This window comes from Nocardioides sp. JQ2195, from assembly GCF_012272695.1.
Classification (GTDB): Bacteria; Actinomycetota; Actinomycetes; order Propionibacteriales; family Nocardioidaceae; genus Nocardioides.
Genome location: NZ_CP050902.1, coordinates 3,302,904 through 3,533,589, shown reverse-complemented (window position 1 = coordinate 3,533,589; position 230,686 = coordinate 3,302,904). Strand labels below are relative to the sequence as shown.

Annotated in this window: 201 protein-coding genes, 2 tRNA genes, 1 pseudogene and 1 other annotated feature (2 of these 205 only partly in view); of the genes and pseudogenes, 115 read left to right on the top strand and 89 right to left on the bottom strand. The window is 68.9% G+C overall.

The genetic code is table 11. The features are described 5' to 3' along the window. From ncot_RS16755 to ncot_RS16710, 10 genes are all read left to right on the top strand, one after another. Positions 1 to 404, top strand: partial view of an MlaD family protein gene (locus tag ncot_RS16755; protein WP_168618628.1) — the 3' end only. The gene continues 631 nt to the left of window position 1, outside the view; only the last 404 of its 1,035 coding nucleotides appear in the window; its start codon lies beyond the left edge, outside the window; it ends in the stop codon at positions 402 to 404. Continuing rightward, complete coding sequence (locus tag ncot_RS16750) at positions 401 to 1,366, top strand: MCE family protein (RefSeq protein ID WP_168618627.1); 966 nt, start codon at positions 401 to 403, stop codon at positions 1,364 to 1,366. The genes ncot_RS16755 and ncot_RS16750 overlap by 4 nt, the downstream gene beginning before the upstream one ends. A 1-nt stretch (position 1,367) precedes the next feature. Next, positions 1,368 to 2,477, top strand: a complete 1,110-nt coding sequence (locus ncot_RS16745) for an MCE family protein (RefSeq protein WP_168618626.1) — start codon at positions 1,368 to 1,370, stop codon at positions 2,475 to 2,477. Further along, positions 2,474 to 3,847: an MCE family protein gene (locus ncot_RS16740; protein WP_168618625.1), complete on the top strand. Its 1,374-nt coding sequence runs from the start codon at positions 2,474 to 2,476 to the stop codon at positions 3,845 to 3,847. The genes ncot_RS16745 and ncot_RS16740 overlap by 4 nt, the downstream gene beginning before the upstream one ends. Continuing rightward, positions 3,844 to 5,163: an MlaD family protein gene (locus ncot_RS16735; RefSeq protein WP_168618624.1), complete on the top strand. Its 1,320-nt coding sequence runs from the start codon at positions 3,844 to 3,846 to the stop codon at positions 5,161 to 5,163. The genes ncot_RS16740 and ncot_RS16735 overlap by 4 nt, the downstream gene beginning before the upstream one ends. Continuing rightward, a complete protein-coding gene (locus ncot_RS16730) occupies positions 5,160 to 5,714 on the top strand; it encodes a hypothetical protein (RefSeq protein ID WP_168618623.1) in 555 nt (184 codons plus the stop codon). The genes ncot_RS16735 and ncot_RS16730 overlap by 4 nt, the downstream gene beginning before the upstream one ends. Continuing rightward, on the top strand, positions 5,711 to 6,619 hold the full coding sequence (locus ncot_RS16725; protein ID WP_168618622.1) for a DnaJ domain-containing protein: 909 nt from the start codon (positions 5,711 to 5,713) through the stop codon (positions 6,617 to 6,619). The genes ncot_RS16730 and ncot_RS16725 overlap by 4 nt, the downstream gene beginning before the upstream one ends. Positions 6,620 to 6,840: 221 nt before the next feature. After that, positions 6,841 to 10,389: a DNA-directed RNA polymerase subunit beta gene (gene rpoB / locus ncot_RS16720; protein WP_168618621.1), complete on the top strand. Its 3,549-nt coding sequence runs from the start codon at positions 6,841 to 6,843 to the stop codon at positions 10,387 to 10,389. A gap of 85 nt (positions 10,390 to 10,474) precedes the next feature. Beyond that, positions 10,475 to 14,296, top strand: a complete 3,822-nt coding sequence (locus ncot_RS16715; RefSeq protein ID WP_168618620.1) for a DNA-directed RNA polymerase subunit beta' — start codon at positions 10,475 to 10,477, stop codon at positions 14,294 to 14,296. Between the two features lie 183 nt (positions 14,297 to 14,479). Beyond that, on the top strand, positions 14,480 to 15,268 hold the full coding sequence (locus ncot_RS16710) for a lysophospholipid acyltransferase family protein (RefSeq protein WP_168618619.1): 789 nt from the start codon (positions 14,480 to 14,482) through the stop codon (positions 15,266 to 15,268). 10 nt (positions 15,269 to 15,278) lie between these two features. On the opposite strand, the gene ncot_RS16705 is transcribed toward ncot_RS16710, so the two are convergent. Together ncot_RS16705 and ncot_RS16700 are read right to left on the bottom strand one after the other, a co-directional pair. Then, entirely contained in the window at positions 15,279 to 16,319 is a 1,041-nt protein-coding gene (locus tag ncot_RS16705) for an acyltransferase family protein (RefSeq protein ID WP_168618618.1), read from the bottom strand. After that, positions 16,225 to 17,304 carry an acyltransferase family protein gene (locus ncot_RS16700; RefSeq protein ID WP_168618617.1) on the bottom strand — a complete coding sequence of 360 codons (1,080 nt, stop codon included), beginning with the start codon at positions 17,302 to 17,304 and terminating at the stop codon, positions 16,225 to 16,227. The genes ncot_RS16705 and ncot_RS16700 overlap by 95 nt, the downstream gene beginning before the upstream one ends. Before the next feature lie 78 nt (positions 17,305 to 17,382). Here ncot_RS16700 and ncot_RS16695 point away from each other — a divergent pair, with 78 nt between their 5' ends. The 7 genes from ncot_RS16695 to ncot_RS16665 all read left to right on the top strand — a co-directional run bounded on the left by ncot_RS16695 (position 17,383) and on the right by ncot_RS16665 (position 25,866). After that, positions 17,383 to 18,255, top strand: a complete 873-nt coding sequence (locus tag ncot_RS16695; RefSeq protein ID WP_168618616.1) for an NUDIX domain-containing protein — start codon at positions 17,383 to 17,385, stop codon at positions 18,253 to 18,255. Positions 18,256 to 18,268: 13 nt separating this feature from the next. Next, complete coding sequence (locus ncot_RS16690; protein ID WP_168618615.1) at positions 18,269 to 19,537, top strand: hydroxyacid-oxoacid transhydrogenase; 1,269 nt, start codon at positions 18,269 to 18,271, stop codon at positions 19,535 to 19,537. Beyond that, a complete protein-coding gene (locus tag ncot_RS16685) occupies positions 19,534 to 20,022 on the top strand; it encodes a DUF1648 domain-containing protein (RefSeq protein ID WP_168618614.1) in 489 nt (162 codons plus the stop codon). The genes ncot_RS16690 and ncot_RS16685 overlap by 4 nt, the downstream gene beginning before the upstream one ends. Further along, a complete protein-coding gene (locus ncot_RS16680; protein ID WP_240937946.1) occupies positions 20,019 to 22,910 on the top strand; it encodes an FAD-binding and (Fe-S)-binding domain-containing protein in 2,892 nt (963 codons plus the stop codon). The genes ncot_RS16685 and ncot_RS16680 overlap by 4 nt, the downstream gene beginning before the upstream one ends. A 195-nt stretch (positions 22,911 to 23,105) precedes the next feature. Further along, the gene (locus tag ncot_RS16675) at positions 23,106 to 24,317 is read left to right on the top strand and encodes an SAM-dependent methyltransferase (RefSeq protein ID WP_168618613.1); all 1,212 of its coding nucleotides are present in this window, start codon (positions 23,106 to 23,108) and stop codon (positions 24,315 to 24,317) included. Beyond that, the gene (locus tag ncot_RS16670; RefSeq protein ID WP_168618612.1) at positions 24,317 to 25,297 is read left to right on the top strand and encodes an esterase-like activity of phytase family protein; all 981 of its coding nucleotides are present in this window, start codon (positions 24,317 to 24,319) and stop codon (positions 25,295 to 25,297) included. Before ncot_RS16675 ends, ncot_RS16670 begins: the two co-directional genes overlap by 1 nt. A 71-nt stretch (positions 25,298 to 25,368) precedes the next feature. Then, positions 25,369 to 25,866 (top strand): O-acetyl-ADP-ribose deacetylase, encoded by a 498-nt coding sequence (locus ncot_RS16665; protein ID WP_168618611.1) that lies wholly within the window; start codon positions 25,369 to 25,371, stop codon positions 25,864 to 25,866. Between the two features lie 70 nt (positions 25,867 to 25,936). On the opposite strand, the gene serC is transcribed toward ncot_RS16665, so the two are convergent. Then, positions 25,937 to 27,055 carry a phosphoserine transaminase gene (gene serC, locus ncot_RS16660; protein ID WP_168618610.1) on the bottom strand — a complete coding sequence of 373 codons (1,119 nt, stop codon included), beginning with the start codon at positions 27,053 to 27,055 and terminating at the stop codon, positions 25,937 to 25,939. A 107-nt stretch (positions 27,056 to 27,162) separates the two neighbouring features. Here serC and ncot_RS16655 point away from each other — a divergent pair, with 107 nt between their 5' ends. Both ncot_RS16655 and ncot_RS16650 read left to right on the top strand, forming a co-directional pair. Further along, positions 27,163 to 27,603: a hypothetical protein gene (locus tag ncot_RS16655; RefSeq protein WP_168618609.1), complete on the top strand. Its 441-nt coding sequence runs from the start codon at positions 27,163 to 27,165 to the stop codon at positions 27,601 to 27,603. Beyond that, positions 27,596 to 28,117, top strand: coding sequence for a GNAT family N-acetyltransferase (locus ncot_RS16650; RefSeq protein WP_240937945.1), 522 nt, complete (start codon positions 27,596 to 27,598; stop codon positions 28,115 to 28,117). The genes ncot_RS16655 and ncot_RS16650 overlap by 8 nt, the downstream gene beginning before the upstream one ends. 56 nt (positions 28,118 to 28,173) lie before the next feature. On the opposite strand, the gene ncot_RS16645 is transcribed toward ncot_RS16650, so the two are convergent. Together ncot_RS16645 and ncot_RS16640 are read right to left on the bottom strand one after the other, a co-directional pair. Next, entirely contained in the window at positions 28,174 to 29,070 is an 897-nt protein-coding gene (locus ncot_RS16645) for an ABC transporter permease subunit (RefSeq protein ID WP_168618608.1), read from the bottom strand. Further along, on the bottom strand, positions 29,067 to 29,978 hold the full coding sequence (locus ncot_RS16640) for an ATP-binding cassette domain-containing protein (RefSeq protein WP_168618607.1): 912 nt from the start codon (positions 29,976 to 29,978) through the stop codon (positions 29,067 to 29,069). Before ncot_RS16640 ends, ncot_RS16645 begins: the two co-directional genes overlap by 4 nt. A 132-nt stretch (positions 29,979 to 30,110) precedes the next feature. Between ncot_RS16640 and ncot_RS16635 the strand changes: the two genes are divergently transcribed. Both ncot_RS16635 and ncot_RS16630 read left to right on the top strand, forming a co-directional pair. After that, complete coding sequence (locus tag ncot_RS16635; protein WP_168618606.1) at positions 30,111 to 31,241, top strand: histidine kinase; 1,131 nt, start codon at positions 30,111 to 30,113, stop codon at positions 31,239 to 31,241. Beyond that, on the top strand, positions 31,238 to 31,894 hold the full coding sequence (locus tag ncot_RS16630; protein ID WP_168618605.1) for a response regulator transcription factor: 657 nt from the start codon (positions 31,238 to 31,240) through the stop codon (positions 31,892 to 31,894). Before ncot_RS16635 ends, ncot_RS16630 begins: the two co-directional genes overlap by 4 nt. Before the next feature lie 15 nt (positions 31,895 to 31,909). Here the strand turns inward: ncot_RS16630 and ncot_RS16625 are convergent, their stop codons facing one another. Beyond that, positions 31,910 to 33,013 (bottom strand): citrate synthase 2, encoded by a 1,104-nt coding sequence (locus ncot_RS16625; protein WP_168618604.1) that lies wholly within the window; start codon positions 33,011 to 33,013, stop codon positions 31,910 to 31,912. A gap of 85 nt (positions 33,014 to 33,098) precedes the next feature. Here ncot_RS16625 and pdxH point away from each other — a divergent pair, with 85 nt between their 5' ends. Beyond that, entirely contained in the window at positions 33,099 to 33,734 is a 636-nt protein-coding gene (gene pdxH, locus ncot_RS16620; protein WP_168618603.1) for a pyridoxamine 5'-phosphate oxidase, read from the top strand. Between the two features lie 10 nt (positions 33,735 to 33,744). On the opposite strand, the gene ncot_RS16615 is transcribed toward pdxH, so the two are convergent. Continuing rightward, positions 33,745 to 34,902 (bottom strand): hypothetical protein, encoded by a 1,158-nt coding sequence (locus ncot_RS16615; protein ID WP_168618602.1) that lies wholly within the window; start codon positions 34,900 to 34,902, stop codon positions 33,745 to 33,747. Between the two features lie 81 nt (positions 34,903 to 34,983). On the opposite strand from ncot_RS16615, the gene ncot_RS16610 reads away from it, so the two are divergent. From ncot_RS16610 to ncot_RS16600, 3 genes are read left to right on the top strand one after another with little or no spacing between them, the layout of a single operon-like run. After that, positions 34,984 to 35,595 carry a TetR/AcrR family transcriptional regulator gene (locus ncot_RS16610; protein WP_168618601.1) on the top strand — a complete coding sequence of 204 codons (612 nt, stop codon included), beginning with the start codon at positions 34,984 to 34,986 and terminating at the stop codon, positions 35,593 to 35,595. Next, a complete protein-coding gene (locus ncot_RS16605) occupies positions 35,595 to 37,325 on the top strand; it encodes an ABC transporter ATP-binding protein (protein WP_168618600.1) in 1,731 nt (576 codons plus the stop codon). Before ncot_RS16610 ends, ncot_RS16605 begins: the two co-directional genes overlap by 1 nt. Beyond that, positions 37,322 to 39,319, top strand: a complete 1,998-nt coding sequence (locus tag ncot_RS16600) for an ABC transporter ATP-binding protein (protein ID WP_168618599.1) — start codon at positions 37,322 to 37,324, stop codon at positions 39,317 to 39,319. The genes ncot_RS16605 and ncot_RS16600 overlap by 4 nt, the downstream gene beginning before the upstream one ends. A 345-nt stretch (positions 39,320 to 39,664) precedes the next feature. On the opposite strand, the gene ncot_RS16595 is transcribed toward ncot_RS16600, so the two are convergent. Then, the gene (locus tag ncot_RS16595; protein WP_168618598.1) at positions 39,665 to 41,239 is read right to left on the bottom strand and encodes an alpha-amylase family glycosyl hydrolase; all 1,575 of its coding nucleotides are present in this window, start codon (positions 41,237 to 41,239) and stop codon (positions 39,665 to 39,667) included. A gap of 10 nt (positions 41,240 to 41,249) precedes the next feature. Next, a complete protein-coding gene (locus tag ncot_RS16590; RefSeq protein ID WP_168618597.1) occupies positions 41,250 to 42,038 on the bottom strand; it encodes a hypothetical protein in 789 nt (262 codons plus the stop codon). Between the two features lie 126 nt (positions 42,039 to 42,164). Here ncot_RS16590 and ncot_RS16585 point away from each other — a divergent pair, with 126 nt between their 5' ends. After that, entirely contained in the window at positions 42,165 to 42,851 is a 687-nt protein-coding gene (locus ncot_RS16585) for a metal-dependent transcriptional regulator (RefSeq protein WP_168618596.1), read from the top strand. Here the strand turns inward: ncot_RS16585 and ncot_RS16580 are convergent. Both ncot_RS16580 and ncot_RS16575 read right to left on the bottom strand, forming a co-directional pair. Beyond that, a complete protein-coding gene (locus ncot_RS16580) occupies positions 42,838 to 43,707 on the bottom strand; it encodes a Sir2 family NAD-dependent protein deacetylase (RefSeq protein ID WP_168618595.1) in 870 nt (289 codons plus the stop codon). The genes ncot_RS16585 and ncot_RS16580 overlap by 14 nt on opposite strands. Next, on the bottom strand, positions 43,704 to 43,973 hold the full coding sequence (locus ncot_RS16575; RefSeq protein ID WP_168618594.1) for a DUF2277 domain-containing protein: 270 nt from the start codon (positions 43,971 to 43,973) through the stop codon (positions 43,704 to 43,706). The genes ncot_RS16580 and ncot_RS16575 overlap by 4 nt, the downstream gene beginning before the upstream one ends. 156 nt (positions 43,974 to 44,129) lie before the next feature. Here ncot_RS16575 and ncot_RS16570 point away from each other — a divergent pair, with 156 nt between their 5' ends. From ncot_RS16570 to ncot_RS16560, 3 genes are all read left to right on the top strand, one after another. Further along, entirely contained in the window at positions 44,130 to 45,302 is a 1,173-nt protein-coding gene (locus ncot_RS16570) for a saccharopine dehydrogenase NADP-binding domain-containing protein (RefSeq protein ID WP_168618593.1), read from the top strand. Between the two features lie 90 nt (positions 45,303 to 45,392). Continuing rightward, entirely contained in the window at positions 45,393 to 46,163 is a 771-nt protein-coding gene (locus tag ncot_RS16565) for a hypothetical protein (protein WP_168618592.1), read from the top strand. A gap of 239 nt (positions 46,164 to 46,402) precedes the next feature. Continuing rightward, positions 46,403 to 47,770, top strand: a complete 1,368-nt coding sequence (locus ncot_RS16560; protein ID WP_168618591.1) for an aromatic acid/H+ symport family MFS transporter — start codon at positions 46,403 to 46,405, stop codon at positions 47,768 to 47,770. Positions 47,771 to 47,987: 217 nt separating this feature from the next. Here ncot_RS16560 and ncot_RS16555 read toward each other — a convergent pair. Further along, a tRNA-Arg gene (locus ncot_RS16555) sits at positions 47,988 to 48,060 on the bottom strand. A 146-nt stretch (positions 48,061 to 48,206) separates the two neighbouring features. On the opposite strand from ncot_RS16555, the gene ncot_RS16550 reads away from it, so the two are divergent. The 3 genes from ncot_RS16550 (at position 48,207) to ncot_RS16540 (ending at position 50,861) form a co-directional block, all read left to right on the top strand. Further along, positions 48,207 to 49,430: an LCP family protein gene (locus tag ncot_RS16550; protein ID WP_240937944.1), complete on the top strand. Its 1,224-nt coding sequence runs from the start codon at positions 48,207 to 48,209 to the stop codon at positions 49,428 to 49,430. A 31-nt stretch (positions 49,431 to 49,461) separates the two neighbouring features. After that, positions 49,462 to 49,740 carry a hypothetical protein gene (locus ncot_RS16545; protein WP_168615750.1) on the top strand — a complete coding sequence of 93 codons (279 nt, stop codon included), beginning with the start codon at positions 49,462 to 49,464 and terminating at the stop codon, positions 49,738 to 49,740. Between the two features lie 206 nt (positions 49,741 to 49,946). Beyond that, complete coding sequence (locus ncot_RS16540; protein ID WP_168618589.1) at positions 49,947 to 50,861, top strand: DUF559 domain-containing protein; 915 nt, start codon at positions 49,947 to 49,949, stop codon at positions 50,859 to 50,861. A 128-nt stretch (positions 50,862 to 50,989) separates the two neighbouring features. On the opposite strand, the gene ncot_RS16535 is transcribed toward ncot_RS16540, so the two are convergent. Together ncot_RS16535 and ncot_RS16530 are read right to left on the bottom strand one after the other, a co-directional pair. Continuing rightward, positions 50,990 to 51,331 carry an MscL family protein gene (locus ncot_RS16535; RefSeq protein ID WP_168618588.1) on the bottom strand — a complete coding sequence of 114 codons (342 nt, stop codon included), beginning with the start codon at positions 51,329 to 51,331 and terminating at the stop codon, positions 50,990 to 50,992. A 69-nt stretch (positions 51,332 to 51,400) separates the two neighbouring features. Continuing rightward, complete coding sequence (locus tag ncot_RS16530) at positions 51,401 to 52,054, bottom strand: SAF domain-containing protein (protein WP_168618587.1); 654 nt, start codon at positions 52,052 to 52,054, stop codon at positions 51,401 to 51,403. A gap of 136 nt (positions 52,055 to 52,190) precedes the next feature. On the opposite strand from ncot_RS16530, the gene ncot_RS16525 reads away from it, so the two are divergent. Then, entirely contained in the window at positions 52,191 to 52,553 is a 363-nt protein-coding gene (locus ncot_RS16525; RefSeq protein WP_168618586.1) for an FmdB family zinc ribbon protein, read from the top strand. Positions 52,554 to 52,596: 43 nt separating this feature from the next. After that, on the top strand, positions 52,597 to 55,173 hold the full coding sequence (locus ncot_RS16520; protein WP_240937943.1) for a penicillin acylase family protein: 2,577 nt from the start codon (positions 52,597 to 52,599) through the stop codon (positions 55,171 to 55,173). A gap of 110 nt (positions 55,174 to 55,283) precedes the next feature. On the opposite strand, the gene ncot_RS16515 is transcribed toward ncot_RS16520, so the two are convergent. After that, on the bottom strand, positions 55,284 to 55,880 hold the full coding sequence (locus ncot_RS16515; protein WP_168618585.1) for a 5-formyltetrahydrofolate cyclo-ligase: 597 nt from the start codon (positions 55,878 to 55,880) through the stop codon (positions 55,284 to 55,286). A gap of 60 nt (positions 55,881 to 55,940) precedes the next feature. On the opposite strand from ncot_RS16515, the gene ncot_RS16510 reads away from it, so the two are divergent. The 13 genes from ncot_RS16510 to ncot_RS16450 all read left to right on the top strand — a co-directional run bounded on the left by ncot_RS16510 (position 55,941) and on the right by ncot_RS16450 (position 68,904). Further along, on the top strand, positions 55,941 to 57,320 hold the full coding sequence (locus tag ncot_RS16510) for a UTP--glucose-1-phosphate uridylyltransferase (protein WP_168618584.1): 1,380 nt from the start codon (positions 55,941 to 55,943) through the stop codon (positions 57,318 to 57,320). After that, positions 57,313 to 58,530 carry a gephyrin-like molybdotransferase Glp gene (gene glp / locus ncot_RS16505; protein WP_168618583.1) on the top strand — a complete coding sequence of 406 codons (1,218 nt, stop codon included), beginning with the start codon at positions 57,313 to 57,315 and terminating at the stop codon, positions 58,528 to 58,530. Before ncot_RS16510 ends, glp begins: the two co-directional genes overlap by 8 nt. Then, the gene (moaC, locus tag ncot_RS16500) at positions 58,530 to 59,000 is read left to right on the top strand and encodes a cyclic pyranopterin monophosphate synthase MoaC (protein WP_168618582.1); all 471 of its coding nucleotides are present in this window, start codon (positions 58,530 to 58,532) and stop codon (positions 58,998 to 59,000) included. The genes glp and moaC overlap by 1 nt, the downstream gene beginning before the upstream one ends. After that, positions 58,997 to 59,491, top strand: a complete 495-nt coding sequence (locus ncot_RS16495; protein ID WP_240937942.1) for a MogA/MoaB family molybdenum cofactor biosynthesis protein — start codon at positions 58,997 to 58,999, stop codon at positions 59,489 to 59,491. Before moaC ends, ncot_RS16495 begins: the two co-directional genes overlap by 4 nt. Beyond that, complete coding sequence (locus ncot_RS16490) at positions 59,491 to 60,075, top strand: GNAT family protein (RefSeq protein WP_168618581.1); 585 nt, start codon at positions 59,491 to 59,493, stop codon at positions 60,073 to 60,075. The genes ncot_RS16495 and ncot_RS16490 overlap by 1 nt, the downstream gene beginning before the upstream one ends. Before the next feature lie 253 nt (positions 60,076 to 60,328). After that, positions 60,329 to 61,174 carry a hypothetical protein gene (locus ncot_RS16485; protein WP_168618580.1) on the top strand — a complete coding sequence of 282 codons (846 nt, stop codon included), beginning with the start codon at positions 60,329 to 60,331 and terminating at the stop codon, positions 61,172 to 61,174. A gap of 107 nt (positions 61,175 to 61,281) precedes the next feature. Continuing rightward, positions 61,282 to 61,357: transfer RNA gene (locus tag ncot_RS16480), tRNA-Ala, on the top strand. Positions 61,358 to 61,484: 127 nt separating this feature from the next. After that, positions 61,485 to 62,654 carry a YibE/F family protein gene (locus ncot_RS16475; protein ID WP_206065025.1) on the top strand — a complete coding sequence of 390 codons (1,170 nt, stop codon included), beginning with the start codon at positions 61,485 to 61,487 and terminating at the stop codon, positions 62,652 to 62,654. Between the two features lie 37 nt (positions 62,655 to 62,691). After that, positions 62,692 to 63,402, top strand: coding sequence for a hemolysin III family protein (locus ncot_RS16470; RefSeq protein WP_240937941.1), 711 nt, complete (start codon positions 62,692 to 62,694; stop codon positions 63,400 to 63,402). 267 nt (positions 63,403 to 63,669) lie between these two features. Then, a complete protein-coding gene (locus ncot_RS16465) occupies positions 63,670 to 65,823 on the top strand; it encodes a DEAD/DEAH box helicase (protein ID WP_168618579.1) in 2,154 nt (717 codons plus the stop codon). 131 nt (positions 65,824 to 65,954) lie between these two features. Continuing rightward, positions 65,955 to 66,488 (top strand): GDSL-type esterase/lipase family protein, encoded by a 534-nt coding sequence (locus ncot_RS16460; RefSeq protein WP_168618578.1) that lies wholly within the window; start codon positions 65,955 to 65,957, stop codon positions 66,486 to 66,488. A 110-nt stretch (positions 66,489 to 66,598) separates the two neighbouring features. Next, the gene (locus ncot_RS16455) at positions 66,599 to 67,849 is read left to right on the top strand and encodes a phosphoglycerate dehydrogenase (RefSeq protein ID WP_168618577.1); all 1,251 of its coding nucleotides are present in this window, start codon (positions 66,599 to 66,601) and stop codon (positions 67,847 to 67,849) included. Between the two features lie 68 nt (positions 67,850 to 67,917). Beyond that, entirely contained in the window at positions 67,918 to 68,904 is a 987-nt protein-coding gene (locus ncot_RS16450) for a DUF1015 family protein (RefSeq protein ID WP_168618576.1), read from the top strand. Between the two features lie 288 nt (positions 68,905 to 69,192). Here the strand turns inward: ncot_RS16450 and ncot_RS16445 are convergent, their stop codons facing one another. Next, positions 69,193 to 69,630 (bottom strand): Lrp/AsnC family transcriptional regulator, encoded by a 438-nt coding sequence (locus ncot_RS16445; protein ID WP_240937940.1) that lies wholly within the window; start codon positions 69,628 to 69,630, stop codon positions 69,193 to 69,195. Between the two features lie 162 nt (positions 69,631 to 69,792). Here ncot_RS16445 and ncot_RS16440 point away from each other — a divergent pair, with 162 nt between their 5' ends. Beyond that, positions 69,793 to 71,025, top strand: coding sequence for a PLP-dependent transferase (locus tag ncot_RS16440; protein ID WP_168618574.1), 1,233 nt, complete (start codon positions 69,793 to 69,795; stop codon positions 71,023 to 71,025). Here the strand turns inward: ncot_RS16440 and ncot_RS16435 are convergent. Genes ncot_RS16435 through ncot_RS16425 form a run of 3 tightly spaced genes read right to left on the bottom strand, consistent with a single transcriptional unit; the run spans position 70,953 to position 74,335 of the window. Then, positions 70,953 to 71,387 (bottom strand): hypothetical protein, encoded by a 435-nt coding sequence (locus ncot_RS16435; protein ID WP_168618573.1) that lies wholly within the window; start codon positions 71,385 to 71,387, stop codon positions 70,953 to 70,955. The two genes, ncot_RS16440 and ncot_RS16435, sit on opposite strands and share 73 nt — an antisense overlap. A 28-nt stretch (positions 71,388 to 71,415) precedes the next feature. Beyond that, positions 71,416 to 72,648 (bottom strand): MFS transporter, encoded by a 1,233-nt coding sequence (locus tag ncot_RS16430; protein ID WP_168618572.1) that lies wholly within the window; start codon positions 72,646 to 72,648, stop codon positions 71,416 to 71,418. Between the two features lie 34 nt (positions 72,649 to 72,682). Continuing rightward, on the bottom strand, positions 72,683 to 74,335 hold the full coding sequence (locus ncot_RS16425; RefSeq protein ID WP_168618571.1) for a phospholipid carrier-dependent glycosyltransferase: 1,653 nt from the start codon (positions 74,333 to 74,335) through the stop codon (positions 72,683 to 72,685). 42 nt (positions 74,336 to 74,377) lie between these two features. On the opposite strand from ncot_RS16425, the gene rsmI reads away from it, so the two are divergent. The 7 genes from rsmI (at position 74,378) to ncot_RS16390 (ending at position 82,277) form a co-directional block, all read left to right on the top strand. Continuing rightward, positions 74,378 to 75,220 (top strand): 16S rRNA (cytidine(1402)-2'-O)-methyltransferase, encoded by an 843-nt coding sequence (rsmI, locus tag ncot_RS16420; RefSeq protein ID WP_168618570.1) that lies wholly within the window; start codon positions 74,378 to 74,380, stop codon positions 75,218 to 75,220. 229 nt (positions 75,221 to 75,449) lie between these two features. Next, entirely contained in the window at positions 75,450 to 76,280 is an 831-nt protein-coding gene (locus tag ncot_RS16415) for a TatD family hydrolase (RefSeq protein WP_168619416.1), read from the top strand. A 277-nt stretch (positions 76,281 to 76,557) separates the two neighbouring features. Then, positions 76,558 to 77,694, top strand: coding sequence for a resuscitation-promoting factor (locus ncot_RS19835; RefSeq protein WP_277345749.1), 1,137 nt, complete (start codon positions 76,558 to 76,560; stop codon positions 77,692 to 77,694). Between the two features lie 45 nt (positions 77,695 to 77,739). Further along, positions 77,740 to 78,612 carry a 16S rRNA (adenine(1518)-N(6)/adenine(1519)-N(6))-dimethyltransferase RsmA gene (rsmA, locus tag ncot_RS16405; RefSeq protein ID WP_168618569.1) on the top strand — a complete coding sequence of 291 codons (873 nt, stop codon included), beginning with the start codon at positions 77,740 to 77,742 and terminating at the stop codon, positions 78,610 to 78,612. Continuing rightward, positions 78,605 to 79,516 (top strand): 4-(cytidine 5'-diphospho)-2-C-methyl-D-erythritol kinase, encoded by a 912-nt coding sequence (locus ncot_RS16400; RefSeq protein ID WP_168618568.1) that lies wholly within the window; start codon positions 78,605 to 78,607, stop codon positions 79,514 to 79,516. Before rsmA ends, ncot_RS16400 begins: the two co-directional genes overlap by 8 nt. After that, complete coding sequence (locus tag ncot_RS16395; RefSeq protein WP_168618567.1) at positions 79,516 to 81,366, top strand: ABC-F family ATP-binding cassette domain-containing protein; 1,851 nt, start codon at positions 79,516 to 79,518, stop codon at positions 81,364 to 81,366. The genes ncot_RS16400 and ncot_RS16395 overlap by 1 nt, the downstream gene beginning before the upstream one ends. A gap of 182 nt (positions 81,367 to 81,548) precedes the next feature. Beyond that, the gene (locus ncot_RS16390) at positions 81,549 to 82,277 is read left to right on the top strand and encodes a hypothetical protein (RefSeq protein WP_168618566.1); all 729 of its coding nucleotides are present in this window, start codon (positions 81,549 to 81,551) and stop codon (positions 82,275 to 82,277) included. Between the two features lie 28 nt (positions 82,278 to 82,305). Here ncot_RS16390 and ncot_RS16385 read toward each other — a convergent pair whose 3' ends face one another. Continuing rightward, entirely contained in the window at positions 82,306 to 82,797 is a 492-nt protein-coding gene (locus ncot_RS16385) for a MarR family transcriptional regulator (RefSeq protein WP_168618565.1), read from the bottom strand. A 92-nt stretch (positions 82,798 to 82,889) separates the two neighbouring features. On the opposite strand from ncot_RS16385, the gene ncot_RS16380 reads away from it, so the two are divergent. Genes ncot_RS16380 through ncot_RS16370 form a run of 3 tightly spaced genes read left to right on the top strand, consistent with a single transcriptional unit; the run spans position 82,890 to position 84,618 of the window. Beyond that, positions 82,890 to 83,675, top strand: coding sequence for a methyltransferase domain-containing protein (locus ncot_RS16380; RefSeq protein WP_168618564.1), 786 nt, complete (start codon positions 82,890 to 82,892; stop codon positions 83,673 to 83,675). Beyond that, on the top strand, positions 83,672 to 84,061 hold the full coding sequence (locus tag ncot_RS16375; protein WP_168618563.1) for a VOC family protein: 390 nt from the start codon (positions 83,672 to 83,674) through the stop codon (positions 84,059 to 84,061). Before ncot_RS16380 ends, ncot_RS16375 begins: the two co-directional genes overlap by 4 nt. A gap of 23 nt (positions 84,062 to 84,084) precedes the next feature. After that, a complete protein-coding gene (locus tag ncot_RS16370) occupies positions 84,085 to 84,618 on the top strand; it encodes a TIGR03086 family metal-binding protein (protein ID WP_168618562.1) in 534 nt (177 codons plus the stop codon). A 4-nt stretch (positions 84,619 to 84,622) separates the two neighbouring features. Here ncot_RS16370 and ncot_RS16365 read toward each other — a convergent pair whose 3' ends face one another. Continuing rightward, entirely contained in the window at positions 84,623 to 85,267 is a 645-nt protein-coding gene (locus tag ncot_RS16365) for a TetR/AcrR family transcriptional regulator (protein WP_168618561.1), read from the bottom strand. A gap of 159 nt (positions 85,268 to 85,426) precedes the next feature. Then, positions 85,427 to 86,389, bottom strand: coding sequence for an acyl-CoA desaturase (locus ncot_RS16360; protein WP_168618560.1), 963 nt, complete (start codon positions 86,387 to 86,389; stop codon positions 85,427 to 85,429). 129 nt (positions 86,390 to 86,518) lie between these two features. On the opposite strand from ncot_RS16360, the gene ncot_RS16355 reads away from it, so the two are divergent. Continuing rightward, entirely contained in the window at positions 86,519 to 86,992 is a 474-nt protein-coding gene (locus tag ncot_RS16355) for a hotdog fold domain-containing protein (protein ID WP_168618559.1), read from the top strand. Between the two features lie 72 nt (positions 86,993 to 87,064). Here the strand turns inward: ncot_RS16355 and ncot_RS16350 are convergent, their stop codons facing one another. The 4 genes from ncot_RS16350 to ncot_RS16335 all read right to left on the bottom strand — a co-directional run bounded on the left by ncot_RS16350 (position 87,065) and on the right by ncot_RS16335 (position 90,307). Further along, positions 87,065 to 87,928: an amino acid ABC transporter permease gene (locus ncot_RS16350; RefSeq protein WP_168618558.1), complete on the bottom strand. Its 864-nt coding sequence runs from the start codon at positions 87,926 to 87,928 to the stop codon at positions 87,065 to 87,067. After that, positions 87,925 to 88,572: an amino acid ABC transporter permease gene (locus tag ncot_RS16345; RefSeq protein WP_168618557.1), complete on the bottom strand. Its 648-nt coding sequence runs from the start codon at positions 88,570 to 88,572 to the stop codon at positions 87,925 to 87,927. The genes ncot_RS16350 and ncot_RS16345 overlap by 4 nt, the downstream gene beginning before the upstream one ends. 80 nt (positions 88,573 to 88,652) lie before the next feature. After that, positions 88,653 to 89,522 carry a glutamate ABC transporter substrate-binding protein gene (locus ncot_RS16340; RefSeq protein ID WP_168618556.1) on the bottom strand — a complete coding sequence of 290 codons (870 nt, stop codon included), beginning with the start codon at positions 89,520 to 89,522 and terminating at the stop codon, positions 88,653 to 88,655. Positions 89,523 to 89,578: 56 nt separating this feature from the next. Continuing rightward, positions 89,579 to 90,307, bottom strand: a complete 729-nt coding sequence (locus ncot_RS16335; RefSeq protein WP_206065401.1) for an amino acid ABC transporter ATP-binding protein — start codon at positions 90,305 to 90,307, stop codon at positions 89,579 to 89,581. 192 nt (positions 90,308 to 90,499) lie between these two features. On the opposite strand from ncot_RS16335, the gene miaB reads away from it, so the two are divergent. Continuing rightward, positions 90,500 to 92,062 carry a tRNA (N6-isopentenyl adenosine(37)-C2)-methylthiotransferase MiaB gene (gene miaB, locus ncot_RS16330; protein WP_168618554.1) on the top strand — a complete coding sequence of 521 codons (1,563 nt, stop codon included), beginning with the start codon at positions 90,500 to 90,502 and terminating at the stop codon, positions 92,060 to 92,062. 94 nt (positions 92,063 to 92,156) lie between these two features. Here miaB and ncot_RS16325 read toward each other — a convergent pair whose 3' ends face one another. The 4 genes from ncot_RS16325 to ncot_RS16310 form a co-directional block, all read right to left on the bottom strand. After that, positions 92,157 to 93,206, bottom strand: a complete 1,050-nt coding sequence (locus ncot_RS16325) for a type IV toxin-antitoxin system AbiEi family antitoxin domain-containing protein (RefSeq protein WP_168618553.1) — start codon at positions 93,204 to 93,206, stop codon at positions 92,157 to 92,159. A gap of 233 nt (positions 93,207 to 93,439) precedes the next feature. Further along, the gene (locus tag ncot_RS16320) at positions 93,440 to 93,781 is read right to left on the bottom strand and encodes a hypothetical protein (protein ID WP_168618552.1); all 342 of its coding nucleotides are present in this window, start codon (positions 93,779 to 93,781) and stop codon (positions 93,440 to 93,442) included. Positions 93,782 to 93,870: 89 nt separating this feature from the next. Further along, positions 93,871 to 94,338, bottom strand: coding sequence for an NUDIX domain-containing protein (locus ncot_RS16315; protein WP_168618551.1), 468 nt, complete (start codon positions 94,336 to 94,338; stop codon positions 93,871 to 93,873). 159 nt (positions 94,339 to 94,497) lie between these two features. Continuing rightward, the gene (locus ncot_RS16310; RefSeq protein ID WP_168618550.1) at positions 94,498 to 94,701 is read right to left on the bottom strand and encodes an antitoxin; all 204 of its coding nucleotides are present in this window, start codon (positions 94,699 to 94,701) and stop codon (positions 94,498 to 94,500) included. A 70-nt stretch (positions 94,702 to 94,771) separates the two neighbouring features. Between ncot_RS16310 and miaA the strand changes: the two genes are divergently transcribed. From miaA to ncot_RS16270, 8 genes are all read left to right on the top strand, one after another. After that, on the top strand, positions 94,772 to 95,701 hold the full coding sequence (miaA, locus tag ncot_RS16305; protein ID WP_168618549.1) for a tRNA (adenosine(37)-N6)-dimethylallyltransferase MiaA: 930 nt from the start codon (positions 94,772 to 94,774) through the stop codon (positions 95,699 to 95,701). A gap of 156 nt (positions 95,702 to 95,857) precedes the next feature. After that, complete coding sequence (locus tag ncot_RS16300) at positions 95,858 to 96,382, top strand: dihydrofolate reductase family protein (protein WP_168618548.1); 525 nt, start codon at positions 95,858 to 95,860, stop codon at positions 96,380 to 96,382. A 21-nt stretch (positions 96,383 to 96,403) separates the two neighbouring features. Beyond that, positions 96,404 to 97,246, top strand: a complete 843-nt coding sequence (gene dapF, locus ncot_RS16295) for a diaminopimelate epimerase (RefSeq protein WP_168618547.1) — start codon at positions 96,404 to 96,406, stop codon at positions 97,244 to 97,246. 10 nt (positions 97,247 to 97,256) lie between these two features. Further along, positions 97,257 to 98,033: an SDR family NAD(P)-dependent oxidoreductase gene (locus ncot_RS16290; RefSeq protein WP_168618546.1), complete on the top strand. Its 777-nt coding sequence runs from the start codon at positions 97,257 to 97,259 to the stop codon at positions 98,031 to 98,033. A 122-nt stretch (positions 98,034 to 98,155) separates the two neighbouring features. Then, positions 98,156 to 99,646, top strand: a complete 1,491-nt coding sequence (gene hflX, locus ncot_RS16285) for a GTPase HflX (RefSeq protein WP_168618545.1) — start codon at positions 98,156 to 98,158, stop codon at positions 99,644 to 99,646. 44 nt (positions 99,647 to 99,690) lie between these two features. After that, positions 99,691 to 100,386, top strand: coding sequence for an SGNH/GDSL hydrolase family protein (locus tag ncot_RS16280; RefSeq protein ID WP_168618544.1), 696 nt, complete (start codon positions 99,691 to 99,693; stop codon positions 100,384 to 100,386). Positions 100,387 to 100,499: 113 nt separating this feature from the next. After that, complete coding sequence (gene secD / locus ncot_RS16275; protein WP_168618543.1) at positions 100,500 to 102,776, top strand: protein translocase subunit SecD; 2,277 nt, start codon at positions 100,500 to 100,502, stop codon at positions 102,774 to 102,776. A 258-nt stretch (positions 102,777 to 103,034) separates the two neighbouring features. Next, entirely contained in the window at positions 103,035 to 105,014 is a 1,980-nt protein-coding gene (locus ncot_RS16270; RefSeq protein WP_168618542.1) for an ATP-dependent DNA helicase, read from the top strand. Between the two features lie 46 nt (positions 105,015 to 105,060). On the opposite strand, the gene ncot_RS16265 is transcribed toward ncot_RS16270, so the two are convergent. From ncot_RS16265 to ncot_RS16245, 5 genes are all read right to left on the bottom strand, one after another. After that, entirely contained in the window at positions 105,061 to 106,461 is a 1,401-nt protein-coding gene (locus tag ncot_RS16265) for a hypothetical protein (protein WP_168618541.1), read from the bottom strand. A gap of 63 nt (positions 106,462 to 106,524) precedes the next feature. Beyond that, positions 106,525 to 107,241: a transcriptional repressor LexA gene (gene lexA / locus ncot_RS16260; protein ID WP_168618540.1), complete on the bottom strand. Its 717-nt coding sequence runs from the start codon at positions 107,239 to 107,241 to the stop codon at positions 106,525 to 106,527. A gap of 205 nt (positions 107,242 to 107,446) precedes the next feature. Continuing rightward, the gene (locus ncot_RS16255; protein WP_168618539.1) at positions 107,447 to 107,857 is read right to left on the bottom strand and encodes a LysM peptidoglycan-binding domain-containing protein; all 411 of its coding nucleotides are present in this window, start codon (positions 107,855 to 107,857) and stop codon (positions 107,447 to 107,449) included. Positions 107,858 to 108,387: 530 nt separating this feature from the next. Then, a complete protein-coding gene (locus ncot_RS16250; RefSeq protein WP_168618538.1) occupies positions 108,388 to 110,136 on the bottom strand; it encodes an ABC transporter ATP-binding protein in 1,749 nt (582 codons plus the stop codon). After that, positions 110,133 to 111,905 (bottom strand): ABC transporter ATP-binding protein, encoded by a 1,773-nt coding sequence (locus tag ncot_RS16245; RefSeq protein ID WP_168618537.1) that lies wholly within the window; start codon positions 111,903 to 111,905, stop codon positions 110,133 to 110,135. Before ncot_RS16245 ends, ncot_RS16250 begins: the two co-directional genes overlap by 4 nt. Before the next feature lie 180 nt (positions 111,906 to 112,085). On the opposite strand from ncot_RS16245, the gene ncot_RS16240 reads away from it, so the two are divergent. After that, on the top strand, positions 112,086 to 112,808 hold the full coding sequence (locus ncot_RS16240) for a hypothetical protein (protein WP_168618536.1): 723 nt from the start codon (positions 112,086 to 112,088) through the stop codon (positions 112,806 to 112,808). A 222-nt stretch (positions 112,809 to 113,030) separates the two neighbouring features. Here ncot_RS16240 and ncot_RS16235 read toward each other — a convergent pair whose 3' ends face one another. After that, positions 113,031 to 114,119 carry a hypothetical protein gene (locus ncot_RS16235; RefSeq protein ID WP_168618535.1) on the bottom strand — a complete coding sequence of 363 codons (1,089 nt, stop codon included), beginning with the start codon at positions 114,117 to 114,119 and terminating at the stop codon, positions 113,031 to 113,033. Positions 114,120 to 114,725: 606 nt separating this feature from the next. Between ncot_RS16235 and nrdR the strand changes: the two genes are divergently transcribed. From nrdR to ncot_RS16220, 3 genes are all read left to right on the top strand, one after another. Further along, positions 114,726 to 115,244 (top strand): transcriptional regulator NrdR, encoded by a 519-nt coding sequence (gene nrdR / locus ncot_RS16230; RefSeq protein WP_168618534.1) that lies wholly within the window; start codon positions 114,726 to 114,728, stop codon positions 115,242 to 115,244. Between the two features lie 219 nt (positions 115,245 to 115,463). After that, complete coding sequence (locus ncot_RS16225) at positions 115,464 to 118,376, top strand: vitamin B12-dependent ribonucleotide reductase (protein ID WP_168618533.1); 2,913 nt, start codon at positions 115,464 to 115,466, stop codon at positions 118,374 to 118,376. A gap of 124 nt (positions 118,377 to 118,500) precedes the next feature. Then, on the top strand, positions 118,501 to 119,190 hold the full coding sequence (locus ncot_RS16220; RefSeq protein ID WP_168618532.1) for a hypothetical protein: 690 nt from the start codon (positions 118,501 to 118,503) through the stop codon (positions 119,188 to 119,190). Between the two features lie 24 nt (positions 119,191 to 119,214). Here ncot_RS16220 and ncot_RS16215 read toward each other — a convergent pair whose 3' ends face one another. Further along, positions 119,215 to 120,462: an IS256 family transposase gene (locus tag ncot_RS16215; protein ID WP_168617553.1), complete on the bottom strand. Its 1,248-nt coding sequence runs from the start codon at positions 120,460 to 120,462 to the stop codon at positions 119,215 to 119,217. Positions 120,463 to 121,407: 945 nt separating this feature from the next. Here ncot_RS16215 and ncot_RS16210 point away from each other — a divergent pair. Both ncot_RS16210 and ncot_RS16205 read left to right on the top strand, forming a co-directional pair. Continuing rightward, positions 121,408 to 124,770 (top strand): DNRLRE domain-containing protein, encoded by a 3,363-nt coding sequence (locus ncot_RS16210; RefSeq protein ID WP_168618531.1) that lies wholly within the window; start codon positions 121,408 to 121,410, stop codon positions 124,768 to 124,770. Positions 124,771 to 125,411: 641 nt separating this feature from the next. Beyond that, entirely contained in the window at positions 125,412 to 126,203 is a 792-nt protein-coding gene (locus tag ncot_RS16205; protein ID WP_168618530.1) for a hypothetical protein, read from the top strand. A 566-nt stretch (positions 126,204 to 126,769) separates the two neighbouring features. On the opposite strand, the gene ncot_RS16200 is transcribed toward ncot_RS16205, so the two are convergent. The 10 genes from ncot_RS16200 to ncot_RS16155 all read right to left on the bottom strand — a co-directional run bounded on the left by ncot_RS16200 (position 126,770) and on the right by ncot_RS16155 (position 137,530). Further along, on the bottom strand, positions 126,770 to 127,396 hold the full coding sequence (locus tag ncot_RS16200) for a hypothetical protein (RefSeq protein WP_168618529.1): 627 nt from the start codon (positions 127,394 to 127,396) through the stop codon (positions 126,770 to 126,772). A gap of 2 nt (positions 127,397 to 127,398) precedes the next feature. Beyond that, a complete protein-coding gene (locus ncot_RS16195) occupies positions 127,399 to 127,911 on the bottom strand; it encodes a sigma-70 family RNA polymerase sigma factor (RefSeq protein ID WP_240938197.1) in 513 nt (170 codons plus the stop codon). A 311-nt stretch (positions 127,912 to 128,222) separates the two neighbouring features. Beyond that, the gene (locus ncot_RS16190; RefSeq protein ID WP_168617553.1) at positions 128,223 to 129,470 is read right to left on the bottom strand and encodes an IS256 family transposase; all 1,248 of its coding nucleotides are present in this window, start codon (positions 129,468 to 129,470) and stop codon (positions 128,223 to 128,225) included. A gap of 706 nt (positions 129,471 to 130,176) precedes the next feature. Further along, a complete protein-coding gene (locus ncot_RS16185; protein WP_168618527.1) occupies positions 130,177 to 130,659 on the bottom strand; it encodes a Swt1 family HEPN domain-containing protein in 483 nt (160 codons plus the stop codon). A gap of 91 nt (positions 130,660 to 130,750) precedes the next feature. Beyond that, positions 130,751 to 131,194, bottom strand: a complete 444-nt coding sequence (locus ncot_RS16180; RefSeq protein ID WP_277345808.1) for a DUF5343 domain-containing protein — start codon at positions 131,192 to 131,194, stop codon at positions 130,751 to 130,753. After that, positions 131,185 to 132,485 (bottom strand): IS3 family transposase gene (locus ncot_RS16175; RefSeq protein WP_240937878.1). Its coding sequence is split into 2 segments (ribosomal slippage): positions 131,185 to 132,191 and positions 132,191 to 132,485, totalling 1,302 coding nucleotides; the frame shifts between segments, so codons are not numbered across the junction. Before ncot_RS16175 ends, ncot_RS16180 begins: the two co-directional genes overlap by 10 nt. Further along, positions 132,055 to 132,207, bottom strand: a sequence feature (AL1L pseudoknot). It overlaps the preceding gene by 153 nt. Positions 132,486 to 132,517: 32 nt before the next feature. Next, positions 132,518 to 132,751: a DUF5343 domain-containing protein gene (locus ncot_RS16170; protein WP_168618525.1), complete on the bottom strand. Its 234-nt coding sequence runs from the start codon at positions 132,749 to 132,751 to the stop codon at positions 132,518 to 132,520. A 309-nt stretch (positions 132,752 to 133,060) separates the two neighbouring features. Beyond that, positions 133,061 to 133,834, bottom strand: a complete 774-nt coding sequence (locus ncot_RS16165) for a DUF2510 domain-containing protein (protein ID WP_168618524.1) — start codon at positions 133,832 to 133,834, stop codon at positions 133,061 to 133,063. 116 nt (positions 133,835 to 133,950) lie between these two features. Next, on the bottom strand, positions 133,951 to 134,169 hold the full coding sequence (locus ncot_RS16160) for a hypothetical protein (protein ID WP_168618523.1): 219 nt from the start codon (positions 134,167 to 134,169) through the stop codon (positions 133,951 to 133,953). Between the two features lie 274 nt (positions 134,170 to 134,443). Continuing rightward, positions 134,444 to 137,530: a DEAD/DEAH box helicase gene (locus tag ncot_RS16155; RefSeq protein WP_240937939.1), complete on the bottom strand. Its 3,087-nt coding sequence runs from the start codon at positions 137,528 to 137,530 to the stop codon at positions 134,444 to 134,446. 174 nt (positions 137,531 to 137,704) lie between these two features. Here ncot_RS16155 and ncot_RS16150 point away from each other — a divergent pair, with 174 nt between their 5' ends. Both ncot_RS16150 and ncot_RS16145 read left to right on the top strand, forming a co-directional pair. Further along, the gene (locus ncot_RS16150) at positions 137,705 to 139,087 is read left to right on the top strand and encodes a hypothetical protein (protein WP_168618521.1); all 1,383 of its coding nucleotides are present in this window, start codon (positions 137,705 to 137,707) and stop codon (positions 139,085 to 139,087) included. 477 nt (positions 139,088 to 139,564) lie between these two features. Beyond that, a complete protein-coding gene (locus tag ncot_RS16145; RefSeq protein ID WP_168618520.1) occupies positions 139,565 to 140,713 on the top strand; it encodes a nuclease-related domain-containing protein in 1,149 nt (382 codons plus the stop codon). Between the two features lie 19 nt (positions 140,714 to 140,732). On the opposite strand, the gene ncot_RS16140 is transcribed toward ncot_RS16145, so the two are convergent. The 7 genes from ncot_RS16140 to ncot_RS16110 form a co-directional block, all read right to left on the bottom strand. After that, positions 140,733 to 141,008, bottom strand: coding sequence for a hypothetical protein (locus tag ncot_RS16140; RefSeq protein WP_168618519.1), 276 nt, complete (start codon positions 141,006 to 141,008; stop codon positions 140,733 to 140,735). Positions 141,009 to 141,246: 238 nt separating this feature from the next. Then, positions 141,247 to 142,617 carry a tripartite tricarboxylate transporter permease gene (locus ncot_RS16135; RefSeq protein ID WP_168618518.1) on the bottom strand — a complete coding sequence of 457 codons (1,371 nt, stop codon included), beginning with the start codon at positions 142,615 to 142,617 and terminating at the stop codon, positions 141,247 to 141,249. Further along, a complete protein-coding gene (locus ncot_RS16130) occupies positions 142,614 to 143,024 on the bottom strand; it encodes a hypothetical protein (protein ID WP_168618517.1) in 411 nt (136 codons plus the stop codon). Before ncot_RS16130 ends, ncot_RS16135 begins: the two co-directional genes overlap by 4 nt. Further along, positions 143,024 to 143,989, bottom strand: coding sequence for a hydroxymethylglutaryl-CoA lyase (locus tag ncot_RS16125; RefSeq protein ID WP_168618516.1), 966 nt, complete (start codon positions 143,987 to 143,989; stop codon positions 143,024 to 143,026). Before ncot_RS16125 ends, ncot_RS16130 begins: the two co-directional genes overlap by 1 nt. Beyond that, the gene (locus ncot_RS16120; protein WP_206065022.1) at positions 143,986 to 145,281 is read right to left on the bottom strand and encodes a hydroxymethylglutaryl-CoA reductase, degradative; all 1,296 of its coding nucleotides are present in this window, start codon (positions 145,279 to 145,281) and stop codon (positions 143,986 to 143,988) included. The genes ncot_RS16125 and ncot_RS16120 overlap by 4 nt, the downstream gene beginning before the upstream one ends. Before the next feature lie 85 nt (positions 145,282 to 145,366). Next, positions 145,367 to 147,325, bottom strand: a complete 1,959-nt coding sequence (locus ncot_RS16115) for a helix-turn-helix domain-containing protein (RefSeq protein WP_168618515.1) — start codon at positions 147,323 to 147,325, stop codon at positions 145,367 to 145,369. 55 nt (positions 147,326 to 147,380) lie between these two features. After that, positions 147,381 to 148,070, bottom strand: coding sequence for an NUDIX hydrolase (locus ncot_RS16110; protein WP_168618514.1), 690 nt, complete (start codon positions 148,068 to 148,070; stop codon positions 147,381 to 147,383). Positions 148,071 to 148,217: 147 nt separating this feature from the next. Between ncot_RS16110 and ncot_RS16105 the strand changes: the two genes are divergently transcribed. The 4 genes from ncot_RS16105 to ncot_RS19540 all read left to right on the top strand — a co-directional run bounded on the left by ncot_RS16105 (position 148,218) and on the right by ncot_RS19540 (position 155,465). Continuing rightward, entirely contained in the window at positions 148,218 to 149,156 is a 939-nt protein-coding gene (locus ncot_RS16105) for a hypothetical protein (RefSeq protein ID WP_168618513.1), read from the top strand. Further along, entirely contained in the window at positions 149,153 to 150,601 is a 1,449-nt protein-coding gene (locus ncot_RS16100) for an ADP-ribosylglycohydrolase family protein (RefSeq protein ID WP_168618512.1), read from the top strand. The genes ncot_RS16105 and ncot_RS16100 overlap by 4 nt, the downstream gene beginning before the upstream one ends. Before the next feature lie 92 nt (positions 150,602 to 150,693). Then, positions 150,694 to 154,143, top strand: coding sequence for a DEAD/DEAH box helicase (locus tag ncot_RS16095; RefSeq protein WP_168618511.1), 3,450 nt, complete (start codon positions 150,694 to 150,696; stop codon positions 154,141 to 154,143). A gap of 119 nt (positions 154,144 to 154,262) precedes the next feature. Continuing rightward, positions 154,263 to 155,465: a nuclease-related domain-containing protein gene (locus ncot_RS19540; RefSeq protein ID WP_206065021.1), complete on the top strand. Its 1,203-nt coding sequence runs from the start codon at positions 154,263 to 154,265 to the stop codon at positions 155,463 to 155,465. Between the two features lie 87 nt (positions 155,466 to 155,552). Here the strand turns inward: ncot_RS19540 and ncot_RS16085 are convergent, their stop codons facing one another. Beyond that, on the bottom strand, positions 155,553 to 155,888 hold the full coding sequence (locus ncot_RS16085) for a hypothetical protein (protein ID WP_168618510.1): 336 nt from the start codon (positions 155,886 to 155,888) through the stop codon (positions 155,553 to 155,555). Between the two features lie 131 nt (positions 155,889 to 156,019). Here ncot_RS16085 and ncot_RS16080 point away from each other — a divergent pair, with 131 nt between their 5' ends. The 6 genes from ncot_RS16080 to ncot_RS16055 all read left to right on the top strand — a co-directional run bounded on the left by ncot_RS16080 (position 156,020) and on the right by ncot_RS16055 (position 160,218). Further along, a complete protein-coding gene (locus tag ncot_RS16080) occupies positions 156,020 to 156,805 on the top strand; it encodes an ABC transporter substrate-binding protein (RefSeq protein WP_168618509.1) in 786 nt (261 codons plus the stop codon). Between the two features lie 65 nt (positions 156,806 to 156,870). Continuing rightward, positions 156,871 to 157,665, top strand: coding sequence for an amino acid ABC transporter permease (locus ncot_RS16075; RefSeq protein ID WP_168618508.1), 795 nt, complete (start codon positions 156,871 to 156,873; stop codon positions 157,663 to 157,665). Continuing rightward, positions 157,665 to 158,438 (top strand): amino acid ABC transporter ATP-binding protein, encoded by a 774-nt coding sequence (locus tag ncot_RS16070; RefSeq protein WP_168618507.1) that lies wholly within the window; start codon positions 157,665 to 157,667, stop codon positions 158,436 to 158,438. The genes ncot_RS16075 and ncot_RS16070 overlap by 1 nt, the downstream gene beginning before the upstream one ends. A gap of 143 nt (positions 158,439 to 158,581) precedes the next feature. Beyond that, a complete protein-coding gene (locus ncot_RS16065) occupies positions 158,582 to 159,142 on the top strand; it encodes a dihydrofolate reductase family protein (RefSeq protein ID WP_168618506.1) in 561 nt (186 codons plus the stop codon). A gap of 246 nt (positions 159,143 to 159,388) precedes the next feature. Continuing rightward, positions 159,389 to 159,964, top strand: coding sequence for a hypothetical protein (locus tag ncot_RS16060; RefSeq protein ID WP_168618505.1), 576 nt, complete (start codon positions 159,389 to 159,391; stop codon positions 159,962 to 159,964). Continuing rightward, complete coding sequence (locus ncot_RS16055) at positions 159,961 to 160,218, top strand: hypothetical protein (protein ID WP_168618504.1); 258 nt, start codon at positions 159,961 to 159,963, stop codon at positions 160,216 to 160,218. Before ncot_RS16060 ends, ncot_RS16055 begins: the two co-directional genes overlap by 4 nt. 92 nt (positions 160,219 to 160,310) lie before the next feature. Here the strand turns inward: ncot_RS16055 and ncot_RS16050 are convergent, their stop codons facing one another. Both ncot_RS16050 and ncot_RS19535 read right to left on the bottom strand, forming a co-directional pair. After that, positions 160,311 to 161,420 carry a mechanosensitive ion channel gene (locus tag ncot_RS16050; protein ID WP_206065020.1) on the bottom strand — a complete coding sequence of 370 codons (1,110 nt, stop codon included), beginning with the start codon at positions 161,418 to 161,420 and terminating at the stop codon, positions 160,311 to 160,313. Beyond that, positions 161,421 to 161,642 carry a hypothetical protein gene (locus tag ncot_RS19535; RefSeq protein ID WP_206065019.1) on the bottom strand — a complete coding sequence of 74 codons (222 nt, stop codon included), beginning with the start codon at positions 161,640 to 161,642 and terminating at the stop codon, positions 161,421 to 161,423. Between the two features lie 218 nt (positions 161,643 to 161,860). On the opposite strand from ncot_RS19535, the gene ncot_RS16045 reads away from it, so the two are divergent. Both ncot_RS16045 and ncot_RS16040 read left to right on the top strand, forming a co-directional pair. Continuing rightward, entirely contained in the window at positions 161,861 to 162,418 is a 558-nt protein-coding gene (locus ncot_RS16045; protein ID WP_168618503.1) for a DUF6318 family protein, read from the top strand. A gap of 6 nt (positions 162,419 to 162,424) precedes the next feature. Continuing rightward, entirely contained in the window at positions 162,425 to 162,835 is a 411-nt protein-coding gene (locus tag ncot_RS16040; protein WP_168618502.1) for a hypothetical protein, read from the top strand. Between the two features lies 1 nt (position 162,836). Here ncot_RS16040 and ncot_RS16035 read toward each other — a convergent pair whose 3' ends face one another. After that, a complete protein-coding gene (locus ncot_RS16035; RefSeq protein WP_168618501.1) occupies positions 162,837 to 163,685 on the bottom strand; it encodes a matrixin family metalloprotease in 849 nt (282 codons plus the stop codon). A gap of 170 nt (positions 163,686 to 163,855) precedes the next feature. On the opposite strand from ncot_RS16035, the gene ncot_RS16030 reads away from it, so the two are divergent. Beyond that, positions 163,856 to 167,404, top strand: coding sequence for a bifunctional RecB family nuclease/DEAD/DEAH box helicase (locus ncot_RS16030; protein WP_168618500.1), 3,549 nt, complete (start codon positions 163,856 to 163,858; stop codon positions 167,402 to 167,404). A 19-nt stretch (positions 167,405 to 167,423) separates the two neighbouring features. Here the strand turns inward: ncot_RS16030 and ncot_RS16025 are convergent, their stop codons facing one another. Next, complete coding sequence (locus ncot_RS16025; protein ID WP_168618499.1) at positions 167,424 to 167,993, bottom strand: 1-acyl-sn-glycerol-3-phosphate acyltransferase; 570 nt, start codon at positions 167,991 to 167,993, stop codon at positions 167,424 to 167,426. A 264-nt stretch (positions 167,994 to 168,257) separates the two neighbouring features. Here ncot_RS16025 and ncot_RS16020 point away from each other — a divergent pair, with 264 nt between their 5' ends. Further along, entirely contained in the window at positions 168,258 to 169,910 is a 1,653-nt protein-coding gene (locus tag ncot_RS16020; RefSeq protein WP_168618498.1) for an NERD domain-containing protein, read from the top strand. Between the two features lie 97 nt (positions 169,911 to 170,007). Here the strand turns inward: ncot_RS16020 and ncot_RS19740 are convergent, their stop codons facing one another. From ncot_RS19740 to pta, 4 genes are all read right to left on the bottom strand, one after another. Continuing rightward, positions 170,008 to 170,472, bottom strand: coding sequence for a PGPGW domain-containing protein (locus tag ncot_RS19740; protein ID WP_240937938.1), 465 nt, complete (start codon positions 170,470 to 170,472; stop codon positions 170,008 to 170,010). A 178-nt stretch (positions 170,473 to 170,650) separates the two neighbouring features. Beyond that, on the bottom strand, positions 170,651 to 171,712 hold the full coding sequence (locus ncot_RS16010) for a class I SAM-dependent methyltransferase (RefSeq protein WP_168618496.1): 1,062 nt from the start codon (positions 171,710 to 171,712) through the stop codon (positions 170,651 to 170,653). Positions 171,713 to 171,984: 272 nt separating this feature from the next. Continuing rightward, positions 171,985 to 173,178 carry an acetate kinase gene (locus tag ncot_RS16005; RefSeq protein ID WP_168618495.1) on the bottom strand — a complete coding sequence of 398 codons (1,194 nt, stop codon included), beginning with the start codon at positions 173,176 to 173,178 and terminating at the stop codon, positions 171,985 to 171,987. Then, positions 173,175 to 175,295, bottom strand: a complete 2,121-nt coding sequence (pta, locus tag ncot_RS16000) for a phosphate acetyltransferase (RefSeq protein WP_168618494.1) — start codon at positions 175,293 to 175,295, stop codon at positions 173,175 to 173,177. Before pta ends, ncot_RS16005 begins: the two co-directional genes overlap by 4 nt. A gap of 139 nt (positions 175,296 to 175,434) precedes the next feature. On the opposite strand from pta, the gene ncot_RS15995 reads away from it, so the two are divergent. From ncot_RS15995 to ncot_RS15985, 3 genes are all read left to right on the top strand, one after another. After that, positions 175,435 to 175,725, top strand: coding sequence for a DUF3311 domain-containing protein (locus ncot_RS15995; RefSeq protein WP_240937937.1), 291 nt, complete (start codon positions 175,435 to 175,437; stop codon positions 175,723 to 175,725). Next, positions 175,722 to 177,416 carry a sodium:solute symporter gene (locus ncot_RS15990; RefSeq protein ID WP_277345748.1) on the top strand — a complete coding sequence of 565 codons (1,695 nt, stop codon included), beginning with the start codon at positions 175,722 to 175,724 and terminating at the stop codon, positions 177,414 to 177,416. The genes ncot_RS15995 and ncot_RS15990 overlap by 4 nt, the downstream gene beginning before the upstream one ends. Before the next feature lie 91 nt (positions 177,417 to 177,507). Next, the gene (locus tag ncot_RS15985; RefSeq protein ID WP_168618493.1) at positions 177,508 to 178,071 is read left to right on the top strand and encodes a DUF6318 family protein; all 564 of its coding nucleotides are present in this window, start codon (positions 177,508 to 177,510) and stop codon (positions 178,069 to 178,071) included. 65 nt (positions 178,072 to 178,136) lie between these two features. On the opposite strand, the pseudogene ncot_RS19735 reads toward ncot_RS15985, so the two are convergent. Beyond that, positions 178,137 to 178,322: pseudogene (locus tag ncot_RS19735) on the bottom strand (LuxR C-terminal-related transcriptional regulator); the annotation flags it as partial. Between the two features lie 1,644 nt (positions 178,323 to 179,966). Here ncot_RS19735 and ncot_RS15975 point away from each other — a divergent pair. Continuing rightward, the gene (locus ncot_RS15975; protein ID WP_168618491.1) at positions 179,967 to 181,352 is read left to right on the top strand and encodes an HNH endonuclease signature motif containing protein; all 1,386 of its coding nucleotides are present in this window, start codon (positions 179,967 to 179,969) and stop codon (positions 181,350 to 181,352) included. Between the two features lie 263 nt (positions 181,353 to 181,615). Here ncot_RS15975 and ncot_RS15970 read toward each other — a convergent pair whose 3' ends face one another. The 5 genes from ncot_RS15970 to ncot_RS15950 all read right to left on the bottom strand — a co-directional run bounded on the left by ncot_RS15970 (position 181,616) and on the right by ncot_RS15950 (position 186,320). Next, positions 181,616 to 182,737, bottom strand: coding sequence for an NAD(P)/FAD-dependent oxidoreductase (locus tag ncot_RS15970; RefSeq protein ID WP_168618490.1), 1,122 nt, complete (start codon positions 182,735 to 182,737; stop codon positions 181,616 to 181,618). A 186-nt stretch (positions 182,738 to 182,923) separates the two neighbouring features. After that, on the bottom strand, positions 182,924 to 184,066 hold the full coding sequence (locus ncot_RS15965) for an acyl-CoA dehydrogenase family protein (protein ID WP_168618489.1): 1,143 nt from the start codon (positions 184,064 to 184,066) through the stop codon (positions 182,924 to 182,926). Between the two features lie 9 nt (positions 184,067 to 184,075). Further along, positions 184,076 to 185,242, bottom strand: a complete 1,167-nt coding sequence (locus ncot_RS15960) for an acyl-CoA dehydrogenase family protein (protein ID WP_168618488.1) — start codon at positions 185,240 to 185,242, stop codon at positions 184,076 to 184,078. Positions 185,243 to 185,345: 103 nt separating this feature from the next. After that, a complete protein-coding gene (locus ncot_RS15955) occupies positions 185,346 to 185,606 on the bottom strand; it encodes a DUF4031 domain-containing protein (protein ID WP_168618487.1) in 261 nt (86 codons plus the stop codon). Positions 185,607 to 185,744: 138 nt separating this feature from the next. Continuing rightward, on the bottom strand, positions 185,745 to 186,320 hold the full coding sequence (locus ncot_RS15950; protein WP_168618486.1) for a hypothetical protein: 576 nt from the start codon (positions 186,318 to 186,320) through the stop codon (positions 185,745 to 185,747). A 167-nt stretch (positions 186,321 to 186,487) separates the two neighbouring features. Between ncot_RS15950 and ncot_RS15945 the strand changes: the two genes are divergently transcribed. Further along, a complete protein-coding gene (locus tag ncot_RS15945; RefSeq protein ID WP_168618485.1) occupies positions 186,488 to 187,498 on the top strand; it encodes a glycoside hydrolase family 16 protein in 1,011 nt (336 codons plus the stop codon). 92 nt (positions 187,499 to 187,590) lie between these two features. Here the strand turns inward: ncot_RS15945 and ncot_RS15940 are convergent, their stop codons facing one another. Continuing rightward, positions 187,591 to 188,778, bottom strand: a complete 1,188-nt coding sequence (locus ncot_RS15940) for a cytochrome P450 (protein WP_168618484.1) — start codon at positions 188,776 to 188,778, stop codon at positions 187,591 to 187,593. A gap of 80 nt (positions 188,779 to 188,858) precedes the next feature. Further along, positions 188,859 to 189,986: a ScyD/ScyE family protein gene (locus tag ncot_RS15935; RefSeq protein ID WP_168618483.1), complete on the bottom strand. Its 1,128-nt coding sequence runs from the start codon at positions 189,984 to 189,986 to the stop codon at positions 188,859 to 188,861. A 96-nt stretch (positions 189,987 to 190,082) separates the two neighbouring features. On the opposite strand from ncot_RS15935, the gene ncot_RS15930 reads away from it, so the two are divergent. From ncot_RS15930 to ncot_RS15920, 3 genes are read left to right on the top strand one after another with little or no spacing between them, the layout of a single operon-like run. Continuing rightward, a complete protein-coding gene (locus tag ncot_RS15930; RefSeq protein WP_168618482.1) occupies positions 190,083 to 190,607 on the top strand; it encodes a gluconokinase in 525 nt (174 codons plus the stop codon). 47 nt (positions 190,608 to 190,654) lie between these two features. Then, complete coding sequence (locus ncot_RS15925; RefSeq protein ID WP_168618481.1) at positions 190,655 to 191,221, top strand: hypothetical protein; 567 nt, start codon at positions 190,655 to 190,657, stop codon at positions 191,219 to 191,221. A gap of 47 nt (positions 191,222 to 191,268) precedes the next feature. Beyond that, positions 191,269 to 192,372: a GNAT family N-acetyltransferase gene (locus ncot_RS15920; protein WP_168618480.1), complete on the top strand. Its 1,104-nt coding sequence runs from the start codon at positions 191,269 to 191,271 to the stop codon at positions 192,370 to 192,372. A 39-nt stretch (positions 192,373 to 192,411) separates the two neighbouring features. Here the strand turns inward: ncot_RS15920 and ncot_RS15915 are convergent, their stop codons facing one another. Then, positions 192,412 to 193,158, bottom strand: a complete 747-nt coding sequence (locus tag ncot_RS15915; protein ID WP_168618479.1) for a PIG-L deacetylase family protein — start codon at positions 193,156 to 193,158, stop codon at positions 192,412 to 192,414. Positions 193,159 to 193,272: 114 nt separating this feature from the next. On the opposite strand from ncot_RS15915, the gene ncot_RS15910 reads away from it, so the two are divergent. Both ncot_RS15910 and ncot_RS15905 read left to right on the top strand, forming a co-directional pair. Next, positions 193,273 to 193,647 (top strand): hypothetical protein, encoded by a 375-nt coding sequence (locus ncot_RS15910; protein WP_168618478.1) that lies wholly within the window; start codon positions 193,273 to 193,275, stop codon positions 193,645 to 193,647. After that, the gene (locus ncot_RS15905) at positions 193,644 to 194,804 is read left to right on the top strand and encodes a site-specific DNA-methyltransferase (RefSeq protein WP_168618477.1); all 1,161 of its coding nucleotides are present in this window, start codon (positions 193,644 to 193,646) and stop codon (positions 194,802 to 194,804) included. Before ncot_RS15910 ends, ncot_RS15905 begins: the two co-directional genes overlap by 4 nt. On the opposite strand, the gene ncot_RS15900 is transcribed toward ncot_RS15905, so the two are convergent. From ncot_RS15900 to ncot_RS15890, 3 genes are all read right to left on the bottom strand, one after another. Further along, positions 194,785 to 195,318, bottom strand: a complete 534-nt coding sequence (locus ncot_RS15900; protein ID WP_168618476.1) for a hypothetical protein — start codon at positions 195,316 to 195,318, stop codon at positions 194,785 to 194,787. The genes ncot_RS15905 and ncot_RS15900 overlap by 20 nt on opposite strands. Beyond that, positions 195,311 to 196,717 (bottom strand): wax ester/triacylglycerol synthase family O-acyltransferase, encoded by a 1,407-nt coding sequence (locus tag ncot_RS15895; RefSeq protein ID WP_168618475.1) that lies wholly within the window; start codon positions 196,715 to 196,717, stop codon positions 195,311 to 195,313. The genes ncot_RS15900 and ncot_RS15895 overlap by 8 nt, the downstream gene beginning before the upstream one ends. A gap of 210 nt (positions 196,718 to 196,927) precedes the next feature. After that, positions 196,928 to 198,514 carry a hypothetical protein gene (locus ncot_RS15890; protein ID WP_168618474.1) on the bottom strand — a complete coding sequence of 529 codons (1,587 nt, stop codon included), beginning with the start codon at positions 198,512 to 198,514 and terminating at the stop codon, positions 196,928 to 196,930. A 140-nt stretch (positions 198,515 to 198,654) separates the two neighbouring features. Between ncot_RS15890 and ncot_RS15885 the strand changes: the two genes are divergently transcribed. The 3 genes from ncot_RS15885 to ncot_RS15875 are packed head-to-tail and all read left to right on the top strand — an operon-like array spanning position 198,655 to position 201,179. Next, positions 198,655 to 199,008, top strand: coding sequence for a hypothetical protein (locus ncot_RS15885; RefSeq protein WP_168618473.1), 354 nt, complete (start codon positions 198,655 to 198,657; stop codon positions 199,006 to 199,008). A 28-nt stretch (positions 199,009 to 199,036) separates the two neighbouring features. Continuing rightward, positions 199,037 to 200,137: an FUSC family protein gene (locus tag ncot_RS15880; RefSeq protein WP_168618472.1), complete on the top strand. Its 1,101-nt coding sequence runs from the start codon at positions 199,037 to 199,039 to the stop codon at positions 200,135 to 200,137. A gap of 4 nt (positions 200,138 to 200,141) precedes the next feature. Next, on the top strand, positions 200,142 to 201,179 hold the full coding sequence (locus tag ncot_RS15875) for a DNA polymerase IV (RefSeq protein ID WP_206065018.1): 1,038 nt from the start codon (positions 200,142 to 200,144) through the stop codon (positions 201,177 to 201,179). Here ncot_RS15875 and ncot_RS15870 read toward each other — a convergent pair. Then, positions 201,173 to 202,303 (bottom strand): glutamate--cysteine ligase, encoded by a 1,131-nt coding sequence (locus tag ncot_RS15870; RefSeq protein WP_168618471.1) that lies wholly within the window; start codon positions 202,301 to 202,303, stop codon positions 201,173 to 201,175. The two genes, ncot_RS15875 and ncot_RS15870, sit on opposite strands and share 7 nt — an antisense overlap. 45 nt (positions 202,304 to 202,348) lie before the next feature. Between ncot_RS15870 and ncot_RS15865 the strand changes: the two genes are divergently transcribed. Further along, on the top strand, positions 202,349 to 203,659 hold the full coding sequence (locus ncot_RS15865; RefSeq protein WP_168618470.1) for a threonine/serine exporter family protein: 1,311 nt from the start codon (positions 202,349 to 202,351) through the stop codon (positions 203,657 to 203,659). Between the two features lie 227 nt (positions 203,660 to 203,886). Here the strand turns inward: ncot_RS15865 and ncot_RS15860 are convergent, their stop codons facing one another. The 3 genes from ncot_RS15860 to ncot_RS15850 all read right to left on the bottom strand — a co-directional run bounded on the left by ncot_RS15860 (position 203,887) and on the right by ncot_RS15850 (position 206,909). After that, positions 203,887 to 204,465, bottom strand: a complete 579-nt coding sequence (locus ncot_RS15860) for a DUF402 domain-containing protein (protein WP_168618469.1) — start codon at positions 204,463 to 204,465, stop codon at positions 203,887 to 203,889. 123 nt (positions 204,466 to 204,588) lie between these two features. Then, positions 204,589 to 205,422 (bottom strand): SDR family NAD(P)-dependent oxidoreductase, encoded by an 834-nt coding sequence (locus ncot_RS15855; protein WP_168618468.1) that lies wholly within the window; start codon positions 205,420 to 205,422, stop codon positions 204,589 to 204,591. Beyond that, on the bottom strand, positions 205,419 to 206,909 hold the full coding sequence (locus ncot_RS15850; protein ID WP_206065017.1) for an NAD(P)/FAD-dependent oxidoreductase: 1,491 nt from the start codon (positions 206,907 to 206,909) through the stop codon (positions 205,419 to 205,421). The genes ncot_RS15855 and ncot_RS15850 overlap by 4 nt, the downstream gene beginning before the upstream one ends. Positions 206,910 to 206,981: 72 nt before the next feature. On the opposite strand from ncot_RS15850, the gene ncot_RS15845 reads away from it, so the two are divergent. Both ncot_RS15845 and hrpA read left to right on the top strand, forming a co-directional pair. Further along, a complete protein-coding gene (locus ncot_RS15845; RefSeq protein ID WP_168618466.1) occupies positions 206,982 to 207,581 on the top strand; it encodes a TetR/AcrR family transcriptional regulator in 600 nt (199 codons plus the stop codon). Between the two features lie 168 nt (positions 207,582 to 207,749). Next, positions 207,750 to 211,910, top strand: a complete 4,161-nt coding sequence (hrpA, locus tag ncot_RS15835; RefSeq protein WP_240937936.1) for an ATP-dependent RNA helicase HrpA — start codon at positions 207,750 to 207,752, stop codon at positions 211,908 to 211,910. A 102-nt stretch (positions 211,911 to 212,012) separates the two neighbouring features. Here the strand turns inward: hrpA and ncot_RS15830 are convergent, their stop codons facing one another. Next, complete coding sequence (locus ncot_RS15830; RefSeq protein ID WP_168618465.1) at positions 212,013 to 212,930, bottom strand: GNAT family N-acetyltransferase; 918 nt, start codon at positions 212,928 to 212,930, stop codon at positions 212,013 to 212,015. Between the two features lie 66 nt (positions 212,931 to 212,996). Here ncot_RS15830 and ncot_RS15825 point away from each other — a divergent pair, with 66 nt between their 5' ends. The 3 genes from ncot_RS15825 to ncot_RS15815 all read left to right on the top strand — a co-directional run bounded on the left by ncot_RS15825 (position 212,997) and on the right by ncot_RS15815 (position 215,039). After that, on the top strand, positions 212,997 to 213,584 hold the full coding sequence (locus tag ncot_RS15825) for a hypothetical protein (protein WP_168618464.1): 588 nt from the start codon (positions 212,997 to 212,999) through the stop codon (positions 213,582 to 213,584). Positions 213,585 to 213,773: 189 nt separating this feature from the next. Continuing rightward, positions 213,774 to 214,157, top strand: a complete 384-nt coding sequence (locus ncot_RS15820; RefSeq protein ID WP_168618463.1) for a type II toxin-antitoxin system PemK/MazF family toxin — start codon at positions 213,774 to 213,776, stop codon at positions 214,155 to 214,157. 18 nt (positions 214,158 to 214,175) lie between these two features. Continuing rightward, positions 214,176 to 215,039, top strand: coding sequence for an aldo/keto reductase (locus ncot_RS15815; RefSeq protein WP_168618462.1), 864 nt, complete (start codon positions 214,176 to 214,178; stop codon positions 215,037 to 215,039). A gap of 55 nt (positions 215,040 to 215,094) precedes the next feature. On the opposite strand, the gene ncot_RS15810 is transcribed toward ncot_RS15815, so the two are convergent. Then, positions 215,095 to 215,892: a hypothetical protein gene (locus ncot_RS15810; protein WP_168618461.1), complete on the bottom strand. Its 798-nt coding sequence runs from the start codon at positions 215,890 to 215,892 to the stop codon at positions 215,095 to 215,097. Between the two features lie 139 nt (positions 215,893 to 216,031). Here ncot_RS15810 and ncot_RS15805 point away from each other — a divergent pair, with 139 nt between their 5' ends. After that, the gene (locus ncot_RS15805) at positions 216,032 to 217,324 is read left to right on the top strand and encodes an extracellular solute-binding protein (protein WP_168618460.1); all 1,293 of its coding nucleotides are present in this window, start codon (positions 216,032 to 216,034) and stop codon (positions 217,322 to 217,324) included. A gap of 24 nt (positions 217,325 to 217,348) precedes the next feature. On the opposite strand, the gene ncot_RS15800 is transcribed toward ncot_RS15805, so the two are convergent. Both ncot_RS15800 and ncot_RS15795 read right to left on the bottom strand, forming a co-directional pair. Continuing rightward, positions 217,349 to 218,674 (bottom strand): ribonuclease D, encoded by a 1,326-nt coding sequence (locus tag ncot_RS15800; protein WP_168618459.1) that lies wholly within the window; start codon positions 218,672 to 218,674, stop codon positions 217,349 to 217,351. Continuing rightward, complete coding sequence (locus ncot_RS15795) at positions 218,671 to 219,297, bottom strand: DUF3000 domain-containing protein (protein WP_168618458.1); 627 nt, start codon at positions 219,295 to 219,297, stop codon at positions 218,671 to 218,673. The genes ncot_RS15800 and ncot_RS15795 overlap by 4 nt, the downstream gene beginning before the upstream one ends. A 71-nt stretch (positions 219,298 to 219,368) precedes the next feature. Between ncot_RS15795 and hemE the strand changes: the two genes are divergently transcribed. After that, positions 219,369 to 220,409 (top strand): uroporphyrinogen decarboxylase, encoded by a 1,041-nt coding sequence (gene hemE, locus ncot_RS15790; RefSeq protein ID WP_206065016.1) that lies wholly within the window; start codon positions 219,369 to 219,371, stop codon positions 220,407 to 220,409. A gap of 82 nt (positions 220,410 to 220,491) precedes the next feature. On the opposite strand, the gene ncot_RS15785 is transcribed toward hemE, so the two are convergent. Next, a complete protein-coding gene (locus ncot_RS15785) occupies positions 220,492 to 221,430 on the bottom strand; it encodes a DUF4349 domain-containing protein (protein ID WP_168618457.1) in 939 nt (312 codons plus the stop codon). 225 nt (positions 221,431 to 221,655) lie between these two features. Here ncot_RS15785 and ncot_RS19730 point away from each other — a divergent pair, with 225 nt between their 5' ends. From ncot_RS19730 to hemQ, 3 genes are all read left to right on the top strand, one after another. After that, entirely contained in the window at positions 221,656 to 222,648 is a 993-nt protein-coding gene (locus tag ncot_RS19730; protein ID WP_168618456.1) for a type IV toxin-antitoxin system AbiEi family antitoxin domain-containing protein, read from the top strand. Between the two features lie 79 nt (positions 222,649 to 222,727). Beyond that, positions 222,728 to 224,185 (top strand): protoporphyrinogen oxidase, encoded by a 1,458-nt coding sequence (hemG, locus tag ncot_RS15775; protein WP_168618455.1) that lies wholly within the window; start codon positions 222,728 to 222,730, stop codon positions 224,183 to 224,185. 31 nt (positions 224,186 to 224,216) lie between these two features. Beyond that, positions 224,217 to 224,939: a hydrogen peroxide-dependent heme synthase gene (gene hemQ, locus ncot_RS15770; protein WP_168618454.1), complete on the top strand. Its 723-nt coding sequence runs from the start codon at positions 224,217 to 224,219 to the stop codon at positions 224,937 to 224,939. 19 nt (positions 224,940 to 224,958) lie between these two features. On the opposite strand, the gene msrB is transcribed toward hemQ, so the two are convergent. Beyond that, positions 224,959 to 225,357, bottom strand: coding sequence for a peptide-methionine (R)-S-oxide reductase MsrB (msrB, locus tag ncot_RS15765; RefSeq protein ID WP_168618453.1), 399 nt, complete (start codon positions 225,355 to 225,357; stop codon positions 224,959 to 224,961). Positions 225,358 to 225,538: 181 nt separating this feature from the next. On the opposite strand from msrB, the gene ncot_RS15760 reads away from it, so the two are divergent. Beyond that, positions 225,539 to 227,182 carry an alpha/beta fold hydrolase gene (locus ncot_RS15760; protein ID WP_168618452.1) on the top strand — a complete coding sequence of 548 codons (1,644 nt, stop codon included), beginning with the start codon at positions 225,539 to 225,541 and terminating at the stop codon, positions 227,180 to 227,182. 155 nt (positions 227,183 to 227,337) lie between these two features. On the opposite strand, the gene ncot_RS15755 is transcribed toward ncot_RS15760, so the two are convergent. The 4 genes in view from ncot_RS15755 to ncot_RS15740 are tightly spaced (each overlapping or abutting the next) and all read right to left on the bottom strand, a layout consistent with a single transcriptional unit that may run on beyond the window. After that, on the bottom strand, positions 227,338 to 227,886 hold the full coding sequence (locus ncot_RS15755) for a hypothetical protein (protein WP_168618451.1): 549 nt from the start codon (positions 227,884 to 227,886) through the stop codon (positions 227,338 to 227,340). Continuing rightward, positions 227,883 to 230,009: an alpha/beta hydrolase gene (locus ncot_RS15750; RefSeq protein WP_168618450.1), complete on the bottom strand. Its 2,127-nt coding sequence runs from the start codon at positions 230,007 to 230,009 to the stop codon at positions 227,883 to 227,885. The genes ncot_RS15755 and ncot_RS15750 overlap by 4 nt, the downstream gene beginning before the upstream one ends. Continuing rightward, positions 230,006 to 230,365 carry a hypothetical protein gene (locus ncot_RS15745; RefSeq protein WP_168618449.1) on the bottom strand — a complete coding sequence of 120 codons (360 nt, stop codon included), beginning with the start codon at positions 230,363 to 230,365 and terminating at the stop codon, positions 230,006 to 230,008. Before ncot_RS15745 ends, ncot_RS15750 begins: the two co-directional genes overlap by 4 nt. Further along, on the bottom strand, positions 230,362 to 230,686 hold the 3' portion of the coding sequence (locus ncot_RS15740; protein WP_168618448.1) for a hypothetical protein. It continues 173 nt past the right edge of the window; only the last 325 of its 498 coding nucleotides appear in the window; the start codon falls outside the window, past its right edge — the gene reads right to left on this strand; it ends in the stop codon at positions 230,362 to 230,364. The genes ncot_RS15745 and ncot_RS15740 overlap by 4 nt, the downstream gene beginning before the upstream one ends.

Sequence of the window (230,686 nt, the reverse complement as noted above, 5' to 3'; positions counted from 1 at the left end):
TCACGGTGGGTGACCGCGACGAGCAGCTCAGCAGCCTCATCGTGAACCTGCGCAAGCTCGTCCACGGCCTGGCCCAGGACAAGGACGCCATCCTCGGCTCGCTGGACTCCATCTCGTCGCTCGCGGTCGAGACCTCAGACCTGGTCAAGGGCATCCGCGGACCGCTGGTCCGCGACGTGAAGGAGCTGCGCACGGTGGCCGGCAACCTGGCCAAGAACCGCGCCGAGATCGACCGGGCGATGCAGGTGCTGCCGATCAAGCTCACCAAGATCGGCCGCACGGCCACCTACGGCTCCTGGTTCAACTTCTATCTGTGCCGCTTCACCGGAACGGTCCAGGTCGGCAAGCTCAAGGAGATCCCGATCGACTACGACACGAAGAACGCGAGGTGCTCGCTGCCATGAGCACTCCGTTCCGACAGAAGAACCCCGTGATCATCGGGGCCGTCAGCATCACCGCCATCATGGTGATGCTCCTGGCCGCCTTCCGAGCCGACGACCTCCCGCTGATCGGCGGGGGCGACACCTACTACGCCTCCTTCGCGGAGGCCGGGGGCCTCAAGGCCAACGACGAGGTCCGCGTGGCCGGCGTCCGCGTCGGCAAGGTCGACAAGATGGAGCTCGACGGCGACCACGTCAAGGTCACCTTCAAGGTCGAGAAGGACGTCGACTTCGGGCCCGAGTCAGGTGCCCAGATCAAGGTCAAGACGCTCCTCGGTGCGATGTACCTCGAGCTGTCCCCGGCCGGCTCGGGCCAGATGGAGGAGGGCTCGACCATCCCGGTCAGCCGCACCCGTTCGCCGTACGACGTGGTGGAGGCCTTCGAGGGCCTGGCCGGTCGCGCCGAAGCGATCGACGTCGAGCAGCTGAAGGCGTCGCTGGGCACCCTCAGCGACCTGACCCGCAACACGCCTGACGAGTTCAGGTCAGCCCTCAAGGGAGTCTCCGCGCTCTCCACGAACCTCGCTGCGCGGGACGAGCAGATCAACACCCTGCTGAAGAACCTGCGCAAGGTCTCCGGGGTGCTGGGCTCGCGTGACCAGGACATCATCAAGCTGATGAAGGATGCCCGGGTCCTCTTCGACGCCCTGGTCTCGCGCCGGACGGCGATCCACAACCTGCTGGTGTCGACCTCGTCGATGTCGCAGGAGCTCACCGCCCTGGTCGACCAGAGCAAGGCCGACCTGAAGCCGGCCCTGACCAATCTCGACACGGTGGTGAAGGTGCTGCTGAAGAACCAGGACAACCTCGACGAGAGCCTGCGCACGATGGCGCCGTTCTACCGCTACTTCGCGAGCACCCTCGGCAACGGGCCCTGGTTCGACACCACGATCACCAACATGCCACCCCTTCCGGCAGGTGGTTGAGATGAAGAGGGCAATCATCCCGGGCATCATCGTCGTCCTGCTGGTCGCGGCCGCGTTCGTGATGTTCCGCAGCGAGGACCGCAAGCACATGACGGTCTCGTTCCCGCGCACGGTCTCGCTCTACGAGGGCTCCGACGTCCGGGTGCTGGGCATCCCGGTCGGCCAGGTCGACAAGGTCACCCCCAGCGGCACCACGGTCGACGTGGAGATCTCCTACGACCCCGAGGTGGACATCCCGGCCGACGCCACGGCCGTCATCGTCTCCCCGAGCGTGGTCGGCGACCGGTTCATCCAGCTCACGCCGGTCTACGAGGGCGGAGCGAAGATGAAGGACGACGCCGTCCTCGACGTGGAGCGCACGGCCACCCCCGTGGAGCTCGACGACATCTACCAGAGCCTCGACGACCTCACCGTGGCACTCGGCCCCGAGGGCGCCAACAGCGACGGCGCGCTGACCGAGCTGCTCACCACCACCGCGCAGAACTTCGCCGGGCAGGGCGAGAAGTTCCACCAGACGATCGAGGACCTCGGCAAGCTCACCGGCACCTTGGAGAACAACAAGGACGAGCTCTTCGGCAGCGCCCAGGAGCTGGAGAAGTTCATCAAGACCCTGGCCGACAACGACACCGTGGTGCGTCGGTTCAACCAGTCGATGTCGTCCGTCTCCGACCTGCTCGCCGGTGAGAAGGACGACCTGGCGGCCTCGCTGGAGAACCTCGGGACCGCTCTGGGCAAGGTGGAGGCCTTCGTCAAGGACAACAAGGCCCTGCTCAGCAAGAACATCTCCGGGCTCAACAAGGTCTCCAAGACGCTGGTCAAGCGTCGTGGTGAGCTCGACGAGATCCTGAAGGCCGGTCCGGTGGCACTCAGCAACCTCGCGCTGACCTACAACCCCGAGGCCGGCACCCTGGACACCGCGGCGAACCTCGACAACCTCGGCCACGAGCTGAGCGAGAACCCGGCCATCGCCCTGTGCTCGATCATCGGGCAGGCCGACAGCAGCGGCACCCTGTGCAAGCTGGTCGACGGGCTGGTCCCGCGCAGCGCCACCTACGGTTCCCGGTCGGCCCGGGACACCACGTTCAGCTCACTGCTGGAGGTCGCCCGATGACCCGTCGTGTGATGATCCTGCTCAGCGTGCTCGCCCTGGCGATGGTGACCGGGTGCGGCTTCTCCGTGCAGAAGCTCCCGCTTCCCGGCGGCGCCGATGTCGGTGACAACCCGATGGAGGTCACCGTGATCTTCCCCGACGTGCTCGACCTGGTGCCCCAGTCCACCGTGAAGGTCGCTGACGTCACGGTCGGCAAGATCACCGACATCACGCTCAAGGACGACAAGGCCGAAGTGAGGATGGTGCTGCGCGACGACGTCGACCTGCCGTCGAACGCGGTGGCCGAGATCCGGCAGACCAGCCTGCTCGGCGAGAAGTTCGTGTCGCTGGAGGCACCGTCGAACCCGACGACCGAGCGGCTGGCCGACGGCGACCGGATCAAGGAGTCGAGCACCAACCGCAACCCGGAGGTCGAGGAGGTCCTCGGTGCGCTGAGCCTGGTGCTCAACGGTGGCGGGGTGGCCCAGCTCAAGACGATCTCCAGCGAGCTCAACAAGGCCTTGGGCGGTCGCGAGGACAGCGCGAGGAGCGTGCTCACCTCGTTGCGCACGTTCATGAAGCAGCTCGATGACAACAAGGGCGACGTGGTCACCGCCATCGAGTCCCTGAACAACCTCTCCAAGCAGGTCAACAAGCAGAAGCCCTCGATCACGTCAGCGCTCGACGAGCTGCCGGCAGCCCTGGACTCGATCGACCAGCAGCGCGCCGACCTGGTCAAGATGCTCAAGGCCCTGGCCCGTCTCGGCAAGGTCGGCACGCGGGTGATCAAGGTGTCCAAGGCGTCCACGATCGATGCCCTGACCCAGCTCGACCCGGTGCTCACCGGCCTGGCCAGGAGCGGGGACGACTTCGCCAACGCGTTCAGCGTCTTCCTCACCTACCCGTTCGTGGACGAGTCGGTGGGCCGCGACCCGCAGGTGGCACGCAACCTGCACATGGGTGACTACGTGAACCTGGCCATCAAGCTGGACGTCAAGCTGCTCGCCGACGGAGGGGAGACGGCCTGCATCCCGCTGGGCCAGATCCCGACGAACGGAGACATCGACCTCAAGGACCTGTGCGACGGCGCGCTCAAGAAGGTCAAGGACTGTCTCGACGCGCCGAACCTGGAGAAGTGCCTCAAGGCCCTGGACCCGGTTCTCGAAGCGCCCTGCACGATCCTTCCGCAGCTGTGCACGACCGGCGCCGACGGTGACAAGCCGAAGCTGCTCGACCTCGATGACGGAGGCAGCGTGATCGACGACCTCCTCGGCGGGCTGAACCGCCCGGCTCCCGGGTCCGGGCGGACCCGGTCGGTGCCCCTGCCGCGGGCGATGGACGCCTATGACCCGTCGCTGGCACGGATCCTGCTTCCGGGGGTGGCCCAGTGATCACACGTCGAACCAAGCTGCAGCTGGTGGTCTTCGTGATCATCACCCTCCTCGGTGTGTCCTACGTCGGCGCACGCTACGCGCAGCTGGACCGGGTCGTGTTCGACCGGAGCTACACCGTGGTGGCCCACTTCCAAGAGTCCGGCGGCATCTTCTCCGGCGCCGAGGTCACCTACCGTGGCGTGACCGTCGGGCAGGTGGACAAGATGGTGCTGACCGATGACGGGGTCGACGTGCACCTCAGCATCGAGAACGACTGGGACAAGATCCCCGACAGCACCCTGGCCGTGGTCGGCAACCGCTCCGCGGTCGGCGAGCAGTACGTCGAGCTGCAGCCCAAGGTGGACGACGGTCCCTTCCTCGAGGACTCGTCGGAGATCCCCACGGTCGACACCCGCACCCCGATCCCGACCGCGAAGCTCCTCGGTGACATCTCGGCGACCGTCAACAGCGTCGACCAGGACGACCTGCGCACCGTGGTCCACGAGCTCGGGCTCGCCTTCGACGGCACCGGCGAGGACCTCGGCCAGATCATCGACACCTCCAACTCGTTCATCGAGACCGCCAACGACAACTTCGACGTCACGACGGCACTGATCAAGGACGCCAACACCGTGCTGGGCGGCCAGCTGGCGACGGCGTCCTCGATCAGGAACTTCTCGCGCAACCTCGAGGCCTTCAGCACCACCCTGGCCGGCTCCGACGCCGACCTGCGCAAGGTCATCGACAGCGGCTCCGCGACGGCCAACGAGCTGCGCACCTTCATCGAGGACAACCAGGTCGACCTGTCGTCGCTGCTCAACAACCTGGTCACGACCAGCGAGGTCGTCGTGCGCAACCTGGACGGCCTGGAGCACATGCTGTCGATCTACCCCTACGTCGTGGAGTCGGGCTTCACCGTGGTCTCCAAGGACCCGGCGACCGGCCAGTACGACGCGCACTTCGGGCTCGTGCTGACCCCGCACAAGCTGTGCCACGCCGGCTACGAGGGGGCTGACCGGCGCGATCCCTTCGACCGGGACAACCGGCCGCTGAAGACCAACCTGGGTTGCCGGGAACCGGCGTCGACGTCGAACGCCCGCGGTGCCCAGAACCTCAACCGTGCCGCGACTGACTACGACCAGCCCGTGGTGGCGACGTACGACGAGAGGACCGGCAAGGTGACCTGGCTCGACCAGCCGGCCCGGTTGACCCCCGCCGGTACCCTGACCCACAGCCCGATCGACCAGCCGGCCAGCGACACGGCCGGCGAATCAGCCGATGGAGAGGAGTCGTGGACGTGGTTGATGCTCCGTCCGCTCCAGGACGCGGAGTGACGACCAGCGAGACGACCACCTCCAGGGCCACGATGGGCTCACCGCGGGTGCGGCGGGCCATCGCCGTGCTGCTGGCGCTCGCCCTGGTCGCCTCCCTCGTCTGGTTGGTCCTCGCCTTCCGGGAACACCGTGCGGTCGACGACAACCCGGCGCAGGAGAACCGCGACGCCGTCATGCTCAAGGCCCGTGAGTACATGCTGGCCGGGTGGAACTTCGGTGCCGGTGACCTCGACGAGAACAAGTCGCTGACCGCGTACCGCTCGCGGGTCGAGCCGCTGATCACCACCTCCTTCAAGGCCGACTTCGACAAGGCCAGCGAGCTGCTCGAGAAGGCCGTTGCCAGCCAGGGCTACTCCCGACGGGTGACGGTGGACCGGGTCGCGGTGGAGAGCCTCGAGGAGGACTCTGCGGTGGTCATCGTCGGCGGGGAGTCAACCGAGTCGGTGAAGAAGCAGGAGCAGACCGGCCCCTACGCTTGGAACATCACCTTGAAGAAGGTCGACGACACCTGGCTCGTCGATGACTTCTCCGAGTACGGAGCGGCACAGTGAGCGCCAACTGGTACGACCTCCTGGGCGTCGAGCGCAGTGCCTCGAGCGACGAGATCCGGACGGCGTGGAAGGGCTCCATCGCGGACCTCGACCCCACCGACCACCGTTTCGGGCTCTACAACAGGGCGGCCGGGGTGCTGCTCGACGAGGACAAGCGGGCGGCGTACGACGAGGAGCTGGGGCCCGAGTCGAGCCCCGAGCCCGACGTGTCGGAACGCGACGACCCGACCGACGGGGCGGAGCAGGCTGAGTCCTCGGTCGAGTCGCACGAGGCGGATGCCCCGGTCCCGGTGGACGCGTCGGGCGAGCCCACGACGGGTGCTGTGGACGAGCCGGCGCCCGAGCGCTCGGCGGGCGGTCGCGACGTACCGGTCTGGATGCTGGCGCTCCTGCTGGTGGCCACCCTGGCCGCCGCCGGCGGCGCGTTCTGGTTGCAGCGGGGGAGCAGTGACCCGGACGAGGTCGAGGCCGACATCACCGCGGCGCGGGCCGCGGCCGAGCAGTCGGTGCCCAAGGTCCTCACCTACGACCACCGCTATCCCGAGCGCGACCACGACGCAGCGATGCAGGTGCTGACCGGCGAGGTCGCCACCTCCTACGACAAGATCTGGAACGACGCGATCCTGCCCAACCTGGAGAAGGTCAAGGGCGCCGCGGTCACCCAGGTGATCGGGTCGGGCGTCGTGCGGGCCTCCGAGGGGGGAGACCTGGTCGAGCTGGTGGTGGTGCTCTCGAGCAGGACCACCAACAAGAACACCTCCACCAACCTGCCGCCGATCCCGATGACGGTGAAGATGGTGCACGAGGACGGGGCCTGGCTGATCCAGGACATGGACCTCTGGCAGCCGGCGAGCGCCGACCAGGAGTCGGACCACCCGCCGGCCTCCGAGCCCGGCCAGAACTGAGCTTCCGGCCGCGGTGCTTGACCTGAGCCGGTTGCGGGTTCATGATCTAGCCCAACAGCATCATGGCGATCGCAGTTCCACGATCGCGGGGGTTGTGAGGCGCGCCTATTTGAGCTAGGCTCCTTCTTTGCGCCTGCCCTCAAATGCTTCCTGCCTGTCCGGTGGCTGGTTTGTGGTGGGTTGGCGCGAACACCAGAGCGAACCTGTAGAAGGACACACTCTTGGCCGCGCGCAGCAACGCAGCAAGCAACAACCACCGTCGCACTTCCTTCGCAAAGATCAGCGAACCCCTCGAGGTTCCACAACTCCTGGCTCTCCAGACCGACAGCTTCGACTGGCTCGTCGGCAACGAGAAGTGGCAGCAGGTCGTCCAGGCCCGCATCGATGCCGGCGAGGACGTCTCGACGAAGTCCGGTCTGACGGAGATCTTCGAGGAGATCTCACCGATCGAGGACTTCTCCGAGACGATGTCGCTCTCGTTCGAGAACCCTGAGTTCGTCGATCCGAAGTACACCGTCGACGAGTGCAAGGAGAAGGACTTCACCTACTCCGCACCTCTCTACGTCTCCGCCGAGTTCACCAACAACGAGACCGGCGAGATCAAGGGCCAGACGGTCTTCATGGGCGAGTTCCCGTTGATGACCGACAAGGGCACCTTCGTGATCAACGGCACCGAGCGTGTCGTCGTCTCGCAGCTGGTGCGTTCCCCCGGCGTCTACTTCGAGCGGGCCGCGGACAAGACGTCCGACAAGGACATCTTCACCTCCAAGGTCATCCCGTCGCGTGGTGCCTGGCTCGAGTTCGAGGTCGACAAGCGCGACCTGGTCGGCGTACGCCTCGACCGCAAGCGCAAGCAGAACGTCACCGTCCTGCTGAAGGCCCTCGTGGCCGTCGCCGAGGACACCGGCGAGGACTACGACTACCAGGCCGTGATGGCCGAGCTCAGCCAGTACGAGTCGATCCAGCTGACGCTCGAGAAGGACAACACCGAGGGTCCTGACGACGCACTGCTCGACATCTACCGCAAGCTGCGTCCGGGCGAACCGCCCACGCGCGAGGCCGCGCTGACGCTGTTGAAGAACTACTACTTCAACCCGAAGCGCTACGACTTGGCCAAGGTCGGCCGCTACAAGATCAACAAGAAGCTCGGCCAGGCCGAGGCCTTCGACAAGCAGACGCTGACCATCTCCGACATCGTCGCCACGATCCGCTACATCGTCCGCCTGCACAACGGCGACGACAAGCTGACCGACGGTGAGGGCAACGTCCTCATCGACTCCGACGGCAAGGAGATCGAGGTCCGTCCCGACGACATCGATCACTTCGGCAACCGCCGCATGCGCACCGTCGGCGAGCTGATCCAGAACCAGCTCCGCACCGGTCTGGCCCGGATGGAGCGCGTGGTCCGCGAGCGGATGACGACCCAGGACGTCGAGGCCATCACGCCGCAGTCCCTGATCAACATCCGCCCGGTCGTCGCCGCGCTGAAGGAGTTCTTCGGGACCTCCCAGCTCTCGCAGTTCATGGACCAGACCAACCCGATCGCCGGTCTGACCCACAAGCGCCGCCTCTCCGCGCTCGGCCCGGGTGGTCTCTCCCGTGACCGTGCCGGCATGGAGGTCCGCGACGTCCACACCTCGCACTACGGCCGGATGTGCCCGATCGAGACCCCCGAGGGTCCCAACATCGGTCTGATCGGCTCGCTGGCCTCCTACGGCCGGATCAACCCGTTCGGGTTCGTCGAGACGCCCTACCGCCGCGTCGAGAAGGGTGTCGTCACCGACAAGGTCGACTACCTGACCGCCGACGACGAGGACAAGTTCGTCATCGCGCAGGCCAACGCCAAGCTCGACGACAACATGCGCTTCGCCGAGGAGCGGGTGCTGGTCCGCCAGCGCGACGGTGAGGTCACCGAGATCCTGGCCGACGAGGTCGACTACATGGACGTCTCGCCGCGCCAGATGGTGTCGGTCGCGACGGCCCTGATCCCGTTCCTCGAGCACGACGACGCCAACCGTGCCCTCATGGGTGCCAACATGCAGCGTCAGGCCGTGCCGCTCGTCAAGAGCGACTCGCCCATCGTCGGCACCGGCATGGAGCTCCGTGCCGCCGTCGACGCCGGCGACGTGGTCACCGCCGAGAAGGGCGGCGTGGTCAAGGAGGTGTCGGCCGACCTGATCGAGGTCATGAACGACGACGGCACCTACTCGACGTACCGCATGGCGAAGTTCCGTCGCTCCAACCAGGGCACCTGCATCAACCAGCGTCCGCTGGTCTCCGAGGGTGACCGGGTCGAGGGTCGCGACGCGCTGACCGGCCGGGCCGGCACGCCCATCGCCGACGGTCCGTGCACCGACGACGCCGAGATGGCGCTGGGCACCAACCTGCTGGTCGCCTTCATGCCGTGGCAGGGCCACAACTACGAGGACGCGATCATCCTCAGCCAGCGCCTGGTCCAGGAAGACGTCCTCACCTCGATCCACATCGAGGAGCACGAGGTCGACGCCCGCGACACCAAGCTCGGCCCGGAGGAGATCACCCGCGACATCCCCAACGTCTCCGACGAGATGTTGGCCGACCTCGACGAGCGCGGCATCATCCGCATCGGCGCCGAGGTCACCAACGGTGACATCCTCGTCGGCAAGGTGACCCCCAAGGGTGAGACCGAGCTGACCCCGGAGGAGCGCCTCCTGCGCGCCATCTTCGGTGAGAAGGCCCGCGAGGTGCGCGACACCTCGATGAAGGTCCCGCACGGTGAGTCCGGAACCGTCATCGGCGTGCGCGTTTTCGACCGCGAGGACGGCGACGAGCTGCCCCCGGGTGTCAACCAGCTGGTGCGTGTCTACGTTGCCCAGAAGCGCAAGATCTCGGTGGGCGACAAGCTCGCCGGTCGTCACGGCAACAAGGGCGTCATCGCCAAGATCCTGCCGATCGAGGACATGCCGTTCATGGAGGACGGCACCCCGGTCGACGTGATCCTGAACCCGCTGGGTGTCCCGCGACGGATGAACATCGGCCAGATCCTCGAGCTCCACCTCGGCTGGCTCGCCAAGCAGGGTTGGGACCTCAACCTGCACGACGACCCGGAGAGCGCGGACTGGAAGCAGCGCCTCATCAAGATCCACGCCGACAAGGCCGAGCCGAACACCAAGGTCGCCACCCCGGTGTTCGACGGTGCGCGCGAGGACGAGATCACCGGTCTGCTGGGCTCGACCCTGCCGACCCGTGACGGCGTGCGGATGATCGGCGAGAACGGAAAGGCCGACCTGTTCGACGGCCGCTCCGGCGAGCCGTTCCCGGACCCGGTCTCGGTGGGCTACATGTACATCCTCAAGCTGCACCACCTGGTCGACGACAAGATCCACGCACGCAGCACCGGCCCCTACTCGATGATCACGCAGCAGCCCCTGGGTGGTAAGGCCCAGTTCGGTGGCCAGCGGTTCGGCGAGATGGAGGTCTGGGCGATGGAGGCGTACGGCGCCGCCTACGCCCTGCAGGAGCTGCTGACGATCAAGTCCGACGACGTGCCTGGTCGCGTCAAGGTCTACGAGGCCATCGTCAAGGGCGAGAACATCCCCGACTCCGGCATTCCCGAGTCGTTCAAGGTTCTCGTCAAGGAGATGCAGTCGCTCTGCCTGAACGTGGAGGTCCTCTCGCAGGACGGCTCCTCGATCGAGCTCCGCGACGCCGAGGAAGACGTCTTCCGGGCCGCTGAAGAGCTGGGCATCGACCTGTCGCGTCGCGAGCCCAGCTCCGTCGAAGAAGTCTGAGCCAGCACCTCCGCCCGGCGATCCCGGGCGGAGGGCGACTCAGTCCAAGCATTTGATCCAGAACTAACGAAGGACTACAGCCATCGTGCTCGACGTGAACTTCTTCGACCAGCTTCAGATCGGCCTTGCCACTGCGGAAGACATCCGCGGATGGAGCCACGGTGAGGTCAAGAAGCCGGAAACCATCAACTACCGCACCCTCAAGCCCGAGCGCGACGGACTCTTCTGCGAGAAGATCTTCGGCCCGACCCGGGACTGGGAGTGCTACTGCGGCAAGTACAAGCGCGTCCGCTTCAAGGGCATCATCTGTGAGCGTTGTGGCGTCGAGGTCACCCGCTCCAAGGTGCGCCGCGAGCGGATGGGCCACATCGAGCTCGCCGCTCCCGTGACCCACATCTGGTACTTCAAGGGTGTCCCGTCCCGCCTGGGCTACCTGCTCGACCTGGCGCCGAAGGACCTCGAGAAGGTCATCTACTTCGCTGCCTACATGATCACCTCCGTCGACGAGGACGCCCGCCACCGCGACCTGTCCTCGCTCGAGGGCAAGGTCGACCTGGAGCGCAAGCGCCTCGAGGGTCGCCGCGACACCTCCCTGGAGGACCGCAGCAAGAAGCTCGAGGAGGACCTCGCCACGCTCGAGGCCGAGGGTGCGAAGGCCGACGCCCGCCGCAAGGTGCGCGACGGTGCCGAGCGGGAGATGAAGCAGCTGCGCGACCGTGCCCAGCGCGAGATCGACCGCCTCGACGAGGTCTGGAACACGTTCAAGTCCCTCAAGGTCCAGGACCTGATGGGCGACGAGCTGCTCTACCGCGAGATGAAGACCTGGTTCGGCAAGTACTTCGAGGGCCACATGGGCGCTGCGGCGATCCAGAAGCGCCTGCAGGACTTCGACATCGCGGAGGAGGTCGAGAACCTCCGCGAGACCATCGCCACCGGCAAGGGCCAGAAGAAGGTCCGCGCCCTGAAGCGCCTCAAGGTCGTCGACGCCTTCCGCAAGACCGGCAACCAGCCGATCGGCATGGTCCTCGACGCCGTCCCGGTCATCCCGCCGGACCTGCGTCCGATGGTCCAGCTCGACGGTGGTCGTTTCGCCACCTCGGACCTGAACGACCTCTACCGTCGCGTGATCAACCGCAACAACCGACTCAAGCGCCTGCTCGACCTCGGTGCCCCGGAGATCATCGTCAACAACGAGAAGCGGATGCTCCAGGAGGCCGTCGACTCACTGTTCGACAACGGCCGTCGTGGTCGTCCGGTGACCGGCCCGGGCAACCGCCCGCTCAAGTCGCTCTCCGACATGCTCAAGGGCAAGCAGGGTCGCTTCCGCCAGAACCTGCTCGGAAAGCGCGTCGACTACTCGGGTCGCTCGGTCATCGTGTCCGGTCCGCAGCTGAAGCTGCACCAGTGCGGCCTGCCCAAGCAGATGGCGCTGGAGCTCTTCAAGCCGTTCGTGATGAAGCGTCTGGTCGACCTGTCGCACGCGCAGAACATCAAGTCCGCCAAGCGGATGGTGGAGCGCTCGCGTCCGGTCGTGTGGGACGTCCTCGAAGAGGTCATCACCGAGCACCCGGTGCTGCTCAACCGTGCACCCACGCTGCACCGCCTCGGCATCCAGGCCTTCGAGCCCCAGCTGATCGAGGGCAAGGCCATCCAGATCCACCCGCTCGTCTGCTCGGCCTTCAACGCCGACTTCGACGGTGACCAGATGGCGGTGCACCTGCCGCTGTCCGCCGAGGCCCAGGCCGAGGCGCGGATCCTGATGCTGTCGACGAACAACATCCTCAAGCCCTCCGACGGTCGCCCCGTGACCATGCCCACCCAGGACATGATCATCGGTCTGTTCTTCCTGACCACCGACCGCGAGGGCCCGGGCGAGGGGCGCACCTTCTCCTCGCAGGCCGAGGCCATCATGGCGTTCGACCGCAAGGAGATCTCGCTGCAGAGCAGGATCACCCTGCGCATCGGCGACGAGTCCGTGGAGACCACGCTGGGCCGCTCGATCTTCAACGACGCCCTGCCGGCCGACTACGCCTACGTCAACTACGAGGTGGGCAAGAAGCAGCTCGGCGCGATCGTCAACGACCTGGCCGAGCGCTACACCAAGGTCGAGGTCGCGGCGTCCCTGGACGCCCTGAAGGACACCGGTTTCCACTGGGCCACCCGGTCCGGTGTGACGGTCTCCATCGACGACGTCACCACGCCTGCCGACAAGGTCGAGATCCTCGGCAAGTACGAGGCCCAGGCGGCGAAGGTCCAGCAGCAGTTCGAGCGTGGCCTGGTCACCGACGACGAGCGCCGTCAGGAGCTCATCGAGATCTGGACCCAGGCCTCCAACGAAGTCGCCAAGGCGATGGAGAAGAACTTCGACCGGTCCAACCCGATCTACATGATGGTCGACTCGGGCGCCTCCGGAAACATGATGCAGATCCGTCAGGTTGCCGCCATGCGTGGCCTGGTGGCCAACCCGAAGGGCGACATCATCGCCCGGCCGATCAAGGCCAACTTCCGTGAGGGCCTCTCGGTCCTGGAGTACTTCATCTCCACCCACGGTGCCCGCAAGGGTCTGGCCGACACCGCGCTGCGGACCGCTGACTCGGGCTACCTGACCCGTCGTCTGGTGGACGTCTCGCAGGACGTCATCATTCGTGAGGACGACTGCGGCACCGAGCGTGGTCTGCCCAAGGTCATCGGCGAGGTGCTGCCCGACGGCAAGGTCATCAAGCACGAGAACGCCGAGACCGCGGCGTACGCCCGCACTGCCGCCGTCGAGGTCACCCACCCGGAGACCGGCGACGTCCTCGCCGCTGCCGGTGAAGACCTCGGCGACGTGAAGATCGCGGAGCTCGTGGCTGCCGGGATCGTGGAGGTCAAGGTCCGCTCCGTGCTGACCTGCGACGCCCGCACCGGAACCTGCGCCAAGTGCTACGGCCGTTCGCTGGCCACCGGCAAGCTGGTCGACATCGGTGAGGCGGTCGGCATCATCGCCGCCCAGTCCATCGGTGAGCCCGGCACGCAGCTCACGATGCGTACCTTCCACACCGGTGGTGTGGCCTCGGCCGACGACATCACGCAGGGTCTGCCCCGCGTCGTCGAGCTGTTCGAGGCCCGGACCCCCAAGGGTCTGGCCCCGATCTCCGAGGTCGCCGGTCGCATCGAGATCGAGGACGGCGACAAGGCCCGCAAGATCGTGGTCACCCCCGACGACGGTTCCGAGGTCGTCGAGTACCCCGTCAGCCGTCGCTCGCGCCTGCTGGTCACCGACGGTGACCACGTCGAGGTGGGCGACCGCTTCACGCAGGGAACGGAGGACCCCAAGGAGGTCCTGCGCATCCTGGGTGTCCGTCGCGCCCAGCAGCACCTGGTCGACGAGGTGCAGAACGTCTACCGCAGCCAGGGTGTGTCGATCCACGACAAGCACATCGAGATCATCGTGCGGCAGATGCTGCGCCGGATCACGGTGCTCGAGTCCGGTGACACCAACCTGCTCCCGTCCGACCTGGTCGACCGGGTCCGCTTCGAGGAGGAGAACCGTCGCGTTCTCTCCGAGGGTGGCAAGCCGGCGTCGGGTCGTCCGGAGCTGATGGGCATCACCAAGGCCTCGCTGGCCACGGAGTCGTGGCTCTCGGCGGCCTCCTTCCAGGAGACCACCCGAGTGCTCACCGACGCCGCGATCAACGGTCGCTCCGACAGCCTGCGTGGCCTGAAGGAGAACGTGATCATCGGAAAGCTGATCCCGGCCGGCACCGGCTTGGAGCGCTACCGCAACATCCGGGTGGAGCCGACCGAGGAGGCCCGCGCTGCGGCGTACTCCGTCTCCGGTTACGACACCTACGACTACGAGTTCGGCGGGACCGGCGGCCAGGCCGTTGCGCTCGACGACTTCGACTTCGGTTCCTACCAGAACTGAGCCGCATCGAGATCAGGTTCCTTCCAGAACTGATCTGACGTAGTCACCGACGAAGGGCCCCAGCCGACCCGGCTGGGGCCCTTCGTCCTGCCCGGGGGTGGGGCTCACACGGCCGGGTGCACCGGCAACAGCTCGAGCACCGTCACCGAGATGATCGGGGGATGAACCAGTAGGATCCCCGCCATGAGCGACCGCATCCACGCCGCGGTCAACCGGATCGGCAACGGGTTGCTGAGGGCGCTCGACGTGCGTGTGGAGACCCGGGGTGCCGACCACGTCCCGGTCGCCGGACCGGTGCTGCTGGCCTGCACGCACGTCTCCTACCCCGACTTCGTGTTCGTGCAGAAGGGCGCCCTGGAGCGGCGTCCCTTCGTTCGCTTCATGACCCGCCACGACGTCTGGGACAAGGCCTGGGCGGCGTGGTTCATGGACAGGATGCAACACGTCCCGGTGGACCGGCAGGCACCGGCCGGTGCCTACCTCAGGGCGCGGGGGTTGCTGGCGCGGGGTGAGGCGGTCTGCGCGTTCCCGGAGGCAGGGATCTCCTACTCCTACACGGTCCGGCCGCTGATGCGGGGCGTGGCGTCCCTGGCGCGGGAGACGGGTGCCCCGGTGGTCCCGGTGGCGCTGTGGGGCTCGCAGCGGATCTATTCGGTCGGTCGACCGGTGGACGGCCGGGAACCTCCGCCCGAGTGGAGGCGTGGACGCCGGGTGGACGTCTCCTTCGGTGCCCCGTTGCGCGTGGCGCCGGGAGACGACCTGACCGAGTGCACCGCCCACCTCGGTGGCGTGCTCTCCCAGATGCTGGAGGAGCTGCAGCAGCTCCCGCACCATCGGCCGCGGCCGGGGGAGTACGCGCCGTGGTACCCCGCTCACCTCGGCGGGCACGCGCCGGACCTCGCGGAGGCGGCCGCCCTGGACGACGTGCCGCGCAGCGCCGTCCGGCCGACCTGGGGTCCGTCGGCCGGCTAGGACCGCACCGTCAGGACTGCCGGGACGGGGTGCTGCGGGTGCGGGCTCGTTGCACGGAGCCGATCGGGTCGACGGCCCAGCCCAGCACCCTCACCACCGGTGGTGACGCCAGGAACAGGGCCAGCGCGATGGACGCGGCGATGGTCAGCCACAGGGCGTACGGCGTGTGGTCGGCTGACCAGAGCGCGTAGTCGGTGGAGCGGGTCCAGCGCACGAAGAAGCCGTGGAAGAGATAGACCACCAGCGTCGCGGCACCCATCTCGGAGAACCAGCCCTGCCGGCGGGGGATGACCGCGAGGACCGCCGCCACACCCACGGCGCCGAGCATCATCACCCGGAAGCGGATCCACATCCCGTCGGTCGCGCTGACCCCGAAGCTGTCGTAGGGAATCGAGTACCACAGCCACCGCGGCGGCCAGGCGCCGTCGGAGGTCAGCCAGTCGTCGGCGTGCCCGGCGAGCACGAAGATGCCCAGCAGGACGACCAGACCCACCACCGGGGCGACCCGGCTCCTCAACCGGGCGAGGTGTGCGGGCCGCAGGTGCAGGCCGAGCACGAAGAACGGCAGGAAACCCACGGTGCGCTGCAGGTCGAGGTACGTCGTCCACTCGGCGTGCAGGGTGCCCATCAACAGGCTGGCCACCACGCTCAAGGGCAGCGCGGACCAGTGCCTGACGAGGATCGGAGTGGCCAGTCGCCACAGGAAGGTCGCGGAGAGGTACCACATCGGCCAGTGCGGATCGAGCCAGATCGGGCCGCTCTCGATGGTGGGATCGTCGAGGTACTCGCGAAAGGTGAGCATCGCCCACTCGAAGAGCAGGTAGGGCACCGCGATCGTGCAGAAGAGTGACCAGAGCTTCGTGCGGCTCCACGTGAAGCGTCGGGAGAAGTAGCCGGTGACCAGCACGAACGCCGGGATGTGCCAGGTGTAGATGAAGTTGTAGATCTGCTCGTTGTCACCGTTGGCCAGCACCAGCACCAGCGCGTGGCCGATCACGACCACGGTCACCAGTGTCATCTTCACGTTGTCGAGCCAGGGATCGCGTGCCACCGGACAACCGTAGACGACGCACCGAACCCACCGGATCGACGAACCAGGTGAGCACCCTGGCCACCGGGGGAGAGGCCAGCACGAGGGAGAGCGCGATCGCGGCGAGGGTGACCACGACCAGGGGCAGCCACTGGCGGTCGTGCCAGCGCTCGAGCCAACCGGCGTGGTCGGCGTACCGGACGAAGAAGCCGTGGAAGAGGTAGACCACCAGGGTGGCCGATCCCATGGTGCTGAAGACGGAGGCCCTGCGTGGCACGAGTGCCAGCACGCTGGCGGTGCCGAGCAGGCCGACGGCCATCACCGCGGCCCGCACCGCCATGGCGTCGCCGGTGGTGTAGCCGAGCGCCCCGTAGCCCTGGTCGTACCAGAGGAAGGCGGAGCGTCCCCAGCTGTCGAGGCTCGCGCTGAGCTGGAAGATCCAGACCAGCGCGGCGACCGCGAACGGCTTGACCCACCAGGTGGTCAGGCGCCGCAGGTGGGAGTGGTCGAGGTGGAGGCCGAGGACGAAGAACGGCAGCAGCCCCAGGATCCGGGGCAGGCAGAAGACCAGCTCGTCGGTCAGGCCACCCAGCAGCGAGACCACGACCGCGATCGGCACGAAGACCCAGTGCTTCCTGAGCAGGGGAGTGGCCAGCCGCCAGAAGAACAGCACACACAGGTACCACATCGCCCAGTGCGGCTCGAGCCACAACGGACCGTCCTCGGGCTGGTCGATCTCGCGACGGAAGTAGTAGAGGGCGGGCTCGAAGATCAGGTAGGGCAGCGCGATCGTGGTGAACAGCGAGGAGAAGTGGCGCCGGTCCCACTCGAAGCCCTTCGAGAGGTGTCCGCTGATCAGCACGAAGGCGGGGATGTGCCAGAAGTAGATGAAGTCGTAGATCTGGAGGTCCAGGACGCTGGCCCCGAGGAGGCCGAGCGAGTGCCCGATCACCACCAGCGTGACCAGCGTCAGCTTCACATTGTCGAGCCAGGGATCGCGACGCATTCGATCCACCGTATCGACCGAGCGTGCTGAGGCAAGTCGAGTCCGTCACACTCGGGCGCAGGCATAGACTCCGGTCACATGGGTCGACTTCCGAAACGGCAGCGGGTCGCGGCGTACGCCGTGATCATCCGGGGCGACCGCATCCTGCTGTCCCGACTGGCCCCACGGGTCTCGCGGACGCCGCTGTGGACCCTGCCCGGCGGCGGCCTGGACCACGGCGAGGACCCGCGGCAGGCGGTGATCCGGGAGATCCACGAGGAGACCGGCCTGGCGGCCGTGGTCTCCGAGCAGGCACGGGTCTACTCGTTGCACAACCCCAGGGCCACGCACAACGAGCAGCGTGCCGACTACCACGCGCTGCGCATCGTCTTCGAGGGCTGGGTCCCCGTCGATGCGCCCGAGCCACACGTGGTGGAGGTGGACGGTTCCACGATCGAGGCGAAGTGGGTGCCGCTCGCCGACGTCGCCAGCGGAGCCACCCCGGTCACCAGCCTGGTCCACGAGGCGCTCGACGAGCACCGGCCCTTCGCAGTGCAGCGAGTGGCGGCGTACGGCCTGATCCGGCGCGGTGGAGCCGTGCTGCTGACCCGGCTCTCCGAGCGGGCCTTCCACACGGGTGCCTGGACCCTGCCCGGGGGCGGCGTGGACCACGGCGAGCGGCCGGCCGACGCGCTGGTCAGGGAGATCCGCGAGGAGTGCGGGGTGGAGTGCGAGGTCGGCGCCCTGCGCGACGTGCACGACGTGCAGTTCGCGGGGACGGCGCCCAGCGGGAGGCACGAGGACTTCCACGGCGTGCACCTCATCTTCGACGCCGTGGTCACCGACGAGGCAGAGCCCCGGGTGGTCGAGGTCGACGGGACCACCGACGCCGTGGCGTGGGTCCCGGTCGGCGATGTCGAGTCTGGCAGGGTGGAGGTCCTCGAGGTCGTGCGTCACGCCCTCGCCCTCTGATCGTTGGATTGGCATGGTGGCTGAGACAGTCTTCACCTACGGAGCGCCCGCGCTGAAGTTCGGCAGCGGGTCCTCCACAGAGATCGGTCATGACCTCGAGCAGTACGACGCCCACCGGGTGCTGCTGGTCACCGACCCGGGCGTCGCCGCCACCGGTCACCCGGCCCGCATCGCCGAGCAGATCGCCGCGGCCGGCATCGAGGTGGTCGTCTTCGAGGACGCCCACGTCGAGCCGACCGACGAGAGCCTGGCCGGCGCGGTGGAGTTCGGCCGGTCGGAGGGCCCGTTCGACGCCTACGTCGCGGTGGGCGGTGGCTCCGCCATCGACACCGCCAAGGCAGTCAACCTGCTCGGCAGCAACGACGGCGAGCTGATGGACTACATCAACGCCCCGGTCGGCCGGGCCCTGTCGCCGGCCCACCCGCTCAAGCCACTGATCGCGGTGCCGACGACCACCGGCACCGGCAGTGAGAGCACCACGATCTGCGTCCTCGACGTGCTCTCCCTCAAGGTCAAGACAGGGATCAGCCATCCGCGGCTGCGTCCCACGATGGCGGTCATCGACCCCGCCCTCACCCTCACCCAACCGCCGATGGTCACCGCCGCCGCCGGCATGGACATCCTGTGCCACGCCCTGGAGAGCTGGACCGCCCGCTGGTACGCCGACTTCCCGGCCAAGCAGGCCGCCGAGCGCGTCCCCTACTGCGGGGCCAACCCGATCGCGGACGTGTGGTCGGAGAAGGCGCTGTCACTGCTGGCCGGAGCGTTCCGCACTGCCGTGCACCACGGGGACGACGTCGTCGCGCGGGAGCAGATGGCGTTGGCTGCGACGTTTGCCGGCATGGGGTTCGGCAACGCCGGGGTGCACATCCCGCACGCCAACGCCTACCCGATCGCGGGCCGGGTGCGTGACTTCCGGCCGGAGGGATATCCGCAGGACGAGGCGATGGTGCCCCACGGCATGGCGGTCGCGCTCACCGCCCCCGAGGCCTTCCGGTTCACCTTCGAGGCCTCGCCGGAGCGTCACCTCGCCGCCGCGCGCCTGCTCGACCCGGCCGCCGACACGTCGGCCGGTCCCGACACCCTCCCCACCGTCCTCAACACCCTGATGCGCGACATCGGCCTGCCGAACGGCCTCGCCGAGGTCGGCTACGGCAACGCCGACGTGGAGGACCTGGTCGACGGCACCCTCAAGCAGCAGCGCCTGCTCGCCACGGCTCCCCGTGAGGCCACGGCTGACGACCTGGCCGCCATCTTCACCAGCTCGATGGAGCACTGGTGATCTGGTTCTTCCGAGTCTCGGTGCTGGCCTACGTCGTCGCGCTCGTCGTGGCTGCCTTCGCCTATCCGGAGCAGGTGCCCGTGCACTTCGACGCCACCGGCGCCGGGGACCGCTTCCAGCCCCGCGGAGTCGCCGTGCTCAGCATGGCCGGAGCCGGTCTGGGGCTGGCCGTGCTCCTCGCACTGTTCATCCGGGTGTTCGCCCGCGGCTCCCTGAAGCACCTCAACATCCCCCACAAGTCCTGGTGGACTCAGCCCGAGAACTCCGACCGACTGCGTCGCATGCTGGCCAACGACCTGGCCTGGATCGGCGGCTGCACGATGACGCTGATGACCTGCATGCTGGCGATCACCATCAAGGTCGCCGACGACGCGAAGCCGTCGATGGGCACCTTCGGGTGGGTGACGCTCTTCGGGTTCCTCATCGCGGTGACCGGACAGGTGGTCTTCATGTACACCTCGCGCTACCGACCCGAGAACCCGTGAGCCACGCGATGTCCGACGCCGACCGGGCCGAAGCCGCCCGTTCCGGGACCGTCCGTTCCGACGCAGCCCGTTCCGACGCAGCCCGTTCCGACGCGCTGCTGGCCGCGTTGCGCAGGCGTGGAGTGCGCGACGTCTCCACCACCACCCTGGACCGGGCGTTGTACTCCTCCGACGCGTCGCTCTACCGGGTGGTGCCCCGGGCGGTCGTGCGGCCGCGCGACACCGACGAGCTGCCGGCGGTCCTCGAGGCCGCACGCGAGACCGGAACACCGGTGACCATGCGTGGTGCGGGCACCTCGATCGCCGGGAACGCGGTGGGTCCGGGTCTGGTCGTCGACACCTCCAAGCACCTCAACCGCATCCTGGCGATCGACCCGGAGGCCCGCACCGCACGCGTCGAGCCGGGCGTCGTCCACGCGCAGCTGCAGCGAGAGCTCACGCCCCTCGGCCTGCGCTACGGTCCCGACCCGTCGACGCACACCCGCTGCACGATCGGCGGCATGCTCGGCAACAACGCCTGCGGCTCGCGTGCCCTCGGCTTCGGACGAACGGCGGACAACGTGGCAGGCCTCGACGTCGTGCTCGGCACCGGCGAGTCGCTGAGCACGGGGTCGGTCGGCGAGGTCGACGCCAGCGTGGCCGGAGGTGCGTTGGCCCGGATGGTGGATGCGCACCTGGGCCACGTACGCACCGAGTTCGGCAGGTTCGGACGCCAGGTCTCCGGCTACTCCCTCGAGCACCTTCTGCCTGAGCACGGTCGACGCCTCGACCGGTTCCTGGTCGGCTCCGAGGGCACGCTGGCCCTGGTGCGATCAGCCACCGTGGAGCTGGTCGCCGAGCCGCCCGCGACCCTCCTCGTCGTGCTCGGCTTCCCGTCGATGCCCGAGGCCGCGGACGCCGTGCCCGCGCTCCTCCGGACGCCGGGCCTGGTGGCCTGCGAGGGGCTCGACGCCCGCATCGTCGACGTGGTGCGGGACGCGGGACGGCCGGTGCCCGACCTGCCGCGCGGTGCGGGCTGGCTGTTCGTCGAGCTGGGGGCCCCGTCGCCGGCAGAGGCGGAGGCGCTTGCCGGCCAGGTGGTCCGTGCGGTCGATGCCCTCGGTCACCGGTTGGTGGTCCGACCGGACGAGCAAGCGGCGCTGTGGCGGATCCGTGAGGACGGTGCGGGGCTCGCTGCCCGCAGCCTCGGCCGGCCGGCGTACTCCGGCTGGGAGGACGCGGCAGTGCCGCCCGAGCACCTCGGTGCCTGGCTGCGCGACTTCGACGAGCTGTTGCGCCACCACGGTCTCGACGGCGTGCCCTACGGGCACTTCGGCGACGGCTGCGTGCACGTGCGCATCGACTTCGAGTTCGACGATGCGGGGGCCCGGTTCCGCTCGTTCCTGACCGACTCGGCGGTGGCGTTGCGTGCCCACGGCGGCTCGCTCTCGGGTGAGCACGGTGACGGCCGGGCCCGCTCCGAGCTGTTGCCGATGATGTACGACGCCACCTCGCTCGCGCTGTTCGCCGAGGTGAAGCGCATCTGCGACCCGGACAACCTGCTCAACCCGGGGGTGCTGGTCGACCCCGCTCCTCTCGATGCCGACCTGCGCCCGGCTCGTCCGGTGGCGCGGGTGCGGCCGCTGCTTGCCCTGGCCCACGACGACGGCTCCTTGGGCGCAGCCGTGCACCGGTGCACCGGGGTCGGCAAGTGCCTGGCCGACAACGCCCCGTCCGGTGGCGTGATGTGCCCGTCCTGGGCCGCCACCCGCGACGAGAAGGACTCCACCCGCGGGCGGGCCAGGGTGTTGCAGGAAGCGCTGGACGGCTCGCTCGTCGCCGGGTTGACCGACCCTGCGGTCTCCGAGGCGCTGGACCTCTGCCTCTCCTGCAAGGGATGCGCCCGGGACTGTCCCACCGGGGTCGACATGGCGACGTACAAGTCCGAGGTGCTTCACCAGCAGTACGCCGGAAAGCCGCGCCCGCGCAGCCACTACGCCCTCGGTCGCCTGCCCCGATGGGCGCGACTCACCGCCCGGGTGGCACCGGCGCTGAACCTGGCGTTGCGAGCCGGACCGCTGGCTCGCCTGGCCAAGTCGGTCGCCGGGATCGACCAGAGGCGTGGGCTGCCGGCCTTCGCGTCTCGCACCCTGCGAGCCTCCGCAGCGTCATACGTCGCGGCGCCCGGAGCGACCACAACGCATGACGTCCCGGACGTGTGGCTGTGGGCGGACTCGTTCACCGACCATTTCGCCCCCGAGTCGGGGCTGGCGACGATCGAGCTGCTGGAGGGGGCCGGACTGCGGGTCCGGGTGATCGACGAGCCCGCCTGCTGTGGACTCACCTGGATCACCACGGGTCAGCTCACCGCAGCCCGGAAGATCGTCTCCAGGGCGGTGTCGACGCTGCGGACCTACGTCGATTCGGGGGTGCCGGTGGTCGGGTTGGAGCCCTCCTGCCTGGCGTCGATGCGCTCCGACGCGGCCGAGCTCGTGCCCGGCGCAGGATCGGTCGGTGGACGGATGCTGACCCTGGCCGAGTTCCTCACCTCGATCGACTGGGTCCCACCGGACCTCACCGGGGTCGAGGTGGTGGCGCAGCCGCACTGCCACCACGCGTCGGTGCTCGGCTGGGAGACCGACGAGGCCCTGTTGCGCCGGGCCGGGGCCTCGGTGACCAGGGTCGGTGGATGTTGTGGCCTGGCCGGCAACTTCGGCGTCGAGAAGGGTCACTACGAGACGTCGGTGGCGATCGCCGAGCACGCGCTGCTTCCCGCCGTACGCGCTGCTGCTCCGGGCGCGGTCGTGCTGGCCGACGGGATGTCGTGCCGGATCCAGCTCGACGACCTGGTCGGCGTACGAGCCCTGCACCTGGCCGAGCTGCTCGCCTCACGCCGGCAGGCCCCCTGAGGCTGCCCGCGTGCGGTGCCGTTGTCACTTCCCGGGCGATGCGCCGGGTGGGAAGCGGCCGGAACACCGCGTTGCCCGGCGGGGGGAGGGACGGCCGTAGGATTGGGGCATGAATCCCCGCTACCGCCGTCTTGTCATTCCGCTGGCGCTGGTGGCGTTGTTGCTGGTGGTCGTCGTCGCCGCGCTGGTGAAGTGATGGCCGCCGAGCCCCTCCTGCGTGCCCTGTCCCGCATGCGTGCGCTGGTCCTCGACGACCAGGTGCTCGTCCGAGCAGTGGCGTCCGGACGACAACGCGGCCAGGAGACCAGGTGGAAGCGGGTCGAGCTGCGCTACGTCGACCTGAAGTCCGGCCGCCACCTGCAGGTCACCGCCTACGACGACACCCAGGCACACACGTCCAACCACGTCGGTGACGACGCCCGCGACGCGGTGGACGACCTGCTCGACCAGCCGTTCGCCAACTGGCACGTCGAGACCACCACCGAGCAGCACCAGATCCGGGTCACCAAGAAGCTCGAGGCGATGGTGCACACCAGTGCCCGTGACGCCGAGGTGGAGGCCGAGCGTGAGCACGACAAGGCCAAGCAGCGCCTGCTGCCGGAGGACGACCCCGTCCTGGTCGCCCTCGGCATCTCCGACGCGCAGGGTCGGACCAAGCCGACCCGGCAGGCGAAGTACCGCCAGGTCGAGGAGTTCCTGCGGCTGCTCGACGCCTCGATCACCGACGCGATCGGCAAGGGCGCGCTGCGCAAGCCCAGCGCCGAGGACCCGCTGCGCATCGTCGACCTGGGTTGCGGCAACGCCTACCTGACCTTCGCGGCCCACCGCTACCTCAGCCACGTCCGCGGCCTGCCGGTGCACCTGATCGGCGTCGACGTGAAGGAGCAGTCCGCCCGTCACAACGCGGGCGTGGCCGGTGAGCTGGGGATCTCGGGGAGCACCGACTTCGTGGTCGGGTCGATCGCCGGCGCCCGGCTCGACCGGGCGCCCGACGTCGCGCTGGCCCTGCACGCCTGCGACACCGCCACCGACGAGGCCTTGGCGCGCGCAGTCGAGTGGGAGGCCTCGCTGGTGCTGGCGGCTCCGTGCTGCCACCACGACATCTCCGCGCAGCTGCGCAAGAACCCCACGCCCGCGCCGTACTCGATGCTCACCCGGCACGGCATCCTGCGCGAGCGCTTCGCCGACACCCTCACCGACGCCCTGCGTGCCTCGATCCTGCGGCTGCTGGGCTACAAGGTCGACGTGGTCGAGTTCGTCGAGAGCCAGCACACTCCGCGCAACACCCTGCTCCGCGCCGTACGCACGAGCGGCCGGGTCAAGGGCGGCAGCGTCCGCAAGGAGTACGACGACCTCGTCGCGATGTGGGGCGTGCACCCGAAGCTGGCCGAGCTCGTGGCGGTGTGATGCGGCGAGTCCTCGTCGCGGCGGCGATCGCTGCCCCGTTCCTGATGGGCGCGCTGAGTGCCTCAGCAGCCGACCGTGACGTGGTGTTCCGGTTCCAGGACCCGGCCATCCTCGAGTCCAGCGCGTTGATCGCCACCGGCGACCTGATGGTGACCACCAACGACTCCGGCGACAGTGCACGGGTCTTCACCGTCGACCCTGACACCGGAGCCACCCTCGGCACGATCAGCTGGGGAGGCGCGGCCGCGGACGTCGAGGCGATGGCGCCCGCCAGAGGTGGGCAGGTCTGGGTCGCAGACATCGGCGACAACCTCGGGAAGCGCCACGACATCTCCGTCACGCGCATTCCCGTCGGCCCGGCCGACGCGACGGTCTCGGGCACGACCTACCCGCTCGAGTTCCGTGACGGCCCGCGCGATGCCGAGGCGCTGCTGGCGCACCCGACCACGGGACGGCTCTACGTCGTGTCCAAGGGTGTCCTCGGCGGCCAGTTCTACGTCGCGCCGAAGACGCTGCGCACCGCCGCTCCGAACCGGCTCACGACACTGGGTGCGGCTCCGGGCCTGGTCACCGACGGAGCCTTCTTCCCCGACGGGAAGCACCTGGTCGTGCGGACCTACAGCCGTGCGGTGGTCTACCGGTTCCCGTCGTTGGAGGTGGTGGGCACCGTCGACCTGCCCCGGCAGCAGCAGGGAGAGGGCATCGCCGTGGCTCCCGACGGCCGGATCTACCTCAGCTCCGAGGGCGTGCACGCCGAGGTCCTGCGGATCACGTTGCCGAAGAAGATCCAGCAGGCGATGAGCACTGAGCCGAGTGAGTCCCCGACGGCGACGCCGAGCGAGGCTTCGAGCCCGGGGGAGACCGCGGAGTCACAGGACCAGGGCGAGACGGACGATCCCGAGGTCTTCCCCTGGGTGATCGGCGGCCTGGTGGGCGTGGTCATGCTGATCGTGCTGGTGCGGTCGCTGCGACCCCGCTGACTTGGCTCTCCTGGCTCGGGTGACCGCTCGCGGCCCCTGACAGGGAAACAGCGAGGGTGCACACTCGGACCATGGAGATCACCGTGGTCGAGGGAGACATCACCCAGCAGCAGGTCGACGCGATCGTGAACGCCGCCAACCGACACCTGCGCGGTGGTGGAGGTGTGGACGGTGCGATCCACCGGGCGGGCGGGCCGGTGATCCTGGAGGACTGCGTGCGTCGCTTCCCTGAGGGGATGGACACCGGTGAGGCGGGGTGGACGATCGCCGGGGAGCTGCCGGCCCGCTGGGTGATCCACGTGGTCGGGCCCAACTTCACCGCCGGGCAGCGCGACCGCAACCTGCTCACCTCGTGCTACCGCCGGGCACTCGAGGTGGCCGACGAGCTCGGTGCACGGACCCTGGCCTTCCCGCTGGTCAGTGCCGGCGTCTACGGCTGGCCGCGCGAGGACGCGATCCGGGCCGCCGTGGAGACGCTGCGGGCCACCCCGACCGAGGTCGACGAGGCCCGGATGGTGGCGTTCAACCACTCGACGTACGACCAGATCGCCGCCGCCATCTCCCGATAGTCCCCAACGTGCGGCAGGTGATCGCGGATGATCCACCTGCCAGACGTTGGGGACTATCGAGGAGATTGGATCAGAGCGCGGCGACGACGTGGTCGATGCAACGGGTGAGCTGCTCGATGTCGGCCGGGTCGACGGCCGGGTACATCGCGATGCGCAGCTGGTTGCGGCCCAGCTTGCGGTAGGGCTCGGTGTCGACGATGCCGTTGGCGCGCAGCACCTTGGCGATCGCCGCAGCGTCGATCGCCTCGTCGAAGTCGATGGTGCCGATCACCAGCGAGCGGTGCTCGGGGTTCTCGACGTACGGCGTCGTGTAGGTCGTATTCTCGGCCCACCCGTAGAGCGCGTCGGAGGAGGCAGTCGTGCGCTCGACCATGCCCTTGAGGCCGCCGTTGGCGTTCATCCAGTCCAGCTGCTCGGCCATCAGGAAGAGCGTGGCCACCGACGGGGTGTTGTAGGTCTGGTTCTTCTTCGAGTTGTCGATCGCGGTCGGCAGGTCGAAGAACGCCGGCACGTGGCGGTCGGTCGCCGCGATCTCGTCGACCCGGGCCAGCGCCCGCGGCGACATCGCGGCGATCCACAGGCCACCGTCGGAGGCGAAGCACTTCTGCGGGGCGAAGTAGTAGGCGTCGACCTCGTTCAGGTCGACCGGCAGGCCGCCGGCACCGGAGGTCGCGTCGACCAGCACCAGGGCGTCGTCCGCAGCACCCGAGGGGCGGACGACGGGGGCCATCACGGCGGTCGAGGTCTCGTTGTGGGCCCAGGCGTAGACGTCCACGCCCTCCTCGGCCACCGGGTCGGGACGCGAGCCGGTCGGTGCCTCGATCACCGACGGGTCGGCCAACCACGGGGCACTCTTCGCGGCCTTGGCGAACTTGGAGGAGAACTCACCGAAGGTGAGGTGCTGGCTCTTCTCGCGGATCAGGCCGAAGGTGGCGATGTCCCAGAAAGCGGTCGCGCCTCCGTTGCCGAGCACGATCTCGTAGCCGTCGGGCAGCTCGAAGAGCGAGGCCAGTCCTTCGCGCACCCGGCCCACGGTGTCCTTCACCGGCGCCTGGCGGTGCGACGTACCGAGCAGCTTGTCGCCGGTGGCGGCGAGCGCGTCGAGGTGCGACGTCTGGATCTTGGAGGGCCCGGCGCCGAAACGGCCGTCGGCGGGCAGCAGGTCAGCGGGGATCTTGATGTCGGTCACGGGTGACAACCTCATCTGTGTCGTTCAGGGGGTGTGTTTCCTGACCACGCTGTCAGCGAAGCCCTATTGTGTCACCCGACTCAACCGACGACGAATGGAGTCCAGCAATGGCTGCGAATCCCGGGTTCGCCCAGCAGGGCACGCTGCGTACCGTGTTCCGCGTCGTCGGAGTCCTCGCCCTGCTCGGGTTCGTGCTCCTGCTCGTCCTCTTCGCGAAGGACGTGGCCAGCACGATGGGCGACGAATCGTTCGTCCCGGAGACGCCCAACTTCATGCTCTTCTTCGCCGCGCTGCCGCTGCTGATCGTTGCGGGGGTCTGCCTCAACGCCGGTTTCGGGGGCGCCGCCGCGCGCTACGCCGCGGGGGAGGTCATGCCCGTGGCCAAGGACTCGTTGGAGTACCTCACCGACGGCCAGGGCGTGGGCCACCTGGGCAGGACTCCCGGGGCGCCTCCGGAGGACCACGCCGGTCCGTCCTGCAGCAGGTGCGGGGTGCGCAACGATGCGGAGGCGACATTCTGTGATGCCTGCGGAGACCGGCTTGCCTGAGCTGGTCATCGATCGGGTCGGCTTCGGCCACGGTGACGCGGTCCGGCTGATCGAGCAGGTCCAGCTCGAGTACGTGGAACGGTACGGCGGGCGCGACGACACCCCGCTCGACCCGGCCATGTTCGAGCCGCCCGGGGGCAGCTTCTTCGTGGGTCGGCTGGACGGCGAGCCGGTCGCGTCAGGTGCCTGGCGGCGACGCGACGACGTACTCGCCCTCGGGACGCGTGTCACCGCCGAGATCAAGCGGATGTACGTCGTCCCGGTGGCTCGTGGACGTGGGTTCGCCCGGCGGATGCTTGCGCACCTGGAGGCAACCGCGGCCACCGGTGGCGCCGAGGTCGCGATCCTCGAGACCGGCATGATGCAGCCCGAGGCCATCGCGCTCTACGAGACCTCGGGCTACACACGGGTCCCCGGCTTCGGCCACTACCGTGACTCGCCGTTGAGCCGGTGCTTCGCCAAGCGCCTGGGCGACGCCACCGCAAGGACTGCCTGTTCAGCTGTCGAGGACTGACCGTTCGCGCAGCAAGAATTGCCCGTTCGCGCAGCAAGAACTGCCCGTTCGCGGGGTCAGGAGACGTCGCGGCGGCGGACCAGCCAGCCGGCCAGCAGCGGCAACACCACGACGTACGCCGCCACGGTCCAGGTGGCCCGGGTGCCCGAGATGACGTCGAGGACCCCGGGCGTGCCGTCGTCGGAGGTACCCATGATCGCGCCGACCAGCGACCCGGCGGCGGTGCCGGGCAGCACGTGGGTGAACGCCTCCACCGGGTCGAGCAACTGCCCGACGCCGCGGAGCAGGTTCTCGACGACCAGCGCCCAGACCAGGCCGAGACCGACTGAGAGCGCCGGGCCGCGGGCCACCGTGCCGAGGAGGTAGCCGGCCAACGCCCACATCTCCAGGACGAGGAAGCCGGCGCCCACCGAGGTGGCCACGTCACCGAACGCGGGCCAGGTCACGGCCTGTGACTCGATCCCGGCGATCGCCAGCGAGCATGCGAGGTCGAAGAGCAGCGAGAGCACCAGGATGCCGACCACGAACACGGTCAGGGCAGCCATCGACCCACCGACCACCGACAGGCGCGAGGGCCCCTGGGTGAAGATCGTCTTCCAGGTGCCCCAGCCGTAGCCGTTGCCGGCCACGATCGCCCCGAGCACCATCAGCAGGGTCCCGCCGAACATCGGCATGCCCTGGACGAGCACGTCAGGCACGTTGCTCGGCATCATCTGGGCCAGCAGCATCGCCTTCGTGGTGCCCTCGTTGCTGAAGTCGTTGGAACCGCTGGTGTAGCTGACGTAGTTGAACACGTAGCCGAACATCAGGCTCAGTGCGAGCCAGGCGCCGACGGTCACCCAGACCGCGGGCCACCTGCGCAGCCGCAGCAGCTCGGCGCGGGTGCTGGTGACCAGGCCGTTGATGCTCCGGGTCGGGTGGGACGACGTGGCCGGGTTGGTCGGGGCACTCATGACAGGGACTCCATCTCGGGCGTGGTGGTCATCTCGAAGAAGACGTCCTCGAGGCTGCGTTCGGAGCTGCCGATCGCGTGGACGTCGATGCCGGCGGCGACCAGGTCGCGAACCAGCGCGGGTGCGGCGGAGTCGGCCAGGTCGAGCTCGATCCGTTCGCCGACCAGGCGTACGCCGTCCTCGCCGGCCGCCCTCATGGCGACCGCGAGCGCGTCGTCGACAGGGTGGGCGGCGAGGGTGATGTGGGTGCTGCCGCGCAGGTCGGCCACCGTCGACTCCCGCAACAGCCGGCCCCGGTTGATCACGCCGACGCGGTCGCAGATCTCCTGGACCTCGTCGAGGAGGTGGCTCGAGAGCAGCACGCTCTGGCCACCCCGGGCGAGCTCCACGATCAGCGCCCGCATGTCGGCCATGCCGGCGGGGTCCAGCCCGTTGGTGGGCTCGTCGAGCACGATCAGGTCGGGCTCGCCCATCAGCGCCGAGGCGACGCCCAGGCGCTGCTTCATCCCGAGCGAGTACGACGTGAACTTGTCGTTGCCGCGGCCGGCCAGGTCGACCCTGGCCAGCGCAGCGGCAGCCGCCGACCCGGGCAGGCCGCGGTAGCGCGCCATCACCCGCAGGTTCTCGAGACCGGACAGGTAGGGGAAGAAGCCGGGTCCCTCGATCAGCGCACCGATGCGAGCGGTCACCGCGGGTGTGCCCGCGGGGTTGCCGAGCACGGTGGCCGATCCGGAGGTCGGTCGGACCAGCCCCAGCACCATCCTCAGGGTCGTCGTCTTGCCGGCGCCGTTGGGGCCGAGGAATCCGTAGACCTCGCCGCGCCGCACGGTCATGCTGACCTTGTCGGCGGCCAGCCGGTCGCCGTACTCCTTGGTCAGCTCCCTGGTCTCCACCACGTTCTCGCTCATGGCTCCGAGGTTGCCGCGGATCCCGCGCCGGGACGTCCGCCCAGTCGCGGCCCCGTGCTACGCAGAACTGCGTAGGCCGCAACCGTGCCGCGTCGTACGCCGAGTGCTCCTGCCTGCCCTAGCGTCGGGGGTATGAACTCGACGTTGTCCCTGCTGTCGCACCGGTGGTGGCTGATCCCGGTGCTGGTGGTCGTCACCGGTGGCTCCGTCGGGGTGAACCTCGGCGATGCCGGCGACTTCCATCCCGCGCGCGCGTTTGTCGGTGGGGCTGCGGCGGTGGTCCTCGCCGTGCTCTCCGCGGTCGTGCTCTTCGCGATCGACCGTTGGCCGTTGGGCGTGGTTGCCAACGGGGTCTCGGTCGGTGCCTACTTCGCCGTGGGCGGTGAGAACGGCCCGGTCTTCTTCACCATCGTGGTGGCAGCGTTCCTGGTGGCCTCGCGGCGTCGGTTCCGTGAGTGGTGGCCGCTGCTGCTCGCCTCCGGTGTGCTGGTCTGGGCGGGGCTGGTGATCCGTGGCGTCCGGTGGGACGAGCTCGACATCGGGATCTGGCAGTCGGTCGGAGTGGGTGCGCTGGTCTCCGCGGCGGCCTCGATCGCCACCGCGATCCGCACGCGCGAGGAGGCCCACCGCGTCGAACGGCGGCGGGCCGCCACGGAGGAACAGCTCCGGATGGCGCAGGACCTGCACGACGGCGTCGGTCATGGCCTGGCCGTGATCGCGATGCAGTCGGGTGTCGCCCTGCACGTGCTCGAGCGCGATCCCGCGGCCGCCCGGGATGCCTTGGAGGCGATCCGCACGACCAGCAAGGAAGCCCTCGACGCGTTGCGCGCGGAGCTGTCGCAGATCACCGGCACTGCAGTGGAGAGCGCGCCACGCACGCCACGGCGTGGGCTGGACGAGCTCGACCTCCTGCTCGATCGAGTGCGCGCCGGTGGCCTGCACGTCGAGGTCGTCGGCAGCGGCGACCACGTTGACGCATCGACCAGCGAGGCGGCCTACGCGATCATCCAGGAGGCGCTGACCAACGTGCTGCGCCATGCCGGCGCGACCGCCGTGACGGTGGCCCTCTCCTCCGGGCACGGGGCGTTCGTCGTGGCGATCGACGATGACGGGCGCGGGGGAGTGGTGCACGATGAGGGCATGGGTCTTCGGGGCATGCGCGAGCGGGTGGGAGGCCTCGGCGGAATGCTGGAGGCCGGTCCGACCGACCGCGGCTTCCGGGTGCGCGCGACGTTCCCACCAGCCGGGGCGGTGGGCCGATGATCCGCGTCGTCCTTGTTGACGACCAGGCCCTGGTGCGAGTCGGCCTGCGCACGCTGATCGGCAGTGAGGCCGATCTCGAGGTGGTCGGCGAGGCGGAGGACGGCGCCGCCGGCCTGATGGCGATCCGTCGCGAGCGACCCGACGTGGTGCTCTGCGACATCCGGATGCCGGGCACCGACGGGCTCGAGCTGCTCCGCCAGGTCGGCGCCGACCCCGGCCTGGCCGCCGTGCGCGTGGTCGTTCTGACCACCTTCGAGCTCGACGAATACGTCTTCGAGGCCCTCCGTCACGGTGCCTCCGGCTTCCTGCTCAAGGACGCCGAGCCGACCGCCCTGCTCGACGCGATCCGGGTGGTCGCCGAGGGCGGCTCCCTGCTCGCCCCGTCGGTGACCAAGCGTGTCATCGAGCACTTCGGCGACGCCGCGCCGCGTCGTACGCCGCACCCGCAGCTGGTGCACCTCACCGAGCGTGAGCGCGAGATGGTGGCGTGGGTGGCGACCGGGATGTCGAACCAGGAGATCGCCGTACGCCTCGTCGTCAGCCCCGACACCGTGCGTACCCACGTGTCACGGGCGATGGTGAAGCTGCATGCGCGTGACCGTGCCCAGCTGGTCGTCTTCGCGATCCAGTCGGGCCTCGAGCCGCCTGTCTAGCAGGGGCTGTGAGACCTACTTGGCCCAGTCGGAGTTCCAGCCCTCGACCGAGTCGGCCGGGCGGGTGTCGGGCCCGGTGTAGACCGCCGACGGGCGGATCAGGCGACCGGTGCGCTTCTGCTCGAGGATGTGCGCCGACCAACCACCGGTGCGGGCGCAGGTGAACATCGACGTGAACATCGGGGCCGGCACCTCGGCGAAGTCGAGCACGATCGCGGCCCAGAACTCGACGTTGGTCTCGAGCACGCGGTCGGGGCGACGGTCCTTGAGCTCGGCCAGGGCAGCCTTCTCGAGGGCCTCGGCGACGGCGTAGCGGGGCGCGTCGAGCTCCTTGGCCGTCCGACGGAGCACGCGGGCGCGCGGGTCCTCGGCACGGTAGACGCGGTGGCCGAAGCCCATCAGCCGCTCGCCGCGGTCGAGCAGGTCCTTGACGTAGCCCTCGGCGTCGCCGGACTTCTCCACGTCGGCGATCATGCCGAGCACGCGGGAGGGTGCGCCACCGTGCAGGGGGCCGCTCATCGCTCCGATGGCGCCGGAGAACGCGGCGGCCACATCGGCACCTGTGGAGGTGATCACGCGGGCGGTGAAGGTGGAGGCGTTCATGCCGTGCTCGGCGGCCGAGCTCCAGTAGGCGTCGATCGCCTTGACGTGCTTGGGGTCGGCCTCGCCCTTCCAGCGGATCAGGAACTTCTCGGCCAGGGTCCTGCCCTCGTCGACGAGCTTCTGCGGCACGACGGGCTGGTGCAGGCCGCGGGCCGACTGGGCGGCGTACGACAGCACCATGACGGCCACGCGTGCGAGGTCCTCACGGGCCTGCTCGTCGGAGATGTCGTAGGTCTGGCCGAAGCCGAAGGCCGGCGCGAGCATCGCGACGGCGGCCTGGACGTCGACACGTACGTCGCCGGTGTGGACCGGCAGGTTGTAGGGCTCGGCGGCCGGGAGGCCGGGGGTGTAGGCGCCGTCGATCAGCAGGCCCCAGACGTTCTCGAAGGGGACGCGGCCGACGATGTCCTCGATGTCGACGCCGCGATAGCGGAGCGAGGAGCCTTCCTTGTCGGGTTCGGCGATCTCGGACTCGAATGCGATGACGCCCTCAAGGCCGTGGTGAACCTCGGTCATGGACAGACTCCTTGTGCTCGACGTTGAAACAAACGCATTCTGCCCCTCTCCTCGGCCGAGTGCACACCGGGCTAGGGTCGAGGCCATGTCAGACGACTTCGCGAGGCTCCGTGCGGAGTACGCCCAGGAGGGGCTCTCGGAGGGTGACCTGTCGGACGATCCGTTCGTGATCTTCCGTGCCTGGTTCGAGCAGGCGCGGGTCCTCCCCGAGCCGAATGCCATGGTCGTGGCGACGGTCTCGAGCGACGGCCAGCCCTCCGCACGGATGGTCCTGCTCAAGGCGCTTGACGAACGTGGCTTCTCGTTCTTCACCAATCTCCAGTCCCACAAGGGATCTGAGCTGCACGACAACCCGAGATGCGCCCTGCTCTTCCCGTGGCACCCGCTGCAACGACAGGTCCGGGTGGAGGGGAGCGCGCAGCTGCTCGACCGCGACGAGGTGGCGGCGTACTTCGCCACACGCCCGCGCGGAGCGCAGCTCGGCGCGTGGGCCTCGCCGCAGTCACAGGTGGTCACCGCCGACGAGATGCGACGCGCCTACGACGACGCGGCGGCGCACCAACCCGAGCAGGTGCCGCCCCCCGAGCACTGGGGCGGGTACGTCGTGGTGCCCGAGCGCATCGAGTTCTGGCAGGGGCGGGCCAACCGCATGCACGACCGCTGGCGCTACCGCCGTGCAGCCGACGGCACGAGCTGGCTCCGGGAGCGACTGGCGCCCTGATCCGGCCTGTTCACTTCCTCCGGAAGAGGCTGCGGCGGCGCTCCGGAGCGGCCTTGGGGGCCGCAGCAGCGGCGGGTGTCTTCCGGGCGGCAGCTCGCTTCGCCTTGCGGGCACTCTGCTTGGCCTTCGCCTGCAGGCTCACCGCACGGTTCGCCTGGGTGGCGATCACGTCCACCAGGGTCCGCTCGCTCGGCGTGATCGCGGTGTCGTCGGGGTCCTCGTCGAGGATCGTGATGCTGGGGGAGTCGAGCTCGAGCTTGCCCCCGAGGATCCCGTTGGCGTTGATCCAGTCGACCTCGTCGGTGAAGAGCTCGACCACGCGGTCGCGGTCGGCGCGGGTGAGGTAGGGGCGCTCGGGGACCGAGGGGTTCGCGCTGATCACCACGTCGCTGACCTGACGACTGGCGCCGGCGGTCTTCAACCGCTTGTTGATCTCACGCATGAGGCGTACTTCGTCGGGGGTCAGTGACCGGTTGACGGTGTGCTCGAGGGCCGGCGCCAGGTTCTCGGCCGGCACCTTGAGGTACTCGTCGAAGAAGTGCCGGACCAGGTCGTTGCGGAGGCTGTCGTAGTGGACCACCGTCACCGCCGACGGACCGAGCACCGCGCCCATGCCCTCGATCCAGGAACGCATCGGCGGCTTGTAGGTGTCGCCCTCGGAGGGCTCGACGAAGTCGGCGAAGCTGCCGGTGAAACGGTGTCGCTTCAAGCGCTGGATGTATTGGGAGACGGCGTGCCCCACCACGTTGCGGACGTAGCCCACGACCTCCACGTCGTAGCCGATCTCGTCGCACGCCGCGACGAAGGTCGCGAAGCGGCCCAGGTCGGAACGACACAGGAACTCGGAGGAGAACAGGAGCGACGAGCTGCCGTCACCCGCGTCGCGGATCACCGTCATGGCGGTGGCGAGTGCTTCCTCGGGTGAGGTCCCACGAGGGGTCTTCCCGGGCATCAGGAAGGCACGCAGCAGCGAGGCGTTCCCACTGGTCACACCGCCGCGCGTCGCGCGGGCGTCCATGCTCGGGACGGCGGGGTCGCTGGGGTAGATGATGCCGTGCTGGGCGAGCAGCTCACGGTCGCGGACGAAGGCGACCTGCAGGGCGCTGGTGCCGGTCTTGGGGATGCCCACGTGGAGGATCACGCGAGGGCGGGCCGTGGTGCTCGTCATGGGGCTCAGTTTGGCACGGAACGAGGTGGCCACCCGCAGAAGGGCTTGTGAGTGAGCGCTCACTCATTTACTCTTGCCGGCGTGACTCCTCGCGCCCGCCCCATGTCCCCCGACGATCGCCGTCGGGCGATCCTCGATGCCGTCGTGCCCCTCGTCATCGAGCACGGAGGCGACCTGAGCACCCGGCTGATCGCCGAGGCGGCTGGTGTCGCGGAGGGGACGATCTTCCGGGTCTTCGCAGACAAGACCGAGCTGATGTGGGCCGTCGCGGAGGAGGCGATCAACCCCGAGCACGGCCGTGAGGAGTTCGAGGCGATGCTCGCGTCCGACGACGACCTGCACGAGCGGGTCCGCAGGGCCGCCGAGACCCTCACCCTGCAGCTGCACCGGATGATGCGGGTGATGTTCGCCGTCCGCAGCTACATGATGAAGCAGGGCCACGACCACCGCCACGAGGGCCCGCCCGGCCCTCCGGAGTTCATGGTCCGGGCCAACCGCCAGCTGCTGGAGATGCTGTCCGGCCTCTTCGAGCCGTACGCCGACCAGCTGCGCGTCCCGCCCGCCACCGCCGCCGTGGTGCTCCGCTCGCTCGTCTTCGGCTCGGCCGGCATGGACCTCGGGGCCGACCTCACCTCCGACCAGGTCGCCGACATCATCGTCGGCGGCGTGATGCTCCCCGAGGAGGACGCCTGATGCTGCTCAGGATCCTGCGCACCCACCTGGCGCCGTACAAGCGGTGGATCGCGATCATCGTCGCCCTGCAGTTCGTCAGCACCGTGGCGATGCTCTACCTGCCCAGCCTGAACGCCGACATCATCGATGACGGCGTGGCCCAGGGCGACATCGACTACATCCTTCGCACCGGCGGCATCATGCTTGCGGTCTCGCTGCTGCAGATCGCCTGCTCGATCATCGCGGTCTGGTTCTCGGCACGCACGGCGATGTCCTTCGGACGGGACCTGCGGGCGGCCGTCTTCGCCAAGGTCGGCAGCTTCTCCGGCCGTGAGGTCACCCACTTCGGTGCCCCGTCGCTGATCACGCGCAACACCAACGACGTGCAACAGGTGCAGATGCTGGCGCTGATGACCTGCACGATGGCAGTGATGGTCCCGATCATGATGGTCGGCGGCATCCTGATGGCGATGCGGGAGGACCTCGGCCTCTCCTGGCTGCTCGCGGTGATGATCCCCGTGCTCTTCGTCGTGGTCGGCCTGGTCGTCTCCCGGATGGTGCCCAGCTTCCGGCTGGTCCAGGAGCGCATCGACGGCGTCAACCGGGTGCTGCGCGAGCAGATCACCGGCATCCGCGTGGTCCGCGCCTTCGTCCGTGAGAAGGAGGAGACCCAGCGCTTCGCCAAGGCCAACCAGGACCTGACCGACGTGTCGATCCGAGCCGGTCGGTGGATGGCCACCATGTTCCCGATGGTGATGCTGGTGGTCAACGTGGCCAGTGTCGCGGTGCTCTGGTTCGGCGGCCACCGCGTGGACGACGGCAACATGGAGGTCGGCTCGTTGACCGCCTTCCTGAGCTATCTGATGCAGATCATGATGTCGGTGATGATGGGCATGTTCATGCTGATGATGGTGCCCCGCTCCGCCGTGTGCGCCGACCGCATCGCCGAGGTGCTCGACACCGACAGCAGCGTGGTCCTGGCCGAGGACGGCCTCGTCACCGAGGCCCGAGGAGTGCTCGAGCTCGACCACGTCGAGTTCACCTATCCCGGTGCCGAGCAGCCGGTGCTGCGTGACATCTCGTTCAGTGCCCGACCGGGACAGACGGTCGCGGTGATCGGGTCCACCGGTGCCGGGAAGACCACGCTGGTCAACCTCGTGCCCCGGCTCTTCGACGCGACCGCCGGCGAAGTCCGCATCGACGGTGTCGACGTACGCCGGCTGGACGCCGACTCGATGTGGGCCCGGATCGGACTGGTCCCGCAGCAGGCGTTCCTGTTCAGTGGCACGATCGCTGACAACCTGCGCCACGGCCGGCCCGACGCCAGCGACGAGGACCTGTGGCGAGCCCTCGAGATCGCCCAGGTGAAGGACTTCGTCGAGGCCGTTCCGGAGGGGCTGGAGGCGCCGGTGGTGCAGGGCGGCACGAACTTCTCCGGTGGCCAGAGGCAGCGACTCGCGATCGCCCGCGCCGTGGTCAGACAACCCCGGATCTATCTCTTCGACGACTCGTTCTCGGCGCTGGACCTGTCCACGGACGCCCGGGTGAGGGCTGCGCTGGGGCCGGTCACCGCCGACGCGACGGTGCTGATCGTGGCGCAACGGGTCTCCACCATTCGTGGGGCCGACCTGATCCTCGTGCTCGAGGACGGCGTGGTGGTCGGGCGAGGAACCCACGACGAGCTGCTCGCCGACTGCGCCACCTATCAGGAGATCGTCGAGTCCCAGCTCACCGCGGAGGAGGCAGCATGAGCGACACCACGAGCTCCTCCGACGCGTCGGGCGGCCCCAAGGGCGGCGCCAAGCTCAAGGAGACCGAGCGGGTCGTCACCGCTGGCGGCCCCGGCCGCGGGCCAGGAGGCATGGTCGGGCAGAAGGCGATGAGCTTCGGCCCTTCGGCCAAGCGGTTGATCCGCCGGATGCGGCCCTACCGCACCAAGGCGATCGCGGTGCTGGTGCTCGCCCTCGGGAGCGTGGTCCTGACGGCGCTCGGCCCGCGGATCCTCGGCCACGCCACGGACCTGATCTTCGAGGGCCTGTTCGGCAACAAGTTCCCGGCCGGGTCGACCAAGGACCAGGTCATCGACCAGGTCCGGGCCTCCGGCGACGACCGGCTGGCCGACATGCTGTCGGCGATGGACTTCGTGCCCGGGGTCGGCGTCGACTTCAGCGCCGTTGCGTCCGTGCTGCTGATCGTGCTGGCGTTGTACGCCGGGTCGTCGCTGCTCTCGTTCGTCCAGGGCTTCCTGCTCAACGACGTCGTCCAGGGCACGGTGCGTGACATGCGCGCCGACGTCGAGACGAAGGTCAACGCACTCCCGTTGGAATACTTCGACACCCAGCCTCGCGGCGAGCTGCTCTCCCGGGTGACCAACGACATCGACAACATCAGCCAGACCCTCCAGCAGACGATGAGCCAGCTGCTCACCTCCTTGCTGACGGTGGTGGCGGTGCTCTCGATGATGTTCTGGATCTCGCCCGTGCTGGCGCTGATCGCCCTGGTCAGCGTGCCGATCTCGATGTTCACCACGGCCCAGATCATGAAGCGCTCGCAGACCCAGTTCATCGCCCAGTGGCGACGTACCGGCAAGCTCAACTCCCACATCGAGGAGACCTTCTCGGGCCACTCGCTGGTCAAGGTGTTCGGCCGCCAGGACGAGGTCGAGCGCATCTTCGCCGACGAGAACGACAAGCTCTACGACGCGTCGTTCCGGGCCCAGTTCATCAGCGGCCTGATCATGCCGGTGATGATGTTCATCGGGAACCTCAACTACGTCGTCATCGCCGTCGTCGGTGGTCTGCGCGTGGCCAACGGATCGCTCAGCCTCGGTGAGGTGCAGGCGTTCATCATGTACACGCGCCAGTTCACCCAGCCACTGACCGCGGTGGCCTCGATGATGAACCTGCTGCAGTCGGGCGTGGCCAGTGCGGAGCGGGTGTTCGAGCTGCTCGACGCCGACCAGCAGCGCGCGGACGGCACGGCGGCCCCCGCACCGGTGGGGGAGCGGCACGGCGAGGTCGTCTTCGACGACGTCTCCTTCAGCTACGAGGTCGACCAGCCGTTGATCGAGGACCTGTCCCTGGTCGCCAGTCCCGGGCAGACCGTCGCCATCGTCGGACCGACGGGTGCCGGGAAGACCACGTTGGTGAACCTCGTGATGCGGTTCTACGAGCTCGACGGCGGTCGGATCACCCTCGACGGGGTGGACATCTCCGAGATGCCGCGGGCAGCGCTGCGCGACCAGATCGGCATGGTGCTCCAGGATGCCTGGCTCTTCGAGGGCACCATCCGCGACAACATCGCCTACGGGCGGCCTGATGCCACCGACGACGAGATCCTCGAGGCGGCCAGGGCGACCTTCGTCGACCGGTTCGTGCACTCGTTGCCGGACGGCTATGACACCGTGATCGACGAGGACGGCGGCAACATCAGCGCGGGTGAACGGCAGCTGATCACCATTGCCCGGGCCTTCGTCTCCGACCCGGCCCTGTTGATCCTCGACGAGGCGACCAGCTCCGTCGACACCCGCACCGAGCTGTTGCTGCAGCAGGCGATGAGTGCCCTGCGCAGCGACCGCACCTCGTTCGTCATCGCGCACCGGCTCTCGACGATCCGCGACGCCGACCTGATCCTCGTGATGGAGGACGGCGCGATCGTCGAGCAGGGCACCCACCAGGAGCTGCTGGATGCCGACGGTGCGTATGCGGCGCTCCACCGCTCCCAGTTCGCTGCCCCGGTGGCGTGAGCAACCCGGGCTCCCACCGCGTGCCCCGGGGCCGCTGCTGCGATGACCCGGGACGCTCCGGGGTGCTCGACCACCGGGCCGACACGTCCAGAAATGGCCGGAAATGGGTCGACCCGCAGGTGTGACTGGGATTCAGTCGTCTCCGGTGGACTGATGTCCGGAGCACCTGCGGGCCGGGTGACTGCCGTGGATTCGCCGGCGGCTGCAACAGCTGCTGGGTAGTCCCGTGGCAGTGGAGCTGCTAGCGGGCAGCCACCTCACGAGTCCCTTGCGAATGCATCTGCTGGACCACCTCCTTTCACGTGTCCTGCAAAGGTACGACGCGGTGCGGCCGGCCACAAGGGGTTATTCGCCGGGCGGTGGACCGGCCAGCCACACGGCTGTGTCGGAGGGGAGCACGTCGCTGACCGGCCCGCTGGCGAGCAGGATCCGCCCGCCCGGCAGCGGCACCGGACCGGTGCCGCAGTTCACCACGACGGTGACGGAACCTCGTCGGAACGCGAGCACGTCTTCGCCCAGGTCGAGGAGGTCCACCTCGTCGCCGGCGGTCTCCGCGAACCCACGTCGGGCCGACAACGCGCGCCGGTAGAACGCCAGTGTCGAGTCGTCGTCATCCTCCTGCGCCGCGACGCCCACCGGCCCCCAGCCGGCAGGCTGCGGCAACCATGGTTGCGACGTACCGGGCCCGAAGCCGTAGGGCGGCTCGGCGCCGGACCAGGGCAGCGGCACCCGGCAACCGTCCCGGCTGGCCTTCCCCTCGACGCCGGCCTGGGGGTCCTGCCAGTGCTCCGGGGCGACGTCGACCTCCTCGAGGCCCAGCTCCTCACCCTGGTAGACGTAGGACGACCCGGGCAGCGCCAGCATCGCCATCGTCGCCGCCCGGCCACGGGCCAGCCCCAGGGACCCGCCGCCGTAGCGGGTCGGGTGGCGGACGACGTCGTGGTTGCTCAGCACCCACGTGGGTGAGGCGCCGACGGGGGTGACCGCGTCCAGGGTCGAGCGGATCACCTGGGCGAAGGCGGTGGCCGACCACGGGGCGCTCAACCAGTGGAAGTTGAACGACTGGTTCAGCTCGTCGGGCCTGATGTAGCGGGCCAAGGAGGCGGCGTCGCGGGTCCACGCCTCGCCCACGGCCATCCGGTCGCCGCCGTAGGAGTCGAGGATCGTGCGCCAGGACCGGTAGACCTCGTGCACCTCCGGCTGGTCCCACATCGGTTCGTGCTGGGCGTGCGCGGGACCGATCAGGTCCTGTCCGGCGAGCGCGGCCCGCTCCGCGTCGGTCAGGCGCTGGTCGGGCAGCGACTCCTCCTTGAACAGGCCGTGGGTGACGTCGACGCGGAACCCGTCGACACCACGGTCGAGCCAGAAGCGCAGCACGTCGGCGAACATCGCCGGCACCTCCGGGTTGCGCCAGTCGAGGTCGGGCTGACTGGTGTCGAAGAGGTGGAGGTACCACTGCCCGTCGGGCACCTGCGTCCACGCCGGACCGCCGAAGACGGACTCCCAGTTGTTAGGTGGCCCGTCGGTGGGGGAGTCGCGGAACAGGTAACGGGCCCGCTCCGGACTGCCCGGCCCGGCCGCGAGGGCTGCCCGGAACCAGGCATGCTCGCTCGAGGTGTGGTTGGGGACCAGATCGATGATCACCCGGATGCCGAGGTCGTGGGCACGGGCCAGCAGTGCGTCGAAGTCGGCCAGCGAGCCGAACCGCGGATCGACGTCGCGGTAGTCGGCCACGTCGTAGCCGTGGTCATGCTGGGGGGACGGGTAGAACGGGGTGATCCACACGGCGTCGATCCCGAGGTCGGCGAGGTGGTCGAGTCTCCGGGTGATGCCCGCGAGGTCACCGAGCCCGTCGCCGTCAGCGTCGGCGAAGCTGCGCACGTAGACCTGGTAGCAGACCGCGTGCTTCCACCAGGTCATCGGAGGTGGGTCACCGGAAGTCGGCCGGGTCGACCGTGATCCAGGTGTGCTCGGCACGGGCCACCACCCGGTCGTCGGAGTCATAGAGGCTGCTGGCGGTGAAGGTCTTGCGTCCCTCGCGTCGCAAGGTCTGGCCGACCACCACGTGGGCCTCGCCGATGACCGGCAACGCATCGACCGCGGCGGTCATCCGACCCAGCACCATCGGGCGCTCCTCGATGTCGCTGGACCAGGCGCCGACGCAGTCGAGCGCAGCCCAGGTCGAGGCGAGGGACGCGCGCCCCTGGTCGTCGACATAGGCGTGGTAGTCCTCCTGGACGCTCGGGTGCGGGGTCCAGGTGGCCGCCACCCGGTCGCAGCCGGCGACCGGCTCGACCGGGCCGGGGAAGATCCGCAGCCCGTCTCCCTCCGCGCGACCGGTGCCGCACGCGAAGCAGGTCGGGAAGGGATGCTGGCGCAGGCCGGCGTACGACGACTCCGCGTCGCGCGCGACCTCGGCCGGGACCCCCTCGACGGCGACGAGGGTGTCCTCGTCCAGCACGCGGGCGGACAGCACCGGCAGGCCGCCGAACGACGCCACCGTCGCCTCCCCGTCGTCGTGCACCTGCATCGGTGAGTCGAGCGGCGGTGGCTGACGCAGGGTGACCTCGATGGCGGGCCAGCTGTCGGCACGGTTCTCCGGGCAGTCGTGCTCCAGGAGCCCGGCCAGGGCGCCGGCGCTCCAGCCGCCGTTCCCGGAGGCCGCCGGTCCGCAGAAGCGCCCCGGGATGGTCAGCTCGTGGGCGGGGAAGTGGTGCATGGGGTGGTTCTCTCCAGCCTGGTCAGGCGCCGTCGTCGGTGCAGAGCCTCGAACCTAGCGTGATCTGCAGCATCCCTGAAGAGCCGGGCGTCCCGCCCTGGTGACGAGTAGGCAACAATGGGGACCGTGAGCGACCTGATCGACACCACCGAGATGTACCTCCGCACGATCTATGAGCTCGTGGAGGAGGGCATTGTCCCGTTGCGCGCGCGCATCGCCGAGCGGCTGCACCAGAGCGGGCCGACCGTGAGCCAGACCGTGGCGCGGATGGAGCGCGACGGTCTGCTGACCGTCGAGGGGGACCGCCACCTCCAGCTCACCGAGGAGGGGCTGGGCCTGGCCACCCGGGTGATGCGCAAGCACCGGCTCGCCGAGCGCCTGCTCACCGACGTCATCGGCCTCGACTGGGAGCTGGTGCACGCCGAGGCGTGCCGGTGGGAGCACGTCATGTCCGAGACCGTCGAGCGACGTCTGATCGAGCTGCTCGACCACCCGACCGAGTCGCCCTACGGCAACCCGATCCCCGGCCTCGACGAGCTCGGTGACTCGCGGGTCAGCGAAGACTTCATGGAGGGCGTCGAGCCGCTCTCGACGGTCGCCACCCCGACCGAGTCCCGGGTGCACATCCGCCGCATCTCCGAGGAGATGCAGAAGGATGAAGAGCTGATGAGCGCGCTGCGTCGGGTCGGTGCCGTTCCCGACAAGACGGTCGCGGTCGCCGCGACCGCCGACGGCGTGCTGCTCGGCTCGGGCGGCGAGACCGCCGAGATCATCCCCGAGGCGGCCGAGCACATCTTCGTCAAGCGCCTCTGACGGGTGGCTCCAGGGTCGGCGACAGCCCCGCTGCCAGCTCGCTGAGGAACTCACTCGCCCCGGCCTCGAGCTTGTACGTCGCCAACGCGTCGCCGCGGGTGGCTCCCCGGTTGACGATCACGACGGGGACCCCGAGCCTGGCGGCACGCTTGACGAAGCGCAGGCCGGACATCACGGTCAGCGACGACCCGACCACCAGCAAGACGCCACCGCGGTCCCCACGGCCCCGGCCCTCCACGCCGTCGTCGACGCAGGACTCCACGGCGTCATAGCTGCGTTGCACGCGATCGGTGGGGACGTTCTCGCCGAAGAACACGACGTGTGGCTTGAGCAGCCCCGCGCACTCGGTGCACCCGGGCACCACGAAGCCGGCGGTGTCGTCGAGGTCGACGTCGCCGTCGGGTCGCGTGAGCACGGCGCGGTGCGCCTCGGCGTACCCGGGGTTGAGCTCCTCGAGCCGTTCCTGCAGGGAGCGCCGAGAGGAGACGGTGCGGCAGGACAGGCAGATCACCTCCGAGATGCGGCCGTGCAGGGCGAGGGCGTTGCTGCCCGCGGCCTCGTGCAGGCCGTCGACGTTCTGGGTGATCAGCAGGCGGACCCGGCCCCGGGCCTCGAGCGCGGCCAGTGCGCGGTGCCCGGCATTGGGCTCGGCCTGCTTCATCCGGCCCCAGCCCACGTGGCTGCGGGCCCAGTAGCGCTGCCGTGCCGACGGCCCGGAGAGGAACTCCCCGAAGGTCATCGGCATCCGCGCCGGGGCATCCGGTCCGCGGTAGTCCGGGATCCCGGAGTCGGTCGACAGCCCGGCTCCGGTGAGCACGACGAGGGCGCGTCCGTCGAGCCGGGGGGCGATGCTCAACGGGCGTACCTGAGCTCCGCGCGGGCCTTGCGCTTCGCCGCCTCTTCGTCACGGTCCTTCGGCGGAGCGTTGGTGACCAGGTTGTCCAGCAGGTGCGCGGTGATGTGGGCGATCTCGTGCACGGCCTCGTCGAACGCGGCCTTGTTGGCCTGCGACGGCTTGGTCGTGCCACTGACCTTGCGGACGTACTGCAGCGCGGCGGCGGTGACCTCGTCGGAGGTCGCGGGCGGCTCGAAGTTGTTCAGCGGTCTGATGTTGCGGCACATGCCAGCAACGGTACGCCGCGTTCGGGACGCCGGTGTCGTCCCGAACGGTTCTTCCGACGTCCACGTCCCGATCCGTGACGGTCCCGATCCGTGGCGGTCCCGACCCGTGACCGTCCCGATCCGTGACCGTGTCGTGCGAAGTGGCACAGTGTCCGCATGGCAGACCGCGACCACGACATCGTCCTCTTCGGCGCCACCGGCTTCACCGGCGGCCTGACCGCCGAATACCTCGCCCGGCACGCGCCGGCCCGACTGCGCTGGGCCCTGGCCGGGCGCAACCGCGTCAAGCTCGAGGCGGTGCGCGAACGGCTCGCGGGCATCGACCCCCGGCTCGAGGCGATGGACCTCATCGTGGTGGATGCGACCGATGTCCCGGCGCTGGCCGACGTCGCCGCCCGCACTCGCGTGGTGATCAGCACCGTCGGGCCCTACGTGCAGCACGGTGAGCCGATCGTGGCTGCGTGCGCGGAGGCCGGCACCGACTACGTGGACCTCACCGGCGAGCCCGAGTTCGTCGATCGGATGTGGTTGGCCCACCACCGCACCGCGGTGGCCTCCGGTGCCCGCCTGGTGCACTCGTGCGGGTTCGACTCGATCCCGCACGACCTCGGCGCCTTCTTCACGGTGCACCAGCTGCCCGCCGACCAGCCGATCACGATGCGCGGCGTGGTGCGCAGCAACGCCACGTTCTCCGGTGGCACGTTCCACTCCGCGCTCGGCGCCATGGAGCGGGCTCGTCAGATGAAGGCGGCGTTCGCCGAGCGTCGCCGCAAGGAGGACCGGCCCGAAGGACGATCGAGCCGGGCGGTGGCCGGGAAGCCCCACCGGGACAAGCTCCTGGGCTACTGGTTGCTGCCTCTGCCGACGATCGACCCGCAGGTGGTCCAGCGCAGCGGCGCTGCGTTGGCGGCGTACGGCCCGAGGTTCCGCTACTCCCACTTCGCCGGCACCAAGACGCTCCGGTACGCCGCCGGCGGTGCGGCCGGGGTGACCGCCCTCGCGGCGGCCGCCCAGGTCGGCCCGGTGCGCAACTTCCTCAAGGGCAAGGTGAAGCAGGGGGAGGGCCCGTCGGAGTCCCGACGCCGTGCGTCGTGGTTCACCGTCGACTTCGTCGCCGAGGCGGGCGGGAAGACCGTGCACACGCGCGTCTCCGGGGGCGACCCCGGCTACACCGAGACCTCGAAGATGCTGGCTGAGTCGGCGCTGTGCCTGGCCTTCGACTCCACTCCCGAGACCGCGGGCCAGGTGACTCCCGCAGTCGCGATGGGGGACCTGCTGCTCGAGCGGTTGCGCAAGGCAGGCATGGGCTTCGACGTCATCGACGCGTGACGGTGACCGCCACCACAGCATCTCGATGTTTCGGGCTGACAGGCGGGGGACAGGGTCTTCTCCAGAGCCACAGACCTTGAGAGGACCCTCATGCGCCACCGCCGAATTCGCCTCGGGACCACCGCCGTCGCCGCCGTTCTGATCCCGATCCTGGGGCTGAGCGCCTGCGGGTCGGACGACAAGGACGACTCGTCGAACGAGTCCAGCCAGACGACCGACGAGGGTGCCACGGCTGACAGTGACCCGTCGGTGGCCGCCACGGTCGAGGAGGAGGCGCTCGAGACCGAGGAGCCCACCGAGGAGCCCGCCGAGGAGACCGCCCCCACCGGTGCGCAGCCCGAGTGGGCCCTGCCCGTGACCACGCCCGGCAAGCTCCTGACCACGGCCGAGGCCGGCGACATCAGCGTCGAGATCTACCAGGTCGGCACGGCGAAGGCGACCGACGACGGCATGTTCGTCGACCCCGACACGAACAAGCCGATCCTCAAGAAGGGCGACGAGCTCGTCATCGTGAACTACGTGATCACGAACACGGGCGCCCCCATCGACCTCGGCTCCAGCCTGGTCTCCATCTCCCCGCGCTACGACGACTGGAAGTGGATGCAGGGCATGGACGGCGACACCGACGACAGCCTCTTCGAGCCCCAGGGCGTCAACCCGGACGAGCTGGCGCCGGGTGGCTACAACGAGGCCGGCGTCTACACGCTCGGCACCGACCAGAGCTACTCCCAGGGTGAGAACTTCGCCTACCAGAAGAACTCGCCGATCACCTTCGACATCAGCGTGACGCCGGTCGACGCCAAGGGCGACCTCCTGCACGACAAGGGCGTCGACGTCGAGGTCAAGACCACGATCGAGTGATCCGCCCTCGCGGCTGACCACGCAAGAAGTCCCGGCACCGAGTCCTCGGTGCCGGGACTTCCTGCGTGGTGGGGAGAGCGCCGGGTGGCTCGACCAGGACCTCGACGCGGTCGATTGATACGGCACGCCGCTCAATACCGCCCGTGGTCAACGCTAGGCATTGCCCCGACGTGACGGGCGCCACATCTCTGTCAGGGTGACGGGAATGTCCGGAATCACCCCCTGAATCGGAGTTCTCCATGACCAGCACCTCAGCCACTGCGGAAGCCCGCCGCAGCCGAACCCTGGGATGGGTGGTCGGCCTCTCCTTCACCGCCCTTCTCTTCGACGGATACGACCTGGTCGTCTACGGCACCGTGGTCCCCACCCTGCTGGCGGACAAGAGCCAGATCGGCGCGCTGACCCCGGCGCAGGCCGGCACCCTCGGCAGCTGGGCACTCTTCGGGGTGCTGGTGGGCGCGCTGACGGCGGGCGCCATCGGCGACCGGGTCGGGCGTCGCCGGATCATGCTGGTCAACATCGCGTGGTTCTCGCTCGGCATGGCCGTGACGGCGACGACGACGAGCGTGGTCGCGTTCGGCGCCGGCCGCTTCTTCACCGGGATCGGCGTGGGCGCGCTCGTGGCCACCGTCGGGGCGCTCGTGGCGGAGTTCGCCCCGGCCGACCGCCGCAATCGCTACAACGCGTTCGTCTACAGCGGTGTCCCGGCAGGCGGGGTCCTCGCTGCGCTGGCCGCCATCGTGCTCAACGACGTGGCGGGATGGCGTGGTCTCTTCTGGATCGGCGCCCTCCCGGTCCTGTTCCTGCTGCCGCTCGCCTGGGCGAAGCTGCCGGAGTCACCGCTGTGGCTGCTCTCCCGCGGGGAGGAGGAGCGGGCCGCGGAGGTGTCCCGGCGTACCGGTATCCCGTTGCCGAGCCCTGTCGGCGGCCCCGACACCGAGGTGGCCGCGCCCGCCAAGGTCGGTTACGCAGCGCTGGCCGCGCGACCCCTGCTCGTGCCCACCGTCCTCCTGGGCCTGATGAGCTTCTCCGGGCTGCTCCTGACCTACGGCCTCAACACCTGGCTCCCGCAGATCATGGGCAGCAAGGGCTACGGCAAGGACTACGCACTGGCGTTCCTGCTGATCCTCAACCTGGGGGCCATCGTGGGTGGCCTGATCGCCTCCTGGGTGGCCGATCGCGTGGGTGCGCAACGCGTGGTCGCGACCACGTTCGTGTTGGCCGCGCTGGCCCTGTTGCTGATGCCGCTCGGTCTCCCGTTTGGCGTGCTGTTGACCGCGGTCGCCGTGGCCGGGGTGGGAACCATCGGCACGCAGGTGCTGATCTACGGACTGGTGTCGAACTACTACCCGACCACCGCGCGGGCCGCGGGCGTCGCCTGGTGCGCGGGCTTCGGCCGCCTGGGCGGGATCGTGGGACCGGTGATCGGCGGGATCCTCGTGAGCGCCGGCGTCGGCGGCAGCACGGCGTTCCAGGTGTTCGCCGTGATCAGCATCGTGGGCGCCCTGGTCACCGTCAGCGTCCGGGGCGTGGCCCGAGGTCGTACGCCGACCGCCGATGCCGGGCACCACGAGGCCACGGCAGCCCGGGATGCCGTGCCGGCCTGACCTCCGACCCGAGGGCCCCTCACTGCCGAGCCGGAGCCCAGGGTCCGCAGCGAGGACAGGTCGCTCCTGCGCGACGAGATCGACACGGTGCGGGCCGGTGGGCGGAGAGCCGGGGCCCGGCAGCGAGAGCGAGGGCCAGGCAGGGGGAGAGCCGAGGGCCCGGCAGCGGAGAGCACTCCGTTGTCGGGCCCGTCGTCGGGCGGTCCGGAAGACCGTGTGCCCCAGGCAAGAGTCGAACTTGCGACCTTTCGCTTAGGAGGCGGCTGCTCTATCCACTGAGCTACTGGGGCGTGGTGCCGATGGCACCGTCGGACATATTGCCATGCGCCCGAGGTTTTGGTGGATGGCGGGTTCAACCGCACAATTTGGACGGCTGCACTACCGTTCAACCGGCGCAGCGCCCCGCACCCCGATTCGAACCAGCGAGAAGAACCGAGTGAGCGACAACGAACCGAGCGGCAGACACCGCGGACAGGCCGAGCAGAAGCATCGCCTGTTGAGCGTCCTCGGCTACGGCATCCTCGCCCTCACCCTCGGGTTCGCCCTCTTCGGCGTCTACACCTATCGGCACCTCACCGAGAACCTCAACGTGCTCAACGTCGACCAGCAGCTCGGCGAGCGGCCGGACGAGGCCGACCTGACCACGCCGGGCAAGCCGTTGAACGTGATGATCATGGGGTCCGACTCCCGTGAGGGCGCGGGCAACAACATCGACGGCCTCACCGGTGGGGGTCAACGCTCCGACACCACGATCGTCATGCACCTCTCCGGAGACCGGAAGTTCGCCTACGGAGTGAGCCTGCCGCGCGACGGCATGGTCGAGCGACCCACCTGCTACGACGACGACATGAACGCGATCCCCGGCGGGTTCGACATGTGGAACTCGGCCTTCGCCTACGGCGGCCCGGCCTGCACGATCCGACAGTTCGAGCAGCTGACCGGGGTGCGCATCAACCACTTCGTGGTCGTCGACTTCAACGGGTTCAGGGACATGGTCGACGCGATCGACGGTGTCGAGGTCTGCATCCCCGAGGACGTCGACGACCCCGTGGGCAACATCCACCTCGACGCCGGCACCCGTGAGCTCAAGGGCCAGGAGGCGCTCGACTACGTCCGCATCCGGCACAACATCTCCAGCAACGGCGACATCGGCCGGATGAAGCGGCAACAGGCGTTCGTCGCAGCGATGGCCAACAAGGTGATGTCCAAGGGCGTCCTGGGGCGTCCGGACCGACTCTTCAGCTTCCTCAGCGCGGCGATGAAGTCCCTGACCGTCGACCAGCGCCTGGGCTCGCCGAAGAAGATCGCCGACCTGGCCAGCGAGTTCCAGCACATCGGCACCGACAACATCAAGTTCATCACCGTGCCGTGGAAGTTCTACGAGCCCGACCCGAACCGCCTGGTCTGGGACGAGCCGGCCGCCAACGAGCTCTGGAAGAAGATGCGGTACGACGAGCCGCTGAGCAAGCGCCTCACCACCGACGTCATCACCGCCGAGAACCGGCCGGGCTCCACCGCCAGCCCCGATGCGGACGCGTCCGAGTCACCCACGGACGACCCGTCCGCCGACGCCTCCGACACGCCGTCGCCCCCCTCCACGACGCCTTCCGAGACCTCCGACCAGGCCGAGATGGCTGCCGCCAACGGCCTGTGTGGCTGAGTCGGCCCGGACCCAGTGGGATGATGGCCCGATGACCCAGCCGTACGACCAGGACCCGCCGGGCTCGGACCCGGCCGGCTCGGACCCGGCCGGCTCGGACCCGGGCGGCTCGGACCCGGGCGGCTCGGACCCGGCCGACGAGCGGGAGACGTCGCCACCGAGGGAGACACCGTGGCAGCGACGCAAGCGACTGGCCGCGATCTTCGGTGACGTGCTCCCCGAGACCACCGGCGACGAGCGCTCGAGCGGCAACGACGAGGGCAAGCCTGACGACTGGTACCGCTCCCAGGTCCCGCCCCACCACGGTTGACGCCTCTGCCGTGCCTGGCTGTGGCCTGAGCGTGTCTCCCAGCTCGACCCCTGGGGTCCGTTCGACATGCAGTTGCGGTGGTTCCGCCGCGAGCTGAGCGTGGGCTCGGTCGGCGTACGGGCCAACTGCATGTCGGTCGGGACCGCGGACGGAGCGCCTGTGGACAGGCGTTCGCGTCGAACCGCGCCGGGAGCAAGACTGCCTCCATGGACGCGGCCTACGCCTTGGCTCAACTGGGTGGCTGCGCCACGACGGCCCGGCTGCGTCGTTTCTGTCGGCGCAGCGAGATCGAGCAAGCCCTGTCCGACGGCGCGATCGTCCGTTGCGGCAAGGGGAAGTATGCCGTGCCCGGCCTCGATGCCGCCTGGCGTGAGGCCCACCGTCTCAGCGCGGTGGTCAGCGGTCGCAGCGCTGCCCAGTTCTGGGAGCTGGACCTGTGCCTTGCGCCGGGGGAGGAGGTGACTCCGGAACTGACCGTGCCCCGCAACCGCAAGATCGCTCCGGAACGCCGGGAGGGCGTGTCGATCAAGTGGCGGAACCTACCGGCGGCCAGCGTGGTCGAGGTCGGCCGGGGATGGGGCAACCACTCAACAGGCCGAGTGACGACGCTGGTCCAGACCGTGCTCGACTGCTGTCGCGACCTGCCGGAGCGTGATGCGTTGTGCGTCGTGGATGCGGCGCTGCGCAAGGGCCAGAGTCGGACGGTCCTGCTCGCCGCCGCCCTGGAACTGCCGGCCATCGCCCGGAGCAGGGTGCGTCGTGTGATCGAGCAGGGCGACGGCCGATCCGCCAACGCCTTCGAGACCTGCCTGCGTCACATTGCTCGATCGGTGCCCGGGCTGGACGTCGTCGCGCAGGTGCAGATCGGAGAGCACCGGGTCGACCTCGCCGACGCGGCCCGGAAGATCGTGGTGGAGGCCGAGTCCTTTGCCTTCCACGGATCGAAGGAGATGTTCCGGGTGGATTGCCGGCGCTATACGTGGCTCACCACGACAGGGTGGATCGTCTGGCGCTTCGTCTGGGAGGACGTGATGCTCAAGCCGGACGAGGTGCGTGTGGCCATGGTCCGGGGACTGGCGATCCGTTCGACATGCAGCTGCGGTGGTTTCGCCTTGAGCTGAGCGTGGGCCGGGTCGGCATACGGGTCAGCTGCATGTCGGTCGGACCGCGGTGGCGCGCCGGCGTGGGGCTGGAAGAGCGAACGAGGCCCGCCCCCGAAGGGACGGACCTCGTCAGTGGAACAGGTGGATCAGGGACGTGCGGCGAGCTGGTCGCGGATCTGCGCGAGCAGGTCGAGCTCGGTCGGTCCGGCGATCTCGCTCGGGAAGAACCGCTCCTTGGCCTTGGTGTAGGGCACCACGACCAGGAAGTAGACGACGGCACCCATGATGATGAAGGCGATCACGGCGTTCAGGAAGGCGCCGAACGAGTTCAGCTCGTTGCTGAAGACGTCGTCGAGGCTGTCGGGCAGCAGGGCGGTCAGCCAGTTGGTGAAGGTGCTCACCACGTCGGCGAACGCCAGCGCCATGATCAGACCGGTGGCGATCTCCACCAGGTTCCCGCGAAGCAGGAAGTTCTTGAATCCATCCACTTTGGGTTCTCCTTCTCAGGATTGGGTGCCCCTCCAGGTGCTTGAGGGGGCATTGGACAGCAGCACACGCTAGCGTGAAATCGTGGCAGTGAGATAACGCGTCGCCGAGGCAGAAGCTACTTTTTCGGACAGCTCGGACGTGGTGCCGACCACGATCAGGCGCCCGGCGAGCGCATTCTGCTGCCCTGAGACGTCTCGGTGCGGCAGGGCGATGACAGGGATGTCGTCCCCCACCCGCTCGGTGGCGCCGGTGCGTTGATCGGTGGCCAGCAGGTCGATCCGGTCGCCCACCCGAAGCAGTGCGGCAGCGCCGTCGTCGGGGATCCGCACCGGGATCGCGACCAGGCCCGGGTACCCCTCGAGCAGGCTCGCGCCGACGAGTCGCGCGTCGGTGATCGGCTCTCCGCGCCGCAGCGGCCCGGTCGTCGTGCGTCCGACGGCGTACGCCGCGTCGCTGGTGTCGGTGGGGACCGTGCCCTCGGGGAAGCCGACCGTCTCCACGTCGCCGGCCGCGACGGTGCTGCCCGCGGGCAGGTCGCGCGCGGCGACGGTGACTGGCACCGTGGACGGCGGCGCCGGGGCGAGGGCCCGCAACCCGGCGAACACGGCTCCGACCACGCACAGGGCACACAGCAGGCGGCGTCTGCCGAGGACGGCGCGCCGCATCGTGTGATGAACGTCGGCGAGGCGTCGGCGCAGGTCGGTGGGAGTGTTCGCAGCCATGCCGGTGAGGCTAGGTCGATCCGGAGCGACGTGAATCGGTTCTCCACAGGTGCCGTATCATTGGCAGTCGGGATGACTGAGTGCCAGTCCTCCCGACCACGCATTCCTGATCACGTTCCTCGGAGGATTCCGGCCAGTGCCCACCTATCAGTACGCCTGCACCGAGTGCGAGCACGCCTTCGAGCAGGTCCAGAAGTTCAGCGACGACGCGCTCACCGTCTGCCCGAACTGCCACGGCCGGCTGCGCAAGGTGTTCAACGCCGTGGGTGTGGTGTTCAAGGGATCGGGCTTCTACCGCACCGACTCGCGCAGCGGCTCCTCCTCGACGATCACGTCCTCGAGCTCCGGCGGCAGCGAGTCGACCAGCGGCAGCGGCTCCAACGGCAGCCCCTCCAAGGACGGCGCGTCGAAGAACAGCTCCACGAGCAGCAGCTCCAGCAGCTCGAGCAGCAGCTCCACCTCCGGGTCGTCCACCTCCAGCGCGTCCTCCGCGTCGTGACCCCACCCCACGGGGAGAATGCCGGGGTGGATCGGGAGATCAGGTGACCCTGCAGGAGCGCTGGCTGGCGTTTCGGGCCTGGCCGTGGGGCGCTCGCTGGGCGGTCTGGGCATGTTCCTTCCTCGTGCTGGTGCTGCTGGCGGGCACGATCACCGGTGTGGTGCTGGTGCGCCACTCGTTCCCCCAGATGGACGGCGAGATCGAGGTGTCCGGCCTCGACGCCGACGTCGACGTGATCCGCGACGACAACGGCATCCCGCAGATCTACGCCGACTCCACGGCCGACCTGATGCAGGCCCAGGGCTTCGTGCACGCGCAGGACCGTTTCTACGAGATGGACATCCGGCGTCACATCACCTCCGGTCGCCTGTCCGAGCTGTTCGGCAGCACCACCCTGGAGACCGACAAGACGATCCGCACGATGGGCTGGCGTCGCGTCGCGGAGCGCGAGCTGGCGATGCTCACGCCCGAGACCCGCTCCGCGCTCGAGTCGTACGCCGACGGCGTCAACGCCTACCTCGACGGCCGGTCACCGTCGGAGATCTCGCTCGAGTACACCGTGCTCCGCGCGGGTGGGCTCGACTACCACCCCGAGCCGTGGACCCCGGTCGACTCGCTGGCCTGGCTGAAGGCGATGGCGTGGGACCTGCGCGGCAACATGGACGACGAGATCGCCCGTGTGCTGCTCTCGGTCAACCACACCCCCGACCAGGTGGATCAGCTCTACCCCGACTATCCCTTCGCCGACCACGACCCGATCGTGAACCAGGGCGCGCTGGTCGACGGTCGCTACGAACCCGACGCCACGCGTCCCGGCACCCGCAACCCGGCGCGACCGGCGTACACCGCCGACCAGGTGGACGCGCTCACCGCGGCGAAGCACACCATGGACGCGATCCCCGCCCTGCTCGGCGAGGGGGACGGCATCGGCAGCAACAGCTGGGTCGTCGACGGCGAGCACTCCGCCACCGGGTTCCCGCTGCTGGCCAACGACCCGCACCTCGGCACCAGCCTGCCGGGCATCTGGTACCAGGTCGGCTTGCACTGCCGCACTGTCTCCGACGCCTGCCCGTTCGAGACCTCCGGCTTCAGCTTCGCCGGCGTCCCCGGAGTCGTGATCGGCCACAACGCCGACATCGCCTGGGGCTTCACCAACCTCGGCCCCGACGTCACCGACCTGTTCCTCGAGAAGGTCGCCGGCGACTCCTGGACGTACGACGGCAAGCGGCGTCCGCTGCAGACGCGGACCGAGACCATCGAGGTCCGCGACGCGGACGACTTCGAGCTGACCGTGAGGGAGACCGATCACGGCCCGCTGCTCTCCGACGTCTCGAAGGAGCTGAGCACGGTCGGCGCCAACGCAGACGCACCGGACGGACCCGATCGTGGCAACGGCTACGCGGTGGCGTTGAAGTGGACCGCGCTGGAGCCCTCGAACACCGCCGACGCGATCCTCGAGCTCAACCGGGCGTCGAACTGGGACGAGTTCCGCTCCGCCGCGGCGGACTTCGCGGTGCCGGCGCAGAACCTGGTGTATGCCGATCGGGAGGGCCACATCGGCTACCAGGCGCCCGGTCGCATCCCGATCCGCAAGTCCGGCAACGACGGCTCGCTCCCCGTGGAGGGATGGCTGCCGGAGAACGACTGGAGTGGGAAGTACATCCCCTTCGACGCGCTGCCGAAGCTGTTCGACCCGCAGGAGGGCTTCATCGTCACCGCCAACCAGGCGGTGGTTGACGACTCCTACCCGCTCTACCTCACCGACGACTGGGACCACGGCTACCGCTCCCAGCGGATCCGCGACCTGATCACTGCCGAAGGTGAGCTGTCGATCGACGAGATGACCGACCTGCAGACCGATGACCGGTCGGCGCTGGCCGACGTGCTCGTGCCGCACCTGCTCGACATCCGGTTGCCCGACGGCTATCGCAACGACGGCCAGGAGGTGCTGGCCGAATGGGACCACCGCCAGGGCACCGGCTCGGCCGGAGCCGCCTACTTCAACGTGGTCTGGAAGAACCTGCTCGAGCTGACCTTCGCCGACGAGATGCGTGAGTCGATCCGCCCCGACGGTGGCAGCCGCTGGTGGACCGTGGTGTCCGACCTCGTCGAGCGGCCGGCCGATCCCTACTGGGACGACCGGTCCACCGACGACGTCGAGACCCGCGACGACATCCTGCGGGCCGCCCTCCTCGCCGCCAGCGACGAGATCATCCGGCTCATGTCACGACGACCCGGCGAGTGGGAGTGGGGCCAGCTGCACCGGCTCGAGCTGCGCAACCAGACCTTGGGCACTTCCGGGATCGGCTTAGTGGAGGCGTTGTTCAACCGCAGTCACAAGATCGGTGGCGGCAGCTCGCTGGTCAACGCGACGTCGTGGAATGCGGCCGAGGGCTACGAGGTCACCTCGGCGCCCTCGATGCGGATGGTGGTCTCGCTGGCCGACTTCGACGACTCGCGCTGGATCAACCTGACCGGCAACTCCGGCCACGCCTTCCACGCCAACTACACCGACCAGGCAGAGCTGTTCGTCGAGGGGAAGACCTTGCCCTGGGCCTTCACGAAGGATGCCGTCGAGGCCCGTGAGGAGCACCGGCTCACGCTGACCCCGGGCGACTAGACCGGCCCCGGCTGGCCGGGACCGGGCGCCGGACCGGAATGGGCGGAACCGCGTTGGGCCGAACCGGGTAGGGCGAATCCGGCTGGGCGGACCCGGCTGGGCGGACCCGGCTAGGGCGAACGGAAGTGGCGTACGCCGGACGGCGTCACCGCGGCGGTCACCAGCCGGTCGTGCGACTCGGAAGGCACGGCATCGAGCAGCTCGGCGTCGTGCAGGAGCACGCAGGTGAAGGTGCCGACCGGCACCCGGCCCAGGGCCCGGTCGTAGGACCCACCTCCACGGCCGAGCCGCATCCCGTCCGCACCGACCGCCAGCCCGGGCACCAGCACCACCTCGGGGGTGGCGATCGCGGTCACGCCGAGACGGGGCCCGGTGGGCTCGAGCATGCCGCGTCGCGCCGAGGCCAGCGACCCGTCGTACGCCGCCCAGTCGAGGTCGTTGTCGGGCATCAGCACAGGGAGGATCACCCGCTTGCCGGCGGTGATCAACGAGTCGAGCAACAACCCGGTGCCCGGCTCCGCGCCGATCGAGACGTACGCCGCGACGCTGGCTGCCCGGCGTACCTCCGGAAGTGCCAGCAGGTGCTCGGCGATCCGGGTGGCCGCCAAGGACCGCTCGGCCAACGACAGCTGGTTGCGTGAGGTCAGCAGCTGGTCGCGCAGCGCCGTCTTCTGCGCGATCTTCTGGGCCGACTTCCGGGCAGGCATGTCTCACAGGTTAGGGGCATGGTTGTTGCCCCGGGCACCCCGCGGCCTACGATCGACCGTATGGGCAGTTCAGCACTGAACCGTGCACTCAACAAGATGGCCGAAGCCGAGATCGAGCCGGGAGCTCGTGAGGTCTTCGCGCACTACTTCCGACTCCTGGAGGCCGGCGAGACCGGGATGATCCCGGAGGAGACGATCGAGCCGCTCGACATGGAGGCCCTGGCCGATGTCGACGTCGACGACGCCGCCGCCAAGCGGGCGCTGGCCACGACGGCGGTGATCAAGCTCAACGGTGGCCTCGGCACCTCGATGGGGATGGACCGCGCCAAGTCGCTGCTGTGCGTGCGACGCGGACTCTCGTTCCTCGACATCATCGCCCGCCAGATCCTCTCCCTGCGGGCCGCCTACGACGCCCCACTGCCGCTGATCTTCATGAACAGCTTCCGCACCACCGAGGACACCATGGCGGCGCTGGCCCGCTACGAGGACCTGCCGGTCAAGGGCGTGCCGCTGGAGTTCCTGCAGAACAAGGAGCCCAAGCTCCTGGTCAAGGACCTCTCCCCGGTGAGCTGGCCGAAGGACCCCTCGCTGGAGTGGTGCCCGCCCGGCCACGGCGACATCTACACCGCCCTGGTCGGCAGCGGCCTGCTCGACCAGCTGCTCGAGGCTGGCTACGAGCGGGTCTTCGTGTCCAACTCCGACAACCTCGGCGCGACCCCGGACCCCAAGGTGGCCGGCTGGTTCGCCGAGTCGGGTGCCCCGTTCGCGATCGAGGCGGTGCGGCGCACCGCGGCCGACCGCAAGGGCGGTCACTTCGCCCGGCGCACGAGCGACGGCCGGATCATCCTGCGCGAGACCGCGCAGACGCTCGACCGGGACAAGGCGGACCTGGCGGACCTCGAGCGACACCGCTTCACCTCCACCAACAACCTCTGGTTCGACCTGGCCGCGATGAAGCAGGCGCTGGTGCAGCGCCAGGGCGTGCTGGGACTTCCGTTGATCCGCAACGTGAAGAACGTCGATCCCGGTGACCCGTCGTCGCCCGAGGTGATCCAGATCGAGACCGCCATGGGTGCGGCGATCGAGGTCTTCGAGGGTGCCCGCACGATCGAGGTGGGTCGCGAACGCTTCGTGCCGGTGAAGACCACCGACGACCTGTTGGTGCTGCGCTCCGACGTCTATGACCTCGGTTCCGACTTCGTGCTGGAGCAGACCGGCGAGCGGATCCCGTTGATCACCCTCGACCGGGACGTCTATCGCCTGGTCGGGGAGTTCGACAAGCGATTCCCGCAGGGGGCGCCGTCGCTGCGTGGTGCCGAGTCACTGACGGTCGAGGGCGACTGGACCTTCGAGCCGAACGTGACGGTGACCGGCGCGGTGTCGCTCGATCGACAGCCCGGCGCCCAGCGCGTGGCCACGGGGACGGTGCTCGATGGCTGAGCTCGTCCCTGTCGCCGACCACGTCGCCCGCATCCTCGACACGATCGAGCCGTTGGGCGTCTACGGCCAGTCGTTGCTCGACGCCGCTGGCCTGCCGATCGCCGAGGACGTGGTGGCCCCGATGCCGCTGCCGCCCTTCGACAACTCCGCGATGGACGGTTATGCGGTTGTCTTCCACGACGTCGCCGACGCGGCCGAGGACCACCACGTCCACCTGCCGGTGGTCGGTGAGATCGGGGCCGGTCAGGCGAAGCTGACCGCGATGTCACCCGGCACCGCGGTGAAGATCATGACCGGTGCACCGATGCCCTCCGGCGCCGACGCGGTGGTGCCCTACGAGTGGACCGACCGAGGCGTCGCCCAGGTGCAGATCCACCAGCCCCCCAAGCTGGGACAGCACATCCGTCGCGCGGGCGACGACGTCGAGAAGGGCGAGGTGCTGGTCTCCGAGGGCACCGTGCTCGGCCCGCGCCAGATCGGCCTCCTGGCTGCCGCCGGGAGGGCGGAGGTGCAGGCCCGGCCGCGGCCGCGGGTGGTGGTGATGTCGACCGGCAGCGAGCTGCGCGACCCCGGGCAGCCCCTGTCGCGCGACTCGATCTTCGACGCGAACTCGTTCATGCTCGCTGCCGCCGTACGCGCCGCCGGCGGCATCCCGTTCCGGGTCGGGTCCGTGCCCGACGACCGGGCCGGCTTCACCGAGGCACTGCACGACCAGCTCGTGCGGGCGGACCTCGTGGTCACCAGTGGCGGGGTCAGCGAGGGCGACTACGACGTGGTCAAGGAGGCCCTGCGCGACACCGGCACGATGTGGTTCGGCAAGGTTGCGATGCAGCCCGGCAAGCCGCAGGGCTTCGGCGTCGTCGGTGACGACGAGGTGCCGATCTTCACGCTCCCGGGCAACCCGGTGTCGGCGTACGTCTCGTTCCAGGTGTTCGTGCTCCCCGCCCTGCGCAAGCTGCAGGGCCACCGTCCCCACGAGCGGCCGACACGAACGGCGCGGCTGACGCACGGCTTCACCTCGCCCGACGGGCGTGCGCAGTTCGTGCGCGCCGACTACGACTCCTCGGTGGTCACCCCGGTCGGTGGGCACGGCTCCCACCTGATCGGCGACCTGGCCAGCTCCAACGCCCTGATCGTGGTGCCGGAGGACGTCACCTCGCTCAAGCCGGGTGACTCGGTGCAGGTGCTCCTCCTCGACGAGGCCTACTGATGGGTGACCGGCTCACCCACGTCGACGAGACCGGCGCAGCGCGCATGGTCGACGTCTCCGACAAGTCCGTCACCGCGCGCCAGGCGACCGCATCCGGGCGCGTGCTGGTCTCGCCTGCTGTCGTCGCGCTGCTGCGCGGCGAGGGCGTACCCAAGGGTGACGCCCTCGGTGTGGCCAGGCTGGCCGGCATCATGGGGGCCAAGCAGACGCCGTCGCTGATCCCGCTGTGCCACCCGTTGGCGATCTCGGGCGTCACCGTCGACCTGGTCGTCGGCGACGAGTCGGTCGACATCTCCGCGACCGTGCGCACCACCGACCGCACCGGCGTCGAGATGGAGGCGCTCACCGCAGTCTCGGTCGCCGCCCTCACGGTGATCGACATGGTCAAGGCCGTCGACAAGGGCGCCGTGATCACCGACGTACGCATCGAGGCGAAGTCCGGCGGCAAGTCGGGGGAGTGGACCCGGTGACCACACCTCCGGCCGCGCCGCTGCCGGCCGCCGTCGTGGTGGCCTCCAACCGTGCCGCAGCCGGGGTCTACGACGACACGACGGGTCCACTGATCGTGAATGCCTTGCAGGCTTGGGGATTCGCGGTATCCGAGCCGGCCGTCGTGCCGGACGGTGATCCGGTCGGTGAGGCGATCGCCGCCGCCGTTGACGCCGGCGCCCGTGTGGTGATCACCACCGGGGGGACCGGGCTCACCCCGACGGACCGGACGCCCGAGGCCACGCGCCCGCTCCTGGACCGGGAGGTGCCCGGGATCGCCGAGTCGATCCGGGCCCACGGCGTCGCCAAGGGCATCCCCACCGCAGCCCTGTCCCGCGGGCTGGCGGGGGTGTCCGGGTCGTGTCTCGTGGTGAACCTGCCCGGCTCACGCGGTGGAGTGAAGGACGGGATCGCGGTGCTCGAGCCGTTGCTGCGCCACGCCGTCGAGCAGGTCGTCGGGAGCGACCACTGATGAGCCACTGGCCGGTCACCCTGCAGCACGGTGACGTCACTCTTCGGCCGATCGAGCAGGGGGACGCGCGCGACTGGCGTGAGGCCCGCGCGCGCAACGCCGACTGGTTGAGGCCGTGGGACGCCACCGTCCCACCCGGCGCCAAAGGACGCCCCGCGACCTTCCGCGGCATGGTGAAGCGGTTGAGCAGGCTGGCCCGCGACGACCAGGCGATGCCGTTCGTGGTCGAGGTCGAGGGTCGTCTCGTCGGTCAGGTGACGGTGAGCAACATCGTCCGCGGGTCGGGGCAGTTCGCCTCGATCGGCTACTGGATCGACCAACGCGTGGCCGGTCGTGGAGTGATGCCGCTGGCGGTGGCGATGACCATCGACTACTGCTTCTTCGTGGCCGGTCTGCACCGCATCGAGATCTCCATCCGCCCGGAGAACACCAACTCCCTGCGGGTGGTGGAGAAGCTCGAGATCCACGAGGTCGGCTATGCGCCGAGATTCCTGCACATCGACGGTGAGTGGCGCGACCACCGACAGTTCGCGATCACGGCCGAGGAGTGTCCCGGTGGGCTCGTGAAGCGGCTGGAGCGCTGACCGACCTCTCCCGCTCGTACGACGCGCTCCCCATGAGGCTGCGCAACGTATGACGCCCCGCAGCGTCATGCGGTGTGGTCGCCGGGGCCACCGGGACGTATGACGCCCCGCAGCGTCATGCGGTGTGGTTGCCGGGGCCGCCAGGACGTATGACGTTGCGAGCAGCGCGGAATCACACAGGTCACATGAGTTGTTTTGCGACACACCTATGGACATCCGTCTCAGGCTGCGCTATCGATCTAACCTCTGAGGCGTGGACCTGTCCGGAATCATCTTCGTCGCCCTTGCCATCGCGTGGGCTGTTTACCTGATCCCCAAGGCACTGCGTCACCACGAGGAGGTGTCGCGCAGTCGGTCGGTCGACCGGTTCTCCGACACCATGCGGGTGCTGGCCCGCCGGGTGCCGAGCGGGAAGGGCAGCGCCCGCCTCGTCGTGCAGCCCGGACGTTCCGACAACCGCACCAGCGTGACCGTCAAGCCCTCGACTCCGGTTGCACCTGCCTCGCCGGAGCTGATCCGGGCTCGTCGCGAGGCGACCCGGGTCGCGACCGCGCGTCGTCGTCGGGTGTTCTCACTCCTGGTCCTGCTCAACGTGGCCGTCGCTGCCGTCGCCGCGGCCGGCGTCATCGGTTGGGTCTGGCAGGCCGTCCCGGGCGGGCTCCTGGTCGTGTGGCTGGTGCTGTGCCGGGTGATGGTCAGGAACGAGATCGCCGCGGACGGCGTGCTGCTCGGCACCGCTCCGGTGGACGACGTGGTCGAGGACGAACCCCGGGAGACCGACTCAGACGTCCCCGCCGACTACGCCGTGGCTCGCAATGACCAGGGCTTCGACGAGGTCGCACCGTCCGCCGACACCTCCACGATCCACGCGGTCGACCCCGACCTGTGGGACCCGCTGCCGGTGACCTTGCCGACGTACGTCTCCAAGCCGGCGGCGGTCCGCCGCTCCGTGCGCACGATCAACCTCGGTGAGCCCGGTGCCTGGACCTCGGGTCGCACCGACGAGGCCGCCGTGCTGGCCCGCCAGTCCGACGCCGCCGACCAGGCCGCCCGCGACGACCGCGACCAGGGCGAGGAGAAGCAGGTCGTCAACTCCTGAGCGGGTCCGGTGGTCGAGCTCGTCGAGCCGTCGGGAGCACGGTCCAATTCGGAAGTCGTCGAGCCGGGGTGCTATCTTTTTTACTCGCGTGAGTACGTCGACGCGATGGGGCTTTGGCGCAGTTGGTAGCGCGTCTCGTTCGCAATGAGAAGGTCAGGGGTTCGAATCCCCTAAGCTCCACCAGGCAGACATCTCGAGGAAGCCCGGGCCATCGGCCCGGGCTTTCTTGCACTCCGGCACGGATCCGGGTCGATCCGACCGCCGCTAGGGTGGCTCACCACGTGGGGCGAGACGACGAACGAGGTCATTCATGGGGCACGGTCACGGACGGCACGCCGCACCCGAGACCCGCACCATGTTCCGGGTCGCCCTGTGGATCGTCGGACCCCTCGCCGTGCTCACCCTCGCGGCCCTGGTCTGGCTCTGGCCGAGTGACGGAGTCTCGCCCTCCGACAACGAGGCCCAGGAGCACAACGCCCGCATCACGGAGATCCGGTCCGAACCGTGCGCCGAGGGGGTCCCCGACGACGTCAACGGCTGCGGGCAGGCCACCGTGGAGATCGACGAGGGGAGCGAGGCGGGGTCGTCCGTCGACGTGGTCCTGCCCAGTGGGCCGGGTGCGCCGGTGGTGGACGAGGGCGATGCGGTCGTCGTCATCGCCAGCGAGGGGCCTGACGGCCAGATCTACTCGATCGTGGACCACCAGCGCGGGCTGCAGCTCTGGCTGCTCGGCGGCGTCTTCGTGCTGATCCTGCTCCTGTTCGGCCGCTGGCGAGGGCTCGCTGCCCTCTTCGGCCTGACCGTGACCTTCAGCGTGCTGCTGTTCTTCGTCGTGCCGGCCGTGCTCGAGGGGGAGTCGCCGCTCCTGGTGGCCATCGTCGCCTCGGCCGCGATCACGCTGGTGGTGCTCTACCTGACCCATGGACTCACCTTGGCCACGACGGTCGCCGTGCTCGGAACCCTCGCCAGTCTCGCCCTGACCGGTGTCCTGGCCATGGCCTCGGTCGCCCTGCTGAACCTCGGCGGAGTCACCGACGACATCTCCACGGCGGTGGTGTCGACCTACGAGATCGACATGCGCGGACTGCTCATCGCGAGCATCGTGATCGGGTCGGTCGGTGTGCTCGACGACGTGACCGTCACCCAGTCGGCAACGGTCGCCGAGCTGGCCCATGCCAACCCCGGCTACCGGTTTCGGCACCTCTACGGCGCGGCCAGCCGGGTCGGCCGTTCCCACATCGCCTCCGTGGTCAACACGATCGTCCTGGCCTACGCCGGGTCGTCGCTGCCGCTGCTGGTGCTCATCGTCGCCAACAACAACTCCTTGAGCGACGTGGTGACCACGCAGCTGATCACGCAGGAGCTGGTGCGCAGCGTGGTGGCGACCACCGGCCTCATTGCCGCGGTACCCATGACGACTGCCCTGGCCGCCTTCGTGATCCGCAACGCCCGACCTGAGCGAGCTGAGCGGGGGGATTGACCGCCGGGGCCTGCGCCCCCGTCTGTCACACTGTGCTGTGAAATTCCTCGACCACGATGCGGCCCTGGTCTCGATGGCGGACAAGATGGCCGAGCTCAAGCCCCACCTGCGCGGCTGGCTGCATGCCGGCTCGGTCCCGCTCGTGCTGGCGGCCGGCGTGGTGCTGATCGTGCTCTCACCCACGACCGCGACCAAGGTGGGATCGGCGGTCTTCATCGCCTCGGCGCTGATGTTGTTCGGGGTCTCGGCCATCTATCACCGGGGCACCTGGCAGCCCGCGATCTGGGCCCTGCTGCGGCGGCTCGACCACTCCAACATCTTCATCCTGATCGCGGGCAGCTACACGGCCTTCGCCATGTTGCTGCTGCACGGGGACGCTCGCCTCGTCCTTCTCGTCGGCATCTGGACGACGGCCGTGCTGGGCGTGGTGTTCCGGGTGTTCTGGATCGGTGCTCCACGCTGGCTCTACACGCCCATCTACATCGGGATGGGGTGGACCGCGGTCTTCTTCATCCCCCAGTTCATCGACGGGGCCAAGTCGCTGAGCACCCCGATCGCGATCGCCACGCTGGTCCTCGTGGTCGTCGGCGGCCTGCTCTACACGCTCGGCGGAGTGACCTACGCACTGAAGCGTCCCAACCCCAAGCCGGAGTGGTTCGGTTTCCACGAGGTCTTCCACACCTTCACGCTGCTGGCCTTCGCTGCCCACTACGTGGCCGTCTCGTTGGCGACCTACGACCTGCGGTGAGCCTCGGCGTCCCGGCGGGTGGATCCTGTGGAACTCGCTCGGTGGTCGAATGCGGAGATCCCCACGGAGCGTGCGTAGAATGACGGTGTAGAGGTCAGGTTTCGCAACCCCTCCGTTCCATCGGTTCGCCATGATCGGACCAGTCGGCCGCCTCGTCGGTTCGCCTCTGTGCAGCAGAGCCAGACGCGACCGGACGCGCCCGTCGCTCGAGGGAGAAGCGCCTGGCGACCTCTACGCCCTGACCGGGCCCTCCAGAGGAGCAGATTCTTGGCAAGACGAGGCCAGCGCCGACAGACCGGTGCCACGCGACCCGCCCAGAAGAACCAGAAGAACGGGCGGAGCAACCAGCGCCGCAACCGACCCCTCGACAACGAGGGGATCATCCCGGTGCTCGCGCGCGCCGTGCGTGAGGTCGAGATCGCGGTGCAGAAGAGCAACGTCCTGCGCCCCGACCGCACCAAGTTCCAGGTCGTCGCCCTGCTGGTGCGTGAGGAACGTGCCCGCATCAAGGCCGACGAGGAGCTCACCGAGAACCAGCGCGGCGAGCAGCTCAAGCGCCTCGACGGGATCGCCACGATCCTCGCCAAGACCGCTGCCCGCGACACGTCCCTGCTGGAGCTGCTCACCGAGGAGGCGTCGGTCTCCGACGCCGCTCGCGGGCTCAAGCGCGAGATGATGCTCGCCGCCGGGTTCGACGTACCCGAAGAGACGGTGAGCCGGGAGACGGCCGTGGTCAACGGCTCCGTGGAGCGCCGCGTGGTGCCGCAGTCGGTGATCGCCCGCCAGCTCTCCAACCCGTTCCTTGCCCCCGACTTCTCCGCCCCGCCCCCGGTCACCCCGAAGACCCATCGACTGGCCACGTGGGAGCTGCTCGGCCCGCTCTTCCGCTCCTTCGAGTACGGCGGCGCGTCCTCCTGCATGAAGCTGCCGGACCCGCAGACGGCCACCACCGCCAACGGGCACGAGCTCATGCACCACCAGGCCGAGCTGGTCGCGGCCGCGGCCGAGGGGCACCGCACCTTCCTGCTCGCCGACGAGCCCGGCCTGGGCAAGACCGCCCAGGCACTGCTGGCCGCCCAGGCTGCCGAGGCCTACCCGCTGCTGGTCGTCGTGCCGTCGGTGGTCAAGACCAACTGGGCCCGCGAGGCCGAGATCTGGACACCGAACCGGCCCACCACCGTGATCCACGGTGACGGCGACACCATCGACGGCTTCGCCGACATCGTGATCGTGAACTACGAGATCCTCGACCGCCACGTCGGATGGCTGGGCAACTTCGGTTTCCGAGGCATGGTCATCGACGAGGCGCACTTCATCAAGAACAAGACGTCGCAGCGTTCCCAGCACGCGCTCGAGATCGCGGACCGCATCCGGGCCCGCCATGCTCGTCCGCTGATGATGGCCCTCACCGGCACCCCGTTGATCAACGACATCGAGGACTTCCGGGCGATCTGGCAGTTCCTCGGCTGGATCGACGACAAGAAGCCTCGCGCCGAGCTGATGGCCGCGCTCGAGGAGACCGGCCTCTCTCCGGTCGACTCCGGCTTCTACTCCGCGGCCCGCAACGCCGTGATCGAGATGGGCATCGTGCGGCGCCGCAAGGTCGACGTCGCCTCCGACATCCCGGCCCGTCGGGTCGCCGACCTCCCGGTCGAGCTCGACGGCGCCCTCGGTCGCTCGATCCACGAGTCCGAGCGCCGCCTCGCCAAGCGCCTGGTGCACCGCTACCAGACGGCACTCGAGACGCGATCGGTCGGCGTCACCGTCGACGGCATCGACCACGAGCTCGTACGCCGGGTGGCGACGTGGGAGCGCGAGGACACCGCCAGCAACGAGTCCGGTGAGAACGTCTTCACGATGATGCGCCGCATCGGTGAGGCGAAGGCCGGCCTGGCCGCGGACTACGCGGCCCAGCTGGCTCGCAACGTCGGCAAGGTGGTCTTCTTCGCCAAGCACATCGACGTGATGGACACCGCGCAGGAGACGTTCGCCAAGCGCGACATCCGCTACGCGTCCATCCGCGGCGACCAGACCCCGCGCGAGCGCCAGAAGAACATCGATGCGTTCGTCAACGACCCCGACGTCGAGATCGTCGTCTGCTCGCTGACCGCCGCCGGCGTCGGGCTGAACCTGCAGGTCGCCTCCAACATGGTGCTGGCCGAGCTCTCGTGGACCGACGCCGAGCAGACCCAGGCGATCGACCGGATCCACCGCATCGGGCAGGCCGAGCCGGTCACTGCGTGGCGGATCATCGCCTCCCAGACCCTCGACACCAAGATCGCCGAGCTGATCGACAGCAAGGCCGGCCTGGCCGCGCGAGCGCTCGACGGCTCCGACGAGGAGATCGCCGACTCCGCCGACGTGCAGCTCGAGGCATTGGTCGCGATGCTCACCGAGGAGCTCGAGCGGTTGGCCGTCTGAGCGTGAACGGACGCCAGGTGGGCGGCCTCACCGGGGCTGCCGGTCGACTCGTCCTCGTGCTCTTCGCCTCGGTCCTGGCGGGGTCACGCCCTGGCGGCCACGAGCAGCCGGCCGGTTCCTGAGCCGTGGCCGTGCGCACCGTCCTTCTCGGCGACAGCCACCTCGCGCGAGTACGCCGAGACCTGGGTCGGTTGACCTCCTCCGGTGGAGCCATCGTGAACCACGCCGTGGGCGGGTCGTTCGCCTCCGACCTCGTGCCGCAGGCCACGGCCGCGGCTCTCTCGGGGTCCGACCGGGTGGCGGTCTCGGTCGGCACCAACGACGCCGCGCCCTGGAAGCAGGTAGGTCTCGATCGGGTCCTGACCCACGTCGACGAGTTCCTGGCCGGCGTCGGCTCCGTGGCGGATCGATTGGTCTTCGTGACACCTCCTGGGGTCGACCAGTCCCGGTTGCGGGGCGCGAACGACCGCACCAATGCCGACGTGGCGCGCTACTCGTCCCGCCTGTCGGAGGCCTTCGAGGACACCGGGGCGACGGTGCTCGATGCCGCAGCGCTACTGGTGCCGCTCGGGGCGGCTGCATTCGTCGACGACGGCGTGCACCTCAGCGGCGACGGCTACGACGTACTCCTCCCGGCACTGCGCGCCGCACTCGACCGGGCGTGAATGCCGCCGGGGCATCTGGTCAATCCTGTGGCAGAACCGGCCGCGCAACGGCTAGCGTGACGTCGACACGGCCCGTTCAGTGGGCCACCTGCCTCGTGCGGGAGGTCGCGATGCAATCCTCAGCCCAGCAGGCCGATTCCCACGGCCTGCGCATCCTCGTCGCGGACACGTTGCCGCAACCGGCGCTCGACGAGCTCGAGCAGCGCGGTCATGAGTGCGTCGTCGACTCCTCCCTGGGCAAGTCCGACCTGCCGCAGGCCGTTCCCGGCTTCGACGTCCTGGTGGTGCGCAGCACCAAGGTCAGCGAGCAGGCCATCGCGGCCGGGGACCGGCTGGCCCTGGTCATCCGGGCGGGGGCCGGCACCAACACGATCGACACAGCTGCGGCGGCTTCTCGCGGCGTACTGGTGGCCAACGTCCCGGGCCGAAACTCCGCGGCGGTCGCCGAGCTCACCATGGGCCTCCTGATCGCCGTCGACCGAGGCATCGCCGACAACGTGGCCGACCTGCGCGCGGGCCAGTGGCGCAAGAAGGCCCACAGCAAGGCCTCGGGGCTGCTCGGCTCCTCGATGGGGATCATCGGCCTCGGGGCCATCGGCCTGGAGGTCGCCGAGCGTGCGTCGGCGTTCGGGATCAAGGTGCAGGCCCTGGACAAGCCCCGGGGCGACGCCGTCGAGTCCCGCATCGCCGACCTTGGCATCACCATGGTCCCGTCGCTCGAGCAACTCGTCAGGTCGTCGGACGTCGTCTCGTTGCACGCACCCTCCACGAAGGGCACGCGCGACCTGGTCGACCGCGAGTTCCTCGGCTGGATGGGTCCCGGTGCGATCCTGCTCAACACCTCGCGTGGTGACCTGATCGACGAGGACGCCCTGCTCGAGGCGCTCGAGCGGGGCGCGGTCCGTGCCGGGCTCGACGTCTATCGGGACGAGCCCGCCGGCGGGAGCGGTGCGTGGGTGTCGAAGCTGGCGCAGCACCCGGCGGTCGTGGGCACCCATCACATCGGAGCATCGACCGCGCAGGCCCAGGCCGCCACGGCCGCAGGCGTGGTCGAGATCGTCGACGCGTTCACCCAAGGGGCAGTGCGCAACTGCGTCAACCTCGAGCCGAGTCGGCTGGGTGCCGTGACCTTGACCGTCCGCCATCTCGATCGTCCGGGCGTCCTCGCCACGTTGCTCGAGCTGCTGCGCACGGCGGGACTCAACGTCGAGAACATGGAGAATCGCGTCTTCCGGGGCGGTGAGGCAGCGGTGGCGTCGATGGACGTGGCCGGCACGGTTGCTCCGTCGCTGCTCGAGGAGCTGGCGGCGGTGCCGGAGGTCCTCGGGGTCTCTGCGACTCCCTTGGCGGGCCAGTCGTGAGCAGCCTCGTGCGGCCCGCCGCGCTGCGCGTCACACGTCCCGAGGCAGCGACGCGGAACGTCGTCCCGATGACCGACACGCTCGTCGCCGGCGGCACGCTCCACCCGGCGCACGCAGTCGATGGGAACGACTACCAGCCACCGGTGGAGGGGCTGTTCGTCTATCGACTCCGGCGCGGTGCTGACGAACACGTCGGCGTGGTCGCCGACGTCGAGCTCGAGGGCTTCGCCGACGGGCGGGTGCGCGGTCACGAGGCGGTCGACCGAGCCCGCGTCGAGGGACTCGTCGACCACTTCGCCGCTGTACCCAGGCGCACCGAGCTGGTGGCGCTCCTGCATGACGGCGGTGACGAGGTCGACCGGCTCGTGGCGGCGACCATGGACGAGCCACCAGTGCTCGACTTCGTCGGCCCCGACGGATGGCAGCAGTCGGTCTGGCGGGTTCCGGACGCCGCCGGCTCACTGCTGGTCGAGGCCTTCGGCCGGTCGGTGCACGACATCGCAGACGGCCATCACCGGGTGGCGGCCAGTCTTGAGATGTGGGAGCGGGCCGGCCGTCCGGCCGAGGCCGCGCTGCTGTGCATCATCTACCCACCGCGGGGGCTGCGACTGAGTGCCTTCCGCCGCCGCATCCGCGGCCCGGTCGATGCCTCCCACCTCCGCGCCCTGCTCGCTGCGCGCTGGGACGTCACGGAGTGCGCGCCCGGCGCGCTGCCGCCCCGGAGCACGGGTGTGTACGTCGGCAGCACCTGGCTGGCGGCCCGGCTCACGGCGGACCGTCCCTCCGGTGTGGCCGGCCTCGACCTCACTCTGCTGACGCACCACGTTTTCGGCCCGCTCGTCGGTGGCTCGGCCACCGAGCGCATCGAGAGCATTCCGGTCACGACGCCACCCGAGGAGCTCACCAGCAGGTGTGACCGAGACGGGGGAGCGTTGTTCGTGCTCGCTCCGCCGACTCTCCAGCAGCTCCGGGAGGTGGCCGACCTCGGCGAGGTGATGCCACCGAAGACCACCTACTTCGACCCGAAGCCCTATGCGGGTGTCTTCGTGCGGTGACGGATCAGCCAGCGGCTGCTGCGTTGCCGTGATGTCGAACCCACCCGCCGGCCAACGAGCACCGCGCTCGTGGACGCCGTACCGTTCATTTGGGCAGGAGGTTCGCTGGGGCAAGCCTGAGTCTCAGGCTCGAGCCGGTGTCGCGTGCTCCCAACTTCCTGCCCAAATGAACACCCGTCCTCGGCCAGCGCCAGCCGGGACGTCCTCGGCCAGCGCCAGCCGGGACGTCCTCGGCTCTGAGGCCCGTCGGCCTGTGAGCTCTGCGGCCTCGTCCTGTGAACTCGGCGGTCACAGCACCCCTGCACCGTCGCGCACCTCGAAGACCAGCTGGGTCTCGGTCTGCCGGACGACGCGGTGGATCGTGACGTGGTCGAGCACCAGGTCCCGCAGCGCCTCCGAGCTCTCCACGGCGACGTGCAGGTGGAAGTCGTCCTCCCCGGCCACGTGGATCGCCTGGAGTACGCCGGGCGCGGAGGTGAGGTCGGCGTACAGCTTGTTCACGTGGGCCTGGTTGTGGCTGCCGAGGCGGACCTTGATGATCGCTTGGATCGGCCGACCCAGGGAGGCCATGTCGAGCCGCACGGTGGATCCGGTGATCACGCCACGCTCGCGCAGCTGCCGCACCCGGTAGGCACAGGTGGACTCCGCGAGCCCGAGGCGACCGGCCAGCGCCTTGTTGGTCAGCCGGGCGTCCGCGGAGAGCGCCCGCAGGATCTCGAGGTCCACCCCATCGAGGCCAGGCGGAGCCACCGTGGAGGCCTGTGCTTTCACCAAGATCGACACCACTTCCGGCGACTGGGGTTGCAGGATCTGACCAATTCAACGGTATTCGCGGTGCCATCAGCAAGATCCATGGTCAATGATCGCAGGAATCACGATCATCGAGTCATGTCCCTGCGCCCTGACTCCCTTGCCGTGCACTGCGGCCGTGACGACCTCACGGCGCTCGGCGTGCATGCGTTGCCCATCGACCTCTCCTCGACCAACCCGCTGCCCGACATCGAGCGGGGTGGCGATTCCTACGAGGCGATGGCCACCGGCGGCCACCCGTTGCCCGAAGGCGGCAACGTCTACTCGAGGCTGTGGAACCCCACCGTGGCCCGCTTCGAGTCGGCCCTGGCGCAGCTGGAGCAGGCCGACGAAGCGGTGGCCTTCGCCTCCGGCATGGCGGCGATGACGGCGGCGATCCTCGCCCACACCGGCCAGAGCGGCCAGCGCCACGTGGTCGCGGTGCGCCCGTTGTACGGCGGCACGGACCACCTGCTCGACTCCGGCCTGCTCGGCGTCGAGGTGACGTTCTGCGACGAGGACCAGGTCGCGGCCAGTGTCCGTCCCGACACCGCACTGGTGATCCTCGAGACCCCCGGCAACCCGACCCTCGACCTGGTCGACATCCGCAACGTGGTCGGCCAGGCCGGCGGTGTGCCGGTGCTGGTCGACAACACCTTCGCCACCCCGATCCTGCAGAACCCGATCGCGCTCGGCGCGTCGATGGCGCTGCACTCCGCGACCAAGTACCTCGGTGGTCACGGCGACGTGACCGCCGGCGCGATCGCCTGCGGGAGCGAGACCGCCGCGGCGCTCAGGCGAGTCCGTGCCGTCACCGGTGGCCTGCTGCATCCGCTCGGCGCCTACCTGCTGCACCGCGGGCTGACCACGCTGCCGATCCGGATCCGCGCCCAGCAGGCGAACGCACAGCAGCTGGCCGCGTGGCTGGCGCAGCACCCGGCCGTGGACAGGGTGCACCACCCGGGCAGCGACGGCGACCCCCGCGGCCTGCTCGAGACGCAGATGCGCGGCACCGGTGCCATGGTGGCGATCGCCCTGCGTGGCGGGTATGCGGCTGCCGAGGCGATGACGTCCACGGTGCGGCTCTTCACCCATGCGGTGTCACTGGGCGGTGTCGACTCCCTGGTCCAGCACCCCGCGGCGCTGACGCACCGACCGGTCGCGCCCCGGGCTCGACCCTCGGCGAACCTGGTCCGGCTCTCGATCGGACTCGAGGACGTCGAGGACCTCAGGGACGACCTCGACCGGGCGCTGGCGGGTCAGACCTCGGCGAGCAGGATGATGCCGGTGGCCACCAGGACCAGCACCTTGACCACCTCGAGCGCCACATAGACCCAGTGCAGGTGGGACCGGGGAGCATCGGAGGAAGGCCGGGCCAGCACCGCGTCACTGCGCTTGGTGAGCGACGGTCGGACGGCGACCACCTGCACGAGCAGCACGATGGCGGCGAGGGCGGCGACGGCGAGCTTGCTGCCTTCCTCGTGATCGATCAGCAGGGCCAGCAGCATCACCACGGCGAGCACGGACTCGACTGCGTTGAGTGCCCGGAAGACCAGTCGGCCGATGCCCAGCCCGAGCGGGATGGTGACACCGGGGGCCCGGAACTTCAGGGGCGCCTCGATGAACGAGATGGCCAGCACCATGCCGAGCCAGACGAAGGTGGCGGCGATGGCGATCGCGTGCTCGGTGCTCACAGGTCGACTCCTTCACGTCCGGTCGTGCTCATTGTCGCCCACCCGGCGCAGGGGCCGCCGAGGCCGGGCCGCGGGCGATGCGGAGCGTGGTCACCAGCAGTGCCAAGGAGACGACCTGGAGGACTGCGACCAGCGCCACCAACACCGCCAGGTGGTCGCGGTACAGCCCGCCCGACAACGCCCCGCCGAGCAACGCCGCACCGCCCTGGAACGCGGCGAACACGCCGTACGCCGTGGCCAGCGACGACGACGGCACCAGGTCGGCGACCAGCGCCTTCACCGTCGAGTCCTGGATGCCGGTCGCCAGCCCCCACGCGGCGACGCCGGCCAGCACCCAGCCCAGGTTGCCGGCGAGGGCCATGGCCGGGATGAACGCGATCAGCAGCGGGAGGACGAAGAGCACCTTGGCGTGCCAGCGGTCATAGGCGAAGCCGGTGGCCAGGGCAGCGACCGCCTCGATGGCCATCGCCATCGCGTAGACCACGGGCACCACGGCCACGTGCACCAGACCGGCATCGACCATGTGGAACGAGATCACGCCAAAGGTCATCAGGCCCAGGGTCCCTGCCGCGCACGACGACGCGAACAGGTGGAAGGTCAGGGGCAGGCGGCCCACGGCGGCAGGCTCTGGCACGTCCACGTCGACGGCGGACTCGGCGAACGACGTACGCCGCCGCACCTGCGCCAGCAGCACCAGGGAGATCACCCCGGGGACTGCGAGCACGGCGAAGGCCAGCCACAGGTGGCCGGTCGCGGCGGCGACGGCAGCGATGAGCAACGGGCCGGCGAAGGCACCGACCTGGTCGAGTGCCTTGTGCACGGCGAAGCCGCGACCCCGGCCGACCGGCTTGGCGACCTGGGCCAGCAGCGCCGACTTCGAGGGGGAGCGGACCGCCTTGCCGGTGCGCTCGAGCAGGATCAGGGTGGTCGCGACACCGAGCCCGGCCACGCCCAAGAACGGCGTGATCGCCAGCAGGGGCACGCAGATCGCGGTCATCGCGTAGCCGAAGAAGGTCAGGCCCCAGTAGTTGCCGGAGCGGTCCGCCATCCGCCCGGTGACCAGGCGCAGCCCCAACGCGATGGCCTCACCGGCACCGGTGACGATGCCGACGGTCAGTGCCGAGGCTCCGAGGGAGCCGAGCAGGGGACCGGCCATCGACCGCATGCCCTCGTAGACCATGTCCGCGGCGAGGCTGACGATCCCGAAGGCCATCACCGAACGCCAGGGGCTCCACATCGCCGGTCGTTCAGGCGCACTCATGACGGCTCCGCAGGTGCTGGCGTCGGCTGGCCGCTCAGATCCATCGCTGGAACCAGATCCGGTCGAGCCACTCCGACCGGGTCAGCAGCCCGTTGGTCCAGATCGGCCAGAACCACGCGAAGTTCAGCAGGACCAGGATCACGAACGACCCGGTGATGATCGTGCCGATCGTGCGGCGCCGCGACGGCCCCCTTTCCCGGCCCAGGATCTCGCCCAACGCCAGGGTCAGCGCGACGATGATGAAGGGCATCGCGGCCGACGCGTAGAAGGAGAAGATCGGGCGCTCGTCGTTCAGCTCCCACGGCAGCCACAGGCTCAGGGCTCCGGCCAGGGCGAAGCCGTAGCGCCAGTCCCGCTTGCCGACCCACGCGATCAGCGCCCAGATCAGCGCGACCGCCCCGGCCCACCACAGCACCGGGGTGCCGAGCAGGATGACCTGCCGCAGGCAGCTGCTGCCGGCGGCCGCCGTGCATCCCTGGTCCCCGGGCTTGATGTCGTTCTCGACGTTCACGCCCACCGGGCGGTTGAGGACCAGCCACCCCGCCGGATCGGACTCATAGGTGTGCGTGCTGCAGTTCAAGAAGTTGGTGTGGAAGACATAGACGTCGTGGTGGTACCAAGCCAGCGACCGCAGCGACTGGGTCAGCTCCCCGAGGCCGTGGGCGTCCGGCTCGTCGGCCGTCGACCACTTCTTCGAGTCGTCGGTGGTCTCCTTGCACTTGTCGTCCATCGAGACGAACCGGGTGTACTGGGAGGAGGAGAAGGCCTCCTCGTAGCGGTCCGCGTGCACCAGGAACCCGGTCCACGAGGCGACGTAGACCACGAAGGCGACCAGGACCAGGTGGACGAAGGCCGGGACCCCGTCGACGAGCGCCGACTTCAGCCGGGCTCCACGGACGCCGAGTGCCCGACGTGCCCCGGCATCCCAGAGCCAGACCAGGATGCCGAAGACGGCCAGGGGATAGAGCGCGCTCCACTTGGTGCCGATGGCCAGCCCGAAGCAGATCCCGGCGACCAGGCGCCAGGGACGGAACCACATCCCCTTGAGCGGGCCCCACCCGGAGCGCCCGCGTTCCTCGACCATTCGCACCATCCGTTCACGGGTCCAGTCGCGGTCGGCGACCAGGGCGGTCACGGCGGCCAGGATCCAGAAGGCCAGGAAGATGTCGAGCAACGCCAGCCGCGACAGCACCAGGTGCATGCCGTCCAGGCACAGCAGCAGCCCGGCCACGCAACCGAGCAGGGTCGACCCGGTGAGGCGACGCACGAGGCGGCACATCAGCAGGATCATCAGGGCCCCGACGACGGCGGAGGCGATCCGCCAGCCGTAGGGATCCATCCCGAACGCCTTCTCGCCGAGCGCGATCATCCACTTGCCCACCGGTGGATGGACGATCATCGAGGGAGCGTCGCCGTCCCAGATGCCATGGGTCGTGCCGGCGAGGACCTGGTCGTTGGCGTCGTCGACGTAGTTGCGCGCGTAGCCGTGGTTGAGCATCGACCAGGCGTCCTTGGCGTAGTACGTCTCGTCGAACTCGAACTCCCGAGGAGTGCCGAGCTTCCAGACCCGCAGGAAGAACGCCAGTGCCGTGACCGACAGGGTCGCCAGCCAGCCGATGAGGGGATCCTCCAACCGGGCCAGCGGGCGGAAGCGCTCCTTCACGCTGGGGAGCCGGGGGGTGGTCACGGGGAGACATGCTACGCAGCGGGTGGATGACATGATCGGCGCGTGACCACCCACGAACCCGGCGTACTGGTACTGGCGGCGACTCCGATCGGCCAGGTCGACGACGCCCCTCCGCGGCTGGTCGCCGAGTTCGCCCGCGCGGACGTGGTCGCGGCCGAGGACACCCGCCGCCTGAAGCGACTCACCTCCGAGCTCGGGGTGACCCTGACGGGTCGCGTCGTGTCCTACTTCGAGGGCAACGAATCGGCGCGTACGCCGGTCCTGCTCGAGGCCCTGCTCGCCGGCGAGCGAGTGTTGCTGGTGACCGATGCCGGGATGCCCAGCGTCTCCGATCCCGGCTACCGACTGGTCGCAGCCGCGGTGGAGCACGACATCCGGGTCACTGCCGTGCCTGGGCCGAGCGCCGTGCTGACCGCACTGGCTGTCTCCGGACTGCCGGTGGACCGGTTCTGCTTCGAGGGGTTCCTGCCGCGCAAGGCGGGGGAGCGGTCACGGCGCCTGGCGGATCTCGCCGACGAGCAGCGCACCATGGTGTTCTTCGAGGCGCCGCACCGCACCGAGGTGGCGTTGGCGGCGATGGCCGACGCATTCGGTGACGACCGCCCCGGCGCGGTGTGCCGGGAGCTGACCAAGACCTATGAGGAAGTACGCCGCGGCGGGGTGCGCGAGCTCGCCCAGTGGGCGGCCGACGGCATCCGCGGGGAGGTGACCATCGTGGTCCAGGGCGCGCCCGAGGCGCCGAAGCTGGCCAACGACCCGGAGGTGTGGCGGGCAGCGGTCGTCGACCTCGAGGCGGAAGGTCAGTCCCGCAAGGACGCCATCCTCGCCGTGGCCAAGCGGGCTGGCGTGCCCAAGCGTGAGGTCTACGACGCCGTCCACCGCTGACGGGTCTCGATATGCTCGCTGGCGCTCGCTACTCGACCACCGAACAAGAATCGCTGGTCGACCTCGACCTCGATCTCGTTGGTCGAGTGCCGGCGAGGGACGAGTCGGTGTGTCGAGACCGGTCGCGAGCAGGCGGGTCGGCACCGAGGACTCTAGGGTGAAGGGTGTGACTGAGGAACCGACTCGCAAGCGCGCCACGACCGAGGAGAAGAGCGGCAGCCGGCGTGACCTGACCCGTCCGGAGGCGCCCGAGCCGCTGCCGCACCCGGTGGCCGACAACCACTGCCACCTCGACATCGTCGACGGCGACGACTGGTTCCGCACCGAGCAGGCGATCGCGGCAGCCAAGGACGTCAACGTGACCCGCATCGTGCAGGTCGGCTGCGACCTGCCGGGCGCACGCTGGGCGGTCGAGGCCGCCGGGCAGTACGACGAGCTGGTGGCCGCGGTGGCGTTGCACCCCAACGAAGCGCCCCGTCTCGCCGCGGAGGGCACGCTCGACGAAGCCCTGAAGGAGATCGAGGAACTGGCCGGGAACGACGTCGTACGAGCCGTGGGGGAGACCGGCCTCGACCACTTCCGCACCGACGAGAGCGGCCGGGAGGCCCAGCAGGCGTCGTTCCGGGCCCACATCGACCTGGCCAAGAGGCTCGGCAAGACGCTGATGATCCACGACCGCGACGCGCACGACGACGTGCTGAGGATCATCGACGAGGAGGGAGCCCCGGAGCGCTGGGTGATGCACTGCTTCTCCGGTGACGCGGAGTTCGCGGAGCAGTGCCTGCGACGAGGTGCCCACCTGAGCTTCGCCGGCACGGTGACCTTCAAGAACGCCCAGCCGCTGCGTGACGCCCTGCTGGTGACCCCGGAGGACAGGATCCTGGTGGAGACCGACGCCCCGTTCCTGACCCCGCACCCGCTGCGAGGACGGCCGAACGCCTCCTACCTGGTGCCGCTGACCGTGCGGGCGATGGCCGAGGTCCGAGGGGACGACCTGGCCTCGTTGTGCGCCGCGATCGATGTGAACACCACCACGGTCTACGGAAGATGGAGAGCATGAATCCCCAGTCCGAGAGGTCGGAGACACGCCTGCTGACCTGCGAAGACAGTGTTCGTGGGGGTGCGGGCTGGCCCGAAAGGGCTACGTGATACAGGCCTCGTCGGCTTGGCACGTCCCGTTTGTCGCGCTTATGGTCGATGGCTGATGGCCGGGATCGGACAGATCGATCGACCAGTGCACCGGTGGCCCAGAAGGCCGCCCACCCATTCCCCTCACGCGGACGTCGCGTGATCGCGCTGGTCCTCCGAGAACCGGGTTCACCGAAGTCTGGAGCCACGTGCGCAACCGAATCGCACTCCTCGGAAGAAGCAAGACCGTCCTCGCAGTCCTCGTCGCTGCAGTAGCCCTCGCCCTGATCGGGACCAGCTACGGCTACGCCAAGATGAACAAGGAGGTCACCCTGTCGCTCGACGGGGAGACCAAGACGATCCACTCCAACGGTTCCACCGTGGAGGAGGTCCTCGCCGACGAGGACATCAAGATCGGCGAGCACGACCAGGTCGCTCCCGGACTCGACGAGAAGGTGAACGAGGGAACTCGCATCTCAGTCCAGTTCGGTCGCCAGCTCGAGCTCTCGGTCGACGGCAAGACCTCCACCCACTGGGTGCACTCCGACGACGTCGACTCGGCCCTGGCCGAGATCGGTCGCCGCTTCGAGGACGCTGACCTGTCCGCCAGCCGTGGTGCCGCGATCGACCGTGGCGGGATGACCCTCGAGGTCGTCACTCCCAAGGAGTTCACGCTCAAGGTCGGTGCGAAGAAGGCGATGAACAAGGAGATCGCCGGCTTCACCGTCGCTGACGTGCTCAAGGAGCTCGACGTCAAGGCCGACAAGAACGACATCGTGAAGCCCGCCCGCAAGACCGAGCTCAAGCCGGGCATGGACATCGTCGTGACCAAGGTCCGCGTGGTCAGCAAAGACGTCGACGACGAGGCGATCGACTTCGAGACCGTCGAGCGGTCCGACTCCTCCATGTACGACGACGAGTCGGAGACCGTCCGCGACGGTGTCGAGGGTGCGCGTGACGTGACCTACCGCCTCGAGTACCGCAACGGCCAGCTCTTCAGGACCAAGGTCGTCAAGGCCGACGTCTCCAAGCAGCCCGTCGACGAGATCGTGAAGGTCGGCACCAAGGACCGCCCGGCCCCGACCGCGAACTACGCCAGCGGCAACAGCGTGTGGGACCGTCTGGCCCAGTGTGAGTCCGGTGGCAACTGGGCGATCAACACCGGCAACGGCTACTACGGCGGCCTGCAGTTCAACCTCGGCACCTGGCAGTCGTACGGCGGAACCGGGCTGCCCAGCGAGAACAGCCGCGAGACGCAGATCGCCATCGCCACGAAGCTGCGCGACGCCTCGGGCGGCTACGGCGCCTGGCCTGCCTGCGCCGCCAGCCTGGGCCTGCCCCGCTGATTGCTCGATGCTGGTCATGGCCCGGTCGGCACTAGGCTGACCCCCATGCCAGACGCACGACACCCCTCCGCCGGGCCGAGACTCCTCGGCCCGGCGGAAGTGCGTTCGCTCGCCGCGGGGCTCGACGTCCGGCCGACGAAGCAGAAGGGCCAGAACTTCGTCATCGACGCCAACACCTGTCGCCGCATCGTCCGTGCCTCCTCGATCACCGGCGACGACGTGGTGGTCGAGGTCGGCCCCGGTCTCGGGTCGTTGACCCTGGCCCTGCTCGAGGTGGCCAGCCGGGTGCTGGTGATCGAGATCGACGACAAGCTGGCCGAGGCCCTGCCGCGCACCATCGCCGACTTCGCCCCCGACCACGTCGACCGGTTCGAGCTGGTCCACGCCGATGCGCTCCGGGTCACCGAGCTGCCCGGTCCGCCACCGACCGCGCTGGTGGCGAACCTGCCCTACAACGTCTCCGTGCCCGTGCTGCTGCACCTGCTCACCCTGTTGCCGAGCCTCGAGCGCGGCCTGGTGATGGTCCAGTCGGAGGTCGCGGACCGGCTCGCCGCCGCCCCCGGCTCCAAGGTCTACGGCGTCCCGTCGGTGAAGGCGGCCTGGTTCGCCGACGTACGCCGTGCCGGTGCGGTCGGTCGCAACGTGTTCTGGCCGGCGCCCAACGTCGATTCCGGCCTCGTTGCCTGGACCCGGCGTGAGCCACCGGCCACCAAGGCCACCCGGCAGGAGGTCTTCGCCGTGGTCGACGCTGCCTTCGCCCAGCGCCGCAAGACGCTGCGCTCGACGTTGAAGAACCTGGCCGGCTCCGCCGAGGCCGCGGAGCGCGCCCTGGCGCACGCCGGTGTGGACCCGATGGCCCGTGGAGAGGTGCTGGACGTGAACGACTTCGCCCGAATCGCCGAGGGACTGCATGCCTGAGCCGACCCCGACCGTGGTGACCGTGCGCGCCCCGGCCAAGATCAACCTGCACCTCGGCGTCGGCCCGGTCCGCCCGGACGGCTTCCACCCGTTGGCCACGGCCTACCAGGCGATCTCGCTCTGCTCATCCGTCTCCGCGAGCCCGTCCACCGACTGGTCCGTGACCTGCACGCCCGGCGAGGGCATCGACGTGGCCGCCGTGCCCCTCGACGACTCCAACCTGGCCCTGAGGGCCGCCCGGTTGCTCGCCGAGCACGCAGGCGTCACCACGCCTGTCACCCTGCACATCGACAAGGGCATCCCGGTCGCCGGCGGGTTGGCGGGGGGCTCTGCCGACGGCGCGGCCGCGTTGCTGGCCTGTGACACCCTCTGGGAGCTCGACACCCCCAGGTCGACCCTTCTCGACCTGGCCGGCCAGCTCGGCTCCGACGTGCCCTTCGGCCTGGTCGGCGGCTCTGCTGCCGGTCACGGTCGCGGCGAGGTGGTCACCCCGCTGACCGACACCGGCCGCTACGACTGGGTGGTCCTGACCGACCCCGTCGGGATGTCGACACCGGCCGTCTATGCCGAGTTCGACGTGCTCCACGACGGACTTGTGGTCCCGGACCCCGAGATCCCGTCGGCCCTGGTCGACGCCCTGGCCGCCGGCGACGCCCGCGCCCTCGCGGGCTCGGTCGGCAACGACCTGCAACCCGCCTCGCTGCGGTTGCGCCCCGAGCTCGCCGAGCCGTTGCAGGCCGGGCTGGATGCCACCGCGCTGGCCGCCCTCGTCTCCGGTTCCGGGCCCACCTGCCTGTTCCTCTGCGAAGACGCCGACCATGCCGCGCGGGTGGCCGACGCGGTGTCGTCGTACGGCCGCGCCGTCGTGGCCAGCGGTCCGGTCGAAGGGGCGACGGTGCTCTGATGGCGAACCTGATCAACCTCGAGAAGGTCTCCAAGTCCTACGGCGTGCGTCCTCTGCTCAGCGAGGTGTCGCTGGGCATCTCCCGCGGCGAGCGGATCGGCATCGTCGGTCGCAACGGCGACGGCAAGACGACGCTGCTCGAGGTGATGTCGGGCATCGAGGAGCCCGACACCGGCCGCGTCTCGAAGACGCGCGGACTGCACATCGGCTATCTGCACCAGGGCGACGAGCTGGTCGACACGCACTCGGTGCGCGAGGCCGTGCTCGGCGGAAGGGACGACCACGAGTGGGCGGCGGACGCCACCACGCGTGAGGTTGTCGAGGTGCTGCTGGCCGGGGTGTCCCTCGACCGCCCTGTGCTCGGCCTGTCCGGTGGTGAGCGGCGACGGTGCTCGCTGGCCGCCCTGCTGCTCGACGAGCACGACCTGGTCATCCTCGACGAGCCCACCAACCACCTCGACGTCGAGGCCGTGGCCTGGCTGGCCCGCCACCTGACCTCGTTGCCGTCGGCGCTGGTCGTGGTCACCCACGACCGGTGGTTCCTCGACGAGGTCTGCCAGTTCACCTGGGAGGTCCACGACGGGGTCGTCGACTCCTACGAGGGCGGGTACGCCGCGTTCGTGCTGGCCAAGACCGAGCGGCAGCGCCAGGCGTCGGCCTCCGAGAGCCGCCGGCAGAACCTGGCCCGCAAGGAGCTGGCCTGGTTGCGTCGTGGAGCTCCCGCGCGCACCTCGAAGCCGAAGTTCCGCATCGATGCCGCCAACGCGCTGATCGAGGACGTGCCACCGCCACGCGACCGGCTCGAGCTGCAGAAGTTCGCCACCCAGCGGCTCGGCAAGGACGTCATCGACGTCGAGGACGTCGACCTGTTCCGCGGCGAGCGGCAGCTGCTCGACCACGCCACGTGGCGGATCGGCCCCGGTGACCGGGTCGGCATCGTCGGTGTCAACGGTGCAGGCAAGACCTCGATGCTGTCCTTGCTCTCCGGAGACCTGGCCCCCGCCGTGGGCAAGGTGAAGCGGGGCCGCACCGTGGCCCTGCAGCACCTGACCCAGGCGCTCGACGACCTCGACCCCGAGCAGCGCGTGCTGGCCAGTGTCGAGTCGATTCGTCGGGTCACCAAGACCGCCGACGGCGAGATCACGGCGACGTCGATGCTCGAGCGCTTCGGCTTCACCGGGGACCGGCTGACGGCTCGCATCGGGGACCTGTCCGGTGGTGAGCGGCGCCGCTTCCAGATGTTGTGCCTGCTGCTCTCCGGGCCCAACGTGCTGCTGCTCGACGAGCCCACCAACGACCTCGACATCGACACCCTCAACGTGCTCGAGGACTTCCTCGACGGCTGGCCCGGGACGCTGGTCGTGGTCTCCCACGACCGCTACTTCCTGGAGCGGGTCACGGACTCGGTGTGGGCCCTGCTCGGGGACGGGAAGATCTCGATGCTGCCGCGCGGCGTCGACGAATACCTCGAGCGACGGTCAAGTGAGCAGCCGTCTGCGAGGAACGAGCGTACGGCGTCGCGAGACGAGGTTGAGCAAGCCCCGCGACCGAGGGGCGAGGTCGCGAAGGGCGCGTCGGAACCCGGTGAGACGGCCGCCGATCCGTCGCCGGTTCCAGCCAAGGCGAAGCCGGGCAGCGCCGAGGAACGAGCTGCCCGCAAGGTGGTCGAGCGGATTGACCGTCGGTTGGCGAAGATCGCCGACCAGGAGGCCGTGCTCAACGAGCAGATCGCCCAGCACGCCCACGACTACGACAAGCTGGCCGAGCTCAGCGACCAGCTCACCGTGCTCCACGCGGAGAAGGACGAGCTCGAGCTGGAGTGGCTCGAGGCCGCCGAGGCGTTGGAGTAGCCCCCGGTGGCCGGCATGCGGTCGTGAGGCAGGTCGGCCCACCTTGCGCGCGGATCGCAGTCACCGGGTGACAGTGATCCGTGTCCGTCATCGGTCGCCGGCGTCCCCGATCGACTGCCACTGCCCGTGACCAGCCGGTTGACCAGTCGCGACTGCCTCGGTCGTTGGGGCAGGCTGGCGTCATGGAACTGACCGAGGACTCCTTCCGCGCTCTGGCTCGCAGCTCGCCGTGGCGTTGGCAGGGCCTGCACTTCCGGCGCCACGGCGAGGATTCGGTGGAGGCCTGGGTGAACCGGCCCGGGGTGCTCCGAGTCGTGGATTCCCGAGGGCGTGCCACGGTCGAGCAGAACCGCCTCGAGGACTCCGCGGGTGTCATCGGTGTGTCGTGGACCGAGGGGGAGGTGCCGCCGTCGAAACCCAGGCTGATCCGGCGTTGGCCGCATGAGGTGGAGCCGGTCCGACGTGCCGACGGGCTGGTGGCCGAGCGCCCCGATGACTTCGAGGAGGGCGAGGGCACGTTCGTGGCGATCGAGTACGGCGACCCGATGTATGTGAACTACCACTGGGTGGCGATGCTCGACCCCCGCGAGCTCGGCGACCACACCTCGATCACCGACCTGCGCGCCGACGAGCACCGCGGTCGCCCGGTGTGGCGGGCGCGGGTCAAGCCGGTCGAGGGCTACGACCCCACCTGTGGTTGCTGCGCGCTGCTCTGGTCGGAGATCTCCGACAGGGACGAGTACGACGACGACTGGCCGTTGGACCCGAACCGGGTCCATCCCGAGGCGTATGCCGTCGCACTCGACGTGGAGACCGGCATCGTGGTGCACCTCGAGCCGATCGGGGAGTCGACCGAGGACAACCGTCTCGACCTGGAGATCATCGACGTGACGCCGTGGCCGGCTGGTTGACCAGGTCTGGCTGCTCACGTCTGGCTGCTCAGGTCTGGCTGAAGGGCGTCATCAGCGAGCGCAACAGGCTGGCCAGCTGCTTGCGTTCGCGTGAGGAGAGATCGGCGAGGATCTCGCGCTCGGCGTCGACCAGCGCCTCGAACGCGCCGTCGACCGCGGCTCGTCCCTCGGGGGTGAGCTTGACCAGGACGCCGCGACGGTCGTTGGGGTCGGGGAGCCGCTCGACCAGGCCGCGGGAGGCGAGCCGGTCGACGCGGTTGGTCATCGTGCCGGAGGTGACCAGGGTTTCCTTGATCAGCTTGCCGGGGGAGAGCTCGTAGTTGCCGCCCGCGCGGCGCAGGGCGGCCAGTACGTCGAACTCCCACGACTCGATGTCGTGGTCGGTGAACGCTGTCCGGCGAGCCAGGTCGAGCAGGCGGGCCAGGCGACTGATCCGGCTGAAGACCTCGATCGGGCCGAGGTCGAGATCGGATCGTTCGCGCCCCCAGGCATCGACCAGGTCGTCCACTTCGTCCCGCATGCCGATCAGCCTAACTGATCAAGAATCTTGACATCGAGAAAGTGCTGGGCGAGACTGAAAATGTCTTGATGTCAAGATAAATGGGAGTGTGGATGAGCCACGTATGGGATCCGAGCCAATACCTCACCTATGCCGATGAGAGGGGCCGTCCGTTCTTCGACCTCGTCGGACGAGTCCGTGCCGACGCGCCCGAGAGGGTCGTCGACCTCGGCTGTGGGCCGGGCAACCTCACCACCAGCCTGGCCGTTCGCTGGCCCGACGCGTCGGTCGTCGGCGTCGACAGCAGTGCGGAGATGATCGCCGCGGCACCCACCGGTGCCGGGGTCACCTTCGTGGTCGGCGACCTGCGCGACTGGGCCCGCGACGCCGAGCCCGTCGACGTACTCGTCTCCAACGCGACGCTGCAGTGGGTCGATGGCCACCTCGATCTCCTCCCCGACCTGGCGGCTGCCGTGAAGCCGGGCGGCTGGCTCGCCTTCCAGGTGCCCGGCAACTTCGCGGAGCCCAGTCACACGATCCGCACCGAGCTGGCCGCGGACGAGCGGTTCGCGCCCCACCTGGCCGGGGTCGCGGTGCCCAGCTCCCACGATCCGGCCGACTACCAGCGCCGGCTCGCCGGGCTCGGGTTCGTGGTCGACGCGTGGGAGACCACCTACCTGCACGTCCTGCACGGGCCGGACGCGGTGTTCGAGTGGGTCAGCGGCACGGGTGCCCGGCCGACCCTCCAGGCGCTGCCGGACGACGGCACGCGTGCGACCTTCACGCAGGAGTTCCGGCGTCGGCTCCGCGCGGCGTACCCGCCCGAGGAGGCAGGCGTGCTGCTGCCCTTCCGGCGCGTCTTCGTGGTCGCGCAGAAGGCCCCGGAGGTGTCCGGATGAGGCTCCACCACGTCCAGGTCGCCTGCCCGCCCGGGGGTGAGGACGGTGCTCGACGCTTCTACGGCGACGGTCTGGGCCTCGCTGAGGTCCGCAAGCCCGCCGAGCTGGCGACACGAGGTGGGTGCTGGTTCCGTTCGCACGACGCCCGGGGTGAGACCGTGGCTGAGCTCCACATCGGGGTCGAGGAGCCGTTCGTCGCCGCCCGCAAGGCCCACCCGGCCTTCCTGCTCGACTCGCTCCACGAGCTGGAGCAGGTGGGTGCCCGGTTGCGCGAGCTCGGCTTCGAGGTCGACTGGAACGAGCGCCGCACCTTCGACGGCCACCAGCGGTTCCACTCCCGCGATGCCCACGGCAACAGGGTCGAAGTCCTCGCGCAGGAGGGCTAGTGTCGTTGCCGGAGGCAACTGACATGACCACAGCAACCGGTTCCATCCCCCTTCTGTCGCGGGCGATCGACCAGGCCGGCGACGTGCTCGCGGCTGTCCGCCAGGAACAGTTCTCCCAACCCACGCCGTGTGCCGACTGGGATGTCGGCACCCTGGTCGGCCACCTCACCGCGACGCCGGGCAACTTCCTCGCGGCCGCTCGCGGGGTGGACGTCGACTGGTCCAACGCTCCGGTGCCGGACGCCCCCGGTTGGGCCGAGGAGTTCCGCGAGCGGGGTGACGACCTGCTCCACCACTGGCACGAGGTCGGCGAGGACGGCGCCAACCTGCCCATTCCGATGCAGGTGGCCGAGCTGGCGGTGCATGCCTGGGACCTGGCCCGGGCCGCCGGCTACCCGCGACCGCTCGACGAGGGAGTGGCGCAGTGCGGGCTGGACTTCATGGAGGGCTCGTTGACCGACGAGCTGCGAGGTGAGGCCTTCGGCGAGCGGGTCGAGATCTCCGCGTCCGCGTCGTACGTCGACCGGCTGGCGGCGTTCGCCGGGCGCCAACCCTGATCGGTCAGCCCTCGCTGACCAGTCGGGGCCTCTTCTCGAGCCCGGCGAGTCCGTTCCAGGCCATGTTCACGATGTGCGTGGCGACCACCTGCTTGGCGGGCCTGCGTCCGGCGGCGAGCCACCACTGTCCCGTCGTGCCCATCATCCCGACCAGCATCTGGGCATACATCGGCGCCATCTTGGCGTCCAGTCCGCGCTTCTTGAACTGGTCGACCAGAATGCCCTCGACGCGGGTCGCCGTGTCGCCGATGATCGACTGGAAGCTGGCTCCTTGGGCCCCGATGGGGGAGTCGCGAACGAGGATCCGGAAGCCGTCGGGCTGGGCATCGATGTAGTCGAGCAGTGCGACGGCCGCCTGTTCCAGCAGCACCCGCGAGGTGCCGCTGGTGAGGGCCTGGCGCATCGTCGTGAGCAGCATCGTGACCTCACGGTCGACGATCACCGCGTAGAGCCCTTCCTTGCCGCCGAAGTGCTCGTAGACCACCGGCTTGGAGACCTCGGCCCGGGTGGCGACCTCCTCGACGGAGGTGCCGTCGAAGCCGCGCTCGGCGAACAGTGTGCGGGCGATGTCGATCAGCTGCTCGCGGCGGCCAGCGGCGGTCATCCGGCTGCGTGGCGCCGCCTTGCGGGCGTTGCTGGAGTTCGACATCGCCCCATCCTGACAGGTGCCCGGTGCGGCCGCGCGTGCCCCGGCGGTTTGTGGCCGGCCGCCGGCGGGCGTGACCTGCGCATGCCTTCTCGCACGCGGCCTTCAGGCAGCTGAACCACTGCTGGGTGCGGGACCGGGCCGCGAGGTCGAGACGCTGACTCAGGCAGCGACCTTCGCTTGGTTCTTGACCAGCTTGCCCTCGATGCGTTCCTTGACCGGCCAGCGCACGTCGCTGACCCAGCCCGCCTTCTCGAGCATCCAGATCACCCGGGCGGACACGTCGACCTGCCCCTTCTGCACGCCGTGACGGGCACAGGTCGGGTCCGCGTGGTGCAGGTTGTGCCATGACTCACCGCCCGACGGGATGGCCAGCCACCACACGTTGGCCGACTTGTCGCGGGAGACGAACGGGCGCTCGCCGATCGTGTGGCAGATCGAGTTGATCGACCAGGTCACGTGGTGCAGCAGCCCGACCCGGATCAGCGAGCCCCAGAAGAACGCGGTGAGGGCGCCCGTCCAGGACATCGTGACCAGGCCGCCGATGATCGGCGGAATCGCGAGGGAGAGCAGGGTCCAGAACCAGAAGTCCTTGGAGATGCGGACCAGGTCCTTGTCCTTCATCAGGTCGGGCGCGTACTTGCGCTGCGGGGTCTGCTCCTCGTCGAAGAGCCAACCGATGTGGGCGTGGAACATGCCCTTGCCCAGGGCGCGCACGCTGCTGCCGTACTTCCAGGGGGAGTGCGGGTCACCGTCGCGGTCGGAGAACTTGTGGTGCTTGCGGTGGTCGGCGACCCAGCGGATCAGTGGGCCCTGGACCGCCATGGAGCCGGCGACGGCCAGCGCGATCTTGACGCCACGGTTGGGCTTGAAGGACTTGTGGGTGAAGTACCTGTGGAAGCCGACCGTCACCCCGAGCAGCCCGATCCAGTACATCGGCACGGCGATGGCCACGTCGAGCCAGGTCAGCCAGCCTCCCCACGCGATCGGGACCGCGGCGATCAGCGCGATGAAGGGGACCAGGATGAACAGGGCCAGGGCGAACTGCTCCAGCTTCGACTGTTCGTCCCCGCCACGAGTGGCGAGTTGGAGGTCCTCATCGGGGTGTCTGGTGGACGTGGCCACAAGTGTTCTCCTGCTGCGGTGACTTTCAGTTCTCGCGGCCACCGTAACCTACGCGACCGTAGGTTGGGCAGGGCCGATGTGGCCGGAGCCACCTTCCACCCGGTGGTTACTTGTGGGTAACATGAGGCCATGGTCTCAATTCTGGACATGTGGAACACGATGTCGGCAGTGCCGATGGGCAAGAAGGCGTTCTCGCTGGCCTTCAGTCAGAAGGCGCCGTACTTCGCGACGATCCGGCCGACCTTCCAGGTCGTGGAGCCCAATCACGTGGAGCTCACGATCCCGAAGCGTCGCGCGGTGCACAACCACATCGGCACGGTGCACGCGATCGCGCTGTGCAACGGGGCCGAGGCGGCGATGGGCGCGCTGGCCGAGGTGACGATCCCCAAGGACAAGCGGTGGATCCCCAAGGGGATGGACATCAACTACACCGCGAAGGCCGACTCCGACATCACCGTCGTCGCCGAGACCGACAACGAGCAGTGGACCGGGGACGACCCCGACCTGCACGTGCGGGTCAAGGCGCAGACGTTGGACGGCGTCGAGTGCTTCAACGGCGTGATCAAGCTCTGGGTGACGCCCAAGCCCCCCAAGAAGGGTTGATCAGGCCTTCGAACGTCTGCTGGCCCGCGGGGTCTCACCCCGCCACCACCTCAAGCGCGACGGACGCGGCCGTCAGGCAGCTCCGCCCACGCCACCGGCGGTCGGCCGGTCCTCACGACCCAGCGGTGCCCGGGCTGCCTTCTTGTTGCCGCGGCGTGCCAACCAGCTCGCGACCTGCGAGATGGTCATGTTGACCAGGATGTAGATGACCGCGCCGGCGAAGAAGATCGGGAAGAGCACCTCGCTGCCAAAGCTGGTGGAGTAGAAGTTTCGCAGGGTCTTCACCGTCGTGAGCAGCTCTTCGTAGGTGACGATGTATCCGAGGGACGTGTCCTTGAGGAGCACGACGATCTGGCTGACCAGGGTCGGGAGCATGATGCGCACCGCCTGGGGGAACTCGATCGCGCGCAGGGTGGCCACCGGGGTGAGCCCGATGGCAAGCCCTGCCTCACGTTGACCGCTCGGAAGGGCAACCACGCCGGAGCGAAGGATCTCGGCGATGATGCACCCGTTGTAGAGCGTCAGCCCGATGACCACGGCGGTGAAGGGACTGATCGTGGTGGAGATGACGAACGGCGCGAACATCAGCAACAGGACCGGCAGGCCGCGGAACAGCTCGGTGAAGGTGGCTGCGGGCCAGCTCAGCCAGCGGGTGGGTGAAAGGCGCAGTGCGGTGAGGACTGCGCCGAGGAGAACAGCCAGCACGGCGGCGAGCGCGGCGGCCCTCAGGGTGGCCAGCAGCCCTCGCCCGAGGGACTCCCAGATCTCGGGGTAGGTGAGCACCTCCCAGCTCGGCGAACCGAGGATGCCGTTGTCGGACAACCTCTTGAGGGCGAGGCCGAGAAGCGCGACGAGGACCAATCCGCCGATGATGCTGCCGATCAGGATGCGCCGGCGGGCCCGTGGTCCCGGGATGTCGTAGAGGACGGAGCTCATCGTGCGATCGCCACCTTCCGCTCGAGATGCCCGGCAGCGATGCCGGCTGGGATGGTGATGACGAGATAGAAGAACGCGACTCCGGCCAGGAACCACATGCCCTCGCTCGGGTTCTCGATGGCCAGGGTGCGCCCTTGTCCGAACAGCTCGGTGACGAAGAAGCCCGCCGCCACGCTCGAGTTCTTGGTCAGGGCCACGAAGATGTTGATCAGGGGCGGGACGATGGTGCGCATCGCCTGCGGCAGGATCACCGTGCCGATGCTCTGGCTGAAGGTCATCCCGATCGCGCGGGCTGCCTCTGCCTGACCGGTCGAGACGCTGTTGATGCCGGATCGCACGGCCTCGCAGACGAACGCTGCGGTGTAGACCGACAGGGCCACGTAGGCGCTGGTCTTGAACTCCACCAGGATGTCGACCTGCGGGGCCACGAACACCATGAAGAAGAAGACCAGTGTCAACGGCGTGTTGCGGATGATCTCGACGTAGGCCGCGCCCAACCACCGCAGTGGTGGGATCGGTGACACGCGCATCGTGCCCAGGACCGTGCCCAGGATCAGTGCGGCGATCGCGGCCACCACGGTCAGCTGGATCGTGGTCCAGAACGCCTCGAGGATCAGGTCGAGATTGTCGACCAGCGCGTCCATCTTCCTCCTTGGTGGAGGTCGTCCCGGGATCTCTCCCGGGACGACCAACGCCTGTTCAGGGCCGGATCAACCGTGCCGGATCAGTAACGGTCGACCTTCGGGAACTCGGCCGGCAGGTCGAGCACGGTGCCCGCAGTCTTCTCCCAGGCGTCTTCCCATTCACCGTTGTCGTAGGACTCCTCGATCACATCGTTGAGGAAGTCACGGAACTCGTCGTCGCCCTTCTTGAGACCGATGCCGTAGGGCTCCTCGGTGAACGGGTCGCCGACGAGCTTGAAGTCACCCTCGTTCTGGGCCACGTAGCCCGACAGGATCACGTTGTCGGTGGTGAGCGCGTCGACCTGGCCGTTGCGCAGTGGCTCGAGGCAGTCGCTGTACTCCGCCGGCAGCTCGAGCTTCACCTTGGGGTAGTTGTCCTTGATGTTCTGCGCGGGCGTCGAACCGCGGGCGCTGCACACCGTCTTGCCGTCGAGGTCGTCGACACTGGAGATCTCGTCGTTGTCCGCAGTGACCATGAGCATCTGGCCGGCGTTGAAGTAGGGACCAGCGAAGTCGATCAGCTTCTTGCGATCGTCGTTGATGGTGTAGGTCGCGATCACGATGTCGACGCGACCGTCGGAGATGGAGGTCTCCCGGATCTCGGAGGGCGTGGCCACCCACTCGATGTCACCGGCCTCGATTCCCAGCTTCGCGGCGATGATCTTGCCCATCTCGACGTCGAATCCCTCGGGGTCGCCATCGGGGCCCTTGAGTCCGAACAGAGGTTGGTCGAACTTGGTGCCGATCGTGATCTTCCCGGCATCTTGGAGCTTGGCCATCGTGGTGCCCGCGTCGAAGCTCGTGTCCTCGACGTCGGCGACACCCTCGTCGGCCTTGTCCTCACCGCAGGCTGACAACGACAGGGCCAGGCTGGCCACAATCAGGGCCGCTTTCCATTTGGTTGCGCGCATCGTGCTCCTCCATCTTCGTGGCCGGTGACCCGGCTCGCTTCGCTCTGCAGGTGTGGTCAGTGCTTGAGGATCTTGCCGAGGAAGTCCTTGGCGCGATCGGATTGTGGATTGGTGAAGAACTCCTCCGGGGTGTTCTCCTCGACGATGGCGCCGTCGGCCATGAAGATCACCCGGTCTGCCGCCGTGCGCGCGAAACCCATCTCGTGGGTGACCACGACCATCGTCATGCCCTGCTTGGCCAGGTCGACCATGACGTCGAGGACCTCCGCGATCATCTCGGGGTCGAGCGCCGAGGTCGGCTCGTCGAAGAGCATCACCTTCGGATCCATCGCCAGGGCCCGCGCGATGGCCACGCGCTGTTGCTGGCCTCCGGAGAGCTGGGCCGGGAACTTGGCAGCCTGGTGGCCGATGCCCACGCGGTCGAGGAGCTCCTTGGCGCGTTCTGCGGCCGCGGCCTTCTTGGTCCCGCGGACCTTGATCGGGCCGAGGGTGACGTTCTGCAGGATGGTCTTGTGGGCGAACAGGTTGAAGCTCTGGAACACCATGCCGACATCAGCGCGCAGGGCGGCCAGTGCCTTGCCCTCCTCGGGGAGTGGCTTGCCGTCGAGAGTGATCGATCCTTTCTGGATCGACTCGAGGCGGTTGATGGCCCGGCACAACGTCGACTTGCCGGAGCCCGACGGCCCGATCACCACGACCACCTCGCCGCGCTTGATCGTCAGGTTGATGTCCTGGAGCACGTGCAGCTCGCCGTACCACTTGTTCACGCCGTCGAGCACGACCAACGGCTCGCCAGGTTGCGCAGCCGTGGACTCCTGTTCAGCCAAAGTCATCTGCGTAACCTAGCGGGAAATCCTGTGACGTGGGCCACAAGACCCTCGATGTGCGCCGACTGAAACCGAATTGTGTCCCGGCCCCGCGTGGTCGCCCCACTCGAATGGCTGGCCGTGCGGGTGTCGCCGTACCCTAGAGCCGTTATGACTGAGGCAATCACCGGGGCAAGCACCGCGGCACCACGCACCTACGAAGTCCGCACCTACGGGTGCCAGATGAACGTCCACGACTCCGAGCGGCTGACCGGGCTGCTCGAGACCGCCGGGTACGCCGCCGCTCCTTCCGGCGAGCAGGCCGACGTCGTCGTCTTCAACACCTGTGCGGTGCGCGAGAACGCCGACAACAAGCTCTACGGCAACCTCTCGCACCTCGCGCCGATCAAGGCGAAGAACCCCGACCTCCAGATCGCCGTCGGCGGTTGCCTGGCGCAGAAGGACCGCGCCACGATCACCGAGAAGGCGCCCTACGTCGACGTCGTCTTCGGCACCCACAACATCGGCTCGCTGCCGGTGCTGCTCGAGCGCGCCCGGGTGCAGCAGGAGGCGCAGGTCGAGATCCTCGAGTCGCTCGAGGTGTTCCCCTCCACGCTGCCGACCAAGCGCGACTCGGCGTACGCCGCGTGGGTGTCGATCTCGGTCGGCTGCAACAACACCTGCACGTTCTGCATCGTGCCGGCCCTGCGCGGCAAGGAGAAGGACCGTCGTCCCGGCGAGATCCTCGCCGAGGTCGAGGCCCTGGTCGCCGACGGCGTCACCGAGGTCACCCTTCTCGGGCAGAACGTCAATGCGTACGGCGTCGAGTTCGGCGACCGCCAGGCGTTCTCGAAGCTGCTCCGCGCCTGTGGCGAGATCGAGGGTCTCGAGCGGGTGCGGTTCACCTCGCCGCACCCCGCGGAGTTCACCGACGACGTCATCGAGGCGATGGCCGAGACTCCCAACGTGATGCCGCAGCTGCACATGCCGCTGCAGTCCGGTTCCGACAAGGTGCTTCGTGAGATGAAGCGCTCCTATCGCCAGAAGAAGTTCCTCGGCATCATCGAACGGGTGCGCGCTGCCATTCCGGACGCTGCGATCACCACCGACATCATCGTGGGCTTCCCCGGCGAGACCGAGGAGGACTTCCTCGAGACGCTCCACGTCGTGCGTGAGGCCCGCTTCTCGGGCGCCTTCACCTTCCAGTACTCCAAGCGTCCCGGCACGCCGGCGGCCACGCTCGACGACCAGGTCGCGCCCGAGGCGGTGGCGGATCGCTACCAGCGCCTTGTCGCGGTCGTGAACGAGATCGCCTGGGAGGAGAACAAGGCGCTCGTCGGCACCACCGTCGAGCTGATGGTGGCCGAGGGCGAGGGCCGCAAGGACTCCGCCACCCACCGGCTCTCCGGGCGAGGTCCCGACAACCGGCTCGTGCACTTCAACCCAGCGGTGGTTGAGGAGCGAGGAACGAGCGCCCTTCGAGACGGCTCGTCCCTCGCCTCCTCAGGAACCAACTCGAGACCACTCCGCCCCGGCGACATGGTCACGGTGACGATCACCCAGGCGGCCCCGCACCACTTGATCGCCGACCAGGCGGTGCAGTCCGTGCGCCGGACCCGCGCCGGCGATGCGTGGGAGGGTCGCTCGTCCGCCCCCAAGGGCGTGGGTCTCGGCATGCCGTCGATCGGGGTTCCCGCGCCGTTGCCGGATGCGCCCTCCTGCTCGCCGGCGTGAACCGCCAGCCTGAACCATCTGCCTGCTGGCCGGCCGAACCACCTGCCTGCTTGCCGGCCTGAACCACCTGTCTGAACCGTCTGCGCCCGCTGCTTCACGCGGCGTGCTCAGGTCCCGAGGCCGACGTTGGCGGGTTTGCGCGCGATTCACTGTCACCAGGTGACTGCAATCCACGCGTGTCCCGGTCTGAGTCGCGTGACCTGGCCGGCCTGCAGCTGGTGCACGGCGTGGGTTCGCCGGACCAGCCCTGTCGTTGCAGGATGAGGGCGACCTTGCGTGCGGTGGCGCACGGATCACCGAAGACCTGGCCCCAGCCGAGCCGAACACCGTTGAGCCCGTCGACCGCGGCATCGAGGTCGCGGCGGAGATCCCGATCGCGGTTCTGGGCACCTGAGTGGAAGACCCGTCCATCGAGCTCGACGACCTGGTCGAAGTCTTCGTAGAGCACGTCGCGATAGAGGGTGCCGCGGCTCAGGTCGATCGCCTGACGGACCGCGGTGGGCAGCCCGTGAGGTCGTTCGACGCGCGTCAGGTAGCCGTGCTCGAGGACCGAGCAGGTGCCTTCGGCGACATCGACCAGCACGTCGGCCAGGAACCTGCGGCGGGCGATCTTCTTGCGTTGCCCCAGTGCGTGGAGGAGCCGCGACGCCGTTGTCTGGCGTGCGGAGACCGCGCCGGCCAGCACCGCCACGGCGTCGAGCTCGCTCGCTGACTCGGCGGCCAGGTCGAGCACCGCCTGCTCGATCCGCAGCCGAGGTGGGGAGCGGTTCCACTGCACCCGCGACGAGAGCCCGACCATGCGGTGCAGGATCACGCCGTCTCGCTGCACGATGGTGCGGCGGTGTCCCAGGGCGACGTCGATCGGGTCGTCGTCCATGTCGTTGCGGCGCCCCGGCCCCTGTGCGGCGCGGAGGGCCGAGCCGTGGGACAGCGCAGCAGGCCAGGCATGGTGGACCGCGGCCCACGCCCGCTGGTGCCAGGTCAAGGGGCCGGTGTGGTTCACGTAGACGCCCGGATGAACTTGAACGAGCTCACGCCTGCGCAGGAACCGGCGCAGGTCGTTGTCGGTCAGCCCGAGCGCACGGATCTGTTGACGGCTCACCACGCCGTCCTGCTCGTTGAGCAGTCGTTGCAAGCGTTTCATCCCACGATCGTCGGATGCGGAGATCGTGCGCGCCACGGGCTCTTCCCCGGGCTGTGGAGAACCCGCGTCGTGAGCGTGGGGAGCGGTGCAGCGAGGTGCACGGCTGGGCGACAGGCCCGATGACGCGCGGTTTGCTGTCACCTGGTGACAGCAAACCGCGCGCACCTCTGCCATCGCCCCTCGGCATGGGCGAAACCGCCGGTCGGGACAGGCGGATGAGTCAGATGAGTGGCTCAGGCGGGTTCTTCGGACTCCCCGGTCTGGCCGGCGTCGAGGTCGGCCTCCCCGTTGTCCGGCTCCTGCTGCTTGTCGTCGGGCTCCGTGATCTCGTCAGGAACCGCGTCCTCGCTGATCGCGGGATTGTTGTCGGGGTCGAGGTCGCGGGAGACAGGATCGCCGGGTGTGTCGCCGTACTTCGGGTCGTCGATCGAGTCCACGCCACCGGGGAAGAGCTGCGGTTCCTCGCTCGTGGGCTCGGGCGCCGGCGAGGTGCCTGCAGCGTCGTCCGACGCCGAGGTGTCGGAGTCGGTCGTCTCCTCGGCCTCCGTGGTGGGCTGCTCTTCCTGATCGGACATGAGAACTTCCTCTCGAGCGGGGTCGACGTTGACGAGTCGACCCTAGCCACTTCGTGGTGGGAGGGGCAGGCGCCCGAGGGGCCGGGTGATCAGGAGCTGGTGAAGCCGAACGTCGAGTACGCCGGCACCTGGCCCTCGCGGAGCCCGGTGAGAACCTGGTGCTCGTGGGGGACCACGGGCTCGGGCAGGGCGCTCAGGGGGAACCAGGCGATCTCCACGCACTTCTCCGGCTCGATGACGGTTGGCTCGCCGGACCACGAACGAGCCGTGAAGAAGAAGTCGATGCGCTCCTCGATGGGGGCACCGCCCTGGCTGCGCTGCATGGACGTGACGAAGGTGAGGTCGATGCCGGTGATGCCGAGCTCCTCGGTGGCCTCGCGTTGAGCGGCTGCGAAGGCGGTCTCGCCCTGCTCGACGTGCCCGGCGGCGGCGGCGGCCCAGTGCTGGTCCATGTACCCGGTGTTCTGGCGGAGCTGGAGCAGCACCTCCGTGCCACGCTCACCGTCACGCAGCAGGAACACGTAGGCGGCCGGGATGACGGCGAATCGTTCAACCATGGCGCTGAGCCTAGGGCGCGCGCACCGGCCCACCACGACGAGGCCGCCCTCGGTGGTGCCGGTGTCGTTGGTTCGCCGCGCTCGGTGGTGCCGCTCTCGCCGAGGCCGCCGGACTCGGGCTGGGCACCCTGCAGGTTCTTCAGGCAACCTGCGGGTGGGTCACTTGATGTCGTCGTTCTTCCCGTCGAGGCCGTCGAGTGCGTCCTTGGCCTTGTCGACGACGACGTCGCCCTTGTCGCCGAGCTTGCCGCCGGTCTTGTCGTCGACGAAGTCCTTGGCCTTATCGAGACCGTCGGCGATCTTGTCGCCGTGCTGGTCAACAGCGTCGGACGCCTTGCCCTTCAGCTTGTCCAGGAAACCCATGATCTGCTCCATTCGCTTCGATCGGTCGCACTGCTCGCGACACGACATGTGACTCTGGAAGACTAAGCCCATGTCTGCGGCAGTCTCACCCCACGACGAGATCCCGGTGGTGGCGGTCGTCGGGGCGACGGCGGCCGGCAAGACCGGGCTCTCCCTCGACCTGGCGGAGCGCCTGGGTGGCGAGATCGTCAACACCGACGCCATGCAGGTCTATCGCGGCATGGACATCGGCACCGCCAAGCTGCCTCCTGACCAGCGCCGCGACACCCCTCACCACCTGCTCGACGTCCTGGACATCGACGAGATCGCAACCGTCGCCGACTTCCAACGGCTGGCGAGGAACACCATCGCCGACCTGCGCGCCCGCGAGGTCGTGCCGGTGCTGGTCGGCGGCTCGGCGCTCTACACCCGCGCCGTGCTCGACCGCTTCGAGTTCCCCGGCACGGATGCCGACGTACGACGAGGGCTCGAGGAGGCGCTCGAGGCCGACGGGTCCGGCGCGATGCATGCCAGGCTCAGGGAGCTGGATCCCCAAGCAGCACAGGGAATCCACCCCAGCAACGGACGTCGCGTCGTGCGGGCGCTCGAGGTCGTGATGATCACGGGCGAGCCCTACTCGGCCAGCCTGCCCAGGCTCGCGTACGCCGTGGAGAACGCGCACCAGATCGGTGTCGACATCGACCGGGACACCCTCGACGTACGCATCGGGCAGCGGGTGGAGCAGATGTTCGACGACGGGTTCGTCGACGAGGTCTCCCGGCTGCTGGACCACGGACTGGCCGACGCGGTCACGGCCTCGAGGGCGATCGGCTATCCCGACGTGACGGCGTACCTCGCGGGTGAGCTGACCCTGGAGCAGGCGAAGGAGCGGACGAAGACCGCGACCAGGCGCTTCGCCCGCAAGCAGGACGGGTGGTTCCGCAAGGACCCACGGATCACCTGGCTGCCGTGGGACGCCCCTGACCTGGTGGACCGGGCGGTCGACGCCATCCGCGGGTGAGTCGCCGCAGGTCGCGCCGGTTCCGACGCCAGCACTTGTGTGGTGCTGTTGTCACTCAACACGCGACCAGTCGCCTGCGAAGTGACATGGACACCGCGCTACTCGGTGTGGGGTGAGGGGTGGAGGCCGGGGGCGGAGTGGGCGCACACTGGTCAGATGGTCACGCAGTACTACACCGCATCCAGTCTCGACGGGTTCATCGCCACGAAGGACAACTCGCTCGAGTGGCTCTTCCGCCAGGACATCGACCTGGAGGGGCCGATGGCCTACCCCGAGTTCGGGAAGGAGAAGGGCGCGCTGGTGATGGGGGCGACGACCTATGAGTGGATCTTGGGCAACCACGAGACCTGGGACTACACCAGCCCGACCTGGGTCTTCACCCACCGCGAGCTGCCCGCGAAGAGCGGGGGCGGTGACGTGCACCTCACCCAGGCGCCGGTCGCCGAGGTGCACCGCGAGATGACGGAGGCCGCCGCCGGCAAGAACATCTGGATCGTCGGGGGCGGCGACCTCGTCGGCCAGTTCGCCGACGAGGGGCTCCTCGACGAGGTGTGGGTGCAGTACGCCCCGGTCACCCTGGGTTCCGGCGCGCCGCTCCTGCCCCGCGAGCTGGACCTCGAGCTGGTCGAGGTGGCGCGCAACCGCGACTTCATGTGTGGGCGCTGGTCCGTGGTGCGTTGAGCGGGATGGGACAATGGTCGGGTGACTGACACCGCCTTCGTGAAGGGGCACGGCACCGAGAACGACTTCGTGCTGCTGCCGGACGCCAACGGGCTCCTCGAGCTCACCGCCGAGCGTGTGGTGCGACTGTGCGACCGCCGGGCCGGCATCGGTGGCGACGGCGTGATCCGCGTGGTGCGCACCGACGCGACCGACGACCCCGCAGCCGTCGCCGCCCGGGGCGAGGCGCGGTGGTTCATGGACTACCGCAACTCCGACGGCTCCGTGGGCGAGATGTGCGGCAACGGGGTCCGCGTGTTCGCCCTCTATCTCGCCACCCACGCCTCGATCGATCCGCGTGAGCCGCTCAAGGTGGCCACCCGCGACGGCATCAAGACCGTCACGTTCGCGGCGACCGACGACGGTGACGTCGCGATCACGGTCGACATGGGCGCTCCCACCTTCGGTGCCGAGTCGAAGGTCACCGTCGGCGAGCACACCTGGCCCGCGGTCAACGTCGACATGGGCAACCCCCACGCGGTCACGTTCGTCGAGTCGCTCGACGACGCCGGCTCGCTGCTGGAGGGGCCGACGTACGACGCAACCGTCTATCCCGGCGGCGTCAACGTCGAGTTCGTCGTACGCCGCGGCGAGCAGCACGTGGCGATGCGCGTGCACGAGCGCGGCTCGGGCGAGACCCGGTCGTGCGGGACCGGCGCGTGCGCGGTGATGGTCGCGGCCGCGCAGGCAGACGGTGCCGAGCGCGGCACGGCGTACGTCGTGGACGTCCCCGGCGGGACCTTGAGCATCACCTGGACCGAGGACGACCGGGTGCTGATGACCGGAACCGCGAGACTCGTGGCAGAGGGCATCACCACGCTCTAGGCTCCCCGGCATGGACATCACAGGAGCAAGTGCAATCGTCACCGGCGGCGCCTCGGGAATCGGTGCTGCCGTGGTCCGCCAGCTCGCCGCCAAGGGCGCGAAGGTGGTCGTCGCCGACCTCAACGCCGAGAAGGGCGAGGCCCTGGCGGACGAGGTCGGCGGTGCCTTCGTCGGCGTCGACGTGACCGACACCGAGCAGATCAAGAACGCGGTCGCCAAGGCAGCGGAGCTCGGCCCGCTCCGGGTGCTGGTCAACTCCGCCGGCATCGGCTGGGCGCAGCGCACCATCGGCCGTGACGGCGAGTTCGACTCGGCCCACGACCTGGCTGCCTTCACCAAGGTGATCGGGATCAACCTGATCGGCACGTTCGACGCACTGCGCCTGGCCGCCACCGCGATGAGCCGCAATGAGCCCGACGCCGACGGCCAGCGCGGGGTGGTGGTCAACATGGCCTCGGTGGCCGCCTTCGACGGCCAGATCGGCCAGGCCTCCTACTCGGCCTCCAAGGGCGGCGTCGTCGGGATGACCCTGCCGATCGCCCGTGACCTGTCCTCGGCGGGGATCCGCGTCAACACGGTGGCGCCGGGGCTGATCGACACGCCGATCTACGGCGAGGGCGAGGCCTCGGAGCAGTTCAAGGCCAAGCTGGGCGAGAGCGTGCTGTTCCCCAAGCGCCTGGGCGTCCCGGACGAGCTGGCCAGCATGGTCATCGAGTGCGTGACGAACTCCTACATGAACGGTGAGGTCATTCGCGTCGACGGCGGCATCCGGATGCCCCCCAAGTGAGGCGCGGGCCGGTCTGACCCGAACCTTCGTCGGTCCGAGCGCCCAGGAGCACGCCCATCCGGGCCGGGCCGCCACTGAAACCGTTAGCGCAAGGCCTGAGAGGGGCCTACTCTTGAGGGCATATGACGAACGCATCTGAAGACTTCTCCCTCGACGCCGAGCTCGCCGAGACCGACGCGTGGGACGACGAGGACTTCGAGTCCGGCTACGCCGATGACGTGGTCTCCGCGGACGGACCCGACCCCGAGCTCACCACCGGCGACCAGGACCTGGCCGAGCGCCACGCCCTGCGCCGGGTCGCCGGGTTGCGCACCGAGCTCGAGGACATCACCGAGGTCGAGTACCGCCAGCTGCGCCTCGAGCGGGTCGTGCTCGTCGGGGTGTGGACCGAGGGCTCCGTGGAGGACGCCGAGAACTCGATGGCCGAGCTCGCCCTGCTGGCCGAGACCGCCGGCTCCGAGGTGCTCGACAACGTCTACCAGCGACGGCAGAAGCCCGACCCCGCGACCTACATCGGCCGCGGCAAGGTCGACGGCCTGCGCGAGATCGTCCAGGCCACCGGTGCCGACACGGTGATCCTCGACGGCGACCTCGCGCCCAGCCAGCTGAGGAACCTCGAGGACAAGCTCAAGGTCAAGGCGATCGACCGCACCGCCCTGATCCTCGACATCTTCGCCCAGCACGCGAAGAGCAAGGAGGGCCAGGCACAGGTCGAGCTGGCGCAGCTGCAGTACATGAAGCAGCGACTGCGTGGCTGGGGTGGCAACCTCTCCCGGCAGGCAGGTGGCCGCGCGGCCGGCGGCGAGGGCATCGGTGGCCGCGGCCCCGGTGAGACCAAGATCGAGACCGACCGGCGCCGGATCAACACCAAGATCGCCAAGCTCCGTCGCGAGCTCAAGGCGATGAAGGGCACCCGCGACACCAAGCGCGCCGAGCGCCAGCGCAACGCGATCCCGTCGGTGGCGATCGCCGGCTACACCAACGCCGGCAAGTCGTCGCTGCTCAACCGGCTCACCGACGCCGGGGTGCTGGTGGAGGACTCGCTGTTCGCGACGCTCGACCCGACCACCCGGCGTACGACGACCTCGGACGGCCGGATCTACACGATGAGCGACACGGTCGGCTTCGTCCGCCACCTGCCGCACCAGCTCGTCGAGGCATTCCGCTCGACGCTGGAGGAGGTCGCCGACTCCGACCTGATCCTGCACGTCGTCGACGGGTCGCACCCCGATCCCGAGGGCCAGATCGCGGCCGTGCGCGAGGTGTTCGCCGAGATCGAGGCGAGCAAGGTCCCCGAGCTGATCGTGGTCAACAAGGCCGACGCGGCCGACCCGATGGTGCTGGCCCGGCTCCGGGCCCGCGAACCGCACTCGGTCGTGGTCAGCGCGAAGACCGGGGAGGGCATCCGCGAGGCGCTGGCGCTGATCGAGTCCGAGCTGCCCCGGCCGAGCGTCGCGTTCAGCGCGTTGCTGCCGTATGAGCGCGGAGACCTGATCAACAAGCTGCACCAGCAGGGCGAGATCGAGTCCCTGGAGCACACCGCCGAGGGCAGTCTCGTCAAGGGCCGGGCCCACGAGGGGCTGGCCGGCGAGCTGGCGGCGTACGCCGTCTGAACAAAAGGGCCACGACGTGGGCGTGGCTGGGGGACAATTGAGGCGTGGGGGAGTTCGTGGTCCGGGGTTCGAGGCTGCGCTGGGCGACGCGCGTGGTCGCGTTGGTCGCGATGGCGTCGTTGCTGGCGTTGTCGTACGCCGCGTTCGAGCGCGCCACGAGTGAGGACGTCTCCAAGTGCGAGCGCTTCTCGCTCGCCTCGCAGGCGCGCGAGGCCGTGGTCACCGGCACCGGGCAGCGGGTCGTGGTGATCGGCGACTCCTACTCCGCCGGACTCGGCCTCGACGACCCGGCCCGCTCGTGGCCACGTGAGCTGAACGGCGAGGTGCACGTCCACGGCTTCTCCGGCTCCGGGTTCAGCGCCCACGCCAGCACCTGCGGAAACGTCTCCTACGCCGATCGCGCGGCCCGCGCGGTCCGGGACGGAGCCGACCTCGTCGTGGTCCAGGGCGGCCTGAACGACGTGCGCTCCAGCGACGCCGCGATCCGCGCCGGCGTACGCCGGGTGCTGGCGCAGCTGCAGGGCCTCGAGGTGGTCGTGGTCGGCCCGGTCCCGGCCCCGTCGCGGATGCCCGCAGCCGCCCACGTCGACAAGGTGCTGGCCCGGGAGATGAGCGCCGCCGGGGTCCGCTACCTGTCGATGATCGACCTCGACCTCGACTACCTCGACGGCGATCTCCACCTCACCCCGCAGGGCCACCGCGAGCTCGGTGCCGCGGTGGCGGACGCCCTGGCCGGCTGATTCCCCGCTCGGGCCCGGAGCCCGGGGGCAGCCGTGGTCGCAGAAGGTAACGGATTCATTTCGGCTGGATCCCGATTCGTGGTGACTTGGAGGTGTGGGGGAAGATGTCGCTCATGTCACGTGGCGCATTCATCCGACTCCTGCTTGTCCTCGGTCTCCTCGCCGGATGTGTGGCCATCGCCATGAACGTCAAGCCCCGGCTGGGGCTCGACCTGCGCGGTGGAACGCAGATCATGTTGCAGGCCGAGAGCACGGACCGGGTCGAGGCGAATGCTGAGTCGGTCGATCGTGCGATCGAGATCCTCCGTGGTCGAGTCGACGCCCTCGGTGTCTCCGAGCCGACCCTGACCCGCGTCGGTGAGGACCGCATCCTGGTCGAGCTCCCCGACCTCCAGGACCCGTCCCGTGCGGTCGAGGCGATCGGCAAGACCGCCCAGCTGAGCGTGCACCCGGTGGTGGCCGCGGCCGCGTCCAAGGACGCGAAGCCCACCAAGCCCGGTGACGAGATCCTCCAGGACACCGACTCCGGCCAGTTCCTCGAGCTGGCCCCGGCCCAGCTGACCGGTGAGGACATCGAGGGCGCCGACGCCGGCACCCGGCAGGACGGGGTCGGCTGGCAGGTGGCGGTCGACTTCACCGGCAAGGGCAACGACGCGTTCGGTGACCTGAGCGCCAAGGCGGCCTGCGCCACGGGCGACGCCAACCGCATCGCGATCGTCCTCGACAAGGAGATCATCTCCTCGCCGACGGTCGACGTGTCCTGTGGTGGTCGCATCGACAACGGCACCAGCATCACCGGCAGCTTCAGCGAGAGCGAGGCCAAGGACCTGGCCATCCTGATCGAGGGCGGCGCCCTGCCGATCCCGGTCAAGATCATCTCGCAGAGCACCGTGGGCCCGACCCTCGGTGACGCCGCCATCAAGTCCTCCGCCGAGGCCGGCGTCATCGGCCTGATCATCACCGGCCTCTTCATCATCATCGTCTACCGCTTCGTGGGCTTCCTCGCCGCGATCGCGCTGACCTCCTACGCCGTCCTCTCCTACGCGATGCTGCTGGCCCTGGGGTCCACGCTGACCCTCCCGGGCCTGGCCGGCTTCGTGCTCGCCATCGGTCTGGCCATCGACGCCAACGTGCTGGTCTTCGAGAGAGCGAGGGAGGAGTATGCCGAGAACCCGAAGGCCGGCATGCGCCGTGCCCTCCAGATCGGGTTCAACAAGGCGTGGACAGCGATCATCGACTCCAACGTCACCACGCTGCTGGCTGCCCTGCTGCTGTTCCTGCTGGCCTCCGGGTCGGTCAAGGGCTTCGGTGTCACGTTGGCGATCGGTGTCATCGCGTCGATGATCTCCGCGCTGGTGATCGCCCGCGTGCTCACCGAGATCGGCGTGACCACCAAGTTCGTGGCCAAGCGTCCCCAGATCACCGGTCTGGCCAACGTCGGCCGGGCACGCACCTGGTTGACCAAGAAGAACCCGAACATCATGGACAAGGGCAAGCTCTGGCTCGGCATCTCGGGTGCCGCCCTGATCCTCGCGCTGGTCGGCATCTTCGGCCACGGCCTCAACTACGGCCTCGAGTTCACCGGTGGTCGCTCGCTCGAGTACACCACCCAGAAGGCGATCACGGCCGACAAGGCGCGTGACGTGGTCTCCGGCGTCGGCCTGCCCGAGGCCGTCGTGCAGATCGTCAAGGGCAGCGACGACGTCGAGCGGGTCTCGATCCGCGCCGGCGACATCTCCGACGCCCAGAAGGCGGAGATTGAGGAGGGGCTGGCCAACGAGGCCGGCAAGACCACGCAGTACAGCGACGACACGGTTGCGGCCAGCCTGGGCCAGGAGCTGAAGGAGAAGGCGCTCTGGGCGTTCATCATCGCCCTGATCGCGCAGATGATCTATCTGGCCTTCCGGTTCCACTGGACCTTCGCCGTGTCGGCCGTGGGTGCGATGTTCCACGACGTGATCATCGTGACCGGCATCTTCGCGTGGCTCGACAAGCCCATCGACGGCATCTTCCTCGCCTCGGCGCTGACCATCGTCGGTCTGTCGGTCAACGACACCGTGGTCGTCTTCGACCGGATTCGAGAACGCTGGCAGGGAACCCGGACCGGTACCTTCTCCGAGGTCAGCAACACCGCCTGCATCGAGACGATGCCGCGCACCATCAACACCGGTCTCGGCGCCATGTTCATCCTGGCCGCGCTCGCGTTCCTCGGTGGCGACTCGCTGCAGGACTTCGCGATCGCGCTGCTGCTGGGCCTGATCATCGGTACCTACTCCTCGGTGTTCTCCGCGACCCCGGCGCTGATCTACCTGCAGAAGCTCTCGCCGTTCTCGCGGGAGAAGAAGCAGAAGAAGGAGCGCAACCCGGAGGACTCGGGCGCCGTCGTCTGATCCCGGCTCGCTGCGCGCGTCGCGTCGTACGCCGGCACCTGGGCGCGTCGTACGCCGGCACGTGCGCGCGTCGTGCGTCGGCTCGTGGGTGGTGCTGGTGTCACTCCGCACGTGACCAGTCGCTGGTGGAGTGACACGGACGCCGCGTCGCACGCGCGAGGACACCCGGGACTGCACCCGGGGCGACAGCGGGTGTCCGTGGTGGCGGCTAGGGTTTCGGGGTGCCGGCAAGCCCGATGGATGCGACTGGAGTGAGCGATGACTGAAGCAGCCGAGACCACCAAGGTGGCCGCGCTGCTGGGCGAGGCGGTCGAGGCCCTGGGTGGGCAGGAACGTCCCGGCCAGGTCCAGATGGCCGACGCGGTGGCCCGGGCGATGACCGACGACGAGCACCTGCTCGTCCAGGCCGGCACCGGCACCGGCAAGTCGCTGGCCTACCTCGTGCCCAGCCTGATGCACGACAAGCGCGTGGTCGTCGCGACGGCGACCCTCGCCCTCCAGCACCAGCTCGTCGAGCGCGACATCCCACGCCTGGTCGATGCGCTCAAGGCCAAGCCCGGGATCGACACGTCCTTCGCCGTGCTCAAGGGCCGCTCCAACTACGCCTGCCTCCACCGGGTGCGTGAGGGCGCGCCCGACGACCAAGGGGCACTGGTGGAGCTGCCCAGCGGTTCCATGGGCGCCGAGGTGCTCAAGCTGCGCGAGTGGGCCGAGAAGGAGTCCGAGACCGGCGGCACCGGTGAGAAGGACAACGCGCCCCGCCACACCGAGAAGGTCTGGCGGCAGGTCTCCGTCAGCCACCGCGAGTGCCTGAGCAAGGCCAAGTGCCCCTTCGGGGAGGAGTGCTTCGCCGAGCGCGCTCGCGAGAAGGCGGCGGAGTCACAGCTGATCGTCACCAACCACAGCCTGTTGGCCATCGACGCCATCGAGGGCGTCCCGATGATCCCGGAGTACGACGTCGTCGTGGTCGACGAGGCGCACGAGGTGACCGCCCGGATCACCCAGGCGGCCACCGACGAGCTGAGCGTGGGCGACCTGGAGCGCGCCGCGCGCCGGGCCCAGCGCTACGTCGAGGGTGACGAGGCCAACGACCTCGACGATGCTGCCGGCAGCCTCCAGGACGCCATCGCCCGCACCGAGCCCGGTCGCATCGACCGCATCGACGAGCAGCTCGCTGATGCGCTGGTGCTCGTGCGCGACGCCGCCCGGGCCTGCCTCAGTGCCATCCCCAAGGACTCCGGGGAGGAGGGCGACCCCGGCAAGAACCAGGCCAAGGGAGGAGTGCAGGAGGTCTTCACCACCGCCGAGCGGATGGCCGCCGACCTCGACTCCGACGTGCTCTGGCGCAACGACCGCGACCCCTCGCGCGGCGGCCCGCAGCTGTGCGTGGCGCCGCTCCAGGTGTGGGGCCCGATGCGCGACAAGCTGCTGAGCGACAAGACGGTGGTCTTCACCTCGGCGACCCTGATGCTCGGGGGCGACTTCAGCACGGTCGCCTCGTCCCTCGGGCTCAAGGCCGACGAGCGCATCGCGACCACAGAGACCTCGCCCCGCACCGAGGACGTGCTGCCCTGGCGTGGCATCGACGTCGGCTCGCCGTTCAACTACGGCCAGCAGGCGATCCTCTACGTCGCCCGGCACCTGCCCCCGCCGGGTCGTGACGGACTGGTGAGGGCGCAGCTCGACGAGATCGTCGACCTCGTCGACGCCGCCGACGGGCGCACCCTCGGCCTGTTCTCGAGCAAACGGGCCGCCGAGGCCGCCGCGGAGGAGGTGCGCAAGCGTCTGCCCCACCTGACTACGCTCGCCCAGGGTGAGGCCCAGCTGGCGGAGCTGCAGAAGCAGTTCGTCGCCGATCCGCACACCTGCCTGTTCGGCACGCTCAGTCTCTGGCAGGGCCTCGACGTGCCGGGGGAGACCTGCCAGCTGGTGCTGATCGACCGAATCCCGTTCCCGCGTCCCGACGACCCGCTGATGTCGGCGCGCCAGAAGGCAGCCGACCGTTCAGGCGGCAACGGGTTCATGCAGGTCGCGGCCACCCACGCCGCGTTGCTGCTGGCCCAGGGCACCGGCCGACTGATCCGGACCACCGCTGACCGAGGCGTGGTCGCGGTGCTCGACCCCCGCCTGGTGACGGCTCGCTACGGCAACTTCCTCAAGGCCAGCCTGCCCCCGATGTGGACGACCGCCGACCCCCAGGTGGCGCGCAACGCGCTCAAGCGGCTCGCGGCCGGCTGACCGGGACGCGCCGCGGGCCAGCTCGCGACCCGGTGGCGCGCCCGGCTCAGCCGCCGCAGCGGGAGTCGAGCGTCACCCGGTAGCTGCCGAGGCTGGCGTAGTCGCTGTAGCCCGTCGTCCTCGGGTCGCGGGCTCCGACGCCGTCGATCCGGACGAAGTAGACCCCGGCCCGGCGCTTGCCGGCGTACGTCGCGTCGAGACCGCGCGCCTCGCCGGAGGCGGACGACAGCGGGTTGCGCCGCGCGAGCACCCGGCCGGCCCTGTTGGTCAGGGTCAGGCGGATGTCGAGGTTGGGACTCTCCCCGGCATTGCGGGCGCGCACCGTGAGCTTGGCCCGGCAGGTGGTCCTGATCCGGAAGACGTCGGTGTCGCTGCCCCTGCTGATCACACCCCGCGCGGCCTGCCCAGCACGCAGCCTGGTGGCGCTCCCGGAGCGACCGCCGTGGTCGTCGCGGACCCGCGGAGCACCGTTGGAGGCAATGACGGAGAGGTCGTTCTCGCGGTTGTCGGCGTGAGCGTACTCTCCGCGGCTCCACTGGGTGAGCTGGCGGTTCGACGAGCCCATCAACGGCGCCCAGATGCCGTGGCCGCTCGCGTAGGGACTCCTGCGCGTGCCGTCGTGGGAGAGGCCGAGAGTGTGGCCGGCTTCGTGGGAGACGACGTCGGCGATCCGGCGGGGCTGGTTGTTGACCTCCCGGGGGAACACCCAGAAGTCGCGCAAGCGGTTGGCCCGGGACCGATCGAAGATGTCGACGAACGCCACGCCACCACAGCCGGGGCCACCGCAGACCCGTTTGCGCACCGAGTTGGAGCTGGTGATCACGGCACGTACGCCGAACCGCTTGTCGCCGCTGCCGGAGCGGGTGATGTCCCCGGCGGAGGGACGCTCCGTGGTGACGTCGACGGCGAACGGCGCGTAGTCCTCGGCCGCGCGCTTCCACGCGGACTGGATGGCACGCAGCTCACCGGAGCTGAACCCGGAGCGCCCGTCGGTGTCGAAGGCGGGGGCCTTGATGCAGTCGCCGGGACCGGTCCAGCCACTGTCGCAGACCCGCTCGCCGTTGAAGTCGAGATAGATGGTGCGTTTGCCGCCGGGACGGCTGTGCAGCTCGAACGTCTGGGACAGGGGTGCCGAGGCCCGCGCGACGTGCTCGGACACCGTGGACTCGGCCTGCTCGAAGGTGTCCTGGTGCAACAGTCGGCCGTTGCGCACGCGGGCCGTGGAGTCGGACTCGAGGAGCTCGGTCAGCTCCGGGATCGTCTGGTCCACCGTGTCGGCCACCCGGTCCACGACCTGGCCGTCGAGGTGTTGGCCCGCGGCCGAGACCACGTCGTCGGAGCGGTCGGCACCGCCGCGGTCAGCACTGGTCCGGTCAGCGTGGGCCGGGCTGGTGGACAGCCCGGCGGCCACGAGCGTGAGGACAGCAAGGGTGGAGGTGCGAAGCATGAGCGGATTCTGTCACGCCCTTGCCGCCTCGACGCAGTTGACGACTCACGCCCCGCGCGGGGCTCACACCCGCCGCAGGACCGCGGTGACGATGCCGAGGATGCTGGCGTTGCTGCCGTCGATCGGCTCGTAGGCATCGTTGTGGGGCATCAGCCAGACTTCGCCGTCGCGCCGCTGCAGGGTCTTCACGGTGGCTTCGCCGTCGATCAACGCGGCCACGATCTCGCCGTTGCGGGCGGTCTGCTCCTGACGGACCACGACGTAGTCGCCGTTGCAGATGGCGGCGTCGATCATCGAGTCACCGGAGACCTCGAGCAGGAACAGGGTGCCCTCACCGACGAGCGTCTTCGGCAGCGGGAAGATCTCCTCGACACGCTCCTCGGCCAGGATCGGGCCGCCGGCCGCGATCCGGCCAACGACGGGGACGTAGGTGGCGGACGGCATCGCGTCGCCGATGCCGGTCTCGTCGATGACGGACTCACCGGCCGACCCGACGGCGCGGCCCGGGGCCATCGTCTCGGGCAGGAACACCTGGATCGCGCGGGGACGGTTGGGGTCGCGCTTGATGAAGCCCTTGGCCTCGAGGACCTTGAGCTGGTGGGAGACCGAGGAGGAGCTGGTCAGGCCGACCGTCTCGCCGATCTCGCGCATGCTCGGCGGGTAGCCCTTGCGCTCGAGGGAGTCGCTGATGCTGTTCAGGATGCGCTGCTGGCGCGGGGTCAGGCCCGTCGCGTCGGGAGGCCCGTCGGGGAGTTCGGCGACCTTGTCGTTTCGTGCCATCGGCGTGCCTTCCGCAGTCCTGTCCGGGTGGATTTCCAACGTAGCCTCAATCGCCCTCGGGTTCAAACACCTGTTCGAACGTGTCGCGGGTTCAGGTGCGAGCTGGGTTCGGGCGTGCGAAGGGCGGGGTGGCCGGTTGTCGGCGCCCCGCCCTTCGTCTTCCCCATCCGCAGGCCGGGGTCGAGGCGACCTGCGGAAATCTGTGTCAGCTGATCGGCACGAAGATGGTCTGGCCGGTCATCAGCATCGAGGAGTCGAGCGCGTTGAGCTGCTTGATCTCGTGCACCATGTCACGCACCTCGCCGTCCCCGGCCAGGTCGCCCGCGATGCTCCACAACGTGTCGCCGGACTCGACCACGACTGCCCGGGTCGGCTGGTCGACGCCGGCGTGGTTGGTGGCCGTCGATGCGTTGGCCAGGAGAAGGGCGGCGCCCATGACCACCAGCAGTGCCGCGATGAAGATGACCACGCGGCCGCGCCGGGTGAGGCGGAGCTGGCGCTGGCCGACCTTGCCTTGGCTGGTCTGGCGCTGGCCGACCTGGATCGTGCTGACCTGGCGCTGGCCGACCGGGATCGTGCTGGTCTGGCTGGCGGGGCTGAGGGTCATGGTGCTCATCGAGACCTCCGGGGGAAGTGGGTGGTCGGTGCTGAGCGAATGTCTAACGGTGACCACCGACAACGGCCTCCGGGGAAGCTGTGGAGCTGTCGGGATCGATCAGACTTTCGATCGAACACATGTACGAAGTTAGATCATGTGTTCGAACAAGGCAAGGATTTCCTCGAACAAAGATTCGACGTGTCGTGCGGCGGGTGGACGGGACCGGGAGAGCGCCGTATCCCCACGGCTGTCCGCGGGGAGCCTTCGGCTGCCCAGCGAGGCGCAGACGGCGTCGGCACCGTCCTCTTCGCCGCCGCCCTGTGACGCACGGTGATGAGCGGCCTGTCCGTCTCGAAGGGCTCCGGGTGGGCGGTCGCCCGCGGACTGGCCGCGGTGGACCAATTGGTCCACGGCGGCCAGTGCGGAACGCGTTGCTGTTGGGCCGGGGCGTCAGGGCCCGGCGCTCGGCCACGGTGCCCTCATGGCCGCAGCCCTGGACGTCCCCGACGGAGCCCGGTGAGGCGCGCCGTGGTGCCGACCGACTCGGCTCAGCTGCCCGACCAGGCAGCCCACAGCTCGGCGTACCGACCGCCGGAGCGCAACAGCTCGTCGTGGCTGCCCTCCTCGACCACGCGGCCCTCGTGCATGACCAGCACCCGGTCCGCCGACTCCGACTGGGTCAGCCGGTGCGCGACCACGAGGGCGCCGCGGCCCTCGGTGACGGCCAGTGCGGCCCGTTCGAGGTCGCGGGCGCCGGCAGAGCCCGCCTCGGCGGTGGCCTCGTCGAGCACGACGAACCACGGGTCGGCGAGCGCGATCCGGGCCAGGGCGAGGTGCTGGGCCTGGGCCGGGGTCAGCGGGTGGGCGCCGCCACCGATGACGGTGTCGAGGCCGTCGGGCAGCGCCTCGACCCACCCGAGGGCCGAGACGGTCTCGAGCGCCGCCCGGACAGCGTCGTCGGTGGCGTCGGCGGCGACCAGGGTCACCGCGTCGCGCACGGTGCCGGCGAAGACGTAGAAGTCCTGGTTGATCAACGAGACCCGCTGGCGCAGGACGCTGCTGGGCAGCTCCGCCAATGAGGTGCCGGCCAGGTCCACACGTCCGGACGTCGGCGGCAGGACGCCGGCCGCGATCGCGCCGAGTGTCGTCTTGCCGGCCCCGGTGGCACCGACGAGAGCGACCCGCTCGCCCGGTGCGATGGTGACCGCGACCGAGGAGAGCACCGGGCGCCCCTCGACGTACGCGTGGTCGATGCCGGCGAGTGTCAGTGGCCCCGGAGCGGCCGGCAGCGAACCCGGCCGGGCAGGCGGAGGGGGCAGCAGCGAGACGCCGGCCAGGCGGGAGAGCGAGGCGCCGGTCGACTGCACCGAGTCAAAGATGTAGAGCAGCGCGTTGATCGGGTTGAAGAGTCGGTGGAAGTAGAGCGCGGCGGCGGTCACCGCGCCCACCGTGGTGGAGTCGGCGCGCACCAGCAGGAAACCGGTGGTCAGCACCAGCAGCAGCCCGATCAGCTCGGCGCGGTTGGAGCGTGCGCCGAAGCGGGTGAGCAGCCTGAACACGGTGACGGAGATGGTGCGGGCCTCGTCGGAGCGGTCCTCGATGGTGGCCACCTGGTCGGCCGACATCCCGAAGGCGCGCACGGTGGGTGCACCCTGCAGCCCGCTGACCATGGCCTGGGCGCGCTCGCCCTGGGCCACGCGTTCGCGCGCGTAGTAGGGGCCCGACTTCGGGAGGTACCAGCGCAGTCCCATCACGTAGAACGGCAGCGCCCCCAAGCCGGCCAGGCCCAGACGCCAGTCGAGCGCGAAGAGGCCGGCGGCGGTGAAGGCCACGAGCACCAGCGAGTTCACCAGCGTCGGCACGATCTCGGTGAGCGAGCTGGCGACGGTGCGGGCGTCGTCCCCGACGCGGGAGAGCAGGTCGCCGGTGCCGGCTGCCTCGACGCGGGCCGAGTCCAGGGCGAGTGCCTTGTCGAGCACGTCCTCGCGCAGCTCGGCCAGAGCGGGCTCGCCGGCGCGGGCGAGGAAGGCGACGGAGGCCCAGGTGAACAACCCGCCTCCCACGGCTGCGACGCCGATGACGACGGCGGCCGTGGTGAGCTCGCGCGCCGGGGCGCCCTCGATGACCAGGTCGACGATGTGCCCGAGCATCCACGGCGCCACCAAGGCGCAGAGGCCGGCCAGCACGAACGAGACGATCGATGCCACCAGCGGCAACCGGTGACGGGCGACCAGGCGCCAGGCGAGCCCGGCCGTCTCCTGGCGCGTGGCGATGGGGAGGAGGTGGCGCGTGCTCATCGCAGCACCACCTCGGCGTACGTCGGGTCGGCGGCGAGCTCGTGGTGGGTGCCCTCGCCGGTGACGCCGGCGTCGGTGATCAGCAAGACCCGGTCGCACTGCGCGAGGAGGGCGGGGGAGGAGGTGACCAGCCACGTCGTACGCCGCCCCGCGGCGTCGCTGCGCAGCTCGCGGATGCCTGCTGCGATGCGGTGCTCGGTGACCGCATCGACGGCGGTGGTGGGGTCGTGCAGCACGAGCAGGGGCGCGTCCGTGGCGAGGGCGCGGGCCAGCGCGATGCGTTGGCGCTGGCCTCCGGAGAAGGTGGCGCCGTCGGGGGTGACCGGTTGGTCGAGGCCTTCGGGGACGAGCGAGACCACGTCGGCGCAGGCCGACGCGTCGAGCAGTCGGTCCAGCTCCGCGGGGGCGAGCGTGGAGGTCGGGTCGATGTTGCTGCGCAGGGTGCCCTCGAAGAGGTCGACGTGGTGCGGGCTGACCAGCAGGTGCTCGTTGCGGGCGGCGAGGGACAGCTCGTCCAGCGGCAGGCCGCCCAGGGTGAGGTCGCCGGAGACAGGGGACGACGAGCCGCTCACGAGCGCCATCAGTGAAGCGGCAGCCGCCGGGTCGGTGACCGCGATGCCGAGGATCTCGCCGGGGCGAGAGTCCAGGCTGACCCGGTTGAGGCCGGGAGCCGTGACGGAGGTGAGTCGCAGTCCTGCCCCCGAGTGCGGGTGCGCGTCGCCGACCGGCACCAGGTGCGGGGTGTGCAGGAACACCACGATCCGGCGGGCGGAGGCGTGGGCCCGTGCGGTGTGGGCGGAGATGTCGCCGAGCATGCCGAGGGGCTCGGCCAGGAACTGGGTCAGGCCGACCACGGCGATCAGCTCGCCGATGCTGATGTCACCGGAGAGTGCCCGGTGCCCGGCGACCACAGCGACGGCCGCGAGGAACAGTCCCGAGAGGCCCTGGGTGAGGCCGGCCATCGCGCCGTACGTCGACGTGCTCCGCACGGATGCGTCGCGGGCCCGTCCGCTGAGTGCTCGGTAGCGGGACCCGGCGACCGACTCGGCACCGATTCCCTTGAGAACGCGCAGGCCGCGGATCAGGTCGGTGGCGACGCCGGTCGCCTCGGCGACCGTGGACTGCTGGTGCTCGGTGTGCCGGGAGATCGCGGGGGTGATCGCCTGGGTCAGCGCGAGCACCATCGGGACGCCGACGAGCACCACGAGGCCGAGCGTCAGGTCCAGGGTGAGGAGGTACCACGACGCTCCGGCCAGCGAGATGACCGCGGCGACCGTGAAGCCCATGGAGCGGATGAACTGCCCGACGAGCTCGGCGTCGGCAGTGGCCAGCGAGAGTGTCTCGCCGGGGCGCAGGGACGTCCTGGCTCCGCGCGGGTGCAGCGCGTGCGCCGCGATCTCGACGCGGGTCCGGTGCATCTCCTGCTGCATGACGCTGAACCCGATCTGTGCGCCGAACCGGTAGCCGTAGGAGAGGAAGCCGAAGAGCGCGCAGAGGGCGAGTCCCCAGACGACCATCTCGCGGACCTCGCCGGTGGCGACCGCGCGATCGATGATCAGGCCGATCATCACCGGCACCAGGGTCTCGCAGGCCTGCCAGAGGCTGAGCAGACCGAAGCTGGCGACCAGGCGAGCCTTGTTGCGGGCCAGCCCGCGTCGCAGGAGGGCCCAGGCGCTGGCCGGTGGCGTGGAAGTTCCAGGCGTTCCGGGGGGTGCGTGGACTCGCTCGGGCGGGGCGACCGTTGGCCGCGCGGGGGAAGGTGGAACCACCGAGTTAGGTTAACCTAACTGGATCTTCCGCGGTCACCGGGCGAGGCGCTTGCGTCGTGGGGTGTGGTCAGCGGGCGAGGCGTTTGCCTTTGTGGGGTGCGGTCATCGGGCGCTGCGCGGGGCCTCGTGGCGTGCGGTCACCGGGCGATGCGCTTGCCCTTGTAGCGCGCGGACGGCACCTTGGGCACCTCGGCCGTGTCGCCGGACAGCAGGTTGTGTCCGACCTGGTTGCCCGCTGCGCTGTTGTTGCTGGATGCGCTGTGGTTGCTGGATGCACTGTTGTTGCCGGATGCGCTGTGGTGGCCCTGGGGCGGGGTGTCCCGACTCGGGTCGGGACCGGGTGTGGTGCGCGGTTCCGGGACGGCGGCCGGCGTGATGCTGCCCGAGGTGCCGGGGCTGGTGGTCGCCGAGCTCGGCGAACCGCTGGCGGTGCCGGCGCTCGGTGTGCTGCTGGCGCTGCTGGCGGTGCCGGTGCCGGCGCTCGGCGTGCTGCTGGCGCTGCCGGTGCCCGTGGTGCTCGGCGCGCTGCTCGCGGTGTTCGGGATGTTGCTGGTGCTCGAGCCCGCGCTGGCAGTGGTGCTGCTCACGTGCGAGCCCGCGCTGGCAGTGGTGCTGCTCACGTGCGAGCCCGCGCTGGCAGTGGTGTCGCTCGCGCTGGTGCTGCTCGTACCTGCGCTCGAGACGGTCGTGGGCCTCGTGGGGCTCGGCGCGCGCGTCCCTCTGCCGTCCGGACCGGTCGGGGCGGTGATGATGCCGGTCGCGCGCAGGAGTCGGCCGATCAGGATCATCCCGACGAACAGGCAGGCAGCGGCGCCCAGGCAGGCCAGGCCGAGGAAGGTCCAGGCCCCCGACTCGCCGCCACGCGCCGAGCGCCCGAAGTCGATCGCGGCGAACACGAGATAGCCCCACGCGACCACGCAGACGGTGATCGCCAGGCACAGGAGCAGGGCAGACCGACTCGGGAGCGACCGCTTCTTTGGCCCCCGCCGAGATCCTGCTCTTTTTCCGGCCCCCTGCTTTGCCACGATGGCCATTGTGTCAGGCCGCTACGAATGGCGGGCGGGGTCAGCGAAAATGTGGCCCGCACGACACCCTGGCTTGGGCCACGGCCGACAGTGGAGGATTTCACGCACTGTCTGCGTGAAATCCTCCACTGTCCGGCGGCTGCGCGCGCAGGAGTAGGCCGACCGCGCAGTCGGCACCGCACGAACGGGGTCGGCCGGTCCAGCCGCGAGCCCACAGGATCCGCACGAGGGCCGCGGCGAGACGGCAGGGATCGAGCACCTGGTGCCAGCGGGCTCGCACGGTGACCCGCTGGTCGATGAGCGCATCGATGTCTCGGTCGAGGTCCTGGCCTGCATCGTCGGACCACTCGTGGCCCAGGCGACCGTCGAGCTCGACGATCACGGCGTACTTCTCGTAGTCGGCGTCGCGGAAGACCACTCCGCGCTCCCGGCGCTCCCGGCGTTGCCGGCGTGCGGTGGGCAGGCCGTGCCTGCGCTCGACGTCGACCAGGTAGCGCTGCTCGAGCGCCGAGAAGGCTCCCGATGACACGTCCGCGAGCAGGCGGAGCAACAGCTTGCGATGCCGCATCCGTGGGCGGAGCTCGAGCGCGACCAGCAGGCGCTGGGCTGTGGTTCGCCGGGACTGGACGGCATCCGACAGCACTCCGACGGCAGCGGCCTCGTCAGGCGCACGTGAGGCGACCTCGAGCACCGCGTGCTCGAGGCGCACGCGCGGCGGGCTGAGGTGCAGGAGCGCCAGGTCGTCGAAGTTTCGTGAGCGAGTGAGGCGCACACCCGCCACCCGGTCGGGTCGACGGTGCGCCTCCACCATCACGTCGACCCCGACGCCCGGGATCATGGTCGCGCCCCGGCGCCGACCGGTGGGCGCGTCACCGGTCGGCCCGAGTGCGTCGAAGGCCGTCGGACCCGGTGCCCTCAGGAAACGGGGGAGGCGAAGGCCATGCGCCACCAGTGCCGAGCCGCCAGTCAGGGCGGCCGGCCAGTGCCGGAGCACCACCGCCCACGCGGACTGCTCCCACGAGAGCGGGCCGTTGTGGTCGACGTAGACACCGGTCATCACACGGGTGAGCGTGCGTCGGCGCACCAGCCGGGCGATGTCGCGGTCGGTGCCGCCGCAGGCCACCACCTGTCGGCGTGAGATCACGCCGGCCTGGTGTTCCTGGATCGCCTGCAGGGCACGGACATCCATGGAGGAAGCCTTCAGCGCCCGGTCGATCGCCGCAACGGGGTCGGCGATGACCTGTGGAGAAGCCGGTGCGGAAGGTCGGCGGGCTGGTCGCTGAGTGCGCGCTTGAGGGTCGAACGATGGAGGATTTCACGCAGCTGGTGCGTGAAATCCTCCACTGTCGGGAGGTCGGCGCTCACAGTTGGCGAGGGCGTCGCCTCAGGTGGCTCGTCAGGTGCCTCGCAAGGCACGCGCAGAGCACTCGCGGGACACTCGAAGGATGCCACTGAGGCGCGTGTCGGAGGGATGATTCGGCCCTGACCTGCGGTTATACGAGTGATGGAAAAAGATCTCGGACGGGGCTTGCATCGGCTGGGGAGCCGACGTACGGTTACCACTACATCTAGTAGTTACACCGTTGTGGTTTTCCACATCTAGTCCACAGGGACTGGGTCGAGAACCCACAGTTGACCGCCAGTTGTCCACAGGGAACGACCTGTTCTCCACAACGAGACCGCCTCAGCAGCCCCCTTCCGTGGGGCCTTCGTGGTGTCCCGTGGAGCGACCGCAAACCCACGCCAGCACAGCGCAACAACTCGCCGTACGAGCCCGTGAAGGAGGCTGCCAGAGATGCACTGCCCCTACTGCCGCAGCACCGACACCCGCGTGCTCGACTCCCGCGTCGGCGACGACGGTGGATCGATCCGCCGCCGCCGGACGTGCCCGGCCTGCAACAAGCGCTGGACGACGGTCGAGCAGATGCAGCTGACGGTGCTCAAGCGCTCCGGCGCGAGCGAGCCGTTCAACCGCGAGAAGGCCGTCTCCGGTGTCCGCAAGGCCTGCAAGGGTCGTCCGGTCACCGCCGACCAGCTGGCCTGCCTGGGCCAGGCCGTCGAAGACGCACTGCGCAGCGGTGGGTCCGCCGAGGTCCCGGCCAACGAGGTCGGCCTCGCCATCCTGGGCCCGTTGCGCGAGCTCGACGAGGTCGCCTACCTGCGCTTCGCCAGCGTCTACCGCGCGTTCGAGTCCGCCGAGGACTTCGAGTCCGAGATCGCGATGCTGCGTGCGGAGCGTTCCGCCGGCGTCTCCCATGGCTTCGAGGCCGGCGCGTCGGCGCCCGGCGAGAAGCAACCCCAGCCCACGGGCTGACCACAGACCGCCCGGCACGTAGTGGGGAAGCTGCGTGCCGGGCGCACTACTCAGGGATCCGTCGCATCGGCGGTCCCAGCAGCAACACCCACATCACCAGTCACACCAGCATCAAGCACACCAGCACCAGTCACACCAGCATCAAGCACACCAGCACCAGTCACACCAGCACCAGGCACGACCAGAAGTTCATCAGCCGGAGATCGGGAAAGAGGAGACATGACGGAGACGGTCAACAGCGGCTCTGCAAAGGCGCAGGGCGGCAAGGGCAAGGGCCTGAAGATCGAACGGGTCTTCAGCACCGAGGGCGTGCACCCCTACGACGAGATCACGTGGGAGCGTCGCGACGTCGTCCAGACGAACTGGAAGACCGGCGAGTCCGTCTTCGAGCAGCGTGGCGTCGAGTACCCCGACTTCTGGAGCGTCAACGCCTCCACGATCGTCACCACCAAGTACTTCCGCGGCGCCGTCGGCACCGACGCCCGCGAGTGGAGCCTCAAGCAGCTCATCGACCGGGTCGTGAACACCTACACCGACGCCGGCCAGGAGCACGGCTACTTCGCCTCCGAGGCCGACGCCGAGCTCTTCGAGCACGAGCTCACCTGGTTGCTGGTGCACCAGTACTTCTCCTTCAACTCTCCCGTCTGGTTCAACGTCGGCACGCCGAGCCCGCAGCAGGTGAGCGCCTGCTTCATCCTCTCCGTGGATGACTCGATGGACTCGATCCTCAACTGGTACAAGGAAGAGGGCTTCATCTTCAAGGGCGGCTCCGGCGCCGGCCTCAACCTCTCCCGCATCCGTTCGTCGAAGGAACTCCTCTCCTCCGGTGGTACGGCGTCGGGCCCGGTCTCCTTCATGCGCGGCGCCGACGCCTCCGCCGGCACCATCAAGTCGGGTGGCGCCACGCGTCGTGCGGCCAAGATGGTCGTGCTCGACGTCGACCACCCCGACATCGAGGAGTTCGTCGAGACCAAGATGAACGAGGAGCACAAGATCCGTGCGCTTCGTGACGCCGGCTTCGACATGGACCTCGGTGGCAAGGACATCACCTCGGTGCAGTACCAGAACGCCAACAACTCGGTGCGCGTCACCGACGAGTTCATGCGTGCGGTCGAGGACGGCACCGAGTTCGGCCTGAAGGCCCGCGGCACCGGCGAGGTCATCGAGACCGTCGACGCCCGCAACCTGTTCCGCAAGATCTCCGAGGCCGCCTGGTCCTGCGCCGACCCGGGCCTGCAGTACGACGACACCATCAACGACTGGCACACCAACCCCGAGACCGGCCGCATCACCGCGTCCAACCCGTGCTCGGAATACATGTCGCTCGACAACTCGTCGTGCAACCTGGCGTCGCTGAACCTGCTGAAGTTCCTCAAGGACGACGACACCTTCGACGCCCCGCTCTTCGCGAAGGCCGTCGAGCTGATCATCACCGCGATGGACATCTCGATCTGCTTCGCCGACTTCCCGACGGAGCCGATCGGCGAGACCACCCGCAACTACCGCCAGCTCGGCATCGGCTACGCCAACCTGGGCGCGCTGCTGATGGCGATGGGTCTGGGCTACGACTCCGACGGTGGCCGCTCGATGGCTGCCGCGATCACGTCGCTGATGACCGGCCAGTCCTACAAGCGCTCGGCAGAGCTCGCCGGCATCGTCGGTCCCTACAACGGCTACGCGCGCAACGCGGACGCCCACAAGCGGGTCATGCGCAAGCACCAGGCCGCCAACGACGCCGTACGCACCCTGCACACCGAGGACCTGGCCGTGCACAAGCTGGCCACCCAGGCGTGGGCCGACGTGCTCACCACCGGTGAGGCCAATGGCTTCCGCAACGCGCAGGCCTCCGTGCTCGCGCCGACCGGCACCATCGGCTTCATGATGGACTGCGACACCACCGGCATCGAGCCGGACTTCTCGCTGGTCAAGTTCAAGAAGCTCGTCGGTGGTGGCTCGATGCAGATCGTGAACCAGACGATCCCGCGGGCGCTGAAGAAGCTGGGCTACCAGCCCGAGCAGATCGAGGCGATCGTTGCCTACATCGCCGAGCACGGTCATGTCATCGACGCGCCGGGTCTGAAGACCGAGCACTACGAGATCTTCGACTGCGCGATGGGTGCCCGGGCGCTCAAGCCCATGGGTCACGTGCGAATGATGGCGGCTGCTCAGCCGTTCTTGAGCGGGGCCGTGAGCAAGACGGTCAACCTTCCTGAGGAGGCGACGGTCGAGGAAATCGAAGACGTTTATCTCCAAGGCTGGAAGCTCGGAATCAAAGCCCTGGCCGTGTACCGCGACAACTGCAAGGTGGGTCAGCCGCTCTCGTCAGGCAAGGGCGAGAACAAGGGCAGCGACTCGAACAGCAAGACGGAATCTGATGTTGTCGAGAAGGTCGTGGAGAAGGTCGTCTACGCCCCGACCCGCAAGCGCCTGCCGAAGTCGCGCGTGTCGCGCACCACGTCGTTCACCGTCGGCGGTGCCGAGGGCTACATGACCTCGGGCGCCCACAACGACGGGGAGCTCGGTGAGGTGTTCCTCAAGCTGGGCAAGCAGGGCTCGACCTTGGCCGGTGTGATGGACGCCTTCTCAATCGCGGTGTCGATCGGCCTGCAGTACGGCGTCCCGCTGGAGACCTATGTCTCGAAGTTCACCAACCTGCGCTTCGAGCCGGCCGGCATGACCGATGACCCGGACGTGCGGATGGCGCAGTCGATCATGGACTACATCTTCCGCCGTCTGGCCCTGGACTACATGTCCTTCGAGGACCGCTCGGCTCTCGGCATCTACTCCGCCGAGGAGCGTCAGCGCCAGCTCGAGACCGGTTCCTACGAACTGGTCGAGGAGACCGGTAGCGCCTCCGAGCTCGTCGAGCCCCCGGTGGTTGAGGAGCCGAGGAACGAGGCGTCTTCTGCGGTGGTTGAGGAGCCGAGGAACGAGGCGTCTCGAAACCAAGCCCCGGTCGAGGCAACGATCGTCGAAGCACCCCAGAGTGCCCACACCTCCGCCGAGCTTCTCGAGAAGATCAGCGGTACGGCGATCGACAGCCCGCTCTGCCTCACCTGCGGCACCAAGATGCGCCCCGCCGGCTCGTGCCACGTGTGCGAAGGTTGCGGAAGCACCTCCGGCTGCAGCTGATCAACTGAGCTGACCCCTGCGAACGGGCCTGACACCACTGAGTGTCGGGCCCGTTCTGCGTTGTCGGTGGCTTCCTGTAGAACCGACACACACATTCACCCAGGGGTCGAGAACGGCAGTCGTCATGCTGCTCGAATCAACTGTTGCTCTTGCCATCCGCGGTCGTGGACTGCGTGAATACTCGCCTTCGGCTGAGCTCTTGGTCTCAGCCGGCGGCGACGAGGTGCCCAGACTGATCGCTGCTGGGGACGTTGAACCGGGGGACTACGTGGGCGTTCGCTATGGAGGCGCGTGGGCGAGTGAACCGGCGGTGTTGCCGCGTCCCGTCGATCGGCCGCTCCGTGGAAGGGAGAAGGCCATCCGAATCCCGAAGACGCTCACAGATGATTTGGCGCTGTTCTTGGGTGCCTACTTCTCCGAAGGACACCGCAATCTGTGCAACTGGACGGTTGTGATCACCAACTCCGTCGACAGCGTCCTCGAGCGAGTCCAACAAGCGTGCTTCGCTACGTTCGGCCTTCAAGGGCAGATCATCCATCAAAATGGCAAGTGTCCCGGTTTCAATGTTGCAAGCAAGCGGCTCGTGGAGTTTCTGGCGTTGCTGGGATGCGGAGGTCGTGCGTCAGAAAAGCGTGTACCACCGGTCATCGCTGCATCTACCCGCGAGCGGGTGCTCACCTTTCTGCAAGGCGCGGCTCTGGATGCCTACACCTGCACGACAGGCCTGCCCCGCTGGGCCATCTGCCTCGATTCGTCCGACGCGATCGATGAGCTCCAGGATCTCGTAACGGTCAAGTCCCGGGTAGTGGTGTAGCGCTGCGTTCTCCTTGTTGATGGTTCAGGCAGTCAGTTCGGGTAGGTCGTTGACTCCGATCTCGGGTTCGGTGGTGGGCACGATGTTGATGCGGCAGCGAGTGAGGACTTCGAGTCCGAGGTAGCGGCGGCCTTCGGCCCACTCGTCGGTCTGCTCGGCGAGGACGGCGCCGACGAGCCGGACGATGGCGTCACGATTGGGGAAGATCCCAACGCTGTCGGTGCGGCGCCGGATCTCGCGGTTGAGGCGTTCGGCGGGGTTGTTGGACCAGATCTGGGTCCAGACGTCTTTCGGGAACGCGGTGAAGGCGAGGATGTCGGCACGGGCACCGTCGAGGTGCTCGTGGACCTCAGGGAGTTTGTCGGCGACGTAGTCGAGCAGCCGGTCGAACTGGGCGTGCACGGCGGGCGCGTCGGGCTGGTCGTAGACCGAGTGCAGCATCGCCTTCACAGCAGGCCACATCGTCTTCGGTGTGGTCGACATGAGGTTCGCTGCGTAGTGAGTGCGGCAACGCTGCCAGCTGGCGCCGGGCAGGTTCGCCGCGATCGCCTCGACCAGCCCGGCGTGGGCATCGGAGGTGACGAGGCGGACACCGCTCAGGCCGCGGGCTGTGAGGTCGGCGAAGAACTCGTTCCACGCCGCACCGGTCTCTGACGTCGCGACGCGCATGCCGAGGACCTCGCGGTGTCCGTCGCCGTTGACGCCGGTCGCGACCAGGACGACCGCGTTGATCACACGGCCGCCCTCGCGGACCTTCATCGTCAACGCGTCGGCGGCGACGAACGTGAACGGCCCCGCTGCATCCAAGGGCCGGTGCCGGAACTGTTCGACGTGCTCGTCGAGCTCAGCTGCCATCCGCGAGACCTGGGACTTCGAGAGTGAGTCGATGCCGAGGGTCTTGACGAGCTTGTCCATCCGCCGGGTGGACACCCCGGCGAGGTAGCAGTCGGCCACGACGGTAATCAGCGCAGACTCGGCGCGCTTGCGACGCTCGAGGAGCCACTCAGGGAAATAGGTGCCCTTCCTGAGCTTGGGGATCGAGACGTCGACGGTGCCGACGCGGGTGTCGAGGTCGCGGTGGCGATAACCGTTGCGCTGGCTGGTCCGGCTCGGGGTCGGGCGGCCGTACTCGGCACCGACCACGGCGTCGGCATCGGCACTGAGCAGGGTGTTGATGATCGACTGGAGCAGCGAGCGCATGAGATCTGGACTCGCCTCAGCGAGGGCTTCGCCGAGCAGGCCGGCAGGGTCGACAATGTGGGGAGCGGTCATCGTGATGACTCCATTCGAGGATTCTGTGGAAGGTTGACTCGAAGGATCACGCGGTGGCCGCGTCCACGTCCGACATACACGCCGGTCACGAAGACAGCGACCGCGCTACACCACTATCGGGGACTCAACTGCGACCGAGCGCTGGCTCGCCTGTTGCTCACGAAGGTTCGACGGGGTCCCTGGGAGCAGCAAGGTCGGAGACGTCCCACGGCGCCGCCTCTGACCAATGGGACGGCGGCGTCGAAGCCGGGCGGCCGGGGAGCACACACCCTGTCGCCCATTACTCATCGAGGGCATCGAGGCCGCGCATGCCCAAGTCACGGGGTGGCCCTACGCAGGCTTTTCAAGGTTCTCGCTCGATCCATGGCCTCGGCTGCTCCAGCCGGGAGGAACGCACGGCCATTGCCCGGACCCACCCGCCGAATCGAACCCCGCAGCAACACGTCGAGCTCGACTCCAATACAGGACCGTCGGTCGTGCGCTGAAGCAGCTCCTAGAGCGGAGCCTGGGCTGAGCTACCGAAGTAACGCCAAGGATCTCGCTATCGCAGCCGGGTTTCGTGGCAGGATCCCTGTCGTGAAGAATTATCCGGGTCGCTGGCTGGTGGCTGTCGTAGTCCTGCTGTGGGCGGTGAGTGTGCTCTACGTGATCGCCTGCTTGCTAGCACCAACTGTTATCGGCGAGGCCGGCTGCGAACTTGCACCCGGGACTTCAATTTATGGTTCTGCAAGCCGGAGCTGGCTGCCGCCAGGAACTACCTGCACTTACAATCTCACAGATGCTCAGGTTCCTGCTGAGAACTATGTCGTTGCGCCCTCCACCGAGCGTCTACTCCTCGTAGCCGTGGCGATTATGGGTCTTCCTCTCGCCTACCATCTCCACCGAGTGCTCAGCCGAGCAGGCTCTGTCAAGTCCTGACACTTGCCTGCGAGGGCCCGTCCGTGAATGGTCTTTCTGACCGGGTTTCTCGGTTTGGCAGTGGTAAGTCGAAGGTCTTGCCTAGTCTTCTCCTCCTACATCTACTTTCATGGGGGAATCTCGTTGACACTTCGACGATTCGGCATCGCAGGTGCCGCATCAGCTCTGCTCCTTGCTTCTGGTGTCACAACAGTCGGATTTGCAGGCACGGGTGATACAGCTGTTGCGGCAGACCAACTCCAAGCACAGCCATTGATCACGGAGGCCCCGGATTCCGGAGAGGCACGCCTTCAATCGAAACTCACTGGCCACTCAGTCGAAGACCTGTCCCAACGTGACGAATTCTCTCGTGTTCTCGCGAATCCTGATGGCTCGTGGACTGCGCAGACTCACCCTGAGCCGGTTTGGGTTAAGTCTGACGACGGCGAGTGGCACGACGTGGATACGCACCTTGTCCGGCGGGGAGACGTGCTCGTTCCCAAATACGCTGTTGCTGACGTTGCGCTCCCGGCGGATCAGAGCAGGACCTTTGCGACTCTCTCTCAGGGAGACTCGACTATCGAGTGGAGTTGGGGCGAGCAGCTTCCAGAACCCATTGTGGACGGACCCACGGCTACATACCCCGATGTCATCGAGGGCGGGGACCTCCAAGTAACGGCCCTCGCAACAGGCTTCACCTACAACTTCATCCTACGAGAAGCCCCTACCGAGCCGCTGGTGCTACCGGTCCTCGTCGAGGGTGGCGACGTGCGCGAAACCGCCCAGGGAGCGATCAAGGTTTCCACCCCGGATGACGACCTATCTGCCTCTGCGCCTCAGCCGGTCATGTGGGACTCCTCAGACGGCGTCAGAGACGAGCCTGGGAACGCCGCGACCGTCGACACCACCCTCAGCGGCGCGAGCACCGACCAAACCACGATCAATCTGAAACCGAACCGCGACTTTCTGACCGACGCCGCCACGGAATACCCCGTCGTCGTTGACCCCTCGTTCACCACCTTCGCCTCTGGCGACGCATGGGTTCAAAACCGCACGTACACCACGGGCCAGACAAGCAGCCCAGAACTCCGTGTCGGAACCAATGACGGAGGCACGACCCGATCGCGCGCATTTATGCACTTCGACAACGGCACCGCGCGTTGGGAAGGCAAAAAGATCCTGTCGGCGAAACTCGTCCTGAGGAATTTTCACTCGACGACATGTGCCAATTCCCCAACCCGCGCAACACGTATTACCAATGCTTGGCTAGGTGACGACTTGACCTGGAGCAATCAGCCAAGCGTCGCTTCCGCCGGATCTGTCGACTACGGGGTCGCGAAGGGCGCTGACGGGTGCCCTGCCGGCGACGCAACGTGGAATATCACAAACATTGTTGCAGGATGGGCCAGTGGGGCTTTCCCCAACCACGGAATTCGGCTCGCGGCAGGTAACGAATCGAGCAACAATTCTTGGCGCAGGTACCGATCTGTCAACTACACCAACTACCCAAACAACCGGCCCCACATCGATGTCACCTACAACTCCTATCCCGGCGTCCCGTCGTCCCTATCCATCAGTGAGTCGAACAAAATCGGCACCGTCACGCGGACGCGCAGCGTAACGCCGGTTTTCACCACGAAGGTGTCCGATGCGGACCCAGGAACGTCGTCTGCCCAGTACGAAGTCACCCAGGCGGGAACTGTCCTCATCCCATTCACGAGAGGTGTTGGTACCAACGCGGCTGACGGGTCGATCTCCTCATTCAAGGTGCCCGAAGGAATACTTACTGAGGGGGACACGTACCAAGTCCGAGCACGTGGTACCGACGGGTCTGTCTACTCAGGAGCAGGATGGGCACTAACCTTCACAGTGGATTCCACAGCACCCGAACCCGTGACTATCACGTCCTCTGTGTACCCAGCCGATAACACTTGGAATGGCGCGGCCAACGAGCAAGGCACATTCGAGGTAACTCCATCGGGCACTGGCACCAAAGTGAGAGCGTGGCTAGATGAGCAGGCCCCACAAGAGCAGGCCACAACCGGAGCGCCCGTCAACTTTATGGTGACCCCTAGTTCGACTGGCAGACACGTTTTCAAGGCTCAAGCAATCGACGCCGCGGGAAACGCTTCTGAAACGATCGAGCACTCTTTCCTAGTCGGAGACCTCGATGCACAGTCCACGAGCGAGCTCGTCAACCAAGTGGTGCAAGAGCACTTCGGAGACCTCGTTACGATCTACGATCCAACTGATCCTGGAGACGAGGCAATAGATGCGGAGAAGGCAGCCGGCACCTTCCCCGCGCTTGACCCAACAACTGACGGCCTCACAAACACAGAGACGCCGCCCCCCGGATTCGTGGACGTCGATGAACCAGAAGTCCTCGAGGTCGACCCAGAGGCCGATTTCCCTACGGACACATTGGTCTTGCCGGAAGACTCAGCAGGCCTAATCGGTCAAATCGACTCCGGGGGAGTCCCAGTCACATCTTGGGACCTTCCCCAAGGAGCATCAAGCAGCGAAGCCGAGCTAACCCCTGGCGATGTCATCGTTTACCCCAACTCAGATCCGGGGATAGACACCATCGCGGTCCGGGAAAGTGAGAACAGCGTAGAGACGTTCCACCTCGTTCGAAGTGCAAACTCGGCCTCCTCATTCACCTACGACCCAACACTGCTGAGCGGGCAGGAGATAATCATCTCCACCGACGACAATATAGCCACGATCGTGGACGAATCTGGGGACTATGTTCTTTCGGTAGAGGCGCCGACAGCGCGTGACGCTGCGGGAGAACAGATTCCGGTTTCCCTAACGAATCAGAACGGCAATCTGGTGGTCGCGCTCGCTCCCACAAGCGAATCGACGGTCACATACCCCGTCCTCGTCGATCCCACCTTCCTAGCCCGAGACTCTTCCTACGCGAAGACGGGTGCAGAACGTGACTTCTGCATTCTGCCTTGGCACCTCAAAGACTGCCAGACCGCTAGGAAGGATGCCGCGAAGGCGAGAGACTCCGCGAACTACAGATTCCGCGACTACCGCGGAAGTCTCTATCAAGGTGCCGGAGACGCCTACCGTCACTGCTACTGGAGTGCCCGCCTCCGTCAACACATCGGTTACGACGACTCCTATGCCATTCTGACGCTGCACGAATCAACGTCTAAGTACAACGACCGAGCCATGGACCTCAACAACAATATGTGGGGCCGTAAAGTCGGCTTGGTATACAAGGAGTCGGCACACCCCATCATGAATTCAGTAGCTTGGTGTGAAGGGTATGCCCACCTCAGTGCGACGCACCCTGATTGGCACCGGCTATACATGCTCGGGCCATGGAATTGCAGTTCTCCTCGACCTCCGGGCTCGAAGGCCCCGCTTTATTGGTCCGAGACCCCCGATGGCCCTTGCTAGTGGCGCGACCCGGCGCTTGGACTGTCCGACCGGGGTGCGAAGCCGGACGACCGGGGGAGCACGGCACAACCAAGCGCCTACTCTTTGCCTCATGACCGAGGTCGTCTCCTACTCCCAGCTCGAGGCACTCGAGGTCGACGTGCTCGTGGACGGGACGTGGTTGCTTCGGCACCCTCCACGAATGGCGGCACGTCGACTCCGGCGACTACATCGCCCACCGCGGCCGCCACGAAACCGAAGCGGAATCAGTCGCCTACGTCCTGGCCGGGCTTGTCGAGCTCGCCACCTCCGCCTACAGCGTCGCCTACGTCCTGGCCGGGCTTGTCGAGCTCGACACCTCCGCCTACAGCGTCGGCTACGTCGCTGGATGGGCCGAAGGAGACCTCGACCTCATCCGCGACACCGCCGAAAACGTCCTGCGCGCGATGCACACCCTGGCACCCGCACTCATCGAAGCCCCCGAACCCACCGAGGCCCATCTAGTGTGCCGCGCACGACCGTCTCGAGATGGCGCCTTTCTGGAACCAAGGTTGCGCGATGCCACGAGCTTGATCGATTGCGCGACGCGGATGAGGGCGTTTTCGACCGCCGCGACCAATTTCATGCTCTAATTGGCGGATTGGAATTCAGGAGGTCGCGCCGTGAGGTTTGCTGGAGGAAGTGTTTTTGGTGGTGCGCTGCTTTGCGCACTGACGATATCGCCGACGCTGGGTCCGATATCTGGACCGGCCAGTGCTGCTGCTGGCGATAACTGCACCAACCAGGGGAACTACTTCGCCGGCGTTGGTTCACCGCAGTCATCTACGATCTTTGGATCGCGCGCCATGATCGAGCGTGATGCTCCGCAACTGTGTAGCTCGCAAGGTGGTAGCCCGAGCGACAGCTCTGCTTGGGCTATGGTGACAGCTGACATCATGAACGATACGAGCGGCGCACTGCACTATGCACAGATCGGATGGGCGAGGGTAGGAGATGATGCGGGCGAACCGGTCTCAGGACTTCACTTGTTCGCCCAATACACACGTAAGTGCGCACCGGCATGCGACGGATCGTCCTTCGTCAATGTGTATGGTCCAGACCCAGGTTCCACGGCACGCATGTACTCAAACGTTCTGCGCTCATCAGATAATCATATTCACATGCTCTACGACGGGATCCAGTTGCTAGAGACGGGGTACAACCCCCAAGGTGATTGGAATGCTGACTGGCAGGCCCAATTTGCGGCCGAGACATTCCATCCGCAGACTGATGTTGCAGGCACAACGGGCGACAAGAATGAGTTCTGGAACCTCCAAAGGATGGATTCAGGCGGTGGCTTCAATTTCGTCCAGAATTTTCCTCTGCAGGTCGAATCGACTTCCCGGTACCACTTGGACCTTTATGACGCTCAGGTGGGCGGTAAAGGCATGAAGACATGGACGGCGCCGCTATGAGCACACATCGGACCACCCGCATTCTCGTGAGTTCACTTGCGACCGCGGCTGCAATCGGAGCAGTGTTCACCATCGGCGCTGAATTCCAGGTCGCTTCCGGAAATGAGCGTCCCAATGAGCCAGCACAGCTGATTTCAAGTTCCCTGCCTGAAGGGGCGAAAGCGATGCTTCACTCACACGGAGTCGACGTCGCGGAATCTGTGGGAGTAACACCAGCTGGTGTGGATGTTAAGTCCGCAGCGAGTAATGCGCGAAAGGAGTTTGCTCTTGCCGCAGACGTTGGCGTTAGCTCCGCCACGTTGGTCAAGATGACCACTCCTGGGGTTGGCAGAGAATTGGAGACGGACCCCTCCAGACCATCGAGGATCTCACCGATGTATTCGGACCGACGTGCGTGGGTCGTGACATTTGAGAATGCGCCGCACGTCAAACGAGGTCCCATGAGCGCTAGCGGCGAGACAGGTTCCGTAGCCGAGACCGGGACCCTCGTAGTGTTCCTCGACGCGGACACCGGAGAGTTTCTTTACGGAATGAGCTACTAGTCTCCGAGGTTGCGCCCGATCGGGCTAGGGGAGGGGTACCGCAAGAGTCAAGAGGTCGTCTTCAGTGACTGCGTCTATGACGACGACCGGCGTCACAGTGCCGATTTCCGGAGTCCCGTCTTCCTTGCCCATCGGCTGATGTGCTTGCATCGTGGTCTCGGGAAGCACCACAAGCCACACAAGGGTCTTAGTCACGGTCGGCTCGCTGTTCCCAGGATCCGCTGAATCGAATCTCTCCTGAGATAGCACGAAGAGTCCTGCGGGGGACTTGGTGTCGCCCCCTGCTGCGCGGACAGCATCGGCGCGAGATATGACCGCCTGCGCATCTTGGTCAGTTGCCAGTGCAACCTGAGCACCGGATGCTTCTTCGAATGCATTCACCACGGTCACCGGAATGGCTCTCGCGAGCGGGTCGTCGGAGGTGCCAACTGTTGGTGGCTCGGCAGGGTCGGCCCCGTTCTCACCCACACCGGAAGTGAGAAGAACCAAGCCGCTCACACTGGCAGCGACCGCGACGGCCGCAGCCACCCACAGACCGCGACGCCGACTAGGCTCGGCCCAGGGCGCACCGCCTTGCAAGACGGGTTCGTAGATGCCTGCTTCGTCTGCGGCGGCTTGCAGCATGTTCCGGATGGAATTGTCGATCGACATGATTACCTCTTCACCTTGGACTTGTGGGTCGCGAGGTCGTCTCGGCGCTGAAGTTGGGTCAACCCCCGGTGCACGAGACTGCGGACAGTGCCGGTGGCGCAGCCGAGGACCTCGCCAATCTCAGTGTCAGGAAGGTCTTCGTAGAAGCGGAGCACGATGGCTGCCCGTTGCCGCGCTGGAAGTTCCTGCAACGCCGACCACAGGTGGTCGCGTGAGGCCACGGTCTCCTGGGAGTCCGCCACGACATCTCGCTCACCCGTCAACCGCTTGAGCGCCTCACGGCCACGCCGAAGACGACGACCTCTGCTCGCGCAATCGTGGTAAATCGACGAACGCAGGTAACCCTCGAGGTTCTCTATTCGCCTGGCGAGAGGGTCGCCCCCGCGGCGCAGCACCGACAGAAAAGCCTCCTGCACCAGGTCCTGGGCTTCGGATCTATCGCCGCACAGCAGAAACGCATAGCGAAGCAGCGCTTGACCGCGCGCGACCTCAAGGTCAGCGAGCTCCAGTCTCATCTGCACGTTTCCCACACTATGTAGACGTCCGGGAGGACCGATCTGTTGCGAAAGAGCCGATCGGACACCCCCCCGGGAATCGCGTGGACCTCATCCGGCTCGGTCTGACCCGTATGAAGGCGGAGGCCGAGGGGAGTGACAGCACCATTCGGACAAACCCCGTAACCCTGCTCCCCAAGGCCCGAACTCTTTCATGGCCGCGGACGGGTCAAGGGCGAACATGTCGCCTCCGGCGGGCCACGTATGGCACCTGACCAAAACCGGTCAAGTCCCGGGTAGTGGTGTAGCGCTGCGTTCTCCTTGTTGATGGTTCAGGCAGTCAGTTCGGGTAGGTCGTTGACTCCGATCTCGGGTTCGGTGGTGGGCACGATGTTGATGCGGCAGCGAGTGAGGACTTCGAGTCCGAGGTAGCGGCGGCCTTCGGCCCACTCGTCGGTCTGCTCGGCGAGGACGGCGCCGACGAGCCGGACGATGGCGTCACGATTGGGGAAGATCCCAACGCTGTCGGTGCGGCGCCGGATCTCGCGGTTGAGGCGTTCGGCGGGGTTGTTGGACCAGATCTGGGTCCAGACGTCTTTCGGGAACGCGGTGAAGGCGAGGATGTCGGCACGGGCACCGTCGAGGTGCTCGTGGACCTCAGGGAGTTTGTCGGCGACGTAGTCGAGCAGCCGGTCGAACTGGGCGTGCACGGCGGGCGCGTCGGGCTGGTCGTAGACCGAGTGCAGCATCGCCTTCACAGCAGGCCACATCGTCTTCGGTGTGGTCGACATGAGGTTCGCTGCGTAGTGAGTGCGGCAACGCTGCCAGCTGGCGCCGGGCAGGTTCGCCGCGATCGCCTCGACCAGCCCGGCGTGGGCATCGGAGGTGACGAGGCGGACACCGCTCAGGCCGCGGGCTGTGAGGTCGGCGAAGAACTCGTTCCACGCCGCACCGGTCTCTGACGTCGCGACGCGCATGCCGAGGACCTCGCGGTGTCCGTCGCCGTTGACGCCGGTCGCGACCAGGACGACCGCGTTGATCACACGGCCGCCCTCGCGGACCTTCATCGTCAACGCGTCGGCGGCGACGAACGTGAACGGCCCCGCTGCATCCAAGGGCCGGTGCCGGAACTGTTCGACGTGCTCGTCGAGCTCAGCTGCCATCCGCGAGACCTGGGACTTCGAGAGTGAGTCGATGCCGAGGGTCTTGACGAGCTTGTCCATCCGCCGGGTGGACACCCCGGCGAGGTAGCAGTCGGCCACGACGGTAATCAGCGCAGACTCGGCGCGCTTGCGACGCTCGAGGAGCCACTCAGGGAAATAGGTGCCCTTCCTGAGCTTGGGGATCGAGACGTCGACGGTGCCGACGCGGGTGTCGAGGTCGCGGTGGCGATAACCGTTGCGCTGGCTGGTCCGGCTCGGGGTCGGGCGGCCGTACTCGGCACCGACCACGGCGTCGGCATCGGCACTGAGCAGGGTGTTGATGATCGACTGGAGCAGCGAGCGCATGAGATCTGGACTCGCCTCAGCGAGGGCTTCGCCGAGCAGGCCGGCAGGGTCGACAATGTGGGGAGCGGTCATCGTGATGACTCCATTCGAGGATTCTGTGGAAGGTTGACTCGAAGGATCACGCGGTGGCCGCGTCCACGTCCGACATACACGCCGGTCACGAAGACAGCGACCGCGCTACACCACTATCGGGGACTCAACTCTCGTAACGAGGCTGGGTGTTCCCAACGCGCAGATAGCGAAGTGGAACAAGGACTACAAGAAGCATTATTACGAGCTCTACGCGTCAGGTCGTGATGGCCAGGAACTCAGTCAACTGATCCCATTTCTAGAGCCGGACAAGCGCCTTCGAGCGGAGGCGTTTCAGGCATCGGTCAGTGCTGGCGCTGACTGGACAGATGTCATTCCGGGCGTCGACGGATCTGAGCTCTACGATCTGATTCCGCGCGGGCGCACAGGACGTAACGGCGCAGGAACTGGGCGGCAAGCCTTCAGGTATTTGCACGACAAGCGCACCCATCACATCACGCGTGAATCCATTCGACGAGCTGCCTTGGCGGGTGCTGAACTGCCGGGCTGGCTGGCGGAACTCGTCGACTCAAGCGTGAGATTCTATCCGGTGCTGGACCACCGCCAGACTGAGCGGTGACCAACCGGCCCTTGTTCGCTGTTGTAGTGAGTGCTGGTGACCTGTCGATGAGTATCTGTGTCACTTCACCCAGATTGAGGCAGCTGAGCGGCGCGGTCCTAGTTGACCGACCGACTCACGCAACTCGCACTAGGCACCTACCTGCTTCACCCAATCACGCAGATTCGTGCCGATGCGTGCAATGTCCTCGGGATCGAGTCGACCGCTGTGCATGATGACGTTCCGCGATCGCTCGATGCCGTCGAAGATGGCAGTTGCCCACTCCGCCGAGGGCAGGAAGTCTGCAAAGTGCTCCCAGTTGGCACGGATGATATTCGAGAGGTTCTTGAAGTCGGTATAGGTGATGGGGCTGTCGCCCCGCTGCGTATGGAATCTGTGCTTCTCTTCTTCGTCCTGTCGTCCTCGACAGGACTTCTGGATGGGTGCCGACACCGCACTCTCCCACCAGTCGTCGCCAACGGCCTCTCTCAGTACAGAAGTAACGAGTTGCCGCACTGAGTTCTCAAACGCCGCGACTGCCACGTAGACGGCGGCCATCGTTGTCGCGGCAGCAACGTGGACCTCGTCTAGCACATCAAGTGACACCTGAGCGGCGACGTCAGCTTCGAACATGCTGGATTGGATCCGCGAAGTCCGGCGGCCAGCACGATCAAGTGCCTCCTCAGCCAGTAGGCCCCGGAACGCAAACTCGTAGACCTCTCCCTCAATCATTGAGGAGGTGAGCTCTCAGGCTGCGAAACAGCGCGTCGTAGACCGCTGGATCGCGCGATTCAGGAAGCACTAGTTCGATGTTGTAGACCAAGTCAATCGGCGGCCGGACTCGGGATGAGGCGCGTCCATCCGTCACCAGTGCCGGGGGCGTGTCTGGTGCAACCTCGGCCGCGTCTTCCGCTGGTGGCTTGGCGGACTCAACCGCCTTGAAATCCGCCTTGGCGGCCAACGCAACGAACGTGCCTGCCATCTTTCCGAGAACATCATCACTGAACTGTCCCTGCGTTAGCGTCTTGAGTTTGTTCTTCACCTCGTCTCGGGTCATGGTGTTGGCCAGGGTGTTCAACTCGAACAGGTCTGCATACGCCTCTCGCATGCCCTCCGCCAAGATGCGATTGAATCGCCCCGGGTTTCGTGGAGGCTCGGTTACTTGGATCCGGCCTCGGTGAGGACGGGTGTTTCAGGGTAGTGCTCGGGCTCGGTGCTGGCCCAGTGGTTGGTCTCGAGCTCGGCGGGCGGGATGAGCCCGATCTCGCCGTGGAGCCTGCGGTGGTTGAACCAGTCGACGTATTCGGCGACGGCGATCTCGACGTCACCGACCGACTTCCAACCACCCTTGGGGCGCATGACCGGGTTGCGGATGCACTCGGCCTTGAACAGCGAGTTGAACGCCTCGGCCATCGCGTTGTCATACGAGTCGCCCTTGGACCCGACGGATGCGACAGCGTCTGCTTCGGCGAGCCGCTCGGTGTAGCGAATTGCTCGATATTGCACGCCCCTATCGCTGTGGTGGATCAGGCCGGTGACGTCCTGGCCGGCTCGCTGCCGGGACCACAGACCCATGTCGAGGGCATCGAGTGCGAGGTCGGTGCGCAACGAGGTGGACACCTGCCAGCCGACCACCATGCGACTGAAGACGTCGAGGATGAAGGCGGCATAGACCCACCCCGAGTGGGTGCGGACGTAGGTCAGGTCGGCGACCCAGAGCTGGTTGGGCGCGGTGGCGATGAACTTGCGCTTGACCAGGTCCTCGGGTCGCTCGGTCTCGGCGCCGTCGCCGATGGTGGTCCTTCGGGTCTTCTCCCGCGGGATGCCGCGCAGGCCCTCGGCGCGCATCAGCCGCTCCACGGTGCAGCGAGCCACCGGGATGCCTTCGCGGTTGAGCTCGGCATGGATCTTCCGAGCGCCGTAGACACCCAGGTTCGCCTTGTGCGCAACCTTGATGTCGGTGACCAGCTCCGCGTCGCGGATCGACCTCGCCGACGGCGGCCGCGTCTTGGCGGCGTAGTAGGTGCTCGGGGCGATCTGGACGCCTGCATCACGCAGGACTTCACAGATCGGCTCGACCCCGAGCCGATCGCGGTGCTGGTCGATGTAGTCGACCAGCACCGCCGTCGGCACCTTGGTTACTTGATCTTGCGGTCGAGCTCCGCGGCGGCGAAAAACGCTGCGGAGGTCTTCAGGATCTCGTTGGCCCGGCGCAGCTCACGGACCTCACGCTCGAGTTCAACGAGACGCGCCGCGTCGTCGGTCGTTGTGCCCGGTCGGACACCGCCGTCGATCTCGGCCTGCCGGACCCAGTTCCTCAACGTCTCTGGATGCATCCCGAGCTGCTCCGCGATCCTGGGGACCGCACCCGACCTGGTCGCCGGGTCTTTGCGCGCGTCCACAGCCATCCGGGTAGCTCGCTCACGCAGCTCGTCGCCGTACTTCCTTGGTGCTGCCATGACTCTCATCCTCCATGGATTGAGAGCCTCCATCAGACCCGGGGCGATTCACGATCGCTCTGCGTTTGATCGAGGAACTCGAAGTACCGCTGCGTCGGCGTGCCGCTTGGTTCTAAGAACCCAAGGGCCTTCAGGATGCCGACAAACAGACGGTCAGCGTTGCCCTTGAAGCCCAGGTTGCTAAGGAAAGTAGTCGAAAATTGTTTTGGCGCCTGTGCTTGCTGCATGGCTGTCAGAATCGCTTCGACGTTCTTGGTGCTGGTCAAGTATGCCTTCGGAACCGCCATTGTCTTCCCCGCTGACTCGTGATCTGGCTTAGGTGATCGACTGTATGTCTCGACGCCGACAACCATCGCCTAACTTGACCGTAGACACGAACATTCAGGGCTGCCAGGTTCGGGTCGCCGTGTATGCGGTGGCAGCGTTGACTGGCGATCCGGCCCGCAGCCAGAGGTTCGTGCACTCGTTCGGAGTCCCGTACCGAGTCAGGCGCTGCAGAACGGCTCTACGCGTCATACCGCCGCAATCGAAGGTGGTCGAGGATCACGTCGAGAATGGCGCGCCCCCAGGCTTGATCACATACGGCTGAGAATGTCTACCTTCTTGGCGGCGAACTCTTCCTCGGTGAGAATGCCCGCCTCTTTGAGTGCAGCGAGCTCCTTCAACTGAGCAATCGAGTCTGGCGCGACAGTTGATTCGGGAGCAGTAGCGGCAGGGGGGACAGAGGCGGCTGGAACGCCGGGGTGTGTGCTTTCATAGCGCATGGTGTTCTGACGCTGTTGGATGGCGTTGCGTGCCCGATGAGCAGATTCGTTGATCTGGCGCTGGGCCTCACGGCCGTCGGGTATGTCCTCCATGAGGACGCGTTCGACGTTGGCCCCCCGCTGAATCTGCACCGTAAGCGTGAAGACGCCGCGAGCCTTTTGGGTCATGGTTTGCTTGACGTCGACATCCAGCACCTGCGCGATGGGGACCTGTTGCGAGTCGGTGCCTAGGGCGCCCTTCTCGAAATAGAGGTAGTTGGCGTCCATCCGGTATCGGCCGGCACCTATGCCGCTGATGGGTTTGCCGACGGCCGACCAGACAGTGCCGTCAGGTACGTCTACATTCCTCGACATCAACCGACCAGCGGCCACAGAAGCCGCACCCTTGAACCGCCCACCTGCCGCTACGTGCGTGGGGACCGAGCCCACATTGCGGACTTCCTCAGTCCAGGCTGAGCCATCCCAGAAACGCTCCTGCCCGACCTCGGTTGGATACCAGCCCGCAGGTGCCTGCTTATCGCCCATGCACAAAGTCTGCATGAAATCGACGAACGGCGCTGGGAAACGCGGCAGGCGACGCACCATCCCAACTCTTGCTACTTAAGAGTGCTGGCACCAAGTGGACTCACTCGGGCCGCGTCACTCCGCCGTGAATGATGGCTCTCCGACTCAGGTGGCTGGCTCACCGGACCAAACGAGACTTACAGATCGGTGAGATGACCGACGGCACCGGTGAGCATGGACGGCCAGAAGAGAAGTGGAACCACGACCACGATGAGAAGAAACGCCCCGAGACCCACCCACGGACGTCCCTTGACGACGTGGATCAGCGCGCCGATGAGGGCTCCTGGTGCCACGAAGGTCAGGCTCGCTGGCATCTGCAAGGCGCACCAAGCGACGACGGCCGCGTAGAAGGCCACTCCCACAACGCGACTCCAGACCCAGCCGGCAGCACCACGGGTTCGCGAGAATCGCTTCGGGCGGCTCTGGTTCTTCCTCACGTCCCTGATCGGGAGGTGGCACGAGCGACAACCGGACGACGTGCCTGCGACCTCGGCAGAGCACAACGGACACGTCAGCGTTTCGACCACAACTGCTCCCTTGCAAAATACTGTCCGTGAATGCTAGGGGGAATCGCGTTACATGGTTGACGATTCGGCCAATCAAAACCTGGCTGGGCTAGACCAGCTCGCGCTACTGAGCGACTGCCGAAGCATGGTTGAAGAAGTCCATCGGCATCTCGTGGGCAAGCCTCCAAGTGATGGCGATCGGCCGATCCCCGGTATGACTGACATACGAGGCCGGGCCGAGGAAGAGGTAGGGCGAAGTGCCGAACTCGTCCTTCTGCTCTTGGCGCACGAACAGATACACAGTGCTGTTCCCGGACAGATAGCGCACACCTGTTGGTGATGTCACCGAGGTTGTGGACTGCGATTCCCAGTGGAACAGGTCGCGGCTGATCGGATAGTCGGCATACATCGTGGTGGGGGAGTAGTCAGCCTCAGACTTCTTCAGCGTCACGAAAAATGCGTCGACGTTGTGGTCGGGGGAGAACCAGACACCCTCGCGGAAGCTGTTCGGCCTTCGTGGGAAGTCGAGGGCCGCCAGAATCTCCTCGCGCTGATAGCGAGAGTGCACGCGCAGCGGAATCTCCGCCGAACCAAGTGGCACCGGTACATGGCGGGCTGCTTCAAACGAGAGCTCAATAACCGTGGAGATTTCGGCGCGGACAGCCGACTCGTCACGCAGGGCCTTCAGCCCATCTTCGTACGAGCCATGGCCACCACCGTCGGACCACATCGAGTAGAAGAGCATGCGCGCCAATTTTTGCTCGGCGGGTGAGAGTTCGTCGTACGACGGTGAGCCTGGCGCGAGTAGGGATTGGTAAGCATCCACCCGCAACGGGTCATCGACGTGCGCGAAGGCCCGCACGCGCTTCAGCAGCTGCTGCTCGAGCACGGACCCGGGAAGTGTGGGAAGCCCGGAGTCGTGGCGCAGCTTCGTCCACGAGTGGCTTCCCCTGCGCAAGATGTCGCTCAGTTCCAGTCCCGAGCTCTCCAGGAATTCCGGCAAGGTCGCGTCCCCTGTGTGCTTCAGCTGAGCGACGATCTGGGCCCAGCGGTTGCTGATCTGGGAACGCAGGTTCTCCAGCACGATCTCTTGGCTTTGCCGGTCCAGTCGGATCTGGCAGCCGGACGGAAGGAACGGGAAGTCGTCCTTCACGGCCTTCTCCAACTGCTTGCCGTGGATGCCGGTGAGCGCTGAGTATCGCTTGGAGAACTGGAACTCCTTGCGGTGATAGCCGACGAAGTCGAGCACAGTCAGGACGGCCTTCGAGTGCGTGCGCCGCAATCCGCGACCCAGTTGCTGCATGAAGATGGTGGAGCTCTCCGTGGGACGCAGGAAGAGCACGGTGTCGACATCAGGAATATCGAGGCCTTCGTTGAAGACGTCGACGGTGAACAGGACGTTGACGCGACGCTCGCGCAGATCGCGAAGCGCCTGTGCGCGCTCATTACTCGAAGTTTCGCCGGTCACTAGGAGGGCGGGGATGCCGGCATCATTGAAGACCTTGGTCATGTACGTCGCATGGGCGACGTTCACGCAGAAGCCGAGGGCCCTCATCTGACTGACGTTCGCGACCTTGTCGCGCACCTGCTTGAGGATGATCCGCGCGCGAGCATCGTTGCCGGTGAAGATGTCGGCCAACTGGGACTCGTCGTACTTGCCTCTTGACCAGGTGATGGAGCGCAAGTCGGTGCCGTCGGCGATGGCGAAGTAGTGGAAGGGGCACAGCAGATCGGCCCCGAGTGCATCCCACAATCGCAACTCGGCCGCGGTCCGTCCGTCGAAGAAGGAGCGCACGTCCGTGCCGTCCCCACGCTCGGGGGTGGCGGTCAATCCCAGCAGCTCTTGAGGCTTCAGGTGATCGAGGATGCGCCGATAAGTCTTGGCTTCTGCGTGGTGGAATTCGTCGATGACGACCACGTCGAAGGCTTCGGCTGGGATGTTCGCAATACCGTAGCTCGTCAAGGACTGAACGCTCGCGAACACGTGCTGCCAACGCTCGGGCCGCTGCCCGCCTACATACTGCTCGCCGAAGCTGCCGTCGCTCAGCACCTCGCGGTAGGTGCGCATCGACTGGTCGAGGATCTCCTTACGATGTGCGACGAACAGCAGTTTCGGCTGGCTGCCGCCGGCTTGCTCACACAGTCGCCGGTAGTCGAGTGCGGCGATCACGGTCTTGCCTGTGCCAGTGGCAGCGACCACGAGGTTGCGGTGGCGATCATGGAGGACTCGCTCGACCTCGAGCATGTCCAACATCTCTTGTTGGTAGGGATAGGCCCGAACCTCGAGTCCCGAGATGCTGATGGTTGCTCGATCGTTTGCCTTGATGCCCTTTGCCTCCAACAGTGCGTCATCGAGTCGATCACCATCGACCGCGGGGTCATAGGGCTCGAACTCAGGGCTGTTCCAGTAGGACTCAAAGGTGGCCCGGAACTTCTCGATGAGACTCGGCGTCGAGCGTGCGCTGAGCCGCACGTTCCACTCGACGCCTTCGAGCATGGCCGAGGTGGTCAGGTTCGATGACCCGACGTACGCCGTGTCGAGACCGGTGTTCCTGCCGAACAGCCAGGCCTTTGCGTGCAAACGGGTGCGCTTTGCGTCGTACTGAACCTTGACTTCGGCACCGAAGTCGTTGACGAGTCGGTCGAGCGCTCGGCGCTCCGTGCCGCCGATGTAGGTCGTGGTCACCACACGGATCGGCACGCCCGCGTCGCGCGCGGTGGCAAGCTCGTTCTCGATCAGCCGGAGCCCGTGCCACATCACGAAGGCGCACAGCAGATCGACGCGGTCGGCCGAGTCCAGTTCGGCGCGAAGCTCTGTGGCCAACGACGGCTCGCCCTTGGCATTGGTGAGCAGCGCCGACTCGTTCATCGGGGTCTTGGGCCGATGCTGCAGGCGCAGGACCTTGCCGGGGCCAGGTTCTGGCCGCACCGCGTGGAGTTGCTGCAGAGGGCCGAGCACACGGTCTTCTGGATCTTCGATGGCCCGGAGCAAGTGATTGGCCATCGCCAGCCTGGCATCGGGGTCTTTGATGCCCGAAAGGCGTTGCTGCACTGCGCCCGCGATGTGTCGGGTGAGAACGTGCGAGGAGTCCGCGTCATCAACCTTGGCGACCTCGGTGTGCCGATCGAGTTCCTGCTGGATTGCAGCATTCAGCCGCTGGGTGACGATCGATTCGTGGAGTCCCTCGGCGAGGTCATGGTGGTCAGGCACGACTCGAAGCTTGCCAGGAACGTGAGAGGAATTGGGTGCGACGACGAGATTGCCTGGGCTCTGCTGTGTGGGTGCCGACCATCTGCACAATCGGTGATGGGTTCTCCCGATCCGACCACGCGGGCCACGCCAGCGGGCTACCTTGCCGGGAAGGCCATATCGGGAGGACCGGACATGAGTGAAGAGAGCTGGCATCAAGCGCGATTGATTCCGACCTCAGGGATCTCGGGTGCAGAAGAGCAGGAGCGGCGAGCCACCTCGGCAGTGCTGGCCGTGATGAGCGTGGTGAAGGAGTTCGGGCGCACCGTGCTCAGCCCGCTCGGTGCACCAGCCGGAAACGTCGAGACCTTCATCGAAGTTCCGTTTGCACTGGGAGAGAGACGTCTGTATCCCGATGGTTTGATCCGTGTCACTCGTGGGACCAAGACGTGGACTGCGCTGGTGGAGGTCAAGACCGGCAAGAATGACCTCCAGGTTGAGCAACTGGAGAGCTACCTGGACATCGCGAAAGAGCAGCAGTTCGACGCCCTCATCACCATCAGCAACGAGATCCCGGCGATCGTCGGTCAGCACCCGACCAAGGTCGACAAGCGCAAACTGCGCAAAGTGGAGATGTTCCACTGGTCGTGGTCCTACCTGTTGTCCACCGCGGTGGTCCAGAAGGAGCACCGCGGTGTTTCAGATCCCGAACAGGCTTGGATCTTGGGTGAGTTGATTCGCTATCTCGAACACCCAAAGTCGGGCGCTCTCGAGTTCGCTGACATGGGCCAGCACTGGGTCGGCGTACGGAACTCGGTCAGCGACGGCACGTTGCGAGCCACGGACAAGAACCTGACAGATGTGCTCTCCCGGTTCGATGCGCTGGTCCGCTTCGCGAGTCTCCAACTCGGTCGGCAGCTCGGGACGGAAGTCGTTCCGCTGCTCTCACGGAAGGAAGCCGCGGATCCCGCTCTGCGGGTGGCCGCGCTCACCGAGTCGGTTGTTTCGACCGGGGACCTAACTGGCTCGATCCGAATTCCTCACGCCGTCGGCCCGATTCGCATAACGGCAAACCTGCGCTCCGGCCAGGTGACCTGCCACGTGGATGTGGACGCGCCGAAGGAAGGCCGCCCGACTACCCGAGTGAACTGGCTAGTGCGGCAGCTCAAGAATGCGCCGGGCGACGTACGGATAGAAGCGTTTGTGGTCAACGGGCGTGGACCGGGGGCTGCTGAACTCCTGGGTACCGTGCGTGAGGACTCTGCCCTGCTGATCCTCGACCCGAAGCGCGACCTGAAGACATTCCGGGTTGCTCGCACCACGCAGATGGGAGTCAAGGGCGGTCGCGGGCGTGGGTCCTTCATCGACTCCGTTCTCGACCTGCTTGACGGCTTCTATGGTGATGTTGTGCAGAACCTGAAGGCCTGGGCCGCAGCACCACCGAGGCTGCGTGAGCCCGAGCCGACTCCAGTGGACGTGCCCGTCGCGTTGAACTCCACGGCGCAGTCCTCACAAGACGGGCCTGAGGAACCAATGCCGGTGGAACCGGTGACGATCTTGAGTGGCGTCAGCGATTGACGCTGCGCCTCAGGCAATGTTGATCTCGGTTGGCTGGTGGCGAAGCAACGACTTGGGCCACGGGGAAGTCACATTGACGTACCTCGCACCTGTCCACAGCAGCACCTGATCAGGATCATGACGCAATGCGAAGACCAACGCGTCGTCAAGTGTTGGAGATCGGCCTTCGCTTGCGCCAGGTTCTCGTCGTCTCGCTCGTAGACAGTGAAGTACTCAGCCCGTTCCGGCGACGTCCACGTGTAATCCTCCGGGTCGTCACGAAGTGGAAGGATCTCGAACCGTTTGCTGCTCATGCCAGCACCCTGGCACCGCCCAACGACAGGCCGCGGGCTCAGCCGTCCTCTTGGGTGACCTTCGGTTTCGACAGAATCTCCACCGGTCTAGACCAGAGTCCGCCAAACCCGATTGATTTCGTCGAAGCGGACTTTCGAAGTCCCATCTGCCCCTAACCTCCTGGCGAAGGTTGGGAGGCTCTGGATGGCGGGGGAGTCCGCGAGGGAAGTCGCGCGGCGTCAACGTGAGAAGGCCGCTCGCTTGGCTCGCAGTGCCGAGCTCTGGGAGCGCGGTGCGAGCGGTGAGGAAGCGACCGCTTCGGCGCTGGAGACCCTTCGTGCTGACGGTTGGCAGGTCTGGCACGACGTCGCGTGGCCGGGTCGTCCACGCGCCAACATCGACCACGTGGTCATCGGCACCGGTGGCGTGTTCGTCATCGACAGCAAGCACTGGTCCGGAACCATCGCGATGGACGGCGACGTGCTTCGTCAGAACGGACGGAGTCGTGAGTCGGCCGTCCACGGCGCGGCTGAAGGTGCCCTCGCCATCACTCGACTGCTGGGCGATCTTCCCGCCACCGGGGTGCTCTGCTTCGTCCGCGAGGAGAGGGTCAGTGGTTGGGCGCGAGACGTGATGATCTGCTCGACCGCCACGCTGGTGGAGATGCTCAGGTCGCGGCCTCCGGTGTTGCATCCGATGGCTGTTCAACGCTTTGCCTCCCAGCTGGACCGAGGTCTCCGGTCGGCGACCGTGCAGCGGCAGCGCGTCGCGGCCAGCCCTGACAAGCCGTCACGAGCTCAGAGGTCCGAACAGCAGAGGACCCGGCAGGTCTCCCGAGCCAGGAGGAAGTCGCAGACGGTGGCATGGCCACGGCTCGTCTTCGGAGCCGCCCTGATCGGGCTCATGCTTGTCGCTGGGCCGCAGATCGGAGCCTGGGTCGGCGGTGTCTTCGCCGACAGCCTTGCTGACATCTCAACGACAGAGGCAGATGTCGGCGACAAGCTCGTGATTCGTGGAACCGATGGAAAGCCTGGTCTCGAGGTCACGGTCACGAAGGCGAAGGCTGCGAGTCGCACCGGTGCGAACAAGGAGCGGCCAGTCGTCGTCCGGGTGAAGTACGAGAATATCGGGCCCGAGCGATGGGTGACACCCACAGCGCCGCAGGTTCGCGTTCAGACAAGTGACAACCGGCTCTACAGGGTTGCGTCGGCCGAGGCCAGCCAGAAGAGTCTCACGGTGCCGGTCGGTCGTGCGACGACTCGAAGGGTCACGATCCTGGTGCCCGGCTCTGTGGAGCTGGAAGCCGTTCAAGTCCGAGTCGGACCGACCACGCTCACTTGGTCAGTCAACTGACACGATCACGATGCGTGAATCACCAGCCAGCTGGTGGCTCGCCCTGTCGTGACGTGCGATCGCGCAGCCACGACATCGTGCCCGGCGCCATACCTCGGGACTTCGGTGTGCGGTCGACGGGCGAGACGATCAGCGACGCTTCGTCGGAGAGTGACCACTTGAGCGCGTGATAGACCACCGACAGCGTCTCGGTGCTCTCGAGCAGGAGCAGCCCCGGTGCGATCGGCCGGGCCTCGGTCCACGGCCCCTCGAGGTCGTCAGGCGGTTCCGAGGTCCATGCAAGATAGACGTTCACGCGTCCATCCTGCAGGGAGCAGCAATCGTCGGCGCTCGCGGTCGCCGAGCACGCCCTCGTGCAGGTCGCGAAGCAGCCCGAGAATGAACGAGCCGCCGAGGCGGTCGTGGGGGGAGGGAGGGTGAGCCTGCGCGGTTTCCAGATTCGGTCCCGACCAGTGCTCGGAGGGCATGCAGGGAAGCGCAACGCAAACGTGGCCCGCAGCCGAAGCTGCGGGCCACGCGGGTGAAGCGGTGGATCAGAGTGCCAGGATCGCCGGCACCGTGAGCACCGCGGCGTAGTAGCCCATGAACTGCACGCCCGAGTGCACCCCGAGCAGCCTGTTCATCAGGCCACCGATCAATCCGACCGTCACCGTGACGAGCACGGCGAGCAGTCCGCCCTCATAGATGCAGATCACCAGGATCAGCCCGGCGAACGCTCCGATGATGGCCTCGTGGGAGACGTTGCGCATGACCCACGAGGCCGCGCGGTGGGCGTTGGTCATCGCGAACGGGTAGGCGACGAGTGACGCGATGGCGACGGCCAGCAGACCGAAGACCAGGAACTCCCACGTGGTCAGCAGGTCGTGCAGGTTGTGCGTCTCGCCGGTCTCGGTGTTCACCGTGTATTCCGGCGGCGCGTTGAACAGCGGCGCCGCCGGACCGGCCGCCATCGGCGACAGCGGCAGGCCCAGGGCGATCAGCGGGATCAGCGTCTCCGCGATGTACGTCGACTCCGTGGTGCCGTTGCGCACGGACATCATCGTGGTCAGGCGGTGGTAGCCGTTCTTGATCCGCGACCCGGCGAACTCGCCCATCATCACGGTCATCGCGACGGGGGAGAAGACGAACGTGGCACTCGAGACGACTGCGGCCCCCGAGGTGTAGCTGAGCTGCTTGCGGTCCAGGACCTTCAGCGGGTTGGGCATCCGGCCCTTCCACGTGCGCACGTCGGGGGCGAGGTCGAACTCCGACGGCTTCGAGCGCTCGAGCGTCTTGCGGCCCGCCGGCGACATCGACAGGAACAGGTCCGCGATCAGGGGACCGGTCGCGATGCCGAGGAAGAAGCTGATGCTCAGTCCGTGCCCGAGCTGCTGGGTGACGAACATGTTCACCCCGACGACCAGCAGCACGAACGGGAAGAGTGCGGCCATCGCGGCCCAACGACCCTTCGACGTGAACGCGATCAGCAGGGCGGCACCCGCGAAGATCCACGGTGCCGCATCACCGATCTCATCGGCGATCGGGGAGAGCAGGGTCGCGAAGAGCACCGCGAACGGCACCGCGATGAAGGCCGAGATGACACCACCGGAGATCGCCTTGCGCAGCGCGATGTGGGGCACGCCCAGCTCACGCAGCTGTTGCGCATCGGCGAGCATCGGCACCGCCATGGTGTCACCCGGGATGCCGAGCAGCGTGGTCGGGATGGCGTGGGTGATGTGCTTGGCCACCACCGCGGCGAGGAAGAAGCTGAACACACCGGCCGCGGGGACGCCGAGGAGCACGACGAGCAGCGTCAGCGGGGCGACCACGGCGGTCTCGTCGGTGCCGGACACCAGACCGATGGCGGCGAAGACGACGGCGCCGACCAAGCCCATGCCGAGAGCCCAGAGGAATGCCTCGATCATGCCGACACCTCCTTGTCACGATGTGCCTCGACCAGGACGTCGTACAGACCGAGGGAGCGGAGCTCCTCCTGGACCTCAGGGTCCAGCTCGGCCGGGTCGGTCCACTCGCCACCCTCGGCAGCGATGTTCGCGAGCGCTTCGCGGCGGCCTTCGAGGGTCGACTCCACCTCGGTCACCACCCGCTTCGGCTTGAAGAGCCGGGCCGAGATGAACGCCGCGACCAGGCACGCCGCGAGCCCGACGAGCAGCGCGTAGGACTGGGCCAGCGACTGGTCCTCGACGGTCCCCTCGAAGATCCGGCGTGCCAGCAGGAAGGACGGTGTGGCGATGCCGATGCCGAGGGCAATCGCACCGGTCATGTGGCGTGAGTCGACAGTGTCGCCCCACACCTCGATGAGACGGGACATCAGTTCGTTTCCGATCGATCAGAGGGAGCGAGGGCGGTGACCACTCGCGAGGGTGACGGCCGGCCGAGGTGGCCGGCGAGCCAGGTGCTGGTCTCGACAAGGGCGCCGAGGTCGACGCCGGTGTCGATGCCGAGTCCGTGCAACATCCACACGAGGTCTTCGGTGGCCAGGTTGCCGGTGGCGCTGAGGGCGAAGGGGCAGCCGCCCACTCCGCCGGTCGACGCGTCGAACTCGGTGACGCCCTCGGTCAGGGCGGCGTAGACGTTGGTCAGGGCCTGCCCGTAGGTGTCGTGCGCGTGCAGGGCGATGGCGTTGACGTCGATGCCGGCGTCGACCAGGGCCCGGATGACGGCGCGCACGTGGCCCGGCGTCGCGACGCCGATGGTGTCGCCCAGGGACAGGCTGTGCACCCCGGTCTCCATCATCGCGACCGCGGCCTCGACCACGGCGTCGACGGGGACGGGTCCCTCCCACGGGTCGCCGAAGACCATCGACAGATAGCCGCGTACGTCGACTCCGGCGGCCAGCGCGTCCTTCGTGACCAGCGCCTGACCGGCAGCCACCTCGGCACGGGAGGCGCCGAGGTTGGCCTGCGAGAACGACTCGGTGACGCTAGCGAAGACCGCGACCTCACGTACGCCGGCAGCCAGGGCATCCTCGAGCCCGCGGGCGTTGGGCACCAGCACCGGGTGGCGAGTGGCGGCGGTGAAGTCGGTCAGCGCAGCGAGCTCGCGGGCGTCGGCCAGTTGGGGGATCCGCTTCGGGGAGACGAAGCTGGTCAGCTCGACGGTGGTCAGCCCGGCGCCGACGAGTCGACGGACGAACTCGGCCTTCACCTCGACCGGCAACGGCACCTTCTCTGCCTGCAACCCGTCACGCGGCCCGACCTCATAGATGCGCACCGAGGAGGGGACGTCGGGATCCGGGACTGCCATCGGCAGGCCGAGGTCGACGGTCGAGGTCATCCGGCGCCCCGGATCTCGGCCAGGACTGCCTCGGCGCGGTCGTGGCGGAACGCCTTCTCGGCGATCAGCTGGGCGACCAGGGGGCCGATCTCGTCGGGGCCGGCACCGACCGCGATCGCGATGTTCTTCGCGTGCAGCGACATGTGACCGCGCTGCACGCCCTCGCTGGCCAGCACCCGGAGGGCGGCGATGTTCTGGGCCAGGCCCACGGCGGTGATCAGCTCGGCCAGCTCGGCCGCGCTCTCGACACCGGTGACCGCGACCGCGGCGCGGGCGCCGGCGTGGGTCTTGGTGGCACCGCCGACCAGGCCGACGGGCATCGGCAGCTCGAGGGTGGCGACGATGTTGCCGTCGGCGTCCACCTCGAAGGTCGACAGCGAGGTGTAGCGGCCGTCCGGGGCGACCGCGTGCGAGTGGGCACCGGCCTCGACGGCGCGGGTGTCGTTGCCGGTCGCGAGCACGACGGCGGAGATGCCGTTCATGATGCCCTTGTTGTGGGTGGCGGCGCGGTAGGGGTCGGCCGCGGCCAACCGGTAGGCGTGCACCATGTCGGTGACGACCTGCTCGCCACCGAGCGACTCGGCGTCGAGCACCGCGCGGGCGCGGGCCAGGCGCATGTCGGCCTTGTTGGTCAGGATGCGCAGGACCACCCGGCCGCGGGCGATCTCCGCGATCCGGTCGGCCACGGCCTCGGCCATCGTGTTGACCGCGTTGGCGCCCATGGCATCGCGGACGTCGACGACCAGGTGCGCCACGACGTAGGTCTCGTCGATCGAATCCACGATGCGCACGATCAGGTCCTTGACGCCGCCGCCGACCTCGGCCAGCTTCGGGTCCTGCTTGGCGGCCAGCTCCATGAGCTCCTCACGAGCCTCCAGGATGCGCAACCGTGCGGCGTTGGGGTCGACCACGTCGACGACCTGGATCTGCGCCTGCATGATCGGGCCGGTGCTGGTGGTGTGGAAGCCGCCCAGGGTGCGGGCCATCCGGGCGCCGTTGCTGGCCGCGGCGATGACGGAGGCCTCCTCGGTGACCATCGGGACCATCACGTCGCGCCCGTTCACCGTGAGGTTGGCGGCGACCCCGACGGGCAGGGAGAAGGTGCCGATCACGTTCTCGCTCATGTGGGCGGCGGCGTCCACCGTGAATCCGGCGGCGTCGAACGCGTCGAGCTCCGCCACGTCGATGCCGGCAACCTTCGCAACGGCGTCACGACGCTCGTCGACGCTCAGGTCGCGGAAACCGGAAATCCTGCTGGTGGTCACGTGCTGCTCCTCAAGAGTTGGGGTCAAGTTTGCTGACCCTTCTAGGAAACCTCGCTTGTGATGGCCGGCACATGTCAGAAGTGGCCACAGTTCTCGCCGATGAAATGTCCGATCAGGACTGGAGGCCGTGCAGGCGCAGCGCGATGGCCAGTCGGAACTGGCGCTCCGGGCTCCGCCAGTCGTCGCCCAGGAGGGAGCCGATCCGCTCGAGTCGTTGCTTGACGGTGTTCGGGTGCACGAAGAGGGCGGTCGCGGCGCGGGTCACGCTGGCGTGCTGGTCGAGGTAGGCACCGAGCGTCTCCACCAGGGAGGTGCCGTGCGCGGCGTCCCACTCGACCAGGGGAGCCAGTTGCCCGGTGATGAACCCGTGGGCTCGGTGCGCCTCCCCGCCGAAGAGCACGAGGTAGGGCGCGTACTCCTGGGCGGTGACCGCTCCCGTGGTCACGCCGATCCCCGGCAACGTCGCGGCCAGCGCGGTCACCGACTCCACCTCGTGCGGGATGTCGGGCATCGAGCGGGCATCGCCCACCACGACCAGTCCGGACCGTGATGACTCGGCCCGGGAGGCGAGGCGCTGCGCCACCCGGTCGGCCAGTGCCTGGGGCTCCTCGTCGGCGCGGACCAGCGCCAGCACCCCGGTGCCGTGCTGGGCGACCAGCCACTGCGGGTCCATCGCGGCGAGCGATCGGATCAGGCTCCACCGCTGCTGGTCCCAGTCGTCGACGTAGACCGGCAGCCATCGACCCTCGAGCACGACGCCGCGTTGCTGTGCCCGCTGCTGCAGGGTGGACCAGTCGGCGCGGCCCGAGACCAGGTCGCTGACGAACTCGCCGCGGACCCGCTCCTCCGCGTCGGCCACGGCGTCGCGCTGCATGGTGACCAGGGCGTGGATCTGCGCGGCGCGCTCGATGGTGCGGTGCTCCACGTCGTCGAAGTCATCAGCGCCGGCCACGATCAGCACGCCCAGCAGGGACGGCCCGGCCATGGCCGCGACCACGCCGGCCGGCAGGTCCTCCGGATGGTCGGCCGACTCACGGGCCGACTCACCGGCCGACTCACCGGCCGACTCGCCGTTCGACGCACCGGCCGAATCGGCGTCCGGCTCGCCGCTGGGGAGGGCGACCCAGCGCGCCGTACGCCGGCTCTCGTCGACGGCGGCGAGGATCTCGGGGTGCAACCGGCCCTCGGTCCACCAGTCGTGCCCGGTGCCGGCGAGGTGGTGCAGGTCGCGATCGGCGATGGCGACGTCGCGCCCGAGTGCGCGGGCCAAGGACTCCACGATCGCCGAGGATCCCTCCCCGCCGAGGACCAGTCGGGTCAGCTCCTCGTGGAAGGCCGCCGAGGCCTCCATCGCGGTCGCGCGGCGCTCCGCCTCGGCGCTGGCCGTGGCCGCGGTCGTGGCGGCGGTGCGCTCGGCCTCGAGCAGTCGCGCGGTCTGGAGGATCACCGCGCCGTGGTTGGCGAACGCGGTGAGCAGGGCGATCTGGTCGGCGCTGAAGCCGTGGGTGGAGCGGTCGGCGGCGAAGAGCACGCCGAGCACGCGGTCGGAGGAGATCAGTGGCACCCCGAGGATCGAGCTCATGTGCTCGGCCCGGACCGCCGCCGAGACCTCGGAGTCCCGCGGGAAGTTGGCGACGTCGTACTCCGCGGTCCACTGCGCGCTGCGGGTCTGCACGACCTTGCTGGCCAGCCCGACTCCGGCAGGGACGCGCAACTCGCGCATGTTGGCGGAGACCGCGCCACGGTTGGCCCGGACGAAGAGCTCGTCGGTCTCGGCGTCGTACTCCGAGAGGTAGGTGACGTCGGTTCCCATCAGCTCGTGGGCCCGGTCCACCAGCTTCTGCAGCAGGGGCTGGACGTCGCGGACCTCGACCAGCTCGCGGATGCTCGACATCAGGGCGGACAGCTCGCGGTCGCGGGCACGGAGTCGGTCGAGCCGTCCGCGGGCCGCGATCAGGGTGCGAGTGGTGTCGTCGTCGAGCCCGGCGGCAGCCGCGCGCAGCTGATCGTCGGAGACCGGCCGGTCGGCGATGATCAGCTCGGCCAGGGACCGCAGATCAGGCTGACTCATGTGGGAACGGTATCGGCTCCGGCCGACCGGGGTGGTTCGCACGCCCACCGCCGCGTCACCGTCGGGGGAGCAGCAACCGCCGGCGCTCGCGATCGGTGAGCTCCCCGTCCTTCGCGCGCTTGTAGACCAGCGCCGGACGCCCGCCGGTCCCGGCCTCGCGGACCGGCTCGCCCTTGACCAGCTTCTCGGTGAGGTACTGCTTCATCCTGCGGTTGAAGGTGTCCTTCAGCAGCGGCTCACCGAGCACGCCCTCGTGCAGGTCGCGCAGCTGGCCGAGGGTGAAGGAGTCGCCGAGCAGTCGATACGGATCCGGGCCGGTCTCGTAGTGCTCACGCATCCGGCGGACCGCCCTGGCCAGCATGTCGTCGTGGTCGAACTCGAGGTGTCGACCGTCGGCGAGGCGACCGTCCGCTCCGAGGGGGAGGAGCTCGCCGTCGGCCTCGCCGAGCCGGTCGTGGGGGAGGGCGAGCACGTGCAGTGCTGACAGCGTCCAGGCGCGGCCGTCGCGCCCCGGGGCGTCGTACATCTTGATCAGCCGGGGCTCGGCGTCGCCGATGTCGAGGCCGACCTTCTCGGTGAGCGTGGCGGCGACGGCCTCGGCGAAGGTCTCGCGCTCCCGCAGGAACCGGCCGGGCAGGACGAGCCCGCGAGGGGAGCGCCGACGGCGCTGCACCAGCACCCGAAGCCGTGGGTCGGAGTCGTGGTCAGGGTCGTTGTCGGTGGGCGCGCCTACAGTCAGCAGCACGACGTCAACGGCAACGCTCGGGCGGGGATGGCGACTCAGGTCGGAGGCCGGTGACATGTCGACCAAGTTAGAGCAGATCTGCGCGATTGTCGAAGACGTGCTAACCTGAAGGCAGTTAGCGCAGAATTGCGTAAAGGGGGGAATGACATGAACGACCACACCAACACCGGTCCCGACCAGGAGACCAAGGAGGCCTGGCGCAGGTTCCGCAAGGGGCTCGCCGGCTACCTCGCCGCCATGACGGAAGACGATCACCTGCTGATCGAGATGCCGTCGACCGACGACGACAGCGGGCTGACGACGCCGTACGCCCAGTTCGCCGTCACCGAGGGCGACGAGATCCGCGCCGAGCTCGCCGGCAACGGCGTGCTGCTCCAGTGGCACCGCCTCGACCGGACCAGCGAGAGGCGCCTGGCGCGTGCCGGGTGGGAGGTGCCCGACGAGCTCGACGGACCGAACCTCCACCGCGTCGCCGCGAAGAGTGACTCCCGTCGACTGGCGCTGCTGGTCAGCCGCGCGCTGGAGAAGCAGTACGCCGTCCCGCACCCGACGCTGATGTCGGTGCAGGGGTGGGGTCCGAACGCCGAGCACCTCGGTGACATCGGTCTTCCGGTCGACCCGGCCTGCCTCGAGGGCGAGGCAGCCCGAGCGGCCGAGGAGCTGATCGAGGTCCCGCCGCCCGGCTTCGCCACCCCGCGCGACCAGCTCGTCGCGGCGGTGGCACTGGGTCTCGAGGCCATGTTCGAGGAGTCGATCGAGCAGGACGCCGACGGCGACTTCCCGCTGCCCGGCCAGCCGAGCCCGATCTATGTGCGGATCCACCCGGAGCTGCCGATCGTCGAGGCGTTCGGTGCGGTCGTCACAGGCGTGCGCAGCCGGCGCCAGGCCGCGGTCGAGGCGTCCCTGCTCAACCGCGACCTCCCGCTGGTCAAGTTCGCCGTGCTCGAGCGCAGCGTCCTTGCCGCCCTCCAGGTGCCGGCCCACAGGCTCGAGGCCGATGCGTTCCTCGAGGCGCTGCCGATGTTCCTCACCACCGTCAACGCGGTCCGCGCTGACCTCTCCCTCCGGACAGGAGCCCGCTCGTGAATCTCTCCGCAGCACAGGTCGACCGCGCGGTCGGCGCCCTCCTCGGCAGCGCCATCGGCGACGCGCTCGGCGCGGGCTACGAGTTCGACCGGGTGCGCCTCGCACCCGGTGAGCAGGCCGACATGATCGGCGGAGGTCTCGCCGACTTCGCCCCCGGCGAGTGGACCGACGACACCTCGATGGCGATCCCGATCGCCCGGGTGGCCGCGACGGGCGCCGACCTGCGCACCGACGAGGCGCTCGACGCGATCGCCGCCGGCTTCGCCGAGTGGTATGCCGGACACCCCAAGGACGTCGGCATCCAGACCAGCCAGGTGCTCGCGCTCGCCGGCCGCAGGGCCACCGCAGCGAGCATGACGGCCGCCGCCAGCTCGGTGCACGACCGCACTGGCCGCAGCGGTGGCAACGGGTCGCTGATGCGCACGGCGCCGGTCGCCCTGGCCCACCTCGACGACCCGGTGGCGTTGGTCGAGGCAGCCAAGAGGGTGTCGGCGTTGACGCACACCGACCCACACGCAGGTGAGGCCTGCGCCCTGTGGTGCCTGGCGATTCGCCACACCGTGCTGGAGGGAAGGTTCCCCGGCAAGGGCGAGTTCCGCTGGATCGCGTCACAGGTCAGCGACGCCCCGATGTTCTGGATCGAGCGCCTGCACGAGGCCGTCGACGGCCCGCCGTCGCGCTTCAACCCCAACGGGTACGTCATCCACGCCCTGCAGGCGGCCTGGTCCTCGATCTGGCACACGATCGTTCCGTCGGGGGAGCGGCAGCCGTGTGAGCACTTCGCCGACTCGCTCGACACCGCGATCCGCATCGGCAACGACACCGACACGGTGGCCGCCATCGCCGGCGCGCTCCTCGGAGCCCGCTGGGGAGGCTCCGCGATCCCGAGCCGATGGCGCACCCAGCTGCACGGCTGGCCGGGACTGCGCGAGGCCGACCTGGTCCGTTTCGCGACCGCGTCCGTGCGCGGCGGGTCGTGGGTCTCGTCGCCTCGCGTCTCCTACGACCACTGCCCCGGTCACGATGCCCTCGTCGCGCACCCGCTCGACGACGGCGTCCTCATCGGCGGCGCGAGCGGCGTCGACGCGCTGCCCGACTCGGTGACCGCTGTGGTCAGCCTGTGCCGGATGGGCACCGAGCAGGTGCCGGTCGGGCTGCACCACGAGACGTTCCGGCTGATCGACTCCGACCGCGCCGACAACCCGAACCTCGAGTTCGTCATCGACGACGCGGCTCGCGCAGTCAAGCGGTTGCGCGATGAGGGACACGTCGTGCTCCTGCACTGCGTCGCGGCGCAGAGCCGCACGCCCACGGTGGCCGCGCGCTACGGCGTTCTCCTCGGGGCCTCGGTGGACGACGCGCTGAAGCAGGTGGTCGCGGTGCTGCCGACGATGGGGCCGAAGGCTGCCCTGGTCGACGGCCTGCGACAGCTTGGTGCCGACTGATCCAGCCGGGGAGGGCGAGGTTCTCCCTCCCGGTGCAGGCACCGGGGTCGTTGTGACGGACTGACGCGGCTTCGGGTGGAGCCTCTGGACGCGTGCTCACCGCGCCACTCGACCTCATGCTGGCGGTCGAGATCCTCCCGCCGATCGTCCCCAGCGCTGCTCGCCCGAGGAGTTCTCCACAAGCGGGGCGGACGGTGCTGCACGACGACGGCCGGCGGCGTAGCGTGGAGCCACGGATGACACCCCGGGTCGGGAAGCGGAGACACACCTTGCACGAGCTGCTGCTCGCGATCACCGAGAGCGCCATCGCCCGCAACTTCGACCACGGTGCCCTGGTCCGAGGCCGGTCCTACGCCGTCCGAGGCATGGTGCTGGAGGTCAACGTCCACGAAGATGGCGAGAGGGTCGACGTCTTCGGCTCGGTCGCCGGCACCGGCTCGTCGCCCTACGACGTCTCGGTGCTCGTCGCGCCGCATCCCCACGGTCTGCGCCTCGATGGCAGGTGCACGTGCCCGGTCGGGCACAACTGCAAGCACGCGGCGGCGGTGCTGATGACGGCTCGGCAGCGCGCCGAGCGTGCCTCGGTCGTGCCGAGTGTCCCCGCGTGGCGCAAGGGCCTGGACTCCCTGCTCCACGAGCTGGAGGTCGACGGGCCCAACCGCCCGGCGCGCCCCGGGGTGGCCCTGCGGTTCAACCTGCCGCGACCGTCCACCAGCAGGTACGCCGCCCGCGTGCGGCCGGAGATCAGCCTCCTGCCCGTGCGCCAGGGGTCGCGGAAGAGCTGGGTCAAGAGCGGGATCAGCTGGTCGCAGGTGCACTACGCCCACCTGCGCAACGAGTTCGACCCCGACCAGCTGGCCGTGCTCGCCTCCGTGGCTGCCGCGATCGGGCCGACTCCCGGCCGCGACGCCTGGCTCACCGACGCCGGTCCGCAGCTGTGGTCGATCCTGCGTCGCGCCGACGAGATCGGGATGTCCTTGGTGCCCCACGGGCGCCTCTCCTCGATCGAGCTGCTCGACGACCCGCTCGCGCTCTCCGCAGACGTCATCGGCACCGGCGCGGCGAGCCGGATCAGCGTCGGCGTCTGGCACGACGACCGGCACCTATCCGGAGACTCCGTGCGACTGATCGGCCGCCAGCCCCACGGTGTGGCGCTGCTGGTGCCCACGGTGGCCGACTCCACGGCCCAGAGCCCGAAGCAACGCCTGCTGCTCGCGCCCCTGGCCGGTCGCATTCCCGACGCCGTGCGCCAGCTGCACGCACAGGGTGGCAGCCTGGAGGTGCCGGCCGAGGACCGGGAGACCTTCGAGCGCGACTACCTGCCGAGGCTGCGCAACCGGATGCCGCTGAGCTCCTCGGACGGCTCGGTCCTGCTGCCCGACCAGGTGGCCCCCGACCTGCGCCTGAGCGTCGCCTGGCGCTCGGCCACCGACGTGGGACTGGTCTGGAGCTGGGTCTATCGCGCCGAGCAGGAGCGAGTCTTCGACCTCGACAGTGGCGACCCGGCCCACGGCGTACGCCGCTTCGGGGCGGAGTCGCGCCTGCTGGCGGCCCTCGACCTCGATGCCGTCGCGACCGAGCTGCTGTGTGGCGCCGGGGGAGCGTTGGTTCCCCGGCAGGACATCACCGACCTGTGGGCGCTGATGCTCGGCGAGGCCGTGCTGCCTGCCCTGCGCGCCGGCGGGCAGGTCGAGATCGTCGAGGAGGGGGAGCGTCCCGACTACCGCGCGGCTGTCGGTGAGCCGGAGATCGAGTTCATGCTCAGCGAGCCCGCTGCGGGAGGCGAGCCCGGTGACGAGCACACCGACTGGCTCGACCTGGAGGTCGTCATCCAGGTCGACGGCGAGCAGGTCCCGCTGCCCCACGTGCTGGCCGCGCTGACCACCGGGCAGGAGCGATTGATCCTGCCCAGCGGCCTGCACCTCTCCCTCGACCGCCCCGAGTTCGAGCGCCTCGCCAAGCTGGTCGCCGCAGCGGCCGAGATCAAGGAGCAGGAGGCGGGCGGCGTCCGCGTCGGTCGCCACGACCTCGGGCTGTGGGCCGAGCTCGCCGAGCTGGGAGTGGTCGACGCGCAGGCCGAGCAGTGGGTCGCCGCGGCTCGCGCCCTCACCCGGCTCGAGGGCCTGCCCGACGTCGATCCGATCGGCCTCAAGTCCGAGCTGCGCAGCTATCAGCGCGACGGCTTCCAGTGGTTGGTGCAGCTGTGGCAGTCCGGGCTGGGCGGCATCCTGGCCGACGACATGGGGCTCGGGAAGACCCTCCAGACGCTGGCCCTGATCGGGCACGCCCGGGCGTCGGGTGCCGCGCCGTTCCTCGTGGTGGCGCCGACCAGCGTGATGACCGCGTGGGCCCACGAGGCGGCCACGCACACGCCCGGCCTCGTTGTCCGCATCGTCGACGCCTCGGCCGCCCGCCGTGGCTGCGCCCTCGCCGACGCGGTGGCCGGTGCCGACCTCGTGGTGACCTCCTACACGCTGTTCCGGCTCGAGGCCGGGGCCTACGCCGACCTGTCGTGGGGTGGCCTCGTCCTCGACGAGGCGCAGGCGATCAAGAACCACCAGGGCAAGACCTATCAGGCGGTCCGCAAGCTCGACGTGCCGTTCCGGCTGGCCGTCACCGGCACCCCGTTCGAGAACCGGTTGATGGAGCTGTGGTCGTTGCTCTCGGTCGTCGCGCCCGGCCTCTACCCGTGGCCGCGGCGCTTCGGCGACCTGGTCGTCAAGCCCATCGAGAAGTACGGCGACCAGGCTGCGCTCGACCGCTTCCGTGCGCGGATCCGACCGTTCATCCTGCGGCGCACCAAGGACCTGGTCGCCGCCGACCTGCCGGCCAAGCAGGAGCAGGTGCTCGAGGTGGTGCTGGGGGCGAAGCACCAGCGCGTCTACGACACCCACCTGCAACGCGAGCGGCAGACGATCCTGGGGCTGGTCGACGACTTCGACAGCAACCGCGTGGCGATCTTCAGCTCGCTGACCAAGCTGCGCCAGCTGAGCCTCGACGCCGCCCTGGTCGACCCTGAGCACGAGCTGCTCGGGTCGGCCAAGCTCGACGCGCTTGTCGAGCACCTGGTCGAGGTCACCGCCGAAGCGCACCGAGCGCTGGTGTTCAGCCAGTTCACCGGATTCCTCAAGCGGGCCCGGTCACGACTCGAGGAGCAGGGCATCGCCTGCCGCTACCTCGACGGCTCGACACGTGATCGTCGGGCGGAGATCGACGCGTTCAAGGCAGGCGGCGCCGACGCGTTCCTGATCAGCCTCAAGGCCGGTGGGGTGGGGCTCACCCTCACCGAGGCCGACTACGTCTTCGTGCTCGACCCCTGGTGGAACCCGGCCACCGAGGCGCAGGCCGTCGACCGCGCGCACCGCATCGGCCAACGACGTCCGGTGATGGTCTACCGCTTGGTGGCGGCCGGCACGATCGAGGAGAAGGTGATGGAGCTCAAGCAGCGCAAGGCGGCGCTCTTCGCCTCCGTCTTCGAAGGGGACGGGGCGATGGGCACCGGCATCGACGCCGACGACGTCCGCTCCCTGTTCGACGAGTGAGCTGGGGCCCGTCACCCGCCAGCACCCGCGCGACGGCTGGCCCGAGCGATTTTCCCGATTTCCCCACGCCGATCCCCGGAACGGGCCTACTCTCCAGAAAAGAGGCGCTGGGGGGTGCCATGGTTGGGGAATCTGCGCGCGAGTGTGCGCGAAGGCAAGACGAGAAGGCTGCACGGCACAGGCGGGCGGCCGAGCGCTACGAGCGCGGGGCGGACGGCGAGCAGGCCACCGCAGAGGCGCTCGAGCCGCTGGTGGCGCACGGGTGGGTGGTGCGGCATGACCTGGCCTGGCCGGGCAGGCCGCGCGCCAACATCGACCACGTCCTGATCGGTCCGGGTGGGGTGTTCGTGATCGACACCAAGAACTGGTCGGGCGAGGTCGACGTGCGCAGTCAGGTCCTGCGGCAGAACGGCAGCGCCCGTCAGGGTGCGGTGACGTCGGTCGCGGAGGCGGCCGACGCGGTGTCCGCGGCGATCGGAGGCGTAACCGCCACGGGGGTCCTGTGCTTCACCGGGGATCGGCCCCGGGGGGAGTGGGTGCAGGACGTCCTGGTCTGCTCGACCTCCGGCATCGCCGAGCTGCTGGCTGCTCGGCCGCTGGTGCTGGACGCCGACGAGGTGGACAACCTGGTCCGGCGCGCGGTCATCACGTTGCCCCTGGCGACGGACCACCGCGCGAGGAAGGCCAGGGCCGAGCGCAACGCCAGGGGCGGTACGCCGCCTCGCCGGCCCGTGCTGCGCCGCAGCACCAGGCGCCGGATCCGCTCTGCGCTGACCAGGAGTGGCGTCACGCTCGCCGTGGTCGCAGCCGTGGTCTTCGCCGCACCCCGCATCGCCCCCGCGTTGACCGACCTGTTCAGCAAGGACCTCGTGGCGAGTGTGGTCAAGGTGGGGGACCCGGTCGACGTCCGGGGGGCGGGGCAACGACCGGACCTCTCCGTCACCGTCGTGTCCGTCAAGGACCTGCCCGACCCGGGCAGCGAGGGTTCCGGTGGCGGGGGAACCGTCAGCACGGTCTCCGGCGGCGAGCTGTCCGACGGCGACCACCTGGTCGCCGTACGCCTGAAGTTCGAGAACACCGGTGAGGTGGCCTGGCAGGCGCGCGCAGTGCCGAACGTCTCGATCGAGACCACGAGCGGCGCCAGCTTCGACGCCGAGCGATGGCTCTCCGCCGGGGGAGAGGAGTTCTCCGGGAGGCCCCACGTGAAGCCGGGCAGGTCGGTCTCCGTCCGGGCGCTCGTCGAGCTGCCCCGGGACGCGCAGACGAAGTCGATCAGCGTGACACCGGACGGATCGAGCGGGACGTTGCACTGGGAGCAGTGAGCCCGGTCCGTGGCGAGGCATCGTCGGGACCCGGGGGAGAACCGCTCGCGCCGCTCTCGGCGAGGAGGAGCGCGGCGGACGGACGGTTCAGCCGACGGGCGGTCCCGCGGGTCCTGGCGGCAGCTGGAGACCGGCCACGATCTTCTCGACGTTCTTGCGGTTCTTGCCGTAGTCGACGAGCTGCAGCGGGAAGGAGCACTCGCTGCGGACGACCGCCTGGGTGCCGCCGGGAACCTGGGTCAGGTGGACCAGGAGCTTCTCGCCCCAGCTGAAGGCGCCCATGCTGAGGTCCGCGGTGATCCGGGGCGGGTTGACGAAGACGTTGCCGGCCTTGGGCAGTGCCATCAGCACCCGCTGCACCTGCGCCGAGACCTGTTCGGGCGGCAGCGGGATGGTGAGCTGTTGTTCGAACGAGCGAGCCATGGCGCCATCGTAGGTGGGGCGCTGCTGCCCCTGTCCGCCGGCACCGGGCGGAGATTTCATCGGTGTATCGATTGCTGGCATGTGCGTTGCTCTTCTCCCCTTCGGGACCCGACAGGGTTAGTGTGCTGCGCATGAACCTTCGTCCCGCTCGCGTAATCATGACCGTCGCCGCCGTGGCCCTCGCCGTCACCGGATGTGCCAAGGACACCAGCACCACGACCACCGAATCGGGGGTCAAGGTCATCGATGAGGGCACGCTGACCATCTGCACCCACCTGCCCTACGAGCCGTTCGAGTTCACGAAGGACGGCGAGGTGGTCGGCTTCGACATCGACGTCCTCAAGGCAGTGGCCGATGCCGAGGGGCTCGACACGAACGTCATCGACACGCCGTGGGAGACCATCGTCTCCGGCCAGTCGCTCGACGGCGGCGACTGCGACGTGGCCACGGGTGCCATGTCGATCCGGCCCGAGCGCGAGGAGGTCATGGACTTCACCGACCCCTACTTCGAGGCCACCCAGGCGCTGCTCGTGCAGAAGGGCTCCGGCTACTCGGACCTCGACGACCTGGCCGGTGAGCGGATCGGGGTCCAGGAGGGCACCACCGGTGAGGAGTACGTCCAGGAGAACCTGCCCGACGGCGCCGAAGCGGTGTCCTACGAGGACTCGGTGCTGATGATGGAGGCCGTCAACAGCGGCAAGGTCGCCGCCGGCGTCAACGACAACGGCCTGGTCAACTACTACGTCACCCAGAACCCGGACGTCGAGGTGTCCACCGAGTTCCAGACCGGCGAGCAGTACGGCTTCTCGGTGAAGAAGGGTGGCAACGACGAGCTGCTCGACGCGATCAACAAGGTGATCGCCGACGACGCCACGATGGACGAGCTGCACAAGAAGTGGTTCGGCGAGGAGAGCTGAACCCCACGTTCCAGCTCCACCGACACCACGGCTGCGCTGTCCGCGTGGCCTGATGGGAGAACCACATGGCGTTGAGCAAGCGCAAGAGAGCCACCTATCTCCGCTACGCGCAGTACGGCGTGATCGTGGTGATCATCGTCGTCATCGCACTGGTGGCCGACTGGGCGTCGTTGAGGGACTCGTTCTTCCAGCCGGAGCTGGTCAGGAAGCAGTTCCCCGACATCTTGCAGACGGCCCTGAAGAACACGGTCGTCTACACCGCGTGCGGGTTTGCCTTCGGCCTGGTGCTGGGGCTCGTCCTCGCGCTGATGCGGCTGTCCAGCATCGGTCCTTGGCGCTGGCTCTCCACGGCGGTCATCGAGCTGTTCCGGGGCCTCCCGGCGCTGGTCGTCTTCCTCGCCCTGGGCCCCGGCTTCGACCGTGCCTTCCCTGAGTACGAGATCCCGTTCGGTGGTCTCGGGGTCGCCACCCTGGCCCTGGGACTGGTGGGCGGCGCCTACATGGCCGAGACCATCCGTGCCGGCATCCAGGCGGTGCCGAAGGGCCAGATGGAGGCGGCCCGGTCGCTCGGCATGTCGCACTCGCGGGCGATGATCTCGATCGTGATCCCGCAGGCGTTCCGGATCATCCTGCCGCCGCTGACCAACGAGCTGATCCTGCTCACCAAGGACTCGTCGTTGATCTACATCCTCGGGCTCTCGCTGTCCGAGTACGACCTGACCAAGTGGGGTCGCCAGGGCATGAACAGCGAGGCGAACCTGACGCCGATCGTCGTGGTGGGCCTGTGCTACCTGATCATCACGGTGCCGCTGTCGATCGTCGTACGCCGCATGGAAGCCAAGGCTGAGAGGGCCCGCTGATGACCACCCCGAGCACGAACGAAACCGATCCCAGCGCCCGCAGCGCCGCCGCGATCGACGTGCAGCAGCTGCACAAGTACTTCGGGGACAACGAGGTCCTCAAGGGCATCGACTTCCACGTCGCCGTGGGCGAGGTGGTCTGCGTGATCGGGCCGTCCGGCTCCGGCAAGTCCACGCTGCTGCGTTGCGTGAACCTGCTCGAGACGCCCACCAAGGGCAAGATCTTCGTCGAGGGTGACGAGATCACCGACCCCGACGCCGACGTCGATGCGCTGAGGTCGCGGATCGGGATGGTGTTCCAGGGGTTCAACCTGTTCCCGCACATGACGGTGCTGAAGAACCTCTGTGTCGCCCAGCAGAAGGTGAAGGGGCGCTCGAAGGCCGAGGCGATCGAGATCGCCCGGCGCAACCTCGACAAGGTCGGGCTGGCCGAGAAGGAGGACGCCTTCCCGGCGCACCTCTCCGGAGGGCAGTCGCAGCGGGTGGCGATCGCCCGCGCGCTGTCGATGGACCCCGACATGATGCTCTTCGACGAGCCCACCTCGGCGCTCGACCCGGAGCTGGTCGGCGACGTCCTGCAGGTGATGAAGGACCTGGCTGCCGAGGGCATGACGATGATGGTGGTCACCCACGAGATGGGCTTCGCGCGCGAGGTCGGCGACAAGCTGGTCTTCATGGACGGCGGCGTGATCGTCGAGGAGGGCGACCCCGCAGAGGTGCTGGCCAACCCGCAGCACGAGCGGACCCAGAGCTTCCTCTCCAAGGTCCTCTGAGCCCCGTCCCGACGACCCAGTCCTGACGACCCAGTCCCGACGGCCAGTCCCGACAGCCCCGTCCTGACACCGGGATCCAGCGATGAGTTCCGGCGCGGGCCCGGGTCGACACAGCGACAACCCCATCCACGGAAGGCATCACGATGTCGCGCAAGGTCACAGCCCACATGTTCTACTCGGTCAACGGCGTGAGCGAGTCGCCGGACAAGTTCCAGTTCGACGCCTTCGGCCAGGAGGAGGGCGAACGCATGGGCGCAGCCCTCGCGCCGATCACCGAGATGGTGCTCGGTCGCAAGCTCTGGGAGGAGTGGCGCACGTTCTGGCAGAGCGACGCCGTCGGCGCCGACGACCCCTTCGGTGCGTTCATCAACCCGATCCGCAAGCACGTCATCAGCTCGACGCTCGACGGCGACCTCGACTGGAACTCCACCCACGTCAGCGGCGACCCGGTGGCCTACGTCAACGAGCTCAAGCAGGGCGAGGGCGGCGACATCTCCGTCGCAGGGGGAGTGGAGACGGTGCGGTCGCTCTTCCTCGGCGGCGCGATCGACACGCTCACGCTCACCATGCACCCCGCGATCACCGGGGAGGGGCGCCGGCTCTTCGACGAGACCGTCCCGCTGTCCCGCCTCGAGCTGGTCGACTCCGGCACGTCGTCGCTCGGCAACGTCTTCCTCACCTATGCCATGAGGTCCCGGGACTGAGCCCGGACCCACGAGACCACCGAGGCTGTCGGTGGTCTCGTGCATGCTGTTGCACGTCGGCACCCAGACGGTGTCGAACGGGTCCAGAGCATCACCACCTGTGGTGATGGTTCGTCGGCCGCACGCCTCCGGACGTGGCCGACCGGCAACCGCGTCCCCCGACACGGTGCCCTCCGGAGAAGACCCGGGCCGCTCGACGGTCAAGGCGGAGCCCCGTGCGCGGGCTCCTGACGACGGGAGAAGAACATGGCACGACGACCACGCGACTACCGCGCCCACGGGTCGGCGTACGACGCCTTGGTGCTGGGCCTGGTGGGGCACTACCTGGCCCTGCTCGAGGCCAGCATGCTGGTGGAGGGTGAGGAGATCGACGCGGAGCGAGCCGTCCTCGAGGCGATCCTCGCGGATCGCAAGGCCGGCATCCACCGGCCGGTGACGTGGCGCTCGATCGACCGCGACGTCTGCACCTGTGCCCTGGTGCTGCCCGACGACCAGGCGTTCGTGGAGACCACCGGGCACATCGATCCGGTGACCTTCCAGCTCGAGGGGACGATCCTGGTCGAGCACGAGGGACGACGCGAGGGGGTCTGCCTGCACTGCACGGCGACCTACCGCGACGACTCGTTCGACCAGCTGCGGCAGTGGCAGCGGGTGCACGTCTGCCCGCCCGACGAGCCCGAGCCCGAGGTGAAGGTGGACCCGGTCGACTTCCGTTTCCACCGGACCCAGGCCCACTACTTCCGGTCGATCATCGGTGACCGGCAACGACGGATGCACCCACGCAGCGGATCCGTCGGCCCGGAGGCGGAGGAGGGGGCATGAGGTCGACGACCGAGGCAGCTTGGACGACGGGGACCACCATCCACGACGCCAAGGCCCAGGTGTGCAAGGTCAAGCGCGCAGAGGGCTGGAAGATCGCCACGGTCTCCGTCAAGGTCTGGGCCAAGCGCGGCAGGGTGTCCGAGATCAGGTCGTTGCGGGCGCGCAAGGGTGACCTCGTGGACACGATGGTCTCGGAGCGCAGCGGTGTCGGCGCCGGCGGTGGCATCCCCATCCGTGCTGTGGCGCGCTGCTGACCGACACAGGTCAGGCCGGGCTTCGTGCCGGTGACAGACGAACGGGCCGCCAGCATCGCGCTGGCGGCCCGTTCGCGTCGTTGTGCGAGGGGTCAGGTCGTCGGCCCACCCGATGGGTCGGTCGGCGGGATCGGACCCGTCAGCGGATCACCGGAGGGGGACGGCTGGCTGATGCCGGTGCCGCCACCGGCCGGCGACGTACCGCCGGTCGACGACGTACCGCCGGTGGACGACGAGCTGGCGGTCGACGACGAGCCGCCGGAGGACGACGAGCTGGCGGCAGCCGCCTGGAGCTTGGCCAGCTGCTGGGCAGCGGCGTCGCGTCCGCCGAGGCCGAAGGCCAGGGCCGCGGCGGCTGCGCCACCGACGACCACGGCACCGAAGCCGAGCTCGATGATCGAGTCGGCGATGCCCATGAACTTCAGGCCCATCGCCGCGAACAACACGATCGTGGCGATCTTGATGATCGTGCCGCCGCTGCCGCCGACCAGCTTGGCGAGCTGGTTGGCGACCAGCACGCCGACGGCGATCACGGCACCACCGAAGAGGACCCGGCCACCCAGCTCGAGGATCGCGCTGAGGAACTCCGTGACCTGCGGGAACTGCAGCAACTGCGCAGCCATCACCGCGAAGAACAGCACGATGCCGATCTGCGCAGCCTTGCTGATCGCCGGGGTCGCGCTCTTGTCGGCGGGCAGCACCTCCATCGCGTGCAGCGAACGGTCGACACCGAAGCCGTCGAGGATCCCCTGCAGCAGCTCACCGGCGAACTTCGCGATCATCACGCCGATGCCCAGCAGGATCGCGGCGGCGATGATGTTCGGAATGGCGTTGAAGATGGTGTTCAGCATCTGTTCGGCGGGCCGTGAGATCGAGGAGATGCCCAGGACCTGCAGCGCGGCGATCGCCACGATGATCATGATCAGCGAGTAGAGCACCAGCGCCAGTGTCTTGCTGATCGTCGTGTTCCCGGTGACCTCGTCGGCACCCGCGCGGTTGAGCCACTTGTCGAAGGGCAGGGCGCCGAGCGCGGTCTCGACGAGCTGGCGCACCACCTTGGCCAGCAGCGCACCGACGATGAAGACGAGTCCGGCCCCCACGAGGTTCGGGATGAAGCCGGCGATGCCGTTGAGCAGGTTCTGGATGGGGGCCAGCGCCTGGGTCAGTCCGAAGAGCTGCAACAGGGCCAGCAGTCCGAACATTCAGACCAGCAGCGACCCGATCGTGCCCAACGAGGCGCCGATGCTCTCACCGTCGGACCCGGCCCTCTGCAGCACGGAGACCTTCTGGGTGGCCTTCACGAACGCGGCCTTGATCACCTTGGCCAGCAGCCAAGTGATGAGCAGTATGACGATGGCGGCGACGACCTTGCCGGCAAGGCCGGCCCAGTCGACGTTCTCGAAACTGTCCTTGAGTGAATCCATTCGACAACCCCTCCCAAGTGGAGAATTGCTGGGATGACCGGGTCGACGCACGCCCTTGCTGACGTGCGCAACGGTCATCGAGTGTGAGTGACGTTACGCGGTACCCACCGAATTGGAGACTATTGCTCACCAATTTTTCTTGACGCGTGGAAGTTCTCGCCGGGGTGCTGCGGTGAGGCCGGCAACGGGGCGGGTCCGGCGATGACACAATCGCGCGCATGCTCCCCACACGCGTACGCCGAGTGGTCGCGGTGGCCTGCGCGGTCGCGCTCGCGGCGTCGTCCGGCTGCAGCGGCGACGACGAGGACTCGAGCGACAGCCCGTCCGAGACGGCCGCGGGGGCGACGGCACCCGGTCCGCCTGCCGCCATGTCCGGCACCGGTGCGCGGGCGGCCAAGGCATTCATCACCTACTACTGGGCGGTGGTGGGCCACGCCGAGAAGACCGGTGACACCACCACGCTGCGCGACCTCGCCGGCGACGGCTGCGACGCGTGCGACGAGCAGGCGACCCGGATCGAGAGCGTCCACGACGACGGGGGATCGATCAGCGGTGGCGACGCCACGGTGGCCGGCCTCCAGGTGCTAGACCACGCCGGCAACGCGACGACGTACGACGTGATCGCCGATGTGGAGGTCGCCCGGCGGACGGTGACCGAGAGCAAGGACGCCGAGCCTGTGGAGGAGCCGGCGACCTACCAGACCCTGGACCTCACGGTCAGCCACGATGACGGGCACTGGATGGTCGACCAGTGGCGAGCCTCGAGCCCGGAGTGAGGCGAGATGGCGAAGCCGACCTACACCGATGACGAGATGCTGGCCGGCATCCGCGCCGCCGCCGCCGGCGTCGACGGGCCGCTCACCGTGGCGGCCTACGACACCTGGCGGGCCGGCCACGGCGGCGCCTCCGGGATCGGCATCATCCGACGCTTCGGCAAGTGGCACGTGGCATGCGAGCGAGCGGGGCTCGACGTCGTCGTGAGCACCACGAAGAAGCCCGCGTTCAGCCCGGAGGCCATCGTCGCGGCGGTGGCGGCATACCTGGCCGAGCCCGACTCGCGGGGTACCTACGGCGGCTACCGCGAGTGGGCCAAGGGACGTGATGGTGTGCCCAGCGGGCCCACCCTGCGCAACCACTTCCCAAAGTGGGACGAGCTGCGTGCGCGTGCCCTGGCCGACGACGGGACGCGCTGACTCACTCGCAGGGGAGGCGTCCGATCTCGGCCAGGCCGCGCAGGTCGCCCGGGCCGTAGGAGGTCAGGCCCACGTTTTCGTCGTACATCAGCTCGTTCGGGTCCTCGACGTGGTCGAGGCCGACCAGGTGCCCGAACTCGTGGTCCATGATCGCCTGCAGCGACGCGTCCGGGACGTCCTCGTCGGTGAACAGGTCGGCGTCGAGGACCACCGAGCCGGTCACGAAGAAGCGGCGCCCGCTGGGCGACTCCATCATCGCGCTGCCCGCGACGCCGGCCACGTCGCCCTCGAGGGCGGGCCACTCGTCCTCGTTCGCGAAGGCGACCAGGACGGGCGCGCGACCGGACACCCGTGACCGTTGGGCGGGCCGGTCGTCGGTGGTGCCGGTGATCCGGAGGTCGAGGCCGGTGGCGCCACTCGTGTGGCGCATCGCCGTCTCGACCAGGTCCCGGTGGTCGTCGGGTGCGTTGTCGGGGTTGATCTCGATCTCGATCGTGCGGCACGGGTCGTAGCCGACGGGTGTCGTGCCGTCACGCTGGGTCATCACGAAGGCGTGGGAACCGTCGCCGGAGGGCAGCTCGGGTGCCGCGAGGATGCGCTCCGGGCCGAAGCCGAGCAGCCGCCGGATGGCACTGGCCTGCGAGCCGGGGTGCAGGGCGACCACGATGCTGAGCACCATCGCGGTGACCACCATCGAGATGACCCACGTCGTACGCCGACCGGTCGGCCGTCGCTTCTGCGGAGCCGGCGTCGGCCAGGCGCCCAGGCCGTTACGACGATCTGCCTCGTCGAGCTCGGCCATCAGCCGGGCGAGCTCACGGGCGCGCCTGCGGCGCTCACGCTCACTCATCCCGTCCGGCATCCCGCCATTGTCCGGCATGGAGGCGAATCGCGCCCGGGACTTGGCCGGGTCGGTGCCGGACCTCCGGTGAGCTCGCCGCCGGTCGCCTGGACGTCACCGATGCGCTGCCGGTTGTCGGTGCCGTGGCCTAACGTCATGACCAACAGCCAGGAGGCACCTTGTTCACGCTCGGCGATTCACTCATCTGGAGTGCCACGGACCTCGTCACCGCGGCGCGCTGCGAGTTCGCCCTGCTCTCCCAGGTGGATCGCCTGCTCGGTCGGGCACCGCAGGACGAGTCGCCCGATGATCCGCTGATGGCCCAGATCGCCGACCTCGGCAAGCGCCACGAGGCCCAGGCCCTGGCCGCCTTCGAGGCCGAGCTCGGTGTCCACGACGCCGCGCGGGGCACCGGCGTACGCCGCTTCGAGGCGGTGCCCGGCTTCTCGTCGGCCGCGCTCGAGGACGCGGCCCAGCTGACCGCCGAGGCGTTGACCGAGGGCGCCGACGTGCTCCACCAGCCGGCGTTCTTCGACGGCGAGTTCTTCGGGTACGCCGACTTCCTGCGCGCGACGCCCGAGGGCTGGGTGGTCGTCGACGCCAAGCTGGCCCGCCAGGCCCAGCCCACGGCGTTGCTGCAGCTGGCCGCCTACTCGACCGCGGTCACCCGGGCCGGTGGCCGGGTCGCGCCGGTCGTGCGCCTCCACCTGGGCGACGACCGGGTGCTCGACTTCCCCCGCGAGGAGCTCGAGGCGGTCTTCCGCGAACGCCGCGCGCGGATCCGTGCCCTGCTCGTCTCCCACCAGGCCGGTGTCGATCCGGTCCGGTGGGACCAGCCCGGCATCCTCCACTGCGGCAGCTGCGCCGACTGCGAGCGCGCGGCCGTGGCCGCCGACGACCTGGTCCTGGTCGCCCGGCTGCGGATGGACCAGCGTCGCAGGCTCAAGTCCGTCGGCATCCACACCATGGGCGACCTCGCCGAGGCCGAGACCGGCCCGAGTGGGATGGCCGGGTCCACCTTCGCGAAGCTGCGCGCGCAGGCGCGGCTCCAGGTGCAGGGTGCGGCCGAGGGAGAGACCCTCCACGAGGTCATCTCCCAGCAGGCCCTGCGCAGCCTGCCGGAGCCGTCTCCCGGTGACCTGTTCTTCGACTTCGAGGGTGACCCGCTCTTCAACGAGGGCGACCCCGACCGGTGGGGTCTCGAATACCTCTGGGGCGTCCTGACCTCACCCGACCACCCGAGCCAGCCGCGGCAGTTCATGCCGCTGTGGGCCGACGACCACACCGCAGAGAAGGACCAGCTGATCGCGTTCCTCGACGACGTCGTGGCGCGCCTCGAGGTGCATCCCGACCTGCACATCTATCACTACGCGCCCTACGAGGTGACCGCGCTGAAGCGGCTGGCCGGTGTGTGTGAGACCCACGAGTCGGTGGTCGACGACCTGCTCCGGCGCGGGGTGTTCGTCGACCTCTATGCCACGGTTCGCGAGTCGGTGCTGATCTCGGAGTCGTCCTACAGCATCAAGAGGCTGGAGCCGCTCTACCTCTCGACCCCTCGCGGTGGCGAGGTGACGAAGGGCGACGCCTCGATCGCGGAGTACCACGACTACTGCCAGCTCCGGGACCTCGGCGATGCCTCGGGCGCTGCGGTGAAGCGAGCGAACCTGCTCGACTACAACGAGATCGACTGTGTCTCCACCCTCGAGCTGCGTGACTGGCTCCGCGGTCTGGTGGAGCCTGTCGAGGACGACGGCGGCACCGGCGGCGCCACCGGCGGTCGTGGCGGTGCGGCCGACTCCGGCGACTCCGACGACTCCGCTGGGGGAGGCGAGAGCGAGAGCGAGGTCGACGAGGCCCTCGTCGCACTGACCGACTCCCTGCGCTCGCGCGCCGGCGCCGCCCCGCGTCCCGAGCGCACGCACGAGGAGCAGGGGTGGGCGATGCTCGCCTCCGCCCTCGGCTACCACCGGCGCGAACGCCTTCCCGAGGCGTGGGCCCACTTCAACCGGCTCGGTGAGCCGGTCGGTTCCTGGCGCACCTCGCCCGACGTGGTCTGCTTCGACGACCCGCCGGAGGTGGTCGACGACTGGTTCAAGGGACCCCGCAAGAGGACCTTCACCCGGGTGCTGACTGCCGTGGTGGACCTCCCGGTCGGCAGCGCTGTCGGGGTGGCCTCGGGGATGGACAGCATGTACGCCGATCCGATGCCCCAAGAGCTGTGCCCGCCCGAGAACGGAGTGCACGCTGCCGGCTTCGGCGTGACGATCACCGCCGTGGAGCCCGAGGGGGAGCGCTTCCGGATCACCTTCACCGAGACCCTCAAGATGCAGATGGACGGCCACCCGGAGCTGCCGCTCGCCCTGATCCCCGGCTTCGGGGTGAACGAGAAGCCCTTGGCCGAGGCGATCCGGGAGGTCGCCACCGAGGCCGACCGGTTGGGCACCCTTCCCGCCCAGCCGGCCCTCGACGTGCTCGCCAAGCGCGGGCCCCGACTGACCGCCGGAGGCGCCGGCGGCACACTTCCTGACTCGGGTGACAAGGCGGCCGACCTGACCGAGGCGTTGCTGTCGATCGACAGGTCCTACCTGGCCGTGCAGGGCCCACCCGGCACCGGGAAAACCTACACCGGGTCCGAGGTGATCACGCGGTTGGTGCGCGACCACGGCTGGAAGGTCGGCGTCGTCGCCCAGTCCCACGCGGTGGTGGAGAACTTCCTCGCCGCCGTGGTCAAGCGCGGGCTCGACCCGACGCTGATCGCCAAGAAGCCCAAGCCCGGATCCAAGGCCGGAACCAGGCCGTGGCAGGAGAAGAAGGACCCGGCTGCCTTCGTGGAGGGCACCGAGGGAGGGTGTCTCGTCGGCAGCACAGCGTGGGCCTACGCGGCGACCTCCTTCCCGCGCGACGGGCTCGACCTGCTGGTCATCGACGAGGCGGGGCAGTTCTCACTGGCCAACACGATCGCGGTCTCGGTGGCTGCCCAGCGGTTGCTCCTGCTCGGCGACCCGCAACAGCTGCCGCAGGTCAGCCAGGGCACCCATGGCGAGCCCGTCAACAGGTCCGCCCTGGGCTGGCTGATGGACGGTCACCACTCCCTGCCCGCCGAGCTCGGCTACTTCCTCGCGGACAGCTATCGGATGCACCCGGCGGTCTGCGCCCCCGTGTCGGAGCTGTCCTACGACGGGCTGCTGCACTCGGCCCCACCGGCGAGCAAGAGGTCGATCGACGGTTTCGCGCCGGGGCTCGAGGTCGTGAGGATCTCCCACCAGGAAAACCGCACGTCGAGCGTCGAAGAAGCCCGGGTGATCGTCGACCGGATCCGCTCCGTCGTCGGTCGCCTCGACTGGCAGGATCCCGAGGACCCCTCGACCCCCAGGCAGCTGGGCCGGGCCGACGTGCTGGTCGTGGCGCCGTACAACGCCCAGCGTCAGCTGATCACCCAGATGCTGGCCGACGCCGGGCTCGGCGACGTCAAGGTCGGTACCGTCGACAAGTTCCAGGGCCAGGAGGCCCCCGTGGTGTTCGTGTCGATGACCGCGTCGTCGGCGGCCGACGTGCCCCGGGGCATGGACTTCCTGCTGTTGCGCAACCGCATCAACGTGGCCATCTCGCGTGCCCAGTGGCGTGCGGTGCTGGTCCGGTCGACGGCGTTGACGTCCTACCTCCCGGGCAGCACCCGGGGGCTGGTGGAGCTGGGGGCCTTCGTGAGGCTGTGCGAGTCCGGCACCTGAGCGAGCGACGCTCAGGGTGTCACATCGGGGTGGTCTCGTCCTTGAACCGGGGCTCCGTGCGCCCCTCGGGGTTGACCCCGCGCTTGTCGGCATAGAACGCCCGGATCGTGTCCATGTCCGATGCGACGTCGCCGGTCATGTGCAGGGTCGGCCCGAACCCGAGCGTCTTCGACGGTCCGTCGATGAAGCCGAAGGAGACCGGCAGGCCGGTCTGCCGGGCGAGCCGGTAGAAGCCCGACTTCCAGTGGTCGCCCCTGCTCCGGGTGCCTTCGGCGGCCAGCACGATCACGAAGGACTCGTCGCGACCCGCGTGCTCGGCCAGCTCGGTGACGACCTCGGTGGCGTTGTCGCGGTCGACGGCGATCCCGCCGGTCGCGTTGAGGATCCAGCCCAGCGGTGGCTTGAAGAGCTCCCGCTTGATCAGCACCCGTGGCGCGACGCCGCCCGACCAGAGCAGCAGCAACATCGCCACCCAGTCCCAGTTGGAGGTGTGCGGTGCGCCGACGAAGATCCCGCTGCGCGGCACCTCACCGACCACGCGCCAGCGGAACAGCTTGAGCAGGGCGCGGGCAAGTCGGCTCCGGATCATGCGGGTCAGCCTAGTGGGAACCGACGGGCCTCCCGGCGAGCGCACTGCGCGACGGCCCGACCGTCCACCGTCACGGATCGGGACAGCAGCGTCGTCCCTCGCGACGTCCACGACGCCGGGCTTCGATCTGCGGGGCTCGGACCGGCCTGCAGGGGCTTGGCCCGGTTGCAGGTGCCAGGCGTGATCTGCAGGGGCCACGGGTGATCCGCAGGGGCTTGGCCGAATCGACGGCGCGCCGGGGGAGGGCATGGCAAGGTGCAGGACATGGTCCAGCTCGTACCGCCGTCACCGGTCTTCACCAACGCCTCCGAGCAGCAGGTGTGGGAGGTGCTGCGTGACGGCCTCGGTCCCGACGACGTCCTCATCGCCAACCGCCGGCTCACGGACGACAAGAAGGACCACGAGCTCGACCTGTTGGTGCTGATGCCCGAGGTCGGCGCCATCGTGCTCGAGGTGAAGGGCGGCAGCGTCTGGCACGAGGACGGCGAGTGGCGGATCGCCCGCCGCGGCCGGACCTCGGTGATCCATCCGGTCGACCAGGCTCGCGAGGGCAAGTACGCCGCCCGCACGTTCGTCGAGCGCGACCGGGAACGGTGGGGGCGCCAGCGCATCGTGTGGGCCCACGGCGTGGTCACGCCCTATGCCGAGTTCGGTCCTGACCACGACGAGCCGGACCTGCCCCGCTGGGCACTGCACGACAAGTCCGACCTGCCGGACCTCGTCGAGCGGGTGCGCACGAACACGCTGCGGATGGCGCACGGTCAGCGCCACCCGACCTACGAGGACTGCCAGGCGGTCGTCGAGGTCCTCAACGGCCGACCGCCCACGTCGTACGACGTGAACGCGGATGCCGAGGACCGGGCCGCACAGGTCGATCGGCTGACCCAGGAGCAGGCGTCGATCCTGCAGGTGACCCGGTTGCTGCGCCGGGTCGACGTACGCGGTGGGGCCGGCAGCGGCAAGACCGTGCTCGCGCTGCAGCAGGCCAAGCAGCTGACGCGGGGGCGAGGCGAGGTGAAGCCGCAACGGGTGGCGGTGCTGTGCTACTCGCTGGGGCTCGCGGAGCACCTCAAGCGCGAGGTGGCCACGTGGCACCGCAAGGAGCGGCCGGCGTTCGTCGGCACCTTCCACGACTTCGGCAAGCAGTGGGGCGCCCCCGACGGCGAACGCGTCGACAGCGCCTTCTGGGAGGACGAGCTGCCGGTCCTGATGGCCGACCTGGCCAGTGGTCTGGACGACAGGAGCAAGTACGACGCGATCATCGTCGACGAGGCGCAGGACTTCGCGGAGACCTGGTGGCGACCGGTCATGAAGGCCCTGCGTGACGAGGACGAGGGTGGCCTCTTCGTCTACTCCGACGAGAACCAACGGCTCTTCGCGCGCTTCGGTCGGCCACCGGTGCAGCTGATTCCGCTGGTCCTCGACCACAACCTGCGCAACACCCGCCAGATCCACGACTCGTTCGGCCCGCTCGCCCCGTCCCGCATGTATGCCTCGGGAGGCGAGGGTCCCGACGTCCGCTTCGTGCCCAGCACTGCGGAGGAGGCCGTCTCGACGGCCGACGACATCGTCGACGAGTTCCTCGAGCGCGGCTGGAAGCCGGAGAACGTCATGCTGCTGACCACCGGGAAGCGGCACCCGATCCAGGTGGAGCGCACCGACTTCCACGACCAGGACGGCTACTGGAAGACGTTCTGGGATCCCGACGAGGTGTTCTACGGCCACGTCCTCGGCTGCAAGGGGCTGGAGCGCAAGGCCGTGGTCCTGTGCGTCAACGAGCCCGAGGTCCGCGAGCGCGCCCGTGAGCGGCTGTACGTCGGGATGTCGCGCGCCACCGACGAGCTGGTCGTGGTGGGCGACCCCCAGGTGATCCGGGACATCGGTGGTGACGCCGTGGCCCGGAGGCTCGGCATCTGAGCCCCTGGGGACCGCAAGCAGGGCCACCGCACCCGGGGTGCCTGTCGGCCCCGCGGCCCTCCCGGGACACGGCACCGGCGTGGTCAGGCCGAGCAGGTCAGCTGTCGTTGGTGGGGTCGTCGTCGGTGTTGTCGATGGCCTGCTCGCTGGACTTGCCGGCCAGGATCTGGGGACGGAACCGCTTGTAGCTGTAGATCAGCAGCCCGAAGGCCAGGAAGCCCGACGCGATCAGGGTGATGCCGGTGCCCAGACCACCGAAGAGCCACCACCGGTCGTCCACCGGCCACCACGACGGGGCCGGCGGCGAGACGCACCAGACGACACCGATGCCCAGGAGCCACACCGCTCCCAGGCCCGAGCCGATGATCCGGGGCCAGGTGCGCACGCCTTCGGCGGCGGCCTGCATGGCACGGCGCTCGACGGGATCGAGGCGGCGCTCGGCCCACTCGTACTGCTGGGACAGCACGAAGAGCCCGGCGAAGAGCATCAGCAGCCCCGGACCGGGGAGCACCAGCGCGGCGATGCCGGCCAGCACCAACAGCCAACCGACCACTTCCAACACGACCCGCTTCGTTGCGGCAGCTCCCCACGTCACGGAGCACAGCCTTCCAGATCGACCAAGTCTCAAACGTGCGACGGGCCGAAGCTGCAGCTCAGTGTTGTCCGGCCGGCCGGCCCGCAGCGGGCGGGCAGCAGGGGGGGCCGGCCCGGACGGGGACGGGCAGCAGCGGGCGGGCCGATCACTGGTGCAGGCGGTAGAACCTGAACGTCTCGTGGTCGATCGGGAGGACCTCGACCGAGGCGAAGCCGGCCGCGGTTGCATAGCGCTCGAGGGTCGAGCGGCGCATCACCGTACCGGTGGCCGCCGAGCCCGGGTGCGACATGCCGTCGGGCAGGCAGACGAACATCGAGAAGCCGTACATCAGCTGCTCCACGGGGTCACCGGGACCGGTGAATTCATCGGGCACCCGCTCGTCCATCACCAGCATCGTGCCGTCGTCGGCCAGCATCGTCCGTGCGGCCGTCAGCACGGCCACGGGGTCCGGCATGTCGTGCAGGCACTCGAAGGCCGTCACCACGTCGTACGTCGACGTCGGTGGGTCGGCCACGACGTCGACCAGCCGCACGTGCACCCGCCCGGCCAGGTCGTGCCTCCCCACGTGCTCGCGGGCGGCCTCCACCGACGACGGGTCGACGTCGTAGCCGTCGACGGTGGCGTCCGGATAGGCCAAGGCGATGCCGATCGAGGACCACCCCTCGCCGCAGCCGATGTCGGCCACCGAGCCGCCGGCGCGGAGCACCCGGTCCACCTCAGGCAGGGACGGCAACCACGACTGGCCGAGCAGGTGCAGGTGGATCGGCCGGTTGCCCTCGGCCTGGGCGGTGCGCATCAGCGGGCCGAACTCGGCCCAACCGACACCACCACCGGACCGGTAGGCGTCGAGCAGCGCGGGCATCTGGCTCGTCGCGGCAACCGCGAGGTCCGCGAACGGGGGGAAGTGGGCCAGGCCCCCGGGATCCGTGAGCACCGGCGCGTGGCCGTCGGGCAGGGTGAAGCGACGCTCGTCCTCGGGACGAGTCGGGTCGTCGACCTCGAGCAGACCCGCCACGCACTGCTGCTCCAGCCACTCGCGGGCGTAGCGCGGGTGCATCCCGGTGGCCGAGGACAGCTCGCCGACCGTCATCGGACCGGGTGCGAGCGCGCGGTAGAGGCCCAGCTGGCCGCCGACGTGGATGCTCAGCACGTCGAGGGTTCCGAGCAGGGCACCGAAGAGTCGCTCGCCCAGCTCGTCGGTGTCCACGGTGGCTCCCGGTGCCTGCACGGCGCACGGGCGTGCGCCTCCTCCACGGTAGGACCACGGACGCCTCGGGCGAGACCCCAATCGGGGTCAAATCTGCTGACCGGTCAGGTGCGACGGCTCCGCTCCGACGGCTCGAGTCCGACGACTCAGGTGCGACGGCTCCGCTCCGACGGCTCGAGTCCGACGACTCAGGTCCGACGGCTCGAGTCCGACGACTCAGGTGCGACGGCTCCGCTCCGACGGCTCGAGTCCGACGACTCAGGTCCGACGGCTCAGGGGAGCGCCGCGACGGACTGCCGGGCGATCTCCCACTCCTCGTTGGTGGGGACCACCAGCACCGCCACCGCGGAGTTCGCGGGGGAGATCGCGTGGGGGCCGGCGACCCGCCCCTCGTTGAGCGTCCCGTCGACGGTGATGCCCAGCCGGGACAGGCCCGCGAGCGAGGCGGACCGCACCGGGGCTGCGTTCTCGCCGACCCCGCCGGTGAACACGATCGCGTCGACCTCGCCGAGCACGGCGTAGTAGGCGCCGACGTACTTGCGCAGCCGGTGGCAGAAGACGTCGAAGGCCAGCGACGCGGCCGGATCACCCGCGTCGCGCAGCCGCAGCACCTCCCGGAAGTCGTTCTCCCCGGCCAGTCCCTTCAGCCCCGACTCACGGTTGAGGATCCGGTCGATCTCGTCGAGGGACCAGCCCAGCTCGCGGTGCAGGTGGGCGTGCAGGGCCGGGTCGACGTCGCCGGAGCGGGTGCCCATGACCAGGCCCTCGAGCGGGGTCATCCCCATCGAGGTCTCCACCGACTCGCCGCCCCGGACCGCGCTGATCGAGGCGCCGTTGCCCAGGTGGGCGACGACCAGGTTCACCTCGGCCAACGGCTTCCCGAGCAGGTCCGCGGCCGCCTGCGAGACGAACGAGAACGAGGTGCCGTGGAAGCCGTAGCGGCGGATGCCGTGCTCGCGCACCCAGTCGCGGGGGACGGCGTACGTGTAGGCGTGCGGCGGCAGCGTCTGGTGGAAGGCGGTGTCGAAGATCGCGACGTGCGGCAGGTCCGGGAAGAGGGCCCGGGCACCGGCGATGCCGGACAGGTTGGCCGGGTTGTGCAGCGGTGCCAACGGGATCAGGTCGGTGACCGCCTCGATCACCTCGTCGGTGATCACCACCGGCTGCGAGAAGTGCTCGCCGCCGTGGACCACCCGGTGGCCGACCGCCACCACGTCGTACGCCGCCAGGTCCGGGCCGTGCTCGCCGAACGCGTCGAGGGCCAACCGGAAGGCGGCCTCGTGGTCGGCGACGGCGCCCTCGGTGCGGGTCCCGCCGCCGGGGCCCTGGTGCACGAGGGTGCTGCTCGACTCGCCGATCCGCTCGACCAGTCCGTCGCCAGGGGTCTCCCCGGTGGTGGCGTCGACGAGGCTGTACTTCAGCGACGACGAGCCGGCGTTGACGACCAGGACGTGCGGCGTGCTCATGCCTGCTCCGTCGCCGCTGCCGTCGCCGCTGCCGTGGGGGTCGCGCCGGCCGGTGGTGCGGCGGCCTGCAGCACGGTGATCGCCACCGTGTTCACGATGTCGCGCACCGTGGCGCCCCGCGACAGGTCGTTGACCGGCTTCCTGAGGCCTTGCAGCACCGGGCCGATCGCCACCGCGTTGGCCGAGCGCTGCACCGCCTTGTAGGTGTTGTTGCCGGTGTTCAGGTCCGGGAAGATGAAGACGGTGGCGTCGCCGGCGACGGGGGAGTCGGGCAGCTTGGTCTTCGCGACCGCGTCGTCGATCGCCGCGTCGTACTGGATCGGGCCCTCGACCAGCAGGTCGGGCGCCAGCTCGCGCACCCGCTTGGTGGCCGCGGTGACCTTGTCGACGTCGGTGCCCGACCCGGAGGTGCCGGTCGAGTAGGACAGCATCGCGATCAACGGGTCGACGCCGAACGCCTGGGCGGTGGCCGCCGAGCTGATCGCGATGTCGGCCAGCTGGTCGGAGGTCGGGTCGGGGTTGACCGCGCAGTCGCCGTAGACCAGCACCTGGCTGGCCAGGCACATGAAGAAGACCGAGCTGACCACGGAGACTCCGGGCACCGTCTTGACCACCTCGAGCGCCGGCCGGATCGTGTGCGCCGTGGTGTGCACGGCACCCGAGACCATCCCGTCGGCCAGGCCGAGCTCGACCATCAGCGTGCCGAAGTAGGACACGTCGGTGACGATGTCGCGCGCCTCGTCGAGGTCGATGCCCTTGTGCTTGCGGCGTTCGAAGTAGACCTGCGCGAACTGCTCGCGCAGCTCCTCGTCGTACGGCGAGACGAGGTGCGCCTTGCTGACGTCGACACCGAGCTGTGCCGCCTTCGCGTTGATCGCCTGCGGGTCGCCGAGAAGGGTCAGCTCGGCGACGCCCCGGCGCAGCAGCATGTCCGCCGCCTTGAGGATCCGCTCCTCCTCTCCCTCCGGGAGCACGATGTGCTTGCCGGCCTCGACCGCGTCGTCGATCAGCTGGTGCTCGAACATCAGCGGGGTGACCGCGTCGGTGCGGGCCACCTCGAGCCGGTCGACCAGCACCGGTCCGTCGACGTGCTCGCTGAAGAGGCGCAGTGCCGTGGCGATCTTGCGGGGCGCGTCCTTGGTCAGCCGTCCGCGGCGGTTGGTCAGTGCGGTGGAGGTGGCGTGGGTGCCGAGCGAGGTGGCGATGATCGGGGTGGTGGTGCCCAGGCCCTCGATCAGGCGGGTGATCTCGTCGGGCAACGCGATGCCGCCGTTGAGGAAGACCGCGGAGATCTGCGGGAAGTTCGTCGACATGTGTGCGGCCAGGACACCGAGCACGGTCTCGCCGCGGTCACCCGGGGTGACCACGGCCGCGCCCTCGAACAGTCGGGTCAGCACGTTCGGCAGCGTCATCGCCGCCACGACGAGGCCGCTGACCTCGCGGGTCAGCAGCTCCTCCGAACCGCTGACCAGGGTGCCGTCGCAGGCGGCCATCAGCTCGGCCACGCTGGGCGCGTTGAGCAGCGGCTCCTCCGGGATGCCGTACGCCGGGACGCCGGCCAGCTCGGTGATCTCCTCCAGCACGCCGGCGTCGTCCACCCGGTTCACGATCACCGAGAACAGCGTCGCGTGGTTGGCACGAAGATCGCTGCGGAGCACGCCGGTGACGGTCTGCAGATCGGCCAGGGTCCGGCCGATGCCGTTGGCCACCAGCAGCACCGGGGCACCCAGGTTGGCCGCGATCCTCGCGTTGTAGGAGAACTCCGTCGGGGTGGCGATGTCGGTGTAGTCGCTGCCGATCACCACCACCGCGTCGCACCGGTCGGCGACCAGGTGGAACCGCTCGACGATGCGGTCCATCGCCGCTTCGGGGTCGCGGTGCACCTCGTCGTAGGAGACGCCGGCACACTCGTCGTACGTCAGGTCGACGGCGTCGTGCGAGGTGAGCAGCTCGAGCACGTAGTCGCGCTGGTCGGCACCGCCGGCCTCGGCGCGCACGATCGGACGGAACACGCCGACCCGTTCCACGGCGCGGGAGAGCTGTTCGAGGACGCCGAGGGCGATCGTTGACTTGCCGGTGAACCCCTCGGCCGAGGCGACGTACACGCTGCTGGTCATGCGGCAACACTAGGCGCCCCGAGCATGCTCCGGATCCCCGTCTCGGGCTCGACCGCTCGTCCCGTGCGACCTACCGCTCGCCGACACCCGACCGCGTGGGTTGTTACGCAGAGACGCTGATCGGAGTAAGTTCCGTCACATGTCAACTGGCTCCGAGAGCGGACCGACGCGCGACGTCGTTCCCGCCAACAAGTACATGCTGGTCGCGGCAGGAGTTCTCCTCCTGATTCCGATTGTCGCCCTGATGTGGGTGGGCAGTTATGCGAAGGTCGAACCTCGTCTCTGGAACATCCCCTTCTTCTTCTGGTACCAGTTCATGTGGGTCTTCCTGTGCTCGGCGATGACCTACTCCGCGCACCGCCTCGTGCTCGCCTCGCGTGGCCTGGACGGAAACGGCAAGCGCAAGGCCACCCACAGGGGTGACGCATGAGCGCCGCGGTGACTCCCCAGGTGACCGTGATGGCGACCGACACCGGCGTCAACGGCACCGCGTTGACGGTGCTGATCATCCTGTTCCTCGTCGTGACCGTGCTCGGCTTCAGCGCGGCCCGGTTCATGCGGGGTGACAACCTCGACTCCCTCGACGAGTGGGGGCTGGGCGGTCGACGCTTCGGCACCTGGGTGACCTGGTTCCTGCTGGGCGGCGACCTCTACACGGCGTACACGTTCGTCGCGGTGCCGGCGGCGATGTTCGCCACCGGCTCGGTGGCCGGTTTCTTCGCGGTGCCCTACACGATCGTGCTCTACCCGATCATCTTCGTCTTCATGGCGCGGCTGTGGTCGGTCAGCCACCGCCACGGCTACGTCACGTCGGCCGACTTCGTGAAGGGACGCTACGGCTCGCGCGAGCTGTCCCTGGCCATCGCGGTGACCGGCTTCCTGGCCACGATGCCCTACATCGCGCTCCAGCTGATCGGCATCCAGGCGGTGCTCGAGGTGGCCGGGGTGGGCGGCAGCGACAACTGGCTCGCCGCCGACGCGCCGTTGCTGGTGGCCTTCGTGATCCTGGCTGCCTACACCTACACGTCGGGGCTGCGCGCGCCGGCCGTGATCGCCTTCGTCAAGGACGCACTGATCTATCTGGTGATCATCGTGGCGATCATCTACCTGCCGACGAAGTTCGGCGGCTGGGACCACATCTTCGGTGCCGCCTCCGACAAGATGGCGACCACCAACGAGGTCACCGGCAAGCCGCAGGGCGCGTTCGTGCCCGGCGACGGCCAGATGTGGGCCTACGCGACGCTGGGCCTCGGCTCCGCGCTCGCCCTGTTCATGTACCCGCACTCGATCACCGCGTCGCTCTCCTCGAGCAGCCGCAACACGATCCGTCGCAACGCGTCGATCCTGCCGGCGTACTCCTTCGTGCTCGGCCTGCTGGCACTGCTCGGCTGGGTGGCCATCGCGGCCGGCACCAACCCGGTGGGCCTCGACGGCGAGCCGAACGCCCAGCTGGTGATCCCGCAGCTGTTCGAGGACGCCTTCCCCGCGTGGTTCGCGGGCGTGGCGTTCGCGGCGATCGCGATCGGTGCCCTGGTGCCGGCGGCGATCATGTCGATCGCGGCGGCCAACACGTTCACCCGCAACATCTACAAGGAGTGGATCAACCCGCAGGCCAGCCCGAAGCAGGAGGCGAAGGTCTCCAAGCTGATGTCGCTGGTGGTCAAGGCGTTCGCGCTGGTCTTCGTCTTCACCCTCGACAAGCAGAACGCGATCAACTTCCAGCTGCTCGGCGGGATCTGGATCCTGCAGACCTTCCCGGCCGTCGTGTTCAGCCTCTACACCCGGTGGTTCCACAAGTGGGGACTGTTGGTGGGCTGGGCCGTGGGCATGGTCTACGGCACGGTCCAGGCCTACCAGGTGGTCAACCCGGTCACCGGCAAGCACTTCGGCGGCTCGCTCGACATGATCCCGATGATCGGCGAGATGGGCTACATCGCGCTGACCGCCTTCGTGATCAACATCGTGATCAGTGCCGTCCTCACCCTGGCGCTGCGGGCCGGCAAGGTCGACAACGGCGTCGACGAGACGACGGCGTACGACTACCAGGCCGATGCCGACGACCCGCGGGTCGCCAAGGACCTGGCCCACGGCTCGGCGCCGTTGACCCCCGAGGGGGAGTGACGCGTCCGATCTGCTGAGAGCGTGTCTTCGCCGGGGTCGATTCGTTGACCCCGGCGACGTCATTTTCTGTTGCGACGAGAGGAACCGATTCGTGCACCGCCGAGCCGGAGTCGTGCTGGTCTGCGCCCTGCTGATCGGTGGCCTGGGGTCGTGCTCCGACGACCCGCCGCCGCAGGGCCTCCCGATCGACGCCAAGGTCGACGTCCCCGAGGTCGGTGGCCCTCCGGACATCCCGAAGAAGCTCAGCCTGACCGAGTCGGGAGCCAAGTTCTTCGTCGGCTACTGGGTCGATGCCTACAACTGGGGCCTGGAGTCGGGGAGCACGAAGCTGGTGCGGGGCCTGAGCTCGCCGGACTGTGCGCCCTGCCAGACGTTGTTCGCCGCCGTCGAGGACGCCCATCGCGACAAGGCCCAGGTCAAGACACTCGGCGTCGACACGGTGCCGATGGAGGTCGGCATCGACAAGCGGGCGAGGACCGCGAGGGTGAAGTTCTTCGTGATGCGCTACCCGGTGAAGATCCGGCGCGGGAAGGACGACGTGCAGGAGATCCGGGGCGGAACCTCCCCGATCCGCTTCGACCTGGTCCGCCACGGCAAGACGTGGCGGGTGCGCAACCTCGAGCTGGTCCCGGTCAGGAAGCAGTCCGAGGACTGACTCCTCCCGGCCCGCTCCTCCCGGTGCGCTGCTCCCGGCGCGCTCCTCCCGGCGCGCAGATCGGGTCAGACGAGGTGGTGCTCGAAGGCGTACGCCGCGGCGGCGGTGCGTGAGCCCACGTCGAGCTTGGTGAAGATGTTGCTCAGGTGTCGCGCGACCGTCTTCTCGCTGAGCACCAGGTCGGCGGCGATCTGCGCGTTGCTGTGACCCGCGGAGACCAGGCGCAGCACCTCGACCTCCCGGGCGGTCAGGCCGTCCGGTGGGCCCTCGGGACGGAGCATCCGGCCCACCGACTCCGCCGCGAGCACCGCCCCGAGGTCCCGGAGCGTACGCCGGGCACGGCTGAGCTCACGCTCTGCCGACTCGGTGTCACCCATCATCCGCAGGGCCTGGCCCACGTCGACGCGCACACGGGCGACCTCGTGCACCGCGTCCATCCCGGCCCACAACGACGTGGCCTTGCGCAGGTAGGGAAGGGCGCCCGACGCGTCCCCGTCGGCGAGCTCGACACGACCGCGTGAGTGCGCGGCCATGGCCGTCAACGCGTCGCAGCCGAAGGTTGCCGCGATGGCCTCCAGCTCAGCGGCCGAGGTGCGGGCTTCCGCGAGGCCATCAGGTCCACCTGCGAGCAGGACCTCCACGGCTGCCGGCAGGACCCGGCACCGGTGCACCGGGTCGCCAGCCTCGGCCAGCACCCGCCTGATCACCGCGACCGCGGTGGTGATCCGGCCCTTGGCCAGCCACAGGAGGGCCAGCCCCGGCTGTGCCTCGTAGCCGTGCTCGGCGGCTCGGTCATAGCTCGACTCGGCCCCGTCCAGGTCACCCAGGACCTGGAGGACGTCACCGCGTTCGGCCAGGGCCAGGCCGGCAGCCTCCACGGTGCCCGCGGCGACGTACCGCTCGATCGCGGCGTCGAACTCCTCGACGGCGAGGGCGAACTTGCCGTGCAGGCGCATGATCTGGCCGCGGTGCACGGCGCACTGGCCGGTGAACGCGACCAGCCCCGGTTGAGTCGTGCACCAGCGACTGAGGGCGGTGGTCCAGGCCGAGGCCCGGCCCAGGTCGGAGACCTCCTGGCAGCCCTCGATCATCACGCAGAAGACGCTGCCGGCGAAGATCGGGGAGACCTCGCCGGCGGCCACCCCGACCATCGCCTCGTCGAAGTGGGCGAGTCCTTCCGGGACCTGCCCGGCGTACAACAGGAGACGGCCCTTCGACGCCAGCCCGATCGCGGTCAGGTCGGGATCCGCATGTCGACGACCGATGTCCACGACCGCCTCTGCCAGACTGGCGGCGCCGGCGAAGTCGCCCACGGCGAGCCGCTGGTGCATCTGCAGGTAGGTGACGTACCCCCGCTCCACGACGTCCTCGTCGAGGTCGGCCAGCATGCGGCGTGCCCGCGCGGACCACCCCGCGCCCACGGTCTGCTCACCGCTGGTGTCGAAGGTCATGCACAACCGGAAGGCCGTGCGCACGGCTGCGGCCGTCTGACCGGATTCGACGTGGAGCGTGAAGGCCCGCTGCAGGGCATCGACGGTTACCCTGCGACGCCCCAACAGGAAGGCAGCCGTGGCCAGCTCGTCGAGGTCGTCGCAGGCCAGCGTGGCGAGGTCGTGGCTGGTCCAGGCCTCGAAGGCGGCGAGCCAGTCACCGCGTTCGAACGTCTCCCGAGCGCGCACCAAGTCATCGACGACGCCCATCACTGACCTCCTGCACCGAGGATACGGCGGTCACGGCCTCGTGGGGTACCACGAACGCCCTGCCCGGGCCGAGGTCACTCCTGGACTGACCGTGCACTCTGGCCCGGAAAAGATTCTGGAAGTGGTTTTCCCCAGACCCCCGAAATGGGCTGTTCTCGGGGGTCGGCTGTCGGTGGCGCCTGCTTGACTGAGCTCATGTTGGAAGTTGATGCGGCACTCCACCCGTTCGAGGTCAGTGACCTCGGTGGTGAGGCGCTGCTCGACCTCGTGACGGATGCTCGTCATGCGGAGTGGCGGGCGGGGCGGCGCAAGCTGCGGCTGGCCTACCAGCTCTGCGTGACGAACCCTGCCGGGCCGGGGATCGACCCGGCCACGTGGGGTGACGGGCTGCCGGGGATGGCGGGTGACTACGACGCCACCCTGGGCGGGGAGGGGACCCCGTTGGTGGCCCGGTTCGTGGTCGAGGACTGGGCCGCTGCGTGTGGTGTCTCTCGTGCCGCGGCGCAGCAGTTCCTGGCCAACACCCTCGACCTGCACCACCGCCTGCCCCGCACCCACGCGAGGGTCGAGGGGTTGGAGCTGGAGTCGTGGAAGGCGCTGCGGTTGGCGGAGGACACCCACGACCTGTCCCTGGCGTGCGCCCGCTGGATCGACGCCTTCCTCCACGAGACCGGGCGGTACTCCTGTGCCGCGATGGCGAAGGCCGTCAAGCACGGGGTGGCGAAGTTCCACCCCGACAGGCTGGAGGACGGCAACGGCCTGCGGGGCCGAGATGACTGGGACGTCACCGTCGACCACGAGGCCGGTGCGGAGGGCACCAGCACCCTGGAGGCCATCGGGTCCTCGTTGGACCTGGCGAAGTTCCACGACCTGGTCTGCGACGAGGCCACCACGTTGGGCCGGTTGGGCGACGGCGACAGCCTGGGGCAGCGCAAGGCCAAGGCCTTGGCGGTGATCGCGGACCGTCAGGCCACCTTGGACCTGCTCGGCCTCCTCGACCAGGACCCGCCCGTCCACCCCGACACGGGCAAGGCCGTGGCCCGGCGCAGGTCGTACCTGAAGGCCCGGTTGTTCGTGCACCTGTCGTTGGCGGACCTGGCCACCCTGTGCGCCGGCACTGCCACCGTGCCACCGGGTGCAGCCGGGGTGGTGGCGACGAACCTGTTCGGTCCGGCGACCACCACCCTGATCGGCGGGTACCTCAAGCAGCTCGGTGCCGATGCCCGGGTGACCCCGGTCATCGACACCACCCGCACCTGGGCGGTCGATGCGCATGACCCACCGACGGCGATGCGGGAGCAGGTGGTTGCCCGGGACCCGCACTGCGTGCATCCCTACTGCGCCCGGGCATCGACCTCGTGCGACCTGGACCACATCGTCGCGTTCGACGACACCGGACCACCCGGGCAGACCAACCCGGACAACCTGGCCCCGTTGTGCCGTGGGCACCACGTGTTGAAGACGCACGGCGGGTGGCGCTACCAACGCAACCGGGACGGCACCTATACCTGGACCAACCAGCACGGCCGGAGCTGGTTGGTCACCGACACCGGGACCATCGAGCTCACCGACAATCCCTGAACCGCCCGCGAAACCGAGGCGGTTCGGGAACCCGACAAGAAGCACCGGCCGAACACGCAGCACCACGACAGCAGGCCCACACCAGGGACCATCCGCACCAGGACCCCGGTGACTGGGCCCACTGCCACGCCGTGCCGCCCGCGTGCCGCCAACGCCGTGCCGCCACGCCCGCACCGGGCCCGCACCGGGCCCGAGCCACGCCCGCACCGTCGGAGTGGTGCTGGACGGGCTCGTTCCTCGTCCCTGCTCGACCAGGGAGCGCTTCAGGCGGCAGCCGAATCGGCCTGCCGGCCGGTCGCCCGCTTCGGGTGGCGGGATCGGGCGAGGATCTGGTCAGCCACGAAGGCCGCGTCGCGACCGACTCCCGGCAGCACCATCGAGCTGAACGCATACTGGAACGACAAGCCGCAGAAGAACAGGCCCGGCGCCTTCTCGACGACGCCGCGCATCTCGTCTGGCCACCCGTCGTCCTGCATCACGGGCAGCCGGATCCAGTCGAAGACCTGGTGGAAGCCGGTCGCCCAGACCACGTTCGTCACGTCCATCGGTTCGTCACCGACCACCGGCCGGCCGTCACGCACACCGGTCACTCGCTCGGTGCGTCGCTCGACACCCCGAGCAGCCAGGTCGGAGCGCTTCACCCGGATCATCGGACCGCCGTGGAAGCGGACCTCCTGCAGCGCCTTGCGACCCATCGGCGTACGTCGGGTCAGCACGTGCCGCCACGCGAAGACCAGGACAGGGAAGGCCAGTCGGAAGATCCGCTTCTCGGGCCGGACCGGGATCTGCCCGCAGTCACGCCCCGCCAGCGTCGTCGGGTGCGACTGTGCGACCTCGAAGGCGATGTCGGTGCCCGAGTGCGAGGCCCCCACGACCAGCACCGGCCCCTCCCGCAGCTGCCCGGGGCGCCTGTACTCGCTCGAGTGCAGCTGCAGGATCGTCGGGTCGAGCTGGTCGGCGAAGTCTGGCACCTGCGGGGTGCGGCCGAAGGTGCCGGTCGCCACCACCACGTTGTCGCACGTGTAGCTGCTCAAGGTCGTCGTCACCAGGTAGCCGCCGGTGGACCGCGCCGCGAGCGACAGCACCTTGGTGGTCAACCGGATCGGCAGCGCGAAGGTCGCGGCATACGACTCGAGGTAGTCGGCGACCTGGTCCTTGCCCGGGAACGACCAGGCGTCGGCGGGGAAGGGCAGGCCGGGCAGCCCGTCGTACTTCGCGGGGGAGTAGAGCCGCAGCGTGTCCCACTGCCGGCGCCACTGGTCCCCGACCCGCTCGGCGGCGTCGAGGATCACGAACGGACGATGGCGCTGCTGCAGGTGGTGCCCGGTGGCCAGGCCCGCTTGCCCGGCGCCGATGATGACGGTCTCGATGTGCGTGGTGGTCATGGCTCCTCCAAGTGGTTGGAGCTCCACGCTAGGAACGGATGGCCCCGCTCCGCGTCGGGCCAATCGCGCAGATCGGTGCGACGGCGGATGGGCAGTTCGACCCACACGCACCGCAGGCCGGGACGCCGGCGTCGAGGGTCCGGCGTACGACGACGACGGCGTCCCGGCCTGTGAGGGTGCGTCGGGTCAGGCCAGCGGGTCGACCTCGTCGTACGTCGCGACCTTGCCGGCGAGCACGCCGACATGGTGGTTGCCGTCGCCGAACATGTGGTCCAGCGCGGTCAGGTGGCTGGTGTAGCTGCCGATCGCGTACTCGGCGGTCATCCCGATGCCCCCGTGCAGCTGGATCGCCTCCTGGCCGACGTGCCGACCGCCCCGGCTGACCTGCAGGGATGCCCGAGCGGCGGCATCGGCCACCTCGTCGGGGCTGCCCTCCGCCAGCACCATGGTCGCCCAGGCCACGATGCTCGTGGTGAGCTCGAGCGAGACATACATGTCGGCGGCCCGGAAGTTCAACGCCTGGAAGGTGTTGAGGGTGACCCCGAACTGCTTGCGGCTCTTCAGGTAGTCGGTGGTGGCCTCGAGCGCCACCTCCATCGCTCCGACGGCCTGGTTGCCGGCGATGATCCGGGTGCCGTCGAGCACCAGTGCGATCTCAGCGCTGCGGTCGGTGGGTTCGCCGAGAGAGGTGGCGGGGGTGTCCTCGAAGGAGACCCGAGCCGCCCGGCCACCGTCGTGCGTGGCATAGCCGTTGCGGGTCAGCCCGGAGGCGTCACCGGCGACCAGGAAGAGCCCGGTGCCACCGTCGGGGAGCGCGGCGCTCACCACCAGCTGGTCGGCACGGGCGCCGTGGAGCACAGGTTCCTTGACACCGCTCAGCATCCACCCGTCACCGGACTGGGTGGCGGTGACCGCGCCGGCCGTCGTGCTCCAGCGGGAGCCGGGCTCGGTGTGGGCGAAGGCGAGCACACGCTCGCCGGAGGAGAGCGCGCCGATCACGTCGGCACGCTGCTCGTCGGAGGCGGTCATCGCGACCAGTCCGCCGGCCAGCACCACGGAGGGCAGGAACGGCTCGGGCGCCAGCACCCGACCCAGCTCCTGGGCCACGATCCCGACCTCGGCCGGTCCGGCACCGGAGCCACCGTCCGCCTCGTCGTAGGGGAGCCCGAGGATCCCCATCTCGCCGAGTGCCTGCCACAGGTCCTCGTCGAAGCCCGGCTCGTCGGCGACCGTACGGCGCCGGTTCTCGAAGTCGGCGTACCTCTTGCCGACCAGGCCACGGACGGCCTCCCGCAGCGCCTGCTGCTCGTCGTCATGGGTGAAGTCCATGTCAGCTCCTCACAGTCCCAGGATCGTGCGCGCGATGATCTGGCGCTGGATCTCGTTGGATCCGCCGTAGATCGACGCTTTGCGCAGGTTGAGGTACGCCGGGGTGGCCCGGCGCGTCCAGAAGTCGAGGTCGGTCTCGTCGTCAGCCGCTCCCGAGGCCAGGGACGCCGGCCCGGCGAGGTCGACGACCAGCTCGCTGACCGCCTGCTGCAGCTCGGTGCCCTTGAGCTTGAGCACGGACGAAGCAGGGTGCGGCTTGCCGTCCGCGGAGTTGGCCGCCACCCGGAGCGCGGTCAGCTCGAGGGCGAGCAGCTCGTTCTCCAGCTCGACGATGCGGCTGGCCACCAGCGGGTCGTCGAGCTGGTCACCGGCCCACTTCTTGGCACTGGCCAGCACCCGCTTCGTGGCTCCCACCGGGGCCACACCGACGCGTTCGTTGCCGAGCAGGAACTTGGCGTAGTCCCACCCGTGGTTGAGCTCGCCGACCAGGTTCTCCGCCGGGACGCGGACGTCCTCGAACCAGACCTCGTTGACCTCGTGGCCGCCGTCGATCAGCTCGATCGGGCGCACGGTCAGGCCGGGCGTCGTCATGTCGATCAGCAGGAACGAGATGCCGGCCTGCTTCTTGGCGTCGGGGTCGGTGCGGACCAGGCAGAAGATCCAGTCGCCGTGCTGGCCCAGGGTGGTCCACGTCTTCTGCCCGTTGACCCGAAAATGTGCACCGGAGTCGTCGTCAATGAACTCTGCGGTGGTGCGCAGCGAGGCCAGGTCGGAGCCGGCATCGGGCTCGGAGAAGCCCTGCGACCACCAGATGTCGAGGTTCGCGGTCGCCGGTAGGAACTTCTCCTTCTGCTCCTGGGAGCCGAAGGCAGCGATCACCGGGCCCACCATCGAGGCGTTGAACGCCAACGGCACCGGCACGTTGGCGCGCTGCAGCTCCTCGTGCCAGATGTGGCGTTGCAGGTCGGTCCACCCGCGCCCGCCCCACTCCTCGGGCCAGTGCGGGACGGCGTACCCACCCTCGTTGAGGATTCGCTGGGCCTGGACGATCTGCTCCTTGGAGAGCTCGCGCCGCTCGGCGACGGTGTCGCGGATCTCCTGGGGGATCTTCGTCGTGAAGTAGGCGCGCAGCTCCTCTCGGAACGCGGCGTCCTCGGGGGACAACTTCAGCTGCATCGGTCACCTCTCGCAATGGATCCGGACGTGGTTCCTTCATCATGTCGGGCGGGTCAAGGCGCCATGTCGGGCGGGTCAAGGCGCCGACGACGCAAGGGCGAGGTCAGCGAGGCTTGGGGCGGCGCAGCCCGGCGGCTCGTAGTCGGACCACGATCTCGCGGCTGCGTACCGGAACTGCGCCAGCCGCGACCGCGGCGTCGTAGTGCTCGGCCGGGATGTCGTAGTGGTCGCGGTCGAAGCCGCGCGCCGGAACGCCCAGCGCGGCGGCGAACTCGTGCAGCTCCGTGAGCGAGGTGTCGGAGGCGAGGTGCGACCACATCCGTCCACGCCAGGGCACGTTGGGCGGATCGATCAGCAGGGTCACGGGGCCAGCATCCCATTCCCGGGTCACGGCGTCAGGATGCACGCGATCTGCAGTCACCAGATGACTGCAGATCGCGCGTGAAGCGTGCTCGTCGTGCTCGTCGGGGCCGGGTCCGTCGTCGCGCGGGTGCTGGCCGTCTCACGGCCCGGTGAGCTCGGCGGCCAGGTTGGCCCGCGCGGTCGGCTCCCAGTGCTCGCGGGCGTACGCCGTGTGGAACAGCGTGGGCTTGTCCAGCAGGTCGCGGAGGATGGCGGCCCGGCCCCGGCGGAAGTCGTCGTCGGGCACCGCGGCGTACTCGCGGCGCACGCCGGCGACGTACGTCGCGTAGCGATCAGCCGGTGCCGCGAGGATGGCCAGGTCGGCGTCGCACAGCACCTCACCGGCGCGGTCGCCCGGTTCGGGACGGTGCCGCTCCGTGAGCCGGACCAGCCGGGCCACCTCGTCCGCGTCGACGGACCGGATCCCCGACAGCTCCTCCGTCGCCAGCAGGGCTGAGCGCTCCTCGTTGTTCCCGGCGTCGTCGTAGACCGCGTCGTGGAACCAGGCGGCCAGGACCACCTCGACGTCGTCGCCGGCACCCAGCTCGGTGAGGCGGGCCAGCACCTCCTCGAGGTGCTGCAGGTCGTGGTAGCCGCGGTCGCTCGACCATGCGGTGACCAGTCGCTCCCGCAGGTCGAGGTGATCGGGGAGCGGCCAGCGCAGGTCGGGGGTCACCTCTCCATGGTGCCTCGTCTGCGTCTCGCCCGTGCCACGCCGGTGGCTCGTCCGTGCCACGGATCGTCCTCCGACCGGGGGCCACTGGGTGGATCAGACCTGTGCAGGATCCGATATTTCTGCAACTCTGTGCCCCAGGGAGGGTCGAACGGAGACGCGAGACCCAGATGAACACAGGCTCAGTCAAGGCAGTGATGACCCGAAGGGTCGGGCTCGGCGCGGCGACTCTCGGCGCGGCGATCTTCTGCGCTCCCCTCCCGCCGGCCGCGGTCGGCGCGGTTGCCGGGCACTCGAGCGGCCGTGCCCCCACGCCTGCTGTCATGGCGCCGGCCACCCCCGCCACCGGCACGGGCACCGGCACGGCCGACGCCTGCGGGGAGCCGGTGCTGAAGGCCGACGGCCAGGCTTGGACCTGCACGTTCGCCGACGACTTCTCCGGCAGCAGTCTCGACGGCGAGAAGTGGATCGCGCAGCGGACCGCGACCAGCAACTTCTCCACGGGAGAGCCGGGCGGACCCCGTGCCTGCTACCTCGACGACCCGTCCACGATCAGCGTGGCCGGCGGCAACCTCCGACTGTCCGCGGTCAGCACCCGGCGCGCCTTCAGGTGCGGTGTGGGCGGCAAGCAGTTCCGGACGCGGTACGCCGCGGGGATGGTCTCCACCCACGGCCGCTTCGCGCAGACCTACGGCCGGTTCGAGGTGCGCGCCCGCATCCCCGACTGGAGCGACCCCGGCCTGCAGGAGACCCTGTGGCTGTGGCCGGTCGACCCGACGAAGTACGGCGCGCACCCCGGCTCCGGCGAGATCGACTTCGCCGAGTTCTACAGCGTCCACTCCGACCGGGTGATCCCGCGGCTCCACTACAGCTACGACCCCGCCACGGTGAACCGGTTGACGAACACCAACGTGGTGACCAACCAGTGCCTGATCGATCCGGCGGCGTTCAACACCTACACGCTCGAGTGGGAGCCGGGCCGGCTGACCATCATGGTCAACGGGACGACCTGCCTGGTCGACAACTACGTCGCCGACAACACCACCGACGCCTGGGCGCCGTTCAACCAGCCGTTCATGGTGGTGCTCACCCAGGCCCTGGGCCACGGGGTCAACGCGCTACCGAAGGGCACCGACCTCTCGGAGACGACGTACGTCGACCACGTCCGCGTCTGGCGGTGAGCCGCTCCGGCGGCCGCCCTGAGCCCAGCCCCTGAGCCCAGCCCCGTAGCCCAGCCCCTGAGCCCAGCCCCGCCCACCCGGGGCCCGTGCGCTCAGGCCTCGGCGCGTGAGCCGGCGGTGAACCGGATCGGGAACCGCAGCGGTCCGGTGTTGCCCGAGACCGGCATCCACTCGCCGGGTCCGTCGGGGACCGCGTCCGGCATCCGACGCGCGAGCAACGGCAACGCCACCGCCATGTCGGTGCGTGCCACGAAGTGACCGAGGCAGTGGTGCACGCCGGAGCCGAAGCCGAGGTGCGGCGTGCGGACCTGGGTGATGTCGAACGACGGGTCGGGAACCGCGCGGGGGTCGGTTCCTGATGCGTGCGACAGCATCTGCACGATGCCACCGCGCGGGATGTGCAGTCCTTGGAAGTCGACGTCCTCGACGGCCTCGCGGGTCACCCACGTCACCGTCGGGTTGACCCGTATCACCTCCTCGACCGCCTGTCCGCCCAGGTCAGGTCGCTCGCCGAGCAACGCCCACTGGTCGGGGTGGGCCAGCAGTGTCTGCAGGGCCAGCCCCAGCTGGTTGCGGGTGGTCTCCATGCCGGCGAAGGCGAGGAAGACCAGCGCGACGCCGAGCTCGTGGCGGGTCAGCCGTCCCTCGGTCTCCTGGGCGTTCAGCAGGGTGGTGACCAGGTCGTCGCGCGGGTGCACCTGCCGGTCGGCGACGACGGCATCGAGGTAGTCGTGCAGGCCGGTCAGGGCTGCCTCGATGCGCGGCACCTCGGCGCCGACGTTGATGCTGAAGCTGGCGCCGAGGTCGTCGGCCCAGCGGGCCACCTGGGGCCACTCCTCCTCGGGTAGGCCGAGGAGCACGCAGATGATCCGCGCCGAGTAGGGCTCGGCGAACTCACTGACGAACTCGACCTCCCCGCGCTCGACGAAGCCGTCGATGAGCTCGTTGGCCAACGCCTGGAAGCGCGGTCGCATCGCGGCGATGGTCTTGTTGCGGAACGCCGGCATCAGCAGGCGGCGCAACCGGGAGTGGTCCTCACCCTCCAGGCTGAGCAGGGTCTCCTTCCACCAGTCGGAGAAGAGACCGGAGTGGATGCCGTTCTGGGCCGGCCACTTGGCGTTGCCCTGCTGGAACCGCCGGTCCTTGAGCAGGGCACTGGCCTCGGCGTACCTCACCACGGCCCACCCGAGGTTGGTCTCCACGAACCAGTCCTGCTCGCGGGCTCCATGGACCACCGGTGAGGTCACGTCGAAGGTGGGATCGGAGAGGTCGAAGCGCATGGGCACAGCCTAGGCCGGCGCACGCCGTGAGGCTTGGGGAATCACGGCGTGCGCGGCTGGCCGGTACGCAGCTCGGCGGCTCAGCGGATTTTCATCAGGGCCCCGGGACCGAAGATCGGCCCGGTCAGGTAGAGGTCGCCGTTGCTGGCGACATCGGTTCCGCCGGGCAGGATCACCTTGTCCTCGGCGATCTCCCGACTCTGCTGACCACCGTGGCTGAGCTCGATGATCGCGCCGACCTCGGACCCCGGAACCTCCAGCTCCATGGCCAACCAGCTCATCTTCGACAGCGACGTGGCATAGATGTGGCCGTGCCGGTCGGCGGAGAGGTCGACGATGGAGGTCAGCCCGTCGGCGTACCTCGTGCAGTCGCCCTGGTCGGGCGCCTCGGGGTCACAGGTGGCATCGAGGGTGCCGGGCCGGATCCGCCAGATCTGCGAGGTGCCGGGGGTGGCCGGGAAGCCGCGCAGCTCGCCGACGTACCAGTAGCCGTCGGAGCCGACGGTGACCGACGTGGTGACCGCCTCGGAGGGAATCTGGGTGCCGGCCGGGGGCAACGGGTTCCCCTCGGGGTCCGTCGCCGGCAGGCCGTCAGGCACCGCGACCGTGCGTGGCTTCACCCGCGCCACCGTCCTGATGGTGCCGTCGGGCCAGACCCGGAGCAGCTCGTTGGCGGCGGCGTCGGCGACCAGCACGGTGCCGTCGCGCAGCGCGACCACGCCGTACGGGTTGCTGTCCTCGGGGAAGTCCTCGAGGTCGTTCGGGTCGGGGTCGGTGACCTGGTAGGCGCCGATGTCGGCGACGGGCGTGAGGTCGTCGCCCATCAGCCGGTAGAGCGTGGCACTGCCGGCACCCTCGCCGGCCCCGGTGAGGACGTAGGTGCGTCCGTGCGAGCTCGAGACGGCGTTGCTGAAGCCGGCACTCTCCGGCAGCCCGCTGAGACGGATCACCCGGGCGTCGCGGTGGCGGCCGCGCTCGACGACCAGGCTCAGGTCCCCGTTGTCCTGGGTGACCAGGGTCTTGCCCGGTGCGATCGAGTCGACGCCGCGCGGGCCGGAGAGCTCGGCGACGGTGGTGATCTTCTCGTGGTGCTTGTGGCCGTGGTGATGCCCGTGGCCGCCTCCCGCCTGTGCGGGCAGCGCGCCGCTGATGACGAGTGCGGCGGCCCCAAGGCCGACCATCGCGAGACGAGCAGGGTGTTGAACCATCGTGGCCTCCCAGCCTGAGTGTTGGCCCCGCAGATCAGACAAGCACCGCCCCGCCCCCGATGTCATCGGCAAAGTTGGGGAAGGGAGAGTGGGGCCATGTCATCGAGTGAGTCGTCGAAGCAACCCGGTCCGCTGCTGGTGGCGATGGGGGTCTCGGGGTCCGGGAAGACCGCGGTGGGCTCGGCCCTCGCCCGGCGGCTGCGGGTCCCCTTCGTCGACGGGGACGACCTGCACCCGCAGGCCAACGTCGAGAAGATGTCGCGCGGCGAGGCGCTCGACGACGACGATCGACGCCCGTGGCTGGATGCCGTGGGGGCCTGGTTGTCCGCGCACGAGACCGGCGGAGGGGTGGTCGCCTGCTCGGCGCTGAAGCGGCGCTACCGTGACCAGCTCCGACAACACAGCGACCGGGTCGAGTTCGTGCACCTCCACGGTGACCGTGACCTGATCGCCGCCCGCCAGGCGGACCGCTCCGGGCACTTCATGCCGAGCTCGTTGCTGACCTCCCAGCTCAGGACGCTCGAGCAGCTCGCGCCGGACGAGGCCGGCCTCGTCATCGACGTCGACCAGGGCATCGACGACATCGTCCAGGAGTACGTCGACCGCACCGGGGCCGAGTGAACCGGCTGCGACGGGAACCGTCGAGGACGCCCTATCGTCGTATCACCATGACTCGCTCACACCGCCGCCTCCTGTCCGCTGCCGCCCCCGCCGTGCTGCCCGCGGTGCTGCTCGCGGTGCTGCTCGCCGTGCTGCTCGCCGGATGTGGGACCGAGGGTGACGGTGGCGACGACGTCCGGGGTGACGACACCTCGCAGACCCCGTCGCCCTCCGCGAGCAGCACGCCCACCGACGGGGGCAGTGCGACGACGGGCGCGGTCGACTTCACGGAGGTTGCCATCCTGCACGGCACCGCCGAGGGAGGAACCACCTCGAAGACCCCAGTGCTGCTCGACTCGCAGCAGGCGGTCGACCAGTTCGTCGCCGACTTCAGCCGCGGCGATCTCGCCCAGCAGGTCCGGACGACGTACGACGCGACGGACGTCCCCGAGGGCAGGGCGCTGGTCGGATCCGTGGTCTCGATCGGCTGCGACGTGCCGCCCGGAGTCACCGTCTCCTCGGGTGCTGACGGGCTCCGGGTGACCGGCAGGAAGGTGGTCTCGCCGATGCGCCAGTGCCTGGCCGCGGTGACCTCCGTGGCACTGGTCCTCGTGGACGCCGAGGCGGTCGGCTGAGCAGGTTGCCTGTCGGCCGAGCGGCCGATACGGCAGAATGGGCCCCGATGAGTCCTGAAGACGCACTGCCCGAAGACAACCGATTCGTCAGCGATCTCGAGGAAGTCCTTCCCAACGACCCCGGTCTGCCGGTGGGTTGGGAGGCCAGCACGCCGGACCCCGCGAACGCCGATGACGTGGCCAGGTTGACCGAGCTGCTGCGTGCTCACGAGGACGCCGGACGCGGCTGGGCGGGTGCCTGCGAGGACGACGTCCTCGTGGAGGTCTCCGAGCACGGCCTGCGGATGCGCGAGAACCTGGTGATCCGCGACGGGTCCGGTCGGATCCGCGCCTGGGCGAGCGTGCACGACCGCTCCATCGGCCGGATGCTCTATGTCCACATCATCGAGCGAGGGATCTCGGCCGGTGCCGCCGATCGCTGCTCGGAGGTGATGTTCCACTGGGCGGAGGGCCAGGCCCGCGAGGTCGGCGCGGCCCGCGGCCTCGACGTGCAACAGATCGACACCGGCGCGTTCGCCGACGACGAGCGCCAGCACAAGCTCCTCGAGGACGCCGGCTTCAACCGGGTCCGCACGTGGTGGCAGATGAGTCGCCCGGTGATCGCCGACGAGGCGTCGCTGGTGGCCGACCCGGAGCAGTGGGAACGCAAGGGCGTGGTCTTCCGGCAGGTGCGTCGCGAGGGTGACGGGCTTCCCGAGGTCGACGACCTGCGGGCCGTGCACGACGTGCTCGAGAGTGCGTTCACCGACCACTTCAACTCCTCCGAGGAGAGTTTCGCCGAGTTCGTGCACCGGCTCCGCGAGGACCCCGGCCACCGGTGGGACCACTGGTGGCTGGCCGAGATCGTTGACGGCGAGAACGGCGAGCCCGAGTCGGCCGGTGCCCTGGTCGGGACGGTGTCGGAGAGCGCGAACGGCCCCGACGGGTCCTACGTCTCCTATCTCGGCGTGCTCGAGTCGGCCCGTGGTCGCGGGGTGGCCAAGGGGTTGCTCAAGACGATCATCGCCGATGCCGCCGCCCGAGGTCGCGACCGTGTCGGCCTGGAGGTCGACGCCGACTCCTCGACCGGAGCCGACCAGCTCTACGTCGGCATGGGGTGGAAGACGAAATACGTCACCGAGTCCTGGCACAAGGACATCCCGGTCTCCTGAGCCCGACCGGCGCGTGTCCGCGCCGGCTCGAGAGCTGGGTCAGCCGCCCCAGCCCATCGGGAACACCTCGAACGGGGCGGCGAAGGCCACCCCCATCCGGGAGCCGGTGCCGCGACTGAGCCCCTCGAGGAACTCTGCGGGGTCGAAGTGCTCCCAGCCGAGGCCGTCGATGTAGGCGCCGTGGGCGCGCAGCGACTCCACACCCTTGTGGAAGGTCTCGGTGGTGTCGACGCCGTGCTCGGCCCGCGGTGACCCGGCGGCCCACACCTCGCGGACGCCGCCCCACGGCTCGAGCCCGTCGGTCAGCTGCTCGGCGAAGATCCAGCGGTTTCCCGCATCGCGGACGGCGTCGAGCACGGCCCGGCCCACGGCGATGTGGTCGGCCTGGTTGAGGTTGCGCCCGCCGAAGGTCTCGTGGAAGTTGCCGGTGACCACGATCTCCGGGCGGTGCCTGCGGACCACCTCGGCGAGGGTCCGCCGCAACGCGACGCCGTACTCCACCACGCCGTCCTGGAGGCCGAGGAACTCGACCTCGTCGACACCGACGACGCGGGCCGACTCGACCTGCTCGGCCTCGCGGACCGAGCGGCACTCGTCCGGGTGCAGTCCGTCGATGCCGGCCTCGCCGCTGGTCACCATGCAGTAGGTGACCTGCTTGCCCTGGCCCGTCCAGCGGGCCACGGCAGCCGCCGCGCCGAACTCCATGTCGTCGGGGTGGGCCACGATGCACAGGGCACGCTCCCAGTCCTCGTCGAGCGGTGCCAGGGGTGCCGGTGCCTCGGTCATGCCCCCAGCGTGGCACGACCGCGGCCCGACGGCACGTCTTTTGGGGAGCGGTCGCGGGGCCCTGCACGACGGTGCCGCATAGAGTTGGCCCCAGTCGAGCAAGGAGAGCTCTCCATGGGCAAGAAGGCGAAGACGGCTGCCGTGGTGATCGGCACCGGCGTCAAGGTTGCGGCGAAGTACGGCCCGCAGGCCAAGATCGCCTGGGACAACGGTGGCAGGAAGGCCGCCGCCTCGGCCGCCCGGAAGGCCCGCAGCCTGACCGCGCGTCGCAAGGCGATGACCCATGCCGCCACGGTCGTCGACGGCTCGGTGCTGAAGGTGGCGCCGGCGGGCACCACGGCGTACGTCGTGTTCAGCGGGGACGAGCCGATCGCGACCTTCCCGCCGCTCGAGACGCCCTACTCCATGCTGCTGGCCCACGCAGACCTGACCAAGCGGGTGCGCCCCGAGCCCGGGGATCACCGATCGCTGCCCCGGGGACGGCGTTGACCAACGTCTTCATCGAGGGGGACAACCTCTCGGTCCTGCCGTCCCTGCAGGCGGGCAGCGTCGACGTGGTCTACATCGACCCGCCGTACAACACCGGGAACGACTTCGCCTACAACGACCGCCACGGAGTCGGCCGCGACCGGCACCGTGCCTGGGTGGAGATGATGCGGCCGCGGTTGACCGCGGCCCGGGAGCTGCTCGCCGACGGTGGCGCGATCTTCGTCTCGATCGACGACAACGAGGTCGCCCACCTGCGCCTCCTGATGGACGAGGTGTTCGACGAGGCCAACTTCATCGCCCAGATCGTGGTCAACCTGAACCCCAAGGGGCGCCAGCTCGGCAACTTCTTCGCCACGTCGCACGAGTACCTCTTGGTCTATGCGCGAGACGTGGCCACCTGCGTGCTCGACGCGACCTCCGCGCACAGCGTGGACCCGGCCGACTTCCCGCAGGAGGCTTCGGACGGTCGGCGGTTCCGGCACCTGCCGCTGCGCAACACCAACAAGAAGTTCAACCCGGCCACGGCGCGGACCCTGCACTACCCCTTGTTCGGCTCGCCCACGACCGGGCGCGTCGCGGCGACTGCGTTCGATGGTGCCGTCGAGGTGCTCCCGGTCTTCGGTGACGGGACCCCCGCGGTGTGGCGGTGGTCGGCCCCGCGGGTCGAGGCCAGGCCCGACGACCTGGTCTGCCGGACCGTGCGCGGCAAGCTGGGGGAGCGGGTCGACATCTTCCAGCGGGACTGGTTGCACGACGGTCGCCGCAAGAAGCTGAAGACGATCTGGCTGGCCGAGGAGGTCGGCTCCACCGACACCGCGGTGGCCGAGCTCAAGGCGATCGTCGGCCACGTCTTCGAGTCGCCGAAGCCGACCGGGTTGGTCCGCCGCATCCTCGAGTGCTTCCCGCCCGACGCCGTCGTGCTCGACTTCTTCGCCGGCAGCGGCACGACGGGGCATGCGACCGCCCTGGCCAACGCCGAGGACGGTGGTCGCCGCACCTGCATCTCGATCAACTCGCCCGAGCCCACGCGCGTCGGGTCCAACGCGGCGTCGGCGGGCCTGGCCACGGTCAGCGCGATCACGCAGGCACGGCTGCGTGCGGTCGCCGAGCAGGTGGGTGGGGTGCTCGAGGTTCGGGTCAGTGGCTCGCCGCGGTGAGTCTCGCCCAGCCGTCGCGGTTCTCCTCGGTGCGCAGCAGCTCCGGTCGCGATGCCACGTGCGGCGCCAGGGCCGCGACCAGCGGCGACAGGTCGGCGTACAACCGGCCGGAGACCGGGATGCCCAGCCGCCGACCGTCCTCCCGGAGCGTCCACACGATCACGCGCGGGTGGTTGCCCAGGACGCCGGTGCCGTGGTCGATGCCTGCGTCCACGTGCTCCAGCCGGGCCAGGTCGACCGTCCTCCTGACCTTGCCGCCCCGGGTCAGGAGGACGGCGCCGGCAGAGACCCACACGCGTTGTCGCCACAGGAACCAGGCAGCACCGAAGATGATCAGCTCGAGCAGCACCAGGGCCGCCGCCATGGCCAGCTCCATGGGCTCGCGGGCGCCGACCACGGTGCGGATCGCGGGCACCAGCAGGAACAGGCCGACCGCCAGCACGGCGAGGGTGAAGCCGTGCCGCTTGGCCAGCGGCACACCGAGCCCTTGACCGGTGTCGAGCCGACTAGGCACCCGCGGCCTTCTCGAGGTTGGACAGCTCGTCGTCGAGGTGCGTCAGCAGCCGCTGGAGGTGCGGGACCGTGCGTCGGCAGCCGGTGAGGCCGAAGCCCATGTGGCCGTCGTAGGACGTGCACGTGATGTTCAGCGCCATCCCGTGGATCGGGATGGACAGGGGATACATCCCGACCAGCTTGGCGCCGTTGTAGTACTGGGCGGTGCGGGGTCCGGGGACGTTCGAGATGATCAGGTTGAACGGCGGGCGGATCACGCCCTGCATCCGCAGCATCGGGGTCAGCATCGCCGGCGCCATGCCAAGCGCGGACATCGCCAGGATCTGCATCGGTGACATCGACGACAGAGCACGCTTGCCCTCCAGCATGGACTCGTGGATGCTCCGCAGCCGGGCCGCCGGGTCGGACAGGTCGGTGCCCAGCTTGACCATCACCACGCCGATCGCGTTGCCGCCCTCGGCGGAGGCAACCTGGGCCTGCTTGGCGTTGAGGCCGACCGGAACCATCGAGACCAGCGTGGAGTCCGGGAGCTCACCGAGCTCGATGAGGTAGGAGCGCACCGCGCCACTGCACATGGCCAGCACGACGTCGTTGATCGTGCAGCCGGTGGCCTTGCCGATCGCGCGCATCCGCTCGACCGGCCAGTTCTGGGCGGCGAACCGGCGCGACCCGGTGATCGTCTGGTTGAAGATGGTGCGTGGGGCATAGAGGGAGACTGCCGAGGTCTCGTTGCGCACCCCGCGGTTCAACGTGCGGACCAGCGCGCCGGGCAGTCCGGCGGCCTCCGCGCTGATCCCGAGGGCGGTGCGCATCGCCTTCATCGGGACGTCGGCCAGGTTGCGCTGTGCCTCGGCCTGCGTCTGCACCGCGCGGGTCGCGGGGGGCCGTGCGGCCCAGGGGGCGCCCATGCCGCGCTTCTCCGGGTCGCTGGAGAGCACGCTCTGCATCAGCCGCATCGCGGAGACACCGTCGACCAGGGAGTGGTGGATCTTGGTGTAGAGCGCGACCCGGCCGTCGTCGAGGCCCTCGATGACGTGGGCCTCCCACAGCGGGCGCTCGTGGGCCAGGCGGGTGCCGTGGAGACGCGAGCACAGGTCGAGGAGCTCACGGACCCGGCCCGGGTGGGGCAACGCGCTGTGACGGACGTGGTGGTCGATGTCGAAGCGGTCGTCCTCCTCCCAGACGTATTGCCCGGCCGTGGTCAGCGAGCGCCGGGGTCGCTTGAGGAACAGGGGTGCGATCTCGTCGACCGACCGCATCTGCTCGTACATCTCGCTGATGTAGTTCTTGCCCGCGCCCTCCGGCTTCGTGAAGAGCTGCAACCCACCGACATGCATCGGCATGTTGCGGTTCTCCGCCACCAGGAACGCGGTGGAGGTCGGATCGACGGGTGTGGGCACGACGTGCACCTCTGCTTTCCTCCGGCTGCCCGGAAGTCCTGATCTTGGCTGGTCCTGCTGCGACTTGTCGAGGATCCCGACAAATGGAGGAACGTGTGGAGGGCGCCCCGGGTTACGTCGGACCGGCGCCGGCAAGGGGTGAACCCTGCCACGTGCCTGCGCGTCGCCCCTTCGCGTACGCCGGCCCGGTGTCCACGGGCCGAGTCCCTGTCAGCCTTCGTCCTTCGTCTCGAAGTCCTCCACCGAGCGCCGGGCGGGATTGCCTGCTCGGTCGCGGATGTCCAGGACCGCGTCGGGGTTGGGCATCACGGCGTACCGCCGGCCGGGTTCCAGCTCGCCCGGGGCGGGTTGCCACCGGGCCTCGCGGACTCGCTCGGAGCCACAGCTGACCTTGGTGCCGGCGCCGTTGCGGCAGCTGAGCGTGCCGGTCAGCGGGGCGCTCCAGTAGAGGCCGTCGCGTCGTACGACGAGAAGGCTGTCGTCGTTGACGCCGGTCACGCGTTCGTCGAACAGGACCCGGATCGGTCCCTCGGCCGACCACGCGCGGCGGGGGTGGGCCAGGCTCACGGCCGGGCGCCTGAGGTCGTCGGTGCGCACCCGCAGCCTGGTGTCCAGGGCGTCGTCCGACCGGAGTGCCCGGTCGCGCACCTGCACCAGCAGCTTCCCCTGCCGGTAGGGCACGTCGCAGGGCCCGACCCGGGTGCTGCCGCGCCACGTGTTCGCCCTGCGGGTGCCCCTGATCTTCCGCATCGCGACCGAAACCTCTGGCCCGATGTTGACCTGGACCGAGTTGACGCCGCTCCGGTCGTCGCGCGTCTTCACGGTGACCGTGACCTTGCGCCGCTTCGTGCGCGCGTCGATCGACGTGGGGCTCACCGTGGTCTTGACGATCCGCGGCCGGCGCTCGTCGTCCCGGGCGATCACCTTCACCGGCTCGATGCCGAAGCGGTCGGCCAGCTCTCGCGTGTGGGTGCGGTGCACGAAGCCGTACTCGTCGAGGACCTGCACACTCGCCACCTTGGCCCGGTAGGTGCCGAACCAGCTGCGGGGAACCCTGGCGGTGCCGGTGAAGCCGTCCGTGGTGCGGGAGAGCTCAACCTGTTGCGAGGGCTTGGAGTTGAAGCGCAGCCCCACCGACTGCACCGTGGTCGTCGACTCGTCGACGGCCAGGTGGAAGGCGACCTTGCGGGCCTTCTTCCGCACGCTGACCTTCTGCTTCGAGATGGTCAGTGAGGTCAGGGCGGGCTCGACGACGGGTTCCGGCGGTGGGTCGGAGACAACGGTCAGAGGAGTCTCCAGGGCACTGTGGAAGACGCCGTCCTCCTCGGTGTGACGCCGGTTGCCAGCCTTGTCCGTCGCCTCGATCGACTCGATCGTGTGCTCGCCGGGCTCGGTCCTGCGCTGCACGCTCACGCGTCCGGTCCACGCGTCCGTGGAGGTCGGCTCCAACCTGATCACCTGGTCGAGGACGTAGATCCACACGCTGGACACCCCGGTCGCAGCCCCCGGCCCGCCACGGTCCTGCACGGGCAGGCTGACCAGCACCTCGGCGGGCTGGTCCGTCACGTCGACGGTGGACGGGGTGAACGTGGGTGTGCCCAAGGTCGGAAGCCCGGCGTCGCGGCTCCAGCACGACGAGAGCGGGACCGCCGGGTCTCCCGTCTCATCCTCCGCCGAGACCGGCGCTGCCATCACCAGGGCGGTGACGGCGGCCGTCGCACCCACCGCCCACAACCGTCCGCGCGGACCCATGTCACTCACTCCCAGTGCTTCGAAGGCGCCCGAGAATCCGACCATGCTACCCAGTTCTCGTCCACAGGGTGGCGGATCGGCGAGGTCCTCCACAGGTCGCGGTCGGGCGGACGCGCTCGGGCACGTTGCTCCCTAGCGTCCTCGCAGAGGGGCCACCCGCGGCCCCACAGCTGAAGGAGGACCGGATGAAGCGCGTGATCCACCTGCTCGGGGTCGTGGTCGGCATCGGCTGCGGACTTCTGCTCGGGCTGACCATCGGCGCCGGCCACGCCGAGACCCGGGCCCCCGATGGCTGGGAGCCACCGCCGGGGACGATCGTGGAGGTCCTGGGCAACCCGGAGAACGGCTTCTCCATCCACCACTACGACGGCAGCTGGCTCCATCCGCCCACCGACTCCGAGGCTGCCGCGGAGTGCAGCGCCCAGGACCGTCGGGTGCGGCGAGTGCGGTGCACCACCAGGGTCCGTGTCTGGTACCGCGACCTCGGGCGGCTCAGGCGCGCCCTCCGCTATGCCCACCACGTCGGAGGTGACGACTGATCGCTGCCGGGTCTGACACGATCGGTGCATGGAGCCACACCCGCTCGACCGCGCACTGCAACGCGGGCGCACGTCGATGGGCACCCGGCTGCGGAGACTGCGGACCAAGGCCTTCGCCATCGCCCAGTGCTCGATCGCCGCCGGAGTGGCCTGGTTCCTCGCCCGTGACGTGTTCGACCACCCGACGCCGTTCTTCGCGCCGATCGCGGCGGTGGTCTGCCTCGGCACCTCCTACGGCCAACGGCTCCGGAGGGTGCTCGAGGTCTGCATCGGCGTGGCCGTCGGCGTGCTCATCGCCGACCTGTTGGTCTTCCAGATCGGCACGGGTGGGTGGCAGCTCACCCTCATCGTGGCGCTGGCGATGTCGAGTGCCTTCCTGCTCGACGGGGGGCCGCTGTTCGTGACCCAGTCGGCGGTGCAGTCGATCGTGATCGCCACGCTCGTACCGACCCAGGATGCCGCGGTGACCCGCTGGACCGATGCGCTGATCGGAGGGGCGGTCGCCCTGGTGGCCGCCACGGTCGTGCCGGCCGCACCCCTGAGGCGCCCCCGCGAGCGTGCCGCCGAGGTGGTCGCCAAGATCGCCCGCCTGCTGCGCGCCGCCGCGGACGTGATGGCCGACGGCGAGGTCGAGCCGGCACTCGAGCTGCTGGCCGACGCGCGGTCCACCGACTACCTGATCCGCGAGCTGCAGGCCGCCGCCGACGAGGGCCTGTCGGTGGTGGCCAGCTCGCCGTTCCGGGTGGGGCACAAGGGCTCCGTGCGCGCTGTGGCCGACTTGGTCGAACCCCTCGACCGGGCCCTGCGCAGCACCCGGGTGCTGGTCCGGCGTACGGCTGTGGCCGCGCACCACCGGCGTGCGGTGCCCCCGTCCTACCCGGTGCTGTGCCGCGAGCTGGCCGACGCCACCGACCGGGTCTCCGACGAGCTGCGGGCCAACCGGATGGCCACCGCCGCCCAGTCGGAGCTGCTCAAGGTCGGTCAGGCCACCGGAGTCGTCGAGCGCACCGACGACTTGTCGGTCGAAGTGGTGCTGGCCCAGATCCGATCCGTGGTCGCCGACCTCCTCGTGCTCACCGGCATGACCAGTCTCGAGTCGACCGACGCGCTGCCGCCGACGAAGCGATGACCTGATGCGCTGGGTGCTGCACGTCGACATGGACCAGTTCCTGGCAGCCGTCGAGATCCTGCGCAACCCGGACCTGGCCGGCAAGCCGGTCATCGTCGGCGGGCGTGGGGACCCGACGGAGCGCGCGGTGGTGTCCACCGCCTCCTACGAGGCGCGTGTGTTCGGGGTGCGCTCCGGCATGCCGCTGCGGATCGCCAAGCGCAAGGCCCCCGACGCGGTCTTCCTCCCGGTGGACTTCCCGGTCTACGAGGCCGCCTCCGCGACCGTGATGCAGACGCTGCGTGACGTCCCCGGCGCGGTGGTGCAGGTGCTCGGCTGGGACGAGGCCTTCGTCGGCATCGACACCGACGACCCGCGACCGGTCGCCGACGACGTCCGAGCACGCGTGCTGGAGGCCACCGACCTGCACTGCTCGATCGGCATCGGTGACACCCTGGTCCGGGCGAAGAACGCCACCGACCTGGGCAAGCCGCGCGGGGTCTTCACCTTGACCCGGGACAACTGGCTCGAGGTGATGGGTGACCGCCCCACCAAGGACCTGTGGGGCGTCGGTCCGCGCACCTCGGCCCGGCTCGCCGAGCACGACATCTCCACCGTGCGCGAGCTGGCAGCAGCGCCGGTGGACCTGCTCACCGGTGAGTTCGGACCCAACACCGGCCTGCACGTGCACCGTCTCGGCACCGGCGAGGGCACCGCCGTCGTCGACGACACCCCGTGGGTTCCCCGCGCGCACGGCCGCGAGACGACGTACCAGCACGACCTGACCACGCCGGCCGAGATCTCGGACGCCGTGCGGGCGCTCGCCGTGCAGGTCGTCGACGACATCAGGAAGGAGGGCCGGGCGTGCCTGCGGGTGCACCTCAAGGTGCGCTTCGCACCGTTCTTCACGTTCAACCGGTCGCGCAAGCTGAAGGAGCCGACCTACGACGTGGACCTGATCGCCGAGACCGCCCTCGACCTGCTCGCGGCGCTCGAGGACGACCGTGCGATCCGACTGCTCGGCGTGCGCGCCGAGATGGTCGCGCCCGAAGGAGGCTACTGAAGTGAGTCGCGCAGCTCGGTGACCACCGAGTCGACGACCGCAACCAGGTCACCGCCGGACTCACCGGCGACCGTCCGTTGGCGCTGGTACGACGCACCGCGGCGAGGGATCTCGGCCACCGAGCGCAGCTCGGCCTCGCAGTCGAGGCGCCGCGCCACCGGGGTGAGGCGGTCGAGCAGGTCGTCGAGGTCGTCGGTGATCAGCCGCTCGTTCGACGCCGCATCGAGGATGATGATCGCGTCGAGCCCGTAGCGGGCTGCGCGCCACTTGTTCTCCTGCACGTGCCACGGCGGCATCACCGGGAGGGTCTCGCCCGCGGCGAGGCGGGTGTCGAGATCGATCACCAGGCAGTGCATCAACGCGACCAGGGCGGCCATCTCGTCGATCGTGGAGACCCCGTCGCACACCCGGTTCTCCAGCGTGCCGAGCTTCGGCACGGGGCGCACGTCCCAGCGGATCTCGGAGAGCTCGTCGATGACGCCGGTGGTGAGCTGGTCGTGGACGAAGGACTCGAACTCCGGCCACTGCTCGAACTGGAACGGCAGCCCCGCGGTCGGCAGCTGCTGAAACATCAGCGCCCGGTTCGACGCGTAGCCGGTGTCCGTCCCCGCCCACACCGGGGACGACGCGGACAGCGCCTGCAGGTGGGGGTACTGGTTCAGCAGGGCCGACATCACCGGCAGCACGCGCTGCTGCTCGGGCAGGCCGACGTGCACGTGGACGCCCCAGATCAGCATCTGCCGGCCCCACCACTGGGTGCGGTTGATCAGCTCCTCGTAGCGATGTCCCTCGGTCAGCTGCTGGGCCGACCACTGGGCGAACGGGTGGGTGCCCGCGCCGTAGAGGTCGATGCCGAGGCGGTCCGCGGCGGGCAGGACCACGTCGAGCGTGCTGCGCAGGTCGGCCATCGCCTCGTCGACGCTCGAGCAGATGCCGGTGACGACCTCGACGGTGTTGCGCAACAGCTCCTTGTGCAGGCGACTCGCGTCCGGAAGCCTCGGGCCCACCTCGGTGAAGAGATCGGCGGCCGAGTTCACCAGGTCACGGGACTCCTGGTCGACGAGTGCGAACTCCCACTCGACGCCGAGGGTCGGCCGTGGAGATCCGTGGAAGTCGATGCGCACGAGTCAAGCGAACCACACGATGGCCGGCGTGAAAGCATGTCGGCCATGGCGGATTCTCGCGAGACGGCTCTCACTCTCGACCTGAGCCTGCGGATCGGAGAGATGCTCCTCTCGAACGGCGCTGGTGCGGCCGACGTCACCGCCACCATGCACGCGGTGGCCTATCACCTCGGGGTGCGCAACCCGATCGTCGACGTGACCTTCACCAGCCTGTCGATGAGCTACCAGTCCATCGACGACGACGTCCCGCTGGTGATGTTGCGACAGGTGAAGCAGCGCGACATCGACTACGAGGACCTGACCCGCATCGACCACCTGGTCCGGGACCTGTTGTCCGACCGCGTCGACCTGGTCGAGGCGCGGGCCACGGTGGCCCGCATCAGCTCCTCGGGTCACGCCCGCCAGCGTTGGGCGGTGACCGTCAGCATCGGCATCATGTCCGCGGGCGTCGGCCTGATGCTGGGCGGGAACGCACTGGTCGTCCTGATCGCGTTCCTGGCCGCGATGATGATCGACCGCACCCAGATCTTCCTCCACCGCCAGCGGCTGCCGAACTTCTACCAGCAGGTGGCCGGGGGAGCGGTGGCCACGCTCCTGGCGCTGGGCGCCGCCGCGGCCGACCTAGACGTCGACCCGTCAGTCGTCGTCACGGCCAACATCATCATGTTGTTGTCAGGCATCGGCTTCATGGGCGGACTGCAGGACGCGCTCTCCGGCTTCTACGTCACGGCCGGTGCCCGGATGACGGAGGCGTTGTTGTCGACGGCCGGGATCATCGCCGGTGTCAGTGGCGGGCTGGCCCTGGGCGACGTGATCGGCGTCGACATCGGTCGGCTGGAGCCGGGGCGAGGTGGCCTCGCCACGGTGGCGATGATCTCGCTGGGCGCCGCGATCGCCGCCGCCGCCTTCGCCTTCAGCGCCTACTCGCCCAAGCGGATCCTCGTCCCGATCGCGCTGATCGCGGCTGTCGCCATCGCGATCACCTACGGCATCGAGGGCGCCGGCTTCGGTCGGACCTGGTCGGTGGCCCTGGCGGCGCTGTTCATCGGTCTGGTCAGCTACTCGGTCTCCGGCCGGGTGCGGGTGCCTCCGCTGGTGGTCGTGGTGTCGGCGATCGTGCCGATGCTGCCCGGCCTGTCGATCTATCGGGGTCTCTCGCTGATGGCCGACGGCGGGGCGACCTCCCAGGGGATCTTCGCGATCATCACCGCCGCCTCCGTGGCGATCGCGCTGGCCTCCGGCGTGATCCTCGGCGAGTTCATCGCCCAGCCCCTCAAGCGCGAGGCCCGCAAGCTCGAGAGCCGGCTGGCCGGCCCGCGCCTCGTCGGTCCGTTCCGCGCCCGCGCCAAGCGTTGACTCGAACGGTCAACTCTTGCTGCGCGAACGGTCGATTCTTGCTGCGCGAACGGTTGATTGTTGACGTGCGAACTGCGTGTTGTTGACGTCCGGAGGCACGGTCTGCCCGCTCGGGCATCAAGAACTGCCCGCTCGCGCAGCAAGAGTTGCCCGTTCGCGCAGCAAGAGTTGCCCGTTCGCGCAGCAAGAGTTGCCCGTTCGCGCAGCAAGAGTTGCCCGTTCGCGCATCAGGAGGGGGCGGTTCGGAGGGTGGCGAGGCGGTCCAGCCAGGCGGCCGAGGTCTGGCCCTCGTACGGCGCCACCCGCGCCTCCACTGCAGCGTGCACGGCTTGGCAGTTCGCCAGCGCCAGCGCGATGACGTCGTCGGGATAGCCGAGGCTGACCCGGTGGTCGGCGAACTCGTCCTCGTCGTCGATCCACACCCGGCCACTGTGGCCGCGGACGACATCGAGGTCGAGGTCGATCGAACGGATCGTGGCGCCGTCCCAGACCGGTTGGGTGGCGATGTCGACATACACGGCGACCGGGCCGGTGAGGTTCACGAACCCCGTACCGGATCCGTCCTGCCGCCTTCCGTGGAACGTCGCGAACCAGCCGCTCACTGCAGGTGAACCCGTGGTCGGGGCCAGGCAGACCTGGTCGACCGGTGCCTTGAAGTCCGCGCCGGGGCGGTGCATCCGGGTGCCGGTCGGAACGCCGATCCAGTCACCGTGCTCGTCGGAGCCGAGGTGAAGGGCCGTGTAGGCCCAGTGCGGACGGTCGGGCCACTTGGTCATCGCGACCTGAACCGGCTCCCCGAACTCCACGCGTCATTCCTAGCATGCAGGACGTCATGCGTTGGGGTTGTCCGGGCGACCGGTTCGTATGACGTCGCGTGCACCGCCGGGGTTGTCGGGGCGACCGGTTGGCAGGCGTCGCGGACCCGCGGCCTACTTCTTGGTGGGGACCACGCGCTTGGAGGCGCGGGCGACGATGTCCTGGTAGCGCGAGCCGGCGAGCTTGGCGAAGTGGTGCACCAGGTGCGCGTCGATGCCGACCAGTTGGCGTGCCTTGCCCTTCATGCCGGCGGACAGGATGATCTCGGCGGCCTTCTCGGGCGACATCCGGGCCAGCTTCTCGTCGAAGAGCCGGTCGATGGCGTTGCCGTCCTCGCTCGCGGTCTTGCGGCCGTTGCGCGAGATGCCGGTCTTGATGCCGCCGGGGTGGATGCAGGTGACGGTCACCGGGTGCTGGTTGACCAGCATCTCCTCGCGCAGCGCCTCGGTGAAGCCGCGGACGGCGTACTTCGTCGCGTTGTACGCCGACTGCCCGGGCATCGAGACCAGTCCGAAGAGGCTGGAGATGTTGATCAGCGCGCCGTCGCCGGAGGCGATCAGGTGGGGTAGGAACTCCTTGGTGCCGTTGACGACGCCGTTGAAGTTGACCCCGACGATCCAGTCGAACTCCTCGTAGGTCATGTCCTCGAAGTCGCCGGTCATGGAGACGCCGGCGTTGTTGACCACCACGTTGACGACGCCGAACTGCTCGACGACGGCGGCCGCCCAGACCCCGACGGCCGCACGGTCGGAGACGTCCACGACATCGGAACGGAGCTCGGTGACGCCCTGCTCCTTCAGCAGCTGGACGGTGCCCTCGAGCCCATCAGGGTTCCAGTCGGAGACGGCCAGCTTGGCCCCTCGGCGGGCAGCCAGACGAGCCATCTCCCGGCCCATCCCGGAGCCGGCCCCGCTGATCACGACGACCTTGTTCTCGAGTGACTTCATGCGGACACCTTCTCCTTGATCGGGGTGGGGGCGGTGACGTCGTACGCCTCGACGTCGAACCGGGCGAGCAATCGGCGGAACGTGAAGGTCGAGCGGGGCCACAGCGTGGTGTTGCGGCCGTGCTCGTCGAGGTACCAGCTGGCGCAGCCACCGGTGTTCCACACAGTCTGCTGCATCCGTCGCTGCAGGTCGTCGTTCCACGCCTCCTGCACGTCGCGGTGCGGCTCGACGGAGCTGTGGCCGGCACGGTCCATCGTGCGGATCGCGTCGACGATGTAGTTGATCTGTGACTCGATCATGAACACCATGCTGGAGTGGGCCAGGCCGGTGTTGGGACCGACGATCTGGAACAGGTTCGGGAAGCCGTGGACGGTGGTGCCCTTGTAGGCGGTCATGCCGGTCTCGGCCCAGGTCTCGGAGAGGGTGCGACCGTCGCGGCCGACGACGCGCTGAGCGATCGGTTGCTCGGTGGTGTGGAATCCCGTCGCCACGACGAGTACGTCGACGGGCCGCTCGACGCCGTCGGTGGTGACCACCGCGTCGCCGGTGATCTTGGAGATCCCGTCGGTCACCAGCTCGACGTGGTCGGCCGCCAGCGCGGGGTAGTAGGTGTTGGAGATCAGGATGCGCTTGCAGCCGATCCGGAAGTCGGGCGTGACTGCGGCGCGCAGCTCGGGGTCCTTGATGCCGCGGGCGATGTTGGCCCGGGCCAGCTTCAGGGCCGGCAGGGCCAGGGCGGGGTTGCGGGTGAACGCCGGGACGTAGAGCTCGCGGCCCCAGTAGATCGCGGTGCGATAGACCTTCTGCACCAGCGGCAGGTGCCGGAAGGCGAGCTTCTCGAGGCCGGTGTAGGCGCGGTCGTTGCGCGGAATCACCCACGGGGCGGTGCGCTGGTAGACGTCGAGGTGTCCCACGGTCCTGGCCAGCTCGGGGACGATCTGGATCGACGAGGCGCCGGTGCCGATCACCGCGACCCGCTTGCCGGCCAGGTCGATGTCGTGGTTCCACCGGGCGGAGTGGAAGACCTCGCCCTGGAAGCCCTCGATGCCGTCGATGTCGGGGAGCTTCGGCTCCGAGAGGCCACCGGAGCCGCTGACCAGGGTCTGTGTGGTGACGGTGGTGCCGTCGGACAGGTCGACCTCCCACACTTGGGCGGGGTCGTCCCAGACGGCACGCTCGACCGCGGTGTCGAAGCGGAAGCGGTCGAGGACCCCCGACTCGTCGGCGACGCGCTGGATGTAGGCCTGGATCTCGGGCTGCGGTGAGAACGACATCGACCAGTCGGGGTTGGGCGCGAACGAATAGCTGTAGAGCTGGCTCGGCACGTCGCACGCTGCGCCGGGGTAGGTGTTCGCCTGCCAGGTGCCACCGACGTCCGAGCTCTTCTCGATGACCAGGAAGTCGGTCTCGCCGTTCTCCTGCAGCTTGATCGCGGTCCCGAGCCCGGCGAATCCGGCGCCGATGACGAGGTGCTTGACGTGGGTCATGGTCCTCACCGTAGGCGCCATATTGAATATCCGTCAATAGTGGTGCTGAACAAAATTCAGTAGGGTGGTGGCATGACCAGCACCCCCCGCGTCCGGATGAGTCCCGACTCACGTCGCGAGCAGCTCCTCGACCTCGGCGTGCGCCTGCTCTCGACCCGCTCACTCGACGAGCTCTCGATCGAGATCCTCGCGGAGGAGGCGGGCATCTCGCGGGGGCTGCTCTACCACTACTTCGGCAACAAGCACGACTTCCACGAGGCCGTTGTCCGTCGCGCTGCCGACGACCTCATCGAGCAGACCGCGCCGCCGGTCTCGGGCGAGCCACTGGAGCGCCTGCTCGTCTCCATGGGGGCCTACCTCGACTACGTCGTGGCCAACTACGAGGGCTACCTGTCCTTGGTCAAGGGCGCCGCCAGCGGCAGTGACACGATCCGCGACATCTATGAGCAGGCTCGCGCGGTGCTCACGGACCGGCTCTTCCAGGAGGACAGCGAGGGGTTGGTCCTCCAGGACTCCCCGACGATGCGACTCGTGGTGCATGCCTGGTCGGCGTACGCCGAGGACGTCGCGCTGGCCTGGGCGCGCGACCCCGCGGGGGTCAGCCGTGACGAGGTGCTGGCCGTCCTCGCCGACTCGCTCCCAGCCCTGGCCGGAACGGTCACCCGCTCCTAGCGCTGCAGCCAGGGTCGCGGTCAGAGTCACAGCCAGTGCCGCGGTCAGAGTCACAGCCAGTGCCGCGGTCACATTCACAGGCCAGTGCCGCGGTCAGAGTCACAGTCGGGGCCGCAGTCAGAGTCACAGTCGGGGCGCCGACGGAAACCGTTGGCCAGGACCGGGATAATGGACCACGTTGTGCAGCCAGACCTGAAGATCACCTACCCCGACCTCCCCGTCAGCGACCGTCGCGACGACATCGCTGCGGCGATCCGTGACCACCAGGTCGTCATCGTGGCCGGTGAGACGGGGTCGGGGAAGACCACCCAGCTGCCCAAGATCTGCCTGGAGCTCGGCAGGGGACAGGGTGGCCGTGAGGGCAAGCTGATCGGGCACACCCAGCCCCGCCGGATCGCCGCCCGGTCCGTCGCGGAACGGATCGCCGAGGAGCTCGAGACCGAGCTCGGCGACGTGGTCGGCTACCAGGTCCGGTTCACCGACCGCACCTCGCGCACCAGCAGGGTCAAGCTGATGACCGACGGCATCCTGCTCGCCGAGCTGCAGCGCGACCGCAAGCTGTTGAAGTACGACACCCTGATCATCGACGAGGCCCATGAGCGCAGCCTCAACATCGACTTCATCCTCGGCTATCTCAAGGGCCTGCTGCCCAAGCGTCCCGACCTGAAGCTGATCATCACGTCGGCCACGATCGACCCCGAGCGCTTCGCGCGGCACTTCGCGGATCGTCGGGGCAGGCCGGCGCCGATCATCGAGGTCTCCGGGCGCACCTACCCGGTGGAGATCCGCTACCGGCCGCTGGTCTCGACAAGCTCGACCGGCGAGGACAGCCCGACCGGCGAGGACAGCCCGACCGGCGAGGACGGCTCGACCGACGAGGAGGGCGAGGTCGTCGTCCGCGACCAGACCGAGGCCATCGGCGAGGCGGTCAAGGAGCTCGCCGCGGAGGGACCCGGTGACATCCTGGTCTTCCTGCCCGGCGAGCGGGAGATCCGCGACACCGCGGACGCCCTCGGCGACCTCAACCTGCGCAACCCGCTGGAGATCGTGCCGCTCTACTCCCGCCTCTCCTCGGCCGAGCAGCACCGCGTCTTCGAGGCTCCCAAGCCGGGCCGCGGGCGTCGCGTCGTGCTGGCCACCAACGTCGCCGAGACCTCGCTGACCGTGCCGGGCATCAGGTACGTCGTGGACTCCGGCGTCGCGCGCATCTCGCGCTACTCGGTGCGCACGAAGGTGCAGCGGCTGCCGATCGAGCCGATCAGCCAGGCCTCGGCCAACCAGCGCTCCGGCCGCTGTGGTCGTGTCGCGGCCGGCGTGGCGATCAGGCTCTATGCGCAGGAGGACTTCGAGAGCCGTCCGGAGTTCACCGAGCCCGAGATCCTGCGCACCAACCTGGCCTCGGTGATCCTGCAGATGACCTCGTTGGGCCTCGGCGACGTCGGTCGGTTCCCCTTCGTCGAGCCGCCCGACAAGCGCAACGTGCAGGCAGGCACCCAACTGCTGGAGGAGCTCGGCGCCCTGTCCACGGGTGGTTTCGAGACGACTCGTTCCTCGTCTCCTCAACCACCGTCCAACGCACGTGCGTCGTCTCCTCAACCACCGCCCACCGCGCGTGCGTCGTCTCCTCAACCACCGTCCAACGCACGTGCGTCGTCTCCTCAACCACCGTCCAACGCACGTGCGTCGTCTCCTCAACCACCGTCCACCGCGCGTGCGTCGTCGCGGAACGGTCGCGGCAAGCAGGGCAGTCGGCTCACCCAGCTCGGACGCCGACTGGCCAGGATGCCGATCGATCCCCGGATGGGCCGGATGATCCTCGAGGCCGAACGCCTCGGCTGCGTGCGTGAGGTGATCGTGATCGCGGCCGCCCTGTCCCTGCAGGACCCGCGCGAGCGACCGGCCGAGATGCAGGCACAGGCCGACCAGCAGCACGCCCGGTTCAAGGACCCCGAGTCCGACTTCATGACGTGGCTCAACCTGTGGCGCTACATCAAGAAGCAGCAGAAGGAGCTCTCCTCCAGCGCGTTCCGACGGATGTGCAAGAAGGAGTTCCTCAACTACCTGCGGATCCGTGAGTGGCAGGACTTCGAGTCCCAGCTCCGCCAGGTCTGCAAGGAGATGGGTCTCGATACGCGCGCTGGCGCTCGCCACTCGACCACCGAAGACCAGACGCGCGCTGGCGCTCGCCACTCGACCACCGAGAGCACCGAGGGCACCCACGGCGGCGCGACGGACACGGACGGCATCCACCAGGCACTGCTCTCCGGGCTGCTCTCCCACATCGGTGCACTGGAGGAGGTCTCGGCAGGCTCGACCGCCGGGCCGAAGAAGGGCGGTCGGCGGCCGATGCGCGAGTATCTCGGCGCTCGCGGCGCGAAGTTCGCGATCTTCCCGGGATCCGGCCTGAAGGGGAAGAACCCGCAGTTCGTGATGGCCGCCGAGCTCGTCGAGACCAGCCGCCTGTGGGCCCGGCAGAACGCGGCGATCAACCCCGAGTGGGCCGAGCGCCTCGGCGCCCACCTGGTCAAGCGCAACTACTCCGAGCCGCACTGGTCGGCCAAGCGCGCTGCGGTGATGGCCCGCGAGCGGGTCACCCTGTACGGCGTACCGCTGGTCGCCGACCGTCTGGTCAACTACGGCCAGGTCGATCGGGAGCTGGCCCGCGAGCTCTTCATCCGGCACGCGCTGGTCCACGGCGAGTGGCCGGCGCTGGAGACCGGCCGGCACAAGTTCTTCGCCAAGAACAAGGCACTGCTCGAGCAGGCCGAGGAGCTCGAGCACCGGGCCCGCCGGCGCGACATCGTGGTCGACGAGCACACCCTCTTCGACTTCTACGACCAGCGGGTCGGCGCCGAGGTGGTCAGCGGTGCTCACTTCGACACGTGGTGGAAGAAGGAGCGGCAGCGCAACGGCAACCTGCTCACCTTCGACCCGACGATGCTCACCCACGACACCGCGGCGGAGGTGCAGGCAGACGACTACCCGGAGCTGTGGCACGCCGAGGGGCTGACCTTCCCGATCGGCTACCACTTCGAGCCGGGTGCGCGGGATGACGGGCTGACCATCGACGTGCCGGTGGCGACCCTGAACCGGGTGGAGGCCGATCAGTTCAGCTGGAACGTGCCGGGCCTGCGCGAAGAGCTGGTCACCGGCCTGATCCGCAGCCTGCCCAAGAACCTGCGGGTCAACTTCGTGCCCGCACCCAACAAGGCCCGCGAGTTCCTGGCCGCCGTGCCGGCGGGCGACGAGCCGCTGCTGGAGGCGCTGGAGCGCTGGCTGCGCGCCACCACCGGGGTCGTCGTGCCACGCGACGCATGGGACTGGGCCAAGGTGCCCGAGCACCTGCGACCGACGTTCCGGGTGGTCGACGAGACCGGTCGCGAGCAGGCCCGCGGCAAGGACCTCGAGGCGCTCAAGGAGCCGTTGCGCCCGAAGTTCGCCGCGGCGATGGCAGAGGTGGCCGCCGACTCCGGCATCACCGTCACCGGCCAGACCACGTGGACCTTCGGTGTCATCGAGTCCGACTTCACCCAGACCCGCGCCGGCCATGAGGTGCGCGGCCATCCGGCGCTCGTGGACGAGGGGTCGAGCGTGGGGCTGCAGGTATTCGGGTCGGCCGACGAGCAGGAGGCCAGGCACCGTCTCGGCGTACGCCGCCTGCTGCTGCTCAACACGAAGTCGCCGGTCAAGGACATCCTCGACTCGTTGGGCAACGCGGAGAAGCTGGCCCTGGCCGGGTCGCCCTACCCGAACGTCACCGAGCTGCTCGAGGACTGCCGTGCAGCCGTGCTCCAACAGGCGATCGACGCCCGACCGCCGGTGCGCAGCGAGGAGGCGTACGCCGCCCTGCTGGCCGCCGCGCAGGCCGACCTGCCGGCGCAGGTGCGTGGCGTGATGCACGACGTGTTCCGGGTGCTCGAGGCGTGGCGGCGCACCGACAAGCTGCTCAGCGGGCGCGCCGACATGGCCACGCTGTCGGCAATCGCCGACATGCGGGCCCAGCTCGACCGCCTGGTGCACCGCGGCTTCGTCTCCGAGGCCGGGGTCGAGCAGCTCCGGCAGCTGCCGCGCCACCTCGCCGCGATCGACGTACGCCGGGAGCGGCTGGAGTCGCAGCTGGCCAGGGACCGACAGCTGATGGACCAGATCGGTGAGCTGCAGGACGCCTGGTCGCACCGGATGGCGGCGCTGCCCGAGGGACGTCCGCCGGGGGCGAGCCTGCGCCAGGTCCGGTGGATGCTGGAGGAGTACCGCGTCTCGCTGTGGGCCCAGCACCTCGGCACGGCGCACTCGGTCAGCGACGCCCGGATCCGCAAGGCCCTCGGCTGACCCGCCCCGCCCTCTCCTTCCCCGAGCAACGCGTGTCCGTGTCACTGCACGAGCGACCGGTCACGGGCAGAGTGGCAACAGCACCGCGCACGTGCCGGTCGGTCACAACGACTTGCGCACGAGCTCCTCGACCACGCGGTAGCCCAGGCTGTCGTAGAGCCGGCGCGCCACCGTGTTCTGGCCGAACACGTTGAGCCCCAGCTCCTCGGCCCCCGCGTCACGGCACCGGGCGGCCCCGGCGTCCATGATCGCCCGACCATGGCCCGCGCCACGGTGCGCCTCGTCGACCACCACGTTGTAGACGTAGCAGCGACGAGGTGCGTGGCGGATCCACAGCAGGCCGACCCGCTGGTCAGCGACGTACGCCGACCACAGGTGCTGGTCGGCCGTCGCGAGTCCGTCGGGGAGCAGCTCGGCGAACGCGTCGCGGGCGACCTTGCGCATGTCGTCGAGGGAGCCGAGCCCCGCACCGTGGCGTTGCTGCGCATAGGCCTCGATGTCGTCGGCCGCATATGCGGCGAAGAACTCCGGAGTCATCGGGCGCAGCTCCACCGGGCTCGCGGCAGGCGCATCCTCCAAGGGCAAGGTCATCTGCGTGGCGGCGGGGGAGAAGTCGCCGCCGGCGACGAAGGCGCGCGCGGCCTCGTCGGTGCCGTGGACGGAGACCGACAGGCTGTCGGCGCCCTCGGCACGCAGCGCGTCCTCGACCAGGAGGCGCACCTGCGGACCGAGAGCCACCTCATCGAGGGCAAGGTCGATCAGCACCGGCCCGCCGCTCTCGGCCAGGTCGAGCCAGACCGAGCCGACCGGCGCCCCGCCGTCCTCGACCTGCCACAGGCGTGTGTCGGGGTCGGCGCGGTCATCGCGCAGCAGTCGCCCGGCCATCGCCCTGGTGACCGCATCCGCCTCGGAGGCGTCGTGCGTGCCCGCGGCGACGCGGTGCTCCGGCATGCGCGTGAGCATCCCGGCGCGCCACACGGGCTGGTCGCCATCGGGAAGGGGGAGCAGGCGCAGGGTCACGACGTCGAACCTAGGCCATGACGACGCGTACGACGCCTGCTGGCCCTGCGCGAGTACCGTGGCCGAGTGAGCCAGCGTCCCCACCGCAAGCCGACCGTGCAGGCGGCGCAGTTCTTCGACGGCCGGATCGGTGGCACCGACCCGGCACTGGTCTCCGAGGCAGCCGATCGGGCGGCCGCCCTGCTCGTGCGTGGTGCCCGCAGCAGCGACGACGAGCAGATCGCCCAGCGGGTGCTCCTGCTGGCCGAGACCGAGGGCCTGGAGACACTGGCGGACCTGTGGTCGGGCGCCCCGGCCGACTCCTTGGCCGGATGCCTGTGGCGCCTCTACGTGCTCCGTGCGTGGGTGCACGGCTCGCCCCACCAGGCCACCCAGCAGTTCGAGGCGGGACGCACGAGCGCCCAGGTGGCGCGGGTGGTCGCCGGGGTGGCCGACCCGCCGGGCCCCGACCAGCTCAAGGCGATGATCGACACCACCCTCGCCGGGATCGCCCAACGTGACTTCGCCGACGTGCTGCTGCGAGCCTCGGCATTCGCCCGCGTGGTCGCCGCCGGCCGGGCCCACCGGCAGGACCCCGATGCGCACCAGATGCTGGTGCTGTCGGAGCAGCTCGAGGCCGCGGCGCACCAGGAGCTCGAGAGCCCGCTCGCCTGAAGAGTGGAGTACGCCGGACCGGGAGCGCCTCACGGCGCGTGGCCGCTCGTAGCGGCTAATTTTGGGACCCGGGGCTGCCACGGTCCGGCGTACTCGACAGAGTTTAATCCCTCGATCAACCAGCCATCGGCACCTTGTGGATTTCTGCGGGTGCCGTCACCCGCCGCCGCCTTCTCCTAGGGTGGGCGCATGGAACCGACGTACGCACCAGAGGTCGACGGCGAGCCCGATCCGGGCGAAGTGGTGTGGGGGTGGGTCCCCTACGAGGAGGACGCCAGCCAGGGCAAGGACCGTCCCGTCCTGCTGCTGGCCAAGGACGGCGACGAGTGGCTGGCCCTGCAGCTGAGCTCCAAGGACCACGACCGTGACGCGGCCCAGGAGGCCGGCGAGGGGCGGTTCTGGATGGACGTCGGCGCCGGTGACTGGGACCGCGAGCGTCGGCCCAGCGAAGTGCGGCTGAACCGCCTGCTGCGCCTGCCCGACGGCGGCCTGCGTCGCGAAGGGGCGGCGCTCGACAAGGCCACCTTCGACAGCGTGGTCGCGGCGGCCAAGGGCTACCTCGACCTTCGCTGACTCGGTAGCGTCGGGAGCATGCAGACACGCAAGCTCGGAGACCGGACCGTCAGCGCCATCGGACTCGGCGGCATGCCGCTCTCGCGGAAGCGCTTCGCCACGGGCGAGCTGCCGCCCCGCGAGGAGGCGATCGCCACGGTGCACGCAGCACTCGAGGCCGGGGTGACCTTCATCGACACGGCCGACTGCTACGCCCCCGACGGCCTGGGACTGGGTCACAACGAGGAGCTCGTCGCCGAGGCGCTGCGCGCGGCCGGCTCGCCCGATGTCCTCATCGCCACCAAGGGCGGCATCCGACGCGAGGGTGCCGACTGGCCGGTCGACGGCCGACCCGAGTGGATCCGCCGGGCGGTGCACGGCTCACTCGAGCGGCTGGGTGTCGACTCGATCGACCTCTACCAGCACCACCGCCCCGACCCGGAGGTTCCCTACGCGGAGACGATCGGCGCCTTCAAGGAGCTGTACGACGAGGGGCTGGTGCAGCGCGTCGGCCTGTCGAACGCGGACCCCGCCCAGATCAGGGAGGCCCAGGACATCCTCGGTGATGCGCTGGTTGCCGTGCAGAACCAGTTCAGCCCCAGCTTCCGCAGCAGTGAGCCGGAGCTGGAGCTCTGCGAGGAGCTGGGTCTGGCGTTCTTGCCGTGGAGCCCGATGGGCGGCATGCGCCACGCCGCCGATCTCGCCGACGACTTCTCGGCCTTCGCCGAGATCGGCGAGGCGCATGGAGTGAGCCCGCAGCAGGTGTGCATCGCCTGGTTGCTGGCACGCTCGCCGCAGGTGATCCCGATCCCCGGTGCCAGCCGTCCGGAGTCGATCCGTGACACGGCCGCTGCCACGCACCTGGTGCTCAGCGACGACGAGCTGGCCCGGCTCAACGGCTGAGGCCGGACCGATCCAGCACCAACCACGCCAGACGTGCAGGCGCGGCCGCCCGGGATCAGCCCAGCTTCGGGGCCACCGCCCGGGCAGCCTGCTGGGCGGGCTCCTGGCCTGACTCGTAGTTGTAGTCCTGGCTCTCGGTGTCGATCAGCACCACCGAGACGTGCTTGCCCTTGCGGTTCACCGCGACACCGTTGAAGTGGTGTGTCTCGGCGTCCTCCTTGCCGAGCTGCACCAGGTAGGTGAACGCGTTGCCGGTGTCGACCTCGACCGGCGAGATCGGGTTGACCCGCTCGACCTCGGCGTTGACCTCCTCGGCGCAGTCACGGTGCCACCCGCGCAGGGTCTGCTCGGCCCGCCAGGCCGACTTGGCGTCGGCGAAGGTGGCGATCAGCTGGGCGGCCTCCTGGGAGCCCTGCGCCGTGAAGGTGCGCACCCACGCGTCCTGCGCTCCGGCGTCGACGAGGGTGAACTTCGCACAGTCACCGAACGGCTCCGGTCCCTCGGGCTGGGTTCGACCCTCGGTCCAGACCGTGACGTCGTTGAGCCCGGGCATCTCCTTCTCGGTGAGGAAGAGGGCCTTGACCGGCGACTCGGACGAGGAGTCGGGGGCCGGGTCGGACGGGGCCGGCTCCGACGCACTCGGTGGCGCCGAGGTGGCGTCCGGCTCGGAGCTCGCGGACGCCGAGCCGCTGGGGGAGCTGGTGCTCTCGGACGAGGTGGTCTCCGAGGGATCGTCGCCGACGGCGTCATCACTGTCGTCGGACGATCCGCACGAGGCCAGGACCAGAGTGGCCAGGACAGCGGCCGCGACGGCGGTGGAACCGCGGTGGAGGACACGTAGGGGGCTCATCATGCGGTCACCCTAGGGCCGAACGCGTGTGCTGGAAGTGGTGCTTGAGGTGTGTCCCGATATCGTTGGCCGACATGTTGCATCGACGAGAGGGCGTTCGAGCGTGAAGACCCGTGCTGCGCTGGCGTGTGGAAGCGTTCTGTTGGTCCTGTTTGCGGGTGCCTGCGACACGGAGACCGGCCCTCCGGAGCCCGACCCGACGGGCACCGCCAAGAACCCGGTGAACCTGAGCTTCCTCGCCTACGGTCCTGAGGAAGAAGTCGCTGCCATGCAGTCGACGGTCGACAAGTTCAACGCCGAGACCCCCACCACCAAGGTCAAGCTGGTGCAGGCCGACGACGCGGACGACGTGATCGACCGCCTCACCTCGAAGACCCCGCCTGATGTCTACCTGCTCTCCCAGCGTGACCTGGCCGAGGTGTCGAAGCGTGGCCTGAACCAGCCCCTCGAGGAGCTCCTCGACTCGCGCGGCGTGGACTTCGGAGACTTCTACAAGCGTGACTCGGTGGAGGCGTTCTCCCTCGACAGCCGCCTGCAGTGCATGCCGTACGGCGTGTCCCCGATGGTCATGTACTACAACAGCGACCTCATCGACTGGGAGACGATGAAGGAGAAGGGCCTCGACTCCCCGGCGACCCACACGGCCTGGACCCTCAACCAGTTCGCGGCGGCAGCGGAGTTCGCCTCCAGCCGTCCGGGCGCCAAGGGCGTCTACATCGAGCCGACCCTGGAGGGGATCGCGCCGTTCATCTACTCCGGCGACGGGCAGCTCTTCGACGACCAGACCGAGCCCACCACGTTGGCTCTCTCCGAGGAGTCCAGTCGCGAGGCGCTGGTCAAGACCATGGACATCCTGCGCAGCGACAAGCTCACGCTGACCCCGCGCCAGCTGCGCAAGGAGTCCGCGCTCAGCCGGTTCAAGAAGGGCAAGCTCGGCATGATGGCCGGCTACCGCAACCTGGTTCCGGAGCTGCGCAAGACGCCGAGCCTCAACTTCGACGTGATGCCGATGCCCACCCTCGACACGAACACCACGGTCGGTGACGTGAGCGGGCTGTGCATCAGCGCCGAGCCCAGCAGCGTCTCCGCCGCTGCCGACTTCATCGTCGACATGATCTCGGGGGAGTCCGTCGCCCGGGTCGCGGAGGCCGGCTACCTCGTGCCGTCCAACAACGAGGTCTCCGAGGGCGAGGCGTTCCTGCAGCCGGAGCAGCGTCCAGCCCATGCCGAGGTCTTCAACCGGAGCGTCCGCGACATCGTCTCTCCGCCCCTGCTCGACTCCTGGGCAGACCTGGAGACGGCCGTGCACAAGCCGCTCTACAAGCTGTTCTACAACCGGGTGCTCAACCTGGAGGAGCTGACCGAGGCGATCGACGAGGCGTCGAAGCCGATCCTGGAGAACCAGGACGAGCCGTCGGCGACCCCCACCGAGTGACCTCCCGGCTGGCCCGGGAACGGGTCAGCCGGCCTCGTCGGTCTCGTCGGTCTCATCGGCATCGGCGCCGAGGATGGCGTCGGTGAGCAGCGGGGCGCACAGGTCGATCTGCCAGGGGCGCGCCCCGTGGTCGACCAGCGACCGGCGTACGGCCTCGTCGAGGGCCGCGGGCTCGCGCGTCTCGGGCGGCGTCCACAGCACGCGCCGCAGGGTGTCCGGGGTGAGCAGGTTCTCCACCGGGAGGTGATTCTCCTCTGCCAGCGCGGTCATCTGCTCGCGGGCGCTGGTCAACCGCCTGGCGGCCACGGGATCCTTCTCCGCCCAGGCGCGCGGCACCGGCGGGCCGTCCCCGCGCGGCCCGCGCTGGGGCAGCTCGTCCTCGGGCAGCTCACGGGCCGTGGTCAGGGCGGCCACCCACTTCGACGCGTAGCGCTCGGCGCCGCGCCCGTGGAATCCCTTGGTGCGCAGCAGGGCGGCACGGTCGGTGGGCAGGGCCAACGCGGCAGCGATGATGGCCGAGTCCGGCAGGATGCGGCCGGGCGTGACGTCGCGCTCCTGCGCGGTGGCGTCGCGGGTCTCCCACAGGGCGCGTACGGCGGCCAGCGCGCGCCGGCCCCGCACCTTGTGCAGCTGGGAGGTACGCCGCCACGGCTCGGCGCGCTTCGTCGGGGTGAACCCGAGCAGGTGCTCGAACTCCTCACGCGCCCATTGCGCCTTGCCGGACTCCTCGAGCTCGGCGGCCATCACGTCGCGGAGCTCGACCAGCGGCTCGACGTCGAGGGCAGCGTATTCCAGCCAGGACTCGGGCAACGGGCGCTTGGACCAGTCGGCGGCGGAGTGCTCCTTGCGCAGGTGCTTGCCGAGGGTGGTCTCGACCAGGGTGGCCAGGCCGACCCGGGGGTAGCCCAGCAGGCGACCGGCCAGCTCGGTGTCGAAGAGCGACGAGGGACGCAGGCCGACCTCGGCCAGGCAGGCCAGGTCCTGGGTGGCGGCGTGCAGGATCCACTCCACTCCCGCCAGGGCCGCCTGGAGGTCGTCGAGGTTCTCGAACGCGATCGGGTCGACGAGTGCGGTGCCGGCACCTTCTCGACGCAGCTGGATCAGGTAGGCGCGTGCGGAGTAGCGATAGCCCGACGCACGCTCGGCGTCGATGGCGACCGGCCCGGTGCCGGCAGCGAAGCGGCGTACGACGTCGGCGAGTGCCTCAGCGGTCTCGACGACCGGGGGCAGGCCGTCGCGCAGGGTGAGCAACGGCGAGGGCTCAGGGGCCGCCTCGGGGACAGCGTCGGCCTGGGCCTCAGGCTGGGTCTCGTTGGGAGCCGGGGCAGTGGGGTCAGCAGGTTCGGTCACTGGGCAGGACCGCGCTGGCCGCGTCGACTCGGCATGGCAGTGACTCCCTCAGGGACCGGCTCGAGGCCGACCGCGGTGCACAACAGCTCTCCCCAGGCCTCGACATGGGCCGAGACGTCGAGGTCGCCGTTGTCGGGACCGACCGGCGTCCACGAGGCGCGGAGCTCGATCTGGGCGGTGCCTTCCTCGTCGGCCATGCTGCCGAAGTTCTCGGTGGACACACAGGTGACCGTGCCGGAGGGCGCCGCGAACTCGGCGCCGTGGGCCTCGAGTGCCTCGGTGAGCCAGGACCAGCCGACGGCGCTGAGCAACGGGTCGGCGGCGAGCTCGGGGTCGATCTCGGCGCGGGCGTAGGCGACGAAACGGAAGGTGCCTGCCCACGCGTCGTTGCCGGCGGGGTCGTGCAGCAGGATGAGCCGCCCGGTGCCGATGTCGGCGTCGTCGACGGTCACGTCGGCGGACAGTGCACTCGCATGGGGAGCGATGCGCTGGGGCGCCGGCATGGACTCGCAGAACACCTCGGGACGGAGCTTGGCTGCGTGCATGCTCTCGACGGCCACCCGGAAATCCTCGGGGGGCGCGCTCACACCCGACCCGGGGTGCGTCTCTTGCCGGACCACCATGACATCCACAGTAGGCGCTGCCTCGCAGGGTCCGATGTGTGCCACGCCGCCTGACCTGCGAAGATTCGGGGGTGACCGTTTCAGCCGACCTCCGTGACTCAGCCTTCCTCCGCGCCGCGCGAGGTGAGACGCCCGACCACACGCCGGTCTGGTTCATGCGCCAGGCCGGTCGTTCGCTTCCCGAGTACCTCAAGGTGCGCGAGGGCATCGGCATGCTCGAGTCGTGCATGAACGCGGAGCTGATCACCGAGATCACCCTCCAGCCGGTACGCCGCTACGGCGTCGACGCGGCCATCTTCTTCTCCGACATCGTGCTGCCGCTCAAGGCCGTTGGTGTCGACCTCGACATCAAGCCGGGTGTCGGCCCGGTGGTGGCGAAGCCGGTCGAGACACTCGCCGACGTGGCCGAGATCCCGGAGCTCACCGCTGAGCACGTCCCCTTCATCACCGAGGCGGTGCGCTCGCTGGTGGCCGAGCTCGGCGCCACGCCGCTGATCGGATTCGCGGGCGCGCCGTTCACCGTGGCGTCCTACCTGGTCGAGGGTGGTCCGTCGAAGGACCACGCGAAGACCAAGGCGATGATGTTCGGTGCTCCCGACGTGTGGGACGCGCTGATGCGCAAGATCGGCGGCATCGCCGCGGCCTATCTCAAGGTGCAGGTCGATGCCGGCGCGAGCGCCGTCCAGCTCTTCGACTCGTGGGCAGGGGCGCTGACCCCGGCCGACTACGAGACCCACGTGATGCCGCACTCGACCCGGGTGCTGGCCGCCGCCGGCGAGCTCGACGTGCCCCGCATCCACTTCGGGGTCGGCACCACGAACCTGCTCGGGCTGATGGGCGAGGCCGGTGCCGACGTGGTCGGTGTCGACTGGCGTACGCCGCTCGACGTGGCCATCCCGCAGGTGGGGGAGAGGAGCGTGCAGGGCAACCTCGACCCGACCCTGGTCTTCGCGCCCACCGAGGTGATGCTCGAGCGTGCCGGCGAGATCATCGAGGCCGGTCGCGCGGCGAAGGGCCACATCTTCAACCTCGGCCACGGTGTGATCCCCTCGACGAACCCGGACCAGCTCAAGAGGCTGACCGAGTTCGTCCAGGGCCATCCGTTGGCCTGAGCCTCGTCCGTCCGGGCTCGGCGGCTGCCTCGTCCGTCCGGGCTCCGGGGCGGCTGCCTCGTCCGTCCGGGCTCGGCGGCTGCTACTCCGCCGGGAGCGCTTCGGGTGCCACGCTCCTCCGGGGGCGCAGCCGGCGGATCAGCACGGTGAGTGGGAAGCCGATGACCGCCAGCAGCACGGCAACGGGGAGCAGCGCGCCCACGAACTGGGCCGTGCCGGCGCCGAGCACGGTGAGGGCCGTCCACCCGTCCAGCAACCCGGTGACGAACGCGTTGTGGTCGGTCTCCTCCTTCTCCCGGACCACGGCATCCTGGTGCTCGAGGTGGACGGTGATCGTCGACAGGCTGGTCTGGTCCTCGAGGTAGGCCTGCTGCGACTTCAGCGAGTCGAGGTCGGCCTGTCGCTGGCTGAGCTGGGACTCGATCGAGACGATGTCGGAGATGTCCTGGGCTTGTGCGAGGAGGGTCTCGATGCGCCGCAGGCTCTTCTCCTGGGCCCGGATCCGGACCTCGTTGTCGATGACCTGGGTGGTCACGTCCTCGGTGTTGCGGCTGGACGAGGTCACCTCGGCGACCTCGCCGATCTCCGTCATCGTCTCGGCGAACTCTGCGGCCGGGACGCGCAGGACGATCCTGGTGTTGCGCAGGTTGCCCTCGTCGTCGATGGAGGTCTTCTCGTCGGCGATCGAGCCGTCGTGCGCGTCGATGACCTTCTGCAGGTCGAAGCGGGCCTGCTCGGTGTCCTGGCTGCTGAGCGAGATCGTGCCGGTGCTGATCACGGCCCGCGTCTGTGGAGCGGTCCGGTTGGCGCCCTCGGCCCGGTCCTCGCTGCTTCCCCCGCCGGCCTCGCTCGGCGCACCCTCGGCGAGAGCCTGCGGATCGACGGAGTCCATCGCTGCCCGGTCGTTGTCCATGGAGTGTGAGCTGTCCGCGGAGCTGCCGGAATCCTCCGCGGAACAACCCGTGAGTGCAAGCAGTCCGGCCGCGAACAGCGAGACGACGTACTTCGTCAGTGGCTTCATGCAGGTGGGACGGCCAGCCGGCGCAGTTGGTTCCGCTCGGCTCCCACCACCGCCTCGGCATCGTGTGGGATCCAACGCACCGGGCACGACCGATCCCACACGTTGTCGAGCCAGGACGTCGCCGGGGCCGGCCCGTGCGGGTGGATGCAGGGAATTCACGCTCCCGTCCACAGGGCTGGCTCAGACCTGTCGCGATGACGCTGCCGCACCGCGAGGATCCTGGCCATGGGCGAAACGGGCATGGGGCGGATCATCGCCCTCCAGGATGGTGTCGTGGCGCGTCGTCAGGTGCTGGAAGCCGGCCTCGACCCGCATGACATCGAGCGGATGCTGCGCCGTCGCGAATGGGCCCGGGTCCTGCCCGGCGTGTACGTCGACCACACCGGCGCGCCGACGTGGCTGCAGCTGGCGTGGGCGGGCGTGCTGCACTACTGGCCGGCCGCGTTGGCCGGCTCGTCAGCGATTCGACTCGTCCAGGGGCCGGGCTGGCGTGGTGTCGGCCGGCCAACGCTCGACCTCCGTGGGCCCCGACCGGAGACCGAGATCGAGATCCTGGTGGCAGCAGGCCGCACGGTCCAGGCTGCCCAGGGCTATCGCGTCACGCGCTGTCGGGGATTCGAGGAACGGGTCCAGTGGAACGTGTCGCCGCCCAGACTCCGGTTCGAGGAGGCGGTGCTCGACCTCGCCGCCGGTGCACCGGACGACACGTCGGCGATCGGCGTGCTCGCGGATGCCTGCCAGTCCCGGAGGACGACCGCGGCTCGGCTGCTGAGCGGACTGGACAACCGGCGGCGCATGCGCCGCCGGGCCTGGCTGGTCAACGTGCTCCGCGATGTTGCCGAAGGAACCTGTTCAGCACTTGAGCACGCCCATCTGGCCAACGTGGAGCGACCCCACCACCTGCCGCGGGGCGAACGACAGGCGCGGGAGACCAGCGGCTCCCGACTCATGTTCCGCGACGTGAAGTACCCCGAGCAGGGCGTGCTCGTCGAGCTCGACGGCCGCTTGTTCCACGACTCAGTCCGGCAACGCGATGCTGACCTCGAGCGAGACCTCGATGCCGCCCTCGACCTGCGCACGACGGTGCGCCTCGGCTGGGGGCAGTGCACGGATCGCGCCTGCGACACGGCATCGCGCCTCGGACGCCTGCTCCAGCTGCACGGGTGGCTCGGACGTCCCACGCCGTGCGGGCCGAGGTGCTCGATCGGGAGCGCGTGAACCAACGTGTGGGATCCAACGCACCGGGCACGACCGATCCCACACGTTGTTGACGCCGGCCGTCTGGCAGGCTGGCGGGGTGACTCACGTTGTCGTCGTCGGTGCCGGGATCGCCGGGCTCACGGCTGCCCATCGGCTGGCCCGGGCGGGCCGGCAGGTGACCGTGCTGGAAGGTTCGCCGGAGATCGGCGGCAAGCTCCGACTGGCCGAGGTCGGGGGAGTGCAGGTCGACGTCGGCGCGGAGGCGATGCTCAACCGCCGCCCCGAGGCAACCGGCCTGGCCCGCGAGCTCGGCTTCGAGCTGGTCCATCCCGGCACGTTGTCCTCCCGGCTGTGGACCCGCGACGCGTTGCGGGTGCTGCCGCGCTCGGTGATGGGCATCCCGGCCGACCTCGAGCAGCTGCAGCAGACGGGGGTGCTCTCCGACGAGGGCCTGGCCAGGGCGCGCGAGGAACGTGTCCGCGACGTGGAGTCCGAGGACGTGTCGGTCGCTGACCTCATCGCCAGCCGCCTCGGCGACGAGGTCGTCGACCGCCTGGTCGAACCGTTGCTCGGCGGGGTGTACGCCGGCCACGCCACCGAGCTGTCCGCGCGGGCCACCATTCCGCAGGTGGTCGCGCTGCTCGAGCGGTCCCCGTCACTGCTCGAAGCCGCGCGACAGGTGCCGGCCCCCTCCGACGTCCCGGTCTTCGCAGGAATGGTCGGCGGCATCGGCCGGCTGCCGCAGCGGCTGGCGGTCCAGGGCGGCTTCGAGGTGCGTACGTCGGCCGTGGTGCGCGAGCTGCGGCGGGTCTCGACAGGCTCGACCACCGACGGAGCAGGCTCGACCACCGCGAGCCCCACGGTGGTTGAGGAGCGAGGAACGAGCGTCTCGAAACCACGCAACGTCGACGGACACTTCGAGCTGGTGGTCGGGCCGACCGCCGCCCCCGAGCTGATCCGGGCCGACGAGGTCGTCCTCGCCCTCCCGGCCACGCCGGCGTCCCGGCTGCTCGCGGACCTGGCGCCGCTCGCCTCCCACGAGCTCAGGGAGATCGAGTACGCCTCCATGGCGATCGTCACCATGGTGTTCCGGGCGGCCGATCTGGCTCAGCTGCAGGGATCTGGCTTCCTCGTGCCACCGGTCGACGGTCGTCGGATCAAGGCGGCGACCTTCAGCTTCAACAAGTGGGACTGGGTGCGTGAAGCCGGCCGGGGCGAGGGCCTGCTGACCCTGCGCACCAGCATCGGACGCCACCGCGAGGAGGCGTCACTCCAGTTCTCCGACGACGAGCTCGTCGTCCAGTCGCTCGCGGACCTGGCCCTGGCGACCGGCGTCAGGGCGCGCCCCGTCGACACCCACGTGCAGCGCTGGGGCGGCGCACTGCCGCAGTATGCGGTCGGCCACCTCGACCGGGTCCGCCGCATCCGCGCATCGGTCGGCCAGGTCCCCGGGCTGGCGGTCTGCGGTGCGGCGTACGACGGCATCGGCATCCCGGCGGTCGTCTCGTCGGCGGAGAGGGCCGTCGCGGAACTGATCAGCGCGACCCAGCGCTGATCGCGTTGGCGCGGCGCGGCACAATGGGGACATGTCGAACCCCGCATCCTCCAACCCGGCACCCACCAACGCTGCGGTCATCCGCGAGCTCAACGACAAGATCCGCTACACGATGTGGTCGGTCTTCAAGCTCGAGGACGTGCTCGGCGACGCCGACCGCAGCGCCGAGGCGCAGGAGATCGAGGCGTTCTACGAGAAGCTCGCCGCCGACGACGTGATCGTGCGCGGCACCTACGACGTCTCCGGGTTCCGGGCCGACGCCGACCTGATGGTCTGGTGGCACGCCGAGCAGTCCGAGAAGCTGCAGGCGGCCTACAACGCCTTCCGGCGTACGTCGTTCGGTCGTCGCCTCGCGCCGGTGTGGTCGCAGATGGCACTGCACCGCCCGGCGGAGTTCAACCGGTCCCACCTGCCGGCGTTCCTCTCGGAGGACCCGAAGCCCCAGGTCGCGGTCTACCCCTTCGTGCGCTCCTACGAGTGGTACCTCCTTGAGGACAAGGAGCGTCGCCGGCTGCTCGCCGAGCACGGCGGGATGGCTCGTGACTACCCGGACGTGCGGGCCAACACGGTGCCGGCGTTCGCACTCGGCGACTACGAGTGGATCCTGGCCTTCGAGGCCGACGAGATGTACCGCATCGTCGACCTGATGCGTCACCTGCGCGGCTCCGAGACCCGCCGCCACGTGCGCGAGGAGGTGCCGTTCTACACCGGCACGGCGGCCACGCCCGCCGAGCTGCTCGAGCGCCTGCCCTGACCCTCGGGCCGAGGAACCGTCAGGCCTTGGGCTCCAGGGTGAGCGAGATCGAGTTGATGCAGTAGCGGTCACCGGTCGGCGTGCCGAACCCGTCGGGGAAGACGTGGCCCAGGTGCGACCCACAGCTGGCGCAGCGGACCTCGGTGCGCTTCATGCCGTGCGAGGTGTCGTCGATGTATTCCACGCGGTCGGTCAGCGGCTGGTAGAACGACGGCCAGCCGCAGCCGGAGTGGAACTTGGTGTCGCTGGCGAAGAGCTCGGCCTGGCAGGCCTTGCAGCGGTAGACACCGGTGGTCTCGGTGTCGGTGTACTCACCGACGAAGGGACGCTCCGTGCCGGCCTCGCGGAGTACGGCGTACTCCTCGGGCTTGAGCTGTTGGCGCCATTCCTCGTCGGACTTCTCGACCTGGTAACCCATGGGCCCAGTCTAGCGAGCGACCCGTCATGGGCGGCCGCGGCCGATGAGCGGTGCCGAGGTGGCCAGGACCCCGAATGGCCCGAATTGGTCACCGCGAAGGTCTGGACGCGCGCGGAAGAACGCGGCAATGTCAGGTCTTGGCCGGAAGTCTTCCCGGCGATCCATCTCGAAGGGATGAAAAGTGAAGAAGGTACTGACGATCGCGGCGTCGGCCACGGTGGGCGTCGCCCTGCTCGTGCCCGCTGGCCAGAGCGCCGCAACTCCGGCAGCCCCCGACCTGCCGGGCAAGACCGTGACCAGCTCGGGCTACACGCCCCCGGCCATCGACTGGGGCGAGTGCGACAACGCGCGGCTTCGGGGCATCGGTGCGGAGTGCGGAATGTTGATCGTGCCGCTCGACTACGACCAACCTGACTCGACGAAGATCGAGATCGCGGTGAGCCGCCTGTTGCACACCGACAGTGACTACAAGGGCATGATCGCGGCCAACCCCGGTGGCCCGGGTGGCTCCGGGCTGATCTACCCGCTCCTCGCGCCGGCCATTCCGGACGGTGTGGGCGCGAAGTACGACTGGTACGGCTTCGACCCCCGTGGGGTCGGGAGCAGCGAGCCGTCGCTCAGCTGCGACCCGAACTATGCCGGCATGGGTTATGACCGACCCGACTACGTGCCCACCGAGGAAGCCGACCTGGAGTGGTGGCGCGACGTGACCAGCGGCTACTCGGACTCGTGTGCCGAGTCCGACGCTGCGGAGCTGCTGCCGCACATGCGGACCGTCGACGTGGCCCGGGACCTCGACAACCTGCGCAAGGCCGAGGGTCAGGAGAAGCTCAACTACTACGGCTTCTCCTACGGCACCTACCTCGGTCAGGTCTACGCGACCATGTTCCCGAAGCAGGTCGGCCGCTTCGTCTGGGACGGCGTGCTCAACGCGAAGAACGCCTTCTACGAGGCCAACCTCGACCAGAACGTCCAGTTCGACAAGAACATGGACACCTACTGGAAGTACCTCGCCGACAACGACGCCGCGTTCGGGCTCGGCACCGACTGGACCGCGATCAGGAGCGGCTACTACGACCTGCTCGACGAGCTGGATGCGAATCCGGCGGCCAACGGCCAGCTCGGTCCCGACGAGCTCGGCGACGTGATGCTCTCCGCGGGCTACTACGTCTACGGCTGGGTCGAGCTCGGCCACGCCTACGCCAAGCTCGTCAACGAGGGCGACGGCAGCGACATCATCGCCCAGTACGCCGGACCCGGCGACGACAACTCGTTCGCCGTCTACAACGGGGTCCAGTGCACCGACGCGAAGTGGCCCAACTGGAAGAAGACGGAGCGCGACGCGTGGCGTCTGCACGAGGAGCACCCGTTCCTCACGTGGGGCAACACCTGGTTCAACGCGCCGTGCCTGAACTGGCCGGCGGAGTCCCACAAGGCGTTCAAGGTCAAGGGCAACAATGTGAAGTCGAAGATCCTGATGATCGGCGAGACCAACGACGCGGCGACGGTCTTCTCCGGAGCGCTCGTCACCCGCAGGACCTTCAGGACGTCCTTCCTCATCGAGGGCGTCGGCGGCACGACCCACTCCGGATCGTTGTCGGGCATCGCCTGCACGGACGACACCATCGCCCGCTACCTCGACACCGGCGAGCTGCCCAGGCGGAGACCGGGCAACCAGAGCGACATGAAGTGCGACCCGGTGCCGGCACCGCAGCCGGCCCCGCTCGCGGCCGCCAAGAACCGGTCGTTCAAGGCAGGTACGACGGACCGGATGCCGGCCGTCCTGCGCGCGGACCTGCTCAAGGCCCAGACGATCGGGCGGTAGCTCCCAGCGTCAGCCAGTTCCCGACACCACCGCGATGGGCGTCGTCCGGCTCCGGCCGGACGGCGCCCATCGCGGCACCCGAACGGGTGTGGCCCGAATGGGGGTGGCCCGAATGGGGGTGGACTGGACCGGGCGGGGCAGGGCGGGGCGGGGCCTCACCTCAGGTCGGCGTAGTCGTTCCCGGGGTCGTCCTCGGCGAACGCCTCTCCGTCGGAGTCGAGCTCTGTGCAGTCGACGAAGACCTCGACGTTGTGCACGGTCGCCGGCTTCCCCCGCCCGGCCAGCAGCACGCGCACCTGCACCTCACCCTTGGTGGCGGTGACCGACCCGGCCCCGTCGGATCCGGCCGGGGTCACCGTGACCTCGTCGAAGCCTGCCTTGCGGACCTGCTCGGCGATCAGCTCGCCGGCGTCCTCGTCGGCCGGGCCGACCAGGCCGAGATTGGCGATGTACTGCCACTGGCTGGAGCTCACCGGGCACTCGGTGAACTGGGCGCCCGCCGCGCGCACCTCACCCTTCAGTGCGCTGACGAGGCGGGGTCCGAGCTCGAGGACGGCTTCGTCGACCTGCTGCTTCATGCTCCGGGCGTCCATGCCGGTCTCCTTCCCCTGGGTGGGGTCGTCGGGGTCGTCGTCGCCACAGCCGGCCAGGGAGAGCAGGCCCACGAGCAGGGCAGCCAGGAGCACCGAGAAGCGCTGGCTCATCCTCCGAACACCCCCTTGAACGTGCCGATCGGATCGGTGACGACCTTCTTGCCGCCCTCATAGATGTCCTGGCCGGTCTCGTAGGCCTCCTCGGCGACCTTCTGTCCGGTGTCGACGGTGCTCTCCACCACCCTCCTGCCCCCTTCGTAGATTTCCCTGCCGGTGTCGACGGCCCCGTCGACGACCCTCCTGCCGGTGTCCACGGCTCCGTCGACCACCCTCCTGCCGGTGTCCACGGCTCCGTCGACGACGTCCTTGCCGGTCTCGACGACCCGGTGGGTCCCCTCGACGACGGGATCGATGATCGGCTCCTGGATGTAGCGGTCGTAGGCCTTGCCGGCCTCCTCCCGCGCCTCTTCCCTGGCCAGGTCGTAGAGGTAGCCGTTGGCGTCCTTGGTGCGCCCGGGGACGATCGTCGGCTCGTTGCCCTGGACGATCTCGCTGATGTTGTGCAGTGACGTGCTGCCGGGGTCGAGGTAGGCCGTGTGGTTGTCGATCCCGTCGCTGTGCACCGTGTTGTAGTGGAGCTCCGTGCCCGGGTCGACCTCGAACCGCTTCGCGCCGAACGACTCCTGGGCAGGGTCCTCACCCAGCCCGAGGCCGCCCGGCCCCTCGAACGGGTTGAGCGGGATGTTCCTGAAGAAGTCGCTCTCACCGTTGTGGTCGTCACGACCCAGCCAGGTGACGGGATCGTTGTCGGCGGCGCCGACGTAGACCGTGCCGGGCGGCATGTTGAGGTCACTGACGTGGTCGGAGCCGCCGCCCGCGCCAGGGCTCCCGATCAGCACCAGCCTGTCGGCGTCGAGGCCGTCGGTGGCGGCGTGGGCGGCGACGTTGGAGCCATAGCTGTGCGCGACCACGCTCAGGTGGGACCTCTCGCCGTCGTCGGTGGCGCGCAGACCCGCCACGAAGTCGCTCAGCAGGTGACCACCCTGCTCGGACTTCTGCTCGTTGATCACCGACCCCATGTCGAGTCCTGTCTCGAGGAGATCGTCACCGGTCAGGGAGGGTGAGTCGTAGCCCATCCAGGCGATCACGGAGGTCGACTCGCCGTTCTGGGACGACTCCAGGAACAGGCGCAACGCATCCTCGCCCTGGCTGTCGATGGTGGACCCGTCGTTCGTGATGCCGGGGACGACGACCGCCGTGTTGTCGGCCGTGTCGGGGTCGCCGTAGGCCACCGCGGCGACCCCGTCACTGTCGAACGCACCGGGCAGGTAGAGCAGCAGGTTGGTGTCGACGAGCTGGCCGGTGTTCGGGTCCACCCTGGTGGCCCCGAGGTCGAGACCCTTCTGCGCGGCCTCGGCGTTCTTCAGCTGCAGCGCCTGGTCGTCGGTGAGGCGGCCCTCGTCCTTGAGCCTGTTGAGGTGGGCGAGGTCCTGCTGCAGGGACCCACGGTTCGCGTCGTCACGATCACCCGCCGGGATGCCGTTGGTGTTCCCGACGATCTCGGGGCTGTGCACCTTGAGGGCTTCCTGCTGCTCGGGCGTCAGGCTGTCCCACCACGTGGTGATCGCCCGAGGGTCCTTCTTGCCCTCCAGCTGGGCCAGCAGCTTCTCGACGTCGACGCGATCGGGGCTGTCCGCAGCCTGCTCGCCCTCGCCGACGGTGTCGACCGAGCGGATCACCCGGATGAACCGGTCCTCGGCCGAGACGATCCTGCCCTTCCACGTGGTGATCCGCCCGTTGAGGGTCGCCGCCCGATTCGTGAGCGTGGTGGCCTCGGCCTGCAGCGTTGCGACGTCGTCCTCGGTGCTCCTGTTGACCCGGGCGACGAGATCATCGATGTCGGAGTTGAGCTGGAGCCGGTCGGCAGCCAGGTCGTCGCGGTCAGAGGCCAGCTCCACCATCGTGCTGACGTAGACGTCGCACCCGAGGGTGACCTCCTCGAGCGCGGCGGAGACCACGTCCGCGTCGCGGGCCAGCTGGGTCATCTCGTGGTCGGCCTGGTCGGCGTCGTCGCCGTCCCAGCCACGTGGTGACCCCTTGCCGGTCATGGTGGTGGAGACGTCGGAGGTGGCGACCGCGGCTCCGCGCAGGTCGTCGGTCACCGACATCGCCTCGACGCCGGAATCCATCACGGGGAGCGACTCGATCTTGGCGGGGACGACGACGGTGGTCACGGGCCGTCTCCCGTGGTCGGCACGTGGTAGGGCCCGACCTGGTTCGGTTCCAGGTTGCGCTGGTCCCAGGGCATCAGCTTCTTGAGGCCCTCCTCGGAGCTCTCGTCGACGGTGCCCCACTGGGTCGAGGCCAGGGTGAGTGAGCCGGCGTGCTCCTCGGCGTTCTTGCGCAGCTTCTCGGTCCGCTTGGACCACCGGTCGACGAACACCTTGGCCACTGGTCCGACCCGGTGGCCGAGCAGGCCGGTGTCGATCTCGGTGAGGCACTTCGTGGCCGTGTAGAGGTCGTCGGCCTGGTCGTTCCACACGGTCGCGGCGTCGGTGAGCGCCTCGCGCCAGACCCGGCTGCTGCTCATGGTTCCTCGTCCAGTGATGCAGCGGTCGCGTCGCTGAGCGGGAAGGACACGGAGCGGATCTCGACCTCGATCGCTGTCGGGTGTCCCGTGGCTTCCAGCACCAGGTCGGCGCGCACGGCACGCAGCCGCGGCGACCCGTCGGCGCACGGCCGGGCGTCCCAGCCCTCGGCGAGCAGCCAGTCGCCGACCACCTCGAGGGTCCGTGCCGCTTCCGGCAGGTCGGCCAGCAGGGTCCGCGCGATCCGGTGCCGGCTGCCCGTGCGGGCGTACGTCGACCACAGGTCCACCATGGTCGACTCCGGCCTCCCGGTCTCGGCGAGC

Coding starts and splice junctions, on each gene's coding strand:
- ncot_RS16615 (WP_168618602.1), bottom strand. CDS start 34,902: ATGACGAGCACCACGGCCCGCCCTCGCGTGATCCTCCACGTGGGCATC.
- glp (WP_168618583.1), top strand. CDS start 57,313: ATGGCTGAGCTCGTCCCTGTCGCCGACCACGTCGCCCGCATCCTCGAC.
- ncot_RS15795 (WP_168618458.1), bottom strand. CDS start 219,297: ATGGTGGTCCGGCAAGAGACGCACCCCGGGTCGGGTGTGAGCGCGCCC.
- ncot_RS15875 (WP_206065018.1), top strand. CDS start 200,142: ATGCGCTGGGTGCTGCACGTCGACATGGACCAGTTCCTGGCAGCCGTC.
- ncot_RS15910 (WP_168618478.1), top strand. CDS start 193,273: ATGGGCAAGAAGGCGAAGACGGCTGCCGTGGTGATCGGCACCGGCGTC.
- ncot_RS16290 (WP_168618546.1), top strand. CDS start 97,257: ATGGACATCACAGGAGCAAGTGCAATCGTCACCGGCGGCGCCTCGGGA.
- ncot_RS16225 (WP_168618533.1), top strand. CDS start 115,464: ATGACGGAGACGGTCAACAGCGGCTCTGCAAAGGCGCAGGGCGGCAAG.
- ncot_RS15940 (WP_168618484.1), bottom strand. CDS start 188,778: ATGCGCTTCGACCTCTCCGATCCCACCTTCGACGTGACCTCACCGGTG.
- ncot_RS15935 (WP_168618483.1), bottom strand. CDS start 189,986: ATGGTTCAACACCCTGCTCGTCTCGCGATGGTCGGCCTTGGGGCCGCC.
- ncot_RS16530 (WP_168618587.1), bottom strand. CDS start 52,054: ATGGCTGCGAACACTCCCACCGACCTGCGCCGACGCCTCGCCGACGTT.
- ncot_RS16135 (WP_168618518.1), bottom strand. CDS start 142,617: ATGATCGAGGCATTCCTCTGGGCTCTCGGCATGGGCTTGGTCGGCGCC.
- moaC (WP_168618582.1), top strand. CDS start 58,530: ATGGGTGACCGGCTCACCCACGTCGACGAGACCGGCGCAGCGCGCATG.
- ncot_RS16055 (WP_168618504.1), top strand. CDS start 159,961: ATGAGGTCGACGACCGAGGCAGCTTGGACGACGGGGACCACCATCCAC.
- ncot_RS16370 (WP_168618562.1), top strand. CDS start 84,085: ATGACCACAGCAACCGGTTCCATCCCCCTTCTGTCGCGGGCGATCGAC.
- ncot_RS16710 (WP_168618619.1), top strand. CDS start 14,480: ATGAGCGACCGCATCCACGCCGCGGTCAACCGGATCGGCAACGGGTTG.
- ncot_RS16040 (WP_168618502.1), top strand. CDS start 162,425: ATGGCGAAGCCGACCTACACCGATGACGAGATGCTGGCCGGCATCCGC.
- secD (WP_168618543.1), top strand. CDS start 100,500: ATGTCACGTGGCGCATTCATCCGACTCCTGCTTGTCCTCGGTCTCCTC.
- ncot_RS16235 (WP_168618535.1), bottom strand. CDS start 114,119: ATGGATGTCCGTGCCCTGCAGGCGATCCAGGAACACCAGGCCGGCGTG.
- ncot_RS16320 (WP_168618552.1), bottom strand. CDS start 93,781: ATGTCCGATCAGGAAGAGCAGCCCACCACGGAGGCCGAGGAGACGACC.
- ncot_RS16145 (WP_168618520.1), top strand. CDS start 139,565: ATGGCGGGGGAGTCCGCGAGGGAAGTCGCGCGGCGTCAACGTGAGAAG.
- ncot_RS16640 (WP_168618607.1), bottom strand. CDS start 29,978: ATGAGCGAGAACGTGGTGGAGACCAGGGAGCTGACCAAGGAGTACGGC.
- ncot_RS16655 (WP_168618609.1), top strand. CDS start 27,163: ATGGCTGCGAATCCCGGGTTCGCCCAGCAGGGCACGCTGCGTACCGTG.
- ncot_RS16080 (WP_168618509.1), top strand. CDS start 156,020: ATGAACCTTCGTCCCGCTCGCGTAATCATGACCGTCGCCGCCGTGGCC.
- ncot_RS16750 (WP_168618627.1), top strand. CDS start 401: ATGAGCACTCCGTTCCGACAGAAGAACCCCGTGATCATCGGGGCCGTC.
- ncot_RS16115 (WP_168618515.1), bottom strand. CDS start 147,325: ATGAGTCAGCCTGATCTGCGGTCCCTGGCCGAGCTGATCATCGCCGAC.
- ncot_RS15755 (WP_168618451.1), bottom strand. CDS start 227,886: ATGAGCCAGCGCTTCTCGGTGCTCCTGGCTGCCCTGCTCGTGGGCCTG.
- ncot_RS16220 (WP_168618532.1), top strand. CDS start 118,501: ATGCTGCTCGAATCAACTGTTGCTCTTGCCATCCGCGGTCGTGGACTG.
- rsmA (WP_168618569.1), top strand. CDS start 77,740: ATGCCAGACGCACGACACCCCTCCGCCGGGCCGAGACTCCTCGGCCCG.
- ncot_RS19730 (WP_168618456.1), top strand. CDS start 221,656: ATGGGCGAAACGGGCATGGGGCGGATCATCGCCCTCCAGGATGGTGTC.
- ncot_RS16255 (WP_168618539.1), bottom strand. CDS start 107,857: ATGAGCACCATGACCCTCAGCCCCGCCAGCCAGACCAGCACGATCCCG.
- ncot_RS16165 (WP_168618524.1), bottom strand. CDS start 133,834: ATGGTGCGTCGCCTGCCGCGTTTCCCAGCGCCGTTCGTCGATTTCATG.
- ncot_RS16450 (WP_168618576.1), top strand. CDS start 67,918: ATGACCGACACGCTCGTCGCCGGCGGCACGCTCCACCCGGCGCACGCA.
- ncot_RS16070 (WP_168618507.1), top strand. CDS start 157,665: ATGACCACCCCGAGCACGAACGAAACCGATCCCAGCGCCCGCAGCGCC.
- ncot_RS16665 (WP_168618611.1), top strand. CDS start 25,369: ATGGAGATCACCGTGGTCGAGGGAGACATCACCCAGCAGCAGGTCGAC.
- ncot_RS16150 (WP_168618521.1), top strand. CDS start 137,705: ATGAGTGAAGAGAGCTGGCATCAAGCGCGATTGATTCCGACCTCAGGG.
- ncot_RS15815 (WP_168618462.1), top strand. CDS start 214,176: ATGCAGACACGCAAGCTCGGAGACCGGACCGTCAGCGCCATCGGACTC.
- ncot_RS19535 (WP_206065019.1), bottom strand. CDS start 161,642: ATGGATTCACTCAAGGACAGTTTCGAGAACGTCGACTGGGCCGGCCTT.
- ncot_RS16605 (WP_168618600.1), top strand. CDS start 35,595: ATGCTGCTCAGGATCCTGCGCACCCACCTGGCGCCGTACAAGCGGTGG.
- pta (WP_168618494.1), bottom strand. CDS start 175,295: ATGACCAGCAGCGTGTACGTCGCCTCGGCCGAGGGGTTCACCGGCAAG.
- ncot_RS16515 (WP_168618585.1), bottom strand. CDS start 55,880: ATGCCTGCCCGGAAGTCGGCCCAGAAGATCGCGCAGAAGACGGCGCTG.
- ncot_RS16595 (WP_168618598.1), bottom strand. CDS start 41,239: ATGACCTGGTGGAAGCACGCGGTCTGCTACCAGGTCTACGTGCGCAGC.
- ncot_RS16695 (WP_168618616.1), top strand. CDS start 17,383: ATGGGTCGACTTCCGAAACGGCAGCGGGTCGCGGCGTACGCCGTGATC.
- ncot_RS15970 (WP_168618490.1), bottom strand. CDS start 182,737: ATGACCACCACGCACATCGAGACCGTCATCATCGGCGCCGGGCAAGCG.
- ncot_RS15850 (WP_206065017.1), bottom strand. CDS start 206,909: ATGACCCACGTCAAGCACCTCGTCATCGGCGCCGGATTCGCCGGGCTC.
- ncot_RS16325 (WP_168618553.1), bottom strand. CDS start 93,206: ATGAAACGCTTGCAACGACTGCTCAACGAGCAGGACGGCGTGGTGAGC.
- hrpA (WP_240937936.1), top strand. CDS start 207,750: ATGGACCACGTTGTGCAGCCAGACCTGAAGATCACCTACCCCGACCTC.
- ncot_RS16385 (WP_168618565.1), bottom strand. CDS start 82,797: ATGCGGGACGAAGTGGACGACCTGGTCGATGCCTGGGGGCGCGAACGA.
- ncot_RS15960 (WP_168618488.1), bottom strand. CDS start 185,242: ATGCAGCTGAAGTTGTCCCCCGAGGACGCCGCGTTCCGAGAGGAGCTG.
- pdxH (WP_168618603.1), top strand. CDS start 33,099: ATGTCAGACGACTTCGCGAGGCTCCGTGCGGAGTACGCCCAGGAGGGG.
- ncot_RS16340 (WP_168618556.1), bottom strand. CDS start 89,522: ATGCGCGCAACCAAATGGAAAGCGGCCCTGATTGTGGCCAGCCTGGCC.
- ncot_RS16745 (WP_168618626.1), top strand. CDS start 1,368: ATGAAGAGGGCAATCATCCCGGGCATCATCGTCGTCCTGCTGGTCGCG.
- ncot_RS16005 (WP_168618495.1), bottom strand. CDS start 173,178: ATGAGCACGCCGCACGTCCTGGTCGTCAACGCCGGCTCGTCGTCGCTG.
- ncot_RS16270 (WP_168618542.1), top strand. CDS start 103,035: ATGACTGAAGCAGCCGAGACCACCAAGGTGGCCGCGCTGCTGGGCGAG.
- ncot_RS16690 (WP_168618615.1), top strand. CDS start 18,269: ATGGTGGCTGAGACAGTCTTCACCTACGGAGCGCCCGCGCTGAAGTTC.
- ncot_RS16700 (WP_168618617.1), bottom strand. CDS start 17,304: ATGCGTCGCGATCCCTGGCTCGACAATGTGAAGCTGACGCTGGTCACG.
- ncot_RS16375 (WP_168618563.1), top strand. CDS start 83,672: ATGAGGCTCCACCACGTCCAGGTCGCCTGCCCGCCCGGGGGTGAGGAC.
- ncot_RS16490 (WP_168618581.1), top strand. CDS start 59,491: ATGAGCCACTGGCCGGTCACCCTGCAGCACGGTGACGTCACTCTTCGG.
- ncot_RS16635 (WP_168618606.1), top strand. CDS start 30,111: ATGAACTCGACGTTGTCCCTGCTGTCGCACCGGTGGTGGCTGATCCCG.
- ncot_RS16380 (WP_168618564.1), top strand. CDS start 82,890: ATGAGCCACGTATGGGATCCGAGCCAATACCTCACCTATGCCGATGAG.
- ncot_RS16035 (WP_168618501.1), bottom strand. CDS start 163,685: ATGAGTGAGCGTGAGCGCCGCAGGCGCGCCCGTGAGCTCGCCCGGCTG.
- ncot_RS16570 (WP_168618593.1), top strand. CDS start 44,130: ATGGCAGACCGCGACCACGACATCGTCCTCTTCGGCGCCACCGGCTTC.
- ncot_RS19540 (WP_206065021.1), top strand. CDS start 154,263: ATGGTTGGGGAATCTGCGCGCGAGTGTGCGCGAAGGCAAGACGAGAAG.
- ncot_RS16645 (WP_168618608.1), bottom strand. CDS start 29,070: ATGAGTGCCCCGACCAACCCGGCCACGTCGTCCCACCCGACCCGGAGC.
- ncot_RS15915 (WP_168618479.1), bottom strand. CDS start 193,158: ATGACCGAGGCACCGGCACCCCTGGCACCGCTCGACGAGGACTGGGAG.
- ncot_RS16670 (WP_168618612.1), top strand. CDS start 24,317: ATGCGGCGAGTCCTCGTCGCGGCGGCGATCGCTGCCCCGTTCCTGATG.
- ncot_RS16430 (WP_168618572.1), bottom strand. CDS start 72,648: ATGAGTGCGCCTGAACGACCGGCGATGTGGAGCCCCTGGCGTTCGGTG.
- ncot_RS16545 (WP_168615750.1), top strand. CDS start 49,462: ATGACCCAGCCGTACGACCAGGACCCGCCGGGCTCGGACCCGGCCGGC.
- ncot_RS16575 (WP_168618594.1), bottom strand. CDS start 43,973: ATGTGCCGCAACATCAGACCGCTGAACAACTTCGAGCCGCCCGCGACC.
- msrB (WP_168618453.1), bottom strand. CDS start 225,357: ATGGGTTACCAGGTCGAGAAGTCCGACGAGGAATGGCGCCAACAGCTC.
- ncot_RS16345 (WP_168618557.1), bottom strand. CDS start 88,572: ATGGACGCGCTGGTCGACAATCTCGACCTGATCCTCGAGGCGTTCTGG.
- hemQ (WP_168618454.1), top strand. CDS start 224,217: ATGTCGAACCCCGCATCCTCCAACCCGGCACCCACCAACGCTGCGGTC.
- ncot_RS16105 (WP_168618513.1), top strand. CDS start 148,218: ATGAACGACCACACCAACACCGGTCCCGACCAGGAGACCAAGGAGGCC.
- ncot_RS15965 (WP_168618489.1), bottom strand. CDS start 184,066: ATGGACTTCACCCATGACGACGAGCAGCAGGCGCTGCGGGAGGCCGTC.
- ncot_RS16085 (WP_168618510.1), bottom strand. CDS start 155,888: ATGGCTCGCTCGTTCGAACAACAGCTCACCATCCCGCTGCCGCCCGAA.
- ncot_RS16400 (WP_168618568.1), top strand. CDS start 78,605: ATGCCTGAGCCGACCCCGACCGTGGTGACCGTGCGCGCCCCGGCCAAG.
- ncot_RS16125 (WP_168618516.1), bottom strand. CDS start 143,989: ATGACCTCGACCGTCGACCTCGGCCTGCCGATGGCAGTCCCGGATCCC.
- ncot_RS16020 (WP_168618498.1), top strand. CDS start 168,258: ATGGTCCAGCTCGTACCGCCGTCACCGGTCTTCACCAACGCCTCCGAG.
- ncot_RS16740 (WP_168618625.1), top strand. CDS start 2,474: ATGACCCGTCGTGTGATGATCCTGCTCAGCGTGCTCGCCCTGGCGATG.
- ncot_RS15745 (WP_168618449.1), bottom strand. CDS start 230,365: ATGAGCAGCAGCCGGGTCTGGCGCGAGGCGCTCACCGACGCCGCGACC.
- lexA (WP_168618540.1), bottom strand. CDS start 107,241: ATGGCACGAAACGACAAGGTCGCCGAACTCCCCGACGGGCCTCCCGAC.
- ncot_RS16440 (WP_168618574.1), top strand. CDS start 69,793: ATGTCCCTGCGCCCTGACTCCCTTGCCGTGCACTGCGGCCGTGACGAC.
- ncot_RS16365 (WP_168618561.1), bottom strand. CDS start 85,267: ATGTCGAACTCCAGCAACGCCCGCAAGGCGGCGCCACGCAGCCGGATG.
- ncot_RS16050 (WP_206065020.1), bottom strand. CDS start 161,420: ATGTTCGGACTGCTGGCCCTGTTGCAGCTCTTCGGACTGACCCAGGCG.
- ncot_RS16560 (WP_168618591.1), top strand. CDS start 46,403: ATGACCAGCACCTCAGCCACTGCGGAAGCCCGCCGCAGCCGAACCCTG.
- ncot_RS16395 (WP_168618567.1), top strand. CDS start 79,516: ATGGCGAACCTGATCAACCTCGAGAAGGTCTCCAAGTCCTACGGCGTG.
- ncot_RS16060 (WP_168618505.1), top strand. CDS start 159,389: ATGGCACGACGACCACGCGACTACCGCGCCCACGGGTCGGCGTACGAC.
- ncot_RS16200 (WP_168618529.1), bottom strand. CDS start 127,396: ATGTCGATCGACAATTCCATCCGGAACATGCTGCAAGCCGCCGCAGAC.
- ncot_RS16300 (WP_168618548.1), top strand. CDS start 95,858: ATGGTCACGCAGTACTACACCGCATCCAGTCTCGACGGGTTCATCGCC.
- ncot_RS15885 (WP_168618473.1), top strand. CDS start 198,655: ATGAAGCGCGTGATCCACCTGCTCGGGGTCGTGGTCGGCATCGGCTGC.
- ncot_RS16195 (WP_240938197.1), bottom strand. CDS start 127,911: ATGAGACTGGAGCTCGCTGACCTTGAGGTCGCGCGCGGTCAAGCGCTG.
- ncot_RS15810 (WP_168618461.1), bottom strand. CDS start 215,892: ATGATGAGCCCCCTACGTGTCCTCCACCGCGGTTCCACCGCCGTCGCG.
- ncot_RS15995 (WP_240937937.1), top strand. CDS start 175,435: ATGTCAACTGGCTCCGAGAGCGGACCGACGCGCGACGTCGTTCCCGCC.
- ncot_RS15855 (WP_168618468.1), bottom strand. CDS start 205,422: ATGAAGTCACTCGAGAACAAGGTCGTCGTGATCAGCGGGGCCGGCTCC.
- ncot_RS15930 (WP_168618482.1), top strand. CDS start 190,083: ATGTCATCGAGTGAGTCGTCGAAGCAACCCGGTCCGCTGCTGGTGGCG.
- ncot_RS16565 (WP_168618592.1), top strand. CDS start 45,393: ATGCGCCACCGCCGAATTCGCCTCGGGACCACCGCCGTCGCCGCCGTT.
- ncot_RS16510 (WP_168618584.1), top strand. CDS start 55,941: ATGGGCAGTTCAGCACTGAACCGTGCACTCAACAAGATGGCCGAAGCC.
- ncot_RS15845 (WP_168618466.1), top strand. CDS start 206,982: ATGACCAGCACCCCCCGCGTCCGGATGAGTCCCGACTCACGTCGCGAG.
- ncot_RS15880 (WP_168618472.1), top strand. CDS start 199,037: ATGGAGCCACACCCGCTCGACCGCGCACTGCAACGCGGGCGCACGTCG.
- ncot_RS16475 (WP_206065025.1), top strand. CDS start 61,485: ATGGGGCACGGTCACGGACGGCACGCCGCACCCGAGACCCGCACCATG.
- miaB (WP_168618554.1), top strand. CDS start 90,500: ATGACTGAGGCAATCACCGGGGCAAGCACCGCGGCACCACGCACCTAC.
- ncot_RS16025 (WP_168618499.1), bottom strand. CDS start 167,993: ATGATCCGGAGCCGACTTGCCCGCGCCCTGCTCAAGCTGTTCCGCTGG.
- ncot_RS15820 (WP_168618463.1), top strand. CDS start 213,774: ATGGAACCGACGTACGCACCAGAGGTCGACGGCGAGCCCGATCCGGGC.
- ncot_RS16455 (WP_168618577.1), top strand. CDS start 66,599: ATGCAATCCTCAGCCCAGCAGGCCGATTCCCACGGCCTGCGCATCCTC.
- ncot_RS16045 (WP_168618503.1), top strand. CDS start 161,861: ATGCTCCCCACACGCGTACGCCGAGTGGTCGCGGTGGCCTGCGCGGTC.
- ncot_RS16265 (WP_168618541.1), bottom strand. CDS start 106,461: ATGCTTCGCACCTCCACCCTTGCTGTCCTCACGCTCGTGGCCGCCGGG.
- ncot_RS16355 (WP_168618559.1), top strand. CDS start 86,519: ATGGTCTCAATTCTGGACATGTGGAACACGATGTCGGCAGTGCCGATG.
- ncot_RS15925 (WP_168618481.1), top strand. CDS start 190,655: ATGACTCGCTCACACCGCCGCCTCCTGTCCGCTGCCGCCCCCGCCGTG.
- ncot_RS16315 (WP_168618551.1), bottom strand. CDS start 94,338: ATGGTTGAACGATTCGCCGTCATCCCGGCCGCCTACGTGTTCCTGCTG.
- hflX (WP_168618545.1), top strand. CDS start 98,156: ATGACGAACGCATCTGAAGACTTCTCCCTCGACGCCGAGCTCGCCGAG.
- ncot_RS15975 (WP_168618491.1), top strand. CDS start 179,967: ATGTTGGAAGTTGATGCGGCACTCCACCCGTTCGAGGTCAGTGACCTC.
- ncot_RS16625 (WP_168618604.1), bottom strand. CDS start 33,013: ATGACCGAGGTTCACCACGGCCTTGAGGGCGTCATCGCATTCGAGTCC.
- ncot_RS16250 (WP_168618538.1), bottom strand. CDS start 110,136: ATGAGCACGCGCCACCTCCTCCCCATCGCCACGCGCCAGGAGACGGCC.
- ncot_RS16590 (WP_168618597.1), bottom strand. CDS start 42,038: ATGCACCACTTCCCCGCCCACGAGCTGACCATCCCGGGGCGCTTCTGC.
- ncot_RS16130 (WP_168618517.1), bottom strand. CDS start 143,024: ATGTCCCGTCTCATCGAGGTGTGGGGCGACACTGTCGACTCACGCCAC.
- ncot_RS16215 (WP_168617553.1), bottom strand. CDS start 120,462: ATGACCGCTCCCCACATTGTCGACCCTGCCGGCCTGCTCGGCGAAGCC.
- miaA (WP_168618549.1), top strand. CDS start 94,772: ATGTCTGCGGCAGTCTCACCCCACGACGAGATCCCGGTGGTGGCGGTC.
- ncot_RS15890 (WP_168618474.1), bottom strand. CDS start 198,514: ATGGTCGGATTCTCGGGCGCCTTCGAAGCACTGGGAGTGAGTGACATG.
- ncot_RS15945 (WP_168618485.1), top strand. CDS start 186,488: ATGAACACAGGCTCAGTCAAGGCAGTGATGACCCGAAGGGTCGGGCTC.
- ncot_RS16210 (WP_168618531.1), top strand. CDS start 121,408: ATGGTCTTTCTGACCGGGTTTCTCGGTTTGGCAGTGGTAAGTCGAAGG.
- nrdR (WP_168618534.1), top strand. CDS start 114,726: ATGCACTGCCCCTACTGCCGCAGCACCGACACCCGCGTGCTCGACTCC.
- ncot_RS16075 (WP_168618508.1), top strand. CDS start 156,871: ATGGCGTTGAGCAAGCGCAAGAGAGCCACCTATCTCCGCTACGCGCAG.
- ncot_RS16390 (WP_168618566.1), top strand. CDS start 81,549: ATGGAACTGACCGAGGACTCCTTCCGCGCTCTGGCTCGCAGCTCGCCG.
- ncot_RS16350 (WP_168618558.1), bottom strand. CDS start 87,928: ATGAGCTCCGTCCTCTACGACATCCCGGGACCACGGGCCCGCCGGCGC.
- ncot_RS16190 (WP_168617553.1), bottom strand. CDS start 129,470: ATGACCGCTCCCCACATTGTCGACCCTGCCGGCCTGCTCGGCGAAGCC.
- ncot_RS16675 (WP_168618613.1), top strand. CDS start 23,106: ATGGCCGCCGAGCCCCTCCTGCGTGCCCTGTCCCGCATGCGTGCGCTG.
- ncot_RS15990 (WP_277345748.1), top strand. CDS start 175,722: ATGAGCGCCGCGGTGACTCCCCAGGTGACCGTGATGGCGACCGACACC.
- ncot_RS16630 (WP_168618605.1), top strand. CDS start 31,238: ATGATCCGCGTCGTCCTTGTTGACGACCAGGCCCTGGTGCGAGTCGGC.
- ncot_RS16310 (WP_168618550.1), bottom strand. CDS start 94,701: ATGGGTTTCCTGGACAAGCTGAAGGGCAAGGCGTCCGACGCTGTTGAC.
- ncot_RS15785 (WP_168618457.1), bottom strand. CDS start 221,430: ATGAAGCCACTGACGAAGTACGTCGTCTCGCTGTTCGCGGCCGGACTG.
- ncot_RS16065 (WP_168618506.1), top strand. CDS start 158,582: ATGTCGCGCAAGGTCACAGCCCACATGTTCTACTCGGTCAACGGCGTG.
- ncot_RS16600 (WP_168618599.1), top strand. CDS start 37,322: ATGAGCGACACCACGAGCTCCTCCGACGCGTCGGGCGGCCCCAAGGGC.
- ncot_RS15920 (WP_168618480.1), top strand. CDS start 191,269: ATGAGTCCTGAAGACGCACTGCCCGAAGACAACCGATTCGTCAGCGAT.
- ncot_RS16540 (WP_168618589.1), top strand. CDS start 49,947: ATGGACGCGGCCTACGCCTTGGCTCAACTGGGTGGCTGCGCCACGACG.
- ncot_RS16185 (WP_168618527.1), bottom strand. CDS start 130,659: ATGTTCGAAGCTGACGTCGCCGCTCAGGTGTCACTTGATGTGCTAGAC.
- ncot_RS15865 (WP_168618470.1), top strand. CDS start 202,349: ATGGCGGATTCTCGCGAGACGGCTCTCACTCTCGACCTGAGCCTGCGG.